Here is a 230,686-nt window from a genome sequence, read left to right on the forward strand (position 1 = left end):
TTCCACCGGCTCCGCCGGCCCCGCCGCTGCCCAGCCAGCCGGCATCGCCACCAGACCCACCGGTCCCGCCGCCGCCGGCCAGGCCGAACCCGCCGAACCCGCCGCCACCGGCGTCGGAGAACAACAGACCCCGCGTTGCCGCCCCCGCCACCGTCTCCACCAGTGCCGTGGCCGCTGCCGCCGTCACCACCGACACCGCCACTGCCGAACAGCGTCCCGGCGTTGCCGCCGGCCCCGCCGGCGCCGCTATTTCCGGGTGCACCCAATACCCCGCCAGCGTCGATGTTGGGACCTCCGGTCCCACCGGTGCCGCCCGCCCCGCCGGGACCGCCGAGCAGTCCGGCGTCGCCGCCGGCCCCACCGGTCCCGCCGGCCCCGGCAGTCCCAGTCACGGCATCCCCGTGGAATCCGCCGGTGCCGCCGGCCCCGCCGTCGCCGCCACCGGCACCGACCAGGCCGCCCAGCAGCCCGCCGGCCCCGCCGGCCCCGCCAGCCCCGCCAGCCCCGCCGGCACCGCCGTCACCGGATGCCAATAGCCCGCTGAATCCTCCGATCGCGCCGGTTCCGCCGGTTCCGCCAGCGCCCAGCTGCCCGCCGGCCCCACCGGACCCGCCGGCCCCGCCGGTACCGGCCAGCAGGCCCGCGTTGCCGCCGGCCCCGCCAGCACCGCCGCCGTACCCGCCGGTACCGCCGTGGCCGCCGCCAGCACCAACCAAACCGGACAACAGCCCGCCAGCCCCGCCCTGACCCCCGGCGCCACCGGCGCTACCGCCGAACCCGCCGGCCCCGCCCGCCCCGCAGCACCGAACAACCCGCCGGACCCGCCGGCCTCTCCGGCGCCACCCTTGCCGATGAGGTCCGGGCCGAGCGGGATCGCGCTGGCGCCACCCGCACCGCCCGCGCCGCCATTGCCCAACAGCCAACCGCCGGCCCCGCCGGTTCCGCCGACTCCACCGTTGACCGTCGATGAACTCCCGCCGGCCCCGCCGGCGCCTCCGGTACCAATCAACCCGGCCGCCCCGCCGGCACCGCCGTTTAGCCCGGGCGCACCCGAGCCCCCGGCCCCGCCGTTACCGATCAGCCAGCCGCCCGCGCCACCGTTGGCTCCGGTACCGGGGGCGCCGTTGGCGCCGTTGCCGATCAGCGGCCGTCCGGTCAGGGTTTGCACGGGCGCATTGACGGCGCCGAGCAGACCCTGAAATGGCGCGGCGTTGGCGGCCTCGGCGCTGGCGTAGGTCCCCGCGCCGTTGGCCATCAGTTGCGCAAACTGGGCATGAAACGCCTCGGCTTGCGCGCCGAGTGTCTGATAGCTCTGACCGTGGAAGGAAAACAGCGCGGCGCTCGCCGCCGACACCTCATCTCCGCCCGCGGCCAGCACCGTCGTCGTCGCCCTCGTCGCGACCGCATTGGCCTCACCAAGTACCGACCCGATCCCCGTCAAATCCGACGCCGCCGCAGCGACCGCCTCGGGAGTCACATTCACAAACGACACAGCCCACCCACCTAATCAACCCATTGCGGAGAAGTCCCAGACGAACTGGGCCACGTTAATCTACAGGTCAGGGCCGTATGTGCGGAATGGGTGGCATCGTGAAAAGTTGAGTGGGGACCCTCTAACCCCGGGCGTGCGGTTGTCTCACCACGGGTGGCGCGACCAGCGGCGACGACACCCTGCGGCCACTGGTCGCGTCTCACCGCGAGACGATGCTGGGACGGCCCGATCGGCGTCCTACGCCGCAGCCGCTAGTCGGCGCGCAGCAGCGGTCGTAGCCGCTCGGTTTTCTCGGGGGTCCAGCCCGGCGGCGACAAGACCGCGGCCCAGCCGTTGGCGACGTTGCTGACGTAGCGGTGTCCATGCCCGTCGGGAACGTCCACGGCCACCGCCATGTCCGCAGACACTTGCAGGAAGGTCACCAACGGGATCCACCGCGTTTGGGGCAGTACGTCATAGCCGCGTTTCTCGCGTAGCCAGTCCGGCTCGCTGAAGAGCAGGTCCGGCGTCCACCACGCGATGGGGTCGGAGGCGTGCTGCAGATACACCACCCGCGGTTTGCCCCACGGCGCGTCCGGGCGCTGCAGATCACTGGCGCGGGCGATGAACCGCACGTTGTAGCCGTCGTCGTAGATGGGCAACCACTCCGGGGAACCGGGATCGCGGTTGGCGGTCAGCTCGGTCCAGACGGTGTTGTTGAACGTCGGTCCGCTGAACAACGCCCCGTCGGTGCGGGCGAGGATGTTGTTGAGGTTCATGAACGGTGCTTCGCCGCCGAAGGAACCCAAACTCTCGCCGAATACGACGAGCTTGGGGCGCTGAAACTCCGGCATCTGCCGGATCAGCTTGTCCACGGCCTCGAACAGGGCCTGGCCGGCCTGTCGGGCGTTCTCCTTGTCCACCAGGAACGACAGCCAGCTCGGCAGATAGGAATACTGCATCCTCACGATCGCGGTATTGCCGTTGTACATGTACTCGAGCGCGGAGGCTTCCGCCTCGTTGATCCAGCCGGTTCCGGTGGTCGTCGCGACCGCGACCACCGCGCGCTGCAGACCACCGGTGCGCTGCAACTCCCGCGCCGCCAGCTCCGCGGTCGCGATGATCCCGTTCGCCGAGTTCAACCCGGCATAGGCCCGGATCGGCTCGGTGGCGGGGGAACCGTTGAACGCGGTGAGATCGGCCCGGCTTGGCCCACCCTCGACGAAGACCCGGCCCTGATGCCCCAGGGATTCCCACGAAACCAATGACTGCGGTCCTCCGGATCGCAGTGCGGTATTCGGCGGTGCGCTATTGGGATCCAACTCGTCGTTGACCGAGGCGAAGGTGCTGTTCATGGAATGCATCGCGAACTTGAGCACCACACCGTTGAGCACCGTGATCGTCAGAGTTACCAGCAGCACCACCACGATGGTCGCCGACAGGCGAAATGGTGCGATCCGGTCGAGCTGGCGAACCAGAAAACTGAACAGCCGGCGGATGAACTGACCGACTTCGACGAACGCGAACAGCACGATCAGCGATACCACCGCGGTCAACGGGTAGTCGTACCACTTCAGGTGTACAACGCCCATCAGGTCGCGCACATCGTCCTGCCAGAAGTGGAACTAGATCGCCATGAGCACGATGCCAACCCCGCCGACCGCGATGAGCGGCGGCCACACCCAGCGGGGCGGCGGTGGGCTGTCGTCTTGGGAGCGCATGTATCGGACCAGCCAGACGGCGAAACACCCAGGCCGTATCCGATTGCCCCGGAGATGCCGCTGACCAGACCCTGAAACAGTGGGCCGCGGGGCAGCAGCGATGGCGCCATGGAAAACCACAGAAAAATCAAGCCGACCGCGCCGCCGGTAAAGGTGTAGTGGCGAACCCACCAGGCGTTGCGAGTCGTCTTCGGCGCGGCGGTTTCCCCGCTGCCGGAAGTCTCAACCGATTCGTCGGCCGCCGGTGCCGCTTCGTCGCTGGCGTCGGTACTGGTTGCGGAATCCATGTCGCTCATCGGTGCGTCACCTATCGGTGGGTGAAATTGGGCGGGCGCTTCTCGATGAACGCCGCCATCCCTTCGGACTGATCGGCTGTCGCGAAGGCGGAGTGGATGAGGCGACGTTCGTAGAGAAGTCCCTCGGCCAGGGTTGCTTCGAACGTGCGGTTCACGGCTTCCTTGGCCATTCGGGCCGCTGACCGCGACATCTGCGAAATGGTGGTGGCCACCGCCTTTGCCTCGGTGAGCAGGTCGTCGGCCGGCACCACCCGTGACACCAGACCACTGCGCTCCGCTTCGGCGGCGTCGATGGTGCGTCCGGTCAGGATCAGATCCATGGCTTTGGCCTTGCCGATCGCCCGGGTCAACCGCTGTGAGCCGCCCATCCCCGGCAGGACGCCGAGTTTGATCTCGGGTTGGCCGAACTTCGCGGTATCGGCGGCGATGATCAGGTCGCACATCATGGCTACCTCGCAACCGCCACCGAGCGCGTACCCGGCCACCGCGGCGATGGTCGGGGTGCGGACGGCGGCCAGTTTGCCCCAGGCGGCGAAGAAGTCGGCGTCGAACGCTTCGGAGAACGTCAGGTCCGCCATTTCCTTGATGTCGGCTCCGGCGGCAAATGCCTTGGCTGAGCCGGTGATGATGATCGCCCCGATGCCGGGATCGTTGTCCAGCTCGGCCGCAGCGCTGGTGACTTCGTTCATCACCTGGCTGTTGAGCGCGTTGAGGGCCTGTGGCCGGTTCAGGGTGATGATGCCGACTCGCTGGTCGCGCTCGACCAGGATGGTTTCGTAGCTCATGACCTGCCTTTCTAGAAACTCAAGTCGTCGTCGACCGGCGCGAAATACGCTGCGACGTCGGACTCGGTGATCTCGGCGAACGTCGCCGGCGACCATTTCGGATTGCGGTCCTTATCGATCAACTGTGCGCGGATGCCCTCCACCAGGTCGTGTGAGCGCAACGACGCCGAGGACACCCGATAGTCCTGGACCAAGACGTCTTCGAGCGTTTCCAGCTTGGCTGCACGGCGCACCGCCTCCAACGTCACCGACAGTGCGATGGGGGAGCGGCTGGCAATCACATTGGCGGCGTCGTTGGCCGGGCCGGCATCGTGGCCGCGCAGTGCGGCGATGATGTCGGCGACCGTATCACCCGCATAGCACTCGTCGATCCAGCCGCGTTGGGCGGCGAGACCGCTGGGTGGCGGTTCGACGGCGTGGTGGGCCAGCGCGCTCTCGATTCCGTCGGAGGCGATGGCCGCGCTGAAGGCGCCGAGTTCGGCGTGCGGCACGAAGTGGTCGGCGAACCCCAGTGCGATGGCGTCGGCACCGGAGAAGGGTGCTCCGGTGAGTGCCGCGTGCAACCCCAGGGCGCCGGGGGCCCGCGACAGCAGGTACGCCCCGCCGACGTCGGGAATGAACCCGATACCGACCTCGGGCATCGCGACCTTGGAGGTATCGGTCACCACCCGGATGTCGCCGTGGGCGCTCACGCCCACGCCGCCGCCCATCACGATGCCGTCCATCAAGGCCACATACGGCTTGCTGAACCGGCCGATCTGGCCGTTCATCAGATACTCGTCGCGCCAGAACCGCCGCGCTTCGGCCCCGTCCTTGCGGGCACTGTGATAGACGGCCACCACATCACCGCCGGCACACAATCCGCGTTCGCCGGCTCCGGAGACCACCACCGCGCGTACCTCGCCGTCGCGCTCCCAGCGGGTGAGCACCGTGCTCAGCAGGTCCACCATTGTCTGGTTCAGCGAGTTGATCGCTTTGGGGCGGTTGAGGGTAATAAAGCCGACACCGCCGTCGACGCGGGTCAGAACTTCGTCGGACTCGCCGGTCACGGCTTCGATCACGCTAGATCTCCCCTCCAGGGAATCGTCCAAGAGTTTGACCAGCAATCTAGATCGTGACTCGCTCCTGGGTGGCCCCGGGGCTAAGGTTTATCGTTAGCCGGACGACAGCGGCGCGGTTGGGCACGAGTCCGGAAAACAGAAAACCGGCAGGTGCGTTGGGAACCCGCGCGGGCCACTGATCGTTGAGCAGTTGTTCGCACAGCTCGAACCCATAGCCATAAGAGAGGATCCGACGGTGCGGGAGACAAGTAACCCGGTATTCCGCTCGCTGCCGAAGCAGCGGGGCGGATACGCGCAATTCGGTACGGGAGCAGGGGCGGGATATGCCGGCGACCCCTACATGGCTCCCTACCAGGAGACTCGTGACGCTGGGACGACCCGGCCACTGACCATCGACGACGTCGTGACCAAGACTGGCCTGACGCTGGCCATGCTGTCCGCGACGGCAGTCGTTTCCTACTTCCTGGTTGCCCAGAACATCGCGCTGGCGATGCCGCTGACCCTGGTCGGCGCGCTCGGCGGGCTGGCGCTGGTGCTGGTCGCGACCTTCGGTCGCAAACAAGACAACCCGGCGATCGTGCTCAGCTACGCCGCGCTGGAGGGTCTGTTCCTTGGCGCCGTTTCGTTCGTTTTGGCCGCCTACACGGTGGGGTCCGCCAACGCGGGAGTGCTCATCGGGGAGGCGGTCCTGGGCACGCTCGGCGTGTTCTTCGGAATGCTGGTCGTCTACAAGACCGGGGCTATCCGAGTCACGCCTCGGTTTACTCGCATGATCGTGGCCGCCATGTTCGGGGCGCTGGCCCTCATGCTCGGCAACTTCCTGCTGGGGATGTTCGGTGTCGGCGGCGGCGAGGGCCTGGGCCTGCGCAGCGGTGGACCGCTGGCGATCCTGTTCTCACTGGTGGTCATCGGTATCGCGGCGTTCAGCTTCCTGATCGACTTCGACGCCGCTGACCAGATGATCCGGGCCGGAGCGCCGGAGAAGGCGGCGTGGGGTATCGCGCTGGGCCTGACCGTGACGCTGGTCTGGCTCTACATCGAGATCCTGCGTCTGCTGAGTTATCTGCAGAACGACTAGTCTCGGCTCGACGAGAAAAGCCGGCACATATGTGCCGGCTTTTTCGTGTGTCCGCTTGGTCTCTTGAGTGTGCGGTGGTGGCCCCGAGCGTGTGCTGGTGGCGGGCTGACCCGAGTTTCGCAGCCCAGGGCGCACACTCACCGCCCCCTGGGCGCACGCTCGACGTCGGTGCCTGAGGCGCTAGCTCAGCCGCTCGATCACCATGGCCATGCCCTGGCCGCCACCGACGCACATGGTCTCCAGGCCGAACGTCTTGTCGTGGGTCTGCAGATTGTTGAGCAAGGTGGTGGTGATGCGGGCGCCGGTCATGCCGAACGGGTGTCCCAGGGCGATCGCTCCGCCAGAGACGTTCAGCTTGTCCTCGTCGATGCCCAACTCCCGGGCCGAGCCCAGCACCTGCACCGCGAACGCTTCATTGATCTCGACCAAGTCGATGTCGCTGATGGACATACCCGCCCGCTGTAGCGCCTTCTTGCAAGCCTCGATGGGGCCAAGGCCCATGATCTCCGGGGACAGACCGCTCACGCCGGTGGACACGATGCGCGCCAACGGCGTCAGGCCCAGCTCCTTGGCCTTGGTGTCGCTGGTGATCACCACTGCCGCGGCGCCGTCGTTGAGTGGACAGGCGTTGCCGGCGGTCACTGTGCCGTTGGGCCGAAACACCGGCTTGAGTTGGCTGACCTTTTCGTAGGTGGTACCCGCGCGCGGGCCATCATCGGTGCTGACCGTGGTGCCGTCGGGAAGCGTCACCGGGGAGATCTCCCGTTCGAAAAAGCCGCTCTTGATCGCCTCTTCGGCACGGTTTTGGCTGCGCACACCCCAGTGGTCTTGGTCTTCGCGGCTGATGCCCGAAATGATCGCGACGTTTTCAGCGGTCTGACCCATGGCGATGTAGACGTCAGGCAGATTTCCGTCAGCGCGCGGGTCATGCCATTCCTCGGCACCCGCGGCCGCGGCGGCGGTGCGTTCCTGGGCCTCATCGAAGAGGGGGTTCTTGGTGTCGGGCAGCGAGTCGGAGTTGCCCTTGCCGAACCGGGACACGGTCTCTACGCCCGCGGAGATGAACGCGTCGCCCTCGCCGGCCTTGATCGCATGAAACGCCATCCGGGTGGTCTGCAGTGAAGACGAGCAGTACCGGTTGACCGTGGTCCCCGGCAGAAAGTCGTAGCCCAGCGCCACGGCGACGACGCGCCCGATATTGAAGCCGGACTCACCTCCCGGGAGGCCGCAGCCCATGATCAGATCGTCGATCTGGTGCGGGTTCAACGCGGGTACTTTGTCCAACGCGGCGCGCACCATCTGCACGGCCAAGTCGTCGGGGCGCATGCTGACCAGCGACCCTTTCATGGCGCGGCCGATCGGCGAGCGGGCTGTTGAGACGATGACGGCTTCTGGCATAACAGCTCCCTCCATTGGGGTGTGGCGAAGCCGAATCTAGCCTGACGACGAGCCTGGTGACGATTCGGGTCGTGCAGCGGCCCGTTGCCCGACTAGCCGCTAGCCGGGATCGCGACGGGTCCACCAACCACCGGGACCGGGCGCCGCCACAGCCGGGTGACGATGGCGCCCCGGGAACGCTCCTGGCTGCTGGTGCGGAAGCTAGGCCGCGACGGCACGGGAAGCATTGCGCTCCCGATCTTTTCGCGTAACGCATCGCGCAGACTGAGGAGCAGCTGATCGGCCGCCAGGGCGTACGCCGTTGCGGATGGGTGATATCGGTCGGCGGAGAACATCCGTTCGGGTTCGGCCCGGAATTGGCGTGCCAGCAGATTGGCGAGCGGAATCGGCACCCCGCCGGCCGCCTTGACGGCGGCGGTCTGAGCGCGGGCGAGCTGGCTTCCCCGCGTGTGAGCCAGGGACCGCAACGGTTGCGGTATTGCGGTGATGACACTGAAGTCCGGGCACGTGCCGACCACCACGATTGCGCCGCGGGCGCGCAGCTTGCGTACCACCGAGCCAAGCCGTTCCGCGGAGGGGCCGATCCCGTTGAGTGCTGTTATGTCGTTGGCGCCGATGATGATGATCGCGGCGTCCGGTGGCGGTCCGGCCACAAACATCGCGTCGACCTGACCGCACACGCCTTTTGAGGTGGCGCCGACCAGGGCTTTGGTGCTCAACCGCACCCGCTTGCCGGTCTGCTCGACGAGCTTGCGTGCCATCACCACGCCCGGCACTTCCTCGGGGCTGCCACAGCCGTATCCGCACGCCGTGGAGTCGCCGAACATCATCAGGTGAAGGTCAAAGGGGGTTCCGCGGCGCCAGCGCTGCACCGGCCCACCGCCGCGGGAGTAGACCCCATCGGCACGGGGAGGTACGTCCCAGGCTTTGGGGATGATGGTGCGCGCGTGCGTAGCCTGACCGACCAGCAAGTTGCGTGCGCCCAGATAGGCCGTACCTGTCGAGGCGAGTGCACCCGCTGTGGCCAGAGCGATCGTCGAACGCCGCGGCACGCGTATGCCCACGCGATCAGTTTAGATCGGCTTCTCTGTTTGCGGGTCTACCTGACAAAACAGGTGAATTACGTTGTGGATCAATTGTGGTATCGAATCAGACTCATTAAGCGTTGTTTAAGAAGTAAGCTGTCAAGCTAATTCGGAGGAGTTGGCAAATCGCTCGGGGGAGCAGGTTCAATCCGAACGCTTGGCCGCTCCATCACATGCCTTATCGGACTACAACGACGTAGGAAGTGTTGCGCATGACCGCACCTAGCAGGGTCCCCAGTAACCCTATCCATGCCATTCGCCCACGAGACGTACTCAAGACACGTAGACTTGAGGCACGCAGATTCGCCATCAGTGATGGCGCTCCGGTCGAGGTTGTCGAGTCGGGCCCGAGCGTTGCTGCGCGGGTCGCGACGCTTGCCTCGCGGCTGACCATTCGGCCGGTGTTGGCGGTCGGTAGCCACGTGCCGCATCTACCTTGGCCATGGGGCCTCATCGATCACGCCGCGAAGGCTTTGGTCCCGGCGTCTGCCACCGTTAGGGCCGCGTTGAGCTGCCCAAATGCAGCAGCGCAACTGGTTCGGGCGCCGGGCGTGCTGCCCGCCGACGGGACCCGGCGCGTGGTCCTCTATCTCCACGGCGGTGCCTTCCTGACCTGTGGAGCAAACTCGCACGGGCGGTTGGTCGAGCTGCTCTCAAAGTTTGCTGACTCGCCCGTTCTGATCGTCAACTATCGGCTGATGCCCAAACACTCGATCGGTATGGCGCTCGATGACTGCCACGACGGCTACCGCTGGCTGAGGTTGTTGGGCTACGACCCGGAACAGATCGTGTTGGCCGGAGACTCCGCCGGCGGCTATCTCGCGCTGACTCTCGCGCAGCGGCTGCAGGAGGAAGGCGAGGAGCCGGCCGCCCTTGTCGCGATCTCGCCACTGTTGCAGCTAGCAAAGGAGCAGAAAAAGGCTCATCCCAACATTAAGCGGGATGCGATGTTCCCGCCTAAGGCTTTCGACGCGCTTGGTGAATTGGTTGCTAGCGCGGCCGCTAAAAACAAAGTCGACGGCAAACCCGAGGAACTCTACGAGCCGCTCGAGCACATCCGCCCGGGTCTCCCGCGGACCCTGATTCACGTGTCGGGATCCGAGGTGCTGTTGCACGACGCCCAGCTGGCGGCGCGCAAGTTGGCGGCGGTCGGGGTGCCCGCCGAGGTGCGTGTCTGGCCGGGACAGGTGCACGACTTTCAGGTCGCCGGGCCGTTGTTGCCCGAGGCGACCCGCTCCCTGCGTCAGATCGGCGACTACATCCGCGAGGCAACCGGCTAGGGGGTCGCGCCGTACCCGGAGTGTGGTTCGCCGGGACCGGCCTGACACGATGAAGCCCATGCGGATCGCCCAGCACATCAGTGATCTCATCGGCGGCACACCACTGGTTCGCCTGAACGCGGTCGTTCCGGCCGGGATCGGCACGGTGGCGGCGAAGGTCGAATATCTCAACCCTGGCGGCAGCTCCAAGGACCGGATCGCGATCAAGATGATCGACGCGGCCGAGGCCAGTGGAGCGCTGCGACCCGGCGGCACCATCGTCGAGCCGACGTCGGGCAATACCGGGGTGGGTTTGGCCCTGGTCGCCCAGCACCGGGGCTACAAGTGCGTATTCGTCTGCCCCGACAAGGTCAGCGAGGACAAACGAAACGTCTTGCGGGCCTATGGCGCTGAGGTGGTGGTGTGCCCGACGGCGGTGCCGCCGGAGGATCCGGACAGCTACTACAGCGTCTCTGACCGGCTGGTCAGAGAAATCGACGGTGCGTGGAAGCCCGACCAGTACGCCAACCCCGAAGGCCCGGCCAGCCACTACGCGACCACCGGCCCGGAGATCTGGGCCGATACCGATGGCAAGATCACGCATTTCGTTGCCGGCATCGGCACCGGTGGAACGATCACCGGCGCGGGGTGCTACCTCAAGGAGGTGTCGGGCGGCAAAGTCCGCGTCATCGGCGCCGACCCGGAGGGGTCGGTGTATTCCGGCGGGACCGGGCGGCCCTACCTGGTCGAGGGGGTGGGCGAGGACTTCTGGCCGGCGGCCTACGACCACGCGGTGCCCGACGAGATCATCGCGGTGTCGGACTCCGACTCCTTTGACATGACCCGGCGGCTGGCCCGAGAAGAGGCGATGCTGGTGGGCGGATCCTGCGGGATGGCGGTGGTGGCCGCCCTGCGGGTCGCCGAACAAGCAGGGCCCGACGCGCTGGTTGTCGTGCTGCTGCCCGACGGCGGGCGCGGTTACATGTCGAAGATCTTCAACGACGCGTGGATGTCGTCGTACGGCTTCTTGCGCAGCCGCCTCGACGGCAGGACCGATGCGTCCACGGTTGGTGATGTGTTGCGGCGCAAGTCCGGTGCGTTGCCGGCTCTGGTCCACACCCACCCCTCCGAGACGGTGCGCGATGCCATTGGAATCCTGCGGGAATATGGCGTGTCGCAGATGCCGGTGGTCGGCGCCGAGCCGCCGGTGATGGCCGGTGAAGTTGCCGGCAGCGTTTCCGAACGCGAACTGCTCTCGGCTGTATTCTCGGGCAAGGCCAAGCTGGCCGACGCCGTCTCCCAGCACATGAGCCCGCCGCTGAAGCTGATCGGCGCCGGTGAATTGGTCGGTGTGGCAGGCAAGGCATTGCGGGACTGGGATGCCTTGATGGTCGTCGAGGAGGGCAAGCCGGTCGGGGTCATCACCCGGTATGACTTGTTGGGATTCCTTTCCGAAGGGGCGTTGCGGCGCTAGTCCGCCGTGGCGCCACAACTTAGGTCGGCTAGGAACAAAATCGGCTGGTAGCTACCTCCCCGACGGTGCCCAACCATGCTGGTAATGGCGTGAATCGCGGCTCGGGCGCAGCTCTAGCCTGATCTCTCCGCAGACCGCCAACCTCAGGTACTGTAAGGCCGCCTACTTCAGCTAATTCCGAGTGGAAGGTTGCCCATGACCGATCAGCCGCCTCCCGGCGGGTCTTACCCCCCACCGCCTCCGCCTCCCGGATCCTCCGGTGGGTTGGAGCCGCCCGCTGGTGGGTACCAAGCACCACCGCCTCCCTCGGCGCCCAGCGGGGGCGGCTACCCGCCGCCGCCACCGCCCCCGTCGCCCAGCACCAGCGGTTATCCGCCGCCCCCGCCGCCGCCGTCGGCGCCCGGCGGCAGCGCTTATCCGCCGCCTCCGCCACCACCACCGCTGGAAGGTGGCTACCCGCCGCCGCCACCACCGTCGGCGGGTGGATACGCACCGCCCCCACCGGGGCCGGCGATTCGTGCACTGCCGGCGGAGTCCTACACGCCGTGGATCACTCGCGTGCTGGCCGCGCTCATCGACTTCGCGCCCTACGTTGTGGTTACCGGCATCGGCTGGCTGATCATGATGGTGACCACGACCTCGTCGTGCGTGACCGACATCAGTCAGTACGACATTGGCCAGTACTGCGTATCCCAGCCGTCGATGATCGGTCAGCTGGCGCAGTGGTTGTTGTCCCTGGTGGGGTTGGCCTACCTGGTATGGGACTACGGCTACCGCCAAGGCACCACCGGTTCGAGCATCGGTAAGTCGATCATGAAGTTCAAGGTGGTCAGCGAAACCACGGGGGAGCCGTTGGGCTTCGGAATGTCGGTGGTGCGCCAGCTTGCGCACATCGTCGACGCGATCATCTGCTACATCGGGTTCCTGTTCCCGCTGTGGGACGCCAAGCGGCAGACGCTTGCCGACAAGATCATGACGACGGTTTGCCTACCGCTCTGAGTGCAACGCAACTCACTTGTGTCAGTGAGTGATTAGCAAAGCGCCACCTCGGCCGTGCGATTACGGCCGGGGTGGCGTTCGCTATTAGGCTGGTCATCGATGAAGGACGATCACAAGGCGCAGCACCGGTTCGCCGGACTCGCAACACGAGCCATTCATTCCGGCTATCGCCCGGACCCGGCGACCGGAGCCGTCAACGCTCCGATCTATGCCAGCAGCACCTTCGCCCAGGATGGTGTCGGCGGGCTTCGGGGCGGCTATGAGTATGCGCGAACCGGCAATCCGACTCGCACCGCCTTGGAAGCCGCGCTTGCCGCGGTTGAAGACGCGGCGTTCGGGCGTGCGTTCAGTTCCGGCATGGCCGCCGCCGACTGCGCGCTGCGGGCAATGCTGCGACCGGGTGACCATGTCGTCATCCCCGACGACGCCTACGGCGGCACCTTCCGGTTGATTGACAAGGTCTTCACCGGGTGGAACGTCGAGTACACACCGGTAGCCCTGGCGGATCTGGATGCGGTGCGTGCGGCGATAAGGCCAACCACCCGACTGATTTGGGTGGAAACACCGACCAATCCGTTGCTGTCGATCGCCGACATCGCCGGCATCGCCCAGCTGGGTGCGGACAGCTCGGCGAAAGTTCTGGTGGACAACACCTTCGCATCTCCGGCGCTGCAGCAGCCGCTATCGCTGGGCGCCGACGTGGTGCTGCATTCCACCACCAAATACATCGGTGGTCACTCCGATGTGGTGGGTGGCGCACTGGTGACCAATGACGAAGAGCTGGACCAGTCTTTTGCCTTCTTGCAGAACGGGGCGGGCGCGGTGCCGGGCCCGTTCGACGCGTACCTGACCATGCGCGGCCTGAAAACCCTGGTCCTGCGCATGCAGCGGCATAGTGAAAATGCCGCTGCCGTGGCGGAATTCCTCGCCGAACATCCCGCGATCAGCACCGTGTTGTACCCAGGGCTGCCCAGTCACCCCGGCCATGCCGTGGCGGCGCGGCAGATGCGCGGGTTTGGCGGCATGGTTTCGGTGCGGATGCGAGCCGGCCGCACCGCCGCCGAACAGCTGTGCGCCAAGACGAACATCTTCATCCTGGCCGAATCGCTAGGCGGTGTGGAGTCGCTGATCGAGCATCCCAGCGCGATGACTCACGCGTCGACCGCGGGTTCGCAGCTGGAAGTGCCCGATGACCTGGTGCGGCTGTCGGTCGGTATCGAAGACGTTGCCGATCTCCTCGACGACCTCAAACAGGCGCTGGGCTAACCCCGGCGCGAGCAGCCCGCGAGCAGACGCAGAATCGCACGCGCAGCGCGCGCTGGGTGCGATTCTGTGTCTGCTCGTCAGGTCAGGAGTGGTAGGGCTCGGCGCTGATCAGCGTGACCTCGATGACGCTGCCGTTGGGCACGGTGTAGCTACGGGTCTCACCGACCTTGGCGTCGATCAGGGCGCCACCGAGCGGGGAATTCGGCGAGTACACCTCGAGCTTGCCGTCGTTGACGCCTTCTTGGCGGGTGGCGATGAGGAATGTCTCGCTATCGGACTGGTCGCCGTTGTAGTAGACCTTCACCACGGAACCGGGCAGGGCGATACCGGACTGCTTGGGCGCTTCGCCGACCTTGGCGTTGTTGAGCAGGTCCTGCAGCTGGCGGATGCGGGCCTCTTGCTGGCCCTGTTCTTCGCGGGCGGCGTGGTAGCCGCCGTTCTCGCGCAGGTCGCCCTCTTCGCGGCGGTCATTGATTTCGGCGGCGATGATCGGACGATTGGCGATCAAGTGATCGAGCTCGGCCTTGAGTCGGTCATGTGACTCCTGGGTTAACCAGGTCACCTGAGTATCCGTCATCTCGTGGCGCTCCTTGTGTTGTCTTTTGGCGCATGCGCGCAAGTTGCTGATCCCGCATCAACCCGGTATCGGGCGTACGCGGGCCCCCACCCCGGTCGCTGCCACTCCGCTTCTGCTCACGGCCTTTACTGCAGCAATACACGGTCCCGGTCAGGACCGTGTATCTAGCCATGTTACCACCGCGCTAACAGTCGGTGACTGCATATGCGCAGTTCGGGGTTTGTTGCGCGGTCAAGGTGAGCGCAAGTAAGCGGGCACATCTGTGCCGCAACCGTATACGTCCGCCATCAACGGCGGCTTGCTCGATTTCAGGGTCGTCGTCACCTGCACGGTGGTTTGGTCCGAGGGCGGCACCAGGACCTCTCGCCGGCCGGTCTCGCTACCGTCCTTGGCCCGGACGTGCACGATGCAATCGACCGGCCGTGACGGGTCTGACCGCGTCACGCTGATCGTCACCGATGCCGTCTGCTCATCGATCACGCGGTAGCCGGCCAATTTGCCGGTGACGGCGTTGGTGACGATCCGCTGGTAGCCGATCACGGCAAGCACGGTCCCGGCCACCACCACCAACACCGCCAGAGCGATGAGGATGTAGCGCCGCGACCTACCGGAGAGTCGAGACCGCCCATAGCGGGCTTCGGGACGGGATATGGGTGCTGGATTCATGCCTGGCTTGGCGGATCGGGGAAGGGCTGTGGGCGGGCGTCAGGCGCCGGACGACAAGATGGAACGATTGAGAACTGAAATTATAGTGGCGCAATCGGCCGGCGAGCAGACGGCCCGACCAGCAGACGGACAAGGGAGCACGTGAGCAAACTGCGGTTGATGGCGGTGCATGCCCACCCCGACGACGAGTCCAGTAAGGGCGCCGCCACTCTTGCCCGGTACGCGGACGAGGGTCATCGCGTGCTGGTGGTGACGTTGACCGGGGGCGAGCGCGGCGAGATTCTCAACCCGGCGATGGACCTGCCCGACGTGCACGGGCACATCTCCGAAATTCGCCGCGACGAGATGGCGAAGGCGGCCGAGATTCTCGGTGTGGAGCACACCTGGCTTGGGTTCGTCGACTCCGGACTGCCGAAGGGGGATCCGCCGCCCCCGCTGCCCGAGGGGTGTTTCGCCCTGGTGCCCTTGGAAGATTCCATCGAAGCGCTGGTACGTGTGGTGCGGGAGTTCCGGCCCCACGTGATGACGACCTACGACGAGAACGGCGGCTACCCGCACCCCGACCACATCCGCTGCCACCAGGTTTCCATCGGCGCCTACGAGGCCGCTGCCGACTATCTGCGGTTCCCGGATGCCGGTGAGCCCTGGACGGTGTCCAAGCTCTACTACATCCACGGCTTCCTGCGGGAGCGCATGCGGATTCTGCAAGACGAGTTCATCAAGCGCGGCCAGGAAGGTCCGTTCGACAAGTGGCTCGAGCACTGGCATCCCGACCACGATCCGTTTGCCAACCGAGTCACCACCCGCGTTGAGTGCTCGGGCTATTTCGCCCAACGCGACGACGCCTTGCGAGCGCATGCGACCCAGATCGACCCCAACGCCGAATTCTTCGCGGCGCCGCTGTCGTGGCAGCGTGAACTCTGGCCGACCGAGGAATTCGAGTTGGCCCGCTCGCGCATCCCCATCGGTCTGCCTGAGACCGAGTTGTTCGCCGGAATCGAGTCGAGCCAATGAACCAGTTTCTGCTCACTGTGATTGCTGACGATGCACCGCGCAATACCGGACCCGATTTCGGCAAGGCCAGTCCGTTGGGGCTGCTCGTCGTCGTGGTCTTGGTCATCGCCACGTTGTTTCTGCTGCGATCGATGAACCGGCAACTCAGGAAGGTCCCGGAATCCTTCGATCGTGCGCACCCCGAGCCGGATCAGGCGGCCGACGAGGGCACGGATGTGGTGGACGTCGAGGAACCGCCCGCCGCGGACGGTGGCGCCACCACGCGATCGCCGGGGCCGGCCGATGACCCCGGCTGATTCATCGGCCGGTTTCTCCGGAACCAATACCCTCGCGCAGGCGACCAGTCCGTACTTGCGCCAGCACGCCGACAACCCCGTGCATTGGCAGCAATGGACACCGCAGGCGCTGGCTGACGCCGCCGCGCGCGACGTGCCGATTCTGTTGTCGATCGGATACGCCGCGTGTCACTGGTGTCACGTCATGGCCCACGAATCGTTCGAGGACGACGAGGTGGCGGCGGTGATGAACGCGGGCTTCGTCAACATCAAGGTGGATCGCGAGGAACGGCCCGATATCGACGCGGTCTACATGAACGCCACCGTTGCCCTCACCGGGCAGGGCGGCTGGCCGATGACGTGCTTCCTGACCCCTGATGGGCGGCCCTTCTACTGCGGTACCTACTACCCGAAAGCGGGTTTTCTGCAGCTGCTTTCGGCCGTATCGGAGACCTGGCGGGAACGTCGCGGCGAGGTGGAGGAGGCCTCCGACCACATTGCCGGTGAGTTGCGTTCGATGGCGTCCGGACCGCCCGGCGGCGGTCCCGACGTGGCGCCGGAGCTGTGTGACCATGCCGTCGCGGTCGTCTTGGGTGAGCAGGACACGGTTCATGGTGGCTGGGGCACCGCGCCCAAGTTCCCGCCGTCGGCGCTGCTGGAAGCGTTGCTGCGGCACTACGAGCGCACCGGCTCCCCGGCCGCACTGGCTGCGGTGTCGCGCACCGGCGCCGCGATGGCCCGCGGCGGCATCTATGACCAACTTGCCGGCGGCTTCGCCCGATACAGCGTCGACAAGGCCTGGGTGGTACCGCATTTCGAGAAGATATTGTACGACAACGCGCTGCTGTTGCGGGCTTATGCGCACTGGGCCCGGCGGACCGGCGATGAGTTGGCGCGCCGCGTCGCGGCCCAGACCGCGGGGTTTCTGCTGGACGGGCTGGCCGCTGGCGGCATGTTCACCTCCTCGCTGGATGCCGACACCGACGGCCGCGAGGGTTCGACCTATGTCTGGACTCCCGAACAGCTGATCGAGCTCCTAGGTGAGGACGACGGCCGTTGGGCCGCAGAGGTTTACGCGGTGACCGCGGCCGGCACCTTCGAACACGGCGCGTCGGTGTTGCAGCTGCCCTCGGATCCGCACGACGCCGAGCGGCTGCAGCGGGTCAGCGGCGCACTGTCGGCGGCCCGGCGCGGGCGCGCGCAACCCGGTCGCGATGACAAGGTCGTCACCTCCTGGAACGGGTTGGCAATCACGGCGCTGGTAGAGGCCAGCATTGCCCTGCAGCAGCCCGAATTGGCGCAAGCCGCGCGGTGTTGCGCACGCGTGTTGCTGGACTTGCACGTGGTCGACGGCCGGTTGCGCCGCGCCAGCCTGGGCGGTGTGGTCGGCGACAGCGCGGCCATCCTCGAGGACCATGCCATGCTGGCCACCGGCCTGTTGGCGCTCTATCAGTTGACTTCCGAACCGGGTTGGCTGACCTCGGCCTGCGATTTGCTGGATACCGCATTGGCGCACTTCGGCGATCCGCAGTGGCCCGGTCGCTGGTTCGACACCGCCGACGACGCCGAGCGGCTGATGCTGCGCCCGGGCGACCCGCTCGACGGGGCCACGCCTTCGGGTGCGTCTTCGATCGCCGAAGCCCTGCTGACCGCCGCACACCTGGTCGCCGACGACCGCGCCCCGCGCTACCTGCAAGCCGCCACGGAAACGTTGCGCGAACATTCGGTCTTGCTGGCACACGCACCGAGGTCGGCCGGGCACTGGCTGTCCGTCGCGGAGGCGGCGGTGCGGGGACCGCTGCAGATCGCGGTTGCCTGCGACGATCCGCAGTCAGAGCTACTGGCCGCCGCCCGCCGGCTGGCGCCGGGCGGAGCCATCGTCGTCGGCGGTCGGCTGGACTCGGCACCGTTGCTGATCGGACGGGATCGGGTGGCGGGTGCGGACGCCGCCTATGTCTGCCGGGGACGGGTCTGCGACCTGCCGGTGACCGGTACCGACGAACTGGCCGCAGCTCTGCCAGTGCCCGGGTAGTAGCGTGCGTCACATGCCGAATTCCGCTCAGAGGTCCCAAGCGATTACCGAAACGGTCAACCGATACATGTCGGTGCTGGCCGACGGCGGCGCCGACGATCTGGTCGGCTTCTACGCCGACGACGCGACCCTCGAGGATCCGGTCGGGGGAGAGGTGCACATCGGTACGCGAGCCATCCACGGCTTCTATTCGGCGATCGCGGGCCTGACGCGCGAGTGCGAGTTGGTGTCGCTGCGGGTGTGCGGCAACGAGGCGGTTTTTCAGTTCCGGCTGACCGTGACCAGCGGCGACAGCAAGATGCGGGTGGAGCCCATCGAGGTCATGGCGTTCGATCGCTCCGGCAAAGTGGCCGCGATGAAGGCGTATTGGTCAGCGGTCGACGTGATTCATTTGTAGCCACGTGAGGCGCTGCTGTAGCGCTCAGAACACCACGAACCACATCGCGATGTAGTGGCAGATCGCCGCGACCGCGGTGCAGGCGTGGAAGAACTCGTGGTAGCCGAACGTCGAGGGCCACGGATCCGGCCAGCGCACGGCGTAGAGAATGCCGCCGATGCTGTACAAGGCGCCGCCGACAAACAGCAGCACCAGCGCCGTCACCCCGGCGTTGTGCAGAATCGTCGCGGTGTACCAGACCGCGACCCAACCCAGCAGCAGGTAGAGCGGGACACCGACCCAGCGCGGCGCGGTCGGCCAGCACATCTTGAGCAGAATCCCGGCGATCGCACCGCCCCACACGATCGATAACACCACTCGCCCGTCATGGCCCGGCAATGCCAGCAGGGCGAACGGGGTGTAGCTACCGGCGATGAACACGAAGATCATCGAGTGATCGGCCCGCTTCATCCACTTGTGCGTGGTCGCGGACGCCCAGTTGACTCGGTGATAGGTGGCGCTGACGGTGAACATCACCACGGTGGCCGCAATGTAGGCCAGCGTGGCCAGGCCGGCTTCGGTGGAGCCCACCGCCCAGGAGACCGCAACCAGCGATGCGCCCGCCAAAACAGCGGTGCCGGCCGAATAGACGTGGATCCAGCCGCGGAAGCGCGGCTTGGTGAGCGCCCGTGCGACCCCCTCGACGAGGTGATGCGCAGCGTTGGGAACGGCTAGACCCTGTGGTTCGGGTTCTGCGGTGCTGGCCATGCTGGCCTGGCTGCTCATTTCGCCCATTGCCCCGTCTGGTGATCGCCGGATATCGGTCACCGATCACAGTAGTCGCCCCGAGCGTGAGTGGGCTTACGACTTGGCGTGATCTTGCGGCGAATCAAGGCCGGAATTTGGTGCGCGTCACAGTAGTCTGGATCCTCGTGGAGATCATCCCGCCGCGGCTCAAGGAGCCGTTGTATCGGCTGTATGAGCTGCGGCTGCGGCAAGGCCTGGCAGCCACGAGTTCCGAGTTGCCGCGGCACATCGCGGTGCTGTGCGACGGCAATCGCCGTTGGGCCCGCGATGCGGGTTACGACGACGTCAGCTACGGCTACCGGATGGGTGCCGCCAAGATCGCCGAGATGTTGCGGTGGTGCCAGGAAGCCGGCATCGAGATGACCACCGTCTACCTGCTGTCCACTGAAAACCTGCAGCGCGACGCCGACGAGCTGGCGGCGCTGATCGAGATCATCACCGACGTCGTCGAAGAGATCTGTGCCCCGGCCAACCGCTGGAGTGTGCGCACCGTCGGCGACTTGGAGCTGCTCGGCGATGAACCGGCGCGCCGGCTGCGCGAGGCCGTGGAATCCACGCCGGCCACCGCGCAGTTCCATGTGAACGTGGCAGTCGGCTACGGCGGGCGTCGCGAGATCGTCGACGCGGTGCGGGCGCTGCTGAGCAAGGAACTCGCCAACGGTGCGACCGCCGAGGAGCTTATCGACGCGGTGAGCGTTGAGGGCATTTCGGAGAACCTCTACACCTCGGGGCAACCCGACCCTGATCTGGTCATCCGCACGTCCGGCGAGCAGCGGCTGTCCGGGTTTCTGTTATGGCAGAGCGCCTACTCGGAGATGTGGTTCACCGAGGCGCACTGGCCAGCGTTTCGGCGGGTCGATTTTCTGCGCGCATTGCGCGACTACAGCATGCGCCATCGCCGGTACGGCAAGTAATCGCGTGCGGCACTGAGCCCGCCGCTGGGATGCCCCTCGATCTACCAGGGCTGGCGCTGCGGCACCGGCTCGACCGACTCGGTGGGCGCCAACCTCCGACTGCAATTGGGGCAGAACCGGGGGACAACCAGCAGGAGTTCATGATCTGGTTCAACCATCGATTCCTTCTCCGACGGCGTGGCCACCGGCGAGGCCGCATCGGCGGTACGGCGAGGCGCTGGCGTGGAACACTGGGCGCATGGCTGCGCTGTCGGCGGTGGTGTTCACGCTCAGCGGTTGGCTGGGCCTCTACCTGCTGGCCCGCGACCCGCGCAAGCCGGTGCTGATATTGGCCGCCATTGGGCTATGCGGGTTTGCCCTTGTCTTGGCGTTGGATGCGGTGCGCAACACCAGCATGGCCCACGCCCAGTTGCTCGGTCAGCTGGAGATCTACCTGGTCGCCGTGCCGGGCGTGGCATGGTTCGGCGTTCTGCTCGAGTTGTCGGTGGCGCCCGAGCGCCCTTGGGCACGCAAAGCCGAGTTGCTGCTGATCGCGGCCGTCGGCGCGCTGGCCCTGCTGGGTGCGACCATCGCGGGCAGCGTGGCAGGGCCACTGCGGCCCGGTCACTGGCTGATGTTTGCGGTGATCTCGGCGGCAACGCTGGGCGCCATGGTGGCCGTGTTGGTGCGGCCGGCGCAGCCGATGCCGGTGGTCGGCGTGGTCATCGTCGCGACGCTGTTCTTCGCGCTGGGCAATGCCATCCTGGTGATTCCGCTGGGGCTGGTGCCCAGTTGGCTGGCCCTGGCCTCAACGGGATTCGACGTGTTGTTGCTCGGCGTGGCCGTGGCGGTATGGGACGCCTTCGACGAAGGCCAGGCGTTGCGCGCGGACATGCTGCGCTCGTTTGCGGGCGCGATGGCGGTCGCGGGTGTGTTGGGCGGTCAGGCGCTGATCGGGTTGGCCTTGATCCGCGATGAGCCCACCGCTTCGACCGTGCTGACGGTGCTGCTGTTCACCAGCCTGTCGATCGCCATCGCCGTGCAGGTGTTGGCCGACCCACTGGCCGGGGTACTGGACCGGCTGGCGTTTTCGAAATCGCCGGCACTGCGCGCCGACCGCGCGGCACTGCGCCACACCGGTGCGGCGCTACCGCTGCGGTCGGCGGATCCGCTTGCCGGCATCGATGACGAGACCTTTGTCAGGCTGACCCGCAGAGCGCTGGGGCACTACGGTGACCTGGCCAAGCTCGTCGCCAGCCCGTTGACCGTGTTGCCCGTGGTCGATCAGCGGCTGGCCACCCGTGGGGTTCCCGACCAGCCGCTGGAACGGGCCAACGAACTCAAGGCCGTCCTGGCCGACGGCATCAAGCGACTCAAGCCGCGTGAGGGTGGTGATTTCGGAACCACCGAACAGTGGCGTTATTACAACTCGCTGTATTTTCCCTACGTCGTCGGTGTGCGCGCCTACGCGCAGAATGCCACCGCGGCGGGTTTGGATCCCATCGCCCGGCAGGCCTGGCAATGGCTGGTGACCGAGGTCCCGCAGCGGTCACTGCACAACTGGCAGAACGCGGCTGCTCGGCTGATCGCGGCCGATTTGCGCGGGCGCATCACGGTGGCCAGCGACTAGTCTTGCCGGCCCCCGCCCGGCGGGCGTTGACGGCACTGCCCGCAACTGCCTGACGGCGGGGAGAACGACCTGGTCACGGGGCCTATGGCAGCAGTTGGCAGTGCCATGCGTCGATCTGGCAGTGCGCAGGCGGCAGTCTCAAAACTGTTCCACCGACCGCCTTCTCGCACAGCCCCAAGGAGTAATGCAATGACCGCAATCTCGGGCCCGACAACTTGGCCCCTCTCCGATTCGACGGACGCACTGCTGCGTTTCGCGATGCGCGCGGACGCCACATTGACCGGACTCATGGGCCTGGCCCTCGCCGCGGCCGCCGACCCGATCTCGTCGCTGACCGGCCTGACATCCGCTCAGGAATACAGCATCGGCGCCTTCTTCGTGCTCTACGGCCTGTTGGTGTTCGGCCTCGCCGCGATACCCAACCTGCGTCGCGCCGGGATAGGGGTGGTCGTCGGCAACCTCGTCTACACCGTGGGCGCGATCGTCGCCGCCGAACTAGTGCCGATGACTGGCATCGGGGTGGCCGCGACAGTGGCCAGCGGCGTGTTCACAGCGGCATTTGCCGGGCTGCAGTACCTGGGAGTGCGTCGTATCACGGCCTGAACTCCCCTTCCCGCTGGTGCGGGGCGCCCTCGATAGCTGAGGTGGGTGCCCCGCACCAGCCATGTCGGGCGGTGGCGGGTTCCGCGGCCCGGGAGAGCCGGCGGTGACTGACGATGAGGTTGGAATGCTCAAATCGGCTCGGATCGATGGGTGATCCGAGATACGATCCGGCTGTTCGGCGAGGGTAAACCTCTAGAGGACAGTGATGTCATATTTGATAGCCGCCCCAGACCTGATGGCGCATGCCACAACGGAACTGTCGAGCATCGGTTCGGCCCTCACCGCGGCCAACGCGGCCGCCGCTGTCCCGACGACGGGGGTGCTGGCCGCCGGCGCAGATGACGTCTCGGCGGCGGTGGCCTCGCTATTTGCCGGGCATGCCCAGGCCTATCAGTCACTCGGCGGGCAGGTCGCGGCGTTTCACCAGCAGTTCCTCGAGGGGTTGCGCGGAGCCAGCGGCGCCTATGCGGCCGCCGAGGCGGCCAACGTGTCGCCACTGCAGGATCTGCTGGGGTTGATCAATGCGCCTACCCAGGCGCTGTTGGGACGTCCGCTGATCGGCAACGGCACCAACGGCACCGCCGCCAATCCCAACGGAGGCGCGGGCGGATTGTTGATCGGCAACGGTGGCAACGGCTGGAACAGCACCACCGGTGGGGCTGCCGGCGGTAACGGCGGTGATGCGGGGCTGCTCGGCAACGGCGGGACCGGGGGCAGCGGCGGGGCGCTGGCGCCCGGCGGCACCGGTGGTGTCGGTGGCTGGCTATATGGCAATGGCGGTGCCGGCGGCGCCGGCGGTGTCGGGGCGAATGGGGGCGGCGGGGGTAACGCCTTCTTGTTGGGTGCCGGCGGGGCGGGCGGTGTCGGTGGCACCGGCGGCGTCGGCGCGCTCGGCGGTGACGGCGGCACCGGTGGACGCGGCGGGTGGTTGTGCGGAGACGGTGGCTCCGGCGGGAGCGGCGGGCACGGGGGTGTGGGGCCGGCGGTGGCGAGTTCCCCGACCCGGGTGGTGGTGGCGGGAGCGGCGGTGCGGCTGGGCTGGTCGGCAATGGCGGCTCTGGCGGCAGCGGCGGGGGCGGGGGAACGGGAGGCACGGCCGACTTCCTGGGTGGCACACAGTCCACCGGCGGGGACGGGGGGGCCGGCGGTGACGCCGGGGTCGGCGGAGCCGGCGGGGCGTTGTTGGGCAACGGTGGGGCCGGCGGCGCCGGCGGCAATGGCGGGGACGGTGGCGGTTATGTCACCTCCGGCAATGCTCCCCGAGGCGGCGGCAATGGCGGCGAGGCGGGCGACGGCGGCCTGGGCGGCTCCGCCGGCATGTGGGGGGCTGGAGGTGCCGGTGGGGCTGCCGGTACCGGCGGCGCTGGCATCTCGGGATACCCGAACGGGTTCGGCGGCAGCGGGGGCACCGGCGGCAATGGCGGCAACGGCGGCGGTGGTGGCACCGGTGGCTGGTTATACGGCGACGGCGGTGCGGGCGGGGCCGGCGGTAGCGGCGGCCCAGGCGGAACGACTCACGACCAATACATTGGCGGCGATTGGGGTGACGGCGGTGATGGCGGCGCCGGCGGCGACGCCCAGCACATCGGCAATGGCGGCGCCGGCGGTGAGCGCGGCGCGGCCGGCACCGGCGGGTCCGGCTTTGCCGACGGGTCGGTGGGCAGCGGCGGTGCCGGAGGCACCGGCGGGTCACTGTGGGGTGCGAATGGGGCGAGCGGCCTTTAAGTCAGGCCCCGGGCTGACTCGGCGCCGGATCAACCTAGCGGCGCCGCGGCCTACAGTTTGCGTAGCCGCAGCCGCTTGATGGAGTGGTCGGCATCCTTGCGCAGCACCAATGTTGCCCGCGGCCGAGTCGGCAGGATGTTTTCAACGAGGTTGCGTCGGTTGATCGTTCGCCAGATCTCGCGCGCGGCGACCACAGCTTCCGGGTCGGGCAGCGCCGAGTAGTGGTGGAAGTGTGACTCCGGGTTGGCAAACGCGGTGCTGCGCATGGCCAGGAACCGCGACACGTACCACTGCTCGATGTCTTCGATTCGGGCGTCCACATACAGCGAGAAATCGAACAGATCCGACACCATCAGCGTCGGGCCCGTCTGAAGTACGTTGAGTCCCTCCAAGATCAAGATGTCGGGATGGCGGACGACTTGTTTGGCTCCGGGGATGATGTTGTAGTGCAGGTGTGAATACACCGGTGCGCAGGCATAGTCGGACCCGGACTTCACCGACGTGACGAACCGCATCAGCGCCCTGCGGTTGTAGCTTTCTGGAAAGCCCTTGCGGTGCATCAGATTTCGTCGCTCCAACTCGGCGTTGGGGTAGAGAAATCCGTCTGTGGTGACCAGGTCCACCCGGGGATGGTGATCCCAGCGCGCCAAGAGGGCCTGAAGCACGCGGGCGGTGGTCGACTTGCCGACTGCCACGCTGCCGGCCACGCCGATGATGAACGGCACCGGCCGGTCAGGGTTCTGCTGTGGCTCACCCAGGAATTCCGCGGTAGCGGCGAACAGTCGTTGACGGGCCGCGACCTGAAGATGAAGCAACCGGGCCAGGGGCAGGAAGACCTCTTCGACCTCGAGCAGGTCGATCTGTTCCCCGAGGCCGCGCAGGCCGATCAGTTCGGCTTCGGTGAGAGCCAGCGGTGTCGACATTCGCAGCGCGCGCCACTGCCTTCGGTCGAACTCCACATAGGGGCTCGGCTCGCTAAGCCGTGACATGGCATAAGTCTTACAGGGGCGAGGGCATGCTTGTCGCCTGGGGCCAGCGGTACTGGGAGATCGGGCCCGCAACGGCACCACTGGATACACTGGCGGCCGTGACTGCCGCACCTGACGCTCGCACTTCCGCCCCAAAATCCGCGCCGAGAAATGCTTCTGTGATGGAGGCTCCGCTCGCTGAGGTGGACCCCGACATCGCAGCGCTGCTGGGCAAGGAACTCGGTAGGCAGCGGGACACGCTGGAGATGATCGCCTCGGAGAACTTCGTCCCGCGAGCGGTATTGCAGGCCCAGGGCAGTGTCTTGACCAACAAGTACGCCGAGGGCCTGCCGGGCCGGCGTTACTACGGCGGTTGCGAGCACGTCGATGTGGTGGAAAACATTGCCCGCGACCGGGCTAAGGCGCTGTTCGGCGCCGATTTCGCCAACGTGCAGCCGCATTCGGGCGCCCAGGCCAACGCCGCGGTGTTGCATGCGCTCATGTCGCCGGGGGAGCGGCTGCTGGGGCTGGATCTGGCCAATGGGGGCCACCTGACCCACGGCATGCGGCTGAACTTCTCCGGCAAGTTGTACGAGAACGGCTTCTACGGCGTCGACCCGACGACGCACCTGATCGACATGGACGCGGTGCGGGCCAAGGCGCTCGAGTTCCGTCCGAAGGTGATCATCGCCGGCTGGTCGGCCTATCCCCGGGTGCTCGACTTCGCGGCCTTCCGCTCCATCGCCGATGAGGTTGGCGCCCAGTTGTTTGTCGACATGGCCCACTTCGCCGGGTTGGTGGCTGCCGGATTGCATCCGTCCCCGGTGCCGCATGCGGATGTGGTCTCCACCACAATTCACAAGACGCTCGGTGGCGGCCGGTCGGGCATGATCCTGGGCAAGCAGGAATTCGCCAAGGCCATCAATTCGGCGGTTTTCCCTGGCCAGCAGGGCGGTCCGCTCATGCATGTCATCGCGGGCAAGGCGGTGGCACTCAAGATCGCCGGCACGCCCGAATTCGCCGATCGGCAGCGGCGCACGCTGGCGGGTGCCCGGATTGTCGCCGATCGGCTGATGGCTTCCGACGTCGCCAAGGCGGGGGTCTCGGTGGTCAGCGGCGGCACCGACGTGCACCTGGTACTGGTCGATTTGCGTGATTCCCCGCTCGATGGCCAGGCGGCCGAAGACCTGCTGCACGAGGCGGGAATCACGGTCAACCGCAACGCTGTCCCCAACGATCCGCGGCCACCGATGGTGACCTCGGGCTTGCGGATCGGGACTCCCGCATTGGCCACCCGCGGGTTCGGCGATGCCGAATTCAGTGAGGTCGCCGACGTGATCGCGGGCGCCCTCGCGGCCGGGCGCTCGGCCGATGTGGCCGCGCTGCGGGCCAGGGTAACCCGTTTGGCCAGGGATTTTCCCCTCTACGAGGGCCTCGAGGAGTGGAATCTCGTAGATCGCTGACGGCGACACGGGGGGTCGATTTTAATTATCCTGTGTATGAGGGTTACAGTTACCGCATGGCACAGAAACCTGTCGCTAATGCGCTGACCCTCGAACTTGAGCCCGTGGTCGAACAGAACATGGCTCGCCACCTCGACACCGAGGACATTTGGTTCGCCCACGACTTCGTCCCCTTCGACCAGGGCGAGAACTTCGCCTTCCTCGGTGGACGTGACTGGGATCCCTCCCAGACGACGCTGCCCAGGCTGATCACCGATGCCTGCGAGATCCTGTTGATCCTCAAGGACAACCTGGCCGGCCGTCACCGTGAACTCGTCGAGCACTTCATTCTCGAGGACTGGTGGGGTCGTTGGCTGGGTAGATGGACCGCTGAGGAGCACCTGCACGCCATCGCTCTGCGCGAATACCTGGTGGTGACTCGCGAGGTCGACCCGGTCCTCAACGAAGACGTCCGCGTCCAGTACGTGATGAAGGGGTACCGGGCCGAGAAGTACACGCAGGTCGAAACTCTCGTGTACATGGCCTTCTACGAGCGCTCCCTGGTCGCCTTCTGCCGCAACCTGGCTGCCCAGATCGAGGAACCCGTCCTGGCCGGCATGATCGACCGGATCGGCCGTGACGAAGCGCGTCACGAGTTGTTCTTTGCCAATCTTGTGGACCACTGCCTGGCCACCCGCCGCGACGAGACGATCGCCGCGATTGCCGCCCGGGCCGGCGATGTGCAGGCCCCCGGTGCCGACATCGACGCCTACCAGGACAAACTGCGCGACGTTGCCGAGGCCGGACTCTTTGGCGCGGACCAGCTCAAGCAGGTTGTTTCGGGCCGCATCACCGAATGGGGATTGGCTGAGGAGCCTGCGCTCAAGCAGTTCGTGACGGGCTAGATCGACTTCGACAAAACGATGCACTGCGCCTGGTGCAGTGCATCGTTTTCGTCTGTTGGGCTTGACCGCTCAGCTCCTGCGCGGCGCGACCGCGCGGTCCGTCGTCGTCAAGGTGTGCTTGCCTCGGCGCGCCTGCCCGGCGTGGGTGTGCTCACCGGAGTAGCGTCGCAGGTGATGGTCAGCGACTTGCTCAGCTGCCAGGGCGGCACCTTCCGTCACTACAACGGCAGGACCGGCCCCGGTCCTGGTGCCGCGGCCCGCGTCGACACGCTCGTGCGGGTCCGCCCGAGCGGCAATCGCTCGAGGAGCGCTCTGTGACCGATATTCGGACTTACGTGCTGGACACCTCCGTGTTGCTGTCCGACCCCTGGGCCTGCAGCCGGTTCGCCGAGCACGAAGTGGTGGTTCCACTGGTGGTAATCAGTGAGCTCGAAGCCAAGCGGCATCACCATGAGTTGGGTTGGTTCGCCCGGCAGGCATTGCGGTTGTTCGACGATCTTCGACTGGAACACGGGCGGCTGGATCAGCCCATTCCGGTTGGTAAACAAGGTGGTTCGTTGCACGTCGAGCTCAACCACACCGACCCTTCGGTGCTGCCCGCGGGATTCCGTACCGACAGCAACGACTCTCGCATCTTGAGTTGCGCGGCCAACCTTGCCGCCGAGGGCAGACGAGTTACGTTGGTCAGCAAGGACATTCCGCTTCGAGTCAAGGCCGCTGCGGTGGGCTTGGCGGCTGACGAGTACCACGCGCAGGACGTCGTAGCCTCCGGCTGGTCCGGGATGCACGAAATCGAAACGGCTGCAGGGGATATCGATGCCCTATTCGCCGACGGAGAGATCGACCTGGCCGAAGCCCGCGATCTGCCCTGCCACACCGGGGTCCGGCTGCTGGGCGGAAGTTCACATGCGCTGGGCCGGGTCACCGCGGCCAAACGTGTGCAGCTAGTCCGCGGTGACCGCGAGGTTTTCGGTTTGCGGGGTCGCTCGGCCGAACAGCGGGTAGCGCTGGACCTGCTGCTCGACGAGTCGGTGGGCATCGTGTCGATGGGCGGCAAAGCCGGAACCGGAAAGTCGGCGCTGGCGCTGTGTGCCGGCCTGGAAGCGGTGCTCGAGCGCCGCACTCACCGCAAGGTGGGCGTTTTCCGCCCGCTCTATGCGGTGGGCGGCCAGGAGCTGGGCTACCTACCCGGCAGCGAGAGCGACAAGATGGGGCCATGGGCCCAAGCCGTCTTCGACACGCTCGAAGGTTTGGCCAGCCCGGCGGTGCTCGAGGAGGTTCTCTCCCGGGGCATGCTCGAGGTGCTGCCGCTCACCCACATCCGGGGCCGCTCGTTGCATGACTCGTTCGTCATCGTCGACGAAGCCCAATCGCTGGAACGCAACGTGCTCTTGACCGTGCTGTCGCGGCTGGGTACCGGGTCCCGGGTGGTGTTGACGCACGACATCGCGCAGCGCGACAACCTGCGAGTCGGCCGCCACGACGGCATTGTCGCGGTGATCGAGAAACTCAAGGGACATCCGCTGTTTGCGCACATCACGCTGCTGCGTAGTGAACGGTCCCCGATCGCCGCGCTGGTCACCGAGATGCTCGAAGAGATCGCCGGGCCGCACTGATCGGCCCCTGACCAGGGCGCGAGACCCCGCGATGGCGGGATCGGGTGCCCAGCGCCAGGTAGGCTGCCAAGGTGCGCAAACGACCCGACAACCAGGCCTGGCGGTATTGGCGCATGGTCGTCGGGGTCGTTGCGGCGGTGGCCGTGCTGGTGATCGGCAGCCTGACCGGCCATGTCACGCGTGCCGATGACCAGAGTTGCGCGGTGGTCAAATGTGTCGCGCTGACCTTCGATGACGGTCCAAGCCCGTTCACGGATCGTCTGCTGCAAATCCTGAAGGACAACGACGCCAAGGCCACGTTCTTCCTGATCGGCAACAAGGTGGCGGCCAACCCCGCGGCAGCGAAACGCATCGCCGAAGCGGGCATGGAGATCGGCAGCCACACCTGGGAACACCCCAACATGACGACCATCCCCGAAGCGGACATCGCCGGCCAGTTTTCCCGGGCCAACGACGCGATCAAAGCCGCGACGGGTCGCACACCCACGCTCTATCGTCCCGCCGGGGGACTGTCCAACGCGGCGGTGCGCCAGACCGCCGCAAAATACGGCCAAGCCGAAATCCTCTGGGATGTCATCCCCTTCGACTGGGCCAACGACTCCAACACCGCGGCCACGCGCTACATGCTGATGAGGCAGATCAAGCCGGGTTCGGTGGTGTTGTTTCATGACACCTACTCGAGCACCGTCGACCTGGTCTACCAGTTCATTCCGGTGCTCAAGGCAAATGGCTATCGCCTGGTGACGGTCAGCGAGCTGCTCGGGCCGCGGGCGCCCGGCAGCAGCTACGGCAGCCGGGACAACGGCCCGCCCGTCGACGAACTGCGCGACATTCCGCCCAGCGACATCCCGCCGTTGCCCAACACCCCGTCGCCCAAACCCATGCCGAACTTCCCGATCACCGACATAGCGGGTCAGAACTCAGGCGGGCCCAATAACGGTGCCTAGCACCAGCGCTTCGGCAGGCCAAGCGCAGCCGAAGACCGCCCGCAGGCTTTTACTGCAATACGCGTTCGACCTCGCCCTGGCCTACTTCATCGCCGTCGTTGATGCATCGGCGATCTTGATCCCACTGCGCGGTCACACCTACGTCGACTTCGCCCAACGAAACCTGCCGGTGGTGTCGGTCCTGGTGGTGCTGGGGATCATCAGCGTCGCGGTTGCCGGAGTACTGACCCTGGCCCCCACCCTGCAGTGGTTCGTCCCGGGGCACCCGCCCACCAAGGCGCAGCGAGAAGCCGCGCTGCGGCTCGGTGGTCGCCAGTCGCTGATCCTGGTCGGAGCCTGGGCCGCATCCGGGGCAGTCCTGATGCTGCTCAACCACGCGGACGGCACCAAGATCATGCTGCCGATTCTGCTCGGTGTGGTGCTGGGGGGACCCGCCGCCGCGGGCACCGGCATGCTGCTGGCGCAACGCACCCTGCGGCCCATCGTGGGGGTGGCCACCCGGGGCGGCCAGCCGCGACTGGCGGTCCCCGGCGTGTTCGCCCGGCTGGTCCTGCTCTGGTTCCTGTGCAGCGCCTTGCCCATCGGGGTCATCGGGACCTTCATCGTGTTGCGGTCCTACGGGTGGGTCATTGAACAGTCCGCGTCGCTGGATGTGCCGATCCTGGTCGTATCGTTGGCCGCCCTGCTGCTCGGGCTGCCGACGATGATCCTGACCTCGCGATCCATCTCCGATCCACTCGATGAGATCGTCGACGCCATGGGGCAGGTCGAGCACGGCCACATCGGCACCTACGTCGGTTCCTACGAGCGCTCCCAAATTGGGCGCCTGCAAACGGGGTTCAACCGCATGGTGGCCGGCCTGGAAGAGCGGGAACGCCTCCGGGACCTGTTCGGCCGCCATGTCGGCACCGATGTCGCACGCCGCGCCCTCGAAGAGGGCTCCGGGTCGCCGGGCGAAGTGGTGGAGGCGGCGGTTCTCTACATCGACCTGGTGGGCTCCACGCAGCTGGCCGAAAACCGCCCGCCGCAAGAGGTAGCCGAAGTGCTCAACGACTTCTTCCGGATAGTCGTCGTCGCCGTCGATGAGGATCAGGGGCTGATCAACAAATTCGAAGGTGACGCTGCGCTGGCCGTCTTCGGAGCGCCGCTGCGAACCGGTGATCCGGCGTCGGCCGCGTTGGCGACGGCGCGCGCGTTGGGCACCCAGCTGCGTGGCCTACCGGCGGTGGATTTCGGTGTCGGTGTTTCGGCGGGGCGGGTTTTTGCCGGCAACATCGGTGCGGAAAACCGCTACGAATACACGGTCATCGGCGACGCGGTCAATGAGGCCGCACGGCTGGCCGACCTCGCCAAGACCTCCGAGCGGCGGATTCTGTGTTCGGCGGCGGCGCTTGACCGCGCCCATGAGGCCGAGTGCCGTCGCTGGATCCAGTGCTATTCCACGGTGCTGCGCGGCCGCTCCGAAGCCACGCACGTCTGTGCCCCGGCCGAGGCCGGCTAGCGCGGGTTCGGCTCGGTACTTGTCGGTTTTCAGGACTTGTCGACCTTGAGTGCCGCAATGACCTTGCTGATCGTGGCCGCCGAGGCGGCATCGCCGATGGGTGTGGCGCCCAGGAAGATGGTGACCGGTTTGGTGTCGACGGCGATGATGACCACGGAGTCACCCTTGACGTTGCGTGAGGTGTCGGCGATCGTGATGTCGGCGTCAACTCGAGCCGCCTTGACCCCGTCGACGGTGGTCGAGGACTTCTTGGTGGGGCCCAGGGTGGGCGACGACTGCACGTAGCCGGGGCCGTCGACCACACATTGCATCAGCTTCGATGCCTGCTCGCTGACATCCATGCTGGCCACGAAGTTGGTGACGGCGACCTCGGCCTGCATCATCCACTGGCTGGCGTCGGGTACCTCCTGGCCGACCCCCAACGCTCCAATCAGGTTGGGGCTCTGATCGTCGCCGAATACCGACCAGCCCGGTGCCGCGCTGATCGGGAACGACAACTTGCCGGCACTGATGATCTCCCCGAGTGGCCGCTCACCGGCGGACATGTTGGGGGTGCAGCCGGTCGCGTTCTGCTCGGAGTTGTCCGGCTCCGAAGTCGAAGCGCCGCTGGTCGCGGGGGTGCCCGAGGGGCCGGCGTTGTTCGATTTGTTGCCGCCGAGCGTAAAGACCAGCACCACTACCAGCGCCAGTACGCCCAGCACGGCGACACCGGCGATGATCAGCCACGGCGCCTTCGAGCCCGGTCCTTTCGGCGGCGGTCCGGGTGAGTACGGCCCGGTTGGCCAGCCGGGGCCGGTGCCATACGGCTGACCGGCCTGGGGGAATTGCTGGGGTGGATAGGTGCCCGGCCCGTAGGAAGGCGCACCGCCCTGCGGGTTGGTGTACGGCCCGGTCGGTGGGTACGGGTATTGGCCGCCGGCCTGGGGCTGGCCGTACCCGTAGGGGGCCTGACCATACGGGTTGTAGCCGGCCGGATCCTGGCCATAGGGCCCACCGGGAGGAGTCGTCATACGCCTAACCATCCTCGTTTCCTTGAACCGCCTCGGTTGAGGGGGTCGCGCAACCGCGCGGGCGTAGCCAGTCGCCCGGCACGGACCTAGGTCGGCCTAGTCGTCGGTCGCTTCGACCTTGGCCATCGCAAGCACGTCGAGACGGCGGTCGAGTTCCTCGAGCGAGAGCTTGTCGCCGATCAAGCCGCGATCGATGACGGTCTGGCGGATCGTCTTGCGTTCCTTGAGCGCTTGCTTGGCGACCGCGGCCGCCTCCTCGTAGCCGATCGCCGAGTTCAGCGGTGTCACGATCGACGGTGAGGACTCCGCGAGTTCACGCAGGTGCTCGGCGTTGGCGGTCAACCCGGCAATGCAGCGCTGCGCGAACAGCTTTGAGACGTTGGTCAGCAACGTGAATGACTCGAGGATGTTGCGGGCCATCATCGGGATGTAGACGTTGAGCTCGAAGGCGCCATTGGCGCCGCCCCAGGCCACCGCCGCGTCGTTGCCGATCACCTGCGCCGCGATCTGCGTAACAGCCTCGGGGAGAACCGGATTCACCTTGCCCGGCATGATGGAGCTGCCGGGCTGCAGGTCCGGCAGCTGGATTTCGGCCAAACCGGTCAACGGACCGGAGCCCATCCAGCGGATGTCGTTGGCAATCTTGGTCAGCGACACCGCGATGGTGCGCAGCGCCCCGGAGGCCTCGACCAATCCGTCCCGTGCGGCTTGGGCTTCGAAAGAGTTCGCCGCCGTTCGCAATTGGGGCAGCCCGGTCTGGGGCACCAGCACCGACACCACCTTGACGCCGAAGCCCTCGGGGGCGTTGAGTCCGGTACCGACCGCGGTACCGCCGATGGCCAGTTCGCCGAGTCGGGGCAACGTGGCGCGGACGCGCTCGATGCCGGCCTCGATCTGGCGGGCATACCCGCTGAACTCCTGGCCCAGCGTGACCGGAACCGCGTCCATCAAGTGGGTCCGGCCCGACTTGACCACCGACTGCCACTCGAGAGCCTTCGTGGCCAGGGCGTCCTGCAAGATCTCCAGGGCGGGGATGAGGTGGCTGACGGCGGCCTCGGTGGCCGCGATGTGAGTGGCGGTTGGGAAGGTGTCGTTCGACGACTGCGACATGTTGACGTCGTCGTTGGGGTGTACCGCCACGCCATTGGCGCGGGCGATGCTGGCGATCACCTCGTTGGTGTTCATGTTGGAGCTAGTGCCCGAGCCGGTCTGGAAGACATCGATCGGGAACTGGTCGTCATGTTGGCCGTCGGCGATCTCGGCGGCGGCAGCGATGATCGCTTGGGCCTTCTCCGGTGCCAGCAGCCCGAGGTCCATGTTCACCTGCGCGCAAGCGCCCTTGAGCAGGCCCAAGGCGCGGATCTGGGCGCGCTCGAGACCGCGGCCCGAGATGGGGAAGTTTTCCACCGCCCGCTGGGTTTGGGCGCGCCATAGTGCCTTTGCCGGCACCCGGACCTCGCCCATGGTGTCGTGCTCGATGCGGTATTCGGTGTCGTTGTCGGCATCGTCGTGGGCGCTGTGGGCCATTGGCGGGTCCTTGCTGGTCGGGTTTGCGGGAGGGGTGTTACGGCAGGGGATAGGCGGCGGTGCTGTCGCCGGTGAAGTCGATCGCCGAGTATTCGTTGAGTTTGGAAAGTCGGTGGTAGGCCTCGATCATCCGCACGGTGCCCGACTTGGACCGCATCACGATCGACTGCGTGGTGCAGCCGCCCGGGTAGTAGCGAACACCCTTGAGCAGGTCACCGTCGGTGACCCCGGTGGCACAGAAGAAGACGTTTTCCCCGGACACCAAGTCCTCGGTGGTCAGCACCTGATCGAGGTCGTAGCCGGCGTCGAGCGCCTTGCGGCGCTCGGCCTCGTCCTTGGGGGCCAGTTGCGCCTGGATGGCTCCGCCCATGCAGCGAATCGCGGCGGCGGCGATGATGCCCTCCGGCGTGCCGCCGATCCCGGCCAGCATGTCGGTGCCCGATTCCGGTCGGCATGCCGAGATGGCGCCGGCGACGTCGCCATCGGTGATCAGCCGGATCCGGGCGCCGGTGGCCCGAACGTCTTCGATCAACTGGGCGTGTCGTGGCCGGTCCAGGATGCATACCGTCATGTCCCGCGCCGACAATGCCTTGACCCGGGCCACCGCCCGAACGTTCTCGGCAATGGGTGCGGTGATGTCGAGCACGTGCGCGGCCTCGGGGCCGACGGCGATCTTGTTCATGTAGAACACCGCCGACGGATCGAACATCGCACCGCGATCGGCTACCGCCAGCACCGAGATGGCGTTGGGCATGCCCTTGCTCATCAGTGTGGTGCCATCAATCGGGTCGACAGCGAAGTCGCACTCTGGCCCGTCGCCATTTCCGACGTCTTCGCCGTTGTACAACATCGGGGCGTCGTCTTTCTCGCCCTCGCCGATGACCACGACGCCACGCATCGACACCGAGTTCACCAGCTCGCGAATCGCGTCGACAGCGGCGGCGTCGCCACCCTCCTTGTCGCCGCGCCCCACCCAGCGGCCCGCGGCCATGGCACCGGCCTCGGTGACTCGCACGAGTTCCATCGCCAGGTTGCGGTCGGGGGCTTCGCCACGTGGCGGCCGTGGCAGCGATGGGTCGCGCCCCGCGACCGCGGTTGGCGACGAACCGGATCCCTGAGCTGTCATGGTTGGTGATTGTCCCAGAAGCAGATCACCGGGCTGGAGCTGGGATACTGGCCTGCGATACTGGCCAGGTGACTGGTGAGCCGCAGCCGGGCCCGAAGCCGGCCAAACCACGGTTGCTGCAGGATGGGCGCGACATGTTCTGGTCGCTTGCCCCGCTGGTGGTTGGCTGCATCCTGCTGGCAGGCCTGGTAGGGATGTGTTCCTTCCAACCGGGCGCGACCAATCGAGGAAATGTCCCGTCCTACGACGCCGCGGCGGCTCTGAAGGCCGACGCGGCCGCCCTGGGATTCCCGATTCGGCTGCCAGTCCTGCCGGATGGATGGAAAGCCAACTCGGGCGGTCGTGGCGGCATCGAGAATGGGCGCACCGATCCGGCTAACGGTCAGCTGCTGCGCGCGACCACCTCGAAGGTGGGATACATCAGCCCATCGGGGATGTACCTGAGCCTGACCCAGAGCAATGCCGACGAGGACAAGCTGGTCCGATCGATCCATCCGGACATGTATCCGACTGGCACCGTGGATGTGGTCGACACCAGCTGGGTTGTCTACGAAGGCACCGATAGCAACGGCTCCACCGAGCCGGTGTGGACCACCCGGCTTACCAGCCCGCAGGGTCCCGCCCAGGTCGCAATCACCGGCGCCGGAAGCGCCGACGAATTCCGTACGCTGGCGCTGGCTACGCAATCGCAGGCGCCGCTGCCGACCAAGAATTAGCCGGCAAGCCGGCAGAAGGGACTGATCGTGAGCGGACCCGAAGCGGACTTGGCCGGATGGTCGGCGGCACCGTTCACCGGCGGCGGCTACACCCACGACGTCTTTCGCAAAGGCTCAGGCCCCGGAGTGGTGCTGATCCCGGAGATGCCGGGCATCCATCCCGGCGTGCTGGCGCTGGGAAACCACCTGGTGGACAACGGATTCACGGTGGCCATTCCGTCGTTGTTCGGCAAGCCGGGCAAGGCGGTGTCGATCGGTTATGTGGCGCTCGAAATCTCCCGCGGATGTGTGGCCAAGGAGTTCGCGGCGATGGCCACCAACAAGGAGCGGCCGGTATCGATCTTTCTGCGCGCGCTGGCGCGTGATCTCAACGCGTCCACACCGGGCAAGGGGGTGGGGGTGATCGGGCAATGCTTCACCGGCGGTTTTGCGTTGGCCGCCGCCGTCGATGACAGCGTGCTCGCCCCGGTGCTCAGTCAGCCGTCGGTGCCGCTGCCGCTGACGTCCGCGCAGCGCAGTGACCCCGGGCTAAGTGAGTCCGAGCTCCAGGTGGTCGCCGATCGTTGTGCGAATGAGGGGCTGTGCGCCATCGGTTTGCGCTTCAGCGAGGACAAGACGGCGCCGCGTGAGCGGTTCAGTACGCTCAAGGCGCGTCTGGGTGACGCGTTTGAGGTGATCGAGATCGATTCCGGCCCGGGCAACCCGGACGGCTTTGGCCGGATGGCGCATTCGGTACTCACCGAAGAGGTTCGTGAGGTGGATGGCCATCCGGCGTATGAGGCCCGTAAGCGCGTGGTCGAGTTCCTCACTGAGCGGTTGAGTCAGTAGCCGCGTTTGCCGGCGCATTCCCGGTTCTGCGGGGCAACCAGTTGCGGCGGGCGGGCTTGGCGCTGCGGTCCTTGAGTCCGACGCCCTTGTACACGGCCAGATAGACGTCGATCGTGGTGACGATGAGGATCATCAGCACCGGACCGATGATGATCCCCCCACGGGCCGAACATGCCGATGCCGGCGAATACCGACGTCAGCATGAGCGCCGAATTGAGCCGGGCATCGCGTGGAACCAGAATCGGTCGCAAGAAGTTGTCGATATTGGTGACCACCAGCAAGTGCCACAAGACGACGAACGCGCCGCCGCCGATATTGCCATAGGACGCCATCCCGATACCGAATGGAATTGTCACGATTCCGCCGCCGAGCGGAATGATGGACATTGCGGTGAGCAGGATCGCGAAAATGAAGAACCCGTGGTGAAATCCGGCGACGTAGATGGACGCGGCACCGGCAACGCCTTGACACAGCGCGATGACGAACTGACCGATCACGGTGCCGCGCACCATCGAGCCCATCTTGCGCAAGTACAAATCTGTGACTTCTTCACCCAGCGGGTTGAGCTGACCGATCAGTGTCCGCAGTTTCTCGCGGTTGAGCAGCAGTGCCATGAACACGTACAGAAAGATGATTCCCGAGGTAACCGCGCCGGCCAGGCTGCCGGCCGCATTCTGCAGAAAGTGCAGCAGCCACTGGCCGACGTTTTGAGCCACCGAGATCATCATTTTGCGCAGTGCCTCCGCCGTCACGGTGACATGCAAGAACGGCACTCGGGCCAGGAGCTCATTGACCAGCTGCAGGGCCTTGTCGCCGAGACTGCTCAGGTCGGTTGTCTTGACCCAGCCGGCAATGTTCTCCACCATCCGGGCAATCTGGACGACCGCCAGGCCGAACAGCAGCCCAACCGGGACGATGACCACCACCAATGCCGTCAACAGGGTGAGGGCAGGGCTCCGGCGTTGTTGATTAGCAGGCTTGTGAGCTGGGTTGATGATCTTTGGTGCCGCGCTATTGGGGCCGGAGTGTAGGCACGGGCTATCTGGAGAACGATCGAGTTGGTTACTGTTCGTCGTTGGCCTGGAGTTGCCCGTGCCTACCGTTTCAGTATTGCCTGTGTCGTCGGTTCCAGAGGTGTTCGACCGCTGGAGTCCTGGTGAGCGCAGCGGGCTCATCGGATCGGAGTTTCTCGATGTGTTGGCCTCGGTGCCAGACCCGAGGGACCCACGCGGTCGGAGGTATTCGCTGATGGCTTTGTTGGCGATCGCGGTTCTGGCCACTGCCGCGGGGATGCGCGGCTATGCTGGTTTTGCCACATGGGCGGCCACCGCTCCCGATGATGTGTTGGCCCAATTAGGGGTCCGGTTCCGGCGGCCCAGTGAGAAGACCTTCCGCGCTGTTTTGTCTCGGCTAGACCCCGCCGACCTCAACGCCAGGATGGGCAGTTACTTCACTGCACACGTGGCCAGCAGCGACCCCAGTGGATTGGTGCCGATCGCGTTGGACGGCAAGATGCTGCGTGGTGCTTTACGCGCCAAAGCGACAGCCACGCATCTCGTGTCGGTGTTCGCCCACCGTGCCCGATTGGTGCTCGGTCAACTCGCTGTCGCCGAGAAAAGCAATGAAATTCCCTGCGTACGTGCCCTGCTCACGCTGCTGCCGGGTAGCTTGCGGTGGCTGGTCACCGTGGATGCGATGCATACCCAGGTCGTCACCGCGAAGTTGATCTGCGCCACCTTGAAGTCGCACTACCTGATGATCGTCAAGTCCAACCAAGCCAAAATACTTGCGCGTATCACCGCGCTGCCCTGGGCCGAGGTGCCCGCAGCCGCTACCGACGACTCCCGCGGCCACGGCCGTGTCGAGACCCGCACCCTGCAAATCATCACCGCTGCACGAGGAATCGGCTTCCCCTACGCAAAACAAATCATCCGGATCACTCGTGAACGCTTGATCACCGCCACCGACCAGCGCAGCGTGGAGGTGGTCTATGCCATCTGCAGCCTGCCGTTCGAGCACGCCCGCCCTACCGCGATCATGACCTGGATGCGTCAACACTGGGGAATCGAGAACAGCCTGCACTGGATACGCGACGTCACCTTCGACGAAGACCGTCAAAGGGCACATACCGGAAACGGCGCACAGGTCCTAGCAACGCTACGCAACACCGCGATCAATCTGCACCGCCTCAACGGCGCCGACAACATCGCCGAAGCCTGCCGGATCACCGCTTTGACCGCCAACCGCCGCCTAGACCTCCTCAATCCACAATTCCCCAGCTCACAAGCCTGCTAATCAACAACGCCGGAGCCCTGAGGGTGAGGGTCGCCGACAGGCCCGCGTTCAGCCGCTTGTTGAACCAATTGAACAGCGGTGTGAACAGATATGCGCCGACGCCGGCCACCACAATCAGCACGAAATAGCTGCGCAGGAAGTAGGCGCCGAATAGCAGGGCGGCCAGCGTGACAATCGCCAGAGCGCGTTTCTGACTGAGCGTGAATTCGGTGTTCACTGGACCGGGGCCCGCCCTCCGCGTCGGTGTTGAGCGCAACCTTAGCCGCAGACAGTGTTGTTGTTCGGGCGCTTATCCCGTGCGCCCTGAGCACTCCGGTGCCATTGACCGCTGGGTGTGGCCCTTTCGGCAGCTGTGCGATTGCCAGTCGTTAACCTGAGCCAAGGGGAACAGGAGTTTTCACAATTATGACCAGTGACATCAGACGAATGGCGAGTGACGGCTATGTGGTCGAAACCGCCTACGGGCCGGTCCGGGGCGCCGAAGACGGCATTGCAGCGGCCGGTAGCGGGGTTCGGACTAAATCGTGGAAGGGCATCCGGTATGGAGCGCCGCCCGTGGGCGAGCTGCGGTTCCGGGCCCCACAGCCACCCCAACCATGGACCGAGATCGCCGATGCCACCGCTTTCGGGCCGGTCTGCCCTCAGCCGGTGCTGGCCAACATGCCTATCGACCTCGGCGCGCCGCAGGACGAAGACTGTCTACGGCTGAACATCTGGGCGCCAGCGAACACCGCACCCGGTGCCGCGAAACCGGTGATGGTGTGGTTGCACGGTGGCGCATACATGCTGGGCTCGGCAAGTCAGGCCCTCTATGACGGCCGGAGGTTGGCCAGCAGCGGTGAGGTCATCGTGGTGACGGTGAACTATCGGCTCGGCGCTCTGGGCTTCCTGGACCTGTCGTCGTTGAGCCATGCCGGACGGAGTTTTGATTCCAACGTCGGGCTGCGTGATGTGCTGGCTGCATTGCATTGGGTACGCGAGAACATCGCGGCGTTCGGCGGCGATCCCGCCAACATCACGCTGTTCGGTGAATCCGCCGGTGCGGGGCTGGTGACGACGCTGCTGGTGACCCCGGCGGCTCGGGGCTTGTTCTCCCGCGCGATCGCCCAAAGCTCGCCGGCTACCTCGGTATACGACCGGGAAAGGGCGCAGCGTGTCGCGGTGCACCTGCTCGACAAGCTGGGAATCGCCGCTAGCGACGTGGACAAACTGACGCAGCTGCCCACCGCGGCGATCGTTGCCGCCTCGACAGAAGTATTCAACGAAGTGCCGGTGCGTAACCCCGGCACGTTGGCGTTCGTCCCGATCGTCGACGGCGATGTGCTCACCGACTATCCGGTGAAGGTCGCTCAGGAGGGCCGCTCGCACCCGGTCCCATTGCTGATCGGCACCAACAAGCATGAAGCCGCGCTGTTCCGGCTGATGCGATCGCCGCTGATGCCGATCACGCCGCGCGCGATCACGTCCATGTTCACCCAGATCGCCGCCGAGCAGCCCGACCTGCAATTGCCGACCGAAGAGGAGATCGGGCTGGCCTATTCCCGGCTGCGGCGCAGGGCCAGGCCGCTCAGCATCGCCACCGACGTCGGCTTTCGGATGCCATCGGTATGGCTGGCCGAGGGCCACAGCAGGGTGGCGCCGGTGTACTTGTACCGCTTCGACTACTCCACGCCGCTGGTGAAGCTGTTGCTGGTCCGGGCTGCTCACGCGACCGAGCTGCCCTACGTCTGGGGCAATCTCGGGGGACCGCAGGACCCCACCTTGCGACTCGGTGGCGCGAAAACCGCCAAGACCGTCTCCAAGAGGATGCGGACCCGGTGGATCAACTTTGCTACCCAGGACAATCCCGCGGGCCCCGCCGGTGAACCGGACTGGCCGGCTTACCAGGACGGCGACCGCGCTTGCCTGGTCATCGACAAGTCCGACAGGGTTGCGCGCGATATCGACGCACCCATTCGCGCCGCCTGGGGCCGGGAGGTCGTGGGTTTCCGGTAGGCGGACCATGGGGTGTCTGTTTCACGTTCGTCACAGGTGGGCAGACGACGAAGGCGGGACGCTGCTCCGTTCTTTGCCGCGCGGTGTGCGCAATGCGGGCCGAAGACACCCAATGCGGCGTCACAAATCTTGACGTGGTGGTGACGGTCGGCGTGCCGGTTGTCCTCTCGGGCGCCGCGCGGCTGCCGCGCGAGCGGGACCGGTCGAGCCATCGCTGGACGGTCGGACTGGTGATGTCGAGGTGTCGTGCGGGGTCCCCGTGTCGTTCGCTACCCGTTCAACCCATGCTGGCCGATCAGTGAACCCCCGGATCCCCCCACACCCGGGCCGCCCGGTTGGGTGCCGGTGCCGTCGCTGCCGCCATTGCCGCCGTTGCCGATCACCCATGCATCGCCACCTTTGCCCCCGTCGCCGCCGGTGCCACCGGCGACCGAGGTGATCCCGCCGGCGCCACCGTTACCGCCGTTGCCGATCAGCCCAGCATGTCCTCCGGCTCCACCGGTCCCGCCCTGACCAGGCACGCTGAAGCCGCCCCAGCCGCCGGTGCCGCCGGCACCGCCATTGCCGAGCAGGATGCCCGCGTTGCCGCCGCCCCCTCCCTGGCCACCGTGGAGACCCGCGGCGCCACCGTCGCCCCCGTTGTCCCCCGCTCCTACTAGCGGGCCGGCTCGGCCGCCGGCGCCGCCTGCCCCGCCGTTGTCGTGGCCAACCCCGCCGTCGCCACCGTTACCGCCGGCGCCCAGCAGGCCGCCGGCGCCGCCCGCGCCGCCCGCGCCGCCATCGGCCGGTTGCCCGTTGCCGCCGTCACCACCGTCGCCACCGGATCCATAGAGCAAGCCGCCACGACCGCCTGCTCCACCGGCTGCGCCATTGGTGCCGCCGGTTCCGCCGTCGCCGCCGGAGCCGCCGTCGCCGAACAGCCCGCCCGAGCCACCCGCTCCACCCAGGCCCCCCTGGTGGCCGCCGTTGCCGCCATTGCCGCCGAGCCCGCCGGATCCGTAGAGCGTGCCGCCGCTTCCGCCGGTGCCTCCGGTTCCGCCGATGGCGTCATCGGCTTGCCCGCCATCACCACCGGCGCCGCCCGCGCCCAGTAGTCCACCGGTCCCACCGGGACCACCCGTGCCGCCGACCTGGTGCGCGCTGACGCCTCCAACCCCGCCTTTGCCGCCCGAATCCAAGAAGCCGCCCGCGCCGCCTGCCCCGCCGCTGCCGCCGTTGCCGTCCAAGGAGCCCCCGCCGGTGCCGCCGTTGCCGCCGTTGCCGAACAGGCCGCCGGCTCCGCCTGCTCCGCCGTTGCCGCCCGCACCCCCAGGCAGCCCGAAGCCGCCCACACCACCGGCACCACCGGCGCCCAACAATCCTGCGGCGCCACCGTTGCCGCCGTTGGTGCCCGCAGCGCCGGAGCCCCCGGACCCGCCGTTGCCGATCAATAGTCCACCCGGCCCGCCGTCTTGGCCGGTTCCCGGTGCTCCGTTGGTGCCATTGCCGATCAGCGGGCGGCCAATCAATGCCTGGGTGGGGGCGTTGATGATGTCGAGCAGTTGCTGCCCGGCATTGGCGGCTTCGGCGCTGGCATACCGATCGGCGCCAGCAGCCAACGCTTGTACGAATCGCGCATGAACATCCGCGGCTCGAGTGCTCAGCGCTTGATATGCCTGGCCGTACGCGCGAAAACCTGCGGCGATGGCCACCGACACCTCGTCATCGGCTGCAGCCAGGAGCCCCGTGGTCGGAACTGCCGCAGCTGCGTTGGCCGCAACGAGTGTCGTCCTGAGCGAGGACAGGTGGGTAGCGGTGGCAGCGAGCAACTCGGGCTCAGCGATCACAAACGACACCGGGCGCCTCCCATGCGGAACAACCAGAAATGACGGCCGGAAAAGACACCGCATCTTGTTGCTTCCTACTATGAATTTCTCCTATGCCAAGCCGCTACCGGTTGGCAAGTGGTTTGACGGATTTTGTCGGTCGATGTGCCGATGACCGAAGACGGTGTTGGCAAGGCGGCGTGCGAGACAGGGCCGCCGAGGCGAATCCGGGTGACCGCGATGCGGCGCAGGCCGATGTTGAGTTGGGTACGGGTAATTCGGACCGGGCCGGGGGCGCTGGCTGACGATACCGGCGCCGAGCTACCCGGCATGCCGGGCAACAGCGGCCTCGCTTTTGCAGGCGATACCAATGTCGTTACCTGGACCATCCCCTCGGGGCCTGGTCGACCAGAACTTGTCGACCTGTGTCCGTAGACGTCGTGGATTGATGCGTTTCCGCCGGCGCTGATGACTACGGTTTGGTCACGGTCCGTGTCACGATTCGATAAGAACCGATCCGTCTTTTCCGAGACTTTCAGACTTCGCGCGTCACTCTGGTCGCTTGCTTCGCACAGTCACCACGCTTGCCCGGCAGATCACCGGGAAGCGGTCGAATGAGCGAACCCGGTCACCGACCTGGGCCAAATTCCTCCGCTACCTTGGATCCCGGGTATTCGGGAACCTTCAACGATTGATTCGCCAATCCGAAGGAATCAAGTGATGAAGAAAATCATCGGTATTCGTGCGCGCCGGCAAGTGGTGTCCATCAGTGCGGGTTGCCTCCTCGGGGAACTGGCCATCGGATTCCTGGGTGCGCCCCAAGCGGCCGCAGCCGCTGACTGCAGTCCGCAAGGCGTGTCTGCCACCGTGTCGTCGGTGACCGCTTCGGCGCGTCAATATTTGGCGGCCCACGAAGGTGCCAACCAGATAGTCATGGCTGCCTATGGGCAACCGTATGCACCAGCAGCTGCCAGCTTGCGCAGCTATTTCACGGCGCATCCGCAGGAGTACCAGGACCTGCGTGCCATTCTGGCGCCAATCGCTGATACCGAGCGCCAGTGCGATGTGGCGGCGCTGCCGCCGGATCTCGAGTCGGCCTACCACGAATTCATGGCTGGTTGATCCGGGTGCTCAACGATGGCAGGTGCCCCTCCGCTCGGAGAGCACCTGCCATCATCCCGGCGCCACGTTTCTCGGCGGACAGCCCCGATGGGGCTCAGTGGTTGCGCAGCTTGCTGATCAACTCGTCTTTTGTCAGGCACGAATACCTGGACATGCCAAGCTCTTTGGCCCGTTTCTTCAGTTCTGGCACCGTCCAGTCCGGATAGGACCGGGCCTTGCCGCCTTTGCGGCCCACCGAGGAAGTGCCCTGGGCAGCTGCCGCATTGGAAATCCGCGCTGCCCTTTCCTTGGAGCTGCCTTCTTTGCGCAGATCCCGGTATAGCTTCTCGTTCTTGATCGAGGGGTTCGGCATGATCACCTCCTTGGCATGACAGGACTCCCATCCAGGATGCCCGAGCCTGGCGGTGGTCAAACCTGCGCCGGGTTGGTGTCGATCGATCACGTGGTGGTTGGTCAGCCCCGCCTCTGGTGAATCATCGCCACGGTCGCGCCGCCCCCCAGTGTTAACGTGACTTGCTGGCCGCCGGCTAGTTCACCGGCCGCCGGCTTTGACTTCGCTTTTCATCTGGCGGAACAGGTCCACGTAATAGGGCAGGCATTCTTTGAGCGCCTGTTCGGTGGTGAACTTGGGTTCATAACCGAGGTCGCGGCGGGCCTTGTCGACTGAGAAATAGTTGTCCAGGTACAGCCGTTCGACGGCCAGCGGCTCCAGCAGCGGCGCGGGCAATCCGAACCGGAAGTGCAGTCGTTGCCAACCAGTCATCGCCCGGTGCACCATCGGGCCGGAAACCCTTACTCGGGGCCATTTTTCCCCGCATGCTTCCACCACGGGCCGGGCGAACTCGAACATGTTGATCGGCTCTGCGTCGTTGATGAAGTAGGCCTGGCCGGGCGCGCTACCGCCGGGCACCAAATGCTGGGCCGCCAGAATGAAACCGTGAATCAGGTTGCCTACGTAGGAGTTATCCAGCAGTGCTGACTTGGGCCCAACCAGCACCTTGACGTGGCCCTTGATCACGCTTTCGAACAACTTGCGGAACATCAGCTGATCGCCGGTTCCCCAGATGCCGCTAGGACGGATTGCGCAGGTGAGCATTTCATTGTTGCCGTTCTGCGACAACACGAATTTCTCTGCAACCACCTTGGTTTCGGTGTAGAGGTCATTGAACCGATTGGTATAGGGCAGCGTTTCGTCGCCGCCGGCGATGATTTGCCCGCCCATCACCACGCTGTTCGAGGAGGTGTAGACGAACCGCTTCACTCCGGCCTGCTGCCCCTCGCGCACCAGATTCTCGGTACCGCCGACGTTGACCGAGAAACTGCGCTTGCGGTACTCGTCGGTCACCGATGCGCCGCCCATCAGCTCGATGATGGCCGCGGTGTGAAAGACCGTGTCGACAACGTCGACCGCTGTGGCGCAGGTGGCCGCATCGGTGATGTCCCCCTGTAGCACCTCCAACTGCGGATGCGGGGGCAGTGGCGAGGGCGCGCGGTCGAACGAACGCACGTGATGTCCACGGTCGAGCAGCGTGGTCACCAGGTTGGACCCGACAAATCCTGAGCCACCGGTAACCAGGACACGGCCGAGTTCGGTTGTCAGCGATGCATCACCCATGGGCCGAAGCATAACTAAAACGTGTTCCAGTTTGGAATATGGTTCGATACCCAATACTGGCCAAGATCAGTCCTGCTCGGCCTCGCTGGCGGCCAGCGCATCAGCCACCCGCTGACGTGCGCCAGCTAAGTGTTCCTCGCACCTTTTTGCGAGTACCTCGCCTCTTTCCCATAGCTTCAGCGATGTATCGAGGTCCAGTCCGCCCTGTTCGAGGAGGCGCACGACTTCGATCAGTTCGTCGCGACACGCCTCGTAGCCGAGCTGGCTAATGGGTGTAACCGAGTCGGTTTCCCCGTTGTGGTCGTCAAGCTCCATCAACACGTCCCTCGCTTACCGCGGTAACGGCACCGTCGCCTACCCGCACTCGTAGTCTGGTGCCCGCGGGCGCGCCGTCGACCGACCGCAGCACTTCCATTGGTTGACCGGCGGTCGAAACCGTCTGCACCACCGCGTATCCGCGGGCCAGTGTGGCCGCCGGACCCAAGGTGGCCAGCCGCGCACCCAGGTGGCCGATGTTTTCGGTTTCGGTGCTGATCAGCCGGCTGACATCACGCCGAAGCGCTGACCGGGCCCGCTGGATTTCATCGGAGCGGGTGATCAGCGCCTTGAGCGGGTCGGCAAGAACGGGGCGGCTGCGCAACTGGGTCAACGCCCGCTGCTCCCGAGAAACCCAATTGCGCAGCGCTTGTGCACTGCGCCGGCGCAGGTCCGCGACCAGGCGTTGCTCGGCGGCAGTGTCGGGGACTGCCTTCTTGGCCGCGTCGGTCGGGGTGGCCGCGCGCAGATCGGCGACCAGGTCGCACAGCGGATTATCGGGTTCGTGGCCGACCGCACTGATCACGGGTGTGCGGCACGCCGCGATCGCGCGGCACAGTGTCTCGTCGGAAAACGGCAGGAGATCCTCGACGCTGCCGCCACCGCGGGCCACCACGATTACATCGACTTCCAGGTCTGAATCGAGCTCACGCAGTGCTTCGACGATCTGAGCGACGGCCTTGGGCCCCTGCACGGCGGTGTTGCGGACGGCGAATCGCACTGCGGGCCAGCGCGTCGCGGCAACCGTCGTCACGTCACGCTCGGCGGCGCTGGCTCTGCCGGTGATCAGGCCGACAGTGTTGGGCAAGAAGGGAATTGGCCGCTTGAGGCGCGGATCGAAGAGTCCTTCGGCGTCCAGCAGCCGGCGCAGCCGTTCGATCCGGGCCAGCAGCTCACCCACCCCGACAGCGCGAATCTCGTTGAGTCGCAGCGAAAATGTGCCACGCCCGGTATAGAACGAGGGCTTTCCGCAGACTACCACCTGGGTGCCTTCGGTCAATTTCACCGGTGCGCTCAGTACCAGGTCGCGCGGGCATGTGACGGTCAGCGACATGTCCGCCGCGGGGTCGCGCAGCACCATGAACACCGTCTTGGAGTTGGGTCGTATCGTGATCTGGGCTAGTTGCCCCTCAACCCAGACCGTTCCCAACCTGTCGATCCAGCCGGCGACCCGGATGGCCACCGCGCGTACCGGGAACGGGTTCTCGGCCGAATTCGATGCTGCGGCTGGGCTCACTTGGCGGTCGCGCGGGTGATCCTGTTGGCGAGCAGCGTCTGGAACGGGGCACGAGCCTTGGTGGCCTGCTCATAGGCCAGCAGGGCCTCCAGGTCCTCGACACTGAGCGACGCAAGCCGGGCCCGAAGCTGGGCCAGGGTCAGCGACGCATAATCGAGTTTGCCGGCGACTGCAGGTATCTCGGTGCTCGGCTTGGCGGCCGACTTCGGCTGCCTGGCCGGGGCCTTGCGGACCGGCGAGCTGGTTTCCCGGGATTCGGCGGGGTCCGACACCGAATACAACGCGAACCGTCCCTCGGTGCGACGATCGGCGTCCATGCTGTCGGCCAATGCCGTGGCGGACCCTTCCAAGGCGTTTGCATCATCCGGCAAGTCCTCGTCGAAGGTCGCCCACGCGGCCTGTTCGTCCTTCGGCGGAAACAGTGACTCCAGGGTGGAATCGCCCTTGATGACCAACTCGGCCAGGTTCTGTTGAAACAGCATCACCAGGTGCGCCGCCTGGCTGGCCAATGTTATCGGGTACATCAGGATGGTCCGCGGCAGCTTCATGGTCTCCTCGACGGCGACTGTTGCCGCGCCGACAATTAGCCGAACCCCATACGGTGCAGTTGCCATGGGTCCAAGACTGCCTCAAGCGGCGGCGAAGTCCAAGCTAGCCGCGGTGGCATGAGCGCAAATGGTCGGGAATGGCCTAGCCGTGGCGGCAGAAAGTACCCTGAATGGCATGGTGCCGACTATCGACATGGGAATTCCCGGTGCCTCGAGTTCGGTAGCGCACGTCCCGACCCGTAGACGGGTGCTATTGGCCGAGCCGCGAGGTTACTGTGCGGGCGTGGATCGCGCCGTGGAGACGGTCGAGCGAGCGCTGGAAAAGCACGGTCCGCCTGTCTACGTGCGTCACGAGATCGTGCACAACCGCCACGTGGTGGACACCCTGGCCAAGGCGGGTGCGGTATTCGTCGAGGAGACCGATCAGGTTCCCGAGGGAGCCATCGTGGTGTTCTCTGCCCACGGCGTCGCCCCGACGGTCTACGCGGCCGCCGCCGAACGCAACCTGCAGACCATCGACGCCACCTGCCCGCTGGTCACCAAGGTGCACAACGAGGCCAGGCGGTTCGCCCGTAACGACTACGACATCCTGCTGATTGGTCATGAGGGCCATGAGGAGGTCGTCGGAACTGCCGGGGAGGCTCCCGAACACGTACAGCTCGTCGACGGGCTCGACGGCGCCGAGCGGGTGACGATCCGCGACGAAGACAAGGTGGTCTGGCTCTCGCAAACCACGTTGTCGGTGGACGAGACCATGGAGATCGTCGCACGACTGCGCCAACGCTTCCCCAAGCTGCAGGATCCGCCCAGCGACGACATCTGCTATGCGACCCAGAACCGCCAGGTCGCGGTCAAGGCGATGGCACCCGAATGCGACCTTGTGCTGGTCGTCGGCTCGCGCAATTCGTCGAACTCGGTACGGCTGGTCGAGGTGGCGTTGGGTGCGGGCGCCCAAGCCGCCTACCTGGTGGACTGGGCCGACGACATCGATCAGTCGTGGCTGCAAGGTGTCACCACGGTCGGCGTGACGTCGGGGGCTTCGGTCCCCGAGGTGCTGGTACGTGGTGTGCTGGAACGGCTGGCCGAGAGCGGTTATGACATGGTGCAGCCGGTGACCACGGCCAACGAGACATTGGTATTCGCCCTGCCCCGGGAAATCCGGCCGGCGCGCTAGCGATTCCGCCGCGTTACGGCGTCAGACGTCGTACTCCCAGGATTCGGCCTGGGGCCGGCGCGGTGCGCGGGGACGACCCCGGCGATCCGGGCGAGGCTCGTCGCGGTATTGATCGCGGCCCTCGTCGCGGGGCGCCGCCCCGCGATAGCGGACCTGCGAGATCGGGTGGTGTTTCGGGTTGGCGTTGTTGGGCCCGCCGGTGCTGCCGCGCCGGCGGGGGGGCTCGAAGGGTTCAAACGGCTCATAGGGCTCATACGGCTCGTAGCGGCCGGCCCGGCGTTCATACCGATCGAAGGACTCCGGGGCCTCGGGTGGCTCGTATCCGCTGTAGGGATCGAAGCGACTGGTGCGGGGCGCGGGCCGCCCGTAGGACTCGTACGGGTTGCGCCGCGTGTGCGGATCACGCCGCGGCTGGCGCGGCGGCGTGGCGCGCAAGTCCGAGTCACCCGGTGGGCGGGGCCGGCGACGCGCCCGCCGGGGCGGTTCGGCCGCGTCGTTGTCGGGAGGGGGTGTCGGACGGCGGCGCCGCGGACGTTCGGCACCCGGGTCCGGCTGATCTTCTACCGGTGGGCGGGTGCGTCGCGCACGGGTGCGGTCGGTGCGCCGGGTGGTGGACCGACCGCCCGTGGAGCTGCGGCCGCTTCGCGATGACCGCCTGCCCGCTTCGGGTGCTGGCGGGGCCGCATCGGCCACGTCGTCGGGGTCGTCGGAGTCACCGCCCAGCAGGGCACTCAATTTTTCGGCGAGGCTGTGCAAAATCGGCGTTCGTGCGGCGGTGGTGGGTTCGCCGTCGTCACCGGTGGCCAGCGCGCTCGTTCGTTGCACCATCCCGATGTACCACCTGATCAGGCCGATCAGCAGCACCGTACCGGCGGTGCCCAGCATCAATGGGAAACGTTCGATCAGCGGATAGCCGCAATTGATCAGGAGGTCCTTGAACTTGCCGATCTTGGCGGAGTGGAACAACCAGTAGGCACCGGGCACCGTGATGAAGAGGATCAACGGCGGCTGGATGACCGCGGTGAACACGCCCGATTGGCGGACCGCCAGCACCGCGGCGATGCAGCCCACGATGTAGAAGCCGGCGAAAACGTGTGTCAGATCCTTGTGGCCGGCGTCGAACGCGTACCCGAGTGCCGTCGTGCTGACGGCGATGAGAACCGCGCCCCACCACGGAGCACCTGGAATATTGGGAACGATTGAGCGGTGGCTTGGTGGCACCGCTGTTCTCGCCCGGTCCGCTGACACATCTAGACCGTACCGGCAATGCGCCCAAAGGCCCGTAAATACCTGGACAGTAGTCACGGGCGTGCCCCCGGCATCCGCTACGGGGATGGGCGCCCATAAGCCTAGATCGCGGCACCTTAGACTTGGCTCCCTGTGAGCTTGAGCCTGGGAATCGTGGGCCTGCCAAATGTGGGCAAGTCGACACTCTTCAACGCGCTGACACGCAACGACGTGTTGGCAGCCAACTATCCGTTCGCCACCATCGAGCCCAACGAGGGGGTCGTTTTGCTGCCGGACCCGCGACTTGACAAGTTGGCGGAGCTTTTCGGATCGGAACGTATCGTCGCGGCACCGGTGACCTTCGTCGACATCGCCGGACTGGTCAAGGGAGCGTCGAAGGGCGCCGGACTGGGCAACAAGTTCCTGGCGCACATTCGCGAGTGCGACGCGATCTGTCAGGTGGTGCGGGTGTTCCACGACGACGACGTGACCCACGTGTCCGGCCGGGTCGATCCCCGCTCCGATATCGAAGTCGTCGAGACCGAGTTGATCCTGGCCGACATGCAAACCCTCGAACGTGCCGTGCCCAGGCTGGAGAAGGAAGCTCGCAACAACAAGGAGCGCAAGCCCGTCCACGAAGCGGCGCTGGCGGCCCAGGAGGTGCTCGACAGTGGAAAGACACTGTTCGCCGCCGGGGTGGACACCTCCTTGCTGCGTGAACTGAACCTGCTGACCACCAAACCGTTCCTGTACGTGTTCAACGCCGACGAGTCGGTGCTCACCGATGCCGCGCGGGTCGCCCAGCTGCGTGAACTGGTCGCGCCGGCGGACGCCGTCTTCCTGGACGCGGCGATCGAGGCGGAGCTGGTCGAGCTCGACGAGGAATCAGCCGCCGAACTGCTGGAGTCGATCGGACAAACCGAGCGTGGCCTGGACGCGCTGGCCCGCGCCGGCTTCCACACCCTCAACCTGCAGACCTACCTGACGGTGGGGCCCAAGGAGGCCAGGGCCTGGACCATCCACCGTGGCGACACCGCGCCCAAGGCGGCCGGGGTGATCCATACCGACTTTGAAAAGGGCTTCATCAAGGCGGAGATCGTTTCCTTCGACGACCTGTTGGCCGCCGGGTCGATGGCCGCGGCCAAAGCCGCCGGCAAGGTCCGGATGGAGGGCAAGGACTACGTCATGGCCGATGGCGACGTGGTCGAGTTCCGTTTCCAGACCAGCTCCGGCGGTAAGGCAGCAGGGCGCTAGCGCGGATTCGGTCCGAAGATCCGAGGTTAGGAATCCGGCGCCGGTCGGTGTGCTCGTGGCAGGACAGGCGCGCTCGGATGACTGTTCGGGTGCGGTCCGGTCGACGCGATTTTCTGCACCGCACTGTGACCGGACGCAACCGGGGATTTGCCCAAAGGTAGCCGCGATCATGCTTTTTCTTGGCGGGCGCAGCGTCGCATATTTGTCGGGCGTCGGCAATTATGAAATGCGATTCTGAAATTGTTTGGCGCGGTGTCGATTCAATTATTGCTGCTACTATGATCGCGGACATCGATGATATCGACCGAGCCATTCGATTTTGATTCTTGCGATCAGAGCACCGTTCGGTTTGCGCCGTGAGTGGTCACACCCGGTCGTGAATATCGGCGTGATTGGCGCGCCGTCGCATTGGACGGAATTCGCTCGGTAGCGAACGTACAGAAGGGATTCGGCAATGGCTGAACCACTGGCCGTCGATCCGGCTGGCTTAGGTGCTGCGGGGACAAGACTGCGCGGCCTCGTTTTTCCGACGCCGCCGGCGCTGATTGTCGAGGCTGGAACGGATGCGCTATCGGTCGCGATCAATACGGCGATGCCCAACATCGAATCTTCGGTGACCGACTTACTGCCCAGCGCAAAAGCTGACATGGCAAATACTGCGTCGAGCATGGCCACCGCGGTCGACATTTACACGAAGGTCGATGAGTCGCTCGGCGAAAATCTAAGCCAGCATCAATTCCGCGGCTCGGCCCCAATCCTGACCGGCAGCACGGTCACAGATCAGGCAGGTCAGTTCGTTCAGTCGATGGCCACGTCTGCTTGGCAGTGGGCGGACCGCGCACGGCAGGGCGTAGAGACGCTGATCGTCAGCTGTCACCACAGATTTCCGAGGTGGCCGCACAGGTCGCCGAGGCCGGCCCGCAACTGGCTCAACTGGGGTCGCAAGCCGCTTTCGTAGCGCAGTATGCGTCTCCGATGGCGCAATCCATCGGTCAAAGTACGCAACAAATCGTCTCGACGGCATCGCAGGCCGGCGGTGCCGCACCGGCGCAACACGGGTTGCTGGTCGACGACATGAAAGCCGATGACGCCGACGACGAGCGCGACGCCAAGGCCGGGGCGGACGACGCTGGCGCGGCACCCGGCTCCCAGACTCTGGGTGGTGCCCCGATCGAGGGCGGAACCGGCACGACCGCCGACAATCAGTCGGCAGGTCCCGACGTCACGGTGCTCTGAGCTTCGCGGTCGGTGTCACGCCGCGTTGCACAGGGCGCTGCCGAGTAGCCCGGCGACGTGTTGCCAGTACAGCCAGTCGGCGATGGCGGCACGCGCGGTGTCGGGATCGGCTGCGCAGTGTGCCAGGTGCAGGGCGAGTTCTTGCGCGTGCGCGGCATAGGCGTGGAAGGCCCTCAGGTGTGCGGCCTCGCGGCCAGCGGCGCTGCTGGCCATGGGGGCCATCACCTCGAACCACAACATCCCGTCCTGATCTGCCGGGACATCCGCGGCAACCGGGGCCGGCGGCAACAGCTTGATCAAATTCGGATCTTTGGTGTCGGACAGCCGAGCCGCGGCGGCAGGATTGACCACCTCCAGCCGGGACCGGCCGGTCATTTTGCCGCTCTCCGGGATGTCGTCGGGCTCCAGGATGATTTTGGCGACCCCGGGATCGCAGTCGGCCAGCTGCTCCGCGGTGCCGATCACCGCCCGCAGCGTGGTGTCATCGTGGGTTGCCCAGGCCTGCACGGCCAGTAGCGGATAGGTAGCACAGCGCGCCCGCTCGCCGGCGGGGATGGCGTGATCGGCGCTGGCCATCTGCACGACGTCGGGCAGTTCGACCCGGTCCGGGATAAAGGCCAGCCCATAGCTGTTGGCTACCGCGATCTGGCCGTCGACGGTCACCGCGGTGATCCAGAAGAACCCGAAATCGTAGTCGGCGCCACCACCGGGCGCGTTGAGCGCCGCCGCGATCCGGCGCGCCGAGCGCAGCGCATCATCCCGGTCCTTACCGCGGGTGGTGAAGCCTGCGGCCACGGCATCGCGCGCCGCCCGGGCCGCCGCAACCGGGACCATCGGTCCCGCCATGGGCGCATCGTTTGACTCGCGCTGATCGGTGCCATTGGTGTGATCGGTCGCCCACGACCCTGCGGCTGACGCGCCATACGCGGACGCTCGGGGGGGCCGCTGCGCGCCCCCGGACCGACCCACCCAACCGGGGTGTTCCAGCCGGAACTCGTGACCGCGCGCCCCACCCCGTGGCCGGGCCTGCGCTGCCCGAATCCGCGGTCGAGCCAAATCCGGCCCCGCTCGGTGCTGCGCCGGCCACCCGCGCGGGCGCCATGCCGGTCATTGCGGCGGGCGCAACACCCACCCCCGATTGCTCGCCGGACTGTGACGGATCTGCCTGCGCCGGCTGATCGGTAAGCCCACCCGTGACGGGCGTCTGATCGGTCGACGTCGCAGGTCTGAGCGCAGCTGCCGGTACGGCCTGCCGGCTCGGAGCCGGACGCGGGGTGGCTGCGGGGATCGGTGACGCCGCGATCGGTACCGCCCCCAAGGTAGGCGGTCCCGCAGTACCGGGTCTGACCGGCGCGACCGGCCGGACCGGACTCGCAGCCCCTTCCGGTGCCGGGTTCGCTCCGATACCGGGGGTGACCAGCGGCGGTTCCGTCGGTGCCGGGGCGCCCAGTGGCGGTGTATCCGGGAGCGCACTCACTGGCGGTGTGTCCGGCAGTGGTGGTGGCGTCTTCTGATCCAGCAGCTGTTCGAGGGCGTTCTTCGGCGCCTTCCAATGCTTGAACTCCAGCACCTGCTCAGCGGTGCTGGAAACGACGCCGACATTGGCCGCATGCGCCACACTGATCAGCGAATCGATCGCGGCGGTCTTCTGTTCGGCGTCGAGGGTCTGATCCCGCTCCACGATGTTGATTTCTCGTTGAGCAGCATCGACATGGTTACCGATTTCCGACTTGGCTTGCCCAATCAAATCGGCTACGTACCGATGCCAGGGCTCCGGCGTTGTTGATTAGCAGGCTTGTGAGCTGGGTTGATGATCTTTGGTGCCGCGCTATTGGGGCCGGAGTGTAGGCACGGGCTATCTGGAGAACGATCGAGTTGGTTACTGTTCGTCGTTGGTCTGGAGTTGCCCGTGCCTACCGTTTCAGTATTGCCTGTGTCGTCGGTTCCAGAGGTGTTCGACCGCTGGAGTCCTGGTGGGCGCAGCGAGCTCATCGGATCGGAGTTTCTCGATGTGTTGGCCTCGGTGCCAGACCCGAGGGACCCACGCGGTCGGAGGTATTCGCTGATGGCTTTGTTGGCGATCGCGGTTCTGGCCACTGCCGCGGGGATGCGCGGCTATGCTGGTTTTGCCACATGGGCGGCCACCGCTCCCGATGATGTGTTGGCCCAATTAGGGGTCCGGTTCCGGCGGCCCAGTGAGAAGACCTTCCGCGCTGTTTTGTCTCGGCTAGACCCCGCCGACCTCAACGCCAGGATGGGCAGTTACTTCACTGCACACGTGGCCAGCAGCGACCCCAGTGGATTGGTGCCGATCGCGTTGGACGGCAAGATGCTGCGTGGTGCTTTACGCGCCAAAGCGACAGCCACGCATCTCGTGTCGGTGTTCGCCCACCGTGCCCGATTGGTGCTCGGTCAACTCGCTGTCGCCGAGAAAAGCAATGAAATTCCCTGCGTACGTGCCCTGCTCACGCTGCTGCCGGGTAGCTTGCGGTGGCTGGTCACCGTGGATGCGATGCATACCCAGGTCGTCACCGCGAAGTTGATCTGCGCCACCTTGAAGTCGCACTACCTGATGATCGTCAAGTCCAACCAAGCCAAAATACTTGCGCGTATCACCGCGCTGCCCTGGGCCGAGGTGCCCGCAGCCGCTACCGACGACTCCCGCGGCCACGGCCGTGTCGAGACCCGCACCCTGCAAATCATCACCGCTGCACGAGGAATCGGCTTCCCCTACGCAAAACAAATCATCCGGATCACTCGTGAACGCTTGATCACCGCCATCGACCAGCGCAGCGTGGAGGTGGTCTATGCCATCTGCAGCCTGCCGTTCGAGCATGCCCGCCCTACCGCGATCATGGCCTGGATGCGTCAACACTGGGGAATCGAGAACAGCCTGCACTGGATGCGCGACGTCACCTTCGACGAAGACCGTCAAAGGGCACATACCGGAAACGGCGCACAGGTCCTAGCAACGCTACGCAACGCCGCGATCAATCTGCACCGCCTCAACGGCGCCGACAACATCGCCGAAGCCTGCCGGATCACCGCTTTGACCGCCAACCGCCGCCTAGACCTCCTCAATCCACAATTCCCCAGCTCACAAGCCTGCTAATCAACAACGCCGGAGCCCTGGTACCGATGCCAGGCAATCACCGTCGCGAGATGATCCTGCACCGTCATCAGTTGATCAATGTTTGCGCCCAGCGCGCCGTTGGCGGCATTAGCGGCACCCCCCGACCAGACACCGCCTTCGAAGACGTGGAGCCGCTGCTGCCGACACGTGTCCAAGACATGGGTGATTTGGCGCAATGTCTGGCTGTACTGCTGGGCCCGGACATAAAAGATGTCCTCATCGGCCTCCGGCCACCCACCCGGGTCGAGCATCAGCCCGACATGTTCACCAGTCGGCTTCGCGATGCACATCGCTTACTCTCCTCGCGAATACCGGAACGCCGTCTAGGCCATTGCCGCGAGATTTTCGGGCGGATTCGCGACCGTATCGGGTGGCGAAAACCTCTTTCTGTGCTGCGGCGGCCTGCTCTGGCGTCGGTAGGTTCAACATGGTGCCGAGGAATTCACGCAGCTTGGCGCGGTGTTCTTCGCTCTCGATGTCCTTCATGCTTTGCACCATGAGGGTGTGCTGAGCTGCCCGCGCTTTCTGCCGGGCCAGGTCGGAAATCACATATATCTCTGCGGCAAGGTTTGGTTCAGCCATGGTGGTGACTTCCTCCGACAGTTCGACCCGGCGGATTTTGTCGCCCAACACGGCCGACACCGACACGGTTCCCTGCGGATTGGCCACCGTGAACAGGTCGCATTCCTCTGCTTTGTCGTCCTTTGCCGGCTTATGGAGGGCCCTCAAATCAACATCGGCTTCCTCGGGTTGAGTCGGCGCGAAAGCGCGCAACGCGTCAATTGCTGATTCCTTGTTGTCGGCGGTGCGCGAGAATTTCAGGGCGTCCAGATTGCTGTGGGCATTTGATCTGGGCTGGACCATTGTGAGGTGCCTTTCTGAGGTGCATTGGCGGGCGTGGTGAAAGCTGTTTGGAGCCCCTCACCGGGCGCCAGCTGGCAGCGTGGGCCCGTGCCATTTCGCAGCGAGCCACCGGGCATGATCAGCGATAAACCTGTTGGTCGACGATCTCGGCGCCGGCTCGGTCGGTGTTGACGTACGCGGTGAGCGCCTTGTTCAGGTTCTTGGAAAGTCCGGTTGCGACCCCTTGCAGAGCCTGACCGGCGCGGGCGCGGACGGCTTCGAATTCGCTGAGCGCATTGTTGTACTCCGACGTGAACGTGCCGTGGGTGGTGGCAACATTCGCGCTGATCCCGGCGGGCGCCGCCGTCGCGGCCTGCAGACCGGTGACCGTAGCGTCGTGCCCTTGCGACAGTCTGCTGATGACATCGGGCTGCAGGGTCAGGATTTCGTTCATGGGTTGAGCTATTCCTCTCGGTTTGACGGGTAGGGGCGTTGTTGTGGGCCGGTGGCCGCTTCGGGGGTGTTGCCGGTCAGGCCGGCGGCTGGCTGATCGCAGCGGAAATGGTGGCGAGTGTGTCGACAAGCGTTTGGCCCGACTGTTCGTCAAAGACGCTCACCGCTCGCTGCGCGTTCTGCAGCGCCTCGTTGACCCGCTCAGTGACCCCCTGCGCAGGGCTCCGGCGTTGTTGATTAGCAGGCTTGTGAGCTGGGTTGATGATCTTTGGTGCCGCGCTATTGGGGCCGGAGTGTAGGCACGGGCTATCTGGAGAACGATCGAGTTGGTTACTGTTCGTCGTTGGTCTGGAGTTGCCCGTGCCTACCGTTTCAGTATTGCCTGTGTCGTCGGTTCCAGAGGTGTTCGACCGCTGGAGTCCTGGTGAGCGCAGCGAGCTCATCGGATCGGAGTTTCTCGATGTGTTGGCCTCGGTGCCAGACCCGAGGGACCCACGCGGTCGGAGGTATTCGCTGATGGCTTTGTTGGCGATCGCGGTTCTGGCCACTGCCGCGGGGATGCGCGGCTATGCTGGTTTTGCCACATGGGCGGCCACCGCTCCCGATGATGTGTTGGCCCAATTAGGGGTCCGGTTCCGGCGGCCCAGTGAGAAGACCTTCCGCGCTGTTTTGTCTCGGCTAGACCCCGCCGACCTCAACGCCAGGATGGGCAGTTACTTCACTGCACACGTGGCCAGCAGCGACCCCAGTGGATTGGTGCCGATCGCGTTGGACGGCAAGATGCTGCGTGGTGCTTTACGCGCCAAAGCGACAGCCACGCATCTCGTGTCGGTGTTCGCCCACCGTGCCCGATTGGTGCTCGGTCAACTCGCTGTCGCCGAGAAAAGCAATGAAATTCCCTGCGTACGTGCCCTGCTCACGCTGCTGCCGGGTAGCTTGCGGTGGCTGGTCACCGTGGATGCGATGCATACCCAGGTCGTCACCGCGAAGTTGATCTGCGCCACCTTGAAGTCGCACTACCTGATGATCGTCAAGTCCAACCAAGCCAAAATACTTGCGCGTATCACCGCGCTGCCCTGGGCCGAGGTGCCCGCAGCCGCTACCGACGACTCCCGCGGCCACGGCCGTGTCGAGACCCGCACCCTGCAAATCATCACCGCTGCACGAGGAATCGGCTTCCCCTACGCAAAACAAATCATCCGGATCACTCGTGAACGCTTGATCACCGCCACCGACCAGCGCAGCGTGGAGGTGGTCTATGCCATCTGCAGCCTGCCGTTCGAGCACGCCCGCCCTACCGCGATCATGACCTGGATGCGTCAACACTGGGGAATCGAGAACAGCCTGCACTGGATACGCGACGTCACCTTCGACGAAGACCGTCAAAGGGCACATACCGGAAACGGCGCACAGGTCCTAGCAACGCTACGCAACACCGCGATCAATCTGCACCGCCTCAACGGCGCCGACAACATCGCCGAAGCCTGCCGGATCACCGCTTTGACCGTCAACCGCCGCCTACACCTCCTCAATCCACAATTCCCCAGCTCACAAGCCTGCTAATCAACAACGCCGGAGCCCTGACCCCCTGCGCGCCCACCTCTTTCAGCAGACCGTTTTCGATGCGGATGCCGGTGAGCCACTGGTAGCCATTGAGCGTCACCTGCACGGACTTGGTCTCGTCGGAGGCTTTGAAAACCCCGTTGTTCATGTGGTGGAACCGCCCCTGCAGGGTGGATTGAAACTGCGACATCAAGGTCAGCGCCCGGGCCGCCGTGGGGTCCAATTTCATGGTCACTGCTCCTTGCTGTCTTCGAGCGGGCTGATTCCGATGAGTCCCTCGGTCCAGGCTCGGTTCTCGGCGTAAAGCACTTCCTGTTCTTGTTGCGAGGACTTGGTTTTGGCGTTTCCTTGGCCCTGCCCGGGTGCGCCCATCGGCATGCCGCCGCCCATCAGGGGGCCGCGGGGCACGTTCCCCCGGCCCAGGCTTCCCGCACTGCCCGCCGCGCCGGTCGGTACGGATCTGGCATCGATTCCGTTGGCCGGCGGTGGTGCCAGCGCACCGCCGCCAACGCCTCCGCCGGTGGACGCCGGCTTGACCTCCGTGCCGGGGGCCAACCTGGATGCGCGGCGTAGCGCATCGGCCGTGGCCCCCATGTCGGCGCCGCCCGGTGACCCGGTGAAGGGCATTGTCGGCAGGGTCGGCATCGTGGGCATCGTGGGGGTGCTCGGCAGCCCACCGCCAGGGATTACCGGGATATCGCCGTGGGGTTGCGGGTCGGTTGGGGTGGGGGCGTGCGGCGGGCTGCTCGGATGCAGTGGGTCGATGGTTGACTTCTCGGAGAAGTCGGAAAGCACCTCTGCCGACGTCTCGTGCTTCTTTGTGTATTTCGACTTGAGAATCAACAGAGTCGCCACCGCGGTACCAGTGATGTCGTATTTGGTCGCGTCGTACGCGACGCAGATTTCTCTTTCAAGGACGACGACATCGTGGAGTGTGGGGTGTTTTTGTACGGCGGAGTGCTGCACCTGCGCGAGATCTGAGGCCTGCTTGGCTATTTTGATACTCAATTCCGCCATGCTGCTCAGCCAGTCCCAGTGCTGAAGGAGTGCGTCCTGAACGGTCTCGGCCGCGTCGCCGTCCCAGTCTTCGAATTCCCGGAACCGGGAAAAGGAGTCCCGAATCGTTTGGGCGTACGTGGTCCATTCGTCCGCAAAGTGCAGCAGCGATTTGCCTTGGTCGCCTTTGTTGTGGATTTTGTTTGCGGCCGCCTTGAGATCGGTGAAGTCGGGTAGCACTCAGGGCTCCGGCGTTGTTGATTAGCAGGCTTGTGAGCTGGGGAATTGTGGATTGAGGAGGTCTAGGCGGCGGTTGGCGGTCAAAGCGGTGATCCGGCAGGCTTCGGCGATGTTGTCGGCGCCGTTGAGGCGGTGCAGATTGATCGCGGTGTTGCGTAGCGTTGCTAGGACCTGTGCGCCGTTTCCGGTATGTGCCCTTTGACGGTCTTCGTCGAAGGTGACGTCGCGTATCCAGTGCAGGCTGTTCTCGATTCCCCAGTGTTGACGCATCCAGGTCATGATCGCGGTAGGGCGGGCGTGCTCGAACGGCAGGCTGCAGATGGCATAGACCACCTCCACGCTGCGCTGGTCGGTGGCGGTGATCAAGCGTTCACGAGTGATCCGGATGATTTGTTTTGCGTAGGGGAAGCCGATTCCTCGTGCAGCGGTGATGATTTGCAGGGTGCGGGTCTCGACACGGCCGTGGCCGCGGGAGTCGTCGGTAGCGGCTGCGGGCACCTCGGCCCAGGGCGGCGCGGTGATACGCGCAAGTATTTTGGCTTGGTTGGACTTGACGATCATCAGGTAGTGCGACTTCAAGGTGGCGCAGATCAACTTCGCGGTGACGACCTGGGTATGCATCGCATCCACGGTGACCAGCCACCGCAAGCTACCCGGCAGCAGCGTGAGCAGGGCACGTACGCAGGGAATTTCATTGCTTTTCTCGGCGACAGCGAGTTGACCGAGCACCAATCGGGCACGGTGGGCGAACACCGACACGAGATGCGTGGCTGTCGCTTTGGCGCGTAAAGCACCACGCAGCATCTTGCCGTCCAACGCGATCGGCACCAATCCGCTGGGGTCGCTGCTGGCCACGTGTGCAGTGAAGTAACTGCCCATCCTGGCGTTGAGGTCGGCGGGGTCTAGCCGAGACAAAACAGCGCGGAAGGTCTTCTCACTGGGCCGCCGGAACCGGACCCCTAATTGGGCCAACACATCATCGGGAGCGGTGGCCGCCCATGTGGCAAAACCAGCATAGCCGCGCATCCCCGCGGCAGTGGCCAGAACCGCGATCGCCAACAAAGCCATCAGCGAATACCTCCGACCGCGTGGGTCCCTCGGGTCTGGCACCGAGGCCAACACATCGAGAAACTCCGATCCGATGAGCTCGCTGCGCTCACCAGGACTCCAGCGGTCGAACACCTCTGGAACCGACGACACAGGCAATACTGAAACGGTAGGCACGGGCAACTCCAGACCAACGACGAACAGTAACCAACTCGATCGTTCTCCAGATAGCCCGTGCCTACACTCCGGCCCCAATAGCGCGGCACCAAAGATCATCAACCCAGCTCACAAGCCTGCTAATCAACAACGCCGGAGCCCTGGCCGGTCCCGGCGCCGGCGGCGCGGGTCGGCAACGTGCGCGACGGCGCTGCCGGCCAGTGCGGGGTGGCCTGTCCGTTCCAGATACATTAGAAGACAGGGGTCATCATGCTGTGGCACGCGATGCCACCGGAACTCAACACCGCGCGGTTGATGGCCGGGGCGGGGTCAACTTCGATGCTGGCAGTCGCCACGGGGTGGAAGGACTGGGCAGCGGCCCTGGACGCGCAGGCCATCGAGGTGTCGGCACGGCTGAAATCCGCGGGTGAGGTGTGCAGCGGGGAAAGCGGCGACCGAGCGATTGCCGCGGCCGTGCCAATGGTGAGTTGGTTGGCCACAGCCTCAGCGCGGGCGAAGGCGCGTGCCACGCAGGCGTTGGCACAAGCCGCCGCGCACGCCGACGCGCTGGCGGCCACCCCACCGCTGCCCGAGATCGCGATGAACCCCATCACGGCCGCGGTCGTTACGGCTACCAACTTTCTGGGTATGAGTACGGCGCTGATAGCGCTGAGCGAAACGGACTATTTCACCCGGATGTGGAATCAGGCCGCCGCGGCAATGGATGCTTACCAGGCGCAAACGGCCGTCAACACGCGTTTCGGCGAGCCGGACTCGATCAAGACCAATCTTGGTGTCTGGGGCCTGGCCAACGGGCTGGATCGGGTCGCCACGATTGCCCGCAACGTGGCCCTGCCCGCCAAAGAAGCGATCCGGCAAACGCCGACCCAGAGCTCGGGTATGGGCTGCTCGATACCGCAGCCGGCGCAGGTAACGTCGCTGTTTGGCCATCCCGGCGGCACTGGCGCGGGACTGGACCAGGGCGAGGGCGTGCAGATCGGTTTGTTGGGGGCCAGTCCGCTGTCCCACCATCCGTTGGCCGGTGGCTCGGGTCCCAGTGCCGGGGCGGGACTGATGCGGGCGGATTCGCTGCCCGGCGCAGGCGGCTTGTCGGCGCGCACACCGCTGCTGGCCGGCTTGCTTGACAAACCCACCGTGGCGATGGATCCGGCCGCGGTCAGCGCCGAATCGGCGGCCACTCGGGCCCTGCCCGACGTCACACCGGCGACTACCCGGCGTCGGTGCCTACCGGCCGATAAGTGACCGATCCGAGGCTGCCCCGGTCACCGGGGCGCCGCCCGCCAGCATTTTGGCGAGCACACCGCAACCACCAGGCGCTCGTGTGAGCCAGGCCACGCGTTGGCCCGGGAAACACCGGCTGATCAGCCTCTGGCGCGGCCCAATTCGACCGCGGGTGGTCTCCGATCGGTCTCCGATACGCAAATGCACAGTTGCACCGCTAATCGGACGCAATCTCGTCGGTCGGCATTTTCGCAGGTCAACCACCTCATCAAAGTGGTTCGAGCGATTGCTGATTGTTTGCTGATTACTCAGTAGTCACTTCTGTTTCAATATGTAGATTATCGCGTGACCTGGACGCTGTATATGCAGGTCAGGGCGTTATTCGATTAATCGTGATAAGTGCCACAAATTTTGATTTCCTATGGATATTGTCGGTAGCGTCCGTCCTCATGATTGCTCTCGCAACACTGTTGACGCTTATCAATCAGGTTTCCGGTACGCCGTATATTGTCGGCGGCGATTCGCCCGCCGGGACCGACTGCTCGGGTTTGGCTTCCTGGGTATCTAATGCAGCAACGGATAGGCTCATTTTCGGAGATCGATTTAAGACGGGTAATGAGGAGGCCGCGCTAGCTGCTCGCGGGTTCCAACATGGCACCGCCCCCAATGCTTTGGTAATCGGTTGGAATGGTCGCCATACCGCGGTCACATTGCCTGGCGGCACCTCGGTGTCCAGCGGTGAAGGGGGTGGCGTCCGGGTCGGTGGCGGGGGCGCCTACCAGGTGCAATTCACTCACCACATGTATCTCTCGATGGATTGAGGACATGGTTGACGTTGGCCTGCCCGCGCCCGAGGACCCTCCTGCGGTTGAGGATGTCGTGAATACGGATGAATTACCGCCGCCGCCCGAAGACCCGGGACCCGTCGACGATCTCGAAATTTCTAATACATAACAATTTGCGGTAAGTAAGTCGGCCAAAGAAAGACGCTGCGACCTGGATCATATTGCCGGGTGCATTGATACCTTGCGGCCACCCCGGACCATGCATTGTGTGCTGGATCACAATTCGGTTCGGGTGTGGCTGCAATAACTATTTGAGCATCAAATCTGCGCTGGACTATTCATCCGGACCGTTCCCGGACGCCATTGCAGGCGGTATGTCGTGGTATACGCGGATGCGATTCGCATTCGGTTCACGCTGAGCTAGAAGGTCGACTCTGCATGACGGCGCTCCATACCATTTCTCCCGATGGAAGGAGCTTTGCCTTGACAACCACCGAGTCGACGAATCACCTGAGCGGCATCATCGCGGCAAATCGGCGCGCGGTAACCACGGATCCGGCCCAGGCGCGCGTGGTGTTCCAGGCTTCGGCCACCGGGCATGACGCTGTTGCCAGCACGGTCAGCCTCGGCCGCTACCTGGTCGAGGTCGATGAGCCGGCGCCCCTCGGTGGGGATGCCAAGGCTCCGAACCCCGTCGAGTACTACTTGGCCTCGCTGCTTTCGTGCCAGATCGTGACATGGCGTTTCTGGGCCGCGAAGCTGGGAATCTCGGTCGATGACATCTCCGCGACCGCAGAGGGCGATCTCGACGTGCAGGGCTTCTTCGGATTCGCCGACGACGTTCGCTGCGGATTCCAGCAGGTGCGGGTGGTGATCACGGTGACCGGGCCGGAACCGGCGGAGCGCTACCGCCAATTGCAGGCGGCGGTCGACGCGCACTGCCCAGTGCTCGATCTGACGCGTAACCCAACTCCGGTGCACACCCGGGTGGAGATCGCCTGACCCACGCGTGCTGGGTATCCTGACCCTGCTCTCCGAGGTCGATGATCAAGTCAGCGAGAGGGGCGGGGACCGCAAATGATCTTCATTGTCGCCAAGTTCGAAACCAAACCCGAGTGGAGCGAGCGCTGGCCGGAGTTCGTCGCGTCGTTCACCGCGGCCACGCGCGCCGAGGACGGCAACCTCTGGTTCGAGTGGTCGCGCAGTCTGGACAACCCGACCGAGTACGTCTTGGTCGAGGCCTTTCGCGACGGTGATGCCGGAAGTGTCCACGTCAACAGCGATCACTTCAAGCGGGCGATGCAGGAGTTGCCCCAGGCCCTCGCGGCTACGCCCAAGATCATCAGTCAGACCCTCGACGCGACCGGGTGGTCGGCCATGGGGGAGATGTCGGTCGACGAGTCGTAGGCCCCGCGACCGAAAGCCGTTTATTCCGATGGTGGCTCCCGGCCCCGGAGTCTGTAGCCGGTGGCCGGGCCGAGGCGATTGCCGCCGTTCGGTCGGCTAGTCGGCCTGACCGACGGTGACCGCGATTTCGCTACCCAATCGATAGCCCGGGGTGAGTGGAAGCGTATCGCCACTCCAGAAGGAGCCCGGGTCAAACCAGTTCGAGTACTTTTCGGTGGCCATCAAACCCATTTCCTCATAGGTGATTGCCACCGTCTCCGCGCAGTACGCCGCTTCCAGGCCGACCTTTTGGCGTTCCTTGCGTCGCTGGGTGGACTCGCGGATCTTCTTGTCCACCCACGGCAGTCCTCTGGTCCAGTCGTAGGCGGTGGGAAGCCGGCCGCGTAGCCAACGTCCGGTGAGGCGTGCGGTGGCGGGAAACGGAGTGCCGTCCATGCGTGCGATGACTCGCAACAGTTGGTTCTCTTGTTCGCGACTGGCGTACGGGGTCAGCTGTCGCAGCCAGCAGCGCTGGTGGTAACGCTCGGTCCATTGCCGGACCGCGTCGCGCGCATCGTTGAGCTGTACGCCGCGGTGGTGAGTGCCCGTCCACATGTCGACCAGCTTGTCGCCCAGCTCGGCGTGCCAGATCAGCGGCGGCAAGTCATCGATGGCCACCGTCATGCCGACGTGGTTCACCGGACTATTGGTCAAGGTCTGGATGGCGCGGTCGGGGCGGGAGCGGCCGCGGAACAGCCAGAGGTCGCCAGTGCGGGTCTCATTGAGCGCTTGGTCCAAGGTCAGGCTGTTTGATTCCACCCCAGCACCATAGGCAGAGATAGCCTGTCGTCATGCGCAGCGTGTGGAAGTGGCTTGGACTGGCCGGTGTCGCCGGCGTCGTCGCCGGTGGCGCGTTGGTGGTACGCGACCAACGGAAACGCCGTTCCTATTCGGCCGATGAGGTCCGGGCTCGGTTGCATCAGCGGTTGGACGAATCTGAGACGCAGGGCGACTAGTCCGGCTCGCACTCGGGGGCGGTTTCGACGCCGAACAACCGATAGCTGCCGGAAAATCCCTTGAGCTCGACGTCGCGGCCGTCGTCCACACGGATGTCTCCGCAGTCGCGGACCGCGTCGCGAACCGGTTCACTCACCAGGATCTGGCCGCCGACGGCCTGACCCGCAACCCGGGCCGCCATCGCTACATTGCGGCCGAACAGATCATCGCCGCGGCGCACCGAGCGGCCCATATGGATCCCGATCCGTACCCGAATGCCGTTGCGCGGTTTCCTTTTTGCCTCTCGACTTAGCGCGCGCTGGATATCCAAACCGCATCGCACCGCCTGTTCGGCACGAGCGAAGGCGATCATGAATCCGTCGCCTTGACTCTTGACCACGTGTCCGCCGTGGCGGTGCACGAACTCGTGAACCATCTTGTCGTGCGCGCCAATCAGCTTCACCCACGCACGATTCCCGATCCGCTCGTTGAGCGCCGTGGACTCTTCGATGTCGGAGAACAGAATCACCACCCGGCCGTCGGGGGTGACTCGCGCCAGGTCCGGCCGTTCCACCTCGGCCCAGTCCGCGAGGTCCTCGATCGAGCTGCGAACCGCGGCGCCAAAGCCCTCTTTGCGCATCAGGTTCGCGGTCTGCCAAACCGTCTTGACGGCCTCGCGCCCCCCGGTCAGCAGCCAGTTGCGGGAGTCGGCGCGCTGGCGCAACTCATCGTTTTCCTGACGAGCGCGGGCCAGCAATCGCCATAGCGCGATCAGGGCGGCGGCTTCCAGGGCGGCGACGCCGGCCAGCACGTAGACCGCGATGTGCAGTGCATCGGTCATGCCTGACACCCGCCCATCCTTTCAGTACCGGCCCAAGCCTGCCTTGTCGGGCTATCGGGCAATGTCTAGGGTTGAGTTCAGCCCCCGCAGGGAAGCAGATCTCAAGTAAGCCGACCAGCGGCTTTAGCCCAGATGACGTCCTGGAGGTGGGGGATTGGCCAACGGCGGAGGTCAGGCCTCAGATCTATTGGTGATCTTTGGAATTACCGGCGATCTGGCTCGCAAGATGACTTTTCGCGCGTTGTACAGGCTGGAACGCAGGGGACTGCTGGATTGTCCGATCGTGGGCGTCGCCAGTGACGACATGTCGGTAGAGCAGTTGGTCGATCGGGCGCGGGAGGTCATTCGAGGGTCCAGCGAGCCGTTCGACGAAGCGGTATTCGAGCGATTCGCCAGTCGGTGGTCCTATCTGCCCGGTGACGTTACCGACCCCGCCCTGTACACGGCGCTGGCCAAGCAGATCGGTCATGACCGCCACGCCTTGTACTACCTGGAGATGCCGCCCGCGCTGTTCGCCCCCCAATCGTCGAGAATCTTGCCAAGGCAGACTTGCTGCGCGGCGCGCGCGTTGCGGTGGAGAAGCCATTTGGCCATGGCCTGGACTCCGCGCGGGAACTCAACTCCCGGCTACGTGCCGTGCTCAACGAAGATCAGATCCTGCGCGTCGATCACTTCTTGGGCAAGCAACCCGTCGTGGAGTTGCAGTATTTGCGCTTCGCCAATCGCGACCTGGCCGAATTGTGGGATCGGAAGAGCGTTTCCGAGATTCACGTCACCATGGCCGAGAACTTCGGCGTCGAGGACCGTGGCAAGTTCTATGACGCGGTGGGCGCCCTGCGAGACGTCGTGCAAAATCACCTGCTGCAGGTGCTGGCGCTGGTGGCGATGGAGCCTCCGGTGGGTCCGGGTGCCGACGACCTCAACGACAAGAAGGCCGAGGTGTTCCGTGCCATGCCGGCGCTGCAGACGGCGCACTACGTGCGGGGCCAGTACCAGGGTTACGGCGATGTCCCGGGGGTGGCCAAGGACTCGCAGACCGAGACCTATGTCGCACTCAGGACCGAGATCGACAACTGGCGCTGGGCCGGGGTGCCGGTCTTCTTGCGGGCCGGAAAAGCTCTGCCAGAGCGGGTGACTGAGGTGCGGATGTTCCTGCACCATGTTCCCGGGTTGGCTTTCCTGCCCAACCGCAGGCCGGCCGAGCCGAACCAGATTGTGCTGCGCATCGACCCAGATCCGGGCATGCGCCTGCAGATATCCGCGCAAACCGGCGACTCGTGGCAGGGCGTTCACCTGGACTCCTCGTTCGCCGAAGACCTCGGTGAACCGATCCGGCCCTATGAACGACTGCTGTATGCCGGATTGATCGGCGATCGCCAGCTTTTCGCTCGCGAGGACGCTATCGAGCAGACGTGGCGGATCGTGCAACCGGTTCTTGACGACCCGGGGGAAATCTCCACCCGTACGATCGCGGCTCCTGGGGGCCCGAGGCAGCACAGACGCTGCTGCGTGGCCACCGCAATTGGCAACAGCCGTGGCTACCCCGCAGTGCCGAGGCACGACAGTAAGGAGACGAACAGATATGCAGCTAGGGATGATCGGGCTGGGCCGGATGGGTGCGAACATCGTGCGCCGAGTGGTCAACGGCGGACACGAGTGCGTGGTGTACGACCACAATCCCGACGCCGTCAAGGCGATGGCGGGGGAGAACAACACCACCGGGGTGTCCTCGCTGAGCGAGTTGCGTGACAAACTTTCCGCCCCGCGGGTCATCTGGGTGATGGTGCCCGCCGGGACCATCACCACCGGCGTCATCGAGGAGCTGGCCACCACACTCGACGCGGGAGACATCGTGATCGACGGTGGCAACACCTACTACCGTGACGACATCAAGCACGCAAAGCTGTTATCTGGCAAAGGCATTCACATGCTGGATTGTGGTACCAGCGGCGGTGTGTGGGGACTTGACCGCGGCTACTGTCTGATGGTCGGCGGGGAGCCGGACGCGTTTGCGCATGCCGAGCCGATCTTGGCCACCGTCGCACCCGGGGTGCAGGCGGCACCGCGAACGCCGGGCCGCGATGGTGAGGTCGCGGAGGCCGAAAAGGGTTACCTGCATTGCGGGCCGACGGGCGCCGGGCACTTCGTCAAGATGGTGCACAACGGAATTGAGTACGGGATGATGGCGTCGTTGGCGGAGGGCCTCAACATCCTGCGCAACGCCGATGTCGGCACCCGGGTGCAGCAGGGTGACGCCGAAACCGCGCCGCTGGCCAACCCGGAGTATTACCAGTACGACATCGACATCCCCGAGGTGGCCGAGGTGTGGCGCCGGGGGAGCGTGATCGGCTCCTGGCTGCTGGATCTGACCGCGATCGCGCTACACGAATCTCCCGAGCTGCAAGAGTTCTCGGGACGGGTTTCCGACTCTGGCGAGGGGCGGTGGACTTCCATCGCGGCGATCGACGAAGGTGTGCCTACGCCGGTCCTCACCACCGCGCTGCAGTCGCGCTTTGCCTCGCGTGACCTCGATGATTTTGCCAACAAGGCGCTATCGGCGATGCGCAAGCAGTTCGGTGGCCACGCGGAAAAGCCGGTCAACTAGCCGGTCGCCGCCCTCCGCTTGACGAAGTCGACCACCACTTCGGTGAAGGCGTCGTTGTCATCGCCGGCCGCGGTGTGGCCGGCGTTGGACAGTTCGACGAATTCGGCGTGCGGCACTTTGTCCAGAAAATCCTGGACGCCCTCGGAGCTGACCACATCGGAGAGCTTCCCGCGAATCAGCAAGATCGGGATCGTCAGGTTCATCGCGGCGCGCTCGAAGTTTTCGGTGCGCAACTCCGGGTCGTCCCCAGGTGCGGTCATCATCGCCGGATCCCAGTGCCAGTACCAGCGGCCGTCGCGCAGGCGCAGGTTCTTCTTCAGCCCTTCGGGGCTGCGCTGCTTGGTCCGATGCGGCAGATAGGTGGCGACGGCGTCAGCGGCCTCCTCGAGCGTGGCGAACCCGTGGAGGTTGGTGAACATGAAGTCGCGGATGCGGGCGCTGCCGTCCTTTTCGTATTTCGGCACCACGTCGACCAGCACCAACCCGGTCACCCGGTCGGGGCCAGCGCTGTCCGCGACGAGGATGCCGGTCAGCCCGCCCATGCTGGCGCCGATCAGCACGACCGGGCGTCCGATGGCGTCGAGGACGTGCAGGATGTCAGAGGTCAAGGTTTCGATCGCGTAGTCCGCGTCCGGCGCCCGGTCGCTGTCGCCGTGTCCGCGGGTGTCGAGCGCGATCACGTGGAGGCCCGTATCGGCCAGAATCTGGCCGGTGTTCTTCCAGGAAAACCGGTTTTGGCCGCCACCGTGCAACATCAGGATGGTGGGGCGACCGGACGCGGCGGTGTCGCGGTTCCATTCGTCGGCGACCAGGGTAATCCCCTCAGTACCGGAAAACTCGACCGTTCGGGGGTTGTTGCTCATGGCGCTCACGCGTTCTGACGTTACCTAGCTGCTTTAAGCACCCGCTGTTGCGGGGCCGATAGCGCGGTCGCGATGAGTTTGCTGCCCAGCCGGGGTCTATTGAAATGACGAGATCCCAACGACCAGGAGCCGCCAATGCCAGCTATCACGCCCTCGCTGTGGTTCGACCACAATCTGGCGGAAGCCGCACAGTTCTACACGTCGGTGTTCCCGAACTCGCAGATCGAGGGATTCAACCGGCATACCGAGGCGGGGCCGGGTGAACCCGGCACGGTGATATCGGGAACCTTCGTCCTCGACGGGGTCCGGTTCATTGGAATCAACGGCGGTCCACAGTTCCCGTTCACCGAGGCGGTCTCGTTCACGGCCAACTGCAAGGACCAAGATGAGGTCGACTACTACTGGGATCGGTTAACCCAGGGCGGTACGGAATCGCAGTGCGGTTGGTGCAAGGACCGGTTCGGCCTGAGCTGGCAGATCGTTCCCGACCGGCTGTATGAGCTGCTGAACGATCCGGACCCGGCACGGGCGGCAGCCGCAACCATCGCGATGCTCGGCATGCACAAGATTGTGGTCGCCGAGCTGGAAGAGGCGGTGAACGCCGCGGGGTGAGCTCACTCGGTGAGTCGGCCAATCCATTCGATCGTGGCGTCGATGACCGGTTTGACTTGTTCGGGCTCCTCGCATGCCGCAACCATCAGTGACGATTCCTCCATGATCGCCAGCAGAGCGCGGCTGAGGAATTGTCCATGCAGCGACGAGTCGAGTTCTAGCACCGCCATCCAGCTGCGAAAAGCAGACGTCATGCGATCGCGACGAGTGATTCCGAAGTCGGTCGGTCGATCTCCGGAGGCGAGCAATCTGGCTACCCGCCGATGCTCCCAGAGCCCATCGAGGTAAGCCCGTACACCCAGTTCGAAGATGCGACGCCGGTCGGTTTCGTCGCCGGCCTGCTGAAGTGCTTCCTCGATCTTGCCTTCGACGGCGCTGGCCATCTGCTCGAAGATCGCCAGAAACAGTTCGGTCTTACCGCCGAAGTGGTGATAGATGCTGCCGATACTGGCCCCGGAGCTAGCCACCACTTCGGCCATGGTGGCCGGGTTGAAGCCTCTGGTGGCGAACACCTCGGTCGCTGCGTCGAGGATCCGGCGCTGGGTGGCGTCTGTTTTGGCCCAGCGGCGCCCGTGCGAGTCGGTCGACATATCTAGAAATTAGCCGCTGGATCATCGTCGTGCGAAGAAATTCATCGCATGTCAGCCCGGCGGTTTGGGATGCAGGCGGGCTCGGTGTGGGCTCGAATGCGCATGCCCAGCGAGTTCGGCCCCAAACGGCCCCCGGATAGGTGCCAGACAATCTGGCTGTATCGCGGCCGGCGCGTCGCGCAGCGCCACCCCGGCCAGACCCGGTATCGGAGCGGCCTGGCGTGCCTTTGGGCGGTCACGGACATGCATCCGGTTCGCGCCGTCCCCTGGGGTAACGTGGCGAACACCATCGACTTGGATCCGCCTGCGGGCCGCGATCTCGCCGTCGCGTCGAGCAAGTGCGTAGGCTCAGCGACCGTGCCGGGAGACGACGGCGGTGTCTCCGATCGGTGGTGTTGTCCTCATTCGGCGCCAGTTACGTTGGTGCATACGGGTTGCACGTGGCGAACAGGAGTCAACATGCAAGACGATGCCGCTCGGTGGGTCAGCGGGCCCATCGAGCCAGCCCTCGAAGGTTGTGCCGGCGCCGCGGATGACCACGACAAGGCCCGTGATGCCTGAGCCGCGCTGGATCGATGTGCCCGGGCCCAACGGTGATCTGAAAGCCTTGACCTGGGGTCGCCCCGAGGCGCCGATGGCGTTGTGCCTGCACGGCTTTCCCGACACGGCCTACGGCTGGCGCAAGCTCGCCCCGATTCTGGTCGACTCGGGGTGGCGGGTCGTTGCACCGTTCATGCGGGGCTATGCGCCGTCGGCGATTCCCGCCGACGGGAGCTATCACGTTGGTGCGCTGATGGATGACGCACTGCGGGTGCGATCCGCTGCTGGCGCTACCGAGGGTGACGTGCTGATCGGCCACGACTGGGGCGCCATCGCCGCGGCCGGCTTGGCGGCAATGCCCGACAGACCGTTTTCCCGGGCCGTCATCATGTCGGTGCCACCGGCGGCCGCGTTTCGCCCGCTGGGCCGGGTGCCCGACCGCGGCCGTCTGGCCCGCGAACTGCCCCACCAGCTCTTACGGAGCTGGTACATCCTCTACTTCCAGCTGCCCTGGTTGCCCGAGCGGTCGGCGTCGTGGGTGCCCCGGCTGCTGTGGCGACGATGGTCGCCCACCTATTACGCCGAGGAGGATCTGCGCCACGTCGACGCTGCCATCGGGACGGCGGAGGGGTGGCGCGCGGCGTTGGGTCCCTACCGGGCAACCATTCGCAACACCCGGCCGCCGGCCCGCTACGCGGAATTGAACCGTTGGTGGACCGAGGCGCCTCAATTGCCGGTGCTCTACCTACACGGTCGTGACGATGGCTGTGCCGCAGTGGCTTTCACGCACTGGACGGAAAGGGTGCTGCCGCCGGGCAGTGAGGTGGCGGTCGTCGAACAACCCGGTCACTTCCTGCAGCTCGAACAGCCCGAAGCGGTGGCCAAGCTGATCCTGCCGTTCATTGCCCCGCCGGGCTGAACCGGTGGCGGCGCACCCGATGGCGGCCGTCGATGCGCAGTTCTATTGGATGTCGGCGAAAATGCCCAACGATCAATTCCTGTTGTATGCATTCGACGGTCGACCGGCCGAACCAGAGTGCGCCATCGATCAGCTCGTCCGCCGGGCCCGCGCGTGTCCGGAGCTGCGGATGCGCGTCCACGACGGCGCTGTGTTGACCTATCCGCGGTGGCTAGCCACCGACGTCGGGTCCGAACAGGTGGTCCGGCACAACCTTGACGACGACAGCTGGCACGGTTGCCTCGCGGCGGTGGTCGGGCTGGCGCGCGAGCAGCTGGATATTCGGCTGATGTCGTGGCGGGCACATGTATTTGCCCCCGTTAGCGGGATTCCGGGCGTCCAGGCACCGGGCACCGTTGTCGTCGTGCAGGTCGCCCACGCCCTCGGCGACGGCGTGCGCGCCTCGGCATTGGCGGCCCGGCTGTTTGGGCGCCGCGCTCCCATCCCCTCGGCGGAGCCCCGGCGGCGGGGCTTTCTGCCCAGGGTGGCCGCCGATGCGGTCTGTACGCACCGCCGTCTGGTACGTGACACCGAAGCCGGATTGTTGGCACCCGGCGCCGGATCGCGGCCGCTGCGCAGCACCAACGCCAGGCCCGAGGGCGCCCGCGAGCTGCGCACATTGGTGCAACATCGCTCCCAGATCTGCGGTCCGACAGTCACGGTCGCGGTGCTGGCCGCGGTTTCGGCCGCACTGTCACGGCTACCTGACGGGAACGCCGAACAGTTGGGCGCCGAAGTCCCGATGGCCAAACCGGGACTGCGGCAAGCAAACAACCACTTCGGCAACATCGTTGTCGGGTTGTATCCGCAGCTCGAACGCGGCGAGCGGATGCATCGAATCGCCGCCGATCTGGCCAACGCCCGTCGTCGCATGCAGCATCCGGCGGCCAGCGCGTCCGATCTCGCCTTTGCGAGGGTCCCCGCCGCATTGTTGCGCTGGGGGGTAAGCCAATTCGATGCGGACATGCGGCCGGATCAGGTGGCCGGAAACACGGTGGTGTCCAGCGTGCACCGCGGCGCTGCCGATCTGAGCTTCGGGGAAGCTGCGGTGGTGCTCACGGCCGGGTATCCGGCGCTGTCACCGGTGATGGGGCTGACCCATGGCGTGCACGGCATCGGCGACACCATTGCGGTCAGCGTCCACGCGGCACAGTCAGCGGTGGCCGACATCGACTCCTACCTGGAACTCCTTGACCAGGCTTTGTAGCGAAAACTACTGGGCGTCACCGGATCTAGCCGCCTGCTCGCGGGTCAGCCCGACGGCCAGGATTAATTCTTCGTGCAATTCGAACCACACCGTGTGGTAGGAGTCGATGAACGGGCGGGTCAACCAGGCGGTCTCGCCGGCCTTGACCCTGCCCAGCGCCGCACTCAACTTTCTCGAGTAAGCATGCAGCCGCGGCAGCTGTGTCGCCGCGGTCGCAATGATCGGCTCCACCCGCTGGTGCACATCATCAAGCTGGGCCAGGATTGCGGCGTCATAGTCGGCGTCGTCATGGCTGTTCGGTTTGCCGCCTCGGAGCTGCCACTCTGTCACCAGAGCCTTGAAATCGGCATTCACGGAACGAAAGTCGCTGTAGACGTTGGCCAGTGTGGTCGCGTCCGCCGCGTTGCGTTCCTCGGTCAGCAATTCGCTGAGCCGGACCCGGCCCTCGGGACTGATGCGCAATGTGGTGTCGCCGACCAACAGGTTTGCCGCGGTCAGCCGCGCGACCGTGTCCGCGACTTCGGCCAGGTCCAGGCTCACCGTCTCGGCAAGGTCGGGCGGGCTCACCCGCCCCTTCAACCTGATTGCTTGCAGTATCACCAATTCCGTCATAGACCGTCCTGCACACGTAGCGCGTTCAACATGGTGATCAGCGGTGCGTCCGAGACGACATCGGTGTAGCCGGCGGCCATCGCGGTCAGCACCCCAGCCTCGGAAGGATCGTCGAGCTTGGGGTAGTCGCCGCTCGCATGCGCGCGCAGCGGGCTGATCTTCAGCGCGATCGTCGTGAGATCGCGTAGCTCGGGTGTGTCGTCCTCCGACCACGCGGACGGCGCCAAAATGCCCTCGCGCACTTCGCCCGTGTAGCCGTCGACGGTAATCCGCTTGCCGGCCAACGAGGCCGCAACCCCGTCACCACAACCGACCACCGCCACCCGGCCGAGCTCACGGCTGACCACCGCAGCGTGGCTGGCAGCGCCACCGATCTCGGTGACGATGCCCTGCGCGGCAAGCATCCCCGAGACGTCTTCGGGCCTGGTGTGGTCACGCACCAGGATCACCTGCTCGCCCCGGTCGGCGGCGTCCAGCGCCTCGTCCACGTCGGTGTAGGCCAGGCCCGCGGCCACTCCCGGGCACGCCGGCAGGCCCTTTGCCAAAAGCGATGCGGCCAAACGCTCTTCCGGCTGCAGCGTGGGCAGCAAGAGGGTCTCCACGTGGGTGGGGGTGATTCTGCGCAGCGTCTCGGCATCGTCGATCAGGCCGGCACCGCGCAGTTGCAGCGCCAATCGCACCGCAGCCTGCGCGGACCGCTCGGCGGATCGCGTCTGCAGCAGCCACAGCTTTCCGCTTTCGACGGTGAACTCGACTTCTTGCACCTCGGCCGCGAGCCGTTCCAGGCCGCGCGCGGCATCCAACAATTCGAGGTAGATCTTCGGCAGTCGGTCGCGCAGGGCGGTGATCGGTTCTACCTTGAGCAGACCCGAGACGACGTCATCACCCTGACCGCCGGGTAGCCATTCGCCGAACGGTTCGCTGGCGCCGGTGATCGGATTGCGCGACGACAGCACCCCGGCGCCGGAATCGGCGCTGCGGTTGCCGAACACCATCGCCTGAACCACGACAGCGGTGCCGCCCTGGTCGTCGAGACTGTAGTGGTTGCGGTAGGCGATGGCGCGCGGAGAGTTCCAGGAGGCGAACACGGCGCCGATGCCAGCACGTAGCTGCTCGTAGGGGTCGTCGGGGGGATCGCTTCCCGCCACGATTCGCCGATACGTGCGGGTGAACCGGCGCCTGGTGTCGCGCGCGAAGTCGCCGGTGCCGGGGGAGGCCAGGGCCTGCTCGACGGTGTCGTTCATGCCCAGGTCCAAAATTGTGTCCATCATGCCGGGCATCGACTGGTTGGCTCCCGAGCGCACACTGACCAGCAGCGGATGCGGCCCGCTGCCGAAGGTGCGTCCCGTCTCGGCCTCCAGCCACCTGATCCGGTCCACGACGTCGTCCCAGATCGCGTCCAGTGTTGGTGCTGGATCCGCCAGGTAGCGCACGCCCACTTCGCTGGTGATGCAGAAGGCAGGCGGCACCGGCAGATTGTTCCGGCGCATTGAGTCGATACAGTGGCCCTTGTTGCCCAGGACCTCCCGAGGCTGATGTGCGCGGCCGTCCAGTAACACCACGGCGGGGCCGGTGAACGGGATGCCCCCGGCTCGTGAGAAACGAGTCGTGGTGCACCCCCTTGTGGTCTTCGGCAAACTCCCAGAACGCTCGCTATGTTTCCACACGGTTCAGTAGCGTCCGCGGCTCGGCGCTGCTGTTGTGGGATGCGCCGAATGATCTAGGTTTGCACTCATGGCTCCCTACGATGTCGGATTACTGATCCTTCGGCTGGTGCTGGGCCTCACAATGGCCGCGCACGGATTCAACAAGTTCTTCGGCGGCGGCCGGATTCCGGGCACGGCACGATGGTTTGAAAGCATCGGCATGAAGCCCGGAAAGTTTTACGCCACGGTGGCCGCGATCACCGAGGTATCCGCGGGCTTGGGACTTGCGGCCGGCCTGCTCACTCCGATCCCGGCGGCGGGCTTTGTCTCGCTGATGTTCGTCGCGGCCTGGACCGTGCACCGACCCAACGGATTTTTCATCGTCAAAGAGGGCTGGGAGTACAACCTGGTGCTCGCCCTCAGCGCCGTCGCGGTGGCCACGATCGGTGCTGGAAAACTGAGCCTGGACTGGGTGATATTCGGGAACAACTGGCTCAATGGCTGGCCGGGGTTGGTGGCATCGCTTGGGCTTGGGCTGGCCGGGGCCTTCGGCCAGTTGCTGATCTTTTACCGGCCGCCGGCTCGGCAGGCCGGATAGCCGACGGGCGCAAACCCGGCTTGCCGTGGCTGCGCGGCGAAACACTAGAACACGTTCTAGTGTGTGAAACCATGGGATTTCTCAAGCCCGTGCTGCCGCAGGTCGACATTGTCGAATGGGGCAAGGGCACCCGCAGTGAAAAGACCCGCCCGATGGCCCGCCATTGGGCCGAGGTCGGCTTTGGCACTCCGGTCGTGATGCACCTTTTCTACGTCGGCAAGATCCTGCTCTACATCCTGGTGGGCTGGCTGATCGTGTTCAGCACCAAAGGAATCGAAGGATTCACCGACGTCAAGTCGTGGTACACCGAGCCGATCGTGTTCCAGAAGGTCGTGCTCTACACGATGCTGTTCGAGGTCGTCGGGCTGGGCTGCGGGTTCGGCCCGCTGAACAACCGGTTCTTCCCGCCCATGGGCTCGAGCTTGTACTGGCTACGATTCGGCACCATCCGGCTGCCACCCTGGCCCGAGCGCGTCCCGTGGACCGCGGGGACCAAACGCAAGCCGGTGGATGTCGCGCTCTATGCGCTGTTGTTGATCATGTTGGTGACGGCGCTGTTCACCGATGGCTCCGGCCCGATGCCGGAGCTGGGCAGCAAGGTGGGGCTGCTGCCGATGTGGGAGATCGTGATGATCCTGCTGCTCCTGGCGATGGTGGGGCTGCGCGACAAGGTGATCTTCCTGGCCGCCCGCGGTGAGGTCTACGGGACGCTGACGGTCACCTTTCTGCTCGGCGGGATAGACATGATCGTGGCCGCCAAGCTGGTGTTCCTGGTGATCTGGATGGGTGCGGCGACCTCCAAGCTCAACCGGCACTTCCCATTCGTGATCTCCACGATGATGTCCAACAACCCCTTGTTCCGGCCGCGCTTCATCAAGCGGATGTTCTTTGCAAAGTTTCCCGACGATCCGCGGCCCGGATTGCTGTCACGCATGCTCGCGCACCTCAGCACTTTCATCGAAATGTTCGTTCCCGTGGCGTTGTTCCTGTCGCACGGCGGCTGGCCGACCACCGCGGCGGCGATCGCGATGGTCTGCTTCCACCTGGGAATTCTGACGGCGATTCCGATGGGGGTACCGGTGGAGTGGAACGTATTCATGATCTTCGGCGTGTTGGCGCTGTTCGTCGGCCATGCTGACCTCGGCCTAACCGATGTGAAAAGCCCTGTGCCGGTAGCGATTCTGTTTGCCGTGGTGGCAGGAATTGTCATCTTGGGCAACTTGTTCCCGCGCAAGATCTCGTTTCTGCCCGGGATGCGTTATTACGCCGGCAACTGGGACACCACGTTGTGGTGCATCAAACCCTCGGCTGACGCCAAGATCAAGCGGGGGATCGTCGCAATCGCCAGCATGCCGCAGGCTCAGCTGGAGCGCTTCTACGGCAAGGACCGGGCGCAGATCCTGATGTATCTCGGATACGCGTTCCGCGCCATGAACACTCACGGCAGGGCGCTGTTCACCTTGGCCCACCGGGCAATGGCCGGCCAGGACGAAGACGACTATGTCATCACCGACGGGGAGCGGATCTGCAGCACCGCCGCCGGCTGGAATTTCGGCGACGGACACATGCATAACGAGCAACTCATCGCCGCGATGCAGCAGCGCTGCAACTTCGAGCCGGGGGAGGTGCGTATCGTGCTGCTCGACGCGCAACCGATCCACAAGCAGACTCAGGCCTACCGCCTGGTGGATGCGGCCACCGGCGAATTCGAGCGGGGATGGGTGCGGGTCTCGGACATGGTGACGCGGCAGCCCTGGGCCGACGACGTACCAGTCCAGGTGCAGTCGGAGTAAGGCCGTCGAGCGTCGAGTGTGACGCCACTGCGAGATTTCATCGCGAAACTCGCAGTGGCGTCACACTCGACAGACCCCTACGCCTCGGGTCGTACTTTCTGTGCGGCGGCGACCATGTTCTGCAGGGACGCCGTCACCTCATCAACGTTGCGGGTCTTGAGCCCGCAGTCGGGATTGGCCCAGAGCCGCCCAGCCGGAACGGCTTTCAAGGCGGCACGTAGCGAATCCGCCATCTCCTCGGCGCTGGGCACTCGTGGTGAGTGAATGTCGTAGACGCCGGGGCCCACACTGTTGGCAAAACCGATCGCATTCAGATCGTCGAGCACCTCCATGTGGGAGCGTGCCGCCTCGATGGAGGTGACGTCGGCATCAAGGTCCGCGATGGCCCCGATCACCTCACCAAATTCCGAGTAGCACAGGTGAGTGTGGATCTGGGTCGAGTCGGCAACTCCGGACGTCGCCAAGCGGAAAGCGGCTACCGCCCAACGCAAGTACACATCCTGCTCGCTGCGCCGCAGTGGCAACAATTCGCGCAGCGCCGGCTCGTCGACCTGGATCACCGCGATGCCGGCCGACTGCAGATCCACGGTCTCATCACGAATGGCCAGCGCCACCTGATTGGCGGTATCGGGCAGCGCCTGATCGTCACGCACGAAAGACCACGCCAGGATGGTGACCGGGCCGGTCAGCATGCCCTTGACCGGCTTGGCGGTCAGCGACTGCGCGTAGCTGATCCAGTCGACCGTCATCGGATGGGAGCGCGCGACGTCACCGTAGAGAATCGGCGGACGCACGCAGCGGCTGCCGTAGGACTGGACCCAGCCATTCTGAGTGGCGAAGAAGCCGTCCAACTGCTCGGCGAAGTACTGCACCATGTCGTTTCGTTCCGGCTCACCGTGTACCAGCACGTCGAGTCCCAGCTCTTCCTGTAGGGCGATGACGTCGGCGATCTCTTTCTCCATCCGGCGCGCGTACTCCGCCTCGTCGATCTCGTCGGCGCGCAGTGCCGCACGGGCGGTTCGGATCGCCGTGGTCTGCGGATAGGAGCCGATCGTCGTGGTGGGTAGCGGCGGCAGCTGTAGCCGTGCCTCCTGGCTGAGTCGGCGTGTGGCGGCATCGCCCCGATGCACACCCGAGGCGAGGATGGCATGGATGCGGGCCCGCACCTGCCCGTTGTGCAGCCGTGGATCCTTCTTGCGGGAGGCCACCGCTTCGTTGGACGCCGCGATCTCAGCGGCGACCGCCTCGCGCCCCTCGCGCAGAGCGCGGGCCAGAACCGCGACCTCGGCCACCTTCTCCGCGCCAAATGCCAGCCAGCTGCGCAGGCTAGCGTCCAGGTCGGTCTCGGGCTCCAACGAGTACGGCACATGCAGGGTCGAACACGACGTGGACACCGCGATGCTGGCTGCCGAACCAAGCAGGGTCGCCAGCCGGCTCAACGCCGCCTGCAAGTCGGTGCGCCAGATGTTGCGACCGTCGACGATGCCGGCTACCAGCGTTTTGTCGGCCAGCTCAGGAGCTGCGACGATGGACGCGATCGCGGTGTGCGCACCGGCAACCAGGTCGACGCCGATCGCCTCGATGGGGGTACGGGCCAGCGCCCCCAGCGCGGCGCCCGGGTCGCCGAAGTAGGTAGCGACATGGATGGCCGGCCGGTTGGCCAGTGACCCCAGCGCGGTGTACATCCGTTCGGCAAGCGCGGGCGCGTCGGGGCAGATGTCGGTCACCAGCGCCGGTTCATCCAGCTGTACCCATTGGGCACCGCTATCGGCGAGCAGTGACAATAGCTCCGAATAGATCGGCATCAGCTCCTCGAGCCGTCCTATCGGCGCGGATGCGCCGTCGACGGCCTTGCTGAGCAGCAGGAAGGTGACCGGGCCGATGGCCACGGGCCGTGCCGGGATGCCGAGCTCCTGCGCCTCTTTCAATTCGGCGAGCACCTTGTCGGGATGCAGCCCAAACCGGGTGTCCGGCCCGATCTCGGGGACCAGGTAGTGGTAGTTGGTGTCGAACCACTTGGTCATCTCCAAGGGCGAGACCTCAGCATTGCCCCGCGCCGCGGCGAAGTAGCGGTCCAGGTCGTCGCAGATCCCGGCTACTCGGGTGGGCAAGGCGCCCAACAGAACTGCGGTGTCAAGCATCTGGTCGTAGTAGGAGAAGGTGTTCACCGGAACTGAGTCCAGACCGGCCGCGGCCAGGTCGGTCCAGGTGTCGCGACGCAGGGTGGCGGCGACGGACTCCAACTCTGCTCGGTTGGTGCGTCCCGCCCAATAGCCCTCGGTTGCGCGCTTGAGTTCGCGGCGCGGACCAATACGGGGAGAGCCGGTAATGGTTGCGAAAAATGGTTGCTGGCTTACTAGCTGAGTCACAGCGCGTCCTTCAATTGACGGGGTGATCACCGCCCTCGGACGCACAACCGACCCGACTGCGCCATGCTTTGACCGCACGAGCACAACCGCTTCGGCCGAACGCCCATTCCACGAGGCGATGAGCCGCCGGGCGCGGCGCGCCCGGCACAACTGGCAGGTCTTCGGACTCGCAGGCGCGCACCCGGTGGTGCTCCTAGTGGCCGTCGCTTCCCAGTCGTGAAGGACCAGTGCTTGTTTCGTTCATGACGGCGGTCGTTCCTGCATACCGCTGCGGGACAGTTCCGGATTCTCACCGGATTCCCTCTTACGACGCATCGTTGATGCCTCGCTCGATGCCGACACCGCGTGGGGCGATGACGGCAGACCAGCTGCGTGGTCCAGGTTACTCTGCCGCCCCGCGGTCGCGTACTGGCCGGTTAGTCTGCCAATGCCGTGGCGATGGGCACATCGCCGTTGTTGAAGTCGATGGTCCGGCCGATGGTTGAGTCGTCGTTGAGCGTGGCGGCGATCACCCGCGCGACATCGACGCGCGAGACCGTGGCTTTGCCGCTCTTGCCCGTGCCAATTGAGATCCGCCCGGTCGCCGGTTCCATGGTGAGCCGGCTCGGCCCCAGCACGGTCCAGTCCAGGTTGCTGGCACGCAAATGGGCGTCCGCGGCCGCCTTCGCCTGCGCATACGGGAAGAACGAATCATCAACCGATACACCATGATTAGGGCCGGCGCCGAAATAGGAGACCATCACAAACCGCTGCACACCCGCCCGCGTCGCGGCATCGATGACTCTGATGGCGGCGTCGCGGTCGACGGCATAGGTGCGCGCTGGATTGCCGCCGCCCGCGCCGGCGGAGAACACCACCGCATCGTGCCCGGCCAGCGCGGCGGTATCTAGCCCTTCGATATCGGCTTGCACCGGTGTGGCGCCCGTTGCGGCGATGTCATCGCGGTGGTCGGGGTTGCGGAAGACCGAGCTCACCTGGTCGCCCCGGTCGGCCAGGATGTGCCCCAGTAGCAGAGCGACCTTGCCGTGGCCACCAAAGACAACAACACGCGTCATAGCAGCGACGCTACCGCTAGGGCATCGGGACGCGGCCCATGATGAGGTCGATGATGGGCTTGCCTGGCGGGTAGGCGCCGGTCAGTGACGACATGGTGTGCCCGTAGTCCACCAATAGCGTGATCCCGCTGATCCCGAAGGCGGCCGCGCTGTTGAGGAACACCATCACGTCGCCCATCTGCTCCGGGGTGTGCACTTTGGAGCCGGTCTCGTCGCGGTAGTCCTGCGCGAAGGTGAGCCACAGGTCGGCATTGGCTTGCGCCAACGGGGTATCGGTGGGGCCTGGGCAGATGGCGTTGATGCGGATCCCCCTTTTCAGCAGGGGATAGGCCCTGGTCGCCACGTAGGCATTGATGGCTTTCTTGCTGAAGCCGTAGTGAATGATGCCCTCGGCTTCATGCGCCGATACCCAGTCCTGGGCCGCTCCATAGTCAGGAGTGGCCAGGAACTCGGTCAGCCGCGGCAGGTCGTTCTCCCAGCCCATGCCCGCGACCGACGAGATGAAACAGACCGCCGATCCCGAAGGAAGCTGGTCATTGGCCAGCAGGCGGTCGATCAGATGGCGGTGGCCGATGAAATTGATCTTCATCAGGTCTGGTCCGTCTGCGACACCGGCCGCGGAGAACACCGCATGGACCGGCCCGCCCAGCCGCTCGACAGCGGAGTCGATGGATGCCGGGTCGCGCAGATCAACGCTCAGCGTCTGGGCGGCGTCATAACCCACCGGCGCGTAGTCCATCACGATGACTTCGGCGCCGAGTTCGGCCGCTGACTTGGCGGCCGCGGCGCCCATCCCGGTGGCGCCGCCGACGATCAGCGCTCGTTTGCCGTCGTACCGCAACCGATCCACAACTGTCATCAAGGTCCCTTTGCCCGGCCCCGGTTACCCGCCTCACTCTAAGGGGAACATATATTTGGTTCAATAGCGCAGTTGGTTCAATCGCGCCGGAGAAAGCGGTGCCGCTACTGGCCGCGCACGGCGACGCCACGCAACACCGTGTCACGGGCGTGAATGAGCGCCGCACGGGTGCCGACGAAGTGCAAGATGTTCTCCGGTATCCACTGCAAACCGATGACGCATCGGGCCAGCATCGTGATGGACGGCGGTTCGATCTGTATTTCTTCGGACCGCAGACCTTCGGACAGAAGCGATTTCATCTGTCGCAGCCGCGCGGCGTAGAGCCACCCCGGGTTGGGAGTATCCGGTGGCGACTGTCTCATCCACGCAAGCTGAATCCGGAACTCGTCGGAAAACTGATCCAGCGCATTGATATTCACCCAGCTAAGCGCGTCCAGCTTCTCGATCGGCGTCGCGTTCGAGCGCAGCACGGCGACCCAGCCCGCTTCGACCTTCTGTCCGAACGAACGCATGATTGACGCCAGCAGCTTGTCTTTGGATCCGATCACCCGGTACACAGTCCCGGTGCCAAGTCCGGACGCAGATGCGATGTTTCTGATCGTGGTGACTTCGTAACCCTTGCGCCCGAACTCCATTCGTGCCACCGCCCGAACGTGGGCGGCCTTGTCACTGGGATCGGCGTCCTTTTCGTCGATCCATGTCGCGATCACGTCGTTTGCTGCGGACAGCGCATTGGAACCGTCCAGATCCACGTCGGTTGGTGCGTGGCTTGCCAAGGCTTGCAGAATGGTTCGGCACATCAACCCGGAGACCTGGTCGGCGGATGCGTTGCGACGCATCATGTCCAGACCTACTTGCAGCATTGTTTGACAGATCCGGTCGGCCAACGTGGGGAGGTCGATTTCGGTCCTGATGTAGCCGCTCCACCGCCCCGCGCGCAGCGTTTGCAGCATGGCTTCTTGTATCGCTAGCGGACGTTGCGACGTCAGCTTCATCAGTTCGGGAACCGCGCTGGGGCCCTCGTAGAACGACATCTGAAGCGCGGCCCGATGCGCTACCGCACAGTTGGCGATCGCGGCTCCCAGTTGGGTGATCTTCTCGGCCACGGTTCGCGAATCGGGTTGGTCCAGCTTCGCTTGCCAGCTTTGCCCGATCTGATGTAAGTCGTCCTGATAGCGGCGGATCAGTTCGATCAGGATCGCCTCTTTGGACTCGAAATGGTGATAGAGGCTGCCCGGCAGAATGCCTGCGGCGTCAGCGATTTCCTGCAGCGACGTCCGCAAACCCGACGAGGCTATCAACGCCGCTGCGGTCTGGAGAATCTCGGTCCGGCGCGTCCCGGAGTCGTCCGTCCCGGCCTGATCTCGGTGATCAGCCATCCACCGGCTTTTCGCCGCTGCATTGACCTTCGCCATAGGCTACCGGTGTATGGGTCGGCAGAATTGCGACCTAGCAAACATATGCCTTCGTCCCTCCTGCCAACCAAATTTTTGTTAAATCTAGCAGACTGGGTGCTCGGGCAGTGGTCACGAGCGTGCCGGTGCGGGCCGGCTGCCCGGTCCTGTCGAACTGCCGGTTGGCTGCGCGATCGGCTTGCAGCGACTTGCGCCAGGGGCGGCCCGGCCCGTGGTTCGATCTTGCTGACTGCGCTGGCGCGGCGTAGCCGGCGCACGCCCGGTGAGAGGGCCCCGGCCGAGCTGACAGCGGCTTGGCAGGCTATTGACAGCAGGGTCCCATGTGAAAGCCCGGACGCCGGCGCCGACCCCGTCCTAGCATCTGGCCGTATTGGCAATTGTCGCCGAATGGCGACTGTTGCCTCAGGGGTCAAATGCAGTTGCGGAGGTTGTCGACAGGCGAGTTGTCCGGGGCGTTGGGGCGGCTGAACGGTTTGGGGTGTGATGATGTTGGACTTTGCTTGGTTACCGCCAGAGATAAATTCGACTCGGATATTCTCCGGCGCGGGCTCGGGGCCGTTGTTCGCCGCGGCGTCGGCCTGGGAAGGGTTGGCGCAGGATCTGTATGCGTCGGCGTCATCATTTGATTCGGTCGTCTCGGGGCTGTCCAGTGGGTCTTGGTCTGGTCCGGCGTCGGTGTCGATGGCGGCCGCCGCGGCGCTGTATGTGGGCTGGCTGAGCGGAGCGGCGGGCCAGGCCGAGTCGGCGGCCAATCAGGCTCGGACGGCGGCGACGGCGTTTGAAGCCGCACTGTCGGCGACCGTGCATCCGGCTGCCGTCACCGCCAACCGGATGTCGTTGGTGTCGTTGGTGGCAACCAATATTTTGGGCCAGAACACACCCGCGATTGCGGCCAACGAATTCGACTACCTGGAGATGTGGGCCCAGGATGTTGCGGCCATGGTGGGTTATCACGGTGGGGCGTCGTCGGTGGCCGCCGCCCTGGTGCCGTTCAGTCTGCCGCCCGTGGACCTGGCTGGATTGGCATCCCAGATCGGAACGCAGACGTTCGGGATGGTCACATCCGCGTCCTCGGCGCTCGCCACACCGGTGCAAAGCGTCATGGCGGCCGTTCCGACGGCGCTGACGACGCTGCAGTCATTGCCACTGCAGGATGCGTCGATGCTGATGTACCCGTTCAGCATGGCGATGTCACCGCTGATGAACCTGATGAGTAGTTCGCTGCGCGGGTCGACCGCCGGGGTGGCCGGCGCAACCGCCGCCGGAATCCCCGCGCGCGCAGCGAAGTTGGTGGACGCGCCGGTTAGTGGCGTGAAGGCGATGGGCGGGGCGGGGCTGGGTTCATCGATTTCGGCCGGGTTGGGCAAAGCGCGGATGGTCGGCGCGGTATCGGTTCCGCCGACCTGGGAGGGATCGATGCTCACGCGGATGGCTAGCTCGGCGATGTCGGGGTTGGGCGCGGCCGGTGTCGCCAATGAGGCTGAGATGGCCGCGGCGGGACGACCCGCCGGAATGCCGATGATGCCGATGTCGATGGGTGCGGGTGCCGGTGCCGGTGGCGGGATGCCCGGTGGAATGCTGGGCCGAGGCGGTGCCAGCCCGAACCCAATACAGTCCCGGCCTAGCGTGGTGCCCAGGACGGGAATCGGATAGCGCGCCGATCCAATCGGAGTTTTCGGAGTCGAGGTCTGGCCTCAATTTTTCGTCGAGGGTGATGTCGGTCGAACTCGGCGATCTCGATGCGTTCGGTCTCGGACACAAACCGTGAAGAGATGACCGTGGTGGTCAGGGGCCAGGGGGCGCGACCCGTACCTGCCGTCTTTTCGGTGCACCCTGATGCCGTTGCGCCAGTTCCGGCTCGTCGAGCGACTGATGCCAACTTCACATGCGACCTTGTGTCGCTCCACCTGTGAAGTGCCTTCCTGTCAGAATCTTTGAAGCGTAGAGAATTTCATCATCCCTTGCACGACAGGAACTTTCGCAAATCTACACCCCGAAACTCGCAACGTTTCACGAAAAATCCAGGCTAGGCGTGGTCGCAACACTTTTCTAGGTTCTAGAGGTTGTGCCGGCATCATCGCGTCGGGTGAAAATGGGGCCGGAACGTCGTCCGCAGTCGGTCAAGCATCAGCGGTTCATGGAGTTGGGGGCTCGCGGCTGGAGCGTGCGTGCTGCGGCCCGCGTAGTCGGTGTTTCCCGGTCCGCAGCGACGAACCGGACGCGGGGTTGCAAGACTTGCCGCAGCGGCGTCGCTGTCGGGTTCGTCCCGCCGCTGGATCGTCTGCCGGTCCGGCAAGTCAGCTCGCGATACCTGTCTCGGGACGAGCGGATCGAGATGGCCGATCTGCGCCAGTCGGGGCTGAGTCTGCGGGCGATCACGGGGCGGGCATGCAGTGATCGGCGTAGGTCTTGTGGCGGGTGCCGGCCGGTGTCATGGTGACGCCGCACCATGCGGCCGAGGTGTGATCCACTATGGTCCCAGGGCTCCGGCGTTGTTGATTAGCAGGCTTGTGAGCTGGGGAATTGTGGATTGAGGAGGTCTAGGCGGCGGTTGGCGGTCAAAGCGGTGATCCGGCAGGCTTCGGCGATGTTGTCGGCGCCGTTGAGGCGGTGCAGATTGATCGCGGTGTTGCGTAGCGTTGCTAGGACCTGTGCGCCGTTTCCGGTATGTGCCCTTTGACGGTCTTCGTCGAAGGTGACGTCGCGTATCCAGTGCAGGCTGTTCTCGATTCCCCAGTGTTGACGCATCCAGGTCATGATCGCGGTAGGGCGGGCGTGCTCGAACGGCAGGCTGCAGATGGCATAGACCACCTCCACGCTGCGCTGGTCGGTGGCGGTGATCAAGCGTTCACGAGTGATCCGGATGATTTGTTTTGCGTAGGGGAAGCCGATTCCTCGTGCAGCGGTGATGATTTGCAGGGTGCGGGTCTCGACACGGCCGTGGCCGCGGGAGTCGTCGGTAGCGGCTGCGGGCACCTCGGCCCAGGGCAGCGCGGTGATACGCGCAAGTATTTTGGCTTGGTTGGACTTGACGATCATCAGGTAGTGCGACTTCAAGGTGGCGCAGATCAACTTCGCGGTGACGACCTGGGTATGCATCGCATCCACGGTGACCAGCCACCGCAAGCTACCCGGCAGCAGCGTGAGCAGGGCACGTACGCAGGGAATTTCATTGCTTTTCTCGGCGACAGCGAGTTGACCGAGCACCAATCGGGCACGGTGGGCGAACACCGACACGAGATGCGTGGCTGTCGCTTTGGCGCGTAAAGCACCACGCAGCATCTTGCCGTCCAACGCGATCGGCACCAATCCACTGGGGTCGCTGCTGGCCACGTGTGCAGTGAAGTAACTGCCCATCCTGGCGTTGAGGTCGGCGGGGTCTAGCCGAGACAAAACAGCGCGGAAGGTCTTCTCACTGGGCCGCCGGAACCGGACCCCTAATTGGGCCAACACATCATCGGGAGCGGTGGCCGCCCATGTGGCAAAACCAGCATAGCCGCGCATCCCCGCGGCAGTGGCCAGAACCGCGATCGCCAACAAAGCCATCAGCGAATACCTCCGACCGCGTGGGTCCCTCGGGTCTGGCACCGAGGCCAACACATCGAGAAACTCCGATCCGATGAGCCCGCTGCGCTCACCAGGACTCCAGCGGTCGAACACCTCTGGAACCGACGACACAGGCAATACTGAAACGGTAGGCACGGGCAACTCCAGACCAACGACGAACAGTAACCAACTCGATCGTTCTCCAGATAGCCCGTGCCTACACTCCGGCCCCAATAGCCCGGCACCAAAGATCATCAACCCAGCTCACAAGCCTGCTAATCAACAACGCCGGAGCCCTGAACTATGGTCCGCCCCAGGCTGATGGCGCTGGTCTCGCCGGGAATCAGCCAATGACTTTGCTCCGTCGCTTGGTCTCCGCAAAAGGAGCAATCAATAAGATTCGAATGTCGAACGCGCCCCTTGCGTTCGACCGGAACTTTAACCAACGATCAATGTCGCAATTCTCAATCAGCGGTCGATTCGCCAGCGGGCGGCCATTCCGAGGGAGCCGTCCCAGCGTGGCGCAGGGATATCCATACCCGCCGATTGGGGTGATCAGGGCCTTACGACAGCCCTCGAAACACCTCGCAAACAACTTGCGAAGGGCTATCTGTTGATAGGGCTGCAACGTTTCGCCTTTGGCGCCGACGTCGAGCGTAAGACATGTTTAACCATGCTCGTGCACCTATTCCCGTGACCACGGCCACCGCCGGAAGCGCACGGTCAAGAACGGCTCGGTCCTGGCCGGCTATGGCACACTCATGATGAAGAACGCACTGGCCAACACGATGCCAACCCTGACTATTCAGCTCGTCCAGTCGCTGAACTGGAATGCATAGTCATAAAGGATTTCCCTGTGCCTGAAATTCGTTCATATGATAGCGCGCACTTGTATTGTGGAATCGTTTGGGGCGCGGAAGTTCACGACGTTGGGGCGGTCGATGACGTTGGACGAATAGTGCTGCGGAAACGGGTTCAGAGCGACCCTGCGGGACTCACCCATTTGTTGACGCTGCTAGCTCGAGCCGGTGACAGTCCACACCATCCGATACCCCTAGCGGCCGAAGTCGACCGCAGGTTATGGGTGAGAGCTCTGCGCTCCGCCGGCCGTCCCATCTACTCCATCGATGCGCTGGCGTCCGCGCGATATCACACAAGTCACGCAGTGTCGGCAGCCAAATCCGCCAACAGCGGCCCGGTGCTGCTCGCGAACATTGTGCGCACCAACCAGGCCGCCCTCCGGCCGCTACCGCCTTATACCGGGCCGCCTGATGCTCTTGGAGCGCTGGCTCGAGACCTACAAAACGCGGTATGGCTGCGTCAGCAGCTTGAGAATCGGATCGTCGACCTGCTCATGGACTTCTACCCAGCCGCCATCGCCGCCTTCGCTGACCCCCTCCAAGGCGGGCTGGTCCGTCGCGATGCTCGCATGCTCCTATCCGTCGCACCGAACCCGAACCGGGCCGCCGCGCTGACAACTAGCAGGCTGCGCCACCTGCTCCGCAATGCCGGCCGTCAACGTCATGTCGACCGCGACGCAGAGCGGCTGCGGCAGGTCTTCACCGCAACCTACCCACAGCAGCCGACCCATGCCGAGACGGCGATGGGAATTCGCCTGGCAGGGCAATTGGCGCAGCTAGAAGCCGCGTGCATCACCGTTGATCGACTCATCGAGCAGGCCAGCGCCCAGTTTGGCTGACTGCCAGGACGCCTTGTTGTGCAGGTGTCCCAGCAGATGCCGTTCCCGAGCAATGAACTTCGCTCCGATATGGCCGCTTCTTCGTTTCTGTCGGCGGCCACGGAGAAGTCCCGATGGGTAGCCGGCCGAACGTGGACTGGGCCGGTCTCGATCGCGGTTTCCCCAACGGAGTCCCCAGTAGCTCCGCCGTTTCTGGCCGTGCATTGAATACGCCCGGACTGGATGCTTACCTCGGAACAGATATTTGGTCAATCAGGACGTCGGGCTGGAAACGACGACGAGCGACCAATTGATTGGCGACCCCATTGAGTTCGGATCGTCTGACGCGCTTGGGCCTGCTGGCCTCGGCTATCGCGGCTCGTAGGCTGCGAGTATGCCCGGCCGTCACGGGGATTTGATCTGGAGAAATAGCGGTCCGGTTTCATCGATGCCGGTCTGCGGGACACGCGGTAGGCCCGGACGCCCGCATGTTCGTGGTTGCCAACCGGCTGCTTTGCGGTAAGGCTTTCTATAGGGTGGCGAGGCTATCGCTGAGCATCCCGCCTCCCGGCGCTTCGCGGAGCGCCCCACCTATAGAGAGCGACAAACATGGCTGACACCACCGAGGCTGTCGAAGTTCGGTTCGAGTCCAAGATGATGATCGACGGCAAGCTCGTCGATGGCCAGGCCGGCACCTTCACCACCATCAACCCGGCCACCGAGGAGCCGCTAGGGGAAGTCGCCGACGCGTCGAAGACCGATATGCACCGGGCCATCGATGCCGCCCGGCGGGCGTTCGATGAGACCGACTGGTCAACCAACCGTGCGTTGCGCAAGCGCTGTTTCGAACAACTCCAGGAGGACATCGAGGCCGAACGGGAAGAGCTACGTGAAGAACTCATCCTCGAGGCCGGGGCGCCTCGCGCGATTACCTTCGGACCTCAGCTGGATGCGCCGCTAGCCGACGCGCTGCGCTATCCCGTCAAGCTGATCGACGAATACCCGTGGGAAACCGACCTGGGTGACGTGCTGGTCAGTATCACGGGCCAAATGACCACCCGCAAAGTCTGGCGGGAGCCGGTCGGGGTGGTCGGTGCGATTGTGCCGTGGAATTTCCCGTTCGAGGTCACCATCAACAAACTCGGCCAGGCGCTGGGCACCGGTAACACCGTGGTACTCAAACCGGCGCCCGACACCCCGTTCAACGCGACCCGCCTGGGCCGACTGATCGCCGAGAAGACCGACATACCACCGGGAGTCGTCAGCGTGGTTACCGCCTCGGACCACCTGGTGGGGAAGGAGCTCACCCTCTCGCCCAAGGTGGACCTGATCTCGTTCACCGGCTCGACCGGCGTCGGGAAACGGATCATGGAAAAGGGCGCGGCCACCATGAAGCGGCTGTTCTTGGAGCTGGGCGGTAAGTCGGCCACCATCGTTTTGGAAGACGCCGAATTCGGCTTGGCATGCGCGATCGGTATCGCACCCTGCATGCACGCCGGGCAGGGCTGTGCCAACCCGACCCGGATGCTGCTGCCGCGATCGCGCTACGACGAGGGGGTGGCGATCCTCAAGAGCATCTACGACAACGTTATGCCGGGAGATCCGCAGGACCCCGCCACGCTGTGCGGCCCGGTGATCTCGGACAAGCAACGCAAACGCGTGCTTGGATACCTCAACAAAGGTGTCGAGGAAGGAGCCACCTGCCTGGTCGGCGGGCCGGATGCCCCGACCGGATTCGACCGGGGATTTTATGTGAGGCCAACGCTTTTCGTCGACGTCGACAACTCTATGACCATCGCCCAGGAGGAGATCTTCGGCCCGGTGCTGTCGGTGATCCCGTTCGACACCGAAGAGGACGCGATCCGGATCGCCAACGACAGCGTGTACGGATTGGCCGGCAACGTGATGTCGGGTTCGTTGGAGCATTCGCTGGCGGTAGCCCGGCGGCTGCGGGCCGGCTTCATCGGCGTCAACGGTGGCGCCCCCTACGGGGCCGATACACCGTTCGGCGGATACAAAGACAGTGGCGTGGGTCGTCAAAACGGTGTCGCTGGATTCGACCAGTACACCCAGATCAAATCGCTGGGCTACCCGGCCGGATAGGGAGGAGCGATTGCGGTCCGTTCTAGAGGATCGCATCGGCCGGCAGCTCTCCAGGCCACGGGTGGCCGGTCTCGCGCCAATAGCCGCGGCATCTAGGCCAATTCAAGCAGTGTTGAGAATTCATAGAGGGCTTGGCTGTTTAATCGATGCACGGTGCCCCGCCATGACCACGGAAAGGACGAACCGACTGACGGCGATGGACGTCGATCGGGTCGGTCCGGTTGTCGACGCGAGAACGACAACCAAACCCTGACATCGGCCGGGGAGGGACACCGGCGGAAGACGGATCAGTACCCACAACGAGAACTCTTGAATATTGATGTTCGACTGCGAGTCAGGCTTTTGGCCAAGGACGTAACCACGTATGCGGACCTGCATGCGGGGCGGGGCGTTCGTGGTCTCGTGGCGCCGGAAGAAGTTGAGATCCGCAGCGCTGCTCAGCTTGTGACCGTGTCCGGCGTGCTATGCCCAGTTCCAGAGTTACGGAAGGATTGGCAGTGATCGATCTGCTCGCGAGCCCACAGGCGATGACCGCAACGGCTACGGAAGTGGCTGAAATAGGTTTGGCGATCAATCAAGCTGATCTGGCGGTGGCAGGGCCAACAACCGGCCTGGCTGCGGCGGCCGCCGACGAGGTGTCTGAGGCCATAGCGACGCTGTTCGACAACTACGCCCAGGGGTACCAGGCGGGCAGCCGGCAAGCGGCGGCGTTTCACGATGCGTTTGCGCAGACGTTGTTCGCGGCCAGCGACTCGTATGTGCGCGCCGAGGCGGCGGCCGTGAAGGCGCTTGCGGGGCTCACCGAACCAGTCGCGAACCTGTTCGCGCCGGTGCTCAGCGGCCCGGAAAGTGTGGCGGCATCAGCGACGGCGTTGCTGTCAGGGGCTCCTCTGAAACCCGTTGAGGCCGCGTTGATCCTGAGTGAAAGTGGTGTGCCGACACCTTCGGCAAGCTACATCAGCGACGTCTACACCCAGGGCTCCGGCGTTGTTGATTAGCAGGCTTGTGAGCTGGGGAATTGTGGATTGAGGAGGTCTAGGCGGCGGTTGGCGGTCAAAGCGGTGATCCGGCAGGCTTCGGCGATGTTGTCGGCGCCGTTGAGGCGGTGCAGATTGATCGCGGTGTTGCGTAGCGTTGCTAGGACCTGTGCGCCGTTTCCGGTATGTGCCCTTTGACGGTCTTCGTCGAAGGTGACGTCGCGTATCCAGTGCAGGCTGTTCTCGATTCCCCAGTGTTGACGCATCCAGGTCATGATCGCGGTAGGGCGGGCGTGCTCGAACGGCAGGCTGCAGATGGCATAGACCACCTCCACGCTGCGCTGGTCGGTGGCGGTGATCAAGCGTTCACGAGTGATCCGGATGATTTGTTTTGCGTAGGGGAAGCCGATTCCTCGTGCAGCGGTGATGATTTGCAGGGTGCGGGTCTCGACACGGCCGTGGCCGCGGGAGTCGTCGGTAGCGGCTGCGGGCACCTCGGCCCAGGGCAGCGCGGTGATACGCGCAAGTATTTTGGCTTGGTTGGACTTGACGATCATCAGGTAGTGCGACTTCAAGGTGGCGCAGATCAACTTCGCGGTGACGACCTGGGTATGCATCGCATCCACGGTGACCAGCCACCGCAAGCTACCCGGCAGCAGCGTGAGCAGGGCACGTACGCAGGGAATTTCATTGCTTTTCTCGGCGACAGCGAGTTGACCGAGCACCAATCGGGCACGGTGGGCGAACACCGACACGAGATGCGTGGCTGTCGCTTTGGCGCGTAAAGCACCACGCAAGCAGGGAATCGTCAACTCGGGCGCTGCGCTCCAAGCCCAGGGGCCGCCCAGCATTCCGCTATCGGACATAGCGCACACATTGACGGCGAATCCGCCATGGGCAGGTACGCCGGCGTTGCCGCCTTCGACATCTCCGGCCTCATCAATCGAGGACTTCATCTTGGCGGTGCAGGCGGCGAATAGCTCGATCTCGCGTGGCTTCGTCAAGACGCTCTCGACGGCCTACGCGACATTGCTGCCGACCACGGATATCGCCAGTGAGCTTGTATTCACTCTGCCCAGCTACAACCTCAACCTGTTCCTGGACGGAGTGATCCAGGCAATCAACGGCCAGCCCATAGAGGGACTGATCAACGCGATCGGCAATCCGATCGCCGCCAGCACGGGACTGATCACACTTGCCGGCGGATTCCAGTTGATAGTCATCTCGTACGCACTCGACACGATCCTGTTCGGCACACCACATCCGCTTCCCTGACCCGCGGGAGATCCCGCACCATCGCAGGGTTGCCGTGGCGTAGCGGCGGCGCGCGGCCCGGGGGGCTAGTTGAAGAACCCCGATTGGTCGGGGTTGGCATTGAATCCTCCGGAGCTGTTGTTGCCCGAGTTGGCCACGCCCGAAGTCGCGGTAAGGAGGCCGTTTGTGGCCGAGTTGGCGATGCCCGCGGTCCGGAAACCGGTGTTGAACAGGCCGGTGTTGAAGCTGTCGGTGTTGTTGATTCCCACGCTTTGGCTGCCGCCAGCGTTGAGCAGACCCGAGTGACCTCTGAACAGCGCGCTCGTGTTGGCGTTGTGGAAACCGGAGTTCGTGTCGCCGGTGTTGTTGAATCCTGAATTGCCGCTTCCGTTGTTTCCGAAACCGGAGTTTGTGACGGCCTGGTCGGCCGAGCTGCCGAACCCCGTGTTGAGGTCGCCCGAGTTGATCCCGTCGGTGTTGGTGTTGCCGGAGTTGCCCCACCCGGTGTTGTGGTCGCCCCCGTTGAAGTCGCCGGTGTTCAGGGTGCCTGAGTTGAAGCTGCCGGTGTTGTAGGAGCCGGAGTTTCCGGCGCGCATGTTTGCCGCGCCCGCGTTTCCGAAGCCCATGTTGCGGTCGCCGGCGTTGCCAAAGCCGAAGTCGGCGCTGCCGGCATTGCCAAAGCCGGTATTCGTGGATCCGGCGTTCCACAAACCGGTGTTGGTGTCACCGGAGTTCGCCAGGCCGAAGTTAGCGTCGCCGGAGTTGAAGAAGCCAACATTGTTGTCGCCCGAGTTGAACAACCCGATGTTGTTGTCACCGGTATTGCCGAAACCGAGGTTTCCGGCACCCCAGTTCAGCGCGCCGATGCCGACCAGGTTGTCGCCGGTGAGCGCGAAGCCGATGTTGTTGCTGCCGTTGTTGCCCAGGCCAAGATTGTTGTTGCCGAAATTGCCCAACCCGACATTTGAGTTGCCGTGGTTGCCGCTACCGAAGTTGGTGGAGCCGGCGTTTCCGCTGCCCAGGTTTCTGCTTCCGGTGTTTCCGCTGCCGAAGTTGCCGGCACCGTGGTTCCAGCTGCCGATGTTGCCGTTCCCTAAGTTTCCGAACCCGAGGTTTGCGTCACCGTGGTTTCCGCTGCCCAGGTTGAGTGCTCCGATGTTGCGGCTACCGAAGTTGGTGGAGCCGGTGTTTCCGCTGCCCAGGTTCGTGTTTCCGGCGTTGCCGCTGCCCAGGTTGGCCTGTCCGATATTGCCGAATCCGAAGTTGGCGTCGCCGGTGTTGCCACTGCCCAGGTTGTAATCGCCGATGTTGCCCAAAACGAGGTTGCCCACGCCGGCATTGCCGATGCCCAAGTTGGGAGCCGGTAGGTCTAATGCGGGCAACTCTGACGTCGTCGCGGCGGCCAGGCCGTCCGTGCCGGTGAGCACAAGACCAGAGGTGCCGAAGAAGCCGGACTGCTCGTCGCCGGCGTTGAATACACCCGAGCTGCCGTTGCCGGAGTTGAACAGTCCCGAGGTGTAGGGGAACACGGCGCCGCCGCTGGAGTTCCCCGCTCCGGTGTTGAATGTCCCGTTGTTGAACAGACCGAAGTTGTCGTCGCCCAAGTTGCCGATGCCCGCGTTGGTATTGCCTGAATTGTTGATACCGGAGTTAACGGTCCCGCCCGCGTTCAGGAATCCGGAATTGCTGTTGGTGCTGTTGAAGAACCCGGAACTGAAGCTGCCGGCATTATTGAAGCCCGAATTTCCGGAACCGGCATTCCGGAATCCCGAGTTCGCTACGGACTGGTCCGCCGGACTTCCCATTCCTGTATTGAGGTCACCAGAGTTGAAGAAACCCGTATTGGTGAAACCCGAGTTGCCCAGTCCGGTGTTGTGGCCGCTCGACTTAAAGTATCCGGTATTCATGCTGCCGGAATTGAAGTCGCCAGTATTGAAGTTGCCCGAATTGAAACTTCCCGTATTGAGCAGGCCCGCGTTCCCGAGGCCCACATTCCAGGGCTCCGGCGTTGTTGATTAGCAGGCTTGTGAGCTGGGTTGATGATCTTTGGTGCCGCGCTATTGGGGCCGGAGTGTAGGCACGGGCTATCTGGAGAACGATCGAGTTGGTTACTGTTCGTCGTTGGTCTGGAGTTGCCCGTGCCTATCGTTTCAGTATTGCCTGTGTCGTCGGTTCCAGAGGTGTTCGACCGCTGGAGTCCTGGTGAGCGCAGCGAGCTCATCGGATCGGAGTTTCTCGATGTGTTGGCCTCGGTGCCAGACCCGAGGGGCCCACGCGGTCGGAGGTATTCGCTGATGGCTTTGTTGGCGATCGCGGTTCTGGCCACTGCCGCGGGGATGCGCGGCTATGCTGGTTTTGCCACATGGGCGGCCACCGCTCCCGATGATGTGTTGGCCCAATTAGGGGTCCGGTTCCGGCGGCCCAGTGAGAAGACCTTCCGCGCTGTTTTGTCTCGGCTAGACCCCGCCGACCTCAACGCCAGGATGGGCAGTTACTTCACTGCACACGTGGCCAACAGCGACCCCAGTGGATTGGTGCCGATCGCGTTGGACGGCAAGATGCTGCGTGGTGCTTTACGCGCCAAAGCGACAGCCACGCATCTCGTGTCGGTGTTCGCCCACCGTGCCCGATTGGTGCTCGGTCAACTCGCTGTCGCCGAGAAAAGCAATGAAATTCCCTGCGTACGTGCCCTGCTCACGCTGCTGCCGGGTAGCTTGCGGTGGCTGGTCACCGTGGATGCGATGCATACCCAGGTCGTCACCGCGAAGTTGATCTGCGCCACCTTGAAGTCGCACTACCTGATGATCGTCAAGTCCAACCAAGCCAAAATACTTGCGCGTATCACCGCGCCGCCCTGGGCCGAGGTGCCCGCAGCCGCTACCGACGACTCCCGCGGCCACGGCCGTGTCGAGACCCGCACCCTGCAAATCATCACCGCTGCACGAGGAATCGGCTTCCCCTACGCAAAACAAATCATCCGGATCACTCGTGAACGCTTGATCACCGCCACCGACCAGCGCAGCGTGGAGGTGGTCTATGCCATCTGCGGCCTGCCGTTCGAGCACGCCCGCCCTACCGCGATCATGACCTGGATGCGTCAACACTGGGGAATCGAGAACAGCCTGCACTGGATACGCGACGTCACCTTCGACGAAGACCGTCAAAGGGCACATACCGGAAACGGCGCACAGGTCCTAGCAAGGCTACGCAACACCGCGATCAATCTGCACCGCCTCAACGGCGCCGACAACATCGCCGAAGCCTGCCGGATCACCGCTTTGACCGCCAACCGCCGCCTAGACCTCCTCAATCCACAATTCCCCAGCTCACAAGCCTGCTAATCAACAACGCCGGAGCCCTGGCCCACATTCGAAGAGCCGCCGTTTCCGGCGCCCACGCTGTTGACGCCAGAATTGCCGAAACCAAAGTTGCTCAGGCCGGAGTTCCCGAAACCGGTGTTGGTATCGCGCCCGTTCCAGAAGCCGGTATTGATATCGCCAGCGTTCTCGAACCCAAAATTTCCGCTTCCGGAGTTGAAAAATCCGATGTTGTTGTCGCCGGAGTTGAAGAAGCCAATGTTGTTGGTGCCGGAGTTTCCAAAACCGAGGTTCCCGGCACCCGAGTTGAGTGCGCCGATGCCGATCAGATCATCGCCGTTGAGGCCGATGCCGATGTTGTTGTTCCCGTTATTGCCGAGTCCAACGTTGTTGCTGCCGAAGTTGCCGAAGCCCACATTGGAGTCGCCCGCGTTTCCGCTGCCCAGGTTTAGTGAGCCAGTGTTGCCGCTGCCGAAGTTCGTGCTGCCGTTGTTCCCGCTACCCCAGTTGAGGGAGCCGAAGTTTCCGAGGTCCAGGTTTGAACTACCGGCGTTGCCCCAGCCGAAGTTCGCGTCGCCCACTGCATTGCCGAAGCCAAAGTCGAGGCTGCCCAAGCGGTTTCCGCTGCCGAAGTTGATGTTGCCGGTGTTGCCGCTGCCGAGGTTGAAGAAGCCCTGGTTCCCGCTGCCCAGGTTCGCGTTGCCCGCATTTCCGCTGCCCAGGCTGGCGTCGCCGATATTTCCGCTGCCCAGGTTGAACGATCCGGTGTTGCCGCTGCCCAGGTTGTAGTCGCCGATGTTGCCGACACTTAGGTTCGCGAAACCGATGTTGCCGATGTGCAGAACCGGGAACCCAACCGCGGCCGCGCCGGGCAGCGCTGCGGCGGCCGCGGGCCCGGGCGGAGGCAGTGCCGTCGTGGCCCCGGCCACCCGGTTCTGCAGGGTGCGCAACGCCTGCTGCCACGGTGCCAGCTGCGCGGCCACCGCTGAGGCTCCACTGTGATAGCCCGCCATCGCTGCCACGTCCTGGGCCCACAGCTGATCGTATGCGGCCTCGGTCGAGGCGATGGCAGGGGCGTTCTGGCCGAACAGGTTTGACACGACCAGCGAGACCAACTGATTGCGGTTGGCCGCCACTAGCTCGGGATGTGCCGTCGCCGCTTGCGCCGCTTCAAAGACGGCAGCGGCCGCGTTAGCCTGGGCGGCCGTCACCGCGGCGCGCGCCGCTGCGGTACCCAGCCAGCTCGCATAAGGTCTGGCCGCAGCGGCCATCGCCGTCGCCGCTGCGCCCTGCCACGCCTCGCCCACGAGTCCCACGGTGATCGCGGAGAATGACTGGGCTGCTGAAGCCAGGTCGGCGGCCAGCGCGTCCCACGCCGCCGCGGCGGCCAGTGTTGGGCCGACCCCGGCGCCGGCGAATATTCGTGCCGAATTGATCTCGGGCGGCAACATCATAAAGTTCATCACGACACCCCTTCGGTGTTGATCCAGGCCGACGTCGGCAACGGAAACCAGCAGCGGCCGGCCCTGCGTCTCCCCAACCGTCCACAGCCCGGAATGCGGCTATCCGGCAGGGCTCCGGCGTTGTTGATTAGCAGGCTTGTGAGCTGGGTTGATGATCTTTGGTGCCGCGCTATTGGGGCCGGAGTGTAGGCACGGGCTATCTGGAGAACGATCGAGTTGGTTACTGTTCGTCGTTGGTCTGGAGTTGCCCGTGCCTACCGTTTCAGTATTGCCTGTGTCGTCGGTTCCAGAGGTGTTCGACCGCTGGAGTCCTGGTGAGCGCAGCGAGCTCATCGGATCGGAGTTTCTCGATGTGTTGGCCTCGGTGCCAGACCCGAGGGACCCACGCGGTCGGAGGTATTCGCTGATGGCTTTGTTGGCGATCGCGGTTCTGGCCACTGCCGCGGGGATGCGCGGCTATGCTGGTTTTGCCACATGGGCGGCCACCGCTCCCGATGATGTGTTGGCCCAATTAGGGGTCCGGTTCCGGCGGCCCAGTGAGAAGACCTTCCGCGCTGTTTTGTCTCGGCTAGACCCCGCCGACCTCAACGCCAGGATGGGCAGTTACTTCACTGCACACGTGGCCAGCAGCGACCCCAGTGGATTGGTGCCGATCGCGTTGGACGGCAAGATGCTGCGTGGTGCTTTACGCGCCAAAGCGACAGCCACGCATCTCGTGTCGGTGTTCGCCCACCGTGCCCGATTGGTGCTCGGTCAACTCGCTGTCGCCGAGAAAAGCAATGAAATTCCCTGCGTACGTGCCCTGCTCACGCTGCTGCCGGGTAGCTTGCGGTGGCTGGTCACCGTGGATGCGATGCATACCCAGGTCGTCACCGCGAAGTTGATCTGCGCCACCTTGAAGTCGCACTACCTGATGATCGTCAAGTCCAACCAAGCCAAAATACTTGCGCGTATCACCGCGCTGCCCTGGGCCGAGGTGCCCGCAGCCGCTACCGACGACTCCCGCGGCCACGGCCGTGTCGAGACCCGCACCCTGCAAATCATCACCGCTGCACGAGGAATCGGCTTCCCCTACGCAAAACAAATCATCCGGATCACTCGTGAACGCTTGATCACCGCCACCGACCAGCGCAGCGTGGAGGTGGTCTATGCCATCTGCAGCCTGCCGTTCGAGCACGCCCGCCCTACCGCGATCATGACCTGGATGCGTCAACACTGGGGAATCGAGAACAGCCTGCACTGGATACGCGACGTCACCTTCGACGAAGACCGTCAAAGGGCACATACCGGAAACGGCGCACAGGTCCTAGCAACGCTACGCAACACCGCGATCAATCTGCACCGCCTCAACGGCGCCGACAACATCGCCGAAGCCTGCCGGATCACCGCTTTGACCGCCAACCGCCGCCTAGACCTCCTCAATCCACAATTCCCCAGCCCACAAGCCTGCTAATCAACAACGCCGGAGCCCTGGGCTATCCGGCGTGCCTTCTGCCAATAGCGCTGTGCTCGTAGCCCCGTGTGTAAGCCACGCGGTATTGGCAACGTAATACGAAGTCCGTCGTGATTTTTGGCTTTTCGCCGATTTCTTACTGTGTAAGTGAGGGGTGCAATTAATGGAAAGTAATTCTAGTTTCGATAAACTAATAAACTAGAGTTCTATTCTCGCTTTATGTTCGAGGCCTTCGATGGGGTGTGCGGAGATCCCGCACGCAGTCTGGGCAGGGGTAATGGCGTCGTTGCGCGTAAGTCCGGCGCGCCCGGTGTGGTGCCGAGTAGGCGGGCGGATCTCTCGGTGGCAAATACTGGAATTGGAATCTGATTTAGGGCGAAGTGACGATGGCTAGTTGTTGAAACCGGACTGATCGTCTCCAGAGTTCAGGGCGCCCGAGCTGTTGGTACCCGAAATCAGTAGGCCCGAGCTGTCGCTGCCCGAGTTGGCTATCCCCGTGTTGAAGGTCCCGGTATTGAATATTCCTGTGTTATTGCTGCCTGAGTTGCTGAACCCGACGTTGGTAGCGTCACCGGAATTGCGCACTCCAGAGTGGCCGTTCGCAGAGACGCCGGTGTTGCTGTTCTGGAAGCCGGAGTTGCCGTCACCAGAGTTGAAGAAGCCGGAGTTGCCGCTTCCGGAGTGGCCAAAGCCGGAGTTCGGTCCGGCTTGTGTGTCGGGACTGCCGATGCCGGTGTTCAAGCCGCCCGAGTTGTAGCCACCCGTGTTGGCGTTGCCCGAGTTTTCCCAGCCCGTATTGGTCTCAGCCGCGTTGGAGAAGCCCGTGTTGTAGGTGCCCGAGTTGTAGAAGCCCGTGTTGCCGCCTCCACCGTTCCCAAAGCCCATGTTGAAGCTACCTGCGTTGCCGTGCCCCATGTTTTCCACGCCACCATTGCCGAAGCCGAAGTTGAGGCTGCCCCCGTTCCCGAAGCCCGTATTGGTGCCGCCGGAGTTCCAGAATCCGGTGTTGGTGGAACCCGCGTTTGCGAAGCCGAAGTTGCCGTCGCCTGAGTTGAAGAAGCTGATGTTATTGCTGCCCGAGTTGAAGAAGCCGACGTTGTTGTCGCCCGCGTTCCCGAAGCCCATGTTGCCTATGCCGGCGTTCAGGCCGCCGATGCCGATCTGATTGCTGCCGCTGAGCCCAAACCCGATGTTGTTGCTGCCGTTGTTGCCGAAGCCCAGGTTGTTGGTGCCGAAGTTGCCGAAGCCGATGTTGGAGTCACCGTTGTTGCCGCTGCCGATATTGAAGGAACCGTTGTTCCCGGTGCCAAAGTTGTAGCTGCCGGCGTTGCCGCTACCGAAGTTCCCATCGCCGAAGCGGTTCCCGAAACCGATGTTTCCACTGCCGAAGCGGTTGCCGCTACCGAGGTTGAGATTTCCTGAGTTTCCCGAACCGAAGTTGGTATCGCCCAAGTTCCCGTTACCGAAATTGAAGAAACCGTTGTTTCCGTTACCCAGATTTACGTTGCCGGTGTTGCCGCTGCCCAGGTTCCCGTTGCCGATATTCCCGCCGCCCAGGTTGGCTGAGCCAGTGTTTCCGCTGCCCAAGTTGTTGTTGCCGATATTGCCGATGCTCAAGAAGTTCCCGCTGCCGTTGTTGCCAATGCCCAGCGCCGCGGCCGGGCCGGACGCGAGTGCAGCTGCCGCTGACGCGGCCGGTCGAGTTGTGGCCATTGCGGCGACCCGGCCCGGTAGAGCCTGTATTGCCTGCTGCCACGGTGCCAGTTGCGCGGCCACGGCCGACGCACCGCCGTGGTAGCCCACCATCGCTGCCACGTCCTGGGCCCATAGCTCTTCATAGGTAGATTCGGTGGCGGCGATCGCCGGCGCGTTCTGGCCAAACAGGTTGGAGAGCACCACCGACACCAGCTGATTGCGGTTGGCCAGCACCAACTCCGGGTGCACGGTGGCCGCTTGCGCCGACTCAAATACCGCCGCGGCCGCCTTGGCCTGCGTGGCAGCGCCCAGCGCCCGAGTTGCTGCCGCGCTCAGCCAACCGGCATACGGTGCGGCCGCTGCCGCCATCGGGGCGGCAGCGGGCCCCTGCCAGGATCCGCTCGCTAACCCCGAGGTGACCGACGAAAATGCCTCAGCTGCCTCGCCCAGCTCGGCGGCCAGTCCGTCCCAGGCCGTGGCGGCCGCCAGCGTTGGGGCTGATCCGGCGCCGGTGAACATCGGCGCCGAGTTGACCTCCGGAGGCAACATCATGAAGTTCATCAGGTCTTCCCTTCTCCGCTGGCCGCACACTCGGAGACGGCCGATATGTTCGCGAAATCACAAATCCCGCAAGCTGCCTCGCGCGCATCTCAATCGTCCGTCCCCTGTCTGCCAAGCACACCGCGACCTCCCATAGCCGGATTAGGTTGCGGCTGGCGGCCATTGCGGGTGGGGCCGCAGAAACTGCAGTCTCGCCCGCATACGACATCGGGCCAATCCCGTCACACCTTATGCGCGTTGGCAGACAAGACACTATGACAATTGCGGGACGACATTTGCGTTTTCGCCAAAGCGCCTATCTTTGTATCGCCGCGGGCGAAGCCTGTGAGATTTTGCGCGACTCGACGCGCGCGTCCGAGACCAATTGCCCCAGGGGCTGCTCGCCCGATGACGTGGTGCAAGGGAGTTCGGTGCCGTCGCGGTGCGCAGGCTGAACTACCCCGGTCGGGCGCCGTCCACCCGCCTGGGCTTCAATAGATTGAAGTTCAATGTGTTCCTGAAGTGCCTGACGTACGGAAAATGTCAAAGGAGACATCATCATGGCTGAAGCCGTCATCGTAGAAGCGGTGCGCTCACCGGTCGGCAAGCGCAATGGCGCGCTATCCGGCGTACACCCCGCGGATCTATCTGCGCAGGTTCTCAACGGACTGGCTGACAAGGCCGGCATCGACCCGGAGAACGTGGATGACGTCATCTGGGGCTGCGTCATGCAAGCTGGGGAGCAGGCGCTCGATATCGCCCGCACCTCGCTGCTGACGGCCGGCTGGCCCGAAACGGTCCCGGGCGTGACGGTCGACCGCCAGTGCGGTTCGAGTCAGCAGTCGGTGCACTTCGCCGCGGCTGGCGTGGTGGCCGGGCACTATGACGTCGTCGTCGCCGGCGGGGTGGAGTCGATGTCGCGAACCCCTATGGGTTCTTCGCTGGCCAATGGTGGGCGGCCGTATTCGCAGACCTTCCTGGAACGCTATGACGGCCGCATCCCTAACCAGGGCCTTGGTGCCGAGATGATTGCCGAGCAGTGGGGATTGAGCCGAACCATGCTCGACGAGTTCTCCTTGATGTCGCACGAAAAGGCAGCTGCCGCACAAGATTCCGGGGCATTCGATGATCAGATCGTCGGCATCAAGGACCAGGATGGCAACCCCGTACTCAAGGATGAAGGTATCCGGCGCGGAACGCCGATGGAAAAGATGGCGGCGCTGAAGCCGGCGTTCAAGGAAGACGGCGTGATCCATGCCGGTAACTCGTCGCAGATTTCCGATGGTTCGGCGGCACTGTTGTTCATGTCCGCCGAAAAGGCTAAGTCGCTGGGGATGAAGCCGATTGCCAAGGTACACACCGCGGTACTTGCGGGGGCCGACCCGGTGATCATGCTGACCGCGCCGATCCCGGCAACCCAGAAGGTGCTCAAGCGATCCGGGCTCAGTATTGGCGACATCGGGGCATACGAGGTCAACGAGGCATTCGCTCCGGTTCCGCTGGCCTGGCTGCGTGACATCGGCGCCGACGAGAACCGGCTCAACCCCAACGGGGGTGCGATTGCGTTGGGTCACCCGCTGGGAGGATCGGGTGCTCGGCTGATGACCACGCTGCTGTACCACATGCGGGACAACGGAATTCGCTATGGTTTACAGACGATGTGCGAGGGTGGTGGTCAAGCCAACGCCACTGTCTTGGAGCTCTTGTGACAGACGCCGGTGACGACCAGCCCGCCGGGCTGGTCGAACACCGCGGCAATGTCATGGTCATAACGATCAACCGGCCCGAAGCCCGTAACGCCATCAACGGGGCGGTCAGCGTCGCGGTCGGAGATGCGCTGGAATCGGCGCAAAATGACCCCGAGGTCCGCGCCGTGGTGATCACCGGCGCCGGCGATAAGTCGTTTTGTGCCGGAGCTGACTTGTTGGCCATCTCGCGGCGGGAGAACATCTACCACCCCGACCACAACGAGTGGGGTTTCGCGGGCTACGTCCATCATTTCATCGACAAGCCCACCATCGCGGCAGTCAACGGCACCGCCCTATGCGGCGGCACCGAGCTGGCGCTTGCCAGCGACCTGGTGGTGGCCGACGAACGCGCCAAGTTCGGACTGCCCGAGGTCAAACGGGGGTTGATCGCGGCCGCCGGGGGAGTCTTTCGGATCGTGAACCAGCTGCCCCGCAAGGTGGCGATGGAGATGTTGTTGACCGGCGAGCCGATCACGGCATCCGACGCCTATGAGTGGGGCCTGATCAACCAGGTCGTCAAGCAGGGGGCGGTGCTGGATGCGGCCCTGGCATTGGCCGCCCGGGTCACCGTGAACGCGCCGCTGTCGGTGCGGGCGAGCAAGCGCATCGCCTACGGGGTCGACGACGGAGTTGTCGCCGATGAAGAACGGGGTTGGGAACGCACTATGCGCGAGATGTGATCCCTGATTCGATCCGAAGACGCCAAAGAGGGGCCGCTGGCGTTTGCGCAGAAGCGGGAGCCGGTCTGGAAGGCGCGCTGAAGCGCGCGACGACATCGGATGCGGCCGGACGGGTTTGGCTGGGCCGCTTTGGGTCCGTGTGTCGAGTGAATCTCTACGGGGTGGGCTAGTCGCGGCGCCCCGTTTGCCCGGGCGCACCGCCATGGCTTGATCGGGATTTCGTCTCAGCCCTGGCCGTGTGACTTCTACAGGTGAAGCGGCCCCGGTTTGATGTTCTGGTGCGTTCGGTACCTCGGTGTGTGCGATCTGTGTGACGCCAGACCGGTTGTCCTGTTTAGTGTTTCGGCTCGGACTTTGTCGGTGGGTGGGCGGTTGGGGGTCCGCTAGTCGTCTGCGGGTCCCTGCGGCTTGTGGCGGGTGATCGCGCGGTTTTGTTGTGAATGTATTGAGGTCGCGGTTGTTGGATCGCCTTGCTGGGTCTCTGTCGCTTGGGGAAGGCGGTTGTGAGGTGTCGTTTGTGTGGGTGAGTCCGGAGTTGGTGAGTGCGGCTGCGGCCGATGTGGCCGGTATCGGGTCGGCGGTGGGTGCGGTGAACACTGCTGCGGCGGCGGCCACTACCGAGTTACTGGCTGCTGGTGGTGACGAGGTGTCGGCGGCGATCGCGGAGTTGTTCGGCATGTACGGGCGTGACTATCAGCGGATCGCTGTTGGGGCGGCGGGATTTCACGCTCGGGTCGCGGCGCTGTTGGGTGCGGGGGCAGATTCCTATGGGTGGGCTGAGTCCTCAGGTGTGCTGTCGTTGCAGGGTTTGCAGCGCGATGTCTGGGGGATGGTCAACGCTCCTACGCAGATGTTGTTGGGGCGACCGCTGATTGGTGATGGTGCCGGCGGGGGCACTGTGGGTGGGGTGGGGCAGTCGGGTGGGGCTGGTGGGTTGTTGTGGGGCAATGGTGGCGTGGGTGGGGTGAGTACTAATCCCGGTGCTGTGGGTGGTGCGGGCGGCTCGGCGGGTCTGATCGGTGCGGGTGGCGCTGGTGACCGTGGTGGTGCGGGTGGTGCGGGTGGTGTGGGAGGTAGTGGTGGGTGGTTGGCCGGTGTGGGTGGCGCTGGCGGTGCTGGTGGAGTGGGTGCTATCGGCGGTGCCGGAGGTAGCGCGGGGTTGTTTGGCGGTGGGACGGGCGGGTCCGGTGGCAATGGTGGGTGGTTGATCGGTGCGGGTGGAATTGGTGGCGATGGTGGGGCGGGTTTTGCTGGTTTGCCGGGTGGCTTTGCTGGCGGTGACGGTGGTGCTGGTGGCTTCGGTGGTGGCGGTGGCTTGTTTGGGGAGGGTGGCGCAGGAGGCGCCGGTGGTGTGGGCGGCGCGGGTACTAGCGGTGGGGATGCGGTTGTTCCCGGTGGTGTCGGCGGTGTCGGTGGATCTGGTGGGGCTGGCGGGGCCGGAGGCTCTGGTGGTGGCGCTGGCGGGCTGGGTACCGCCGGTGATGGTGGTGTTGGAGGTGTTGGTGGCGTTGGTGGTGGCGATGGTGTCGGGGCTAGTGGTGTGGGCCATCAGCTTGCTGGCGGTGCGGGTGGCGCGGGTGGTGCCGGTGGTGCGACCGGTGCTGGAGGTGCGGCCGGCCAGGGACGTGGCGGCACGGTTGGCGCTGCAGGTGTTGGTGGCACTGGTGGTGTAGGTGGTGATGGTGGTGCCGGGGACTTCGGTGCGGCTGCGAGCGTCCCGGGCGGTGCCGGGGGCACCGGGTGGGCCGGTGGCGCCGGCGGTGCTGGCGGCGCCGGGGGTGCGGCCGCTGCTGGTGGTACTGCGGGTGTTGGCGGCGCCGGTGGTGATGGTGGCGCCGGTGGTGTGGGTGCCGAAGGGGCTGCAGGTGCAGGTGTTGTCGGTGGTGGTGCTGGCGGTGATGGCGGGGCCGGGGGTGCGGCCGGAGCCGGTGGGAGCGGCGGCGGGGGCATTGGGGGTGGAAAAGCCGGAACCGGCGGCGATGGCGGAATCGGTGGCGCCGGTGGAACCGGCGGCGGCGGCGGTAACGGCGACACCTACAGCACTGGCGGTGCCGGCGGGATCGGCGGGGCCGGTGGCGCGGCCGGTTCAGCCGGTGGCGCGGGGGCCGGTTCAGGCGGCGCCGCCGGTAGTGCCGGTAGTGGCGGTAGCGGCGGCGATGGCGGTGCTGGTGGCGCCTCGGGTCGTGAATTGGGCTCAAACCTTGGTTACGCCGGCGGTGTTGGTGGTGACGGCGGTCAAGGTGGCCAGGGTGGGGCCGCCGTCGGCGGGCTTGCCGGAGCCGCCGGTAGCGGTGGTAACGGAGGCGCCGGCGGCGCCGGCGGCGCCAGCGCAGTCGCCCTCGTAGGCGGGGCTGGCGGTGCGGGCGGCGCGGGCGGCCAGGGTGGCACGGCCGGCGACGGCCCAGGCGGGGTGGGAGGTCATGGCGGTAGCGGCGGCTCCGGGGGTATCGGCGGGACCGGCGGCGACGGGTACCAGTCGGGTGACGTCGGCGGCCAAGGTGGCGAAGGTGGCGCCGGAGGGGCAGCCGGGGCTGGCGGTGAGGCCGGGGCCCAGGGACTGGCTGGCGCCGGCGGTACCGGCGGCACCGGTGGGCAAGGCGGAACCGGGGGCATCGGAGCTCAAGGCAGCAACGGGCACGGGGTCGGAGGGCGCCCGGGTACGGCCGGCGCTGTCGGGGGTGCTGGTGGTGCAGGCGGCCAAGGTGGTGCGGCCGGGTTGGATGGCACAGCTGGTGATGGTGGTGTTGGTGGCACCGGTGGGCGTGGTGGTGCTGGTGGTGACGGGGCTGGCGGTGTGGGCCATCAGCTTGCCGGTGGTGCGGGTGGTGATGGTGGTGCCGGTGGTGCGGCCGGAGTCGGAGGTGCCGCCGGCGCCGGCAGTGGCGGCGTGGTTGGTGCGGCGGGTACCGGTGGTACCGGTGGTACCGGGGGTAATGGCGGGGCCGGGGATACCGGTGTGGCTGCGAGCACCCCGGGCGATCCCGGGGGCGTTGGTTTTGCCGGGGGTGCTGGTGGCGCTGGTGGTGCTGGGGGCGCTTCGGGCGTGGGGGGTGTCAACGGTGTTGGTGGTGCCGGTGGCGACGGCGGGACCGGTGGTGCTGGTGGCGCCGGCGCTGGTGGGGATCGCACCGACGGTGGTCGAGGTGGTGTGGGTGGCGCCGGAGGCGATGCCGGGGCTGGGGGCGTGACCGGTGTCGGTGGTAGCGGCGGCGGCGTGGGCAATGCCGGAGTTGGTGGCGCGGGTGGCGTTGGCGGGGCTGGCGGTGCGGGCGGTGCGGCTGATGGGCCGGGCTTGTTCGGCTATGACGGCGGCGCCGGCGGTGCCGGCGGGATCGGTGGCGCGGCTGGCGTTGGTGGGAGCAACGGTGCCGGCGGTACTGGCGGTGCCGGTGGTGTTGGCGGTGTGGGTGCTGATAGTGGGTTGGCGTCGAGGCCCGGCGGGGCCGGTGGCGCTGGTGGCACCGGCGGTGCCGGGGGTGGGGCTGGATCCGGTGCTGGTGGCCTGGGTGCCGGTGGTGACGGCGGGACCGGTGGTGCCGGCGGTGCCGGTGGTCTGGGCGGTCGCGGTGGCGCTGGTGGTTCGAGCACGACCGTGGCTGGTGCCGTTGGTGGCGGCGGCCGGGGCGGGGATGGCGGGAGTGCCGGTGGCGGCGTAGGCGGCGGCGGTGTGGGCGGTGCGGCCGGGTCTGGTGGTGCCGGCGGTGCTGGTGGCAGGGGGATCGATAGCTACGCGGCGGCAGGTGGGCGTGGTGGTGATGGCGGTGCGGGCGGTATCGGTGGAGGTGGGGGCCTCTCCGGGATCGGTGGTGCGGGCGCCCAGGGCGGTAGCGGTGGTGCGGCCGGTACTGGTGGGGATGTTGGTGGTAGTCCCGGCGAGGTGGGCGGGGCCGGCGGCGGTGGCGGCTTCGGAGGTGCCGGTGGTGCGGGTGGTGTCGGTGGCGGTGCTGGCGGTAGCGGTGGTGTCGGTGGTAGCGGTGGCAACGGTGGTTTGGGCGTGGCTACCGGTGGTGCTGGTGGTGTCGGTGGCCAGGGCGGGGCTGCGGGGGCCGGCGGGGCGGCCGGTGCGGGGGCCACCGCGGCCGGTGCCGGCGGGGTCGGTGGTCTTGGTGGCGACGGCGGTAACGGTGGCAACGGAGTCAGGGGCGCCGCTGGTGTCGCCGGTGGTGATGGCGCCGTTGGCGGTGGCGGCGGTGCAGGCGGTGCGGGCGGTCAAGGCGGTGCCGGCGTCACCGGCGGCAGCGCCGGCGCCGGCGGCCAAGGCGGCAACGGAGGACTCGGCGGTCCAGGTGGCGACGGGGGTAGCGCGGTGCGCTATCAGAGGGTCGGGGGTGCCGGAGGTGTCGGCGGTGTTGGTGGTGCCGCCGGCGCTGGAGGTGCGGCCGGCCAGGGTGGTGGTGGTGCCGTGGGCGCCGCCGGTGTCGGCGGCACCGGCGGTGTAGGTGGTAATGGCGGCGCCGGTGACGCGGGTGTCGCCGGGGCCGACGGCGGCGGGGCAGGAGGCTCCGGGTGGGCTGGCGGCCGCGGGCGGTGCTGGCGGGCAGGGCGGGGCCGCCAACGGTGGTGTGGCCGGTGACGGCGGTGTCGGCGGTAACGGTGGTGTCGGTGGTGTCGGTGGCAGAGGCGGGGACGGGGCCAACGGCGCCCCCGGCGGCGGGATCGACGGCACCGGTCGCTCCGGTGGTGCAGGGGGGGCAAGGGGGTTCCGGTGGCAGGGCTGGCTTTGGGGGAGCCGCCGGCGCGGGCGAAGGCGGCGAGTACGGCGCTGCGGGTGTTGGCGGAAACGGGGGCGACGGTGGTGCTGGCGGCCGCGGCGGCTACGGGACCACTCGTTCGGGCGGTCTCTTCGGTGGCAGCGGCGGTCACGGGGGCGTCGGCGGAATCGGCGGCAACGGTGGTTCCGCCGCGGCCGGGGGCGTCAACGGTAACGGCGGCAACGGCGGTATCGGCGGGAACGCTGGCGATGCCGGCAATGGCGCCAATGGCAGCCTGCTACATCACGCTGGGGACGGCGGGAATGGCGGGCGTGGTGGGGCAGGTGGGGCCGGCGGCTTCGCCGGCGACGGTGAAGGTTCTGGCGGCACCGCCGGTTCCGGTGGCATTGGTGGCAAAGGCGGAAATGCTGGTGCCGGTGGAAACGGTGTTCCGGCAGCTGGCGCCGCGGCCGGTAACGGCGGCTTGGGGGGCAGCGGCGGGGCGGGCGGCAGTGGCGCCATCGGTGCGGCAGCCGGCGGGGCAGGAGGTGCCGGCGGCAATGGTGGGACCGGCGGCAATGCTGGCATTGGCGTAATGCGCGGCGCGTCTACACCCGCGTTGGCCGGCGACGGCGGGGTCGGAGGTGCCGGCGGCTTGGGTGGCGTCGCCCGCTCCGTCGGTGGCGTGGGTGGCGTCGGCGGCGACGGTGGCAGCGGCGGAACCGGCGGCATCGGCACCACCGGCAACTCTGCAACCAATGGCTATGGCGGTGCTGGCGGTGCTGGCGGCGCTGGCGGTGTTGGCGGCAATGGCGGCTTTGCTGCATTGGGCACGGGCGGTGCCGCCGGTAGTGGCGGTGGCGGCGGCACCGGTGGCGTCGGAGGCGTGAGCGATTCTCCCACCACATCGAGATCTGTCGGCGGTGCCGGAGGCGTAGGTGGCGTCGGCGGCAATGGCGGTATTGGTGGCAACGGGCAGATCGGCGGCGACGGTGGTAGCGGAGGGGCTGCCGGTGCGGGCGGCGCAGGTGCACAGAATCTGACCCGCAGCATCCAGTCGGCCAACTTCGGTGGTGCCGGCGGCGCCGGCGGTGTCGGTGGTTTCGGAGGGGTCGGCGGTACCGGCACCAGCGGTCTCGGCGGGAGCGGCGGGATTGGTGGCGATGGCGGCGCGGGTGGGGTCGGCGGCGATTGCAGTGTGCCTCTTTCGCCTGGAAACGGAGGTGACGGCGGTGCCGGGGGCGACGGTGGCGACGGTGGCGACGGCGGGAACGGTCAGCCTGGCGGGCCCGGAGGCGCCGGCGGTGGGGCTGCCTCCGGCGGCGCGGGCGGATATGGCCAATTAGGTAATGGGGCCGCGGGCGCCGATGGCAATAACGGCACCCCCGGCGCGGACGGCTGACAGTGAGCTGCCGAGGAGATCGGCCCGATCTGGATTCGGGCGGGCAACGATGGCTTTGGTGGCGCCGGAATGACCGGTGGCCGGGGTGCGCAGCGTCGGCCTGGTGTCCGCCCGACCGGGCCGTCAGCTTGCCAGGATGTTTACCCCATACCGGAACACCGGGGGTAACAGTGCGCATGCTGGCACGATGGCACGGCGCGCCGGGCGTGGCGCACTGGCCAGCACCAGCCCGCGCGTGAGCCAGCGGTAGCTGCGCGTAACCCGATGCCACGCAGCCTCATACGACGCCGGGTCATTGTCGGCGATGGCGCGCACCGCGGCGGCCGCTTGCTTGACGGCCAGGCTGATGCCCTCACCGGTCAGCGCGTCTTCGTAGCCGGCGGCATCGCCGACCAGCAGCACGCGTCCGGCGACGCGGCGCGAGACCACTTGTCGCAGCGGGGCGCAGCCCCTCGCGGCCCCGGGACTGGCGCCCCGTAGCTGCTGTGCAAGCCATGGGAACCAATCGATTTCAGGTCGCTGACGGGACAAGATCGCCACCCCGACCAGATCCGGTTCTACCGGGGTGACGTACGCCTCGCCCCACGGAGAGCAGTGCACTTCGACGAACTCCGACCAAGCCGGCACACGGTAGTGCCGGCGCACGCCGTAGCGTCGTGGAGTACCGGCCGTCGCCGTTATTCCGACCGCGCGTCGTACCGCGGAATGCAGGCCATCGGCTGCCACCAACCATTTGGCGCGCACACCCGCGGCGGTCACGCCGTGCGCGTCTTGGACGACATCGGTTACCCGCGTTCTGATCCATTCCGCATCTTGCTCTTTGGCGCGGGCCGCCAGCGTTGCGTGCAATGTGGTGCGGCGCACGCCCCGGCCCGGCCCGGTGCGAAACCGCGCCTCGGCCCGGCGCTGCTGGCTTACATACGCGATGCCCTGGAACGGGACGCCGGCTGGGTCCACATCGAGGGACTTCAGCTCCGCCAGACCACCCGGCATCAGTCCCTCGCCGCACGCCTTGTCGATCGGGCTCTCCCGCGGGTCTGCGACGATGACCGAGAGCCCCCGTTTTCGTGCGTTCAATGCGGTGGCGAGTCCGCCGTGGCCACCGCCGACGACCAGCACGTCGGTGTCGTAGGTCGTCATGAGTAGCCCAGCACGGAGTTCTCCACCCGCAACCGCACGGTCAGCAAGATGGCGTTGGCCACGGTGAAGCTCAGCGCGGTCACCCACGCGGTGTTCACCAGCGGCAGGGCAAACCCTTCGGCCACCACTGCAACATAGTTCGGGTGGTGCAGGAACCGGTAGGGCCCTTTTTGCACCAGCGGTTCGTCGGGCAGCACGATCACCCGGGTGTTCCAGCGTCGCCCCAGCGACGTCACACACCACCAGCGCAGACCCTGGCTGAGCACCAGCACGGCCACCATCGGCCAGCCGAGCCATGGGATGAACGGCCGATGCAGGGCCCAGGGTTCGATGACGCAGCCCACCAGCAGCAGCGAGTGCAAGACAACCATCACCACGTAGTGTGGTTGGCCAAACTCCTTGCCGCCCTGGGCAAAAGACCAGCGCGCATTGCGCTGGGCTATCACCAGCTCGGCCAAGCGTTCGACGACGATCGCCAGAATCAGCAGGTAATACGGACTTACCACGTCAGCAACACTAGTTCAGAACAGAACGCGGGGCCCATCGCGATCATCAGTCCGATCGAACCGGCCGGCGGCGGGTCGGCCAGGTTGGCCCGCAATACATCCAAAATGGACACCGAAGAAAGATTTCCGTTGTTGCGTAGCGAGTTTCGTGTGTGAGCGAGGGCATCTTCGGGTAGCCCCAGCACGGTCTCAACGGCCTCGATCACGCGGGGCCCGCCAGGATGGCAGACCCACGTCGTCACATCCTCGGGGGTCAACCCGTGGTCGGCCAGGAAACTGCGGACGTCCTCGCCCAGGTACTTCTCGGTGACAGTGGCGACGTCGACCGACAAAACGATTTGAAAGCCGCTGGTGCCGATCTTCCAGCCCATGACGTTCTCGGTGTTGGGGTAGATCCGGCTGCGGGTGGCCAGCACTCGAGGGTCGGCATATCCGTTTGACGCCGCACCGGCCCCCCGAACTCGGTGCGCCCCCTTGGTGACCACGGCCGCGGCGGCGTCGCCGAACAGGCTGGAGGCAACCAGATTTGCCACCGAGTTGTCGTGGCGCTGAATCGTCAGTGAACAGAGTTCCACCGCGAGCAGAGCGCCCACCTGATCGGGGAATCCGCGCAGGTAGTCATGCATGCGGGCCACCCCGGCGGCACCGGCCACACAGCCCAGACCGAACAACGGGATGCGTTTGACGTCTTCGCGCAACCCCAATCGGTGAGCCAGTCGCGCCTCCAGGGTGGGTACGGCAAGACCAGTGACGGTGGTGGAGAAAATGACATCGACTTCGGAGGGCCTGACCTTTGCTTCGTCCAGCGCCGCCCGCAGGGCCTGCTCGCCCAAGTCGATAGCGACGTCGACGAAGGCGTCGTTGGCCTCGGTAAAACCGCTGAGCTCGGCATAGCGTTCCAGCGGCAATGCGGTGTGGCGGGCCTCAACCCCGCTGCTGAGCGCGAACCGGCGAAACTCCGGACCGGCGAACTCGGTGAGCGCCCCGATCGCCTCGGCCTGGTGGTAGCGGTTCGGCGGGAACTTCACGGCCACCCCCGCCACATGCGGATCTGTCTTCGAGGTCTGCGTGCCCGCTGGCCGCTGCAAGTTGAAGCACGATGATCTACCCCCGGTGAATGTGTTCATGTGGTCAGTCACGTTGTCGCTTCCGGATCGGTTCAGACCGGCTCCTGCCGGATGGCCCGGCTTCCCCGCGGCCCCACCGTCTCGGGTCTAGTGTCGAAACCATGCGGATTCTGGTGACCGGCGCCACCGGCTACGTGGGATCCCGCTTGGTTACCGCGCTGCTGGCCGACGGCCATGAAGTGTTGGCGGCCACCCGAAACATGGCGCGACTCAGTCGCTTAGCTTGGTTCGACGACGTCACCCCGGTAATCCTCGACGCGACGGACCGGGCCTCGGCGCAAGCCGCGATGAATGCCGCGGGTCAGATCGACGTGGTCTACTACCTGGTCCACGGCATAGGCCAACCGGATTTTCGCGACCGGGACAAAACCGCCGCCGCCAACCTGGCCGTCGCTGCCCGTGACACCGGGGTGCGGCGCATCGTTTACCTGGGCGGATTCGTCCCCGAATGTGAAGCGCTATCCCAACACCTGTCCAGTCGGGCCGAGGTCGCCGAGGCACTGGCCGTCGACGATGGCGCGGAACTGGTGTGGCTGGGCGCGGCAATGATCATCGGAGCCGGCTCCACGTCGTTTGAGATGCTGCGCTACGTCGGGGATCGATTCCCCGTCCTGCCGATGCCGGACTGGATGTACAACCCGATCGATCCGATCTCCATCCGAGACGTTCTGCACTATCTGGTGGCCGCCGCCGACGTCGACCAGGTACCTGCCGGTGCCTACGACATCTGCGGCCCCGACACCACGTCGTACCGCGAGCTACTCAAGACGTATGCGCGCATCCGCGGCAGATGGCATGCCGCATTGCCGGTCGGCAGGCTCGATACCGCGGTAGCGTCCCGGATCACGGCGGTCACCCTGCCGGTCCCGCATGGTCTGGTCGCAGACCTGGTGGAATCGCTGGATCACCCGGTGCGGGCATCCGGGGCCGGCCTGCAAGACAAGGTCCCCGAGCCACCAGGAGGACTACTGAGTATCGAAGATGCCATTACGTTGGCGCTGGCCGGCCACGCGAACGGGCCCCCGTTGCCCGTCGACGCCCTGACAGATCCCCACCAACTCGCAGCCACCGATCCGGTGTGGGCCGGCGGTGACGCGCTGCGAATTCGCCGGATCGCCGAGACGATGACGCCGCCCATCGCACGTCCCACTTTGCGATGGGTGAACATCGTCCCGGGTCCACTGGCCGGTGCGTTACGAAGCAGCCTCGACATCCTGATCGCCCTGACTCCGAAAGTTCTGTTCGCATGAGCCAATCAACAGCGCCCCAATTCAGCGCCATCGACGACATTCGCCGCGCCATCACGAATGTGGCCGTGCCACACCATGAGGCGCCTTCGGTGGTGCTACGGCGCCGCATCGTCGTCGGTGTCGTCCTGGTGATCGGCGCGGTGGTGATGGGACTGTCGATGAGGCGCCAGCCGGGGGAGTCGACCTTCTACTGGCTGACGCTGACCCTGGCCGCGGTATGGGCGCTGGGCGCGCTGGCCTCCGGCCCCCTGCATCTGGGTGGCATTCGCTGGCGCGGTCGCAACCAGCGCCCGGTGATCACCGGGACCACCATCGGTCTGCTGCTGGGCGGCATCTTTGTGTTGGGTGCCTTGGTTGTCCGTAAGATTCCGGCCGCCACCGAGCTGATAGTCCGCGTGCTGCAGTTTGCCAGCCAGGGATCGTTGTTCCTGGTCGTGGTGATCACCCTGATCAACGGGATCGCCGAAGAGATGTTCTTTCGCGGCGCGCTCTACACCGCGTTGGGTCGGTTCTATCCGGTGGCCGTTTCGACCGTCGTATACATCGGGGCCATCATGGCCAGCGCCAACCTGATGCTCGGCTTTGCCGCTGTCATCCTCGGCGGTGTGTGTGCGTGGGAACGGCGCTCTACCGGCGGAGTGCTGGCACCGATCCTCACCCACCTGGTCTGGGGGTTCATCATGGTGCTCGCGCTGCCACCGTTGTTTGGGGTCTGACCCCGTTATCGGTCGGCGGCGGTGACGTCGCGTGCCAGTGCGCGCAGCGCGGCGGCGTGGAGGTGGCGCAGCACCAGCCAGGACAGCCGGCCGGGAATCCCGCGGGGAAAGAAGATCGCCCGCTGGTGGTAGCTGCTGCCGGCGGTGCCTCGCGGTGTGAGCGTCACCTCCAACCACGTTGGCCCGGGCACGCGGGTGCCCGCGCCCAGTCGCAGTGTGGTTGGCGTGCGCTGCGCGACCCGCCACCGCGGTGCGCGGTGCCGACGCCGTGGTGCGAGCGCCAGCGAGTACCACCTCCGGCTATTGATGGCGCGCTCGGTCGCTTTCCAAACAGCTTCGGGTGCAGCAGTTGTCGTCGCGTCGCGGACATCGGTGTACACGATTTCGCCGGCCCACCGCGGGTCGCTGGGCAGTGGCTCGGCCGGTTCCGACTGCAGGGAGGCCCATGTGGCGTCGGGAAGCCCGTGCGCGGCACGGTTCAGTGCCAATTCGACCGCACGACGGTAATTGGTCAGGCCCCCCGCCGGTGGCGCGATGATGGTGTCGATGTCGGAGTTGCGCATCACCGCGTCACATTCGAGCGATTCGATCAGCGGCCGGGCCAGGCCCGGAGGAATGGGGGTCACCGTGCCAACCCACAAGCTGGCGATCGTCGGCGTCAGAAACGGCAGCACGATCAGGTAGCGCCGATGCAGCCCGGCGACCTCCGCGTACACCCGCATCATGTCGCCGTACTCGAGCACGTCGGGGCCGCCGACGTCCCACGTTCGGGCCCTGGCGGTGTCGGGCACCGTGGCCGTGGCCGCGGCGACCAGGTAGTGCAGCACGTCACGAATGGCGATCGGCTGAATCCGGTTGTGCACCCACTTGGGTGTGGTCATCACCGGCAACCGGTCGGTGAGGTGCCGGATCATTTCGAAGGATGCCGATCCGGATCCGACCACCACCCCGGCTTGCAGCACGATTGTCTCGATGCCGGAACCAATCAGCACATCGCCAACGGCCTTGCGTGATTGAAGGTGCGGCGAAAGCTTGCTCTGCTCTGGATGTAGCCCGCTCAGGTACACCACCCGGCGCACTCCGCTGCGCCGCGCGGCGAGTACCACGTTGTGGGCAGCGCGGGCTTCCTCGTCGGCGAAATGCTTTGCCGAGCCCATCGAATGGACCAGATAGTAGACAACGTCCATCCCGGCGAAGGCCGCCTCCAGCGAGTCGGTGTCGCCCAGATCGCCGCGCACCACCTCTGCCCGGTCCCGCCACGGAACGTCCGCCAACTTGCCCGGATCGCGGGCCAACGCTCGCACCCGGTGGCCCTCGTCGAGCAGTCGTGGAACCAGCCGGGCGCCGATGTAGCCGGTCGCCCCGGTTACCAGGCAGTTCACCTGTCCAGCCGACATCGGATCTCCATTCTGTCCCCATGTCTTATTCGGATCCGGTGTTGCTGAGGATTGCCGATTCAGCTCAACGGATCAGGAGTCGGTGAAGGTTGGGGTGCGGCGCTGCTGGAATGCGCGGGCGCCCTCGGCGAAGTCGGGTGATCGCAGCAGCGCCGACTGGCCCTGGAATTCGCGATCGAGGGTGCGATCCAACTCGGTGAGTGTGGCCGCGTTGATGGAGTCCTTGGTCTTGGCAAACGCCACCGCCGGGCCGGACAGCAATCTCGAGATCACCGCATCCACTTCGTTTTGGAAGTCCGCGACGGGATAGACCGCGCTGACCAGGCCGTAGGACAGCGCCTCGGTGGCCGGCAACCGCTCGGGCAGCAGGGCCATCCGCATCGCCCGAATCCGGCCGATCGCAGCGGCGATCAATGCCGAGGCTCCGCCGTCGGGCATCAATCCGATCTTGGTGAACGCGAGCAGAAAATAGGCGCTCTCGGAGGCCAGCACCAGATCGCACGCCAGGGCTAGTGAGACACCGACCCCGGCGGCGGGTCCGTGGACCACGGCGACAACCGGATGCGGCAACGCCGTGATTGCCCGCACCGCCCGGTTGATCTCGGTGAGGCTGGAAGTGCTGGTCTTGCGGCCCATATCCTGGGCGCTCATCCCGGCCCCGGAGCTGAACCCGCGACCCGTTCCACCCAGGCGCACCACTCGCACTCGCGAATCGGTAGCCGCGGCCTCCATCGCGTCAGCGATCCCGGCCATCACCTCAGGTGTCAACGAATTCAGGCTTTCGGGACGGTCGATCGTCACCGACAGCACCCCGCCGCGCGGCTTGACCTCGAGGCCGGCGACTGGCGCCAGGGTTTCGATCCTGGTATCCGGCATGGGGCTCACCCTAGGTCACCGGGGGCGTGGCCGAGACGGCGTTGGTGGGCGAGGTGGGCCGGACGGGGTGGATTTCCGCGGCCTGCGAAGATGGCATTTATCGGGTGTTCGGCCCGGGCGAGATCGTCAGAGTGGACGAAAGGTCGGTACATCATGTCGGGACCGCTGAACGGATTGCGGGTCGTTGAACTGGCTGGGATCGGACCGGGCCCACACGCCGCGATGATTCTCGGGGATCTCGGCGCCGACGTGGTGCGCATCGACCGTCCATCGTCCTTTGCCGGGGGGCGCGGGGGCGGCGTGAAGGACGCCATGCTGCGCAACCGACGGATCGTGACCGCCGACCTGAAGTCCGACCAGGGGCGCGAACTTGTCTTGAAGCTCGTCGCCAAGGCCGATGTCTTGATCGAGGGCTACCGGCCCGGGGTCACCGAGCGGCTGGGCCTCGGCCCGCAAGACTGCGCCAAGGTGAATGACCGGCTGATCTATGCCCGGATGACGGGTTGGGGTCAAGCCGGCCCGCGCAGCCAGCAAGCCGGTCACGACATCAACTACATCTCGCTCAACGGCATCCTGCACGCGATCGGCCGGGTCGGCGAGCGGCCGGTGCCACCGCTGAACCTGGTCGGCGACTTCGGGGGCGGTTCGATGTTCTTGCTGGTCGGCATCTTGGCGGCACTGTGGGAGCGGCACAACTCGGGCAAGGGCCAGGTGATCGACGCCGCGATGGTCGAGGGGTCCAGCGTGCTGGTGCAGATGATGTGGGCGATGCGGGGGATCGGCATATGGAGCGACGTGCGGGGCACCAACATGCTCGACGGCGGCGCGCCCTACTACGACACCTATGAATGCGCCGACGGCGGCTATGTCGCCGTCGGCGCCATCGAGCCGCAGTTCTACGCGGCGATGCTGGCCGGGCTGGGTTTGGATGCGGTGAACCTGCCCCCGCAAAACGACGTCGCCCGCTGGCCGGAACTGCGGGCGGTGCTGACCGAGGCGTTCGGCAGGTACGACCGCGATCATTGGGCCAAGGTGTTCGCCGATTCGGACGCCTGCGTGACCCCGGTGCTGTCGTTCGGGGAGGTGCACACCGAACCGCATATCGCCGAGCGGAACACCTTCTACGAAGGCGATGACGGCGGGTCGCAGCCGATGCCGGCGCCGCGGTTCTCACGCACCGTGCCGAGCCGGCCGCGCCCACCGGCCGCACCGCTGACGGACGTCGAAGCCGTCTTGAGCGACTGGGCATAGTCCCAACCAACCAGTAGGTTGGTTGATTTTGAGCGGAGCAATCGAGGAAGGATTCGCATGGAGATCAGGGACGCCGTTGCCGTCGTCACCGGGGGCGCGTCGGGGCTGGGCCTGGCGACCACCAAGCGGCTGCTGGACGCCGGGGCTCAGGTTGTGGTGCTCGACATCCGGGGTGAAGACGTGGTTGCTGATTTGGGCGACCGGGCACGGTTCGCGGCGGCGGATGTGACCGACGAGGCCGCCGTCGCCAGTGCGCTGGATCTGGCCGAAACGATGGGCACGCTGCGCATCGTCGTCAATTGCGCCGGGACCGGTAACGCGATACGCGTGCTGAGCCGCGACGGCGTCTTCTCGTTGGCGGCGTTCCGCAAGATTGTGGACATCAACCTGGTCGGGAGTTTTAACGTGCTGCGGCTGGCCGCCGAGCGAATCGCCAAAACCGAACCCGTCGGCCCCAATGCGGAAGAGCGCGGCGTCATCATCAACACCGCCTCGGTGGCTGCATTCGATGGCCAGATTGGCCAGGCTGCGTATTCGGCGTCCAAGGGCGGCGTGGTTGGTATGACCCTGCCGATCGCCCGCGATCTGGCCAGTCATCGCATCCGGGTGATGACCATCGCGCCCGGACTGTTCGATACCCCGCTGCTGGCGTCTTTGCCCGAGGAGGCCAGGGCGTCGCTGGGTAAGCAGGTGCCGCACCCGTCCCGGCTGGGAAACCCCGACGAATACGGGGCGCTGGCTGTGCACATCATTGAAAACCCGATGCTCAACGGGGAGGTCATTCGTTTGGATGGCGCGATCCGGATGGCGCCGCGCTAAGGGCCGTTAATAACGATGAAAGCCCCCCGCACAGGCGGGGGGCTTTCATCAATAGACGCGAATTGGTTATCGACGGAACCAACGGCTGACGGCTGGTTCGGCAATTAGTAACCGTGCAAGCATGCCCATGGTGTGCTCAGCTCGCCGTAGGGAGGGGGTGCCACTCTTCAACCTGCTCCGAGGTCTCGCCCTCCACCAGCATGTCGCCGTGGTAGAGAGCCTCGAAGTCGGCCTTGATGACATCGGCACTCGAGTCGTCGATCCACATGACACTGAGCGTAGAAGTCGCCATTAAGGAATCATTGAGTCACGATTCGGAAAATCGTGGCAATTCTTACCGGTGGGTAGGGTGCCGATGCCGAAGTGCTCGCCAGCCGCTTTGGGCAGGCCCGACGGTATGCCGTAACTCGGTGGCCTGGCCAGCGGTCGAGAAACATCGGGAAGCAAATGTGTCGCTACCGGTGGCGTCGCCGGGCGTATCGCGGTTTGTCCGCATCTCGGTTTGTCCGCAGCGCGGTGAACGGTCGGGGCGTCGGGCCTCGTGACTACGGCAGATGTTGTTTGACGCCCTTAAGTTATCGCTGATAAGTTACCGCGGATATGGTGCAGCCGCCCGGGACGGCTGCACTCGCGGTGGAGGGGACGCACGATGTTGCAGGGGATCGCTCGACTTGCCATAGCAGCGCCGGTTCGAATCATCGGGGTGGCGTTGCTGGTTTTTATCGCAGCAGCGGTCTTCGGCATCCCAGTCGCCAACAGTCTGTCTCCCGGCGGTTTCCAAGATCCCAACGCCGAGTCGGCTCGCGCCATCAAGGTGCTCGCCGACAAGTTCGGCCAGAGCGGTCAGCAAATGCTGATTCTGGTGACCGCTCCCGGCGGCGTCGGCACGGAGCGGGCGCGCGCGGTGGGCACCGACATTGTCGCCGAGTTGAACCACTCCCCACTGGTATTCAACGTGTCCTCGCCCTGGACGGGGCCGTCGGCTGATCCCAAGAGTGCTCCCGACTTGGTGAGCAAGGACGGCAAGTCCGGGCTGATTGTGGTCAACATCAAAGGCGGCGAAAGCAACGCGCAGAAAAATGCGCAGACCCTCGCCGACGAGATCGTTCACGATCGCGACGGCGTCACCGTCCGCGCCGGTGGTTCGGCGATGGAGTACGCGCAGATCAACAAGCAGAATCAGGACGACCTGCTGGTCATGGAGTTGATCGCGATTCCGCTCAGCTTCCTGGTGCTGGTCTGGGTATTCGGCGGGCTGCTGGCGGCCGCGTTGCCGATGGCGCTGGGTGCGCTGGCCGTCGTCGGTTCGATGTCGGTCTTGAGGCTGGTGACGTTCACGACGGACGTCTCGATCTTTGCCCTCAACCTCAGCACGGCGCTGGGGTTGGCGTTGGCCATCGACTACACGCTGCTGATCATCAGTCGCTATCGTGACGAGCTCGCCGAGGGCAGCTCACGCGAGGAAGCTCTGGTCCGGACCATGGCGACTTCCGGCCGCACGGTGTTGTTCTCGGCGGTCACCGTCGCGCTGTCGATGTCGGCGACCGTGGCTTTTCCCATGTACTTCTTGAAATCGTTCGCCTACGCCGGCGTGGCCACGGTGGCCTTTGTCGCGACGGCGTCGATCGTGGTGACACCGGCCGCGATCGTGTTGCTGGGGCCGCGGCTGGATGCCTTGAATGTGCGCCGGCTGGCGCGCCGGATGTTGGGCCGTCCGGAACCCCAGCACAAGCCGGTAGATCAACTGTTCTGGTATCGGTCGACCAAATTCGTGATGCGCCGGGCGCTTCCGGTCGGCTTGGCTGTTGTTGCGGTGCTGGTGATATTGGGACTTCCGTTCTTCTCGGTGAAGTGGGGCTTCCCGGATGATCGGGTGCTGCCTGCCACGGCGTCCTCGCATCAGGTCGGTGACGAGTTGCGCACCAACTTCGCACACGATCTCGCGATGGCCGTTCCGGTGGTCGTGCCTGACGTGCACGGTCTGGTCCCAGCCGACCTGGACGGCTACGCCGCCGACCTGTCGCGAGTGCCCGACGTGGCATCTGTGACCGCCCCCAGCGGGACGTTCGTCAACGGAAGTCGGGTGGGGCCGCCGGCGGGTGCTACCGGATTTTCCGATGGCAGTGCCTTTCTGACCGTGGACAGCACCGCGCCGCTGTTTTCCCACGCCTCAGACATCCAGCTCAAACGGTTGCACCAGGTGACCGGCCCGGCCGGCCGGACCGTCGAGATGGCCGGTGTGGCGCAGGTCAACCGGGACAGCGTGGACGCGGTGACCGAACGACTGCCGCTGGTGCTGGGTCTGATGGCCGCCATCACCTTTGTCCTGTTATTCCTGCTCACCGGTAGTGTCGTGCTGCCCGCCAAGGCGCTGATCTGCAACGTGCTCTCGCTGACCGCGGCGTTCGGTGCGCTGGTCTGGATCTTCCAAGACGGTCATCTGGGGGCACTGGGCACGACCCCGAGCGGGACCCTGGTGGCCAACATGCCCGTGTTGTTGTTCTGCATCGCGTTCGGGCTGTCCATGGACTACGAGGTGTTCCTGGTCGCGCGAATTCGGGAGTACTGGCTGGCTTCGGGGGCCGCACGTCCGGCGACCCCGAGCCCGGCCCAAGCCCACGCCGCCAACGACGAGAGTGTGGCGCTTGGATTGGCACGCACCGGGCGGGTGATCACCGCGGCCGCGTTGGTCATGTCGATGTCGTTCGCCGCGCTGATCGCCGCGCACGTGTCCTTCATGCGAATGTTCGGCTTGGGACTGACGCTCGCCGTGGCTGCCGACGCGACGCTGGTCCGGATGGTTCTGGTGCCCGCGTTCATGCATGTGATGGGCAGGTGGAATTGGTGGGCTCCCAAACCCCTGGTGTGGCTGCACCAGCGATTCGGTATCAGCGAGACCGGCGCGGTTGGGGATGCTGACGCCGCCGCCACCGAGGCGGCGGACCACCGCGACCGGCCGACCATCCCGGCGGCGCTGAGTGGTCGTGGATAGCGTGTCGATGGGACGCTTGCGACGTGCACGTGCGCCGCGTGGATCAGGTGACCTGCTGCGCCACGAGATCCTGGATGCGGCCACCGAGTTATTGCTGCAGACGCGCCAGGCCAGGGCCGTGTCCATCCGGTCTGTAGCCGAGCGGGTCGGGGTCACACCGCCGTCCATTTACCTGCATTTTCAAGACAAAGGTGCGCTGTTGGATGCGGTGTGCGCCCGCTATCTGGCACGACTCGATGAGGAAATGGAGCGGGCGGCGATGGGCCACACCTGCGTGGTGGAGGTGCTGCGAGCCCAGGGCCTGGCCTATGTGCGGTTCGCTCTGCAGACCCCGGAGTTGTATCGGTTGGCCACCATGGGTGAGTGGCGCTCGGGCAGCAACGTGGATAGCGCCCTGGACAGCTCGGCTTTCCGGCATATGTGCGCCTCGGTGCAGGCGATGATGGACGAAGGCATCTACCGCGCCGACGACCCCACCACCATCGCGCTGGAATTGTGGACGGCCGCGCACGGGGTGGCGGCCCTGTTGATTGCCAAGCCACACCTGCCGTTCGGCGATGTCGCGACCTTTGCCGACCGCGTGCTGGGCGCAGTCCTGTGTGGCCACATGGTGGCGGGTCTAGTCGGCCCGCAGGCCACGTCTCGCGACCTCATGGATTGGGTCGTGCAGCATCGCCCGTCGGAGGAGTCACGCGCATGACATCGCTCGCCAAGAACATAGATCACCCATTTTTCGCCCGGATTTGGCCGTTCATCGTCGCGCACGAGGCCGAGCCGGTGCGTGCGTTACGCCGAGAGAATCTGGCCGGCCTATCTGGGCGGGTCCTCGAGATCGGCGCCGGTATGGGGACAAACTTTGCGTTCTACCCGCAGACGGTGACCGAGGTGGTTGCCGTGGAGCCGGAGCCCCACCTGGCGCTTAGGGCCCGCGCGGCCGGCGAAGATGCGCCTATTCCGGTTACCGTGACCGCTGATACGGCCGAGCAGTTCAGCGATCAGGACCCGTTTGACGCGGTGGTTTGCTCGCTGGTGCTGTGCTCGGTCACCGACCAGCTCGGGGTGTTGCAGCACCTGCGTTCGCTGCTGCGCCCGGGCGGGGAGTTGCGCTACCTCGAACACATTGCCAGTGCCGGCGCCCGTGGGCGGCTGCAGCAATTTGTCGACGCGACCTTCTGGCCCCGGATTGCCGGAAACTGCCACACGCATCGTGACACCGAGCGCGTGATCAAGGCTGCCGGATTCGACGTGGAGAGCACGCGACGGGAGTGGACATTGCCGACGTGGGCGCCGGTCCCGATGGCCGAGTTGGTGTTGGGCCGGGCCCGCCGTCCCTGATCGGGTGCCGTGACTGCGCCTTGCCATGTGTGAGGGCGCACTGGCTCAACAGGCCGATTCAGCGGCTATGGCGTGAATTTGTGAACCGACCGCGCCGCGGGTGTAGCTCAATCGCGCAGCAGCGCGGGCAGCCGCTCCAGCAGTCCGGGCAACGCTTGACTCGCCGACTCGCGTACACAAAGCGTCGCGCTTCGCGACAGCGGCGTGGGCTCTGGGTTGACCTCGATCACGATCTTGCCGCGCGCCAAAGCCAACTCCGGTAGACCGGCCGCGGGGTAGACGATCGCAGACGTGCCCACCACCACCATCATATCGGCAGCCTCGGTTGCCTCGACGGCACAGTGCCACGGCCCCTCCGGCAGCGGCTCGCCGAACCACACGATGTCGGGGCGGATCAGTCCGCCGCAGCCGCAGACCGGCGGTTCGACTTCCAGTGCGGGCTCAGGCATCTGGGGCAACGAGTCCGTGTAAGGCTTATTGCAACGGGCGCAACGGAATTCAAAAAGACTGCCGTGCAGGTGGTGTACCGGTGTGCTGCCGGCGCGTTCATGCAGATCGTCGACATTTTGCGTGACAACACTGACTTCGGCGTGATCTTGCCACTCGGCGATCGCTTGGTGGCCGGGGTTGGGTGCGACGTCGGCCACCAGATAATGCCGCCACAGATACCAGCCCCACACCCGCTCGGGGTTGCGTTCCCAGCCCTGTGTGCTGGACAGGTCGTACGGGTCGAAGCGGGCCCACAACCCGTTCTTGTCGTCACGGAACGTCGGTACTCCGCTTTCCGCGGAGATGCCCGCGCCGCTGAGCACCGTCACTCGCATCCCACAAAGATAGCCGTGCTTGACCGGATACTGGGCAATACTGGGTGATACTGGGATTGTGGAGCTTCGGGATTGGCTACGGGTCGACGTGAAGGCGGGCAAACCGCTATTCGATCAACTCAGAACCCAGGTTATCGACGGTGTGCGAGCGGGCGCGCTGCCGCCCGGCACCCGCCTCCCGACGGTGCGCGATCTGGTCGGGCAGCTTGGTGTTGCCGCCAACACGGTGGCCCGCGCGTATCGAGAGCTCGAGTCGGCCGCAATTGTCGAAACACGGGGCCGCTTCGGCACCTTCATCTCTCGGTTCGACCCGACCGACGCGGCGATGGCGGCCGCGGCCAAGGAATACGTGGAAGTGGCCCGCGCGCTGGGGCTGACCAAGTCCGATGCGATTCGCAACCTCACCGCCGTGCCCGACGACTAACGGCGTTCGCTAGCCGAACTCCAGCAGAGTCAGGCACGGGCGCAACGAGTCCAGGGCCGGCAACCGGTAGACCATCGACAGCGCGGCGTTGAACATCAGGCCGCGCCCAGCAGGCAGCTGCACGTCCCGGACCGCCCGAATGCCTGGAATCGTGTTCACCAGGTCCGCGGCTTGAGCCACGGACAGGCTGAACGGCATTGGCGGGATCTTGTAGCGGATCGAGGTCCGCATGCCCAGGCGGGTGAACAAGGAGAACCAGCGCGGCGGCAGATCAAAGAGCATCTGAGCGCCGGGAAATCTGCTTGGCGCACTGGGCGATCAGATCCAGCGCCTGATCCGGCTCCAGATACATCAGCAGTCCCTCGGCGGTGATGAACACCCCACCGGAGGTGTCGACGGAGTCCATCCAGCCGTAGTCCAACGCGGACTGCGCGCACACCGATACCCGTGGTGAATTGGGTAGCAACCGCTTTCGGATGTCGATGATCGGCGGCAAATCGACTGTCAGCCAACGGAATTTCTTGCCGGGAAGGGCTGAATCCAAACGCCAGAAACTGGTCTGCAGGCCCTCGGCCAGCGCCACCACGGTGGCCGAGGGGTGCTTATTCAGGTAGGCCAGCGCTCGAGTATCGAAGGCCAGGGCCCGCAGTGCGATGTCTTGGCGGGTAGGGCCGAATTTCGCGAAGTCAAAGTCGATGGAGTCGACCAGCCTGACTGCCATCGGATCCTCGATGATCGGGTCACGGCGGCGCGCCTCTGCGGCCCTGGCGTTGAGCGTCAGCAGGGCGGTCTCCGAGACGCCGGTGAGGGCGACCTTTTGTTGGGCGAATTCGTCGGCAGGGGTCATTGGAGCAAACCTACCTACCGCAAGACCTTGTCCAGCGTGCGCAGGTTGCGGGTGGTGGTCGAGGCCTTGTAGCGCTTCTTGCCCATGGTGCGGCCGATGGTGCTGTCCAGCGTGGCGCCCTTGGGCACCTGCCAGTAGATGACGCCATCGCCGCGGTGGATCTTCTCATTGGCGCCGGCGGTCAGCGCGGCCAGTTCATCAAGCACCGAGTCGTCGGACACGAACGTCACGTAGGACTGCAACCCGTCGACTTCTCGTTCGAACGGATACGCCTCGTTGATGGTGCGTACCGTCTCGATGTCGTAGACAAGCACCCAGGCGTCGTAGCCGAACTTGTTGCGCAGCGTGCTCTCCGCGCTCTGCCGCACCGTCGTGGCATCACCGGGTGCCTCCAATAGCACATTGCCGCTGGCCAGGATGGTGCGCACATTCGTAAATCCGGCATCGGTCAGGGCGGCGGTCACCTCGGCCATTTTCAGGTTGACGCCCCCGACGTTGACGCCGCGCAGGAAGGCCGCGAATTGGGTCATGATTCGATTGCACCAGGCCGTTAGGGAACCGCGCACGGCAACGTAGGCTTTCGGGCATGGGACGCCAGGTCTTCGACGACAAGCTGTTGGCTGTAATTAGCGGTAACTCCATCGGAGTGCTGGCCACCATCAAACATGACGGACGTCCGCAGCTGTCCAACGTGCAGTACTACTTCGACGCCCGCAAATTGGTGGTGCAGGTATCGATCACCGAGCCGCGGGCCAAGACCCGTAACCTGCGTCGCGACCCACGTGCCTCGATCCTGGTGGACGCCGATGACGGGCGGTCCTACGCGGTCGCGGAAGGCACCGCAGAGCTGGCGCCTCCCGCCGCGGCACCCGATGACGAAACCGTTGAGGCGCTAATTGCCTTGTACCGCAACATCGCTGGGGAGCATCCGGATTGGGACGAGTACCGCGAAGCGATGGTCACCGATCGACGGGTGCTGCTGACGCTACCCATCTCGCACGTATATGGCCTGCCCCCAGGTAAGCGGTAACCGGCCGGGATAAGCTGCCGGTATGGCTGCATCGAAGTCCCCGGAAAGCTCCGCCCCGGACGACGACAACAAGCGCAAGTTCCGGGAAGCCCTCGAACGCAAGATGGCGAAGTCCTCGGGGGCGACCGACCACAAAGACGGCGGTGGCAAGAAGCCGCGGGTGCATGGGCCCGTGGAGAACCGCCGGGAATTTCGGCGCAAGAGCGGATAGCCGCAGCCCCGGCAAACTGGCACCAAATGCCGGACTTGGGCGCCTCGCCGCGACCCAGTCGTAGACTGGCCGGGTGCCGAAGCTGTAGCTTGTCCAAGATCCGGCCGCCGACGCGCTGTTGGAATCGAATCCATTCGAGTTGCTCGTGGGGATGCTGCTCGACCAGCAGTAGACCTTGACAACTGCGCTACGCATTCTGCTCAGCACCTGTGACCAGGACACGCGTAGCGTCAAACGCACACGACGTGTTCGTCTATGTCAAGGGTTGCTGGTATTCCACACGATCAGGCGCGAGCAGCATTCGACAGCTTCGTCCAGTTATGGACCACCGGCACAACGGCGGGCCGTCGTGCGCCCTTACTTCGACGCCCCGACGAGGTTGGTCTGGACTGTGAGGACGTCTTCTTTCCGTCTGTGGACGGCGTTCCGCGGGAGGGTTAGTTCATGCCTGCCGACTCAGACCGGCTGATCATCCACAACCACTTCGTGCCGGGTACCGCTACGGTTACCCGGGCCATCGTCCCGAGTTCGGCGGCTTGGGCGCTTCGACGCGGAGAGCCCATACGCTGCGCCTGCGACATTCGTAGGCTGATACGTGGAAGCAGTTACAGGAGGCGGCCGGGCTTCGAAAGATCGGTCAGCGAACGCCGACCGCATCGACCAACCCGATGCTCGGCGTTGGATTCTGCGGGGCTTCTCTTGCTCAACAGATCACCCGACGCAAGCAGAAGGAGTCGACAACTGGCACTGCCCCAACGCACCACACGACTACATGGTGGCTTCGAACCGCCTTCTTCGCGGTGACCAACGGGCTAACCCGATGCTGCACGCAGCGGGTGTCTCCGTTGGGGATTGGATGATCCGGAACATGGCCGAACGGGCGGTCAGATGACCACATCCAAATGAACCGCCTCCGGCACCTTGCCAAAATCAGTCCAGGTAACCGCTTGCGGGAAGGTGGTAGCGCTTCCGCCTTGGCTGGCCGACAGGATGATCGCCGATGGCCGCGCCAAAGCAGCTATGATCCGGATCGTTCATCTAGACGATTGGGCGGAGACAGAAGTCATAAACCCCGGTCTGGTTGTTGTCGAGAAGTTCGACCTGAACAGCGTGTGGTGAGACGCTGACCAAGAGTGGCCAGCAAGTAAGGACCCTAGCGGTCGAATATGTGCGTCAGTTCTTCGCGCTTCTTGGCGATCTCGTTCTCTATATAGAGGGCATTCGCGAGAGAAACTGCCAAGACCAGGGCAGCCACGACACGGACCCATGTTGCAGCGCGCAAGAAGAATGCAACAGCCGTGCCTGCTGCCACGACACCGACCCCGGTCCAGACTGGACCCGAACCGGACATGAGGCTGACTGACTGCATCGACATCACGAGCCCAACGAGGACAAGCACACAGACGCCGATCGCAACCGCAGTTTTCTTGTGCTTATCGGCAGCTCCTGAAGCGGGCGGCCCGCTCCATGCGGTGCCGTCCCAGTAGATCTGTTTCTCAGGGTTCGATGGGTCGGGATACCAACCCGGCGCGGGTAGGGGCGCGGTCATTTCTGCTCCTTCTCCCGAAGGTCCCAGCAACCAGGGCTCCCGCGTTGTTGATTAGCAGGCTTGTGAGCTGGGGAATTGTGGATTGAGGAGGTCTAGGCGGCGGTTGGCGGTCAAAGCGGTGATCCGGCAGGCTTCGGCGATGTTGTCGGCGCCGTTGAGGCGGTGCAGATTGATCGCGGTGTTGCGTAGCGTTGCTAGGACCTGTGCGCCGTTTCCGGTATGTGCCCTTTGACGGTCTTCGTCGAAGGTGACGTCGCGTATTCAGTGCAGGCTGTTCTCGATTCCCCAGTGTTGACGCATCCAGGTCATGATCGCGGTAGGGCGGGCGTGCTCGAACGGCAGGCTGCAGATGGCATAGACCACCTCCACGCTGCGCTGGTCGGTGGTGGTGATCAAGCGTTCACGAGTGATCCGGATGATTTGTTTTGCGTAGGGGAAGCCGATTCCTCGTGCAGCGGTGATGATTTGCAGGGTGCGGGTCTCGACACGGCCGTGGCCGCGGGAGTCGTCGGTAGCGGCTGCGGGCACCTCGGCCCAGGGCAGCGCGGTGATACGCGCAAGTATTTTGGCTTGGTTGGACTTGACGATCATCAGGTAGTGCGACTTCAAGGTGGCGCAGATCAACTTCGCGGTGACGACCTGGGTATGCATCGCATCCACGGTGACCAGCCACCGCAAGCTACCCGGCAGCAGCGTGAGCAGGGCACGTACGCAGGGAATTTCATTGCTTTTCTCGGCGACAGCGAGTTGACCGAGCACCAATCGGGCGCGGTGGGCGAACACCGACACGAGATGCGTGGCTGTCGCTTTGGCGCGTAAAGCACCACGCAGCATCTTGCCGTCCAACGCGATCGGCACCAATCCACTGGGGTCGCTGCTGGCCACGTGTGCAGTGAAGTAACTGCCCATCCTGGCGTTGAGGTTGGCGGGGTCTAGCCGAGACAAAACAGCGCGGAAGGTCTTCTCACTGGGCCGCCGGAACCGGACCCCTAATTGGGCCAACACATCATCGGGAGCGGTGGCCGCCCATGTGGCAAAACCAGCATAGCCGCGCATCCCCGCGGCAGTGGCCAGAACCGCGATCGCCAACAAAGCCATCAGCGAATACCTCCGACCGCGTGGGTCCCTCGGGTCTGGCACCGAGGCCAACACATCGAGAAACTCCGATCCGATGAGCCCGCTGCGCTCACCAGGACTCCAGCGGTCGAACACCTCTGGAACCGACGACACAGGCAATACTGAAACGGTAGGCACGGGCAACTCCAGACCAACGACGAACAGTAACCAACTCGATCGTTCTCCAGATAGCCCGTGCCTACACTCCGGCCCCAATAGCGCGGCACCAAAGATCATCAACCCAGCTCACAAGCCTGCTAATCAACAACGCCGGAGCCCTGTCCCAGCAACCTACAGTTCGAGGTCGAACGACATTGCCGAGGTGGCATGACAAGTCGTTAGACCCAGCTACGAGTGTGGGCGTTCACCCGCTTACAGGGCAACTGGTTCGCAAATATCGACCATCCCAGTTTCAGGGTTTGCTACCGACTTGGAGCCAACGCGCTCTTCTTCCTCCCTGCAAACATTTCGCGCCGAGCTCTTGACAAAGCTGGGGCGTGAGACTCGCCAGATTGGCCGTATAGTGAAAAAGGTTGCGGTTTCACCTAGTCTCTCTGCGGACGACGTCTTTAAATAGCTCAAGTAGCTCAGGTGGAATTCCAGAGACGTTACCCGTTTTCGACTCATCGGCAAAGACGGGCGGCCCGAACACTGTTCGACCCGCAAAGAGTATCAAGTCTTTGCGTCCTTCAGGGGTGGGTATATTCTCGGCGAACGCTCAAACGGAAATTATCTGCATGAAGGACACTTTTGCCCAACGGCTGAGAAGTCGATAGTGGGTATATATTCGGGCGGCGTATGCGGCGATTCCTATCAATGGGAGTGTCAATGCGAATCGAAATAGCGTGTCTTGCCATTGAGCTGAAACTGGAGAGACAATGATGAACATTCCCGATCCGATCGTCGCAAACAAGCGGCCAATTGCAAGTAAAGTCCACCGGGTTGCGGACTTTCCGTCCTTATCGGCCAGTCCCTTGAAGTGAGCACTCAGCGTGGCTGCCCCACCAAGTCCGGCCGCTTCTTCGGCCAGTTTGCTTGCCCGTATTGCCACTGCGGCTGCCTCCTTCGCAATCTCAACGGCGGTCCCGGCGGCTAGGGCCTGTGAAAAATCGTTGGCCGCTATCTGCAATTCGTCCGACCAGGCGCGCATAGCTTGGCTGAGTTTCGGGTCCATATTTGGATCGAAGGTATTCATTGAGACCCCGCCGCGCATGCGACTCGTCCACGCAATTGGGAAATTTATCAGGTCTTTCTTTGTTGGACATTTATCGCCATTTGATGCGCAATTCAAAAATATCCCAAATGCTCTCGAAATTCTCTTATCGAGGCATCGTCAATCTACATCACGAGGTAGTTTATTTGCTCTTGTTTCGCCGGCCCAGAAACATGTTTCACTGGGCTCTCAAATAGCAGGCGTAAGAGCGCGCTTGCGAGATTTCGAATCGCGAGGCTCGTTGTAAGATCGAAAATCGAAACGAGTTTTGTCGTCAATGGATCTTTGTCTTGTTCACGACTTGGATCGCGTAATGTGTCAAATAGATCCAGGAATTTTTTCAGCGCCTCGTAGGAACTTAACCGATCCTTAGCCGTCTCTTCCGGGACTATTCCATAGCCGTAAGCCCAATGTGGTGTTGGCTCATCCTGGGTCGCCGAGGTCGACATCATTTCACGATAGGGACCGTGCTAAGTCCGATGTGAGCGACGCGCCGTGCGCAATCAGCTCGTCGGCTGGATCGGTTGGTGGGTGTGGTGAAGGAACTTGCCCACTACCGTTTGGCGATGATCGACATCTCGTCCCTGGCCATCTTTCCGGCCGGTTCGTCTAGCAGGGCATGCTGCACTCGGAAGTAGCAACCGTCTTTGGCGCCACTCGTCGCTGTCCAGGGTGTCCTCCGATCTAGGGGTTGTCCTACAGTCGACGTGTGAACCTCTGCCTAGCGCAGGACCCCGAGGCCGATGAACTCTTATCCAACAACCCGTTCGCACTGCTGGTTGTGATGTTGCTCGACCAGCAGGCAGGGCTCCGGCGTTGTTGATTAGCAGGCTTGTGAGCTGGGTTGATGATCTTTGGTGCCGCGCTATTGGGGCCGGAGTGTAGGCACGGGCTATCTGGAGAACGATCGAGTTGGTTACTGTTCGTCGTTGGTCTGGAGTTGCCCGTGCCTACCGTTTCAGTATTGCCTGTGTCGTCGGTTCCAGAGGTGTTCGACCGCTGGAGTCCTGGTGAGCGCAGCGAGCTCATCGGATCGGAGTTTCTCGATGTGTTGGCCTCGGTGCCAGACCCGAGGGACCCACGCGGTCGGAGGTATTCGCTGATGGCTTTGTTGGCGATCGCGGTTCTGGCCACTGCCGCGGGGATGCGCGGCTATGCTGGTTTTGCCACATGGGCGGCCACCGCTCCCGATGATGTGTTGGCCCAATTAGGGGTCCGGTTCCGGCGGCCCAGTGAGAAGACCTTCCGCGCTGTTTTGTCTCGGCTAGACCCCGCCGACCTCAACGCCAGGATGGGCAGTTACTTCACTGCACACGTGGCCAGCAGCGACCCCAGTGGATTGGTGCCGATCGCGTTGGACGGCAAGATGCTGCGTGGTGCTTTACGCGCCAAAGCGACAGCCACGCATCTCGTGTCGGTGTTCGCCCACCGTGCCCGATTGGTGCTCGGTCAACTCGCTGTCGCCGAGAAAAGCAATGAAATTCCCTGCGTACGTGCCCTGCTCACGCTGCTGCCGGGTAGCTTGCGGTGGCTGGTCACCGTGGATGCGATGCATACCCAGGTCGTCACCGCGAAGTTGATCTGCGCCACCTTGAAGTCGCACTACCTGATGATCGTCAAGTCCAACCAAGCCAAAATACTTGTGCGTATCACCGCGCTGCCCTGGGCCGAGGTGCCCGCAGCCGCTACCGACGACTCCCGCGGCCACGGCCGTGTCGAGACCCGCACCCTGCAAATCATCACCGCTGCACGAGGAATCGGCTTCCCCTACGCAAAACAAATCATCCGGATCACTCGTGAACGCTTGATCACCGCCACCGACCAGCGCAGCGTGGAGGTGGTCTATGCCATCTGCAGCCTGCCGTTCGAGCACGCCCGCCCTACCGCGATCATGACCTGGATGCGTCAACACTGGGGAATCGAGAACAGCCTGCACTGGATACGCGACGTCACCTTCGACGAAGACCGTCAAAGGGCACATACCGGAAACGGCGCACAGGTCCTAGCAACGCTACGCAACACCGCGATCAATCTGCACCGCCTCAACGGCGCCGACAACATCGCCGAAGCCTGCCGGATCACCGCTTTGACCGCCAACCGCCGCCTAGACCTCCTCAATCCACAATTCCCCAGCTCACAAGCCTGCTAATCAACAACGCCGGAGCCCTGGATCAGCAGGTTCCGATGGAAACGGCCTTTGCCGGCCCCAAGAAGATCGCCGATCGGATGGGTGGTCTGGATGCCGGCGACATCGCCGATTACGACCCGGACAAGTTCGCCGCATTGTGTTCGGAAAAGCCTGCAATACATCGCTTTCCGGGATCGATGGCCAAACGCGTCCAGACGCTGGCCCAGATCGTGGTGGACCGCTACGGCGGGGATGCGGCCGCGATATGGACCGCCGGTGAGCCCGATGGCAAAGAATTGCTGGGCAGGCTCAAGGGGCTACCCGGGTTCGGTGAACAAAAGGCGCGGATCTTTCTGGCGTTACTGGGCAAGCAGTACGGCGTGACGCCCGAGGGCTGGCAGGCGGCGGCCGGTGACTACGGCCAGCCCGGCACCCACATGTCGGTGGCCGACGTTGTCGACGCCCGTTCGCTTGGTCAGGTGCGATCGCACAAGAAACAGATGAAGGCAGCGGCCAAGGCGGCAAAGCAGTAGGTAGTAGGAGGGAAGGGCGACAACGTGAAGACACACATAACGTGTCCGTGCGGCGAAGCCATCGTCGGAAAGGACGAGGACGAGTTGGTCGAGCTCACGCAGGCCCACCTCGCCAGCGTTCACCCGGGTCTCGAATACGACCGAGACGCGATCCTGTTCATGGCGTACTGAGGCTCGCGTCTCGGCCGACTCAACGGTGGTGCTAGGGCACCACCGTTGAGCCGATGGTGGGCATGAACTGGCATTGCCGTTCTTTGGTGGTGACCTGCCCGAAGATCGTCGACATGATGCTGCCCGAACCGGTGTCGGCAATCCCGGTCAACGTTGTGGGCCCCTCCGGATTGATGTCGGAGCGCGGCTTGAGCGTCACGCTTCCGGATTTGCCGGTGGTCAGGTTCACCCAGGTGACGTTCAACGGCAGCCGCTGCACCTCGGCGGGGCCGGGGGTGCCGACCGCGGTGAACACATAGGCGGTCTGGCCGGGCCCGGGGCCGGGCGTCGGGATGGTGGCCGGGCCCGCAACCGAGAGGGCGGTGGCGATGATGTTGCTACCGTCCGCCAGGCAGTTCGTGCCGATCGAGGGGTACATGAAGTCCTGCGTGGGCGGGGCGTCAGGGCCAAAGCCCGGTGCCGCGGCCGGTGCCGGCGCGGGTGCCGGTGCGGGTGCGGCCGCTTCGGGTGCGGGAGCGGCGGCGGGGGCAGGAGCCGGAACGGGCGCAGGTGCGGCCATGGGTGCGGCCACGGGTGCGGCCGGCGGTGCGGCGGGGGCAGGTGCCGGCGCTGGTGCGGCCGCGGCCGCGGCCGGTGCTGGTGCGGGTGCCGCGGGTGCTGGTCCCGGTGCCGCCGCGGGTGCTGGCGCGGTGCCAGGCGCCGACGCGGGAGCTGCGGCCGCGGGTGCCGGCGCGGACGCGGGCGGTGCGCCGGCCGGCGCCGCTACCGGTGCTGGACCCGCTGCATGCGCGGGATCGATACCCGCGGGCAGATGTGCGAGTGTCCCAGGCTCGGCGCCCGGGGCCGGCACATGCGGCACCGGGGCACTGGCCGGCGAGGCGACCTCAACCGGGGCGGCGGCCGGAGCCGGCACGCCTAGCGGAGGTGATCCGGGGGCCGGGTTCACCGGCTCCTGGACGAACTGGTTGACCGACGACGCGACGTTGCGGGATTCGGTCGGGGCCGCCGGGTTGTGCGCAAATGCCTGCGCAGCTGCCATCAGCAACTGCGTCGCCTGCTCGGGATTGCCGGCCGCTTGCTGGATTATCGGACTCAGTTGAGCCAACGCGGGCAGACCCGGTAGCTGTGGGTTGGGGTTGGGCTGCGGCGCCGCCGGGTCGGCTGCCGCGCGCGGGCAAAGCCCGAACGCGGCAGCCGAGGTGACGACGACGGCGGCCAAACCTTTGGACAGACTCCAAGTGCTTGCCACGTAATTTCTCCCGGTCCTAGATGATGGTTTTAGCCGTCGGACGAGACGCTCAGGGCAGGGCCGCGAGCAACGTCTGGGGCTGGTTTGCAGGTGCGGCCGGCGCAGCGCCGGGGGCCGGGAGTCCCGGAATGGCGCCCCCGGTCAGCCCCGGCAGAGCGGCCTGAGCCAGACCGGGAATTGCCGACGCCAACCCCGGAAGTGCGGCCGCTGGTGCCGCCGGAGCGGCGGGTGCCGGTGCGGTGAGCCCCGGGATCGGGGCGTTCACCCCGGGGATGGACGGCGTTACCGCCGTCGCGGGGGACGGCGCAACCGGCGCGGCCGGCGCGGTAATCCCCGGAATCGGGGTGTTCACGCCGGGAATCGCCGGGGTGACCGCCGGGGCGGTCGCCGGGGCGGCCGGGGCCAGCCCGGGCAGCACCGAGCCGAGGCCGGGTGCTGCGGGCACCGGCTGCGGAGCCTGCGGGGCGCCGAGCAACGGCGTGGTGCCCAGGGCCGTCGCCAGGTTCTGCAGGATTTGGGGCGCATTAGCGGCCGAGCTGATCAGCTGCTGCGGGATGTTGGGAGCAGGAGCCGGCGCCGGCGCCGGGTCTGCATGGGCGATTCCGCCCGTCAGTAGTGCAGCGGACGAACCGACCAAGACGGCGGCGGCGCGTACGTACGTCCAGATGGTTGGCATGACTCTCCCTGGTTATTAGTGACAGGTCCCGGGTGATGGTTGGTAGTGACAGGTCCCGGTTGCCGAAGCTATCGCGGTACGGATGTGACTCAAGTGACACGTGTGGCATTTATTTGATCGTTATGGATATGAGCGATAGCGGTGACCGGTCACCTGGGCAATTGGGTCGGCACTAGAGTCGGTCGCATCGACACGACCTCGGCCGCCCCGGCGGCAAGCACCACTCGGCACAAGGCGGTATCGCCGAAGGTCTGGGGGCGCCGTGGCGCGCCGTTGCTGCTGGTGTTCAGCGTCGCCGCGCGACTCGCCTGGACCTACCTGACGTCCAACGGAGCGAACTTTGTCGACCTGCATGTCTATGTCGGCGGAGCGGCGGCCCTTGGCCATCCCGGCAGCCTGTACAGCTACGTTTACGCAGATCAGACGCCTGACTTTCCGCTGCCCTTCACGTATCCGCCGTTTGCGGCGGTCGTCTTCTACCCGCTGCATCTGCTGCCTTTCGGGCTGGTCGCATTCCTGTGGCAGCTCGCTACCATCACCGCGTTGTACGGCGCGGTCCGGATCAGCCAGCGTCTGATCGGCGTGCCGGCCGAGGGCGGTCACCGCGCCGCGATGGTGTGGACGGCGGTCGCCATCTGGATTGAGCCGCTGCGCAGCACCTTCGACTACGGGCAGATCAACGTCCTGCTGATGCTTGCGGCGCTGTGGGCGGTTTACACCACGCGATGGTGGTTATCGGGCCTGTTGGTTGGCGTGGCGGCGGGCATCAAACTGACGCCGGCGATCACCGCCGTCTATCTGGCCGGCGTCCGGCGCTGGCGTGCCGCGGTGTGTTCGGCGATCGTGTTCCTTGTGTCCGTCGGTGTGTCGTTGCTGATCGTGGGTGGTCAGGCTCGCTACTACTTCACCGATTTGCTTGGAGACGCGCACCGGGTCGGGCCCATTGCGACGTCGTTCAACCAGTCCTGGCGCGGCGCAATCTCGCGAATCCTCGGCCATGACGCGGGCTTTGGCCCGCTGGTGTTGGCCGCCATCGCTGTCACGGCGGTGCTGGCGGTCCTGGCCTGGCGAGCGCTCGAGCCCGCCGATCACCTGGGCAAGCTACTGGTAGTCGAACTTTTTGGTTTGCTGCTCTCGCCGATCTCGTGGACCCACCATTGGGTGTGGTTGGTGCCGTTGATGATCTGGCTTCTCAGCGGCCCGCTGCGCGATCGGCTCGGCGCGCGGATCCTGGGTTGGGGTTGGTTGGCGCTCACCGTCATCGGCGTGCCGTGGTTGCTGAGTTTCGCCCAGCCGACCATCTGGCAGATCGGCCGACCCTGGTACCTGGCGTGGGCCGGACTGGTCTATGTGGTGGCAACGCTGGCGACCCTCGGCTGGATTGCGATGACGCGTCAGCGGGCGCGCTAGTCCCGGTCGCGTGGCGAGGTGCTGGTCAGTCGCCGACGATGCCGTTGATGTCGCGGGCCATGTCGATGTCGTTTTGCGTGATGCCGCCCGCCGAGTGCGTAACGAGTGCGAAAGTAACTGTCCGCCAACGGATATCGATGTCCGGGTGATGGTCCTTGCTTTCCGCGTGCTCGGCCACCCGGCGCACGGCATCGATCGCATCGAGAAAAGTTGCAAACTTGATGGATCGGCGCAGCGCTCCATCGGCCCGTTGCCAGCCGTTGAGGCCGGGCAGTTCGGCGTCTACTTGCTCATCCGTTAACACAGCCATGTGGCCAACGGTACGCCGTGGGTTCATGGGTGCTGCCTAGCCCATCCGGGTTCTGCGGCATCGGGATCGGTGTGTCAGTTCGTCGTTGCGCGCCATCATGTTTGGCTTGCCCAAGCCGGCTTGGCGCGCAGTCAAGGCTGCGGTGGCGCAGGGCTGGGGGGTGTTGGGGCAACACGGCTTCGGTCGGATCGCAGTCCGCCGGATCTGGGAAGTGGCGCTGCCGGGTCGACTCGGCGAGATACCGTCACTGGCGATGCCGAATCAGCCGAATCAGATCGTCGTTGCCGGAGCCTTCATCTGCGGCGCCACCGTATTGGTGGCGCAGCGGGTCCGGCCGCCGGAGCTGGCCGGTCGATGGGAGCTTCCCGGCGGAAAGGTTGCTGGCGGCGAGACCGAGCCTGCCGCGCTGGCTCGCGAGCTGGTCGAAGAACTCGGACTCGGCGTCGACGATGTCGCGGTCGGCGAGCGGTTGGGGGCCGACGTTGTGCTGGATGAAAAGACCGTATTGCGGGCATACCGGGTGCGTTTGCTGCGCGGGCACCCATGCGCGCGCGACCACCGTGCGTTGCGCTGGGTGACGGCCGATCAACTAGACGATGTCGACTGGGTACCGGCCGATCGGTGCTGGCTTGCCGACCTGGACCGGGCGCTGCGGCCAGCCCCGCCGACGGGTTAATCGGCCGCCTGCCACGCCCTGATCGGGATGGTGTTGCTCACGCTGTGACCCGTAGCCGGTCGGTGCCCGATGTGGCCGCGCGAAGTGGTTCGGTGTCGCTACCGCGCGGGTGGTAGGCCCTTTTTGGCCGATTCCCGGGGCTCACCGGGGGCGACACGCCGAGCGCGACAGCCCGAACCGGGGGCTCGATCAACGGGTCGACTCACCGGCCCAGTTCGCCTTCCGCTGCCTGCGCTGCCACAATCACCGACGTGCTATTCCGCAATGTCGCCATCGTCGCTCACGTCGACCACGGCAAAACCACCCTGGTTGACGCGATGTTGCGGCAATCCGGTGCCCTTACCGAACGCGGTGAAGTCCAGGAACGTGTCATGGACAGCGGTGACCTGGAAAGGGAAAAGGGCATCACCATCCTGGCCAAGAACACCGCCGTGCACCGACACCATCCGGATGGAACGGTGACGGTGATCAACGTCATCGACACCCCGGGCCACGCCGACTTCGGCGGCGAGGTCGAGCGCGGGTTGTCCATGGTGGACGGGGTGCTGCTGTTGGTCGACGCGTCCGAGGGCCCGCTGCCACAGACCCGGTTCGTGCTGCGCAAGGCGCTGAGCGCGCATCTGCCGGTGATCCTGGTGGTCAACAAGACCGACCGGCCTGATGCCCGCATCAAAGAGGTGGTCGAGGCCAGCCACGACCTGCTGCTCGATGTCGCGTCCGATCTCGATGACGAGGCGGCCGCGGCGGCTGAGCATGCGCTGGGGCTGCCGACGCTGTACGCATCGGGGCGCGCGGGCATCGCGAGCACCATCGAGCCGGCCGATGGTCAGGCGCCCGACGGCACCAACCTGGATCCGTTGTTCGACGTCCTGCTCGAGCACGTTCCGCCGCCGCAAGGCGACTCCGAGGCTCCGCTGCAGGCCCTGGTCACCAACCTGGACGCGTCGACCTTCCTCGGCCGGCTCGCCCTGGTCCGCATCTACAACGGCAAGCTGCGCAAGGGCCAGCAGGTGGCTTGGCTACGCGAGGTGGACGGGGTGCCCGTGGTCACGAGCGCCAAGATCACCGAATTGCTGGCCACTGAGGGTGTCGAGCGCAGCACCACCGACGAGGCGGTTGCCGGGGACATCGTCGCTGTGGCGGGGTTGCCGGAGATCATGATCGGCGACACGCTGGCCGACCCGGACCATGCGCATGCCCTGCCGCGCATCACCGTCGACGAACCGGCCATCTCGGTGACGGTCGGCACCAATACCTCGCCGCTGGCCGGGAAGGTCTCCGGGCACAAGCTGACGGCCCGCATGGTCCGAGGCCGCCTGGACACCGAACTGATCGGCAACGTCTCGATCCGGGTCGTCGACATCGGGCGCCCGGATGCCTGGGAAGTGCAGGGGCGCGGTGAACTTGCATTGGCCGTGCTGGTTGAGACGATGCGCCGGGAGGGCTTCGAACTCACGGTAGGCAAGCCGCAGGTGGTCACCAAGACGATCGACGGCCAGCTGCACGAGCCCTTCGAGGCGATGACCATCGACTGTCCGGACGAATTCGTCGGAGCCATCACCCAGCTGATGGCCGGGCGCAAGGGCCGCATGGAAGAGATGACGAATCATGCCGCCGGTTGGGTCCGGATGGACTTCATCGTGCCCAGCCGCGGGTTGATCGGCTTTCGCACCGATTTCCTCACCCTGACGCGGGGGACCGGCATCGCCAACGCCGTGTTCGACGGTTACCGGCCGTGGGCGGGGGAGATCCGGGCCCGGCACACCGGGTCGCTGGTGTCGGATCGTTCCGGGGTCATCACCCCCTTCGCGCTGCTCCAGCTTGCCGATCGAGGTCAGTTCTTCGTGGAGCCCGGCGAGGACACCTACGAGGGCATGGTCGTCGGCATCAACCCGCGGGCCGAGGACCTCGACATCAACGTCACCCGCGAGAAGAAGCTGACCAACATGCGGTCATCGACCGCGGACGTGATAGAGACGCTGGCCAAGCCGCTCGAGCTCGACCTGGAGCGGGCCATAGAGTTCTGCGCGCCCGACGAATGCGTCGAGGTGACACCGGAGGCCATCCGGGTTCGCAAGGTCGAGCTGGACGCCACCTCGCGGGCTCGCAGCCGGTCCCGGGCCAAGGCCCGAGGTTAGCTTGGGGGCGCCCCGCGAACGTGAGCGTGACGCCAGTGCGAAATCCGGTTCGGTTTTTCGCAGCTGCATCACGCGCGAGGACCGCCTCGATACCCTGGTGGGTGTGTTCAGCCCAGTACGCCGCGTTTGCCTGACGGTCGGTGTGCTGATCACAGCGCTAGGTGTGGCGCTGTCTGGTTGTACGGTGAGTCCGCCTCCGGCGCCGCAGAGCACCGACACGACCCACAACACCCCACCGCCGCCGCCGCATCCGACCCAGATCATCATGGGCATCGACTCGATCGGCGCGGGGTTCAACCCGCACCTGCTGTCCGATCTGTCGCCGGTGAACGCGGCGATCAGCGCGTTGGTGCTGCCCAGTGCGTTCCGGCCGGTGCCGGATCCGAACTCGCCGACCGGCTCGCGCTGGGATATGGATCCCACCTTGCTGGTGTCCGCGGAGGTGACCGGCCAATCGCCCTTCACGGTCACCTACAAGATCCGTCCGGAAGCGCAATGGACTGACAACGCGCCGATCGCTGCCGACGACTTCTGGTACTTGTGGCGGCAGATGGTCAGCCAGCCTGGTGTCGTTGATCCGGCCGGCTACGACCTGATCACCGCCGTCCAATCACTGGAGGGGGGCAAGCAGGCCGTCGTCACCTTCGCGCAGCCCTACCCGGCCTGGCGAGAGCTGTTTGACAACCTGCTGCCAGCGCACATCGTCAAGGACGTTCCGGGCGGTTTCGCCGCGGGGCTGGCGCGCACCTTGCCCGTCACGGGCGGGCAGTTCCGGGTGGAAAACATCGACCCGCAGCGCGACGAGATCTTGATCGCCCGCAACGACCGCTATTGGGGGCCTCCGGCCAAACCTTCCCTGATCCTGTTTCGCCGTGCCGGGGCGCCTGCGGCGCTGGCCGACTCGGTGCGCAACGGCGACACGCAGGTGGCCCAAGTTCACGGTGGGTCGGCCGCGTTCGCCCAGTTGTCGGCCATTCCCGACGTGCGGACCGCCCGGATCGTGACCCCGCGGGTCATGGAGCTCACGCTCCGGGCAAATCAGCCCAAGCTGGCCGAAGCGCAGGTGCGCAAGGCGATTTTGGGTTTGCTCGATGTTGACCTGCTCGCCGCTGTGGGGGCTGGCAGCGACAACACCGTCACCTCGGACCAGGCCCAGGTCCGTTCACCGAGTGACCCGGGCTATGTACCGACCGCACCGCCGGCGCTGAGTACCTCCGCAGCATTGGCGCTTCTTGAAGGAGCCGGTTACCAGATCGAGAGCAACACCTCGGTTTCGCCGGCGCCGCCGGGGCCGGGGTCCACCACCACGCCGGTCAGCACGGGGCCGCCGGAAGTCATCCGCGGCGGCATCAGCAAGGACGGCAGACAGCTGACGCTGGTCATCGGGGTGGCGGCCAACGACCCGACGTCCGTGGCTGTCGCCAACACGGCGGCCGACCAGTTGCGCAACGTGGGGATCGCGGCCTCCGTACTGGCGTTGGACCCGGTCACGCTCTACGGCGACGCCCTCAACGACAACCGGGTCGACGCGATCGTGGGCTGGCATCAGGCCGGCGGAAACCTCGCGACATTGCTGGCGTCGCGCTATGGCTGCCCGGCGTTGCAGACCACGGAGGTCTGGGAGCCGACGATACCGGCGAACACACCCGCAGCAACCACGGGTTCGATGCCGTCTGCGGTGCCCAGCGCCGTCACACCGGTGCCGCCCGCGCCCAGCGAGCCACCCGGCCCGAACGCACTGTTTCGGGCGCCGTCGAACCTCACCGGCATTTGCGACCCCAGCATCCAGTCGAACATCGATGCCGCACTCAACGGCACCAAGAACATCAACGACGTGATCACCGCGGTCGAGCCGCGGCTGTGGAACATGTGGACCGTGTTGCCGATCCTGCAGGACACCACCATCGTTGCGGTCGGCCCTAGCGTTCGGAATGTCAGCTTGTCTGGCTCGGTGCCGGTCGGCATCGTCGGTGACGCCGGCCAGTGGGTGAAGACCGGCCCCTAGCTTCCGCCGTTGCTCCCGTAAGGCTATGGAAATGGCCATTTTCGCTTTCTTTCTGCGCTCTATTGGGCCAATCATCAACGGATTGTGCAGAAACCGCGCAGTCGCCGCCCACATCGCGATACGCTCCGCTCAGGGCTGCCCTGATCGGGCCGGGGATGGCCAGCAATCAAGCTAGCGAAGCCATTGAAGCCGTGGTGGGGAGGCCCGAAATGTCTTTTGTATTTGCGGAACCGCAGAATTTGAGTGCGGCAGCAACCGATTTGGCAAGTATTGGCTCGACGATAGACGCGGCGGGCAGCGCCGCAGCGTTGGCGACCACCGGTGTGATCCCGGCAGGTCTCGATGAGGTGTCGGCGGGCATCGCGGCCTTGTTCGGTGCACACGGCCAGGCATATCAGGAGCTCAGCGCCCGGGCGGCGCTGTTTCACGATGAGTTTGTCCGAGTGCTCAGTGCCGGCGCGGACGCTTATGCGAGCAGCGAAGTCGCCAATGCGCAAGCGGTGCTGGCGGCCGGGCCGGGCGGGCTCTTTGAACAGGTTGGCCGGGTGCAGGCTGGCTTCACCGCCAACCTGGTCAGCGGCGAGCTCGCGTTCAATCAGGCGCTGGTCGCCAACGAGGCGGCCGTGATTGATGCGGTTGGCGGCGCCAACAGCTTGGTCGGAGGGGTGATCTACGGCGGCTTCAACGCCACCAACTTGGTGGTGGGTACCGGCCAACAATTCGTGAACACCCTTGTGGGGGCGCAGATTCCGGCGAGTCTGAGCACCAGCTTGCTGCTCGGTGGACAGGTGCCCGGTGCTCAGATCGGTGCCGGCCTCTCTGGAGTGGTGCAGACCGGCCAGTCGCTGGCCGGCAGTTTCAACGCTGCGCTCTCGGGCATGGGAACTCAGCTGAGCGCCGCTTTGAGCGGGAGCCTCAGTGCTGGGCTCCCGGACCTGTCGAGCCTGGGGGCCCAGCTCGGCGCTGGGCTGTCGGGCGACTTGAGCGCAGGACTGCCCAGTGTTTCCGGGCTGGTGCAGACGGGGCAGGTGCTGGCCGGCAGCTTCAACGACGCCGTCGGCGGGCTGGGTTCTCGGGTGGCCGGTGTCCTGTCGGGCGCCGTCGGCGGGGAGCTTCCAGACTTGTCCGGGCTGGTGCAAGCCGGGGCGGTGCTGATGGGCGGTGTTGGCACTGCCCTTTCGGGTTTGGGCGCTCAATTGAGCGCGGCCTTGTCCGGGAGTTTGGGTACGGCAGTGCCCGGCCTCTCTGCGCTGATCCAAACCGGTGAATCACTGGCCGGCGGCTTCAACGCTGCGCTTGGCACGTTGGGCACCCAGGTGAGTGGGATGTTGTCGGGCGGCCTGGGTGGTGGGTTACCGGGGCTTGCCGCGCTGATCCAGACCGGTGAGTCGCTGGCGGGTGGTTTCGGCACCGGACTCACCGGGTTCATGGGCGGTGTTGACGTGCTGGGCAACTTGGGTGGTGAGCTGTCCGCTGTGGGCGCTCAGTTCAATGCCGCCGTCGCGGCGGGATTGACCGGTGACTTCTCCGGGTTCCCGGTACTGGTGGACACCGTGTCAGGCCTGCCCGGTGCGGTGCTCGCGCAACTGGGTCAAGCCCAAAACGGGGTATTGGGCGGTTTTGTCGACGGCCAGCTCGCGTTCAACCAGTCCTTGGTTGCCAATGAGGTTGCGCTGCAACAGGCCTTGTTCGGCACCGATGCGGCGCTCAACGGCGCGGTCAACCACGGGTTCAACGCGGTGAACCTACTGGTGGGTACGGGAGAGCAAGCCGTCATTGCCGTGCTGGGTGCCCCGACGCCGGCCAGCTTTACCGGCAGCCTGCTCGTCGGCGGCTCGCTCGAGGGCGACATACCGACCGGTGGTCTGCCTGGTGTGGCGCACCAGTTGCTGTTGCTCAACGCGGCTTTGGGAGGCCCAGCACTGGTCGATGCGTCGTGGTTGAGCCAATTCGGCCAAGCCCAAGCGGCTTTCAATGCTGATGTGCTCAGCGGTCAACTGGCCTTCAACGAATCACTGGTCACCAATGAGATGGCTTTGCAGCAGGCGATTTTCGGCACCGACAGTGCCCTCAATGGCGCGGTGAACCACGCCTTCAACATGGTCAACTTCACTCTGGGTGCGGGACAACAGACCGTCGACGCGCTCTTGGGTGTCCCGGTGCCCGCGGACTTCACCGGCAGCCTGCTGGCCAGTGGTTCGGCCGATGCCTTCGGTGGCGTGACGACCGGTGGCTTGCTCGGTGCGGTGGAGCAGAAATTCCTGATGGATGGGGCCTTCCTGAGCGTCTTCGGTGTTCCGATCCAGGTGACACTCGACGGCCACCTGCCGGAGCTGATCGGTCAGCTGACCGGCTCCGCCTCGGGTGGTGTTGAGGTAGGGACCGAGGTCGGTGGTGAAATTCCTGAGTAGCTATCGCTAGGGGCGCTATCGTGGCGGCACCAACGTTGATGTGCGTCAGATGTGAATATTTCTGGATCAATTGGTGAAAACCCGGCATGTCTGCACCGGAGCGGGGCTAGGCTCTGTGCATTCGCACTAGCCGCACGACCGGGCTGTGCGCTCAGTGGTCGTGCGCTTGAACCGGTGGTGATGCACGATGTCGGTCTTGACAACCGCTCCGCAAGTACTGACCTCGGCCGCAACAGATTTGGCGGGTATTGGTTCGACGATCAATGCGGCCGGCACAGCGGCGGCGGTGGCGACGACGAGAGTGTTACCGGCGGCCGCCGACGAAGTGTCGACGGCAATCGCCGCGTTGTTCGATGCGCATGGCCAGGCCTATCAACGGCTCAGCGCGCAGCTTTCGGAGTTTCACGATCAGTTCGTGCGAACCTTGAACGCGGGTGCGCAAGCCTATGCCGGCGCGGAATCGGCCAATGCCTCGCCACTGCGGACAGTGGCTGCAGCCGCGGCGTCCTCGAGCCCCTTGGAGCAACTCGAGCAGCTGCAGATCAGCTTCAACACGTCCCTGGTCAACAACGAGCTCGCGTTCAACCATGCGCTGGTCACCAACGAGGTCGCGCTCGAGAAACTAATCTTTGGTACCGACAGTGCTCTCAATGGGGCACTCAACCGGGGCTTCAACGCGGGCAATCTGTTGTTGGGAACCGGCGAGCAAACCATCAACACCCTCCTGGGTGCTCCGGTGCCAACGAACTTCACCTCCAGTCTGCTGCTGGGCAGTTCGGCTCAGGTGTTCAACGACGGCCAGATCGGCGGCCTGCTCGGCGCCTTCGACCAGAGCCTGATGGTTCCCACCGACTTGGTTGGCATCTTCGCGGGCAGTGGGTCGCTGCTGCCGTCGGCGTCAAGTGTGTTCCCGGCCGCTGCACAGGCGCTGTCAGCAAGTCCGGTAGGTGATTTCATGGAGCAGCTGGAAGCGGCTCAGATTGGCTTCAACACCGCAATGGTGAATAATCAGCTCAGCTTCAACCACGCCCTGGTCGCCAACGAAGTGGCGTGGGAGCAGAGTGTCGTCGGTACTGATAGTGCCCTCAATGGTGCGCTCAACCGCGGCTTCAATGTCGCCAACCTGCTCATTGGAACGGGCGAGCAGGCCGCAAACACCCTCGTTGGTGCGCAGGTGCCGGCAAACTTCACCTCTAGCCTGCTGCTCGGCAGTTCCGCTCAGGTCTTCAATAGCGGCGAGATCGGCGGTCTGGTGGGCGCCTTCGATCAGAGCTTGGTGATGGGCGCCGACTTGGTCGGCTTGATCACTGGCGCATAGGTACAACCCCGCGGTTGTGTGCGTTCGTTCAGCTGTCCGACGGCGCGGGGCGCTTGGGGGGGATGACCGTGTCGACGATGAGTGCCAATTCCCGCCGATTCGGCGGCGTCCCGGTGAGGATGAAGTGCTGGTTCATCAACGCGGGCCCGATGCGTGCGGTAAACGGGGTAACGGTGTCGGGATCCAGGTCACCTTCGCGGATGGCGGCCCGCAGAACCGAATCGATGATCTTGAGTCGCGGATGGACCACGGAGTTGGCGAAGATGGCACGCAGTTCGGGCTCGTGTATCAGCTGGCCGATGGCCACCAGGCCCGGGAACTCGGTCTTGCCGGCGAGGACATCGCGGTGTGCGGTGAAGACGGTCAGCAGGTTCTCTCGAGCTGACCGGCCGGGGCGCGGTTCCGGGGGTGGCGGCACCGCATATTGCAGCGCGGCCTGGACCAGGTCATGTTTGCTCGCCCAACGCCGATACAGCGCGGCCTTGCCGGTCTGGGCGCGCGCCGCGATCCCTTCCATGGTCAGCCTGCCGTAGCCGACTGCGATGAGCTCGGCCAGGGTGGCCGAATACAAGGCCCGTTCGAGTACCTCGCCGCGTCGCCGGCTCCGGTAGGGGGTTAGCGTGGGTTCGGACAGCTGCGCCATCATTCAATAGTAGCCGTTAGCGTCTCTTATTTCTCGGAATCGAACGCAATTGCGTTGTTGACGCTTGTCACTGCAAATATTACAAGCGGCCTACGCGTTTCTGGACGGGCCGCGTGGCCGGAATGGGCCGCGGCCGTGTGTGTGTGGCGGGTAGGGAAGGTGGGGAAGGAATCCATGCCTGAGACACCGCGCCTGCTGTTCGTCCATGCACACCCCGACGATGAGAGCCTCAGCAACGGCGCGACGATCGCCCATTACGCCGCGCGCGGGGCGCAGGTCCACGTCGTCACCTGCACCCTGGGTGAAGAGGGTGAGGTTATCGGCGACCGATGGGCCCAACTTGCGGTCGATCACGCCGACCAACTCGGCGGCTACCGCATCGGTGAACTCACCGCGGCATTGCAGCGGCTGGGGGTCGATGCGCCCATCTACCTTGGTGGTGCGGGCCGCTGGCGGGACTCGGGCATGGCTGGCACCGAGCAGCGGAGTCGGCGCAGATTCGTCGACGCCGACGACCGGGAGGCGGTCGGGGCGCTCGTCGCGATCATTCGGGAGCTGCGCCCGCACGTCGTGGTGACCTATGACCCCGACGGCGGCTATGGCCACCCTGACCACGTCCAGGCACACGTCGTCACCACTGCCGCGGTGGCCGCGGCGGGCTCGGTGGGCGACTGCGATTACCCGGGTGACCCCTGGGTGGTGCCGAAGTTCTACTGGACCGTCTTGGGGGTGAACGCGTTCCTGGCGGGCCGGCAGGCGCTGACGCCCGACGATCTACTGCCGGAGTGGGTGCTACCGCCCGAAGACATCCCCTTTATCTACCCGGACGAGCGCATCGACGCCGTCGTGACCGGCGATTCGGACGCGCGGGCGGCCAAGATCGCCGCGCTTGCGGCGCACGCGACCCAGGTCACCGTCGGCCCGTCCGGACGCGCGTGTGCGCTGTCCAACAACATGGCGTTGCCGATTCTGGCCGATGAGCACTATCAGCTTGTCGCTGGTAGGGCGGGGGCCCGCGACGAACGTGGCTGGGAAACAGATCTGCTTGCTGGTCTGGGCTTCACCGGGTTTGGCACGTAGGCTGCCAATCAGGCAGCCATGGAAGGAAACCCGTATGGACCCCGACCTGGACCCCAACTTGCAGCATTGGCAGGACAGGCTGGACAGTCTGCAGTGGGTCATCGGTTCGATCCTGTCCCAGATCGATAGCGTCCCGACCTGACCGCAACCCAATCGCGCGTCGTCTCGAGTGAAGAGGCCGGCGCAATCGGTCCCGCGATACGTGCCGTAGTGCCAACGTTGTTGGCCGTGGACGGCGTCCTGTCTGCATTGATGGGGGCTCTGCTGCTGCCGACCTACTTGTGTTCGGTGCCCTTTCCGATCAGTGCACTGATCAGCGGACTGGTCAACGCCGCGCTGGTTTGGGCGGCCGAGCGATGGACCACATCGCATCGGGTGGCGGCGCTGCCGTTGTGGACATGGCTGGCGACCGTGGCGGTGCTGAGCTTCGGTGGGCCCGGCGACGACGTGGTGCTCGGTGGGCGTGGAGTGATGGCCTACGGCGCGCTGATCCTGATCGTGCTGGGGGCCCTGCCGCCGGGATGGGTGCTCTGGCGGTGCCAAGTCCGCGACCGCCCCAACGGCGCCTAGCCGCGCGGACCGAGGCGGTGCTCAGCTGCTCAGAACGGCAGCGGCGGGAACGGCGGGAAGAAGTTCCGTATCCAGTTGATCTCGGTTTGGATGAATTGGTTGACCGACGCCGTGGTCGCCGACCAGAAGTTGCTCAGCCCCTGACTGAACGTGATGGTGCCGTCTAGCCAGTCGAGCGTATTGAACAGGCCACTTTGCACTATCGGCTCAAAAAGGTAGTAGAAGAAATTGATCTGAGGCGCCAGGATGCCGATCCATGGCACCCAGCCCACCGCCCACGAGGCGAGGTTGAAGCCGTACTGCACCCACGGCTCGACGGCGAGGTAGAAGTTCTGGATGGCGGTGGCCACCGACACGGGCAGGATTGCTGCCGGCGCGGCGGCGGCGCTGGCGATCGGTCCCAGCAGCGAGCCCGAGGCCGCCGCGGTGGCGGCGCCGCCCGTCGGCGCCAGCGCCAACATGCTGGCGTTGGCGCCCAGCGCGTTGGAGCCGGCGCCCGCGAAAACACTCTGGACCTGGCTCACCGCGTTGGCCACGATGCCGCCCTGGCCCATCAGCGGCTGCCCGAGCAGCTTCTCGGCGGGGCTGTTCACCGCACTCAGCAGGGTCTTGGCGGCGTTGGCCTCGGCGGATGCATAGGAGTTGGCGCTGGTGTTCAACGCCGCGGCGAATTGGTCGTGAAAGGTCGAGAGCTGCGAACTGAGCCGCTGGTAGATCTCGCCATGTGACGAGAACAGAGCCGCGACCTGGGCTGATACCTGGTTGCCGGCGGCTGCGAGCACTCCGGTCGTCGGAGCCGACGCTGCGGCGTTGGCCGAGCTGATGGTTGTACCAATACCGGCTACATTCGAAGCGGCTGCCGTCAGCGCCTCCGGCACGGCGGCCACATACGACATGGCGTAACACCCCCTGCTGTACCTACTTGGCTGCTAGCGTATCGCGATCGGCGGCGGTTCGCCCCGGACTCACCAAACACATGGCGCGTGCTGGTCCGTCGAGTGCCGGCCCGGCCCTGCCGCTACTGTTGCGCATATGGCACCCGCCAAGGCTCGAATTGTGGACGCACGGATGAAATCGGGGCGTGGGGAAGTTACACCAACGTGCCGCTGACCTCGCGCCAGGAGCCCACCGCCCTGCCCAGCCCCGTCGTTCCGCCCAAGCCCAATGCATCGGCGCTGCGGCGGGTACTACGGCGCGCGCGAGACGGTGTTGCGCTCAACATCGACGAGGCCGCCGTCGCGATGTCGGCGCGCGGCGACCAGCTGGCTGAGCTGTGTGCCAGCGCGGCCCGAGTGCGTGACGCTGGTCTGGAATCGGCCGGACGCCACGGCACGGGCGGTGGTCTGCCGATCACCTATTCGCGCAAGGTATTCATCCCGGTCACCCATCTATGCCGTGACAACTGCCACTACTGCACGTTCGTCACCGTCCCGGGCAAGCTGCGGGCCCAGGGCGCCGGAATGTATCTGGAGCCCGACGAGATCCTCGATATCGCACGGCGGGGGGCCCAACTCGGCTGCAAAGAGGCCCTGTTCACCCTTGGGGATCGTCCCGAGCAACGTTGGCCAGAGGCGAAGGAGTGGTTGAGTGAGCGCGGGTATGACACCACGCTGGCCTATGTGCGGGCCATGGCGATCCGGGTGCTCGAAGAGACCGGGCTCTTGCCGCACTTGAATCCGGGGGTGATGAGCTGGTCGGAGATGTCGCTGCTCAAACCGGTGGCGCCGTCGATGGGCATGATGCTGGAGACGACGTCGCGGCGGCTGTTCGAAACCAAAGGCCTCGCGCACTATGGCAGCCCGGACAAAGACCCGGCGGTGCGGTTGCGCACTCTGACCGACGCCGGTCGGCTTTCCATACCGTTTACCACCGGTCTGCTGGTCGGTATCGGTGAGACGCTGGCCGAGCGGGCTGACACGCTGCATGCGATTCGTAAGTTGCACAAAGAGTTTGGCCACGTCCAGGAAGTGATCGTGCAAAGCTTCCGGGCCAAGGAACACACCGCAATGGCAGCGGTTCCCGACGCCGGAATCGAGGATTACCTGGCGACGGTCGCGGTCGCCCGGCTGGTGCTCGGCCCGGGAATGCGCATTCAGGCGCCACCGAATCTGGTTTCCCAAGACGAATGTGTGGCGCTGATCGGTGCCGGTGTCGACGACTGGGGTGGTGTGTCGCCGCTGACGCCCGACCACGTCAACCCCGAGCGGCCGTGGCCCGCATTGGACGACCTGGCCGCCGTGACTTCGGGAGAGGGCTACGAACTGGTGCAGCGGTTGACCGCGCAACCCAAGTACGTGCAGGCGGGGGGCGCCTGGATTGACCCGCGGGTGCGCAGACATGTTGTGGCGCTGGCTGATCCGGCGACTGGTTTCGCACGTGAGGTCAACCCGGTGGGTCTGCCGTGGCAGGAGCCTGACGATGTCGCGTCGTCGGGTCGGGTGGATCTCAATGCGGCGATCGACACAGAGGGACGCTGCACCGAGGCGCGTAGCGACCTCGACAGCACTTTCGGTGACTGGGATGCGGTCCGTTCACACGTGCACGAGCTGGCCGCCCGTAATCCCGAACGCATCGACACCGATGTCCTGGCCGCTCTGCGTTCCGCCGAGCGTTCTCCCGCGGGCTGTTCCGACGAGGAATATCTTGCGCTGGCCACCGCTGACGGGCCTGCCTTGGAAGCTGTTGCCGCGCTTGCGGATTCGCTGCGACGCGATGCGGTCGGTGACGACGTGACCTTTGTGGTCAACCGCAACATCAACTTCACCAACGTTTGTTACACCGGCTGCCGATTCTGCGCGTTCGCACAGCGCAAGGGCGACGCCGACGCCTATTCACTGTCGGCGGACGAGGTCGCCGATCGCGCCTGGGAAGCCCACGTGGCCGGAGCGACCGAGGTGTGCATGCAGGGGGGCATCGATCCCGAACTTCCGGTTACCGGCTACGCCGACCTGGTGCGCGCGGTCAAGGCTCGGGTGCCCTCGATGCACGTGCACGCGTTCTCTCCGATGGAGATCGCCAACGGTGTGACCAAGAGTGGGCTGAGCATCCGCGAGTGGCTGACCGCTCTGCGTGAGGCCGGTCTGGGCACCATCCCAGGCACCGCCGCCGAGATTCTGGACGACGAGGTGCGTTGGGTGCTCACCAAGGGCAAGTTGCCGACGTCGCTGTGGATCGAGATCGTGAGTACCGCGCACGAGGTGGGGCTGCGGTCGTCATCGACCATGATGTACGGCCACGTCGACAGCCCGCGGCACTGGATTGCCCACCTCAATGTGCTGCGCGATATCCAAGACTGCACCGGCGGGTTCACGGAATTCGTGCCGTTGCCGTTCGTGCACCAGAACTCGCCGTTGTACCTGGCTGGCGCGGCCAGGCCGGGCCCCACTCATCGCGACAACCGCGCGGTGCATGCCCTGGCGCGGATCATGCTGCACGGCCGCATTCCCCACATCCAGACCAGCTGGGTCAAACTTGGTGTCGAGCGCACTCGAGTGATGCTCAGCGGCGGCGCGAACGACTTGGGCGGGACGCTGATGGAGGAGACGATTTCGCGGATGGCCGGTTCCGAACACGGATCGGCAAAGACCGCTGCCGAACTTGCGGCTATCGCCGCGGGGATCGGTCGGCCGGCGCGCCAGCGCACCACAACGTACGCTTCGTTGGCCGCCTAGCGAGTCGCCGGCACCCGGTGGTTTCCTCCGGAGATTACGTTAATGGGCGCCGCGCCGACTGCTGTGGAGTTATACTGCCGCGCAAGCTATTAGAGTTGTCCGCGGATATCGTCGGACATTTGCACGCCGCTGCGCCGAACGCGCGTAGCGGGCATCGCGGCTGGGCAATCACGAGCTCGGCGGAAGTAAGCGCAATCGCGTGCGGTGTCATCTGTCGCCGATGTGTGTTCGCGCGCACCGCACTCAGGAACGGCACTCATCTCCCTCATGGGAACTGATCGACTGGACTGCGGCGGGCGTCCGCAGGTAGATGGCATTGCCGTGCAGGAAGTTTGAGTGTTTGCCCCGATTGGCGCGATGCTTGCCAGGGTGGCTGCTAGCGCAGCGCGGAGTCGGGGCACTCGCGGGCGGTTGTCGTGTTGGTAAACCCGGGCAATGTGCCGAGTTTGTCGAATAACCGACAAAAGTGCGCCGGGCCTTGTCGGCTGAGAATGTCGATGTTAACAATTGACGCTTCAACACTTCTCAATACCTAGCTGGGTCGTGGCACACCGATCGGCAAGGACGGATTATGTCTTTTTTGATCGCAACTCCCGAGTTATTTATCAGGGCAGCAGCGAATTTGGAGGCTGTTGGCTCGGCGGTGAATGCAGCCAATTCGGCGGTGAGTTGGACGGAGAAGGTGGCCGCAATGGCTGCCGACGAGGTTTCGGGAGCCGTCGCATCTTGGTTCGGCGGGTTTGCCCAGGAGTATCAAACGGCGACCGCTCAAGCGGGGGCGTTTCACGAGCGCTTCCTGCAGACCTTGGCGGCGAGTGCGGCATCCTATGAGCACGCCGAAGCGGCCAACATCTCCTCGATATCTGGCATCCTTCGATAACTGATGGGTGGTGTTGGCGCGCAGGGTGATTCGGCTGCGCAAACCGGTGGCGGCGGCAACACCGATCAGGCGGCCGAGGGCGCAAGTAGCGGGCAAGCCGCCGCCAGTGGTGGGGCGGTGAGCCCGAATTCCATCGCTGCTGGTGCGACCAACACCACGACCGGCAGCGCTGTGATGAGCGGAGGAACCGGCAACGGCGGGACCATCAGTGGTGGTGGTGCTGCCGGCAGTGGTGGCGCCAGCGGTGCGACGACCGCTGCCGCGACCGGCAGTGGCGAACTTGGTGGAAGTGGTGGCGTCGCCGCGCTGAGTAGCGCAGCCGCTACCACCGCCGCGGTCAGTAGCGCCAGCACCGGAGACGGCGGCGTGGCGGCGGCGTACTCGCTGACATCGCAATGGGACAGCGGTTTCATCGGGCGCTATACGATCACGAACTCGGCGGATACTGCGGCGAGCGACTGGCAGGTCGAATTCGATTTGCCTGCAGACGAATCCATTACCAATGTGTGGAATGGGCAGCTCGTCCAGTCTGGCACGCACTACACGGTGACGCCTGAGTCGTGGACACAGACGATCGAGCCGGGCGGGTCGGTCACCGTTGGCTTCCAGGGCGCGCAGACTGGGTCTTACTCGGAGCCTACGAATCTCATCGTCAACGGAGTATCCGTTGGCGGCGGGGGTTCCGGGGAGGGCGGTGGCACTGGCACCGGCGGTACTGGCAGCGGGAGCGGCGGGACCGGTGATACGGGTGGTACGGGGAGCGGTACTGGTGATACCGGGGGCACCGGAAGTGGTACCGGTGACACGGGTGGTACGGGGAGTGGTACTGGTGATACCGGGGGCAACGGAACCGGAACCGATGACGCGGGTGGTACGGGGAGCGGTACTGGTGATACCGGGGGAACCGGAACCGGAACCGGTGACACGGGCGGCACCGGTGACACGGGCGGCACCGGCACCGGCACCGGTGACGGCACCGGGACTGGCGATGGTGGTGACACTGGTGGAAGTGGTACCGGCGGCACGGTCGGCGACGGAGAGGTTGCCGCAACGTACACGGTGACATCGCAGTGGGACAACGGGTTCGTTGCGAACTACACGATCAGCAATTCCGGGGATACCGCGCTGACTGACTGGCAGGTCGAATTCGATTTGCCTGCAAACGAATCCATTACCAGCGGGTGGAGCGGGCAGCTCACGCAGACTGGCACGCACTACACCCTGACTCCGGAGTCCTGGACGCAAACGATCGAGCCAGGTGGTTCGGTCGTGGTGGGCTTCCAAGCGATGCACACTGGCGCCTATTCCGAACCGACGAATGTTCTGGTTAACGGACAACCTGCCAGCGGCCGCGGCACCGGTACCGGTGGTGGCACCAGTACCGGTAGCGGCACCGGCACTAGCATCGGCGGTGCCACGGTGGGTGAGTTTTCTCCATACGTCGATATGACCCTTTGGCCGAAGTTCGACTATGCGAGTGCAGCCAACGCGGGAATCGATGACGTCACACTGGGTTTCATCGTCACCGGTGCCGATGGCAATCCGTCCTGGGGCACTTTCTATTCGCTGGACGACCCGTGGATTACCTCCGCGATCGCCGAGATGCAGCAAAACGGTATCGACCCAACCATCTCCTTCGGTGGCGCAGCCAACCAGCCGCTCGCTGTTTCGGCTCCCAACGCGACCGCGCTAGCGTCGGACTACAAATTGGTCACCGACACCTACGGAATCTATAAGTTGGACTTCGACATTGAGGGTGCGGCGTTGTATAACGTTCCAGCACTGACCAACCAGGCCCAGGCGATCGCCATGCTGCAGGCGGAGCAGGCCGCTGCCGGGACCCCGGTCCAGGTTTCCTACACCCTTCCCGTGATGCCGACGGGTCTGACCTCCAACGGGGTGCAAGCACTGCAGATCGCCATCGACAATGGCGTGGATGTTGGCCGCGTGAACATCATGACCATGGACTACTTCGACCCCAGCCTGCAGTACGAGGGCAGGATGGGTGACTACGCAATTCAAGCCGCCGAGAGCGTCCACGGCCAGTTGATGACGCTGTATCCGTCGATGTCCAGCGAGGACGCGTGGGCGATGATCAAGGTGACACCCATGATCGGCGTCAACGACGATCCGAGCGAGGTCTTTACCCTCGCCGACGCCGAAAAGCTGGCTGCTTTCGCCGATGAGAACAACCTCGGCGGGCTATCCATGTGGTCGGCAAATCGCGATTTCCCGGGAGCGGTGGGGCAGCTGTCGAATACCAGCAGCGGAGTGAGCCAACAGGCGTGGGATTTCAGCGAGATCTTCGATGAGTTCGGGGAGGATGCCGCCGCCGAGCAGGCCGCTTTGGACTGACCCGACCCCGGCACTGCGCAGGCGCCGGATGAGATCCGCAATCACGCTGACGAGAGGTCGCAGCGGCGACGGCGCGATGAGAACGGCTACGGCTGCCCAAAAACAGCGCGGCACCTAGCGCTCAGACGTCAGCGATAAACGCGGAAGCCCTCGCGAGCGCTAGGTGACGTGGTGTGCGGCCCCCGAAACGTGGGAGGCGCCTAATCCGCTCAGTAGTTGTTGCAGGACGAGGCGACTGACTCGACCAGCCCGACGTACTGCGACGCCCCAGGCATGGCCTGCAGCTGCGCGGCCATCTGCGCGCGCCGCGGCGGCGGCGACGCCAGGAACGAATGCAGCCAACCCTGCGCCACCGGCGAGGCGTTGAACTGCGCGGCGGCCCCAGGGTCGGTGGCGTTCAGCGCCGCCATCACCTGGCCGTAGTTGCAGGTTGTGTTGATGACCGTATCCAGTGGGCTTGCGGATGCGACCCCCGCGCCGACGCTCAACGACAACGCGAAAGCACCAGCGGCGACACCCAGTCCCGTTAACGACAGCCCCATTTTGTGGACACCTTCCCCAGCTATTGCACCGCCAACGCGGCGACGACATCTGCCCAGCGGTTGCCGCCTTTGAATCAAGACTAGCAGGCCCCGCGGGTTTGCTCCTATCAAACTTTGTATCGGAGGACTCTCTCCGGCTATAACTATCCGCAGTTCAGAGCCGTGGTTGGGGCAGTTTCACCGTAGGCGAAATGGGGTAGCCGGGTAGCCATCACAGGCGGGCGGCAAGCTCGGTGCCCTGTTTGATGGCGCGTTTGGCGTCCAACTCCGCGGCCAGTGCCGCACCGCCGATGATGTGTGGGTCAACGCCGTTGCTGCGCAGGTCGGTCTCCAGGTCGCGCACCGGTTCCTGGCCCGCGCAAATCACCACGCTGTCCACCGCAAGCAGCTGCGGCCGCTGCCGGTCCGGGCCAAAACTGATGTGCAGGCCGTCGTCGCTGATCCGCTCGTAGTTCACCCCGGAGAGCTGGTGAACCCCTTTTGCCTTGACCGAAGCGCGGTGCACCCAGCCGCTGGTCTTGCCCAGGCGCTTTCCCTGTGGCCCCTTGGTGCGCTGCAGCAGATACACCTCACGGGCCGCCGGAGTCGGCAGCGCCGTGGTCAGGGCGCCGCGGGCCTCCTGTGGATCGACAACGCCCCACTCGGCCTTCCATTCCTTGAGGTTCAGGGTGGGCGACGATTCGGTGATCAGGAGTTCGGTGACGTCAAACCCGATGCCGCCCGCGCCGACGACAGCCACGCTCGGCCCGACCGGCTTGGCGCCGGTGATCGCCTCGGTGTAGGTCAATACCTTGGCGTGCGCAATGCCGGGGATGGCCGGTATCCGGGGTGCCACGCCGGTGGCCAGCACCACCTCGTCGTAGCCGGTCAGCTCGTCGGCCGTGGCCCGGGTAGCCAGCCGTACGTCGACGCCGTGCTTGGCCAACATCGTGGAGAAATACCGAATGGTTTCGTTGAATTCCTCCTTACCCGGAATGCGACGGGCCAGGTCGAACTGGCCGCCGATGAAGTCGTTGGCCTCAAACAATGTCACCCGGTGGCCCCGCTGGGCGGCGGCGACCGCCGCCGCCAGGCCGGCCGGGCCGGCCCCGACGACGGCCACGGTGCGGGCACGTTGGGTGGGGGACATCGTCAACAGCGTTTCGTGTCCGGCTCGGGGGTTGAGCAGACAGGACACCTTCTTCTTGACGAAGACATGATCAAGGCAGGCCTGATTGCACGCGATGCAGGTGTTGATCTCGTCGACCCGGCCGGACTGCGCTTTGAGCACCCATTCCGGGTCGCTCAGCATCGGTCTGGCCATCGATATCAGCGCCACGTCGGTGTCGGCCAGGATCTGCTCGGCGGCCTGAGGCATGTTGATCCGGTTGGATGTCATCACCGGGATGCTGACCTGCTCGGCTACCGCATTGCTGATGTCGACGAACGCGCCGCTGGGCACCGAGGTGACGATCGTTGGAATTCGCGCCTCGTGCCACCCGAAACCGGAGTTGATGATCGTGGCACCGGCTGATTCCAGTTCGGTTGCCAACGCCACGATTTCGTCCCAGCTCTGGCCGCCCTCGACATAATCGGCCATCGACATCCGGTAGCAGATGATGAAGTCGGGGCCGACCGCGGCGCGGGTGCGCCGGACGATCTCGACGGGGAATCGGCGGCGTTTGGCCGGTGTCCCGCCCCACGAGTCGGTGCGCTGGTTGGTTCGGGGCGCCAGAAACTGGTTGAGCAGATACCCTTCGCTGCCCATGATTTCGACCCCGTCGTAGCCCGCTTCTTGGGCCAGCTGTGCGCATCGCGCGAAGTCCGCGATGGTGGCTTCCACGCCGCGCGAGGTCAGTTTGCGCGGCCGAAACGGATTGATCGGGGCCTTGATCGAGGAAGCGCTGACCGAAAGGGGGTGATACGCATAGCGTCCCGCGTGCAGGACCTGCAGCAGGATCTTGGCGTCCGCGTCGTGCACCGCACCGGTGATGTGCCGGTGCCGCCGGGCCTCGGCCGGCGTCACCAGTTCGGAGGCGAACGGGTAGAGCCAACCGGTGCGATTGGGTGCGTACCCGCCGGTGATCAGCATTCCGACGCCGCCGCGGGCCCGCTCGGCGAAGTACTCGGCGAGTCGGTCGGTGTCCTTGGGCCGGTCCTCCAATCCGGTGTGCATCGAACCCATGACCACGCGGTTACGCAGTGTGGTGAACCCGAGATCCAACGGAGACAACAGATTTGGGTAGGGACTGGTCATCATTTCTCCTCGAGTGCTTGAGCTACCTCGCCGAGCCATTCGATGGCACTTTCTTCGGCCCGGATTCCGCCGCGCAGCACGACGTACTGATGCAACGCGGCGCCACTGAGTGCCGACGGATCCGGAAAGCTGTGCTTTTCGATTCCGCGGTAGGTGTCTAGCGCCTGGACACGTTCGGCGCGCAGCGCGGCGACTTGGCTGCGCAGCGTTTCCCTATCGCCATAGACGGCACCGCGCAGCTTGACCGCGATGTCACGAGTGCTGCTGTCGGTCAGCGCGCTCGCGCGGCCAGGACGGGTCGGGCTGGGTGGCTCAGCGATCCAGCGGGCCAACTCCTGGCGGCCATTGTCGGATACCGAATAGACCTTCTTATCGGGTCGGCCGTGCTGGACCACGGGCTTGGCATGCACCCAGCCGTTGCTCTCCATCAACCGCAATGTGCGATAGATCTGCTGGTGGGTGGCGGTCCAGAAGTGTCCGATGGAACGATCGAATCGGTGGGCCAGTTCATAGCCCGAGCCGGCCTGTTCGGACAGCGATACCAATATCGCGTGTGGTAGTGCCACCCGCGCAGCATAGATCGCACCCCGGGGTGCTATGCAACTAGGTGCATATAGGCGGCGGACCCCGACGAGCGTGCCAATTAGTTGTGTTGTATATGCAACGTCTAGTATCAGTAACCGAACGCTCGGCCTAACCGTGGCTCGGAAGAAGCCCGGGTCCAGGCGAGTAACAGCCCACATCAAGCAGTACTCAAAGGACACGTTGAGGAGACGTCCGTGACGTACACGATCGCCGAGCCTTGCGTCGACATCAAGGACAAGGCATGCATCGAAGAATGCCCGGTCGACTGCATCTATGAAGGTGCCCGGATGCTCTACATCCACCCCGACGAATGCGTCGACTGTGGAGCCTGCGAACCGGTCTGTCCCGTCGAAGCGATCTACTACGAAGACGATGTGCCTGAGCAGTGGAGCCAGTACACGCAGATCAACGCAGATTTCTTCGCAAAACTTGGCTCTCCCGGCGGCGCCGCCAAGGTCGGTATGACCGAGAACGACCCCCAGGTGGTCAAGGATCTGCCGCCGCAGGGCGAAGAAGACTGAGCGGGCCACTAGATCCCCGGAGCCGCAGCTTGCGCGTTTCAGCGTCACTACCGGAATTCCCCTGGGACACGTTGGCCGAGGCGAAAGCGCGGGCCGGGGCGCATCCGGACGGCATCGTCGACCTCTCCGTCGGTACCCCGGTGGATCCCGTCGCGCCGCTGGTCCAAGAAGCGCTGACGGCCGCCGCCTTCTCGCCGGGCTATCCCGCCACCGCGGGCACCGCTGGCCTGAGGGAATCCGCAGTGGCCGCCTTGGCTCGCCGGTACGGCATCACCGAGCTGGCCGAGTCGGCGGTCCTGCCGGTGATCGGCACCAAGGAGTTCATCGCCTGGTTGCCGACACTGCTGGGTCTGGGGTCCGCGGATGCGGTGGTGGTTCCGGAGCTGGCGTACCCGACCTATGAGGTGGGTGCGCGGCTGGCGGGCGCGCGGGTGCAGCGGGCTGACTCGTTGACTCAGTTGGGCCCGCAATCGCCGGCCCTGCTGTATTTGAACTCTCCGAGCAACCCCACCGGCCGTGTGCTGGGCATGGAGCACCTGCAGAAGGTAGTCGAGTGGGCGCGCGGACGGGGCGTCATCGTGGCCTCTGACGAGTGCTATCTGGGCTTGGCCTGGGATGCCCAGCCGCTGTCGGTGCTGCATCCGGCGGTGTGCGGTGGCGATCACACCGGGTTGCTGGCAGTGCACTCGCTGTCGAAGAGTTCGTCGTTGGCCGGGTACCGCGCGGGTTTTGTCGCCGGGGATCCGGAACTGATCGCCGAGCTGTTGGCGGTGCGCAGACATGCCGGGATGATGGTGCCGACGCCGGTGCAGGCCGCCATGGTCGCAGCCCTGGACGATGACGATCACGAAAAGCAGCAGCGGGAGCGATATGCGCAACGACGTGCGGTGCTGCTGCCGGCGTTGACCTCCGCGGGGTTCAGCGTCGACCATTCCGAGGCTGGCCTGTACCTCTGGGCGACGCGCGGCGAAGGATGCCGGGACACGGTTGCCTGGCTGGCCGAGCGCGGCATTCTGGTTGCCCCCGGTGAGTTCTACGGTCCGGCGGGGGCCCAACACGTGCGGGTGGCGTTGACCGCCACCAAGGAGCGGATCGCCGCCGCGGTACGGCGGCTGGGCGAGCCGTGACCGCACCCGTAATCACGGTGATCGGGCGCGCTCGATCTGACAAGATCTGACAACGGCGCCGGCTCACCGCCAGGTCGTGCGCAGCTGCGTGGTCACCGACAGCGGGTTGTCGCCGCGGAACAGATCGAGAATCGCCTGGCCCTCCGGTGAATCCGCCGGCAGCTGTCGGGGCGGGCCGATGTGACGTCGCCACGACTGGGCCAGGCTTTGCCTGCGATCTTTGCGTCGGGCAAACCACCTCGGTACCGCGTGCCAGGCGATCGCCCCGGGCAGCGGAAGCCCCATGGCGGCGCGGGCGGCGAAGATTCCCCGGGCGAAACGCCCGGACGGCGGTGTGAGGATCTTGCGCCCGATCAGGTAGCGCGGTTCGGTCAGCGGCGCGAGCAGCTCATCGAGGGCTTCGGTAAACCGGCGAGACTGCCCGGTGGGCACATCGCCCAGCTCGCACCGGATCCATCCGTCCTGATCCGAAGTCATCCGCAGCGCTTCGAACCCCCTTTCGGCGCCGCCTGCCGCGTTGAGCCCATCGGCGACGGCGGCGGCGAGTTGTTCGAGAGCGTTGGGTGCGTGGGCGAGGCGGCGACTTTCGGCGGCGGCGGCCGTCGCCAACAGTGCGGCGCCCGCTGCGATGATGCCGCCCGCGGTGGTGGCCCCCGCCAGCGGACCGAAGTTGACCGCGGTGACGGCGGCGCCGGCACTGGCACCGATGGCCGAGACGCCGGCAAGCGCACCCCTGGCAAACCGCGCCGGACTGGGGTGACCCGGTACCGGCGGGGTCAATGCCGAGGCCGCGATGCGGGGTGCGGCGACGCCAAACGGGTGCGCGGCTCTTACTCGGATGGTCGCGACATCGATACCTTCATAGGGCTCGCCGATCCGCCACCAGGTCCTCGCTTCGGACCGTTGGCTGGCGCGTTGCAGGGCGCGCGCGGTGATGGCCTGGGCATCGGCGGCCGGTGGACTGTATGGGGACAACGCCGGGTCGCAATGCGTTACCCCGGATTCGATGAGCCCCTGTGGGCTGGCCGCGTAGTGCCAGTCGTGCTTGCGGACCAGCCGCAGGTAGTCGGCGTCCCCCCGCGGATGTTCGGTGGTGAAGCAGCAGACCGACCAGTTGTTGGCGACTTTCTGAGCGTCGTTGGGGTCCTTGCGAATTGCCCGGCCCCGCATCTGCGTGATCGCAGCTTGGGTGGTTGCACTCGTCAGGTCGATGTTGACGTTGACCGCCGCGCAATCCCATCCCTCTCCGAGCAGCGCGCGGGTGCCGATCATGACGCGGGAATGTCCGGCCAGGAAGTATTCGGTAGCCAGCGCCACCCAGGTTCGGGGCGTGAAGGTGCCGCCACCGCGCAGCGTCCGCAGGGCGGGTTGGGTGTCGAGTGGCTCGGCGGTCACGAGCAGGCCGCGCTCGGCGCAGAAGTCGACCAGCTGTGTTGCGATCGCGGCCGGGCAGGCGAAGGTTTGGCCGGTCACCAAAAGCGCGTTGAGGGGGCTGTTCCGCCGGCTGTCGGACGCCGCGAGCATGGCGGTGACCAGCTGGGCCGAACCCGACTGGTTGCTCAGCGGCGCACCCTTCAGCGACGTCGGGAGGGTGCCTGACATCGATTCGAAGTCGCACAACACCAGCGCCCGCAGTCCCGATCCCGGGACGGCGTCTTCGGTGTCGAGGATGTGTGTGGTGGCGGCGATCTTCGACTCCGACAGTGCGCACACCCGATCTACCGGGGAGGTGGCCACTCGTACGCCGCGACTGGTCAGCCGGTAGCCCAAGCTGGGTAGCACCCGCTTGATCGCGGCAAGTGCCTGCGCGTCGCGTGGATCGTCGCTTTGCTGCAGGTGCCCGACGCTGAAGTCGGTCAAGACATTGACCCAATCTTGGGCATCGGGGGGAACCCGGTGTTGTTCGCGCAGGCGGGCACCGTCGGGCAAGGGAATCAGACCGTCGTAGGCGAAGCGCAGACCGCTGCAGGCGAGATCGGGCTCGGCGCGTTCGAACGTCGACCAGGCGATCTGATTGCCGTCACGTGTTGATCTGTCCACGATCCGGGTACGCAGCCAGGAGGCCAGCGACATGCTGCCCACCTGTTGGTCGATGAGTGCCAGCATGAGCTCGGCGAAGCGAGCCCGATGGGTTGCCACCCAGGCCTGTTCCTCCGGCGTCGGTTCGGTGAGATAGATCAGCTCCTGATAGGGCGCGAGGTCGCCCTCCTTGACCAGAGCGGGTGTTGGAACCGCGAAGTCGGCGGCGCCGAATAACTCGTCATGCAAGGTGTGCTGCCAGGCGGTGAGTTCTGTTACCGGGGTTGCGGTGAGCCCGATCAGTGCGGTTTGCGGGCCCAGGACCGACCCGAGCGCGGCGACAAGCGCACCCCAAGTGGCCAGCAGGTGATGGCATTCGTCGAGCACCAGCGTCCAAGGGCCCAACGTTGCCGCCCGCTCGATCAACGCCCTGCCGTTCGGGTGCAACAGCTCCAATAAGGCCTGCTGGTCACGGCTACGCAGCACTTCTCGCCGGACGGCCGAATCCGTTTCGTCGTCGATGACCGCAAGGGACTGGTAGGTCAGCACGTTCATCGCCGACGCCAGGTCGCGCTCGGTTCCACACCTGGCCGCGGACGGGTCCGTCGAGGGAAAGCGTCCATCCCAGGTGGCGGCCCACTGTGCCTGTACCGCCGTGTTGGGCACCAACACCAGGGTGCGCCGGCCCAGCCGGCGCGCCGCTTCCAGTCCGATCATTGTCTTCCCAGCACCTGGCGGCAGGACCAGATAGCACCGGTTGTCCCCGCTGGCGACGTCAGCGTCAAACGCGTCCAACGCTTGCTGCTGATAGACCCGCCAGGTACCGGCGAAGCTCCTCGATTCAAGATCCTGGCGCGGCTCCAGGAGAGCCTACCCTAGCCAGCGGTGTGTGCGGGTCACTGGCAATCGGCACGCATCGTGGCGGCCGCCGGCCGTGGAGACGCTCCCGGGCCCGCCCATTTGTTGGCACCGCTACCCGATGACCCGCTGGACGCGACTGACGGCAAGGGAAAGTGGCAAGCCCTAGTTGCCCCCCACTCTCAATTTATAGGGCACTGGGGGGCTTGCGGCAAGACCGGGGGTGGGGCGCAAAATCGCTGGCCAAGAACGGGATCTGTGGGAATTGGGGGTTGCGAAATGCCAAAGCCGTCGTCGCCGGATCGATCGCGAAACGGGCTCGAACCGATGGCTGACCATGCGGTGGTGGTTGTCGGTGCAGGACCGACAGGGCTGATGTTGGCAGGTGAGTTGGCGTTGGCAGGGGTTGACGTTGCCGTCGTCGAGCGACGGGTCAGCCAGGATCTGGTTGGCTCGCGTGCCGGCGGCCTGCATTCACGCACCATCGAGCTTCTTGATCAGCGCGGCATCGCCGACCGGTTCCTCGCGCAAGGTACTGCCACGCAGGTCGCCCGATTTGCCGCAATCCCGTTGGACATCAGCGACTTTCCCACCCGACACAACTATGGCCTGGCGTTGTGGCAAAACCGCATTGAGCGGATCCTCGCCGAATGGGTTGCCGAGCTGCGGGTTCGGATTTATCGCGGATGTGAAGTCACTGATATCACCCAGGACGACAACGGAGTCGACATCACGCTGTCTGATGGCCCGCCATTGCGTGCGGAATACGTCGTGGGTGCGACGGAGGACGTAGCCTGGTCCGCAGGGCGGTTGGTATCGACTTCCCTGGCTGGGATCCGACAACGAGCGCGCTGATCGCCGAAGTCGAGGTGGCAGTCGGGTCCGAATCGGGCCCGAACCTCGGCCAGGTCCGCCACGACGCCCTCGGCGTCCACGGCTTCACCAGGTTGCCGGACGGTGGTCCGCTACGGGTGGTGGTGACCGAGCGGCAGCTCGATGCCGGCGGGGAACCCAGCCTGGGCGATCTCAGCGCGGCGCTCACCGCCGTGTACGGTACCGACTACGGGATTCACAGTCCCACTTGGATTTCCAGATTCACCGATCTGACGCGGCAGGCCGCGACGTACCGACAGGGACGCGTCCTGATCGCCGGCGATGCCGCACACGTGCATGATCCAGTCGGCGGGCAGGGCCTCAACACGGGCGTCGAGGATGCGGTGAATTTGGGATGGAAGCTGGCCCAAGTGGTCAATCGCAGGTCGCCGGAAAGCCTTCTCGACACCTACCATGCCGAACGCCATCCGATCGTCGCCCGCGTGCTACGCACCGCGATGGCCCAAGTCGCGCTGCGTCGTATGGACGACCGCAAAAAAGCGTTGAGCGACACCATTTCCGAGCTCCTCATGATGGAGGAGCCGCGAAAAAGGTTTGCCGCGATGATGTCCGGGCTAGACATTCGTTATGACCTCGGTGGGGGACACCCGCTACTCGGTCGCCGCATGCCCGATCTGGACCTGGCTACCTCCGATGGCCCGCGGCGGGTCTTCACCTACCTGCATGCGGCCCGGCCGGTGCTGCTCAACCTCGCTGAGCCCGGCCGCTTCGACATCGCGGGATGGCAGCATCGAGTCCTGCCGATTGACGCGAAATATGCTGGTGTCTGGGAGCTTCCGGTACTAGGCGCGATCGCTGCTCCGGATGCGGTGTTGATTCGACCCGACGGGTATGTCGCCTGGGTAGGAGATGACCTCACCGACCGTGGACTCTTCGATGCGCTTACCGCCTGGTTCGGGCGCCCAGCGGTCCCGAGCCCGCGACTGCGGGCATCGGCACCCTGATCAACCACTATGCGGGGTGCGCGCTCGGCAGGTATCAGGCCATGCCGCGGGGATCACCGGGGTCCCCGTCGGTCCCGTTCATGCCGTCGGCGCCCGCACTTCCGGTGCCCGCACGCCCGCTCGATCCGGGGTCACCCCCCTGCCCGCGCAGGCCACCAGTTCCGCCGGAGCCCCCGGCGGCGTTGCTGCCAGCGCTACCGGCGGCGCCTAGCAGGCTGCCCGAACCGCCCTCGCCGCCGGCGCCGCCATCGCCACCGTGGCCGCCGACTCCGCCGTTGCCGCCGGTTCCGCCGTTGCCAATAATGCCGTCGTAGGACAGGTTGTCGCTGTTGCGCACGCCGCCGTTGCCGCCGAGACCGCCTTGTGCGCCGTCGCCGCCCACCCCGCCGGTCCCACCGAGGCCGCCGTCGCCGCCGGCGCAGCCAAGACCGGCCAGCAGACCGGCGCGGCCGCCTGCACCGCCCTGTCCGCCGGCGCCACCGTCACCACCCAGCCCGCCGTCACCGCCGATGCCCCCGGTGCCGCCATCGCCGCCGCTACCTCCCGCGGGAATCTTCTCGCCGAATGGGCCGTGGCCGCCGTTGCCGCCGTTGCCCGCTACGCCGCCATTGGCACCAGCTGCGGCCGCTCCGCCTTGGCCGCCCAGGCCGCCGGCGCCGCCGGCGCCGCCATCGCCGGCCAGCAGTCCGCCGTTCCCGCCGGCTCCGCCCTGGCCACCGCTACCGCCCGCTTGCCCGTTGCTGCCGGAACCGCCATGGCCACCGTCGCCGCCGGCACCGCCAGTGCCGGGGCTGGGAGTGAAGAAGCCACCACTACCGCTGTCGCCGCCTTTGCCGCCGTTGCTGCCGGTACCGCCCACCGCCGTCGCCGCCGTCGCCGCCGTTGGCGCCCGAGCCGGCGTTGGAGATCTTGGACGTGGTGGTGCCGCCGTTACCGCCGTTGCCGCCGTTGCCGCCGTCGCCGCCGGCCGCGCCGTCGCCGCCGGCGCCACCGTTATTGCCGTCACCGCCGGCGCCCCCCGATGTTGCGGACCCACCCGAAAAGTTGTTGGCACCGGCGCCGCCATTGCCGCCACCGCCGCCGGTGCCGCCGAGCGCGCCGGGGCCGCCGTCTCCGGCGAGGCCACCGTCGCCGCCGGTACCTCCCGATGCCGTCGATGTGCCGGGGCTGCCCTGGCCGCCGGAGCCGCCGTCGCCGCCCTCTACCCCGGTCACGGTGCTTGAATCACCCGGACCGCCGTTTTCTCCTACCTCGCCGCCCGTGCCCGAGGTTGCCTGACCGGTCGGGGATACCGGGCCGGGATTGACGGCGTCGGGACCTTGTGCACCCTGTCCGCCCTGCCCGCCGGCGCCACCGGCGCCGAACAGTCCGGCGCTGCCGCCCGCCCCGCCGTTGCCGCCGGTGCCGCCGACCACCATCGCGGTCCCGCCGTTTCCGCCCGCACCACCATTGCCGAACAGCATCCCGCCGTCTCCGCCGACGCCGCCGGTGGCACCCGCGCCGCCGGCCCCACCGGCCCCACCGTTGCCGATGAACCCGGCGGCGCCGCCATTGCCGCCGGTCTGCCCGGCGGCCGCGGTCGCGCCGGCCCCGCCGTTACCCCACAGGATTCCGTCGGCACCACCGTTACCGCCCGGCGTCGTGGCGTTGGCGCCGTCACCGATCAGCGGCCGGCCGAACAGCGACTGCGCGGGCGCATTGATCGCGTTGAGCGTCAGGTCTTGTAGGGCCTGCAATGGAGATGAATTGGCGGCCTCGGCGGCCGCATACGCCCCGGCCCCGGTGTTGAGCGCCGACATGAACCGGGCATGGAAGGCCGAAGCCTGCGCGCTGATTGTCTGATACCCCAGGGCATGCTCGTCGAACAGCGCCGCGATGGCGGCTGACACTTCGTCGGCGCCGGCTGCCAGCAGGCCGGTCGTGGGCAGGGCCGCCGCCGCGTTGGCCATCTCGAGGTTTGACCCAATGGTCGCCAATTCCGAGGTCACCGCCGCCATAGTTTCTGGCACTGCGAATACGAAAGACATCCAACACCTCCGCAAACGTTTGTCTGTTCGAGCCAGCCCCCGAGTGTCTTGATGGCCCGGACTGCTGCAGCTTATCCACAATCAAGACGTCCGCACTGCCATTAACGGAAAATTCATATGACCAAAGTTTTTCAGTCTAATTAATTCGCCACATGATGATTTTTTCGTTGAATGTTGTCAATTCATTCATTGTATTCATAGCTGCTCAACTTAGGGTTCAGGACAGGGCTCCGGCGTTGTTGAGTAGCAGGCTTGTGAGCTGGGGAATTGTGGATTGAGGAGGTCTAGGCGGCGGTTGGCGGTCAAAGCGGTGATCCGGCAGGCTTCGGTGATGTTGTCGGCGCCGTTGAGGCGGTGCAGATTGATCGCGGTGTTGCGTAGCGTTGCTAGGACCTGTGCGCCGTTTCCGGTATGTGCCCTTTGACGGTCTTCGTCGAAGGTGACGTCGCGTATCCAGTGCAGGCTGTTCTCGATTCCCCAGTGTTGACGCATCCAGGTCATGATCGCGGTAGGGCGGGCGTGCTCGAACGGCAGGCTGCAGATGGCATAGACCACCTCCACGCTGCGCTGGTCGGTGGCGGTGATCAAGCGTTCACGAGTGATCCGGATGATTTGTTTTGCGTAGGGGAAGCCGATTCCTCGTGCAGCGGTGATGATTTGCAGGGTGCGGGTCTCGACACGGCCGTGGCCGCGGGAGTCGTCGGTAGCGGCTGCGGGCACCTCGGCCCAGGGCAGCGCGGTGATACGCACAAGTATTTTGGCTTGGTTGGACTTGACGATCATCAGGTAGTGCGACTTCAAGGTGGCGCAGATCAACTTCGCGGTGACGACCTGGGTATGCATCGCATCCACGGTGACCAGCCACCGCAAGCTACCCGGCAGCAGCGTGAGCAGGGCACGTACGCAGGGAATTTCATTGCTTTTCTCGGCGACAGCGAGTTGACCGAGCACCAATCGGGCACGGTGGGCGAACACCGACACGAGATGCGTGGCTGTCGCTTTGGCGCGTAAAGCACCACGCAGCATCTTGCCGTCCAACGCGATCGGCACCAATCCGCTGGGGTCGCTGCTGGCCACGTGTGCAGTGAAGTAACTGCCCATCCTGGCGTTGAGGTCGGCGGGGTCTAGCCGAGACAAAACAGCGCGGAAGGTCTTCTCACTGGGCCGCCGGAACCGGACCCCTAATTGGGCCAACACATCATCGGGAGCGGTGGCCGCCCATGTGGCAAAACCAGCATAGCCGCGCATCCCCGCGGCAGTGGCCAGAACCGCGATCGCCAACAAAGCCATCAGCGAATACCTCCGACCGCGTGGGTCCCTCGGGTCTGGCACCGAGGCCAACACATCGAGAAACTCCGATCCGATGAGCCCGCTGCGCTCACCAGGACTCCAGCGGTCGAACACCTCTGGAACCGACGACACAGGCAATACTGAAACGGTAGGCACGGGCAACTCCAGACCAACGACGAACAGTAACCAACTCGATCGTTCTCCAGATAGCCCGTGCCTACACTCCGGCCCCAATAGCGCGGCACCAAAGATCATCAACCCAGCTCACAAGCCTGCTAATCAACAACGCCTGAGCCCTGATAGGCGGCTAGATTGTTGCCGCTCTCCAGTTCTTCGGGACTCAGATTCAACAGCTCGAGGAGGTACTGCTCCATCGCGCGATACTTTGGCGATCGCGCGCCACCATCAGGTTGCTGCGGCGTCGGCGATATCGTCGCGGTACTGACACGGTCGCCGAGAATCGGCAGCTGATCGATCAACAGCAGCTGTTTGCACAGTTGCCGCTGGATCTTGCCACTGGAGGTCTTGGGAATGGCGCCGCGGGCCAAGAGAACCAGCCGGTAGGGCACCACCTCGTGGTGGCTGATAATGGCCTGAAGAATCGAGTCCATCGCACTTTCCAGGGTGTCTTGCGCCGGATCGTCTGCCGCGATTTCCGCGGCGACGCCCAGTCGCTCTTCACCATCGACCTCCAGCGTGAAGGCGGCGCAGTATCCGGGCCGGATCGCGGGGTGGGATTGCTCGACCGAGAATTCGATGTCTTGCGGGTAGTGGTTGACTCCGCGCACGATCACCAGGTCCTTCAGCCGACCCGTCACGTACAGGTCGCCATCTTGCACAAAACCCAGGTCGCCCGTACGCAAGTACTGTCCTTGGCCCGCGACGTTGCCGAAGCAGTCTTGGCTTGCGCCGGCACCGTTGAAGTAGCCCCGGCTGATATTGGGCCCCCGCACCCAGATCTCGCCCACTTCGTCGGCAGCGCATGGCGGTTGGGTCTGCGTCGAGACAATGGCCAGCTCCACTTCGGGGCCCGCCGGACCGCAGCAAACGACCTCCGTCAAAGGCGTTGCGGCAACGTCACATTCCACGACCCGGCCCTCGTTGAGCTGGCGCTGGTCCAGCGTCAATGTCTTGACTGCGGGCCCGCGCCAGCCGGTCACGAACACCGTGGCTTCGGCCAGACCGTAACCGGGCCGAAGGGCATCCGGCCGCAGCCCGAACGGGGCAAACGCGGCCAGGAAACGGCGCATCGTCTCCGCCCGCACCGGCTCAGCGCCGCAGTTCAACGCCTTGACGTTACGCAGGTCCAGCCCCTCGCGCTGAGCCGGCGTGCTTTGCTCCACGCAGAGATCGAAGGCGAAGTTGGGCGCGCCGCTGTTGGTACCGCGGTACTGGGTGAGGCAGCGAAGCCAACGCAGCGGGTCCTGCACAAAGGCGGAGGGGGGCATCGAAACCAACGTGGCCCCCAGATAGAGCGCTTGTAGCGCCATGAAGATCAGCCCAAAGTCGTGATACTGAGGGAGCCAGGAGACAAGCAACTCATTTTGGTCTTGTTCCCAATGCCGCTCGATCTGGTGGGCATTGGACAGCAAGTTGGCCTGGGTGAGCATCACCCCTTTGGGCTGCCCGGTCGAGCCAGAGGTGTACTGCAGCAGCGCCGCGCTCTCGGGCGCATACCGCGGGGGTTGCCAGTCGGCCCGGTCGGCGCTGGCGTCGTCGGTGTTCAGCCAGGTCAGCTCCGAAAGCCCGTCGGGCAGAGTGCGCACGTTTTATTGAGAGTCCACCGACGGCAGGTCGGTCAAGAAGACGCGCGCCTGCGCATCTCGCGCAATGGCCTGCAGTCGCAGCAATGCCGGCCCCGACTTGTTCATATTCGGAACCGGCACCGGCACCGCTACCGCGCCGCTGTACAGGCAGGCGACCAGCCCCACTGTCATCTCGATGTTGTCGCGACTGGCCAGGATCACCCGCTCGCCTTGCGCCCCCCGCGCCTGCAGCACCGCCGCCAGATGGGCGGCGCGCGCGTGCAGCCCTTCCTAGCCGATCACCGTGCCGGGCCCCTCGCCTCGGGGCAAAAAGCGCACCGCGTCGGTGGCCGGGTTGGCCTGTATGGCGCACATGACGGCCTCGGCGGCCGTCCGATCTTTGGCTGTCGGTCTCGACATATCTGCTCATTTCTCTGCGGTTGGAGTGTGGCGCCGCCAGCACTACCTTCGAGCGGCTCTACGCTCGAGATCACGAGATTTCCGAACCACCGCGCCGGAGCCGATCGGGTCTGGGCGACAACCGATTTCGGCGAAATGTCTGGCGGCGTTTCCGGCTAGGCCAGGCGAGCGGGCAGTGCCCGTAGGGTGGGCAACACATCAGCACGCCCCGTTGAGTCGAATTGCGGGTGCCGCGATTCGGATCAGTGGTGCGCGGGGCCCCGTATCCACGCCGGGGCGAAACCGCCATCGTGAATCGCCCACGCCAACACCCGGTGGTAAAGCCCAAAGGCACTACGGGAGAATGCATTCCAGCAGCTCCCGAACAAACCTGCAACGACCCCAATCCCCATGCGTATGGAATTAACCGCACCAGGATTGACACTGTCAAGCGATGTGAAAGAACTTGAAGATCCCGCACGTTGCGCCACGGTCTCCGCGTCCTCGTAATGGTCAGACTTTCGCTGCGGACAACCATGTTTCACATCCGGGCGGCCGGAGCACGTCTCAAAATTGAGATGAACCGGTGTCCGGCAGTGGCGACTCGCACCCATTGGCGTTTCGTGCGCTCGCCCCAAGGACGGCCCCGGGCCGTCCCGTGAGGTCACGAGGCCAGGCGAAGGCCGTGCGCCAAGGCGAAGGACAACGCTTGCGGCACGTCGATACGCGCACCCGCCAACGAGGCGCTTCGCCACAACGACGGGTCCAGGTTCGCACCGCGCAGATCCGCGTCGTCAAGCTTGGTGCCGTTGGTGCGTGCCCCACGTAGGTCGGCGCCGCGCAGCACACTCTTGCGCAAGTCGGTCTCGACCAGGCTGGCCTCGCGCAACCGGCAGCCACTCAAATCGACGTCCCGCAGGTCGTTACCGCCGAGCACCGCCAGGGTGAAGTCGACCTCGTCGAGAACCAACGGCCGCATCCGGCAGCTGACGAACACCGAGCCCAGCATGCTGCATTGGGCAAATGTGCTGTGCCACAGCGTGGTGCGCTCAAAGCTGCAGTTGCGAAACGCTGACCCTCGGTGTTCGGATTCGGTGAGATTGACTCCGCCGAAGTTGCATTCGCTGAACACAACTCGTTCGGTGCGCAGCCGGCTCAGATCCTCGTCGCGAAAGTCCCGGCCGGTGAATTCGCAGTCGACCCAATGCTCCACTTGCGGTTTCAAGGACGCTGGCCGCCTGCTGCTGTCAGGCTGGCCAATGCGTATTCGCTCAGCGCGATCAGCGCGTCGGTGGCTGACCTGCGGTCGCAGGCGTCGACGGTGATCACCGGTACCTCGGCCCGCAACATCAGCGCTTTGCGCACCTCGGCAACGGGATACTTTTGCGCACCGTCGAATTCGTTGATCGCAATCAGGAATGGCAGGTTGCGGTGCTCGGAGAAGTCCACTGCGGCGAAGCTGTCCTGCAGCCGACGACAGTCGACCAGGACAATCGCGCCGATAGCGCCGCGCACCAGGTCGTCCCACATGAACCAGAACCGGCGCTGGCCCGGGGTCCCGAACAGGTAGAGCACCAGGTCCTCGCCCAGGGTGATGCGGCCGAAGTCCATGGCGACTGTCGTGGTCCGTTTGTCCGGGGTGGCCTCGAGCATGTCGACACCGACCGACGCATCGGTAACCATCGCCTCGGTGCGCAGCGGCATGATCTCCGAAACCGCGCCGACGAACGTGGTCTTGCCGGACCCGAATCCGCCCGCAACGACGATCTTCGTCGATGCGGTGCCGCGCGCCGCAGAGTGCGCCTCAGAGTGCTTTAAGGCCACGCAGGGTCCTTCCTATGAGTTCGTGGCGCTCATCGCGGGTCGAACGCTCGGTCAAGGTCGCATGCACCCGAAGGTAATCGGAGGTGACCAAATCACCCACCAAGACTCGCGCGACACCCACTGGCAGATCCAGACGGGCGGAGATTTCCGCCACCGAAGGACTGGTGAGGCACAACTGGACAATCCTGCCCCGCACGTCGCTGGGTTGCCACCGGGGCCGCCAGACCCGCGCGCGATGTCTGCACCGGCGCTTCCAACGGAAGGTCGATGTCGGTTCCGGTACGGCCGGCCGTCAGCGCGTACGGGCGGACCAGGCTGGCCTCCCGCGCGGCTTCCGGCGCGGCTAGCGGCGGGTCGCGTCTGTCCATTGCGGCGCGGGCCTCGCGCGGCGGGAGGACTGCACGACGCTGCCGACCCGCTCGGCCAGCAGCGCCATTTCGTATCCGATCTGGCCGATGTCGCATCCGGTCACCGCCAGCGCCGCCAGATGCGAGCCGTCACCGACGCGCATCAGCAACAGAAAGCCGTTCTGCATCTCGACCACCGATTGCAGCACCTGTCCGCCCTCGAACAGCTGGGCGGCGCCGCTGGCCAGGCTGGACAGCCCGGAAGCCACCGCGGCCAGCTGGTCGGCGCGCGCGCGGCAAGTACTCGCTGGCGGCGACGGGAAGACCGTCGACCGACACCAACAAGGCGTGTGCCACCCCGGGAACCTCACGGGCGAACTTGGACACCAGCCAATCCAGCGGGCTGTCCGACAAACGGGTGTTCATTGTTGATCCGGTTCCTGACTGGCTCTATGGGCATGTGCCCGTCCAGTGTGCACACCGCCGAAATGACTGCTCATGGATGCCCGAACCGCATTGGGGTCACGCATGGCGGCCGTGTGCTGGGCGGGCTGATCGGGTGGTAGTCCGCGGTCGGACGCCGGCGGCCGATCCGCCTCGTCCTGAGTGGGCTCGTCGGAGTCGGCGGCACCCGGCACCAGCCGAGCACCCGGGGTACGCACCGGCAGGCCGTGATCCGTCCGGGACTGCACCGGTGTTTCCTGGGCCTCGGCGGCCGCCGACCAGCCGCGGTCCCATACCGACCGCCAATCCAGGTCGGCGCTATTGGCCAGCTCATGCGGATCACTGGTCATCTCGGACAACATTTTTTGGTAGATCGAGTCGTCCCGGACGGGGTCGGCCGGTGCCGACGGCGGCCCGGGTTTGACCGAAGGTGCCGGTTCATCGGGCCCCGCGCCGGCGGCCGGCGATCGCCTGGCAAAAAATGCGGCGGCGTCGGATTGTTGCGGCGCCGCTTGTTCCGGTCGCCCCGCGGGTTGCGCGGTTTCCCACCAGGGTGTCTTCAGCTCACGGCGGCGCCGTGGCGGCTGCTGTTGTTCGGGCTGCTGGCCGGGGACGTCGGCAATGCCACTAGATCCGGGATTGCGCCGCGGCAGCAAACTGACCGGGGGAAGCGGTGGGACGGCGGTGCTGTCGCCGGTGGGCGCGGACCCGGCGGCATCCGGCGCGGGGGCAGGCTCCGAACTCTGAGGTCTGACCACAAACGCGCTCCGCTGCGGCGGCTGACCGGCCGCGGATCCCGGCCGCTGGCCGTCCACCAAGACGGTCCGCGGCAGGTAGACCTCGGCAGTGGTGCCGCCGCCGGCCTCCCCGGTTGACGGGCCGCGCAACCCCACCCGAATCCCGTGCCGCGCAGCCAACCGGCCCACCACAAAAAGGCCCATGTGTCGAGCGTTGGCGGGAGTCACCTCGCCACCGGAGTGCAGTCGCATGTTGGCCATGCGCCGATCCGACTCGGTCATGCCCAGCCCGGAGTCCGCGATCCGCAGCAGGACCCCTCCCTCACTGCCACGCACCGCCGATACTCGAACCGGCGCGGTCGGCGGCGAATAGTTCAGCGCGTTGTCGATCAACTCGGCGAGAAGATGAATCACGGCACCCGCCGCAGCACCGATCACCGTGCAGTCGGCCACTCCCCCGGTTTCGACGCGCCGGTAGTCCTCGACCTCGGAGACGGCGGCGCTGATCACTGTCAACAGCGGCACCGGCTCACGGTGGTCACGCGAAATCTGCGCACCCGCCAGCACCAGCAGGTTCGCACTGTTGCGACGCAGCCGAGCGGCCAGGTGATCCAGCCGGAACAGGGTGTCGAGGCGGTCGGGATCCTCCTCGTTGCGCTCCAGCCCGTCGATGAGCGACAACTGCTGATCCACCAGGGACCGGCTGCGCCGCGACATGGTCTCGAACATGTCGTTGACTAGCGATCGCAGTCGCGCCTCGTCCCCCGCCAGCACCAAGACCTGGGCGTGCAGCTCATCGACCGCGTGCGCGACCTGACCGATCTCCTCGGTGGTGTAGACCGGCAGTGGCTCCGGAATCGGCTCGGCGCCCTCCCGCACCTTCGCGATCTCACCCTCGAGGTCGGTGTGAGCGACCTTCAACGCACCGTCGCGCAGCTGGCGCAGCGGCCGGACCAACGCACGCGCCACCAGGAGGACCACGACCACCGCGACCAGGATGGCGCCCAACACCAACACGGTGTCGCGAATCGCGGCGTCACGCCGAGCGCTGGCCCTGGCCTGCACCGCCTTGGTGACCGACTCGGTGGCGTCGTTGATGACCTGCTCGGCGATCCCGCGGGTTATCTGGATCGACTGCAGCAGCTGGGGGTTACCCGCCAGCACGCTGTCCGGATCTGAGATGATCGCCATCCGGGTCACCATCTGCTGGTGCAGGGTCTTGGCGTCCGGTGAACCGACGCCGAGCACCTCGGTCATTCCGAACAGCGTCGAAGGTTCGGTGCCGGCGAGGGTGATCATCGAGTTGCGCAACTGCGCCTCGGGAGCTTCAGCGCCGCGAGTCACCAGGATTTCTTGCAGGGTCATCTGCCCGCGGGCGCCGACGGCCCTGCTCAAACCCTGAACTTCGGCCCGGATCTGCTCGTTGTCGACGCGTACCGAGGCGTTGATGGCGTCCTCTGCCGTCAGCAGCAGCGGCACATAGGCCGTGACGCGATCGCGCAAACTGCTGGTGTTGGCCAGCGTCTGGTCCAGCAGCGCCTGCCCGCCGTTCAGCACGGAGTTGACCCCGGAGCGAACGTCGCTGAGCACGTTGGTGTTCGCCAACCTGGTCTGTAGCTCGTTTTTGCGGGCCGCGAAGTTCTTCTTGGGTCCCTCGACATCGCGTCCGGTGGAACTGGCCAGCAACGCGACATCGAGTGCCGACATGTACTTGGTGATGGCCGGTATGACGTCGGCACGAGCATCCGCCAGCCGCAGACCGCTGGAGTTGGCCATCCCGCCATGGATCCGCAATCCACCCAACACCATCGCCAGCAGCAGCGGCACCACCGCGATGGCGACGACCTTCCACCCCACCGGCCAGTTGCCCAACGACCAGGCGGGCGGGCGTTTGGGTGGAGCAGATTCGGCGCCGCTGGCAACGGGTGCGCCGGGGGCCGCCTCGACCGGTGTGGTCGGGCGGGCAAACATTGTCATGGGATTACGGCCGTGCTACCGGCCGCAGCCCCGATGTGTCCTGCTCGCACAAACCAGAGAACCATGCAAACTTCCCGCTTAATTTCGCCCGCCCGAACAGCTGGGCGCCAAGCAACGCCTGGCAATTCGACGAGTATGACAGCCCAGAGCCGTGGTCTCCATAATTGTTACCGAGCAGATAACCTCGGCCGCAACAGGCCCGCGGGCCGCCGGAGCCTAGGCCGGGCGAAGCAGCGCGACCAGGAAGTCGCAGTCATCGGTGAACGGTCGCAGATCCCAGGTGGATAGCAGCAGATCGGGCACCAACCCGGCGGCTTGCGCGTCGTCGAGGAAGTCGGCGAACGCGTAGTCGCGGCCCGCGCCGAAGCCGATCACCGCTCGGCCGTCGCTGCACAGGTGCGCACGTAGCCGGCCGAGCACTCGAGCCCGGGTGCTCGGGGCCAGGAATGTCATCACGTTGCCGGCGGAGACGATTAAGTCGAACGGCTCGGCAATGCCGCGCGCGGGCAAGTCAAGCTCGGCGAGGTCGCCGACGAGCCACTGCGGGCCGGGATAATCCTGCTCGGCCGCTTCGATGAGCGCCGGATCGACGTCCACGCCGACCACCCGGTGACCGGCCGCGGCCAGATGACGACCCAACCGGCCGGGGCCGCAGCCCGCGTCAAGAATGTGGGCACCGCGCGGCGCGATCGAGTCCACCAGGCGTGCCTCGCCGACCAGGTCTTCGCCCGCGCGGGCCATGGCCCGGAACCGCTCGATATACCAGCGCGAATGTCCGGGATCGGCAGCAACCTTCTGCATCCAGATGCTCTGCTCGACCATGCGAGCATTATCGCCCGGGTGCGGGCGCTGGGCGTGGGCGGCCGGCTTAGCGGAAGGATGGCGTGTTGTGTTCAAGCTGCTGTTCTACTCGCCTCGCATCGCCCCCAACACGGGCAACGCCATCCGGACCGCGGCCGCGACCGGCTGTGAGCTGCATTTGGTAGAACCGCTGGGCTTCGATCTGTCCGAGCCCAAACTCCGGCGAGCCGGGCTCGACTATCACGACTTGGCCTCAGTCACCGTCCACGGCTCCCTCACGCAGGCGTGGGACGCACTGCTACCGGCGCGGGTGTTCGCCTTCACCGCCGGGGCCAGCGTCACGTTCTCCGACGTCGACTTCCGGCCCGGCGATGTGCTGATGTTCGGGCCCGAGCCCACCGGCCTGGACGCGGCGACGCTGGCCGACGCGCATATCACCCAACAGGTGCGTATCCCCATGCTGGCGGGCCGGCGCTCGCTGAATTTGGCCAACGCCGCGGCCGTCGCGGTGTATGAGGCGTGGCGGCAGCACGGCTACCCGGGAGCGCTCTAGCGGCACGTCACGAGGCAGACCGGGCTGCAACCGGCCGGATTTCGACGCTCCGCCATCCGCCGACCTGTGAGTTTTCTGCCAATCAGCTGCAGAAATCCCGTAAGGGAAATCGGGTGCCCCCAACCGCCTTACCGTGCGGGAAATTTCCGGCTCCGGATGTGACGTCCCGAAAGGACAGCAATGTCGTCAATAGCGGTATTCCCCGAGGCGGTATCGGCTGCGGCGGCTGACGTAGCAAACATCGGCCGGGCGCTGAGCGCGGCAAATGCGGCCGCAACGGTTCCCACCACCAACCTGCTGGCCGCCGGCACCGACGAGATATCGACGGCGGTGGCATCCCTGTTCTCCGGCCACGGCCAGGCCTATCAACGGCTCGCCAACCAGCTGATGGCCTTTCACGACCAATTCGCCCAAGCGCTCACCGCCGGCGCGAGCGCCTACACCGGCGCCGAGGCAACCAACGCCTCACCCCTGCAGACCGTGGAACAAAACGCCCTGGGCCTGATCAACGCGCCCACCCAAACCTTGCTCGGCCGCCCCCTGATCGGTGACGGCGCCGCCGGCACCGCCACCAACCCCAACGGCGGCGCCGGCGGCCTGCTCTACGGCAACGGCGGTGCCGGCTTCAACAACGGCGCCACCGCCGGAGCCGCCGGCGGCAACGGCGGCAACGCCGGACTGATCGGCAACGGCGGGGCCGGCGGCAACGGCGGTGGCGGCGCGGCCGGGGGAACCGGCGGCAACGGCGGCTGGCTCTACGGAAGCGGCGGTGGCGGCGGCACCGGAGGCAACGCCCTGGTCGCCGGCGGCACCGGAGGCAACGGCGGCGCCGGCGGCGCCGCCGGACTATGGGGCAACGGCGGCGCCGGTGGACACGGCGGCAGCGGCCTAGCCGGCAACAGCGGCGTCAACCCCACCCCCACCCATGACACGGCCCTCAACGGCGCCGACGGCGACAGCAACATCTACGACGCCGCCACCAACACCGTCTCCGCGACCCCGGGCACCGACGGCACTCCCGGCGGAGCCGGTGTCACCGGTGGAAATGGCGGGGCCGACGGCTCCGCCTCCCAACCCGTCACCAGCCTTACCGCGACCGCCAGTGACGGCGGCAACGGCGCGCAAGGCGGCCAGGGCGGTGCCGACGGTGGCACCAGTGGTGTCGCCGGCGTCGCCGCCTCCTACAACGGTGTCGCCATCGGGGGCAACGGAGGCAACGGCGGCACCGGCGGCACCGGTACGGACGGCCTAGCCGGCAGCGGGGGCGGTTCTGGTGGCGCGGGAGGACGCGGCGGCTGGCTGATCGGCAGCGGCGGTGCCGGTGGCGCCGGCGGTGCCGGTGGTGCCGGTGGCGCCGGCGGTGCCGGTGGTGCCGGTGGTGCCGGTGCCATCGGTGGCGACGGCGGACCCGCCGGCTTTACCGGCTCCAACAACGACAGCGCGGCCTCCACCTTGTACGGGGCCCACGGCGGCACCGGCGGTGATGGCGGTGCCGGCGGCACCGGTGGGCATGGCGGAGCCGGCGGTGACGGTGACGGTGGCGCCGGCGGCGTCGGCGGCGACGGCGGATGGTTGATCGGCGACGGCGGTGCTGGCGGACAGGGCGGTGTCGGCGGCATGGGCGGCACCGGTGGCGCGGGGGGTTCCGGCGTCGCCGGCGCCCATGGCGGCAACGCCACGAGCGCGGTAGCGGCATTCGGTGGCGATGGCGGGGCGGGCGGCGATGCCGGTCATGGCGGCACGGGTGGCGACGGCGGCAACGGCGGCCAGGGAGCCAGCGGTGGCCGCGGCGGGCTACTGAGCGGCGCACAGGGCGTCACCGGAACCGCCGGTGACGGCGGTACCGGCGGTGACGGCGGTCTGCATGGCGCCTTAGGCGCGGGCGGCGATCCGGGCACCGGTGGCGGTCAAGGGTCTGATGGCAACCGCGGTGCCGACGGCCTCGGGGGCCCCGCCTTCGACGGCGCCCGCGGCGCCGACGGCAACCCGGGCTGACGCGGCGCCGACTACCAGCTGTTCCAGTGCGTCAGGCGGTCGGCGGGCAGCCGCTTGGCCGGGCGGAAGTCGGTGCCTTTGGTGTAGGCGATCGGGAACAGCCCGCCCTGGCTGTAGTCGTCGTAGGGGATGCCAAGGACGTCGGCTACCTGCCGCTCACCGTCGGCCAGCAGATGCAGTGTTGTCCAGCATGAGCCCAATCCGCGGGACCGTAGCGCCAGACAAAAGCTCCAGACCGCCGGAAACAGCGAGGCCCAGAAGGACACTCCGCCCAACGGCGATTTGTCTTCCCGGCCCTGGATGCACGGGATCATCAGGACCGGCGCCTCATGCATGTGCTCGGCGAGGTAGGTCGCGGAGTCCCTGACCTTGCCCATCCGCTCACCCCGAGTGTCACCCTCGGCGTACTCGGGTGCCGGCATGCTCAGGTAGCTGAGGGCCCGGGCCAGGTAGACGTCGGCGATCGCCTTCTTCTTGTCCGCATCTTCGACAAACACCCACTGCCAACCCTGCGAGTTGGAACCGGTGGGCGCCTGCAGCGCCAGATCGAGGCATTCCATCAACACTTCGCGCGACACCGGCTTGTCGAAATCGAGTCGCTTGCGGACCGAGCGGGTCGTGGTCAGGACTTCGTCGACGGACAGGTTGAGGGTCATGTCGCGGAGATTACCCCCCTATATTCAGCTTCATGGGTATTCAGGGCTCCGGCGTTGTTGATTAGCAGGCTTGTGGGCTGGGTTGATGATCTTTGGTGCCGCGCTATTGGGGCCGGAGTGTAGGCACGGGCTATCTGGAGAACGATCGAGTTGGTTACTGTTCGTCGTTGGTCTGGAGTTGCCCGTGCCTATCGTTTCAGTATTGCCTGTGTCGTCGGTTCCAGAGGTGTTCGACCGCTGGAGTCCTGGTGAGCGCAGCGAGCTCATCGGATCGGAGTTTCTCGATGTGTTGGCCTCGGTGCCAGACCCGAGGGACCCACGCGGTCGGAGGTATTCGCTGATGGCTTTGTTGGCGATCGCGGTTCTGGCCACTGCCGCGGGGATGCGCGGCTATGCTGGTTTTGCCACATGGGCGGCCACCGCTCCCGATGATGTGTTGGCCCAATTAGGGGTCCGGTTCCGGCGGCCCAGTGAGAAGACCTTCCGCGCTGTTTTGTCTCGGCTAGACCCCGCCGACCTCAACGCCAGGATGGGCAGTTACTTCACTGCACACGTGGCCAGCAGCGACCCCAGTGGATTGGTGCCGATCGCGTTGGACGGCAAGATGCTGCGTGGTGCTTTACGCGCCAAAGCGACAGCCACGCATCTCGTGTCGGTGTTCGCCCACCGTGCCCGATTGGTGCTCGGTCAACTCGCTGTCGCCGAGAAAAGCAATGAAATTCCCTGCGTACGTGCCCTGCTCACGCTGCTGCCGGGTAGCTTGCGGTGGCTGGTCACCGTGGATGCGATGCATACCCAGGTCGTCACCGCGAAGTTGATCTGCGCCACCTTGAAGTCGCACTACCTGATGATCGTCAAGTCCAACCAAGCCAAAATACTTGTGCGTATCACCGCGCTGCCCTGGGCCGAGGTGCCCGCAGCCGCTACCGACGACTCCCGCGGCCACGGCCGTGTCGAGACCCGCACCCTGCAAATCATCACCGCTGCACGAGGAATCGGCTTCCCCTACGCAAAACAAATCATCCGGATCACTCGTGAACGCTTGATCACCGCCACCGACCAGCGCAGCGTGGAGGTGGTCTATGCCATCTGCAGCCTGCCGTTCGAGCACGCCCGCCCTACCGCGATCATGACCTGGATGCGTCAACACTGGGGAATCGAGAACAGCCTGCACTGGATACGCGACGTCACCTTCGACGAAGACCGTCAAAGGGCACATACCGGAAACGGCGCACAGGTCCTAGCAACGCTACGCAACACCGCGATCAATCTGCACCGCCTCAACGGCGCCGACAACATCGCCGAAGCCTGCCGGATCACCGCTTTGACCGCCAACCGCCGCCTAGACCTCCTCAATCCACAATTCCCCAGCCCACAAGCCTGCTAATCAACAACGCCGGAGCCCTGCTAGAGTAGGCGGGGATGGCGCAATTGGCCGAGGAAGCATTTGCCGGCATGAAACTCCTGGCGATCTCCACCACGGAAGAGCAAAAAGATCTCATCCTGCAGCGGTATGGGTCGGCCAAGTACGACTCTGCGACCACCCGCTCTATCGAGTTGCCGCCAAAGCAGGCCAAGGACAAGTTGCTAAACCTGTCGATCACCATGCGGTCGACGGGTTCTGACGTCACGGGGCGCTTCCTCGAGGAGGCATAGCCTCCCACAGCCCCGTCGCCGGGTAACGCCGCGGCCCCGCCTCCATCTGGGGGCGGGGCCGCGGCCGTTACCGACGATCAGCGGACCAGACCCGCTGAATCAAGCGGTCTTGCAAACGAGTGGCCACCACATCATTGATCCAAACCGGTTCGGACGCGGGCTTTTACGTGACGGGAACCTCAGCCGCGGCCGGCAGTAGCGCAGCGGCTGGCAACAACACCCCGCGCGGACGCGCATACCGAACCCAGGTCAGTGCTGCGGCGGCGATGTAGCACAGCAAGAAGATCCAGAACGCGGGTGTCTCCGTGCCCGTACTCACGTAGGACTGGCGCAACACCAGGTTGATCGCCATTGCCCCCAGCGCCCCGAGGGAGCCGGCGAATCCGATCAGCGCACCCGACATCACGCGCTCCCAGTGGCGGCGTTGAGCCCCGTCGAGATTCATCGAACGACTGCGCTTCCGAAACACCGAGGGGATCAACTTGAAGACCGACCCCTTACCGACGCCGCAGAAGATGAACAGCGCGATGAAGCCACAGATGTAGCCGATCATTGTGGTGCCCGTCACCTGGCCGTTGGGGCCACGGGTGAGATCGTCGTGGGTGCTGACCGCGACCAGGAATCCGCCGGCCACGATCATCGCCGCCAACGCCGCGAAGGTGACACGACCACCTCCTACCCGGTCCCCCAGCCTGCCGCCGAAGATGCGCGACAACGACCCGAGCAGCGGCCCGATGAACGCGATCTCTGCGGCATGCAGCGAGGCTTGCGCATGGGATTCTCCAGCGGCAGCGAAGTTGTGCTGAAGCACCTGGCCGAAAGCGAACGCGAAACCCAAGAACGAACCCGAACAGCACAAATAGAGCAGCGCGATGCCCCATGAATCGGGTACCTTGAGTACCGAGCGGACGTGGGCTAACTCGATGACGTGGGTCAGATTGTCCATGAACAGCGCCGCACCCAGTCCGGCGATGGCAAGCAGTACCAGGTAGACCGCACACACCAGATACGGAGCTTCGTGCCCGGCGGTGGCCAAGACCACAAGGCCCACCGCCTGAATGGCCGCCGACCCCAGGTTGGATAAGCCACCGGTAAGCCCCAAGGCGAACCCCTTCAGACGCTGAGGGTAGAACGCTTCAGCGTGCGATAGCGAGGCGGCATAGTTGCCACCCCCCAGGCCGGTAAGCGCCGCACACACCAGATACGGCCACAACGGCAGACCCGGGTTGGCCAGTAGCACTACCGCCCCGATGGTGGGGATGAACAACACGGCTGACGAGAACACAGCCCAGCTGCGGCCACCGAATCTCGTGGTTGCCATCGCATAGGGAATACGCGCCAGCGCTCCGACCAACGTGGCTGTGGCGCCCAGCAGCAGCTTGTCCCCGGTCGAGAAACCGTAGACCGACTGCGGCATGAACAGCATCATGACCGACCACAGATACCAGATCGAGAAGCCCACATGTGCGGTCACGTTGGCCCAGATGAGATTTCGCCTAGCGATGACACTATTGCCGGCATTCCAGGCCGATACGTCCTCAGGATCCCAATCTGCGATGCGATGGGTAGGCGCCATGCGGTAGTTACCTTTCACAGACGACGTCGGGTGAATCATCGAATCACTACTAGTTGCCCGGGAGTCCAACGCAGGGCGTATCGGGGAGTCGGTCTCTTCATCGAAAACCGCTGGAGTTGTTGCCATTTCGCCACCACACCGGGCTTGCCCGCACACAGCGCGTGGAGATGTACCGACACGAGGGCTGTTCTTGGACCGCCGGATGCCGCTTCGGGCGCGTCCAAGCATACCGGGCCGTCGCCGCGGGGAGTCCCGCCGATGATCCGGCCGCGCCCGAGGCCGGCCTAAACAACCCGTCAGCACATGTTGACGAAAACTGTAAGAACACTTGCCATCCTCCGCGTTACATGTGGCCCGCATGTTTGGCAAGCCGAATATTGATCTGTTCCGCAGGGACCGTTGACCGTCGATAATCGACGCGCGGTTATGGCGAGCCCCACCGCCATCTTGGGTCGAAAAAAGATTGCTAGCTGGTCCAACTAGTCAAACCGAATTCGGGGCGCTCAGCAACTCGATACGGCGCATGCACAGGAGATTTCCAGCAGACTGGATCGGTACATCCAGCGACCGTATGCACCCGCTCACACCCTGATTCTCCGAGAGGCCGCCGGGCCAATTCATGGCCAGATATGATTGACCTCCCAGCCCGAGTTCTGTTCTCCTGCACGAGTCCGGATTCCAACGCCGGCGTGCCAGACTCCGGGGCCGGAAGCACGACACAAGCCCACGACGTAGCGCGAGAAGATGTCCAAGGCGCCCAGACGTAGATGGTAGCTCCACTTCGCTGAGCCAAGTAGTTCCGTATGTCACACGACCACAACGCAATCGGGGCTCCGGTCGGCAGATTCCGAAATAACTGGCCGGGTGGACGGCTTGAGCGCGGCGCTCCTCGGCCGGGGCCAGGTCGGTGAACCACGGGTTGGCATCGCCATTAGGGCAGGACCAGCCGTTGGTTTAGCTGGGGCCCCAGGTGGTGGGCAGCATCGGCAGTTGTGGGTCTCCGCCGTGATGGCTGGGTTCGAGAACCGCTATCCCGGCTGGGGATTGAAGAGACTCCGTAGGGGAGGTTCCCGCGAAGCCCAGTGTCCGCACCTGGTGTTCACCGAACATCGCCGCAGCTACCGGGCTTAGCGATGCGGCAGCTGGCGCCGATGTCAGCAGGGTTTCCGGCATGGTGCCCGACGGTCGATTGCCCGTCGGTTCCATTGCAGAAGGCTGATTCGCCGACGAGGCTGTCGCGGTATGTGCAGCAACGGGGGCGGCACTCGCTGTTGCCAGTCCCGCGTTGGCGGGCCCGGTGGGCAAAGTTGCTGGCTGCGCGTACAAGCTTGGCAGCAATGGGAGGTTTCGGGCGATATCAGTATCGAACGCAGCCGATAAGCCGCGCTCAGTGCCGGTCAACGCCACAGCCGTGGCAATCCCCGACGCAAGAAGCACCGCCGAAACCGGTGGCGCTAAAACCGCGGACAGTGCCGCTAAAACCGCGATCAAAGGAGAGAGCAGCACGGCAAGCGCGACGGACAACGCTATCAGCCAAGCCAGTATCTGAACCAAAATGGGAAAGGCTGCGAGAATGTCCAAGACAAGCGCAACCGGAAGCAGAAAGATTGCACCCACGGCCAGCAGGGCAAGCACCAGGGCCGGCAGAAATTGTCCCGCCAGAAGGAGGGCGAGAAGTTCGCCAGGAACTTGCAAGAGCAGCAGAATGCCATCCCAAAAAAGCGAGAGTATGCCGGGTTGGCCGGTCGCCGCCAGAGCGCTGGTTGTGCCGATCTGGGCTTTGAGTATGGGCGGGACTGGTGTGGTGTGGGGCATCGAGGCTAGTGTCGTGCCCGAGACGACGGATCCACATCTGCACGTAGTCGGCTTCGTTGACCGCGATGGGGATGGTGTTGAGCCCAAAGAAATTGGTCGCTAACAGCGCCGTGTGGGTGGTGTGGTTGATGGCCAGCTCCGCCAGTGTCGGCATCGCAGCCAGCGCACTGGTGTAGGCCCCGGCCGCCACCTCGTGCTCGGCCGCCGTCGCCGCGTAGTCGGCGCTGGTGGTGGTCAGCCACGCCAAATACGGCGCGTGCGCATCGACATAGCTCTGCGCGCTTGTGCCTTCCCACGCGGCGGCCGCTCCACCCAGCAAGGTGGTGAGCTCCTCTGCTACCGAGGCGTGTTCGGCAGAAAGTGCCGTCCATGCCGTCGCGGCCTCATACAATGGGCCGCGGCCCGGGCCCGCGCTCAACAACGCCGAATGCACCTCCGGCGACCAGGGCTCCGGCGTTGTTGATTAGCAGGCTTGTGAGCTGGGGAATTGTGGATTGAGGAGGTGTAGGCGGCGGTTGGCGGTCAAAGCGGTGATCCGGCAGGCTTCGGCGATGTTGTCGGCGCCGTTGAGGCGGTGCAGATTGATCGCGGTGTTGCGTAGCGTTGCTAGGACCTGTGCGCCGTTTCCGGTATGCGCCCTTTGACGGTCTTCGTCGAAGGTGACGTCGCGTATCCAGTGCAGGCTGTTCTCGATTCCCCAGTGTTGACGCATCCAGGTCATGATCGCGGTAGGGCGGGCGTGCTCGAACGGCAGGCTGCAGATGGCATAGACCACCTCCACGCTGCGCTGGTCGGTGGCGGTGATCAAGCGTTCACGAGTGATCCGGATGATTTGTTTTGCGTAGGGGAAGCCGATTCCTCGTGCAGCGGTGATGATTTGCAGGGTGCGGGTCTCGACACGGCCGTGGCCGCGGGAGTCGTCGGTAGCGGCTGCGGGCACCTCGGCCCAGGGCAGCGCGGTGATACGCGCAAGTATTTTGGCTTGGTTGGACTTGACGATCATCAGGTAGTGCGACTTCAAGGTGGCGCAGATCAACTTCGCGGTGACGACCTGGGTATGCATCGCATCCACGGTGACCAGCCACCGCAAGCTACCCGGCAGCAGCGTGAGCAGGGCACGTACGCAGGGAATTTCATTGCTTTTCTCGGCGACAGCGAGTTGACCGAGCACCAATCGGGCACGGTGGGCGAACACCGACACGAGATGCTTGGCTGTCGCTTTGGCGCGTAAAGCACCACGCAGCATCTTGCCGTCCAACGCGATCGGCACCAATCCGCTGGGGTCGTTGCTGGCCACGTGTGCAGTGAAGTAACTGCCCATCCTGGCGTTGAGGTCGGCGGGGTCTAGCCGAGACAAAACAGCGCGGAAGGTCTTCTCACTGGGCCGCCGGAACCGGACCCCTAATTGGGCCAACACATCATCGGGAGCGGTGGCCGCCCATGTGGCAAAACCAGCATAGCCGCGCATCCCCGCGGCAGTGGCCAGAACCGCGATCGCCAACAAAGCCATCAGCGAATACCTCCGACCGCGTGGGTCCCTCGGGTCTGGCACCGAGGCCAACACATCGAGAAACTCCGATCCGATGAGCTCGCTGCGCTCACCAGGACTCCAGCGGTCGAACACCTCTGGAACCGACGACACAGGCAATACTGAAACGGTAGGCACGGGCAACTCCAGACCAACGACGAACAGTAACCAACTCGATCGTTCTCCAGATAGCCCGTGCCTACACTCCGGCCCCAATAGCGCGGCACCAAAGATCATCAACCCAGCTCACAAGCCTGCTAATCAACAACGCCGGAGCCCTGCTCCGGCGGCGAAGCCATCCAAACAGACGCCGTCATCAAAGCCCTCCTGGAACTACTCGTCGTCGCATTTCTACACCCAACGCAGGACCCGTGATTCGGTCCAGCAACGCCGCAGAGACCATTTACTCAAGCGATACGCGCCCTGCCTCCGCATCTACATCGGCTGGTGCTCAAATGATCGTCGCCGTCGACCCCTAACCGATCGGCCGGCACGGCCGGCGACATCATTCTCATTGCGTCCAGCTTGACCAGCGCCATCAATTCCTGTGCTTTGCAACGTTATTCATGTGCCGTTCGACACCACGCCAGGACCATCGGCGATACCAATCACCCGCGAAGCACCTCTCGCGCCTGCACCGACCAGCGTTGGCCCGAAAGCTTCACGACACTTCCAGCGTGGACGTTACCTATGCCATCCGAAGCCGGCGCAAGCCTTCCTGGGCAAACGCTATTCACTCATAGATTTTTCATAACGCCTGTATCACCCACGTCCGAGTGATCATGACCAAAAGCGAGTCTGGCGAGTCCCCGTTTACCGATTCCAGCCTACTTTTGAGGCGGCCGGATGTAGACCATCCCGGTCCTATTCGCACAGAAGTGTTGTAAGCCTTGGGAAACCAACTCCGGTCCGTTGTACCGAGGACACCCGGCCCACTTGCATGCAGAGACGACCTTGACCTACAGACTCGATATCGCCGATTCAGCCGTAGCAGTGGCTAACGGTAGGTAGAACACGGCGGCCGTTGCTGCGACCGACGGCGCCTACGGTGGCACGAGCACCGACAACGACCCGATGAACGCGATCTCTGCGGCATGCAGCGAGGCTTGCGCATGGGATTCTCCCGCGGCAGCGAAGTTGTGCCCAAGCACCTCGCCGAAAGCGAACGCGATACCCAAGAACGAACCCGAACAGCACAAATAGAGCAGCGCGATGCCCCACGAATCGGACACCTCGAGTACCGAGCGGACGTGGGCTACCTCGATGACGTGGGTCAGGTTGTCCATGAACAGCGCCGCACCCAGTCCGGCGATGGCAAGCAGTACCAGGTAGACCGCACACACCAGATACGGAGCTTCGTGCCCGACCCGCTCACGCCCGGATTCCAAAGCCGCCGTGCCAGACTCCGGGGCCCGAAGCGCCGGCGGCCTGCCTGGGCGAACTGGTGCAATCTGCTGGAAATCTCCTGTGCATAGCAATCTTCGAGTTGTCGGGCACCAGCAGGGCTCCGGCGTTGTTGATTAGCAGGCTTGTGAGCTGGGTTGATGATCTTTGGTGCCGCGCTATTGGGGCCGGAGTGTAGGCACGGGCTATCTGGAGAACGATCGAGTTGGTTACTGTTCGTCGTTGGTCTGGAGTTGCTCGTGCCTACCGTTTCAGTATTGCCTGTGTCGTCGGTTCCAGAGGTGTTCGACCGCTGGAGTCCTGGTGAGCGCAGCGAGCTCATCGGATCGGAGTTTCTCGATGTGTTGGCCTCGGTGCCAGACCCGAGGGACCCACGCGGTCGGAGGTATTCGCTGATGGCTTTGTTGGCGATCGCGGTTCTGGCCACTGCCGCGGGGATGCGCGGCTATGCTGGTTTTGCCACATGGGCGGCCACCGCTCCCGATGATGTGTTGGCCCAATTAGGGGTCCGGTTCCGGCGGCCCAGTGAGAAGACCTTCCGCGCTGTTTTGTCTCGGCTAGACCCCGCCGACCTCAACGCCAGGACGGGCAGTTACTTCACTGCACACGTGGCCAGCAGCGACCCCAGTGGATTGGTGCCGATCGCGTTGGACGGCAAGATGCGGCGTGGTGCTTTACGCGCCAAAGCGACAGCCAAGCATCTCGTGTCGGTGTTCGCCCACCGTGCCCGATTGGTGCTCGGTCAACTCGCTGTCGCCGAGAAAAGCAATGAAATTCCCTGCGTACGTGCCCTGCTCACGCTGCTGCCGGGTAGCTTGCGGTGGCTGGTCACCGTGGATGCGATGCATACCCAGGTCGTCACCGCGAAGTTGATCTGCGCCACCTTGAAGTCGCACTACCTGATGATCGTCAAGTCCAACCAAGCCAAAATACTTGCGCGTATCACCGCGCTGCCCTGGGCCGAGGTGCCCGCAGCCGCTACCGACGACTCCCGCGGCCACGGCCGTGTCGAGACCCGCACCCTGCAAATCATCACCGCTGCACGAGGAATCGGCTTCCCCTACGCAAAACAAATCATCCGGATCACTCGTGAACGCTTGATCACCGCCACCGACCAGCGCAGCGTGGAGGTGGTCTATGCCATCTGCAGCCTGCCGTTCGAGCACGCCCGCCCTACCGCGATCATGACCTGGATGCGTCAACACTGGGGAATCGAGAACAGCCTGCACTGGATACGCGACGTCACCTTCGACGAAGACCGTCAAAGGGCACATACCGGAAACGGCGCACAGGTCCTAGCAACGCTACGCAACACCGCGATCAATCTGCACCGCCTCAACGGCGCCGACAACATCGCCGAAGCCTGCCGGATCACCGCTTTGACCGCCAACCGCCGCCTAGACCTCCTCAATCCACAATTCCCCAGCTCACAAGCCTGCTACTCAACAACGCCGGAGCCCTGCCCGGCGGGCTGTGCGGGACGTTCACCCTGGACGGATATGAGTTCGTCACCGGTTGCAACGACTTCGGTGGAGGATTGGTCCGCCACCTCGAGGAGCTGGGCGTCGTCACGGAGTTCCGCACGCCCGCGGCGCGATTCCATCTCGGCGAACACCGCATTGAAATGCCGCCAACCCTGCCAACCCTGGCAACGGTGGCCCGGCGCCTGCCCGCGCTTTTCTCGGCATTCCGAACCGTACGCAAGGGCCCGGGCCAAACGCTTGGCCAACTGATCGACGGCGCAGTTCAAGACGGCTTCTGATGGCGGCCGCTGCTATCCCCGCGTATGCGCTGCTGCGTTCCCCCGATGACCTGACGGTCGAGCAGGTGGGCCAGGCCTACTCCAAACAACTCGGCTACCGCTACCAGAAGAGCTATACCCCGGTCGGCGGACCGGCCGCGATGATCGCGGCCATGGTCCAACGCTTCGAGGCGCTCGGAGGCGAGCTGTGGCTTGGTTGTCACAGCACGCAAGTCGAGCGCGTCGGGGCCGAAAAGCGCGTTCATACCTCGGACGCCTTGGTCCCTGCGCGAGTCGTCCTATCCAGTGCCGGGCGTTGGAGCGAGTTCCCGAAAACCACCAAGGCCGGGATGGAGTTCGCGGTGCTGCTTTTTGCGGTTCGCAAAGGCTTTACCTATCCCCGGGGTTATCACACCATCGCCTGGCTGCAGCAGGACATCGGCGAAGAACTCCGCAAACTCGATGCCGGGCAACCCATTTCGCGGCCAAGCTTTCACATCTTTCGATCCGATCTGCCGCAACCGCGCGACCACTACACGATCAACGCCTTCATTTCACTACCACGGGGTGAGGGTGATCCATCCGCGCGGCGACGCCAGGACTTGTCCGCCCATGCCGTGGCAACGATCGACAAAGATCTGCCCGGATTCAAGGACGCGCTGATGTATCAGCGGTTCCTGAGCCCAGTCGAGTACGCGAGCCGACTCGGCCTGCACAGTGCGCCGAGCCCCTTTGTCCCGCCCACCGGCTTTGCCGGCCTACCCAGCTACGACGCGGCGCGCGACACCTATTTCATCGGTACCTCAGTCGGTCCCGCCGGCGAACACGCCGGCGCGGCGTGCCTGTCCGGAAAGATGGCGGCGGATCTGGCCATCAAGCAGTTGCGCCGATGAGGATCTGCATCGGATGGGCTGATGCACTAGGCGACTGTGCTGCTCACCGCTTGAGCCGGATGCGCCACCACACCACGGCCGAGTAGACCACCGACAACGCGGCAAGCATCGCCATATCGAACAGCCATGCCGTCGTCGAGTGCGTCCAGTGGCTGTCCTCGGGGCTCATCGAGCCGGGCACCAGTTCCCGCAGATTCACCGTGGCCGCCGACGCGGCGTAGCCCCAGCGGGCGGGTGTCAGCCACGACAGCTGGTCAAGAAAGATCCGATCGGTCACCGGCACGACACCGCCGGCGAGGACCAACTGGAGCATCAGCGACACCACCAGCAGCGGCATGATCTGCTCGTTCGAGCGCGCGATCGGGGACAGCAGCAGTCCGAGAATCGCTGATGCCATGCAGGTCGCCGCGACGGCGGTGAACAGCTCGAAACTCGGATTGCCGAGCAGTACCGCCGGTTGCGTCGGCGCGCCCTTGCCCAGCAACACGATGTCGGTCGCGATCGCCGCCTGGGCGACGGCAAACGCACAGAACACCGACACCTTGGCGCTGAGGTAGGCCCACGTCGGCAAACCCACGGCCTGCTCGCGACGGAAGATGGCGCGTTCACCGATCAGGTCGCGGATGGTCAGCGCGGTACCCATGAAGACCGCGGCAATGCTGAGCAGATTCAGAATTTGGGCGGCTTCGTCGGGTGTCTGACTGGTCGCGTCGGCAATGCCGAACCCGGTGTCACCCGGAACCGTCAGCGACAGCGCACCCAGAATGAACGGCAGGATAGCGAGGAAGGCGAAGTAGGCGCGGTCGGCGATCACCAACCGAACCTGTCGGCGGGTGATGGTGGAGAACTGGCGCCGCACGCTGGTGTGGGCGGGCGCACCGAGGTCGGTGGGCGTCTGCGGCTGCGCGGGTGCTGCGGCGCGGTGCTGGGCCAGGAAGCGGCGATTGGCCTCGTCCGGATCGGCGCCCACCTTGGCGAAGATGTGGGCCCAGTTGGTGGTGCCCATGGCTGGGCCGATCTGATCGGGCGGACCGAGAAACGCCGTCTTGCCCCCGGGCGCCATCAGCAGCACCTGATCGCAGATATCGAGATAGGTCAGCGAGTGCGTGACCACCAGCACCACCCGCCCGGCGTCGGCCAGTTGCCGCAGCATCATCATGACTTGCAGGTCCAGTGCCGGGTCCAGGCCGGAGGTCGGCTCGTCAAGGATCAGTAGCGATGGTCCGGTGAGCAGCTCGAGTGCCACCGACGCGCGCTTGCGCTGTCCGCCGGACAGCTTGTCGACTCGGGTGTCGGCGTGCTGGGTGAGCTCCAATTCGTCGAGCACACCGGCGACGACCTGGGCGCGGTCCTCTTTGCTGGTGTCGGGTGGCAACCGAAGCTCGGCGGCATAACCGAGGGCCTGGTTGACCGTGAGCTTTCGGTGCACGACGTCGTCCTGGGGGACCATCCCGATCCGGCTGCGCAAGGACGCGTAGTCGGCGTGGATGTTGTGGCCCTCGAAGGTGACCGTGCCAGAGCTGGGGCTGGTGTAGCCGGCGATGAGCCGCGACAGGGTGGTCTTGCCGGCCCCGGAGCCGCCGATCACGGCGGTCAAGGTACCGGGTCGGGCGGTCAACGAAATGTTTTCGAGCAGCCCGTTGCCGTTGATGCTGAAGTTGACCGCGTTGACTTCGAGTCCGCCGGCGCGGGTGGCCACCTGGGTGTGGCGCGCCAGGGTGCCCCCGGTGAACGCGAGGTCGACGTTGCCGATGGTGACGATGTCGCCGTCGCTGAGGATCGCTGACCCGACGCGGATTCCGTTCACGAAGGTGCCGTTGATGCTGTGCGCGTCGCGGATCTCGGTGCCGATCCGGGTCGGTGTCAAAAACGCGTGATGGCGCGACGCCAGCACGTCGGAGACGACGATGTCGTTGCTGGCAGCGCGGCCGATCGAGATGGTGTCGGCAAGCGCGGGCGCAAGGCCCGAGTCGGCGCCCAGGACGTCGACCGTTCGGTCCGGGTAGTGCGAGGCGGTGGTGTGCGCACCTGGGCGGGCGGGCGGCGGGAGCAGCGGTATGGCGCTGGTGAGCTGGGCGCTGGCGACCGGGTCGGGTGGACGGTCGGGCGGCGGGGACGGCCAGCTGGGACGGCTGGGATAGCTGGGCGGCCCCGGCCGGTACCCAGGCCCCGAGGGGGATGGGCCGCCCGACGGCGGCCGGTCGGCTGGGGCGAGTGCAGGCATGGTCTCCGGCGGCGGCAGTAGCCCGATCACCCCCTGGTGATGTCCCACCTCGAACGTGATGCGCGGCCCGTCGGCTCGGCCCAGGTTCATGGCCAGCCCGTCACGGATGTCGATCAGCGGGACCCGACGTCCGTCCACATATATCCCGCTTTGCGAATTGTTGTCGATCGGGACCCAGCTGCCCTGCTCGAAGCGCAGCAGCAGGTGCGCGCGGTCGATGAGCGGATGCGCGACACGCAGGTCGGCGTGCAGATCACTTCCGACGATCACGTCGGGGCCGGCGGCAAAGCTGCGCTGCGACGGGCCCGACCGGACCGTCAGCACCGGCCGCTGAGCTCGCGTCATCACTTCACCCTAGTTGTGCGGGTGTCAGCGCCGCTTGAGCCGAATCTTCCACCACACGATGGCGGTATAGGCGATCGACAACACCGCGAGCATGGCCATGTCGAACAGCCATGCGCTGGCCTTGTGGTCCCAGTGCTGGTCCTTCGGGTCGGTCGGGCCCGGCACCAGCCGGTGGGTTCGATCGTCGACGCCGACGCCGCAAAACCCCACCGGGCGGGCGTGAGCCAGGACAACTGGTCGAGCAGGAAGCGGTTGGTCACCCAGATCATGCCGCCGGAGAACACCAGCTGAGACATGATCGACACCACCAGCATCGGCATGATCTGGTCCTGGGACTGGGCCAGCGACGACAGGGCCATACCGAGCAGCGCCGAAGCGACGCACGTGGCGGCGACGGTGACGAACAGCTCGAATCTGACATCACCCAGCAGCACCGCGTCCGACAGCGGTTTGCCCCAGCCGACCACCGAAATCGTGGTGGCGATCGCCGCCTGAGTGACCGCAAAGGCGCAGAAGACCACGATCTTGGCGCCCATGTAGGCCGCCGTCGACAAGCCGACAGCCTGCTCTCGTCGGAAGATGGGACGCTCTCCGATGAGGTCACGGATGGTCAGCGCGGTACCCATGAACACCGCGCCGACATTGAGCATCACCAGAATCTGGTCGGGCTGGGCGGGATTGATGCCCATCGGGTCCGACATGCCGTACCCGGTCTTGCCGCGCACGGTGAGGGTCAGTGTGCCGATCAGGAAGGGCAACAGCGCCAAGAACACCGTGTAACCCCGGTCGGAGATCACCAGCCGAATCTGGCGACGGGCCACCGTGGAGAACTGGTGCAGCACGTCGGTGTGCACCGGTTCGCCCAAGTCGACCGCCGGGCTGGCCTCGGACGGAAAGGCCGGCTGCTCCTGCTTCTGTTCCAGGAACGGCGGTTGGCTTCGTCGGGGTCGGCGCCCACGTTGGTGAAGATGTCGGCCCAGTTGGCGGTGCCCATGGCCTGGCTGATTTCGCTGGGCGGGCCCAGAAAGGCCGTCTTGCCCCCCGGTGCCACCAGCAGAAGCTGGTCGCACACGTCGAGGTAGGCAACCGAGTGCGTCACGATGAGTACCACCCGACCGGCATCGGCCAACTGGCGCAGCATCAACATCACCTGCCGGTCCAGTGCGGGGTCCAAGCCGGTGGTCGGCTCGTCGAGAATCAGCAGTGACGGTCCAGTGAGCAGTTCCAGTGCCACCGACGCACGCTTGCGCTGGCCGCCGGAGAGTTTGTCGACGCGGGTTTCGGCGTGCTTGGTCAGTTCGAGCTCTTCGAGAACCTGGGCGACCACCTGGGCGCGGTCCTCTTTGCTGGTGTCGGGGGGAAGCCGTAGTTCGGCCGCGTAGCCGAGTGCCTGGCTGACGGTCAGCTGGCGATGCACCACATCGTCTTGCGGAACCATTCCGATCCGGCTGCGCATGGACGCGTATTCGGCATGGATGTTGTGGCCTTCGAAAGTCACCGTGCCCGAGCTGGGACTGGTATACCCGGCGATCAGCCGCGACAGTGTGGTCTTGCCGGCCCCGGACCCACCGATGATGGCGGTCAGCGTGCCGGGGCGCGCGGTCAGCGAGATGTGGTCGAGCAGCTGTTTTCCGCCGTCGACGGTGAAACAGACCGATTTGACCTCCAGGCCGCCGCTGCGGGTGGCCGCCTCGGTGCGGCGGATCAGGGTGCCGCCGGTGAACACCAGGTCGACGTTGCCGATGGTGACGACGTCGCCGTCGCTCAAGACCGCCGAACCCACCCGGACCCCGTTGACGAAGGTGCCGTTGACGCTGTGCGCGTCACGGATCTCGGTGCCCAACGGTGTCAGGGTCAGGAATGCGTGATGTCGCGACGCCAGAACGTCCGGGATGACGATGTCGTTATCGGTGGCCCGGCCAATGGTGACCGAGCCGGCCGGCCGCTCGGCGCCTCCGGACCTGGGTAGCAGCGCATGGAACATCTTGGTCGCGAGGTTGGCCACCTCGGGAGGCTTGGTGGCCTGCTGCGGCGGTTGCGGTCCGGGACGCGGTGGTGGCGGGGGGAAGTTCGACGGTGGTGGGGGTGCCGGGCTGGCGGGATACCCGGTGGGGCGCCACGGGGTCGAGCTACTCGGGTACATGGGCTGGCCCGTTCTGGCCGGACCGGGCGGTGCAGCCCCGGGGTGAAACCGCGCGGTCGGCGGCGCCTCGTGGCTGGTATGGCTTCCGGTCGATGTCGGCCCAAGCGCAACGGGGTGCTGACCGGAGGGGCGGACCATCGAAGGGGTGACCCGCATCGAATCGGTTTGGGGTGGGCGTCCCGCCATCCCCACGTGCCGCCCCACCTCGAAGCTCAGGAGCGGACCGTCGGGGTTTCCGATGTTCAGGCTCTGGCCATCATAGATCTCGACCATGGGTACGCGACGGCCGTTGATGAACGTCACGTTCAACGAATTGTTGTCGATCGCCAGCCATCGGCCCTGGTCGAAACGCAGGAGGAGATGAGCACGCGAGATCAGCGGATGGGTGATCCGCATATCGGCGCGCAGGTCTCGTCCGACCACCACGTCGTGGCCCGCTGCGAAGGTGCGTTCTGATCCGTCGCAGCGAACGGTCAGCGCCGGCGGCGCAGGCTGAGGCATCGCATCAACTTTAGCCAAGCTCCCTTGTTACCCTGCTCCGCCGCGCTCACCGGAAACACCAGCATCCGCGCCGCAATGGGCCTGATACGGGTTGTCGCCGGCCGACCGAGCCTTCCGGCGCCTGGCCGCTTTGCTCACCGCAACCCTCGACGGGCAGCGGTGGACAGGGCGGCTTGTTGTTCGGCAGCGGCGGTGGCACACCCATGCCGGGCAGTCTCATCGGCGGCACCGGCGGCGCCAGTGCCGGCAATCCGCCGGGAAGCCCCGGGGAAGATGGGAATGCGGGCATTGTCGGTGCCGGTGGGCTGTTGATCGGCGGGTAGGGCGAGCAGCACCGATTTCCTTGCCGGCACCCGACACGGATCGGGTCATCGGCTCAGTCCGGCGCCCCGGTGACCACACAGCGGGTGCGGCTGTAGATGGTCGGCATGCACTGGTTGTAGTGCGTGCAAGCCGAATGCACCCGGTTGCCTTCGGCGGCGATCCGGTTGATCAGATCCGGCTCGGCCAGCAGGGCACGTGCCATCGCGACGAACTCGAATCCCTCCGCCATGGCCAGATCCATGGTCTCGCGGTTGGTGATGCCGCCCAGCAAGATCAACGGCATCGACAACTCAGAGCGAAACAGCAGCGCATCCCGCAGCAGATAGGCGTCCCGATAGGGGTACTCCCGCAGGAACTTCTTGCCCATCATGCGCACCCCCCAGCGCATCGGGGGTTTGAAAGCGGCGGCGAACTCCTTGACCGGCGCATCGCCGCGGAACAGGTACATGGGGTTGACCAGCGAACTGCCCGCGGTCAGCTCGATCGCGTCCAGCCCACCGTCTTCTTCGAGCCATTTGGCGGTTCTCAGCGACTCCTCGGTGCTGATGCCGCCGCGAACCCCGTCGGCCATGTTGAGCTTGGCGGTCACCGCGACATGGCTGATCCCGTCCTTGTCCAGGGCGCCGCGGACGGCCCGCACCAATCCACGCGCGACCTTGGCCCGGTTCTCCAGCGAACCACCGAACTCGTCCGCGCGTCGGTTGATCAGCGGAGAAAGAAAGGAACTGGCCAGGTAGTTATGGCCCAAATGGATTTCCACGGCGTCGAAACCCGCCTCGACCGCCAACCGGGCGGCGTTGGCGTGCGCGGCCAGCACGTCGTCGATGTCATCGCGGGTCGCCCTCTTGGCAAACCGCATCGCGATCGGATTGAAGAATCGCACCGGGGCCAGGGCGGTCGCCTTGTTGGAACGGGCGTCGGCCACCGGGCCGGCGTGCCCGATCTGGGCGCTCACCGCCGCGCCCTCGGCGTGGATCGCCTCGGTGAGTCGGCGCAGCCCCGGCACCGCTTCCCGGCGCATCCAGATCTGTTCCCCGCTGGTGCGCCCGCCGGGGGAGACCGCGCAATAGGCGGCGGTGGTCATGGCGATCCCGCCCGCGGCGGGTTGGCGGTGATATTCGATCAGATCGTCGGTCACCAGCGCATTGGGTGTCCGGGCCTCGAAGGTCGCCGCTTTGATGACGCGATTGCGCAGCGTCAGCGGGCCGAGCTGGGCGGGGCTGAGCACGTCCGGCGTGGGGGACATAAGGGCGAGCGTAATGGCGATCGCAAGCGCCGCACCCGGGTTTGCCGGCCGGGTGGCGCGGGGTCAGCCTGACCGGGCCCCGATGCGCTCATGCCAGACTGTCTGGCGTGGGCGCAATAACGCTGGATGGCAAGGCCACCCGCGACGAGATCTTCGTCGATCTCAAACAGCGGGTCTCGGAACTGAACGCATCGGGCCGCACACCCGGGCTGGCCACCATCTTGGTCGGTGAGGACCCGGGGTCACAGGCCTATGTGCGCGGCAAACACTCCGACTGCGCCAAGGTGGGCATCACATCGATCCGCCGCGACCTGCCGGCCGACATCTCGACCGCCACGCTCAACGAGACGATCGACGAACTCAACGCCAACCCGGACTGCACGGGCTACATCGTGCAGTTGCCGCTGCCGAAGCATCTGGACGAGAACGCCGCACTGGAGCGCATCGACCCGGGCAAGGACGCGGACGGCCTGCACCCCACTAACCTGGGCCGGCTGGTGCTCAACACACCGGCCCCGCTGCCCTGCACCCCGCGCGGCATCGTGCACCTGCTGCGCCGCTACGACGTCCCGATTGCGGGGGCACATGTGGTGGTGATCGGCCGGGGCGTGACGGTCGGGCGCCCCTTGGGGCTGCTGCTCACCCGCCGCTCGGAGAACGCCACGGTCACCCTGTGCCATACCGGAACCCGCGATTTGCCCACACTGACCAGGCAGGCCGACATCATCGTCGCCGCGGTCGGGGTGCCCCACATGTTGACCGCCGACATGGTGCGCCCCGGTGCCGCGGTCGTCGACGTGGGCGTGAGCCGAGTCGACGGCAAACTGACCGGTGATGTGCATCCCGACGTATGGGAGGTCGCCGGCCACGTCTCGCCCAATCCCGGCGGCGTCGGACCGTTGACCCGGGCGTTTCTGTTGACCAACGTCGTAGAGCTGGCCGAACAGCGATGACCGTGCGGGATTTCGCCGGGCGCGCGCTGCGCGCTCAATGGCCAATCCTGCTGGTCGGGCTGATCTTCGCGGTGGCGTTCGCGCTGGCCGGGGCAAACTTCTGGCGCCGAGGTTCGTTGTTGATCGGAATCGGTGTGGGTGTGGCCGCCGCGCTGCGGTTGGTGTTGTTCGACGACCGGGCCGGCCTGCTGACGGTGCGCAGCAAAGCGACCGACTTCATCACCATGACCTCGGTCGGCGCCGCGATGGTCTACATCGCGTCCACGATCGATCCGCTTGGTACCGGCTGAGCCCTAGAACCCCGGTACGCCCGGTACGCTGGGTATGGCCGGCACCCCCGGAATGCCCTGCAGGGGGAGATTGCCGCTGGTCACATTGGCCATCACCGACGGGCAGTACATGGAAATCGCGATACTGGTGAAGGTAGCCGCCATCTCCGGAGACATGCCGCTACCGCCGGCGACGACCTTCGACGCCGCCGAATTGAAGGATCCACCCGGCTCGGACAGGACCGGGCACACACTTCGGCCCAATGCCTCCGCACCTCCCGCGTCGCCGTAGTTGACCCCGGCCGCGTTCAACGCGTTGATGAACACGTCGTCGACGGAGTCGGCCTCAGCCGGCGCCGCGAGCGCGGCAGAAGCGGTCAGCAAGCCCGCGGCCCCCGCCAGCAGCCGAACGGTCAATGGTTGGTAGCGCCATGCCCTCATGCTTGCTCCCATCGGATTTGGAGCGCACCAGGGCCATCCGGGCACACTCAAGCAACCTCAGGAACCTTGCTCGCTCGTTGTCACATTTCGAACACGATGCCGTAAAAGTTTGCGCTCTATGTGTATTGGATCTCGGCCGGTATCCCAGCCTTCCGGTAGGTGATGGTGTTGCAACGACACGATCCCGTCACGGCGTGACGCAACACGTGATGCGGCAGTGCGGTTGGCCGCGCGGTGTATAACAATGCGGCCCATGATTTCTCGCCAGACGTTTCTTCGCGGCGCCGCCGCAGCGACGGCGGCCGGGTTGGGTTCGGCCCTATTCGGATCCGCACGTGCTGTGGCCGAACCGGTCAGTGGTTGGAGCGCTCTGGCGTCCTCCATCGGGGGCCGGGTGCTGCTGCCGAGCAACGGCGCCTCATTTACTTCCGGCAAGCAGGTTTTCAACTCGCTCTACAACAACTCGAACCCGGCGGCGGTGGTGACAGTCACGTCGCAGGCCGACGTGGAGAAGGCGGTCGCGTTCGCGGCCGCCAACAAGCTCAAGATCGCCCCGCGCGGCGGCGGACACTCCTACATTGGCGCGTCGACCGCCGTCGGTGCGATGGTGATCGACCTGCGTGGGCTGCCGGGCGGAGTGAATTTCGATGCCGGCAGCGGAACCGTCACGGTGCCCGCCGGGGTGAGTCTGACCGACGTGCACCAGGTGCTGGCCGGCGCCGGCCGGGCAATTCCGACCGGCAGCTGCCCGACCGTGGGTGTGGGCGGCTTGGCGCTCGGCGGCGGAATGGGCGCCGACTCCCGCCACGCCGGCCTTACCTGCGATGCGCTGCGGTCGGCTACCGTCGTGTTGCCCAGCGGAGAAACGGTGACCGCCTCCGCGGAGGATCATCCCGATTTGTTCTGGGCGTTGCGCGGTGGTGGGGGAGGGAACTTCGGGGTTACCACGGCGATGACGTTCGAGACGTTCCCGGTCGCCGACTCCGATGTGGTGCGCGTCGACTTCACTCCTTCGTCGGCGGCGCAGGTGCTGGCCGGCTGGCAGACCTGGCTGGCAGCGGCCGACCGCGACACCTGGGGCCTGGTCGACATGTCGGTAAGTGCCGCACAGGCCAATTGCCATGTGCTGGCGACATGTCCGGCGGGTGCGGGGCGGGGAGTGGCCGACGCGATCAAGTCCGCTGTCGGTGCGCAGCCCACCGGCATCGAGACCAAGACGTTCAACCACATGGAATTGGTGAAGTACCTGGCCGGCGGCAGCTCCGCGAGTTCACCGCGTGGCTTCGTGGCCGGATCCGATGTCATCGGCACCGTGAATTCCGCTGCAGCACAAGCAATTGTCGCGGCGGTGGGGAAATGGCCGCCGGCGTCGGGGCGGGCGTCGGCGCTGGTCGACACGCTTACCGGAGCGGTGGGTGACATCGAACCGACCGCTACCGCCTTCCCATGGCGGCGTCAGTCGGCGGTCGTGCAGTGGTATGTCGAGACGCCCAGCAGTGGGCAAACGGCCGCTGCCACCAAATGGATCAACTCCGCACACCAAGCGGTGCAACAGTTCTCGGTCGGCGGCTACGTCAACTATCTGGAAGCCAACACCGCGCCCTCGCGATACTTCGGGTCGAATCTGTCTCGGTTGACCCAAATCCGCCAGCGATACGACCCCAGCCGGTTGATGTACTCCGGACTCAACTTCTGACGGCTACCCCCTCGGGATCGGGCCGCTCGGGGGGCAGCAGACGGGGTTGGTGACCCAGTAGCCGCCGGTGGGGGGACGGGTTTCACCGGCGAAGCCGTAGAGGTTGGCTGGGTGCGGTTTGCCAGTCGTGGCCGTACGCCCGGCCTGCGGTGCGCGCCACGCCCGGTGCGCGGGCGGCTTTCGCTGGGCCGATTTGGTTCTCCGAACGGTCTATCCACCCGTCGGATCATCCCCTAACGTCTTAGCTGTGCTCGACCACTCGATTTCCGCAGTGTTGCGGGAACGTGCCAGTCTGCGGCCCAGCGAGACCGCATTCACCTTCATCGATTACGAACGGGACTGGGCGGGGATTGCGGAAACTCTGACGTGGCCACAACTGCATCGGCGGACGTGCAACGTCGCGCGGGAGCTCAAAGCCTGCGGGGCGACCGGGGACCGCGCCGTGGTGCTGGCGCCGCAGGGACTTGACTACATCGTTGCGTTTCTCGGCGCACTGCAGGCCGGTCAGATCGCGGTTCCGCTCTCGGCTCCGCTGGGCGGGGCCAGCGACGAGCGCGTTGGTTCGGTGTTGCGCGACGCGTTGCCCTCGGCCATTCTCACCACGTCCCCGATCGCCGGCGACGTCGCCGAGTGCATCACGTTGACGCCGGGGGAGCGCGCGCCCTCAGTCATCGAGGTTGACCTGCTGGACCCCGACTCCGGGCAAGGACCCGCCGCCGAGTCCGACAGCGGGTCAGACATTGCGTATCTGCAGTACACCTCCGGGTCGACCCGGACGCCGGCGGGCGTCGTGGTCTCGCACAGAAACCTTCTGGCCAATGTCGAACAGGGCATGTCCGCCTATTTCGGCGACCACGGGCGCGCTGCCCCGCCCGACACGACCGTGGTGTCGTGGCTGCCGTTTTTTCACGACATGGGCTTGATGTTCGGAATCATCATGCCGCTGCTGGAGGGATTCCACAGCGTGCTCACCAGCCCGATATCGTTCTTGCAGCGCCCGGCCCGGTGGATGCAGTTGCTGGCCAGCAACTGTCAGGTGTTTTCGGCAGCACCGAACATCGCTTTCGAATTGGCGGCACGAAAGACATCAGACGACGACCTGGCCGGGCTTGACCTCGGCGGCGTGCGCAACATTCTCAGTGGTGCCGAGTGGGTACAACCCGCGACGCTGGCGCGCTTCGCGCAGCGGTTCGCCCGCTTCCACCTTCATCCCAGGGCACTACGGCCGTCATACGGGCTCGCGGAAGCCACCGTGTTCGTGGCAATCCGCGAATGGGGCCAACCGCCGGTGACCGTTTACTTCGACTCCGACGAACTGACCGCCGGCCACGCGAAGCGGTGCACAACCGGGACCGGTACGGCGCTGATCAGTTACGGCGCAGCGCAATCGCCGACGGTACGCATCGTCGACCCGCAGACCGCCACCGAGTGTCCGGCCGGCGTGGTCGGCGAGATCTGGGTGCACGGCGACAACGTCGCGGCCGGCTACTGGCACCGGCCCCAAGAGACCGAACGCACCTTCGGCGCAACGCTTGTCGGCCCGTCGCCGGGCACACCACCGGGACCTTGGCTGAGAACCGGAGATTTGGGCGTCTTCTCCGAAGGAGAGCTGTTCATCATCGGCCGCATCAAGGATCTGCTGATCATCTACGGGCGCAACCACTCACCCGACGACATCGAGGCGACGATCCAGGAGGTCACTCGGGGCCGCTGCGTGGCGATAGCGGTTCCCGATGACGGCGGCGTCGAGAAGCTGGTTGTCATTGTCGAATTCAAGACGCGGGAGACGTCGCACGAGGCCACGATGCACCGAATGGGCGTCGTCCGCCGTGACGTCATCGCCGCGATATCGAAGACACACGGTCTCAATGTGGCGGATCTCGTTCTGGTGCCGCCCGGTTCGATTCCCCTGACCACAAGCGGCAAGGTCAGACGACGGGAGTGCCTGCAGCGGTATCTGTACGACGAGTTCACCCGCTTGGACGGGCAGCTCCGCGAACCCGGGCCGCGGGTGGCCGATGCCGCGGCTGCGGATGCGGACGCCGGGGCCGACTCAGGGTTGGTGCAACGGCTGCGACTGCTGCGCCACCAGCAACATGACCTGCTGGTGGTGGTGGTGTGCGCGCAGGCGGCGACGGTTTTGGACTATCCCAGCCCCAACGACATCGACCCCGAGTGGGCGTTCCAGGACCTGGGATTCGATTCGGTGAAAGCCACCGAATTGCTTGACCGTCTGCAAACGGTCACCGAGCTGACATTGCCGCCAACCTTGGCTTTCGACTACCCCACGCCGGTCGCCTTGGCCACCCACCTGGGCCAGCTGTTGAGCGGATCGGTTGCGGTGGCCGCGCCGGTGCAGCCTCGGGTGAGCACCGATGAGCCGGTGGCCGTGGTGGGGATGGCGTGTCGGTTCCCGGGCGGCGTGGATTCGGCTGCGGCGCTATGGGATCTGGTCGCCGGCGGCACCGAGGCGGTGGGGGAGTTTCCGGCGGACCGGGGCTGGAACCTGGCGGAGTTGTTTGATCCCGATCCGGATGTGGTGGGCAAGACCTACGCCCGCGCTGGATCGTTTGTGGCCGACGTCGCCGGATTTGACGCCGAATTCTTCGGTATCTCGGCGCGGGAAGCCCAAACCATGGATCCCCAGCAGCGGTTGCTGCTGGAAGTGTGTTGGGAAGCGTTGGAAACCGCCCAGATTGATCCGGCCGCGTTGCTGCGCTCGAAGACCGGGGTGTTCGTCGGAGCGTGGTCACAGCAATACGGCGGTGGGTCCGAAGGCGCGGAGGGATACGGCTTGACCGGTCTGTCCACCAGCGTGGCTTCCGGTCGTGTCGCCTATGCGCTGGGTTTGCAGGGGCCCGCCATCACCATCGACACGGCGTGCTCTTCGTCGCTGGTGGCCGCGCATTTGGCGTGTCAGTCCTTGCACACCGGAGAGTCGACTCTTGCCCTCGCCGGGGGCGTCACCGTGATGACCGCGCCGGCGGTGTTCACCGAGTTCGCCCGGCAGCGCGGGCTGGCCGCAGATGGGCGCTGCAAAGCGTTTTCCGCCGCCGCCGATGGCACCGGCTGGGGCGAAGGGGCCGCGGTGCTGGTGCTGGAACGGCTCAGCGATGCAAATCGCAACGGCCACCCGGTGTTGGCGGTCATCGCCGGATCGGCGATCAACCAAGATGGCGCCTCAAACGGTTTGACCGCCCCCAGCGGGCCCGCTCAACAACGGGTCATCACCCAGGCCGTCGCCAACGCGGGTGTCGGGCTCGATGAGGTTGATGCCGTGGAGGCCCACGGCACCGGCACCACGCTGGGCGACCCGATCGAGGCCGGAGCCTTGATCGCCACTTACGGCGCTGCACATCACCCAGACCATCCACTGTGGCTGGGGTCGATTAAATCGAACATCGGCCACACCCAAGCCGCAGCTGGTGTCGCCGGACTGATCAAGATGATCGCGGCCCTCAACCACGACAGTCTGCCGCCGACCCTCAACGTTGATCGCCCCAGCCCGCACGTCGACTGGTCGGCCGGCACCGTCCGCGTCCTCACCGAGCCGGTGCCCTGGCCGGTCACCGATCATCCCCGTACCGCGGCGGTGTCCTCGTTTGGAATCAGCGGCACCAACGCACATCTGATCCTGCAACAGGCCCCCACCCCGTCGAGCGGGTCGCCTGAGCCGGCCGGTCGGCCCCAGCACGGTGCCGAACTCGGGCTGCCCATGTGGCCCGTTTCGGCGCGAACCCCGGCAGGGTTGGCTGCCCAGGCCGAACGGCTGCACCAACACCTGCTCCGCCATCGGGACCTCGATCTCACCGACGTGGGCTACAGCCTGGGCTGCACCCGCACCCACCACCCGCACCGGGCTGTCGTTACGGTGCCGGCCGCGAGCCCCGATCCCCGGGCTGAGCTGTTGGCGGCACTGCAGGCGTTGGCCGCCGGCGACCCGCACCCTCAACTCGTCCAACACCACCTACGGTCGACATCGGCGGGAAAGACCGTATTCGTCTTCCCCGGCCAGGGCGGCCAATACCCGGGCATGGCCGCCGAGCTATACCGCCGTCACCAGGTGTTCTCCCGTGCGCTTGACGAGTGTGATCAGGCTTTGTTCGGCTGGACAGGCTGGTCGGTAGGTGCCGTGGTGCGCGGTGAGCCCAGCGCCATGGCGCTGGAGCGGGTCGATGTGGTCCAACCGGTGTTGTTCGCGGTCATGGTGTCTTTGGCCCGCACCCTGATCAGCTACGGGATCGAACCGGACGCGGTGATCGGACATTCCCAGGGCGAGATTGCCGCGGCCTATGTCGCCGGGGTGTTCACCCTCGAGCAGGCCGCCAATATCGTGGCACTGCGCAGTGCCGCCCTCGCGGATCTGTCCGGGACCGGGGGGATGGCGTCGGTGTTGCTCGGCGCTGACGAAGTGGCGGCGCGGCTGCGGCCTTACGGTGACGCGCTGACGGTCGCTGCGGTCAACGGCCCCACCCACACCATCATCAGCGGTGATCCCCCCGCGATTGAGGCGTTCGTCGCCGCCGGTGAGGTCGATGGCATCCAGATCCGTTCCATCACCGTCGATTACGCCTCACACTGCGGACAGGTCGAGCCTGCGCGCGAGCGCCTACTCGGCGAGTTGGCCGGGTTGACCCCGGCGCCGGGACGGATTGCCTTGTATTCCACCGTGCATGGCGTCACGTCGGACCAGCCGTTGGACACCACCACGATGACCGCCGACTACTGGTACGCCAACCTGCGACAACCGGTCCGCTTCTACGACAGCATCAAAGTTCTGCTGGCCGCTGCCGAGCAGGTGTTTGTGGAAATATCCCCGCACCCGGTGCTGGCCCCGGCCATCACCGACACCTTGGCCGCCAGCAACGGGCGACGCCCCGGCTCGGTGGTGATTCTGACCCTGCATCGCGAGCGACCCGACCTGGACGCCCTGACTACGACGCTGGCGCGGTTGCAGGTTCATGGTCGTAGCCCGGCCTGGCCGGTGGTGTATCCGCACGCCCGCCCGGTGCCGCTGCCGACGTATCCGTTCCAGCACCATCGGTATTGGCTCACAACGGGACCGGGCAATGACGCGGCTGGTCTTGGTCTGGATCGCGTCGGGCATCCATTGTTGGGGGCGATCACCGCGTTGGCGGACCGAGACGAGGTGATCGCCACTGGCCGGTTGGCTCTTGGTGTGCAGGGCTGGCTTGGCGCTCACCGGGTGGGCGATGTGGTGGTGCTGCCGGGCACCGCCTTCGTCGACATGGCGTTGGCGGTCGGGGATTACGTGGGGTGCCCGGCCGTTGCCGAACTGGTGTTGCACGCCCCCCTGGTGCTTGCCGAAGACACGCCGACCGATATCCAGATCGGCGTGGCCGGCGCCGATGGGGGTGCACGGCGCGTGTTCAACGTCCATGCCCGCACCGGTACCGGCCACCGCGGCGAGACGGGGTGGGTGTTACATGCCAGCGTAATCCTGGCCGCCGGACCAGCCGCTGCCGGCCAACCTCCCATGGCGGCCTTGCCGGTGACGGAATTCGATGTCGCGGACTTCTACCAGCGGCTGGCCGACCGCGGTCTGCACTATGGCCCTCCGTTCTGCTCGGTGCTCGGGATCGGCCACGAGCCGGCAGACCCCGACCACATCTACGCCGAGGTGGCCCTGCCCGCCGGAACCGACATCACCGGCTACGGAATCCACCCGGCTCTGCTGGACGCCGCGCTGCATCCGATGGCCGCCGCCCTGGGCGCCGGGGCGGACTCGGAATCGGCGGCGGTCCGGCTTCCGTTCGTCTTGAGCGGGGTCACCCTGCATGCGACCGCGGCCACCCGGCTGCAGGTGTGGCTGACCCGCAGCAGTGCCGACACCTTCACCCTGTACGCCAGCGATCCCGCCGGCGCGCCGGTGATCAGCATCGACACGGTTGTTGTGCGGGCCCTACCCGACCTGGCGACTCTCACCCCACCCACGACGGCGACGTCATCCGGGCGGGGCTTGTGGGAGCTGGCCTGGCCACCGCTGTCCTCGGCCGGCGCGCCCGGTGCCGCCGCCGTGGCCGAGCCGCCGGCGTGGGTGGTGGTTGCCGAAGATCCCGATGCCGTCTCGGCTGGTCTGCGCAACGGCGTCAGGAGCCCCGATTTGGATGCTGTGCGGCCATGTCCCCCGGTGGTGATTTGGTCCTTGTCCCCGCCGGATCTTCGCGGCGATGACGATGCCGTCGTGTCGAGCATGCATTCGCTGACCCGACACGCGTTGGCCGCGGTTGCGGCCTGGTTGGCCCGCCCCGACACGGCCGAGACGGTGCTGGTGGTTCTGACCTGTCGCGCGGTGGCGATCAACGCCTATGAGCGGGCGCCGAATCCGGCTCAGGCAGCGGTGTGGGCGCTGCTGCACAGCGCCCAAAGCGAGCACCCGGGCCGGATCCGGTTGGTCGACACCGACCACGCCGCCAGCAGTACCGACACGCTGCTACAACTGCTGGGCAGCTGCACGGGTACGGGCGGTGAACCCCAGCTGGCCCTGCGCGCCGGTGTCGCTCACATGCCCCGGCTGGCCCCGGCCCGGGCGTTGACCCCACCCCCCCCACCCCGCACTGGCGGCTAATCACCAGCGGTAGCGGGGATTTGGCCGACCTGACCCTGGCCCCCACCCCCGCACCAGCAGAACTGGGGCCCAGCGAGATCCGAGTGCAGATCCGCGCTGCGGGCTTGAACTCCGATGATGTGGCGGTCGCGTCAGCCGCGACCAGCCACCGCGACGCTGGTGGTGAGGGCCAACAAGACCACCAAGGGCTTGGGGTGGAAGCCACCGGGATCGTCATCGACACCGCCGGCGATGTCGACGACTTCGCGCCGGGGGATGCGGTGATGGGGATCTTCCCCAATAACGCATTCGCCCCCACCGCGGCCACCGATCACCGCGCTGTGGTGGCGATCCCGCCGGGCTGGTCCTGCCCCCAAGCGGCCTCGGTCCCGGTCGCGTTTGTGACCGCATACAGCGCTCTGATCGATATCGCGGCGCTCCGCGCCGGACAGCGGGTGCTCATCCACTCCGGCGCCGGTGCGGTTGGCCGGGCCGCGATCCGCATTGCGCAGCACCTGGGTGCCGAGGTGTTCGCGACCGCCGATCCCGCCGAGCAGCACATCCTGCGCGGGTTGGGCATTCCCGAGGATCACATCGCTTCCTCCCGCGCCCGGGACTTCGGCGACACCTTGGCCGCGGCCACCGGCGGGCGCGGGATGGACGTGGTCTTGAACGATCTGCGCGGCGATCTTGTCGATGCGTCGCTGCGGCTACTGGCCGCGCCCGGGTGCTTTGTCGAGATCGCCAGACGCGACATCCGGGAAGCCACCGACGTCGCACAAACCCATCCCGGCCTGAGATACGTCGTCTACGACATCAGCACGGCCACGCCCGAACGGCTGCAACGCACCTGGGCCGCGGTGAGCGAGCTGATCAATGCCGCGGTCATCGAGCCCCCGCCCGTGACGGCCTACGGGCTGCTGCGCGCTCGCCAAGCGTTTCGGGATATCAGCGAGGCCCGGCCTACCGGGAAAATCGTGCTCATCGCCCCTGCGGCACTCGACCCGGCGGGCACCGTGTTGATCACCGGGGGCACCGGCATGCTCGGCGGCCTGTTCGCCGAACACCTGCTCACTCACTACGGTGTGCGCCGGCTGCTGTTGACGTCCCGACGCGGCCCCAGCGGCGTCGGGGCGGCCGAGCTTGCGGAGCGCCTGAATGGGTTGGGTGCCCAGGTCACCATCAGCGCCTGCGACTGTGCCGACCCCGCCCAGTTGGCGGCCCTGATCGACTCGATTCCCACCGAGCACCCGCTGACCGCGGTCATCCATGCTGCCGGAGTGCTCGACGACGCGGTGACGAGCCAACTCACCGCACAGCAGCTCGACACCGTGCTGGCCGCCAAAGCCGATAGCGCCTGGCGCCTACACCAGTTAACCGCCAACACCGAGCTGGCCGCGTTCGTGTTGTTCTCCTCTGCCGCCGGGGTCCTGGGGGCCCCGGGACAGGCCAACTACGTCGCGGCCAACGCCGTCCTGGACGCCCTGGCCCGCGAGCGCGGGCCAGGAGCCACCAGTCTGGCCTGGGGGTATTGGCAGCCCTCCTCGGGGATGACCGGCCACCTCGATGCCCGCGATCAAGCCCGCCTGACCCGCAGCGGCATGGTCCCGATCACCACCAGCGCGGGTCTGGCTCTCTTCGACGCTGCCCTTGGCGTGCAGCACCCCAATCTGATCCCGGCCCCGCTGAGCACCCGAGCGCTGGCGGCCCTGGCCCGCGAGAGCAGCCTGCCCCCGATCTTCTCGGCGCTGATCAGCACCCGGCCCCAAGCCGCCGTGGCCGACTCACGCGCGCTCGGCGCCCGGCTGGTGGGACTGACCCCCGAGCAACAACACGCCATGCTGACCAAACTGGTCCTCACCGCCACCGCGGCGGTGCTGGCACACCCGGACCCGGCCGCCATGGATCCGGACCAGCCGTTCAAAGACCTCGGTATCGACTCGCTCAGCGCGCTGGAACTGCGCGGAGCCCTGTTGGCCCAATCCGGAGTGGACCTGCCGGCCACTCTCATCTTCGACCACCCCAGCCCCGCCAGCGTTGCCGTCCACCTGGCCGACCTGCTCAGCGTCGCCGCGGTGCCCGCGGCCGCGGCGGCTCAGGTCGGCAAGCGTGCCGCCGAGCCGGCCGACGATAGGCTCGCCTACCTGGATCAAGCGGCATTCCTCGGGCTGCGGGCGGGCTACGGCTCGCTGATCCAGATGATTTGGATCTACGACCGGGCCGTCGATGTAGAGGGGTTGCGGCGTTTCCACCGCAATCTCGGATGCGGGTTGTTGGGACGCCGGATCGAGCGGTCTCCGTTGCCGTTCGCGCGTGATCGCTGGGTCTCGGCTCCGGTGTCGCAGAAGATCGACTTCGCCACAACGCCACGACGGCGCGCAGACGTGGGCGCATGGGCCGATGAGCGGGCGCGCCTGCCCATCGATCCGGAGTGGGGGCCGGGCTGGCATCTTGGCGTCGTTGGACTCGATGACGGCGGCACCGCGGTGAGCCTGGTGGCTTCGCACACGATCGCCGACGCGATCGCTTTCGGCCAGGCGGTGGTCAATGCGGCCGAGGGGAGGACCCAGGATCTGGGTTATCCGGCTGCGGGGTCGCGCATCCTCCGGCGGGCGCTGCGCGAGGATCTCCGGCAAACCGTCAATGAGCTGCCCAAGATCGCGCACGCGTTCGGCGGTGTGGTTCGTCGGCTTCGCCGCGATCGCCAGGAACTGCAATCCTCGATCAAAGCGGCCCCGCCGCCGCCGCGGATGGCCGGTGGCGACCATTCCGTCGAGGTGCCTGCCGTGACCGCCTACATCGACCTGGCGGACTGGGATGCGTGCGCCAAAAGGCTTGGTGCGAAGAGTAACTCGCTTGTGGGAGGGGTTGCCTGCAGACTGGCGGCGAGGGTTGGGCGGGTTCAGGGCGACGGAACGGTCACCCTGCGCATTGTGGTGTCGCTTCGCACCCAAGACGACACCCGTGGCAACGCACTGACGGCCGTTGACGTCGCGGTCGACCCGGCACACGCGGCGACAGACCTCAGGGAGATGCACGCCAAGATCACCCGGGCAATCCTGGAAGGGATGGAGGATCTCGACAACGAGTTCTTGGCGCCGCTGCCACTGGCGGCGATAACCCCGAGGTGGGTGGCCAGGAGGCTGGTTGGGATGGCAGCGGGTGGCCCCACTCTCCCCGTCACTTGCTCCAATGTCGGTGACGTGCCTCCGGCCGCCAACCGGCCCGACGGCACCGATGCCGACTTCGCCTACATCAGACTGGTCGAGCCCGATATCGCCAAAAGCGTGCTCGAGGGCACCGGTGGACGAATGCTGCTGGCTTCGGGGCGGGGCCGCGGCAAGATGTGGATCGGAATCTCTGCGTATCTTGTCGGTCATTCCAACACCAAAGATGAGCTGCGCGAGGTCGTTTCACGTACCTTCGCCGAATTCGGTCTGAATGCGGAGATCGACTGTTAGCGGGCGGGGCCATTGCGCGGCTTGGGAACTCCGCTGACGCTAGCGCCCACGCCCCGGCAGACCGACATGCCCCGGGTTCACCTTGACGTTGGGCAGGTTGATGTTCGGCACGCTGACGTTGGGCACGACTTGTTCGACCGAGTTGAGGTTTGGCACCTTGGCGTCGATGTCCACCGACACGCCCGGGATGCCGAGGTCATCGAGGGGCAGGTCATGGATCGGGGCCGAGCTCGGTTGGATGTGCGGTGAGCTGGCGGGAAAGGCGGCCAGGGTCGCCGCCACACCAGCGGCGGCAGCCGCGAGGATGGTGCAGAGATAGATACGCCTGAGTTGCATGGCGGTTTCCTTCCGACGGGGCCGGGCTGGGGTGCCGGCTCGCGACGACGGGCGACTCGGCTTACTGGCACCGGTCCTTGAAGTCGACCACGGGCTGACGGATGCCGTCCAGGTCGGCTTTCACGTCCGGGTTGGCATTGAGGTAATTCTGCACGTTCTCACGCATTGCATCGCGTTCCTGCCCCCTGAGCCCGGTGAAGAATTCGTTGACATCGGGATGGGTGAACAGATAGGTCGAGGTCGCGGCGGCAACGCCGGCGGAAATGCCGGCCAGGTCGGCGGTCGTGCAGTTGGGTGGGGGATCGGCGACGGCGATCGCCGCGCTGCCCAGCAGCATCGCGGCGCCCAGCGCCCCGGTTGCGATCCCAACCGCGATCGTGCGGTATCCGGTAGGGGCTGCGAGCGACATGGCTGCCTCCTCGGGTTTGTCGAGCACTGCGATCAAGTTCATCGCGCAGACCAGCTGCCTGACGAGGGCCGAAAGTCCCATGCTGGTCGCGAGGCCGGCCGGAGGAGGCGGCCGGGATCTTCGTGTCGGTGCTGCCTGGCTAGGCGGCCAGGGTCGCGCTCACGCACACCGTGACGTACGGCAATGCCAGACCGGCCGAGTTGGCCAGCGCCGGATGCGTGGCCAACAGCTCACGCACCTGATCGAGGGTCTTGGTGCGGACCTCGGCCGGTGAGGTGATGCAGTAGCTGCGCGATGCGACCAAGTCGATCAACGCTTGCGGGGTCAGGTAATTGGTCCACTCCACGTGATGGCGCGCCACACCCGTGAACGGTTCGGGCAGCGTGACTTTGTCGCGCACCGGGTCGCTGTCGCGCCCGATGATCCGGCCCAACTCGCGTACCCAGCCGAGCCGCTCGTCGCGGGTGTTCCACACCAGTCCCAGCCGGCCGCCGGGCCGCAGCACCCGGGCCACCTCGGGGATCGCCCGCGCCGGATCCACCCAATGCCAGGCCTGGGCGACCAGAACGGCATCAACGCTGTTGTCTTCCAACGGTATCTCTTCGGCGGTACCCAGCAGCGCCAGCGTTCTCGGCAGCGACGCGCGCAGCACCTCGAGCATCTCGGGAATGGGGTCTACGGCGACCACATCGAGTCCGCGTTCGACCAGGCGGGTCGTCAACTTGCCGGTCCCCGCACCAAGATCGAGAACGTCGCGCGCCCCTGCCGGCAGCAGCCAGTCGATCGCTTCGGGTGGATAAGACGGGCGGCCCCGCTCGTATGCGGCCGCCGCCGAACCGAACGACAGCGATGGGTCCTGGGCGGACCCGCTCACCATGGACGCGAGCTTCGGTCTTCGGCCAATCGCAGTGTCTTGTGGATCAATTCACCGACGGCCTCGGACTCCATCAGAAACCCGTCGTGGCCACGGATGGAATCGACGACCTCCAGCCCGGCGCATCCGGGCAACAGATCGGCCAGCTCCTGCTGCAACCGCAGTGGGTAGAGGCGATCGGAGGTGATGCCACCGACGACCACCGGGACCGGGCACCCCCGCAGCGCAGCGTGTATCCCGTCCCTGCCGCGGCCGACATCGTGTCTGTTGAGAGCCTCGGTCAGGATCACATAACTACCGGCATCGAAGCGGGCCAGCAGCTTGTCGCCCTGATGTTCCAGGTAGCTCTGGATCGCGTAGCGCCCGCCGTCCGCGGGATCCTCGCCGCCCTGACCGTCGTTGGCGAACCGGCTGTCGAGTTCGATCTCGCCGCGGTAGGTCAGGTGTGCGAAACGGCGGGCGACCTTCAGCCCGGCTTCGGGCTTGCAGCCGGTCTCGTGATAGTCGCCGTTTCGCCAATTCGGGTCAGCCTTGATGGCTGCGATTTGCGTTGTCTGAGTGCCGATCTGGTCAGCGGTGGCGCGCGCACCCACCGCCAGCAGCAGCGCCGAGCGCACCCGATCGGGATGGCCGACAATCCACTCCAGCGCGCGGGCGCCGCCCATGGATCCGCCGACCACGGCGGCAACCTGGGTGATGCCCAGCGCCGCCAGGGCGGCCATGTCGGCTTCCACCTGGTCGCGCACCGAGATCAAGGGAAATCTCGAGCCCCAGGGTTTTCCGTCCCGGGCAAGTGAGCTGGGGCCGGTGGAGCCGCGGCAACCACCCAGCACGTTGGTGGCTACCGCGCACCAACGGTTGGTGTCGATCGGCGCGCCCGGGCCGACCATCCCGTCCCACCAGCCCGGGGTGGAATGCCCGGGGCCGGCGGGGCCGGTGACGTGCGAATCACCGGTGAGCGCGTGCAACACCATCACCACGTTGTCGCGGGTGGGGGACAACTCGCCCCAGCGCTGCAACGCGATGCAGACGTTGTCGATGACCGCACCGCTTTCCAGGCGCAGTGACCCGATATCGACCAGGCGCACTTCGCCTTCGGCGGGCAGTGTTTGGGTGGGCACGTCGGAGATCGTCACGTCGGTGCTCCTCAGATGGCTGCTACTGCCTGTGAATCGCCGCTTAACTCGCGTGCCGCGGCGAACCCGAGCTCCAGGTCGGCCAGGATGTCTTCTATACCCTCGATGCCCACTGCTAAACGCACCAGTCCCGGACTGACGCCGGTGGACAGCTGCTCGGCCGGGCTCAGCTGGGCGTGGGTGGTCGATGCCGGATGGATCACCAGCGAGCGCACATCGCCGATGTTGGCGACGTGGCTGTGCAGTTTGAGCGCATTCACGAATGCTTTACCGGCCTCGACGCCGCCGGCCAACTCGAACGACAGCACCGCCCCGGTTCCCTTGGGGGACAGCTTCTTTGCCCGCTCATGCCACGGCGAACCGGGTAGTCCGGCGTAGTTGACCGTGACGACGTCCTCGCGGTCGGCCAGGAACTCTGCGACGCGCTGCGCGTTGGAAACGTGCCGTTCGATCCGCAGGCTCAGAGTTTCCAGGCCCTGGGCCACCAGGAAGGCGTTGAACGGCGAGGCCGCCGACCCCAAGTCGCGCAGCAGCTGGACGCGTGCCTTGAGGGCATAGGCCGGCGCGCCCAACTCGGCAAACACCACGCCGTGGTAGCTGGGGTCCGGTGTGGTGAATTCGGGAAAACGGCCCTGCGTCCAGTCGAATGTGCCGCCATCGACGATCACACCCGCGATCGCGGCGCCGTGCCCGCCCAGGTACTTGGTGGCCGAGTGCACGACGATGTCGGCGCCCTGCGTGAACGGCCGAATCAGGTACGGCGTGGCGATGGTGTTGTCGACGATCAGCGGTATCCCGTTGCGGTGGGCGACTTCAGCAACCCCGGGGGTGTCGAGCAAGTCGATCTGCGGGTTGGAGATGGTCTCACCAAAAAACGCCTTGGTGTTGGGCCGCACCGCCGCCTGCCACGAGTCCAGGTTGTCGGGGTCGTCGACGAAGCTGACCTCGATCCCCAGCTTTGCTAGCGAGTAATGGAACAGGTTGTAGGTGCCGCCGTAGAGGCGGGGGCTGGACACGATGTGATCGCCCGCGCCGGCCAGGTTGAGGATGGCGAAGGTTTCCGCGGCCTGACCGGAGGACAGGAACAGCGCGGCGACCCCACCTTCGAGCGCGGCGATGCGCTGCTCGACCACATCGGTAGTGGGGTTGCCCAGCCGCGTGTAGATGTTGCCGGGAACCTCCAGGCCGAACAAAGCGGCAGCGTGCGCCGTGTTTTCGAAGGTGTACGAGGTGGTTTGGTAGATCGGCAGCGCCCGCGCGTTGGTGGCGGAATCGGGCTGCTGGCCGGCGTGGATCTGCTTGGTTTCAAATGACCAATGCGCGGTCGGATCTGCGTCAGTGCTGGTGTTTTCGGCGCTCATGAGGCTACTTTCCCTGTCTGCTCAGGGGCCCGTCATGGCGGACCCGCGCTTGCCGTGTAGCCGACTGTGGCTACTCAACCTGGTCATCACCCGGGGCACCCCACCGCGGTTGGAGGGTTGCCGGCCAGCAAGCCGGGGCTTGACGCTGGCGCTCATGACCGATCTGAAGCCTACCGTATCGCGGCTTGCTCGTGCCAACTCTCTGGGCGGGCGGCATCGCCGTCGCATGCCCCGAGCCTGCGAACAGCCCTTGTAATCTGGGCTGATGAGCAACCGCTCGCCCAAACTCACAGCGCGGGAGGAATTGGGCTCAGATGTCTGGTGAACCCAAGATCACGGTCAGCGGCCCGGTCGTGGAACTCGACGGCGACGAGATGACTCGCGTTATCTGGAAGCTCATCAAAGACCGGCTGATTCTCCCGCATCTGGACGTGAAGCTGCTCTACTACGACTTGGGTATCGAGCACCGGGACCGCACCAACGACCAGGTGACCATCGACGCGGCGTATGCGATCAAGAAGCACGGTGTGGGCGTCAAGTGCGCGACCATCACCCCCGACGAGGCCAGGGTCCGGGAATTCAACCTCAAGAAGATGTGGCTGTCGCCGAACGGGACGATCCGAAACATATTGGGGGCACGATTTTCCGTGAGCCCATCGTGATCTCCAACGTTCCGCGGCTGGTTCCGGGCTGGACCAAGCCAATCGTCATCGGCCGCCACGCATTCGGCGACCAATACCGCGCGACGAACTTCAAAGTCGACCGGCCGGGCACCGTGACGCTGACGTTCACACCCGCTGACGGCAGCGAGCCGATCGTGCACGAAATGGTGTCCATCCCCGAGGACGGCGGGGTGGTGATGGGCATGTACAACTTCAGAAAATCCATTCAGGACTTCGCTCGGGCGTCTTTTTCCTATGGCCTAAACGCCAAATGGCCGGTGTACTTGTCCACCAAGAACACCATCCTGAAGGCCTATGACGGCATGTTCAAAGACGAATTCCAGCGAATCTACGAAGAGGAGTTCAAGGAGCGGTTCGATGCCGAAGGCCTGACCTACGAGCATCGCTTGATCGACGACATGGTTGCTGCCTGCCTCAAATGGGAGGACGGCTACGTCTGGGCCTGTAAGAACTACGACGGCGACGTCCAGTCAGACACGGTGGCGCAGGGCTACGGATCGCTGGGACTGATGACGTCGGTGCTGATGACGGCCGACGGCAAGACCGTGGAGGCCGAGGTCGCCCACGGCACCGTCACGCGCCACTACCGCCAGTACCAGGCCGGCCAGCCGACCTCCACCAATCCGATCGCCTCGATCTTCGCCTGGGCGCGTGGCCTGGCGCACCGCGGCAAACTGGACAACACCCCCGAGGTCGTTCAATTCGCGCAGACGCTGGAAGACGTCGTCATCAAGACCGTGGAGAGCGGAAAGATGACCAAGGATCTGGCGATCCTGATCGGTCCCCAGCAGGCCTGGCTCAACAGCGAGGAGTTCCTCGAAGCGATCGCCGAGAATTTGGCGAAGAAGCTGGGCTGACCGGCAACGGCTAGCTGGCCGGCGGTTCGGCGGAGCGCAGGTGCGGGCAGCACTCTTCGATGAAGCCGCTGATCAGCGCGGTGACGCGGGCCGGCGCCTCGAACATCGGGACGTGTCCCACATTGTCGAGCACGGTGACCCGGTGGTCGTCGGGTAGATGGGTGGTGAAATGGCGGCTGTACCGGGGAGCGGGAATGATGCGGTCCTTCCCGCAGATCACCAGATGCGCCGGGACGGCATTTTCGGCGAGCTCGCGCAGACCGCGCAGCAGTAGCGCCTTGACCAGCAGCTGAAGGTAGGCGGGGCAGTGCGCGACGTCATCGATGCAGCCGAGCAGTTCGGCGTCGCTGACGCCGTCGGGCGACGCGCTGATCGCGTAGGTCGCCAACCGGCGGCTAAACGGCAGGCGCATCACCCGCGGCCCGAGCAGCCAAGCCAGCGCTAGCAGCGGGATGCCCATGACGAACTTGATGATCACCTCGAACTTGGCCGGGCTCCACCGCGTCCAGCCACCGGCGGGTGCGATGCCGGTGACACTGCGCGCGCGCCCCCGGCGCTCGAGTTCGAATGCGACCCAGCCGCCCAGTGAATTGCCGACGATGTGGGCGCTGTCCCAGCCCAATTCGTCCATCTGACGCTCGACGTGATCGGCCAGCACCGCCGACGACAGGAACCAGGTACCGGCCCGCGGCCCGCCGTTGTGGCTGGCCATGGTCGGGGCAAACACCTCGTAGCGGCCGGTGTCGGCCAATCTCTGGGCCACTTGCTCCCACACCGCCTGGGACAGCAGGAAGGGGTGCAGCAGCAGCACCGGTTCTCCTGAGCCCAAGTGGATCGGCGCACGGGTCGGCGCCGAGGGTGAAGGGCCAAGCAGACGTCTCATATCACCGACAGTACAAGGTGGTACCGGCGGTATCGCAAGTGTCTGCGAATCGCCGAAATTTGCGCATGAAAGGATCGGGGACACCATGAGCACCCCGACCGGATCCCGCCGGATTTTCTCCGGCGTGCAGCCAACTTCTGACTCACTTCACCTCGGTAATGCGCTGGGCGCCGTCACCCAGTGGGTTGCGCTGCAGGACGACCACGACGCGTTCTTCTGCGTCGTCGACCTGCATGCGATCACCCTCCCGCAGGATCCCGAGGCGCTGCGGCGCCGCACGCTGGTCACCGCCGCGCAATACCTGGCGCTGGGTATCGATCCCGCTCGCGCCACCATCTTTGTGCAAAGCCACGTGCCGGCCCACAGTCAGCTGGCCTGGGTGCTGGGCTGCTTCACCGGTTTCGGACAGGCGTCTCGGATGACGCAGTTCAAAGACAAGTCGACGCGCCAGGGCGCCGATTCCGCGACGGTCGGCCTGTTTACCTACCCGGTGCTGCAGGCCGCTGATGTGCTGGCCTACGACGCGGAGCTGGTGCCGGTGGGGGAGGACCAACGTCAGCACCTGGAACTGGCGCGCGACATCGCGCAGCGGTTCAACGGGCGCTTCCCGGACACCTTCGTGGTGCCCGACGTCCTCATCCCCAAGATCACCGCCAAGATCTACGACCTGCAGGATCCGACGTCGAAGATGAGCAAGTCGGCCAGCACCGACGCCGGGTTGATCAGCCTGCTCGACGCGCCGGCGGTGTCGGCCAAGAAGATTCGCTCGGCGGTGACCGACAGCGAACGCGAAATCCGCTACGACCCCGAGGCCAAACCCGGCGTTTCGAACCTGCTGAGCATTCAGTCCGCGGTCAGCGGCGTCAGTATCGACACCCTGGTGGACGGCTACGCGGGACGGGGCTACGGCGATCTGAAAAAGGACACCGCCGAGGCCGTCGGCGCCTACGTCAGCCCGATCAAAGCCCGTGTCGACGAACTCACTGCTGATCTCAGCGAACTCGAGACGGTGCTCGCGGCAGGAGCCGAACGGGCCCACGACATCGCGAGCAAGACCGTGCAGCGTGTCTACGATCGGTTGGGTTTTCTTCCGCAACGGGGGTAAGTGTTTGACCACGACGACTGAGCCGGCCAAACCAGGAACTTTGGATAGGCTGCGAGCCCGGTATGGGTGGTTCGACCACGCGATGCGCGCCGCCAAGCGATTCAATAAGCAGCGCGGCGGCTTCTTCGCCGGAGGTCTGACCTACTACACGATTTTCGCGTTGTTTCCTTTGCTGATGGTCGGTTTCGCCGTATTCGGCTTCGTGCTGGCCAGCCATCCCGACCTGCTCAAGACGATTGACGGCAAGATCCGGGAGTCGGTCTCAGGGGCCTTGAGTCAACAGCTGGTCGGGCTGATGAATTCGGCGATCGATGCGCGGGCATCCGTCGGCCTGATCGGCCTGGCGAGCGCGTCATGGGCGGGCTTGACCTGGATGTCGCACCTGCGGGTGGCGCTCAGTGAGATGTGGGCTCATCCGGTCCAGCGGGTGGGCTACGTGCGCACCAAGCTCTCCGATCTGACCGCGATGATCGGCACATTCCTGGTGACCATGCTGACAATCGCGCTCACCGCACTGGGCCACCTCAGGCCGATGGCCACGGTGCTGAGCTGGTTTGGGATACCTGAGCTTGCGATCTTCAACGTGGTCTTCCGACTGATTTCGATACTGATATCGGTGCTGGTGGCTTGGTTGATGTTCACCTGGATGATCGCCCGGCTGCCGCGGCAGCCGGGCCGTCTGGGCACCTCGATGCAGGCCGGTCTGATGGCCGCCATCGGATTCGAACTGTTCAAACAGGTGGCGTCGATCTACCTGCGAACGGTGCTGCGCAGCCCGGCCGGCGCCGCGTTCGGGCCGGTGTTGGGGTTGATGGTGTTTGCCAATGTCACCGCCTATCTGGTGCTCTTCGCCACCGCGTGGGCGGCCACCAAAGATCCATATTCCGAACATATTGAGCCACCCGACCCCGCGATCATCAGCCCGCGCATACAGGTCGAGGAAGGCCTGGGGGTGCGGCAGACGGTGGCCGCGCTGATCGCGGGCGCCGTTGGAGCGCTGACGATATCGCGGCTGTTCCGCCGGCGCCGCTAATCCTCGACGGCCTGCCACTCGCCGTTGGCCATCACCGCGGCCACGCGCAGATCGCGATCGAGCACAACGAGATTGGCGTCAAAGCCGGCCCGCAGGCTGCCCCGTCGTGCCAGCCCGACGGCGCGCGCCGGGGTCGCCGAGGTCATCTGCACCGCGGCGGCCAGCGCCCCGGCATCGAGTGCGGCCCCCGCCCGAGCCCGAAATGCGGCGCGAAAGAGTCGGTCCATGGTGGCCGTGCTGCCCGCGATCGTCGGGGTGCTACACACCCGCGCCACGTTCGACTCGACCTCAATCGGCACCGATCCCAGACGATATGTGCCATCGCCACATCCGGCCGCGGCTATCGCGTCGGTGACCAACGCGACCCGGTCGGGGCCGACGGCCTCGATCACGGCCGCCACCACGGCGGGATGGACGTGTACCCCGTCGGCGATCAATTCGAGCGTCACCGCCGGGTCCTTCAGCAATGCCAGGGCGGGCCCGGGCTCGCGGTGGCCCAGGGGCGCCATCGCGTTGAACAGGTGAGTGGCGACGGTGGCACCGTGGCCGATGGCCTGGCAGGTCTGCTCGTAGGTCGCATCGGTGTGCCCGAGGGCCACCACCACACCGGCGGCCAAGAAGCGCCTTATCGTGTCGGCGGATCCGGGCAATTCCGGGGCCAGCGTCACCATGCGGATGGTGCCGTTGGCGGCCGCCAGCAGCGCATCGATTTCGGCGGGGTCCGGCGCACGCACTTGGGTGTGGTCGTGCGCGCCGCACCGTGCGGGGCTCAGCCACGGGCCCTCCAGATGGATGCCTGCGATGGTGCCCGAGCGGCCCGAGCTGATGGCTTCGGCCAGCTTGGCCACCGCCGAAAGCAGTTGCGCGGGTGCGGCGGTGACCAGGCTGGCCAGCATCGTGGTGGTGCCGTGGCGCAGGTGAAACTCGCTGGCTTGGATCAAGGCCCGGCCACCGGCGTCGGCGTCGGCGAACGACGCGCCCGCTCCGCCGTGCACGTGGATGTCGACGAACCCCGGCACCACGATCGAGTCCGGGAAGTCGAAGTCGGCCAAAGGCGCTGTGCCGGTGCCGCAATTCGCGATTTTGTGGCCCGCCGTCCGTATCCAGCCGGGTCGGCAAAGTTCTCCGTCGATGACCACAGACCCGGCACAGATGAGGGTCACGGAGCTTCCGTCAGCTTCTCCGGCCAGCGTCCGCCGTTCTCCCAGAAGTGCCGAATTTCCTCGAGCTGGCGGCCCTTGGTTTCCGGGGCGTAGCGGTAGACGACGCCGAACGCCACCAGCGCGAGCACCCCGAATACGGCGAACGCTCCCGAACCACCGAGTGAATGCAACATGGTGAGGAAGACGGCGGCAACGATCGCGTTCGCGATGAGGTTGGCGGTCAGCATGGTGCTCGACCCGATGGAACGTAGCCGGGTGGGGAAGCTTTCGCTGGCGTAGACCCAGCCCAGGGAGCCAAAGCCCATCGTGTAGCCGATGATGAACAGCAAGATGCCTGCGAACCCCAGTATCGCTGCGCCCTGTCCGCGGGCGAACACGGCCATCAGCGCGACGTCGGCAACGATCATGATGGCGATGCCCGACAACAGGATTGGCCGACGGCCCACGCGGTCCACCAGCAGCAGGGAGGTGATCACGGCCGCCACACCGGCGATCTGAACCAGCGCCGGCAATCCCAGGAGGGCGAAATCGCCAGTGAAGCCCATGGCTTCGAAGATCCGCGGACTGTAGTAGATGATGGCGTTGATCCCGGTGATCTGGATCAAGAAGCCCAGCGTGATCACAAAGATGGTGGCGCGCAGAAAGGGCGGTCGCAGCATTTCGGACACGCCGCCGCTACCTTCACTCAACGCGGTGCCGATCTCGGCCAGTTCTTCCTCGACATCGGCGGCGGGGTCCACCCGCAGCAGCGCCGCGCGGGCCTCCTGGATGCGGCCCTTCATCACATACCACCGGGGCGTGTCGGGCATGCGGATCAACAAGGGCAGCAACAGCATTGCGGGGACGGTGGCCAGTCCCAGCATCCAGCGCCAGCTGTGCGTACCGGCCAGCAGGTACCCGGTGAGATAGCCGACGATGAGTCCGCTGACGGTGGTGAGTTGGTAGACCGTGAGCAGCGATCCGCGCACCGCGGCCGGAGCGGATTCCGCGACATAGACCGGCACCACGACAATCGAGACGCCGACGGCCAGACCCAGCAAGAAGCGCGCCGCCAACAGCATCGGTAGCGACACCGACAGCGCGCCCAGCACCGCGAACATCGTGTAGGCGACGAGCAGCATCACCACCGACTTTTTGCGCCCGATCGCATTGGCCAGTACGCCGGCGCCCAGCGCTCCCACGATCTGACCGATCACCACCATCGTGGTCAGCAGCTCCTGCTGGTGGGTGCTCAGGCCGAATTCTTCGGTGATGAACAGCTGCGCGCCGGCGATGATGGATAGGTCGTATCCGTAGATGAGCCCGACGCTGGCCGCGGTCAGCGCGACCAGGATGCCCCGTTGCACGTCCGTGCTCAGCCGGCTGTGGCCTGGACCGTGGGCGGCTCAGCAACGCTGCCCGGATCGGTGAAAGCAAAGCCGAATTGGCGGCGGCCGGTGCGGATTGCTTCGCCATCCCGGCTTGAGCCGGCATCCTCGCAAAGGGCAGTCATCCCGATACCGTGACACAGCAGCCGGGGCTAATCAACAACCCGTCGGCCGTGAATTTCAGTGTTGCGGCCGGTTGTTCAGCGAGCGCGCGACCAGCATCAAACCGAACACGATGATGGCACCGATCACCGCGACACCGACTCGCACCGGCAGGGCGTCGGCCGATGACACCAGCCCGGCGGCCTGAGCGTCGGCGAGGCGGCGCGCTTCGGGAGTTTCCTTGGGGGCCACCAGGCTGGGATCGGGTTCGATCAGCGAACCGATCTGGGTGCCCTGGGCGGTGCTGAACCCGTAGTCCAGCAGGTGCGCGGCCTGTTCCCAGGGGGCGATCGGCTGGCGAGTTCCGTGTAGCAGCACCGCGAACAGGCGCCGGCCGTTGTGGTTTGCCGCACCAACGAAGGTCTGGCCGGCGTCATCGGTGTAGCCGGTCTTGCCGCCCAGCGCGCCCGGGTAATTGTACAGCAGGTGGTTGTCGTTCTCCAGCTCGTAGCCGGGATGTTCGCCATGGCCGGGGAAGTCGAAGGTGCGGGTCGCGACGATGTCGGCGAAGATCGGGTTCTGCCAGGCGTATCGGTAGAACAGGCCGATGTCATAGGCCGAGGTGCTCATGCCGGGCCCGTCCAAGCCTGATGGGGTGGCGACGCGGGTGTCGCGGCCACCCAGCTTGGCGGCCAGCATGTTGATCTTTTCCAGCGCCGTCTGCATGCCGCCGAGTTGGATGGCCAGCGCGTGTGCGGCGTCGTTGCCCGAATGCATCAGCAGACCGTGCAGCAACTGGTTGACGGTGTACATGCCGCCGGCGTTGACGCCGACCTTGGTGCCTTCGGCCGCCGAGTCGTCGTTGGTTCCGGGCACGGCCTTGTTTTGGTTCAGCTCCTTGATGGAGACCATCACGACCAGGACCTTGATGATGCTGGCCGGGCGGTGCCGGGCGTGCGGATCGCGGGCGGCGATGATGGCGCCGCTATCCAGATCTCCCACCAGCCAGGCTTCGGCGGAGACATCGCCGGGTACCGGCGGGGTGTCCGGCGCCGCGATGATCCCGCAGCCTCCCAGCGCGTTGCCGCCGACCGGCGCCGAGGGCACCGCCAGCGGCAGGGGAGGTTCGCCGGCCTGGGGGACCTCCGACGAGTCCACCGCGGGCGGGGTGGTGACCCGATATGGGCACTCCTGGGCTCCGCCGTTCGCTTCGGCATTGGGCTCGGCCGACGCCGACGGCAGGGCGGCGGGCATGCCCACCACAGCCGGCCCGGCCGCCATGAAAACGGCTGCGGCCAGGCACGATGCGGCGCGTAATAGGTACATCGTTGTGCAGATTAGGCGATCGCCGCCTCGATTCGGGGGAGCCGCGCTGTTACGGATGTGGCGGAAGTTATAAATAGTTATTTGACAGTGTCAGAAAATGGTATGACACTGTCAAATAACCATGGAATCGTTACTGACTCTCTCCGAATTCGCCGCGGCGGCTGGCTTGGCCGTGCAGGCATCTGGCGCCGTGCCCGACAATCGCCAGGCCAAGCCGATACCGGCGGAACGGATGATCCGCTACTACACCGCGCGCGGGTTGCTGCCCCGTCCCGGAACCCGCGGACGCGCGCTCGCCTATGGCCGGACTCACCTGTTGCGGCTGGTGGCGATCAAGCGGTTGCAGGGCCAGGGCCTGTCGCTCGGGGAGATCGCCGAGCGTCTGGAGGCGCTGTCACCGGCGGAGCTGGAGTCGCTGGCGGCTATCCCACCCAGCGCGATGCCGCCCGGCCTGGGCGACCCGGAGACGACCACCGAGTCCAGCCGCGCCGCCGGCCGATTCTGGCGAGAGGTCCCCGAACCCATCGCCATCCAAGCCGTCGCCGACGGGTCGGCCGAGCATCCGAGCGTCACCGATCTGCGGGCCATCCGGCTCTCCGACACCGTCACATTGCTGATCGACGGCCATGCGTACCCGTTGCCCGAGTTGGAGAGTCTGCGTCGCGCGGCCGCTCCGCTGCTGGATCTGCTTACCGCCGCCACCAACGGCGCCGACGGTGCCACCAACGACGCCCAGGAAAGGATTCGCCATGAGCGTTGAGTTACTGCCACTGATCACCTCCGAACCCGCGGCGCCCGCTGCCACGGGTGCACCCACCTGCGGTGAGCTCAGCGCGGCCGATGGCCGCCGGCTGCCGCTGAAGGCGGTGAGTGTGCAGACCGCCGTGGTCGGCATGACCGCGACGTCAACCGTGCGCCAGCGCTTCGTGAACACCGGCGATACCGCGATCGAGGCCACCTATGTGTTCCCGCTGCCGGCGCGCGCGGGTGTCACCGACTTTGTCGCCGATCTGGCGGGACGGCGCGTGGTCGGCGTCCTCGAGGAACGCGGTCAGGCGCGCGAAGACTACGAGCAGGCGCTGGCCGCCGGGCAGCGCGCGGCGATCGTGGAAGAGGACCGCCCGGATGTCTTTTCGGTGCGGGTCGGCAATCTCGGGCCGGGCGAGCAGGCCACCATCGAGATGTGCCTGACCGGCCCGCTGGCCTTCGAGGACGGCGAGGCCACCTACCGATTCCCGCTTGTGGTCGCGCCGCGCTACACCACCGGCCACCCGGTGGGCGGGGACCAGACCGGTTCCGGGGTGGCCCGCGACACCGATGCCGTACCGGACGCATCGCGGGTGACACCGCCGCTGCTCACCGACGCCGACGAACGTCCCGATCTGCAGATTTCCCTATCGGTGGACGGTGCTGGCCTGCCCGTCTCGGACCTGCGGGCCTCGCTGCCGACCGCCGTGCTGGCGCCCGCGGCCGACGGCCTGGCCCGGCTGCGCGTCGAGTCGGGTGCGCGGGCCGACCGCGATTTCGTGCTGCGTTTCCGCCTGGACCAGGGCCGGCTGTCGTCGTCGGCGCTGCTGGTTGCGGACGCGGCCGGTGCGGATGCCACCGATGCCGAAGAAGGCACCTGGTCGCTGACCCTGGTGCCGCCGGCCGAACCGTCCAGCGCCCCACGCGATGTGGTGGTGGTGCTGGATCGCTCCGGATCGATGGGCGGCTGGAAGATGGTCGCCGCCCGGCGCGCGGCCGGGCGCATCGTCGACATGCTCGATGCCGGTGACCGGTTTTGTGTGCTGGCCTTCGACGACCGGATCGAAACGCCGCCGGCGATGCCGGATGGGCTGGTGCCAGCCAGTGACCGCAACCGGTTCGCCGCGTCCTCGTGGCTGGGTTCGTTGCGCAGCCGCGGCGGCACCGTCATGGCGCAACCCCTCACCAATGCCGTCGAGATGCTCGCCGACTCTGGCGAAGACCGGCAGGCCAGCGTGGTCTTGGTGACTGACGGCCAGATCAGCGGGGAAGACCACCTGTTGCGGTCGCTGGCGCCCGCGGTGGGGCGAACCCGGATCTACTGCGTGGGTGTCGACCGTGCCGTCAACGCCGGCTTCCTGGAGCGGCTGGCCGGATTGGGCAGCGGTCGAGCCGAGCTGGTCGAGTCCGAAGACCGCCTGGACGAGGTGATGGCCCGACTGGCTCGCACCATCGGGCGCCCGGCGCTGACCTCGATCAGGGTGCGCGCCGAAGGAATCGAGGCCATCGAGGACACCGTCACCCCAGACCGGGTTCCCGACGCCTTCGCCGGCGTGCCATGCGTGATCTCCGGGCGCTATCGCGGGCCCGCCGCCGACGCCGTGCTGCACGTGGAAGCCGACGGGGCCACTGGTCGCTACACCGCGACGGTGACCGCCAGGCCGGTGACGGATGCCCGTGCGGTACAGACGATCTGGGCTCGCTCGGTGGTCCGCGATCTGGAGGACGCCTACGCCTGCGGTCGCGGCACCGACGAGCTGGAACAGCGGCTGGTCGCGCACTCCATCCGGTTCGGGGTGTTGTCGCGGTTCACCGCGTTCGTGGCCATCGACCCCGAACGGTCCGAGGCCGGGCCGATCGCCGAGGTCATGCAGCCCGTCGAGCTGCCGTCCGGGTGGGCGCCGGTCACTGGCGGCTTCGTCGGGGCGGCCGCCGCCGTTGCCCGCGGCGGGGCTGCCGGCCCGCCGATGGTCTTGCCGGCCGCCGCCCCGATGCCCACCGCGGAGTCTGCTCCGGTGCCCTCGCTGCGGGATCTGCTGCGGCGGGTGGAGATGGGCATCGGTAGCGACGGCGCCGAACTCGACCCGGAACTCGACGACGTCTGGTCGGCGTTGACCGTTCATCGCGACCGGGCAACCGATCGGGTGTTGGCTTCGGCGCTCACGGTGCTCTGTGATGCCCTCAACCGCTACCTGTGCACCGCCACGAAGGAAAACGCCGAGCAGGTGAAGACCGCCCTCGAGGTGGTCACGCAGGTTGTCGATGCGCGCCTTCCCAAACATCGGGGCCGGCTGGTGAGCAAGCTGCGGTTCTGGGAGTAGATGGGGCAGTGGCGGGGTTGCTAGCCCAGCCCGGCGTTTCCATTGGCGCCCAGCAGGGTGCCGCCGGTGCCACCGGTGCCGGGGTCGCCGGTGGGTGTGCCGTCGGTGTCGGTGCCGGCGTTACCGCCGTTGCCTCCGTCACCGATCAGGCCTGCGTCGCCGCCCTCGCCACCGGTGCCTGTGCCGCCGCCGGCATTGGCTTGGCCGCCCTGGCCGCCGGCTCCGCCGACGCCCAACAGTTCTCCACCGCTGCCGCCGGCCCCGCCATCCCCCCCGTTGCCGTTGCGGGAGATCCCGCCGGTGCCCCCGGCGCCGCCGTTGCCTAGCCAGCCGGCGTCACCACCATGTCACTGGCACCGGCGGGGCCGCTGACGCTAAACGCGCCAGCTCCGCCGGCCCCGCCGCTGGACCACAGCAGCCCGGCGTGACCCCCCTGCCCCCCGTTCCCGCTCGCGGCGACGGCGAACCCGCCGGGCCCGCCGATCCCGCCGCTACCGAACAAGAATCCGGCATTCCCGCCGGCCCCGCCCGTTCCGCCCGTGGATGTGACGTCGAAAGCATCAGATCCACCGGTGCCACCGGCTCCGCCGGCCCCACCGAGCAATCCGGCGTCCCCGCCGGCGCCGCCAATCCCCCCGCCAGCGAGAGCGGCAGGTGTGGAAGGACTTACGCCGAGTCCGCCGGCGCCACCGTGGCCTCCACCGGCGCCGACCAGCCCGGACAACAGCCCGCCTGCCCCGCCGTTCCCGCCGGCCCCCCCGAACCCGGGATTGCCCAAGCCGGCCCCGCCGGCGCCGCCGTTCCCGCCGGCCCCGAACAGCCCGCCGTTGCCCGCGTCCCCGCCGTTGCCGCCCGTAGCTCCGTTGAAGGTGGCGGCGCCGCCGGTGCCGCCGGTGCCGCCGTCTCCGGATAGCCAGCCGCCGGCTCCGCCGGCTCCGCCATTACCGGTGGTGGATCGCGCACCGGCCCCGCCGGTGCCGCCGGTGCCCCATAGTCCGGCGGCGCCGCCCGAGCCGCCGGCCCCGTCCGAGCCTGCTACGGCGGAGCCGCCCGCTCCGCCGTCGCCGAGCAGCCAGCCGCCGGGGGTGCCGTCGGCGCCGCTGTCGGCGGGTGCGGGGGTGCCGTTGCCGATTAGCGGCCGTCCGGTCAGGTCCTGGACGGGGGAGTTGATCGCCACCAGCGCCTGCTGCTGGGCGACATGGATGGGTGAGGTGCTGGTGGGGGCGTTGTATCCGTCCAGCCCCAATAGCAGCCCGCCGATGCCTCCGGCGCCGGTAGTGCCGGTGGTGGGGCCGATTCCTCCGATGCCGCCGTTGCCGCCATTGCCGACTACCACGGCATTGCCACCGGTGCCACCGGCACCTCCGTCAGTGGGGCCGTGCCCGCCTGCGCCGCCGGCACCGCCATTGCCGAGCAGTGTCCCGCCGGTGCCGCCGCCACCACCGTCACCGCCACTCCCGATGTTGGCGGCTCCCCCGGTGCCCCCGGCGCCGCCGTCGCCCAGCCAGCCCGCACCACCCCCCGCACCACCCTCGCCCCCGGTCTCGCCGAAGCCGCCGGTACCGCCGGCGCCTCCGTTGGAGAACAACAGTCCCGCATCCCCACCGGACCCACCCGCACCACCGGCACCGCCGTACCCGCCGGTGCCGCCGGTGCCGCCGCTGCCGAATGCCCACCCGCCATCACCACCGGCGCCTCCCGCGCCCCCGGAGCCACCGCCGAAGGTGTCCCCACCGGCGCCCCCCGGCCCGCCGAGCAACCCGGCATGGCCGCCGACTCCACCAGCGCCACCATCAAACGCTCCGTACCCACCGGTACCGCCATGGCCGCCACCGGCACCGACGACACCGGACAGCACCCCGCCGGCCCCGCCGGTTCCTCCCACACCGCCAGTCCCGCCGTTGGAAAGTCCGCCAGCGCCGCCTACTCCGCCACCGCCCAACAGTCCGCCGGCGCCACCGGCTCCGCCGGACCCGCCATCCCCGGCGCCCGAGAACCCGCCGGCTCCGCCGGCTCCGCCGGTCCCCATCAGCCAGCCTCCGGCCCCACCGGCGCCCCCGTTTCCGCCGTCCCCGTTGAAGGTTCGGCCGCCGGCTCCGCCGGCGCCGCCGGTACCCCATAGCCCGGCCGCCCCGCCGTTGCCTCCGGCCATGCCGGGTGCTCCCGAGCCGCCGGCTCCGCCGTCACCGAGCAGCCAGCCGCCCGCGGCGCCGTTAGCCCCGGTGCCCGGGGCGCCGTTGGCGCCGTTGCCAATCAACGGGCGTCCGGTCAACGACAACACGGGTGCGTTGCTCGCCGCGAGCAGATCCCCAGACACCACCTGGGCTGGATTGGCCAACACCGCCGCCGCGGCGGCCTCGGCGCTGGAATAAGAGCCCGCCCCGGCGGCCAGGGCCTGGGCGAATCGCTGCCCAAGCGACTGAGCCTGGGCGCTGGCGGCCTGGTAGGCCTGCGCGTGGGTGGAAAACACCGCCGCGATCGCTTGGGATACCTCATCTCGCGCCGCGGCCAGGACCTGTACGGTCGGGGCGGCCGCGGCCGCGGTGGCCTCACCCAGCGCCGAGCCGATCCCGGCCACCTCGCTGGCGGCCGAGCCCACCACTTCAGGTACTGCGATCACAAACGACATTCCCGAAACCTCCGACAGGGTCAGCACCACCGAGCAAACGGCCGGTCACCGGTGACATCTTCGTTAATTAGCACCCTAGAGCGGACCGGGCCGCCGATCGTGGCTATCGGCAAAGTCATTGTCTTGATCCTTTTTTCGTCTGGACCACGGTGCGGACTTCGTCCTCGGCGAGGCGGCTCGCGCCTACCGCAATGTCCCTCCGCGGGGCAGCAGGGCCCGGCTATTGCGCGGCTGGCAAACAGGCCGAAGCTGGCCGTTGCGGTGCCCAGTGCCGGGGTTCTGGGAGCGTTACGCTCGGGTGATGGCTGTGCTTGGGGCGCAGGCGGCGTCGACATTCGAGTCGCTGCGACCGCATCTCATGTCGGTCGCCTATCGGCTGACTGGAACCGTCGCCGACGTCGAGGACATCGTGCAGGAAGCCTGGTTGCGCTGGGACGCGGCACCGGGCCGCGACGACGTGGCCGACCTGCGTGCTTGGCTGACCACCGTGGTCAGCCGGCTTGGCCTGGACAAGTTGCGTTCGGCGGCCCGGCGGCGCGAGACCTACACCGGGCATTGGCTGCCCGAACCGGTGGTCACCGGGCTCGGGGACGCGGGGGGCGCTGATCCGCTGTCGGCGGTGGTCGCGGCCGAGGATGCCCGCTTTGCGGTCATGGTGGTGTTGGAGCGGCTCAGCCCGGATCAGCGGGTCGCGTTCGTGTTGCACGACGGGTTCGCCATGCCGTTCGCCGAGGTGGCCGGGGTGATCGGGGCCAGTGAGGCCGCCGCGCGCCAACTGGCATCGCGGGCGCGCAAGGCCGTGGCGGCGGCGCCCCCGCCTCAGCCCGACCCCACCCACGACGAGGTGGTTGGTCGGCTCATGGCGGCCATGGCCTCCGGTGACCTGCATTCGGTGTTGTCGCTGCTGCATCCGGATGTGACCTTCACCGGTGACGCAAATGGCCGCGCCCCCACCGCGGCTCGGGTGATCTGCGGCGCGGACAAGGTGGCCCGGTTCATGCTCGGCCTGGCTCGGCGCTACGGCCCAGCGTTCTACACGGCGAATCAGTTGGCCTTGGTCAACGGCGAATTGGGTTCCTACACACTGGGCACGGCCGGCGACGGCGGGCATTGGGCGATGTTGCCGCGCATCACCGCGATGACAGTGCGCGACGGAAAGGTATGCGCCCTTTGGGATATCGCCAACCCGGACAAGTTCAGCGGTTCACCCCTGCGTGACCTCGTCGGCTAGTCGCGGCGGCGCGCCCCGCCTGACCGGCATGGCAGCCGATTTTTCGCGCGCGTAAAGGCTTGGCTGAAAGCCGAAACTTCGCCAAACCGCTGGCTAGCCTGAGCTTTCTGTACCTAGCCAA

170 protein-coding genes, 28 pseudogenes and 2 riboswitches (1 of these 200 cut by a window edge) are annotated in these 230,686 nt (G+C 65.8%); of the genes and pseudogenes, 100 read left to right on the forward strand and 98 right to left on the reverse strand.

Translation table 11 applies throughout. The features are described 5' to 3' along the window. The 4 genes and pseudogenes from SHTP_RS05205 to SHTP_RS05220 form a co-directional block, all read right to left on the reverse strand. Positions 1-1,492, reverse strand: a pseudogene (locus SHTP_RS05205) (PE family protein); it reaches 266 nt to the left of the window's first position. A gap of 251 nt (positions 1,493-1,743) precedes the next feature. Next, positions 1,744-3,488, reverse strand: a pseudogene (locus tag SHTP_RS29675) (alpha/beta hydrolase). A gap of 11 nt (positions 3,489-3,499) precedes the next feature. After that, the gene (locus tag SHTP_RS05215; RefSeq protein WP_011738585.1) at positions 3,500-4,273 is read right to left on the reverse strand and encodes an enoyl-CoA hydratase; all 774 of its coding nucleotides are present in this window, start codon (positions 4,271-4,273) and stop codon (positions 3,500-3,502) included. Between the two features lie 11 nt (positions 4,274-4,284). Beyond that, a complete protein-coding gene (locus SHTP_RS05220) occupies positions 4,285-5,322 on the reverse strand; it encodes an enoyl-CoA hydratase/isomerase family protein (protein WP_036451088.1) in 1,038 nt (345 codons plus the stop codon). A gap of 247 nt (positions 5,323-5,569) precedes the next feature. Between SHTP_RS05220 and SHTP_RS05225 the strand changes: the two genes are divergently transcribed. Next, positions 5,570-6,412: a Bax inhibitor-1/YccA family protein gene (locus SHTP_RS05225; protein ID WP_012395952.1), complete on the forward strand. Its 843-nt coding sequence runs from the start codon at positions 5,570-5,572 to the stop codon at positions 6,410-6,412. A 180-nt stretch (positions 6,413-6,592) separates the two neighbouring features. On the opposite strand, the gene SHTP_RS05230 is transcribed toward SHTP_RS05225, so the two are convergent. Next, positions 6,593-7,810: an acetyl-CoA C-acetyltransferase gene (locus tag SHTP_RS05230; RefSeq protein ID WP_015356919.1), complete on the reverse strand. Its 1,218-nt coding sequence runs from the start codon at positions 7,808-7,810 to the stop codon at positions 6,593-6,595. Between the two features lie 92 nt (positions 7,811-7,902). Further along, entirely contained in the window at positions 7,903-8,862 is a 960-nt protein-coding gene (locus SHTP_RS05235; protein ID WP_096372330.1) for an SGNH/GDSL hydrolase family protein, read from the reverse strand. Positions 8,863-9,107: 245 nt separating this feature from the next. Between SHTP_RS05235 and SHTP_RS05240 the strand changes: the two genes are divergently transcribed. The 4 genes from SHTP_RS05240 (at position 9,108) to SHTP_RS05255 (ending at position 13,893) form a co-directional block, all read left to right on the forward strand. Further along, positions 9,108-10,175, forward strand: coding sequence for an alpha/beta hydrolase (locus SHTP_RS05240; protein WP_197706223.1), 1,068 nt, complete (start codon positions 9,108-9,110; stop codon positions 10,173-10,175). A gap of 58 nt (positions 10,176-10,233) precedes the next feature. After that, a complete protein-coding gene (locus SHTP_RS05245) occupies positions 10,234-11,628 on the forward strand; it encodes a cystathionine beta-synthase (protein WP_036426325.1) in 1,395 nt (464 codons plus the stop codon). 195 nt (positions 11,629-11,823) lie between these two features. Beyond that, positions 11,824-12,627 carry an RDD family protein gene (locus tag SHTP_RS05250; RefSeq protein WP_096369981.1) on the forward strand — a complete coding sequence of 268 codons (804 nt, stop codon included), beginning with the start codon at positions 11,824-11,826 and terminating at the stop codon, positions 12,625-12,627. Positions 12,628-12,726: 99 nt separating this feature from the next. After that, positions 12,727-13,893, forward strand: coding sequence for a cystathionine gamma-synthase (locus SHTP_RS05255; protein WP_012395946.1), 1,167 nt, complete (start codon positions 12,727-12,729; stop codon positions 13,891-13,893). 82 nt (positions 13,894-13,975) lie between these two features. On the opposite strand, the gene greA is transcribed toward SHTP_RS05255, so the two are convergent. Both greA and SHTP_RS05265 read right to left on the reverse strand, forming a co-directional pair. Beyond that, positions 13,976-14,470 (reverse strand): transcription elongation factor GreA, encoded by a 495-nt coding sequence (gene greA / locus SHTP_RS05260; protein WP_011738576.1) that lies wholly within the window; start codon positions 14,468-14,470, stop codon positions 13,976-13,978. 231 nt (positions 14,471-14,701) lie between these two features. Then, positions 14,702-15,136 (reverse strand): DUF4307 domain-containing protein, encoded by a 435-nt coding sequence (locus SHTP_RS05265; protein ID WP_096369982.1) that lies wholly within the window; start codon positions 15,134-15,136, stop codon positions 14,702-14,704. Positions 15,137-15,277: 141 nt separating this feature from the next. Between SHTP_RS05265 and mca the strand changes: the two genes are divergently transcribed. The 4 genes from mca to SHTP_RS05285 are packed head-to-tail and all read left to right on the forward strand — an operon-like array spanning position 15,278 to position 18,854. After that, positions 15,278-16,150 carry a mycothiol conjugate amidase Mca gene (gene mca / locus SHTP_RS05270; protein ID WP_096369983.1) on the forward strand — a complete coding sequence of 291 codons (873 nt, stop codon included), beginning with the start codon at positions 15,278-15,280 and terminating at the stop codon, positions 16,148-16,150. Further along, entirely contained in the window at positions 16,147-16,446 is a 300-nt protein-coding gene (locus SHTP_RS05275) for a hypothetical protein (RefSeq protein WP_011738573.1), read from the forward strand. Before mca ends, SHTP_RS05275 begins: the two co-directional genes overlap by 4 nt. Continuing rightward, the gene (locus SHTP_RS05280; RefSeq protein ID WP_096369984.1) at positions 16,433-18,457 is read left to right on the forward strand and encodes a thioredoxin domain-containing protein; all 2,025 of its coding nucleotides are present in this window, start codon (positions 16,433-16,435) and stop codon (positions 18,455-18,457) included. Before SHTP_RS05275 ends, SHTP_RS05280 begins: the two co-directional genes overlap by 14 nt. Positions 18,458-18,470: 13 nt before the next feature. After that, positions 18,471-18,854 carry a nuclear transport factor 2 family protein gene (locus SHTP_RS05285; protein WP_096369985.1) on the forward strand — a complete coding sequence of 128 codons (384 nt, stop codon included), beginning with the start codon at positions 18,471-18,473 and terminating at the stop codon, positions 18,852-18,854. Between the two features lie 24 nt (positions 18,855-18,878). Here the strand turns inward: SHTP_RS05285 and trhA are convergent, their stop codons facing one another. Then, a complete protein-coding gene (trhA, locus tag SHTP_RS05290) occupies positions 18,879-19,619 on the reverse strand; it encodes a PAQR family membrane homeostasis protein TrhA (protein WP_012395942.1) in 741 nt (246 codons plus the stop codon). A gap of 146 nt (positions 19,620-19,765) precedes the next feature. On the opposite strand from trhA, the gene SHTP_RS05295 reads away from it, so the two are divergent. From SHTP_RS05295 to SHTP_RS28520, 4 genes are all read left to right on the forward strand, one after another. Continuing rightward, on the forward strand, positions 19,766-20,554 hold the full coding sequence (locus SHTP_RS05295; RefSeq protein WP_012395941.1) for a (2Z,6E)-farnesyl diphosphate synthase: 789 nt from the start codon (positions 19,766-19,768) through the stop codon (positions 20,552-20,554). A gap of 238 nt (positions 20,555-20,792) precedes the next feature. Next, entirely contained in the window at positions 20,793-22,163 is a 1,371-nt protein-coding gene (locus SHTP_RS05300) for a hypothetical protein (protein WP_096369986.1), read from the forward strand. A 189-nt stretch (positions 22,164-22,352) separates the two neighbouring features. Beyond that, positions 22,353-22,766 (forward strand): hypothetical protein, encoded by a 414-nt coding sequence (locus SHTP_RS05305; RefSeq protein WP_096369987.1) that lies wholly within the window; start codon positions 22,353-22,355, stop codon positions 22,764-22,766. A 205-nt stretch (positions 22,767-22,971) separates the two neighbouring features. Further along, positions 22,972-24,570: a PE family protein gene (locus SHTP_RS28520; RefSeq protein ID WP_477497725.1), complete on the forward strand. Its 1,599-nt coding sequence runs from the start codon at positions 22,972-22,974 to the stop codon at positions 24,568-24,570. Here the strand turns inward: SHTP_RS28520 and coaA are convergent. Next, entirely contained in the window at positions 24,542-25,480 is a 939-nt protein-coding gene (gene coaA / locus SHTP_RS05315) for a type I pantothenate kinase (RefSeq protein ID WP_096369988.1), read from the reverse strand. The two genes, SHTP_RS28520 and coaA, sit on opposite strands and share 29 nt — an antisense overlap. Before the next feature lie 161 nt (positions 25,481-25,641). On the opposite strand from coaA, the gene glyA reads away from it, so the two are divergent. The 6 genes from glyA to SHTP_RS05345 all read left to right on the forward strand — a co-directional run bounded on the left by glyA (position 25,642) and on the right by SHTP_RS05345 (position 31,870). Beyond that, positions 25,642-26,922 (forward strand): serine hydroxymethyltransferase, encoded by a 1,281-nt coding sequence (glyA, locus tag SHTP_RS05320; RefSeq protein ID WP_038580547.1) that lies wholly within the window; start codon positions 25,642-25,644, stop codon positions 26,920-26,922. Between the two features lie 56 nt (positions 26,923-26,978). After that, positions 26,979-27,806, forward strand: coding sequence for an acyl-ACP desaturase (locus SHTP_RS05325; RefSeq protein WP_096369989.1), 828 nt, complete (start codon positions 26,979-26,981; stop codon positions 27,804-27,806). 114 nt (positions 27,807-27,920) lie between these two features. Beyond that, on the forward strand, positions 27,921-28,124 hold the full coding sequence (locus SHTP_RS28530) for a hypothetical protein (RefSeq protein ID WP_096369990.1): 204 nt from the start codon (positions 27,921-27,923) through the stop codon (positions 28,122-28,124). Further along, positions 28,121-29,422, forward strand: coding sequence for an RNA 5'-3' helicase PhoH2 (locus SHTP_RS05335; protein WP_096369991.1), 1,302 nt, complete (start codon positions 28,121-28,123; stop codon positions 29,420-29,422). The genes SHTP_RS28530 and SHTP_RS05335 overlap by 4 nt, the downstream gene beginning before the upstream one ends. 71 nt (positions 29,423-29,493) lie before the next feature. Next, positions 29,494-30,369 carry a polysaccharide deacetylase family protein gene (locus SHTP_RS05340; protein ID WP_015356908.1) on the forward strand — a complete coding sequence of 292 codons (876 nt, stop codon included), beginning with the start codon at positions 29,494-29,496 and terminating at the stop codon, positions 30,367-30,369. A 52-nt stretch (positions 30,370-30,421) separates the two neighbouring features. After that, the gene (locus SHTP_RS05345) at positions 30,422-31,870 is read left to right on the forward strand and encodes an adenylate/guanylate cyclase domain-containing protein (protein WP_172900634.1); all 1,449 of its coding nucleotides are present in this window, start codon (positions 30,422-30,424) and stop codon (positions 31,868-31,870) included. Between the two features lie 29 nt (positions 31,871-31,899). Here SHTP_RS05345 and SHTP_RS05350 read toward each other — a convergent pair whose 3' ends face one another. From SHTP_RS05350 to glpX, 3 genes are all read right to left on the reverse strand, one after another. Beyond that, on the reverse strand, positions 31,900-32,880 hold the full coding sequence (locus tag SHTP_RS05350) for a DUF3824 domain-containing protein (RefSeq protein WP_096369993.1): 981 nt from the start codon (positions 32,878-32,880) through the stop codon (positions 31,900-31,902). 96 nt (positions 32,881-32,976) lie between these two features. Continuing rightward, on the reverse strand, positions 32,977-34,407 hold the full coding sequence (locus tag SHTP_RS05355) for a class II fumarate hydratase (RefSeq protein ID WP_096369994.1): 1,431 nt from the start codon (positions 34,405-34,407) through the stop codon (positions 32,977-32,979). Positions 34,408-34,444: 37 nt separating this feature from the next. Further along, on the reverse strand, positions 34,445-35,533 hold the full coding sequence (gene glpX, locus SHTP_RS05360; protein WP_012395930.1) for a class II fructose-bisphosphatase: 1,089 nt from the start codon (positions 35,531-35,533) through the stop codon (positions 34,445-34,447). Between the two features lie 68 nt (positions 35,534-35,601). Here glpX and SHTP_RS05365 point away from each other — a divergent pair, with 68 nt between their 5' ends. Then, the gene (locus SHTP_RS05365) at positions 35,602-36,249 is read left to right on the forward strand and encodes a DUF4245 domain-containing protein (protein WP_012395929.1); all 648 of its coding nucleotides are present in this window, start codon (positions 35,602-35,604) and stop codon (positions 36,247-36,249) included. Positions 36,250-36,276: 27 nt separating this feature from the next. Further along, positions 36,277-37,077: a dienelactone hydrolase family protein gene (locus tag SHTP_RS05370; RefSeq protein ID WP_012395928.1), complete on the forward strand. Its 801-nt coding sequence runs from the start codon at positions 36,277-36,279 to the stop codon at positions 37,075-37,077. Here SHTP_RS05370 and SHTP_RS05375 read toward each other — a convergent pair. Then, positions 37,055-38,033 (reverse strand): annotated as a pseudogene (locus tag SHTP_RS05375) (AI-2E family transporter); the annotation flags it as partial. The gene SHTP_RS05370 and the pseudogene SHTP_RS05375 sit on opposite strands and share 23 nt — an antisense overlap. Before the next feature lie 136 nt (positions 38,034-38,169). On the opposite strand from SHTP_RS05375, the gene SHTP_RS05380 reads away from it, so the two are divergent. Further along, positions 38,170-39,372 (forward strand): ISAs1-like element IS2404/ISMul1 family transposase, encoded by a 1,203-nt coding sequence (locus SHTP_RS05380; RefSeq protein WP_420872940.1) that lies wholly within the window; start codon positions 38,170-38,172, stop codon positions 39,370-39,372. 19 nt (positions 39,373-39,391) lie between these two features. Here the strand turns inward: SHTP_RS05380 and SHTP_RS05385 are convergent. Next, positions 39,392-39,589, reverse strand: a pseudogene (locus SHTP_RS05385) (AI-2E family transporter); the annotation flags it as partial. Between the two features lie 209 nt (positions 39,590-39,798). Here SHTP_RS05385 and SHTP_RS05390 point away from each other — a divergent pair. Next, entirely contained in the window at positions 39,799-41,367 is a 1,569-nt protein-coding gene (locus tag SHTP_RS05390) for a carboxylesterase/lipase family protein (protein ID WP_096369995.1), read from the forward strand. A gap of 269 nt (positions 41,368-41,636) precedes the next feature. Here the strand turns inward: SHTP_RS05390 and SHTP_RS05400 are convergent, their stop codons facing one another. Beyond that, positions 41,637-43,202: a PE family protein gene (locus SHTP_RS05400; RefSeq protein WP_096369996.1), complete on the reverse strand. Its 1,566-nt coding sequence runs from the start codon at positions 43,200-43,202 to the stop codon at positions 41,637-41,639. A gap of 690 nt (positions 43,203-43,892) precedes the next feature. Here SHTP_RS05400 and SHTP_RS05410 point away from each other — a divergent pair. Next, positions 43,893-44,294 (forward strand): heme-binding protein, encoded by a 402-nt coding sequence (locus SHTP_RS05410; protein ID WP_012395924.1) that lies wholly within the window; start codon positions 43,893-43,895, stop codon positions 44,292-44,294. Between the two features lie 94 nt (positions 44,295-44,388). Here the strand turns inward: SHTP_RS05410 and SHTP_RS05415 are convergent, their stop codons facing one another. From SHTP_RS05415 to SHTP_RS05435, 5 genes are all read right to left on the reverse strand, one after another. Next, positions 44,389-44,646: a DUF7218 family protein gene (locus SHTP_RS05415; protein WP_096372333.1), complete on the reverse strand. Its 258-nt coding sequence runs from the start codon at positions 44,644-44,646 to the stop codon at positions 44,389-44,391. Positions 44,647-44,826: 180 nt separating this feature from the next. Beyond that, positions 44,827-45,921, reverse strand: coding sequence for a 3-beta-hydroxysteroid dehydrogenase (locus tag SHTP_RS05420; RefSeq protein WP_096369997.1), 1,095 nt, complete (start codon positions 45,919-45,921; stop codon positions 44,827-44,829). Between the two features lie 54 nt (positions 45,922-45,975). Further along, positions 45,976-46,224, reverse strand: coding sequence for an exodeoxyribonuclease VII small subunit (locus SHTP_RS05425; RefSeq protein WP_012395921.1), 249 nt, complete (start codon positions 46,222-46,224; stop codon positions 45,976-45,978). Continuing rightward, positions 46,214-47,461, reverse strand: a complete 1,248-nt coding sequence (gene xseA, locus SHTP_RS05430; RefSeq protein ID WP_096369998.1) for an exodeoxyribonuclease VII large subunit — start codon at positions 47,459-47,461, stop codon at positions 46,214-46,216. The genes SHTP_RS05425 and xseA overlap by 11 nt, the downstream gene beginning before the upstream one ends. Further along, on the reverse strand, positions 47,458-48,075 hold the full coding sequence (locus tag SHTP_RS05435; RefSeq protein ID WP_096369999.1) for a lipid droplet-associated protein: 618 nt from the start codon (positions 48,073-48,075) through the stop codon (positions 47,458-47,460). The genes xseA and SHTP_RS05435 overlap by 4 nt, the downstream gene beginning before the upstream one ends. Positions 48,076-48,184: 109 nt before the next feature. On the opposite strand from SHTP_RS05435, the gene SHTP_RS05440 reads away from it, so the two are divergent. After that, a complete protein-coding gene (locus SHTP_RS05440; protein WP_036456486.1) occupies positions 48,185-49,183 on the forward strand; it encodes a 4-hydroxy-3-methylbut-2-enyl diphosphate reductase in 999 nt (332 codons plus the stop codon). A 21-nt stretch (positions 49,184-49,204) separates the two neighbouring features. Here the strand turns inward: SHTP_RS05440 and SHTP_RS05445 are convergent, their stop codons facing one another. After that, a complete protein-coding gene (locus SHTP_RS05445) occupies positions 49,205-50,431 on the reverse strand; it encodes a DUF6542 domain-containing protein (RefSeq protein WP_096370000.1) in 1,227 nt (408 codons plus the stop codon). Positions 50,432-50,563: 132 nt separating this feature from the next. Between SHTP_RS05445 and ychF the strand changes: the two genes are divergently transcribed. The 3 genes from ychF to SHTP_RS28540 all read left to right on the forward strand — a co-directional run bounded on the left by ychF (position 50,564) and on the right by SHTP_RS28540 (position 52,900). After that, on the forward strand, positions 50,564-51,664 hold the full coding sequence (gene ychF, locus SHTP_RS05450) for a redox-regulated ATPase YchF (protein WP_096370001.1): 1,101 nt from the start codon (positions 50,564-50,566) through the stop codon (positions 51,662-51,664). Between the two features lie 454 nt (positions 51,665-52,118). Then, complete coding sequence (locus tag SHTP_RS28535; protein ID WP_231991292.1) at positions 52,119-52,622, forward strand: hypothetical protein; 504 nt, start codon at positions 52,119-52,121, stop codon at positions 52,620-52,622. Between the two features lie 17 nt (positions 52,623-52,639). Beyond that, the gene (locus SHTP_RS28540) at positions 52,640-52,900 is read left to right on the forward strand and encodes a hypothetical protein (RefSeq protein ID WP_231991293.1); all 261 of its coding nucleotides are present in this window, start codon (positions 52,640-52,642) and stop codon (positions 52,898-52,900) included. Between the two features lie 15 nt (positions 52,901-52,915). Here the strand turns inward: SHTP_RS28540 and SHTP_RS28140 are convergent, their stop codons facing one another. Further along, complete coding sequence (locus SHTP_RS28140; protein WP_197706224.1) at positions 52,916-53,746, reverse strand: EspK C-terminal domain-containing protein; 831 nt, start codon at positions 53,744-53,746, stop codon at positions 52,916-52,918. Between the two features lie 706 nt (positions 53,747-54,452). Here SHTP_RS28140 and SHTP_RS28145 point away from each other — a divergent pair. Both SHTP_RS28145 and SHTP_RS05465 read left to right on the forward strand, forming a co-directional pair. Continuing rightward, positions 54,453-54,686, forward strand: a complete 234-nt coding sequence (locus SHTP_RS28145; protein ID WP_197706997.1) for a hypothetical protein — start codon at positions 54,453-54,455, stop codon at positions 54,684-54,686. A 123-nt stretch (positions 54,687-54,809) separates the two neighbouring features. Further along, positions 54,810-56,012, forward strand: a complete 1,203-nt coding sequence (locus SHTP_RS05465) for an ISAs1-like element IS2404/ISMul1 family transposase (protein WP_420872941.1) — start codon at positions 54,810-54,812, stop codon at positions 56,010-56,012. A 20-nt stretch (positions 56,013-56,032) separates the two neighbouring features. Here SHTP_RS05465 and SHTP_RS05470 read toward each other — a convergent pair. The 3 genes and pseudogenes from SHTP_RS05470 to SHTP_RS05480 form a co-directional block, all read right to left on the reverse strand. Further along, positions 56,033-56,323, reverse strand: a pseudogene (locus SHTP_RS05470) (secretion protein EspK); the annotation flags it as partial. Further along, positions 56,298-56,897, reverse strand: a complete 600-nt coding sequence (locus SHTP_RS05475; RefSeq protein WP_096370003.1) for a DUF2694 domain-containing protein — start codon at positions 56,895-56,897, stop codon at positions 56,298-56,300. The pseudogene SHTP_RS05470 and the gene SHTP_RS05475, both read right to left, overlap by 26 nt. A 118-nt stretch (positions 56,898-57,015) precedes the next feature. Then, positions 57,016-57,330: an ESX-1 secretion-associated protein gene (locus SHTP_RS05480; protein WP_096370004.1), complete on the reverse strand. Its 315-nt coding sequence runs from the start codon at positions 57,328-57,330 to the stop codon at positions 57,016-57,018. Positions 57,331-57,689: 359 nt separating this feature from the next. On the opposite strand from SHTP_RS05480, the gene SHTP_RS05490 reads away from it, so the two are divergent. Next, entirely contained in the window at positions 57,690-58,892 is a 1,203-nt protein-coding gene (locus tag SHTP_RS05490; RefSeq protein ID WP_420872942.1) for an ISAs1-like element IS2404/ISMul1 family transposase, read from the forward strand. 19 nt (positions 58,893-58,911) lie between these two features. On the opposite strand, the pseudogene SHTP_RS05495 reads toward SHTP_RS05490, so the two are convergent. The 3 genes and pseudogenes from SHTP_RS05495 to SHTP_RS05505 form a co-directional block, all read right to left on the reverse strand. Continuing rightward, positions 58,912-59,121, reverse strand: a pseudogene (locus SHTP_RS05495) (secretion protein EspL); the annotation flags it as partial. A gap of 2 nt (positions 59,122-59,123) precedes the next feature. After that, the gene (locus SHTP_RS05500; RefSeq protein ID WP_231991295.1) at positions 59,124-60,128 is read right to left on the reverse strand and encodes a PPE domain-containing protein; all 1,005 of its coding nucleotides are present in this window, start codon (positions 60,126-60,128) and stop codon (positions 59,124-59,126) included. A gap of 21 nt (positions 60,129-60,149) precedes the next feature. Continuing rightward, on the reverse strand, positions 60,150-61,352 hold the full coding sequence (locus tag SHTP_RS05505; RefSeq protein WP_420872943.1) for an ISAs1-like element IS2404/ISMul1 family transposase: 1,203 nt from the start codon (positions 61,350-61,352) through the stop codon (positions 60,150-60,152). A gap of 249 nt (positions 61,353-61,601) precedes the next feature. Here SHTP_RS05505 and SHTP_RS05510 point away from each other — a divergent pair, with 249 nt between their 5' ends. The 4 genes and pseudogenes from SHTP_RS05510 to SHTP_RS05525 all read left to right on the forward strand — a co-directional run bounded on the left by SHTP_RS05510 (position 61,602) and on the right by SHTP_RS05525 (position 64,765). Beyond that, positions 61,602-62,594 (forward strand): PPE family protein, encoded by a 993-nt coding sequence (locus SHTP_RS05510; protein ID WP_096370007.1) that lies wholly within the window; start codon positions 61,602-61,604, stop codon positions 62,592-62,594. A 371-nt stretch (positions 62,595-62,965) separates the two neighbouring features. After that, positions 62,966-63,399: pseudogene (locus tag SHTP_RS05515) on the forward strand (hypothetical protein); the annotation flags it as partial. Positions 63,400-63,796: 397 nt separating this feature from the next. Further along, positions 63,797-64,360 (forward strand): OsmC family protein, encoded by a 564-nt coding sequence (locus SHTP_RS05520; protein ID WP_420866650.1) that lies wholly within the window; start codon positions 63,797-63,799, stop codon positions 64,358-64,360. A 75-nt stretch (positions 64,361-64,435) separates the two neighbouring features. Then, the gene (locus tag SHTP_RS05525; RefSeq protein ID WP_096370009.1) at positions 64,436-64,765 is read left to right on the forward strand and encodes a putative quinol monooxygenase; all 330 of its coding nucleotides are present in this window, start codon (positions 64,436-64,438) and stop codon (positions 64,763-64,765) included. A 96-nt stretch (positions 64,766-64,861) separates the two neighbouring features. Here SHTP_RS05525 and SHTP_RS05530 read toward each other — a convergent pair whose 3' ends face one another. Next, the gene (locus SHTP_RS05530; protein WP_012395906.1) at positions 64,862-65,563 is read right to left on the reverse strand and encodes a guanylate cyclase; all 702 of its coding nucleotides are present in this window, start codon (positions 65,561-65,563) and stop codon (positions 64,862-64,864) included. A 32-nt stretch (positions 65,564-65,595) separates the two neighbouring features. Between SHTP_RS05530 and SHTP_RS27915 the strand changes: the two genes are divergently transcribed. Beyond that, entirely contained in the window at positions 65,596-65,760 is a 165-nt protein-coding gene (locus SHTP_RS27915; RefSeq protein ID WP_015356883.1) for a hypothetical protein, read from the forward strand. Here the strand turns inward: SHTP_RS27915 and SHTP_RS28150 are convergent. Beyond that, positions 65,757-66,590 carry an adenylate/guanylate cyclase domain-containing protein gene (locus SHTP_RS28150; RefSeq protein ID WP_096370010.1) on the reverse strand — a complete coding sequence of 278 codons (834 nt, stop codon included), beginning with the start codon at positions 66,588-66,590 and terminating at the stop codon, positions 65,757-65,759. The genes SHTP_RS27915 and SHTP_RS28150 overlap by 4 nt on opposite strands. Before the next feature lie 145 nt (positions 66,591-66,735). Between SHTP_RS28150 and SHTP_RS05540 the strand changes: the two are divergent. Both SHTP_RS05540 and gnd read left to right on the forward strand, forming a co-directional pair. Continuing rightward, positions 66,736-68,149, forward strand: a pseudogene (locus SHTP_RS05540) (glucose-6-phosphate dehydrogenase). Between the two features lie 14 nt (positions 68,150-68,163). Further along, positions 68,164-69,186, forward strand: coding sequence for a phosphogluconate dehydrogenase (NAD(+)-dependent, decarboxylating) (gnd, locus tag SHTP_RS05545; protein ID WP_012395902.1), 1,023 nt, complete (start codon positions 68,164-68,166; stop codon positions 69,184-69,186). Here the strand turns inward: gnd and SHTP_RS05550 are convergent. Further along, complete coding sequence (locus tag SHTP_RS05550) at positions 69,183-70,049, reverse strand: alpha/beta fold hydrolase (RefSeq protein WP_420866687.1); 867 nt, start codon at positions 70,047-70,049, stop codon at positions 69,183-69,185. The two genes, gnd and SHTP_RS05550, sit on opposite strands and share 4 nt — an antisense overlap. A 135-nt stretch (positions 70,050-70,184) precedes the next feature. On the opposite strand from SHTP_RS05550, the gene SHTP_RS05555 reads away from it, so the two are divergent. Beyond that, positions 70,185-70,661 (forward strand): VOC family protein, encoded by a 477-nt coding sequence (locus SHTP_RS05555; RefSeq protein WP_096370012.1) that lies wholly within the window; start codon positions 70,185-70,187, stop codon positions 70,659-70,661. 2 nt (positions 70,662-70,663) lie between these two features. Here the strand turns inward: SHTP_RS05555 and SHTP_RS05560 are convergent, their stop codons facing one another. Further along, positions 70,664-71,251 (reverse strand): TetR/AcrR family transcriptional regulator, encoded by a 588-nt coding sequence (locus tag SHTP_RS05560; RefSeq protein ID WP_096370013.1) that lies wholly within the window; start codon positions 71,249-71,251, stop codon positions 70,664-70,666. Positions 71,252-71,804: 553 nt separating this feature from the next. Between SHTP_RS05560 and SHTP_RS05565 the strand changes: the two genes are divergently transcribed. Next, entirely contained in the window at positions 71,805-72,710 is a 906-nt protein-coding gene (locus SHTP_RS05565) for an alpha/beta fold hydrolase (protein ID WP_096372334.1), read from the forward strand. Positions 72,711-72,714: 4 nt separating this feature from the next. Then, the gene (locus SHTP_RS05570) at positions 72,715-73,956 is read left to right on the forward strand and encodes a WS/DGAT domain-containing protein (protein WP_096370014.1); all 1,242 of its coding nucleotides are present in this window, start codon (positions 72,715-72,717) and stop codon (positions 73,954-73,956) included. 6 nt (positions 73,957-73,962) lie between these two features. Here SHTP_RS05570 and SHTP_RS05575 read toward each other — a convergent pair whose 3' ends face one another. Both SHTP_RS05575 and SHTP_RS05580 read right to left on the reverse strand, forming a co-directional pair. Beyond that, complete coding sequence (locus SHTP_RS05575; protein WP_096370015.1) at positions 73,963-74,568, reverse strand: MarR family transcriptional regulator; 606 nt, start codon at positions 74,566-74,568, stop codon at positions 73,963-73,965. Next, on the reverse strand, positions 74,565-76,130 hold the full coding sequence (locus SHTP_RS05580) for a pyruvate, phosphate dikinase (protein WP_096370016.1): 1,566 nt from the start codon (positions 76,128-76,130) through the stop codon (positions 74,565-74,567). Before SHTP_RS05580 ends, SHTP_RS05575 begins: the two co-directional genes overlap by 4 nt. A 172-nt stretch (positions 76,131-76,302) precedes the next feature. On the opposite strand from SHTP_RS05580, the gene SHTP_RS05585 reads away from it, so the two are divergent. Beyond that, a complete protein-coding gene (locus SHTP_RS05585; protein ID WP_096370017.1) occupies positions 76,303-76,812 on the forward strand; it encodes a DoxX family protein in 510 nt (169 codons plus the stop codon). Positions 76,813-76,883: 71 nt separating this feature from the next. Then, positions 76,884-78,605 carry a DUF3556 domain-containing protein gene (locus tag SHTP_RS05590; protein ID WP_096372335.1) on the forward strand — a complete coding sequence of 574 codons (1,722 nt, stop codon included), beginning with the start codon at positions 76,884-76,886 and terminating at the stop codon, positions 78,603-78,605. A 77-nt stretch (positions 78,606-78,682) separates the two neighbouring features. Here the strand turns inward: SHTP_RS05590 and metE are convergent, their stop codons facing one another. From metE to SHTP_RS05610, 4 genes are all read right to left on the reverse strand, one after another. Next, entirely contained in the window at positions 78,683-80,974 is a 2,292-nt protein-coding gene (gene metE / locus SHTP_RS05595; RefSeq protein ID WP_096370018.1) for a 5-methyltetrahydropteroyltriglutamate--homocysteine S-methyltransferase, read from the reverse strand. Between the two features lie 135 nt (positions 80,975-81,109). Continuing rightward, positions 81,110-81,335, reverse strand: a riboswitch (cobalamin riboswitch). A 55-nt stretch (positions 81,336-81,390) separates the two neighbouring features. Then, entirely contained in the window at positions 81,391-82,029 is a 639-nt protein-coding gene (locus SHTP_RS05600) for an SDR family oxidoreductase (protein WP_096370019.1), read from the reverse strand. A gap of 16 nt (positions 82,030-82,045) precedes the next feature. Further along, on the reverse strand, positions 82,046-82,888 hold the full coding sequence (locus SHTP_RS05605; RefSeq protein ID WP_015356871.1) for an SDR family oxidoreductase: 843 nt from the start codon (positions 82,886-82,888) through the stop codon (positions 82,046-82,048). A gap of 104 nt (positions 82,889-82,992) precedes the next feature. Continuing rightward, a complete protein-coding gene (locus SHTP_RS05610; protein WP_096372336.1) occupies positions 82,993-84,267 on the reverse strand; it encodes a TetR/AcrR family transcriptional regulator in 1,275 nt (424 codons plus the stop codon). 519 nt (positions 84,268-84,786) lie between these two features. Here SHTP_RS05610 and SHTP_RS05615 point away from each other — a divergent pair. After that, positions 84,787-85,956, forward strand: coding sequence for a PPE family protein (locus SHTP_RS05615; RefSeq protein WP_172900637.1), 1,170 nt, complete (start codon positions 84,787-84,789; stop codon positions 85,954-85,956). Positions 85,957-86,802: 846 nt separating this feature from the next. Here the strand turns inward: SHTP_RS05615 and SHTP_RS05625 are convergent. Further along, entirely contained in the window at positions 86,803-88,005 is a 1,203-nt protein-coding gene (locus SHTP_RS05625) for an ISAs1-like element IS2404/ISMul1 family transposase (RefSeq protein ID WP_420872940.1), read from the reverse strand. 700 nt (positions 88,006-88,705) lie between these two features. Between SHTP_RS05625 and SHTP_RS05630 the strand changes: the two genes are divergently transcribed. The 3 genes from SHTP_RS05630 to SHTP_RS28550 all read left to right on the forward strand — a co-directional run bounded on the left by SHTP_RS05630 (position 88,706) and on the right by SHTP_RS28550 (position 92,628). Continuing rightward, positions 88,706-89,548 (forward strand): IS110 family transposase, encoded by an 843-nt coding sequence (locus tag SHTP_RS05630; RefSeq protein WP_157756272.1) that lies wholly within the window; start codon positions 88,706-88,708, stop codon positions 89,546-89,548. A gap of 633 nt (positions 89,549-90,181) precedes the next feature. Then, the gene (locus tag SHTP_RS05640; protein WP_096372337.1) at positions 90,182-91,630 is read left to right on the forward strand and encodes an aldehyde dehydrogenase family protein; all 1,449 of its coding nucleotides are present in this window, start codon (positions 90,182-90,184) and stop codon (positions 91,628-91,630) included. A gap of 464 nt (positions 91,631-92,094) precedes the next feature. Next, positions 92,095-92,628 carry a PE family protein gene (locus SHTP_RS28550; RefSeq protein WP_265338864.1) on the forward strand — a complete coding sequence of 178 codons (534 nt, stop codon included), beginning with the start codon at positions 92,095-92,097 and terminating at the stop codon, positions 92,626-92,628. Here the strand turns inward: SHTP_RS28550 and SHTP_RS05650 are convergent. After that, positions 92,625-93,404 (reverse strand): annotated as a pseudogene (locus SHTP_RS05650) (ISAs1-like element IS2404/ISMul1 family transposase); the annotation flags it as partial. The gene SHTP_RS28550 and the pseudogene SHTP_RS05650 overlap by 4 nt on opposite strands. Positions 93,405-93,564: 160 nt before the next feature. Between SHTP_RS05650 and SHTP_RS05655 the strand changes: the two are divergent. Further along, positions 93,565-93,882 (forward strand): hypothetical protein, encoded by a 318-nt coding sequence (locus SHTP_RS05655; RefSeq protein ID WP_231991296.1) that lies wholly within the window; start codon positions 93,565-93,567, stop codon positions 93,880-93,882. Between the two features lie 65 nt (positions 93,883-93,947). On the opposite strand, the gene SHTP_RS05660 is transcribed toward SHTP_RS05655, so the two are convergent. Both SHTP_RS05660 and SHTP_RS30285 read right to left on the reverse strand, forming a co-directional pair. After that, positions 93,948-95,465, reverse strand: a complete 1,518-nt coding sequence (locus tag SHTP_RS05660; RefSeq protein ID WP_231991791.1) for a beta strand repeat-containing protein — start codon at positions 95,463-95,465, stop codon at positions 93,948-93,950. Positions 95,466-95,708: 243 nt separating this feature from the next. Continuing rightward, positions 95,709-95,852 (reverse strand): annotated as a pseudogene (locus SHTP_RS30285) (pentapeptide repeat-containing protein); the annotation flags it as partial. Between the two features lie 147 nt (positions 95,853-95,999). Between SHTP_RS30285 and SHTP_RS05665 the strand changes: the two are divergent. After that, on the forward strand, positions 96,000-97,202 hold the full coding sequence (locus SHTP_RS05665; protein ID WP_420872944.1) for an ISAs1-like element IS2404/ISMul1 family transposase: 1,203 nt from the start codon (positions 96,000-96,002) through the stop codon (positions 97,200-97,202). An 11-nt stretch (positions 97,203-97,213) separates the two neighbouring features. On the opposite strand, the pseudogene SHTP_RS05670 reads toward SHTP_RS05665, so the two are convergent. Continuing rightward, positions 97,214-98,641: pseudogene (locus SHTP_RS05670) on the reverse strand (PPE family protein); the annotation flags it as partial. Positions 98,642-98,891: 250 nt separating this feature from the next. Here SHTP_RS05670 and SHTP_RS05675 point away from each other — a divergent pair. Further along, complete coding sequence (locus SHTP_RS05675) at positions 98,892-100,094, forward strand: ISAs1-like element IS2404/ISMul1 family transposase (RefSeq protein ID WP_420872945.1); 1,203 nt, start codon at positions 98,892-98,894, stop codon at positions 100,092-100,094. 390 nt (positions 100,095-100,484) lie between these two features. On the opposite strand, the gene SHTP_RS05680 is transcribed toward SHTP_RS05675, so the two are convergent. Next, on the reverse strand, positions 100,485-102,350 hold the full coding sequence (locus SHTP_RS05680; RefSeq protein WP_096370025.1) for a PPE family protein: 1,866 nt from the start codon (positions 102,348-102,350) through the stop codon (positions 100,485-100,487). Positions 102,351-102,889: 539 nt separating this feature from the next. Between SHTP_RS05680 and SHTP_RS05685 the strand changes: the two genes are divergently transcribed. The 4 genes and pseudogenes from SHTP_RS05685 (at position 102,890) to SHTP_RS30290 (ending at position 110,850) form a co-directional block, all read left to right on the forward strand. Beyond that, the gene (locus SHTP_RS05685) at positions 102,890-104,038 is read left to right on the forward strand and encodes a thiolase family protein (protein ID WP_096370026.1); all 1,149 of its coding nucleotides are present in this window, start codon (positions 102,890-102,892) and stop codon (positions 104,036-104,038) included. 53 nt (positions 104,039-104,091) lie between these two features. Then, positions 104,092-104,838: pseudogene (locus SHTP_RS05690) on the forward strand (enoyl-CoA hydratase-related protein). A 427-nt stretch (positions 104,839-105,265) separates the two neighbouring features. Beyond that, on the forward strand, positions 105,266-109,330 hold the full coding sequence (locus SHTP_RS05695; protein WP_197706226.1) for a PE family protein: 4,065 nt from the start codon (positions 105,266-105,268) through the stop codon (positions 109,328-109,330). Continuing rightward, positions 109,327-110,850: a hypothetical protein gene (locus SHTP_RS30290; protein ID WP_197706227.1), complete on the forward strand. Its 1,524-nt coding sequence runs from the start codon at positions 109,327-109,329 to the stop codon at positions 110,848-110,850. Before SHTP_RS05695 ends, SHTP_RS30290 begins: the two co-directional genes overlap by 4 nt. A gap of 123 nt (positions 110,851-110,973) precedes the next feature. Here the strand turns inward: SHTP_RS30290 and SHTP_RS05700 are convergent, their stop codons facing one another. Genes SHTP_RS05700 through SHTP_RS05710 form a run of 3 tightly spaced genes read right to left on the reverse strand, consistent with a single transcriptional unit; the run spans position 110,974 to position 113,659 of the window. Next, positions 110,974-111,990 (reverse strand): NAD(P)/FAD-dependent oxidoreductase, encoded by a 1,017-nt coding sequence (locus tag SHTP_RS05700; protein ID WP_096370027.1) that lies wholly within the window; start codon positions 111,988-111,990, stop codon positions 110,974-110,976. Beyond that, a complete protein-coding gene (locus tag SHTP_RS05705; RefSeq protein ID WP_096370028.1) occupies positions 111,987-112,496 on the reverse strand; it encodes an isoprenylcysteine carboxyl methyltransferase family protein in 510 nt (169 codons plus the stop codon). Before SHTP_RS05705 ends, SHTP_RS05700 begins: the two co-directional genes overlap by 4 nt. Then, a complete protein-coding gene (locus SHTP_RS05710) occupies positions 112,490-113,659 on the reverse strand; it encodes a type III polyketide synthase (protein ID WP_231991579.1) in 1,170 nt (389 codons plus the stop codon). The genes SHTP_RS05705 and SHTP_RS05710 overlap by 7 nt, the downstream gene beginning before the upstream one ends. A 65-nt stretch (positions 113,660-113,724) precedes the next feature. On the opposite strand from SHTP_RS05710, the gene SHTP_RS05715 reads away from it, so the two are divergent. Beyond that, complete coding sequence (locus tag SHTP_RS05715) at positions 113,725-114,873, forward strand: NAD(P)H-binding protein (protein ID WP_096370030.1); 1,149 nt, start codon at positions 113,725-113,727, stop codon at positions 114,871-114,873. Next, positions 114,870-115,589: a CPBP family intramembrane glutamic endopeptidase gene (locus SHTP_RS05720; RefSeq protein ID WP_096370031.1), complete on the forward strand. Its 720-nt coding sequence runs from the start codon at positions 114,870-114,872 to the stop codon at positions 115,587-115,589. The genes SHTP_RS05715 and SHTP_RS05720 overlap by 4 nt, the downstream gene beginning before the upstream one ends. Before the next feature lie 5 nt (positions 115,590-115,594). Here the strand turns inward: SHTP_RS05720 and SHTP_RS05725 are convergent, their stop codons facing one another. Together SHTP_RS05725 and SHTP_RS05730 are read right to left on the reverse strand one after the other, a co-directional pair. Further along, a complete protein-coding gene (locus SHTP_RS05725) occupies positions 115,595-116,986 on the reverse strand; it encodes an NAD(P)H-binding protein (RefSeq protein WP_096370032.1) in 1,392 nt (463 codons plus the stop codon). 72 nt (positions 116,987-117,058) lie between these two features. After that, positions 117,059-117,862 carry an enoyl-CoA hydratase gene (locus SHTP_RS05730; protein WP_096370033.1) on the reverse strand — a complete coding sequence of 268 codons (804 nt, stop codon included), beginning with the start codon at positions 117,860-117,862 and terminating at the stop codon, positions 117,059-117,061. 153 nt (positions 117,863-118,015) lie between these two features. Here SHTP_RS05730 and SHTP_RS05735 point away from each other — a divergent pair, with 153 nt between their 5' ends. Then, positions 118,016-119,113 carry a CaiB/BaiF CoA transferase family protein gene (locus SHTP_RS05735; protein WP_096370034.1) on the forward strand — a complete coding sequence of 366 codons (1,098 nt, stop codon included), beginning with the start codon at positions 118,016-118,018 and terminating at the stop codon, positions 119,111-119,113. A gap of 57 nt (positions 119,114-119,170) precedes the next feature. Continuing rightward, complete coding sequence (locus SHTP_RS05740) at positions 119,171-119,932, forward strand: 3-hydroxyacyl-CoA dehydrogenase (RefSeq protein ID WP_011739223.1); 762 nt, start codon at positions 119,171-119,173, stop codon at positions 119,930-119,932. A 136-nt stretch (positions 119,933-120,068) separates the two neighbouring features. Here SHTP_RS05740 and SHTP_RS29680 read toward each other — a convergent pair whose 3' ends face one another. Then, positions 120,069-120,200 carry a hypothetical protein gene (locus SHTP_RS29680; protein ID WP_020726302.1) on the reverse strand — a complete coding sequence of 44 codons (132 nt, stop codon included), beginning with the start codon at positions 120,198-120,200 and terminating at the stop codon, positions 120,069-120,071. Positions 120,201-120,581: 381 nt separating this feature from the next. Here SHTP_RS29680 and SHTP_RS05745 point away from each other — a divergent pair, with 381 nt between their 5' ends. Genes SHTP_RS05745 through SHTP_RS05755 form a run of 3 tightly spaced genes read left to right on the forward strand, consistent with a single transcriptional unit; the run spans position 120,582 to position 124,259 of the window. Beyond that, positions 120,582-122,924, forward strand: coding sequence for an MMPL family transporter (locus SHTP_RS05745; RefSeq protein WP_096370035.1), 2,343 nt, complete (start codon positions 120,582-120,584; stop codon positions 122,922-122,924). Positions 122,925-122,931: 7 nt separating this feature from the next. Continuing rightward, on the forward strand, positions 122,932-123,624 hold the full coding sequence (locus SHTP_RS05750; protein ID WP_096372338.1) for a TetR/AcrR family transcriptional regulator: 693 nt from the start codon (positions 122,932-122,934) through the stop codon (positions 123,622-123,624). Then, positions 123,621-124,259: a class I SAM-dependent methyltransferase gene (locus SHTP_RS05755; RefSeq protein WP_096370036.1), complete on the forward strand. Its 639-nt coding sequence runs from the start codon at positions 123,621-123,623 to the stop codon at positions 124,257-124,259. Before SHTP_RS05750 ends, SHTP_RS05755 begins: the two co-directional genes overlap by 4 nt. 107 nt (positions 124,260-124,366) lie before the next feature. Here the strand turns inward: SHTP_RS05755 and SHTP_RS05760 are convergent, their stop codons facing one another. Further along, a complete protein-coding gene (locus tag SHTP_RS05760) occupies positions 124,367-125,083 on the reverse strand; it encodes an NAD-dependent deacylase (protein ID WP_096370037.1) in 717 nt (238 codons plus the stop codon). 58 nt (positions 125,084-125,141) lie between these two features. On the opposite strand from SHTP_RS05760, the gene SHTP_RS05765 reads away from it, so the two are divergent. Further along, the gene (locus SHTP_RS05765) at positions 125,142-125,507 is read left to right on the forward strand and encodes an Rv1152 family transcriptional regulator (RefSeq protein ID WP_096370038.1); all 366 of its coding nucleotides are present in this window, start codon (positions 125,142-125,144) and stop codon (positions 125,505-125,507) included. 9 nt (positions 125,508-125,516) lie between these two features. Here the strand turns inward: SHTP_RS05765 and SHTP_RS05770 are convergent. Then, positions 125,517-126,354, reverse strand: a pseudogene (locus SHTP_RS05770) (class I SAM-dependent methyltransferase). Between the two features lie 14 nt (positions 126,355-126,368). After that, entirely contained in the window at positions 126,369-126,884 is a 516-nt protein-coding gene (locus tag SHTP_RS05775; RefSeq protein WP_012395864.1) for a DUF1697 domain-containing protein, read from the reverse strand. 56 nt (positions 126,885-126,940) lie between these two features. On the opposite strand from SHTP_RS05775, the gene SHTP_RS05780 reads away from it, so the two are divergent. From SHTP_RS05780 to SHTP_RS30070, 3 genes and pseudogenes are all read left to right on the forward strand, one after another. Continuing rightward, entirely contained in the window at positions 126,941-127,384 is a 444-nt protein-coding gene (locus SHTP_RS05780; protein ID WP_096370039.1) for a PPOX class F420-dependent oxidoreductase, read from the forward strand. Positions 127,385-127,406: 22 nt separating this feature from the next. Beyond that, positions 127,407-127,595 (forward strand): DUF5302 domain-containing protein, encoded by a 189-nt coding sequence (locus SHTP_RS05785; RefSeq protein WP_011739232.1) that lies wholly within the window; start codon positions 127,407-127,409, stop codon positions 127,593-127,595. Between the two features lie 273 nt (positions 127,596-127,868). Beyond that, positions 127,869-128,137 (forward strand): annotated as a pseudogene (locus tag SHTP_RS30070) (alpha/beta hydrolase); the annotation flags it as partial. A 611-nt stretch (positions 128,138-128,748) separates the two neighbouring features. Here SHTP_RS30070 and SHTP_RS05800 read toward each other — a convergent pair. The 4 genes and pseudogenes from SHTP_RS05800 to SHTP_RS26765 form a co-directional block, all read right to left on the reverse strand. Then, on the reverse strand, positions 128,749-129,144 hold the full coding sequence (locus tag SHTP_RS05800) for a DUF2510 domain-containing protein (protein WP_096370040.1): 396 nt from the start codon (positions 129,142-129,144) through the stop codon (positions 128,749-128,751). Positions 129,145-129,195: 51 nt separating this feature from the next. Beyond that, a pseudogene (locus SHTP_RS05805) lies at positions 129,196-130,398 on the reverse strand (ISAs1-like element IS2404/ISMul1 family transposase). A 580-nt stretch (positions 130,399-130,978) separates the two neighbouring features. Next, positions 130,979-131,455 carry a hypothetical protein gene (locus SHTP_RS05810; RefSeq protein ID WP_096370041.1) on the reverse strand — a complete coding sequence of 159 codons (477 nt, stop codon included), beginning with the start codon at positions 131,453-131,455 and terminating at the stop codon, positions 130,979-130,981. A gap of 143 nt (positions 131,456-131,598) precedes the next feature. Further along, positions 131,599-131,922, reverse strand: coding sequence for a hypothetical protein (locus SHTP_RS26765; protein ID WP_157756274.1), 324 nt, complete (start codon positions 131,920-131,922; stop codon positions 131,599-131,601). Positions 131,923-132,182: 260 nt separating this feature from the next. On the opposite strand from SHTP_RS26765, the pseudogene SHTP_RS28565 reads away from it, so the two are divergent. The 4 genes and pseudogenes from SHTP_RS28565 to SHTP_RS05830 form a co-directional block, all read left to right on the forward strand. Continuing rightward, positions 132,183-132,275 (forward strand): annotated as a pseudogene (locus SHTP_RS28565) (HhH-GPD-type base excision DNA repair protein); the annotation flags it as partial. Between the two features lie 144 nt (positions 132,276-132,419). Further along, positions 132,420-133,622, forward strand: coding sequence for an ISAs1-like element IS2404/ISMul1 family transposase (locus SHTP_RS05820; protein ID WP_420872946.1), 1,203 nt, complete (start codon positions 132,420-132,422; stop codon positions 133,620-133,622). Between the two features lie 17 nt (positions 133,623-133,639). Then, positions 133,640-134,134 (forward strand): annotated as a pseudogene (locus SHTP_RS05825) (HhH-GPD-type base excision DNA repair protein); the annotation flags it as partial. Between the two features lie 24 nt (positions 134,135-134,158). Then, on the forward strand, positions 134,159-134,305 hold the full coding sequence (locus SHTP_RS05830; protein ID WP_003875447.1) for a hypothetical protein: 147 nt from the start codon (positions 134,159-134,161) through the stop codon (positions 134,303-134,305). A 31-nt stretch (positions 134,306-134,336) separates the two neighbouring features. Here SHTP_RS05830 and SHTP_RS05835 read toward each other — a convergent pair whose 3' ends face one another. Together SHTP_RS05835 and SHTP_RS05840 are read right to left on the reverse strand one after the other, a co-directional pair. Next, positions 134,337-135,644: an Rv1157c family protein gene (locus tag SHTP_RS05835; protein WP_420872947.1), complete on the reverse strand. Its 1,308-nt coding sequence runs from the start codon at positions 135,642-135,644 to the stop codon at positions 134,337-134,339. Next, on the reverse strand, positions 135,604-136,230 hold the full coding sequence (locus tag SHTP_RS05840; RefSeq protein ID WP_015356842.1) for a hypothetical protein: 627 nt from the start codon (positions 136,228-136,230) through the stop codon (positions 135,604-135,606). Before SHTP_RS05840 ends, SHTP_RS05835 begins: the two co-directional genes overlap by 41 nt. A 141-nt stretch (positions 136,231-136,371) precedes the next feature. Here SHTP_RS05840 and SHTP_RS05845 point away from each other — a divergent pair, with 141 nt between their 5' ends. Further along, the gene (locus tag SHTP_RS05845; RefSeq protein ID WP_096370044.1) at positions 136,372-137,640 is read left to right on the forward strand and encodes a mannosyltransferase; all 1,269 of its coding nucleotides are present in this window, start codon (positions 136,372-136,374) and stop codon (positions 137,638-137,640) included. A gap of 25 nt (positions 137,641-137,665) precedes the next feature. On the opposite strand, the gene SHTP_RS05850 is transcribed toward SHTP_RS05845, so the two are convergent. Continuing rightward, complete coding sequence (locus SHTP_RS05850; RefSeq protein WP_020786298.1) at positions 137,666-137,950, reverse strand: 4a-hydroxytetrahydrobiopterin dehydratase; 285 nt, start codon at positions 137,948-137,950, stop codon at positions 137,666-137,668. A 253-nt stretch (positions 137,951-138,203) separates the two neighbouring features. Here SHTP_RS05850 and SHTP_RS05855 point away from each other — a divergent pair, with 253 nt between their 5' ends. The 5 genes from SHTP_RS05855 to SHTP_RS30295 all read left to right on the forward strand — a co-directional run bounded on the left by SHTP_RS05855 (position 138,204) and on the right by SHTP_RS30295 (position 146,498). Continuing rightward, positions 138,204-138,626, forward strand: a complete 423-nt coding sequence (locus SHTP_RS05855) for a (deoxy)nucleoside triphosphate pyrophosphohydrolase (RefSeq protein ID WP_096372339.1) — start codon at positions 138,204-138,206, stop codon at positions 138,624-138,626. Between the two features lie 251 nt (positions 138,627-138,877). Continuing rightward, complete coding sequence (gene typA, locus SHTP_RS05860) at positions 138,878-140,764, forward strand: translational GTPase TypA (protein WP_096370045.1); 1,887 nt, start codon at positions 138,878-138,880, stop codon at positions 140,762-140,764. 97 nt (positions 140,765-140,861) lie between these two features. After that, complete coding sequence (locus SHTP_RS05865; RefSeq protein ID WP_096372340.1) at positions 140,862-142,769, forward strand: ABC transporter family substrate-binding protein; 1,908 nt, start codon at positions 140,862-140,864, stop codon at positions 142,767-142,769. Positions 142,770-142,978: 209 nt separating this feature from the next. After that, positions 142,979-145,180 (forward strand): PE family protein, encoded by a 2,202-nt coding sequence (locus tag SHTP_RS29950; RefSeq protein WP_096372341.1) that lies wholly within the window; start codon positions 142,979-142,981, stop codon positions 145,178-145,180. Between the two features lie 187 nt (positions 145,181-145,367). Then, positions 145,368-146,498 (forward strand): PE family protein, encoded by a 1,131-nt coding sequence (locus SHTP_RS30295; protein ID WP_096370046.1) that lies wholly within the window; start codon positions 145,368-145,370, stop codon positions 146,496-146,498. A 28-nt stretch (positions 146,499-146,526) separates the two neighbouring features. On the opposite strand, the gene SHTP_RS05880 is transcribed toward SHTP_RS30295, so the two are convergent. Next, on the reverse strand, positions 146,527-147,141 hold the full coding sequence (locus tag SHTP_RS05880; protein WP_172900507.1) for a TetR/AcrR family transcriptional regulator: 615 nt from the start codon (positions 147,139-147,141) through the stop codon (positions 146,527-146,529). A gap of 174 nt (positions 147,142-147,315) precedes the next feature. Here SHTP_RS05880 and mshB point away from each other — a divergent pair, with 174 nt between their 5' ends. Together mshB and SHTP_RS05890 are read left to right on the forward strand one after the other, a co-directional pair. Further along, on the forward strand, positions 147,316-148,221 hold the full coding sequence (gene mshB, locus SHTP_RS05885; protein ID WP_096370048.1) for an N-acetyl-1-D-myo-inositol-2-amino-2-deoxy-alpha-D-glucopyranoside deacetylase: 906 nt from the start codon (positions 147,316-147,318) through the stop codon (positions 148,219-148,221). Between the two features lie 138 nt (positions 148,222-148,359). Beyond that, on the forward strand, positions 148,360-148,791 hold the full coding sequence (locus tag SHTP_RS05890) for a hypothetical protein (RefSeq protein WP_096370049.1): 432 nt from the start codon (positions 148,360-148,362) through the stop codon (positions 148,789-148,791). 29 nt (positions 148,792-148,820) lie between these two features. Here the strand turns inward: SHTP_RS05890 and SHTP_RS05895 are convergent, their stop codons facing one another. Beyond that, positions 148,821-149,687 carry a PE family protein gene (locus tag SHTP_RS05895; RefSeq protein ID WP_096370050.1) on the reverse strand — a complete coding sequence of 289 codons (867 nt, stop codon included), beginning with the start codon at positions 149,685-149,687 and terminating at the stop codon, positions 148,821-148,823. A gap of 204 nt (positions 149,688-149,891) precedes the next feature. Here SHTP_RS05895 and SHTP_RS05900 point away from each other — a divergent pair, with 204 nt between their 5' ends. Continuing rightward, positions 149,892-152,462 carry a bifunctional FO biosynthesis protein CofGH gene (locus SHTP_RS05900; RefSeq protein WP_096370051.1) on the forward strand — a complete coding sequence of 857 codons (2,571 nt, stop codon included), beginning with the start codon at positions 149,892-149,894 and terminating at the stop codon, positions 152,460-152,462. Between the two features lie 571 nt (positions 152,463-153,033). Continuing rightward, positions 153,034-155,697: pseudogene (locus SHTP_RS05905) on the forward strand (cellulose binding domain-containing protein). Between the two features lie 209 nt (positions 155,698-155,906). On the opposite strand, the gene SHTP_RS05910 reads toward SHTP_RS05905, so the two are convergent. The 3 genes from SHTP_RS05910 to SHTP_RS05920 all read right to left on the reverse strand — a co-directional run bounded on the left by SHTP_RS05910 (position 155,907) and on the right by SHTP_RS05920 (position 159,041). Then, positions 155,907-156,239: a hemophore-related protein gene (locus SHTP_RS05910; protein WP_096370052.1), complete on the reverse strand. Its 333-nt coding sequence runs from the start codon at positions 156,237-156,239 to the stop codon at positions 155,907-155,909. 211 nt (positions 156,240-156,450) lie between these two features. After that, a complete protein-coding gene (locus SHTP_RS05915; protein WP_096370053.1) occupies positions 156,451-158,475 on the reverse strand; it encodes an NADPH-dependent 2,4-dienoyl-CoA reductase in 2,025 nt (674 codons plus the stop codon). Continuing rightward, on the reverse strand, positions 158,475-159,041 hold the full coding sequence (locus SHTP_RS05920) for a PadR family transcriptional regulator (RefSeq protein ID WP_020729884.1): 567 nt from the start codon (positions 159,039-159,041) through the stop codon (positions 158,475-158,477). The genes SHTP_RS05915 and SHTP_RS05920 overlap by 1 nt, the downstream gene beginning before the upstream one ends. Before the next feature lie 213 nt (positions 159,042-159,254). Here SHTP_RS05920 and fdxA point away from each other — a divergent pair, with 213 nt between their 5' ends. Further along, entirely contained in the window at positions 159,255-159,581 is a 327-nt protein-coding gene (fdxA, locus tag SHTP_RS05925) for a ferredoxin (RefSeq protein WP_011739256.1), read from the forward strand. 29 nt (positions 159,582-159,610) lie between these two features. Next, a complete protein-coding gene (dapC, locus tag SHTP_RS05930; protein WP_012395843.1) occupies positions 159,611-160,708 on the forward strand; it encodes a succinyldiaminopimelate transaminase in 1,098 nt (365 codons plus the stop codon). A gap of 63 nt (positions 160,709-160,771) precedes the next feature. Here the strand turns inward: dapC and SHTP_RS05935 are convergent, their stop codons facing one another. Then, positions 160,772-163,591: a DEAD/DEAH box helicase family protein gene (locus tag SHTP_RS05935; protein ID WP_096370054.1), complete on the reverse strand. Its 2,820-nt coding sequence runs from the start codon at positions 163,589-163,591 to the stop codon at positions 160,772-160,774. 321 nt (positions 163,592-163,912) lie between these two features. Between SHTP_RS05935 and SHTP_RS05940 the strand changes: the two are divergent. Beyond that, a pseudogene (locus SHTP_RS05940) lies at positions 163,913-165,423 on the forward strand (FAD-dependent monooxygenase). Positions 165,424-165,457: 34 nt separating this feature from the next. Here SHTP_RS05940 and SHTP_RS30655 read toward each other — a convergent pair. The 11 genes and pseudogenes from SHTP_RS30655 to SHTP_RS05985 form a co-directional block, all read right to left on the reverse strand. Continuing rightward, positions 165,458-166,282 (reverse strand): hypothetical protein, encoded by an 825-nt coding sequence (locus SHTP_RS30655; protein WP_265338811.1) that lies wholly within the window; start codon positions 166,280-166,282, stop codon positions 165,458-165,460. Next, the gene (locus SHTP_RS30660; protein WP_420866652.1) at positions 166,236-167,450 is read right to left on the reverse strand and encodes a PE family protein; all 1,215 of its coding nucleotides are present in this window, start codon (positions 167,448-167,450) and stop codon (positions 166,236-166,238) included. Before SHTP_RS30660 ends, SHTP_RS30655 begins: the two co-directional genes overlap by 47 nt. A 210-nt stretch (positions 167,451-167,660) precedes the next feature. Then, positions 167,661-168,896: an ISAs1-like element IS2404/ISMul1 family transposase gene (locus tag SHTP_RS05950; protein WP_420872948.1), complete on the reverse strand. Its 1,236-nt coding sequence runs from the start codon at positions 168,894-168,896 to the stop codon at positions 167,661-167,663. Positions 168,897-169,015: 119 nt separating this feature from the next. After that, on the reverse strand, positions 169,016-169,708 hold the full coding sequence (locus SHTP_RS30305) for an acyl-CoA synthetase family protein (RefSeq protein ID WP_420872949.1): 693 nt from the start codon (positions 169,706-169,708) through the stop codon (positions 169,016-169,018). Between the two features lie 12 nt (positions 169,709-169,720). Next, positions 169,721-170,740, reverse strand: a pseudogene (locus SHTP_RS30310) (AMP-binding protein); the annotation flags it as partial. Positions 170,741-171,548: 808 nt separating this feature from the next. Then, positions 171,549-172,097 carry a pentapeptide repeat-containing protein gene (locus SHTP_RS05960; RefSeq protein WP_096370056.1) on the reverse strand — a complete coding sequence of 183 codons (549 nt, stop codon included), beginning with the start codon at positions 172,095-172,097 and terminating at the stop codon, positions 171,549-171,551. 8 nt (positions 172,098-172,105) lie between these two features. Then, complete coding sequence (locus SHTP_RS05965) at positions 172,106-172,708, reverse strand: GTP-binding protein (RefSeq protein ID WP_096370057.1); 603 nt, start codon at positions 172,706-172,708, stop codon at positions 172,106-172,108. Then, positions 172,689-173,076: pseudogene (locus tag SHTP_RS05970) on the reverse strand (DUF742 domain-containing protein). The gene SHTP_RS05965 and the pseudogene SHTP_RS05970 overlap by 20 nt, the downstream one beginning before the upstream one ends. Continuing rightward, positions 173,052-173,481, reverse strand: a pseudogene (locus SHTP_RS05975) (serine protease inhibitor). Before SHTP_RS05975 ends, SHTP_RS05970 begins: the two co-directional pseudogenes overlap by 25 nt. Further along, complete coding sequence (locus SHTP_RS05980; RefSeq protein ID WP_172900509.1) at positions 173,478-176,213, reverse strand: ATP-binding protein; 2,736 nt, start codon at positions 176,211-176,213, stop codon at positions 173,478-173,480. Before SHTP_RS05980 ends, SHTP_RS05975 begins: the two are co-directional and overlap by 4 nt. Positions 176,214-176,429: 216 nt before the next feature. Beyond that, positions 176,430-177,035 carry a class I SAM-dependent methyltransferase gene (locus SHTP_RS05985; RefSeq protein ID WP_096370058.1) on the reverse strand — a complete coding sequence of 202 codons (606 nt, stop codon included), beginning with the start codon at positions 177,033-177,035 and terminating at the stop codon, positions 176,430-176,432. Between the two features lie 67 nt (positions 177,036-177,102). Between SHTP_RS05985 and SHTP_RS05990 the strand changes: the two genes are divergently transcribed. Next, complete coding sequence (locus SHTP_RS05990; RefSeq protein WP_012393046.1) at positions 177,103-177,567, forward strand: tRNA (cytidine(34)-2'-O)-methyltransferase; 465 nt, start codon at positions 177,103-177,105, stop codon at positions 177,565-177,567. A gap of 180 nt (positions 177,568-177,747) precedes the next feature. Beyond that, entirely contained in the window at positions 177,748-179,562 is a 1,815-nt protein-coding gene (locus SHTP_RS05995) for a PE family protein (RefSeq protein WP_096370059.1), read from the forward strand. A gap of 11 nt (positions 179,563-179,573) precedes the next feature. Here SHTP_RS05995 and SHTP_RS06000 read toward each other — a convergent pair whose 3' ends face one another. Next, positions 179,574-180,218 (reverse strand): nitroreductase family protein, encoded by a 645-nt coding sequence (locus SHTP_RS06000; RefSeq protein ID WP_096370060.1) that lies wholly within the window; start codon positions 180,216-180,218, stop codon positions 179,574-179,576. Between the two features lie 184 nt (positions 180,219-180,402). Here SHTP_RS06000 and SHTP_RS06005 point away from each other — a divergent pair, with 184 nt between their 5' ends. Together SHTP_RS06005 and SHTP_RS06010 are read left to right on the forward strand one after the other, a co-directional pair. Then, on the forward strand, positions 180,403-181,605 hold the full coding sequence (locus tag SHTP_RS06005; RefSeq protein ID WP_420872950.1) for an ISAs1-like element IS2404/ISMul1 family transposase: 1,203 nt from the start codon (positions 180,403-180,405) through the stop codon (positions 181,603-181,605). Positions 181,606-181,634: 29 nt separating this feature from the next. Further along, positions 181,635-181,874 (forward strand): annotated as a pseudogene (locus tag SHTP_RS06010) (DUF6955 family protein); the annotation flags it as partial. Between the two features lie 163 nt (positions 181,875-182,037). Here the strand turns inward: SHTP_RS06010 and SHTP_RS06015 are convergent. The 4 genes and pseudogenes from SHTP_RS06015 to SHTP_RS06030 form a co-directional block, all read right to left on the reverse strand. Continuing rightward, entirely contained in the window at positions 182,038-183,450 is a 1,413-nt protein-coding gene (locus SHTP_RS06015) for an MFS transporter (RefSeq protein ID WP_172900510.1), read from the reverse strand. 954 nt (positions 183,451-184,404) lie between these two features. Continuing rightward, positions 184,405-185,698, reverse strand: a pseudogene (locus SHTP_RS06020) (PPE domain-containing protein). Between the two features lie 30 nt (positions 185,699-185,728). Continuing rightward, positions 185,729-186,931 carry an ISAs1-like element IS2404/ISMul1 family transposase gene (locus tag SHTP_RS06025; RefSeq protein WP_420872951.1) on the reverse strand — a complete coding sequence of 401 codons (1,203 nt, stop codon included), beginning with the start codon at positions 186,929-186,931 and terminating at the stop codon, positions 185,729-185,731. A 926-nt stretch (positions 186,932-187,857) separates the two neighbouring features. Beyond that, positions 187,858-188,157: pseudogene (locus SHTP_RS06030) on the reverse strand (MFS transporter); the annotation flags it as partial. 279 nt (positions 188,158-188,436) lie between these two features. Here SHTP_RS06030 and SHTP_RS06035 point away from each other — a divergent pair. Both SHTP_RS06035 and SHTP_RS06040 read left to right on the forward strand, forming a co-directional pair. Next, positions 188,437-189,636: pseudogene (locus tag SHTP_RS06035) on the forward strand (ISAs1 family transposase); the annotation flags it as partial. A gap of 322 nt (positions 189,637-189,958) precedes the next feature. Continuing rightward, on the forward strand, positions 189,959-190,831 hold the full coding sequence (locus SHTP_RS06040; protein WP_231991300.1) for a phytoene desaturase family protein: 873 nt from the start codon (positions 189,959-189,961) through the stop codon (positions 190,829-190,831). A gap of 43 nt (positions 190,832-190,874) precedes the next feature. On the opposite strand, the gene SHTP_RS06045 is transcribed toward SHTP_RS06040, so the two are convergent. Together SHTP_RS06045 and SHTP_RS06050 are read right to left on the reverse strand one after the other, a co-directional pair. Then, positions 190,875-193,400 (reverse strand): ATP-binding cassette domain-containing protein, encoded by a 2,526-nt coding sequence (locus tag SHTP_RS06045; RefSeq protein ID WP_096370063.1) that lies wholly within the window; start codon positions 193,398-193,400, stop codon positions 190,875-190,877. 24 nt (positions 193,401-193,424) lie between these two features. After that, positions 193,425-196,044, reverse strand: a pseudogene (locus SHTP_RS06050) (ATP-binding cassette domain-containing protein). A 176-nt stretch (positions 196,045-196,220) separates the two neighbouring features. On the opposite strand from SHTP_RS06050, the gene SHTP_RS28585 reads away from it, so the two are divergent. Further along, on the forward strand, positions 196,221-196,367 hold the full coding sequence (locus SHTP_RS28585) for a hypothetical protein (RefSeq protein ID WP_193376256.1): 147 nt from the start codon (positions 196,221-196,223) through the stop codon (positions 196,365-196,367). Positions 196,368-196,420: 53 nt separating this feature from the next. Here SHTP_RS28585 and SHTP_RS06060 read toward each other — a convergent pair whose 3' ends face one another. Continuing rightward, positions 196,421-197,614 carry an NADH:flavin oxidoreductase gene (locus SHTP_RS06060; protein WP_096370064.1) on the reverse strand — a complete coding sequence of 398 codons (1,194 nt, stop codon included), beginning with the start codon at positions 197,612-197,614 and terminating at the stop codon, positions 196,421-196,423. A 107-nt stretch (positions 197,615-197,721) separates the two neighbouring features. Here SHTP_RS06060 and SHTP_RS06065 point away from each other — a divergent pair, with 107 nt between their 5' ends. Next, positions 197,722-198,567 (forward strand): bifunctional methylenetetrahydrofolate dehydrogenase/methenyltetrahydrofolate cyclohydrolase, encoded by an 846-nt coding sequence (locus tag SHTP_RS06065; RefSeq protein ID WP_012393057.1) that lies wholly within the window; start codon positions 197,722-197,724, stop codon positions 198,565-198,567. After that, entirely contained in the window at positions 198,564-198,857 is a 294-nt protein-coding gene (locus tag SHTP_RS06070) for a DUF3017 domain-containing protein (protein ID WP_096370065.1), read from the forward strand. Before SHTP_RS06065 ends, SHTP_RS06070 begins: the two co-directional genes overlap by 4 nt. 3 nt (positions 198,858-198,860) lie before the next feature. Here the strand turns inward: SHTP_RS06070 and SHTP_RS06075 are convergent, their stop codons facing one another. Continuing rightward, positions 198,861-199,277, reverse strand: a complete 417-nt coding sequence (locus tag SHTP_RS06075) for a DUF732 domain-containing protein (protein WP_096370066.1) — start codon at positions 199,275-199,277, stop codon at positions 198,861-198,863. 244 nt (positions 199,278-199,521) lie between these two features. Between SHTP_RS06075 and SHTP_RS06080 the strand changes: the two genes are divergently transcribed. The 3 genes from SHTP_RS06080 to SHTP_RS28595 all read left to right on the forward strand — a co-directional run bounded on the left by SHTP_RS06080 (position 199,522) and on the right by SHTP_RS28595 (position 211,002). Continuing rightward, positions 199,522-200,973, forward strand: a complete 1,452-nt coding sequence (locus SHTP_RS06080; RefSeq protein ID WP_096370067.1) for an FAD-dependent oxidoreductase — start codon at positions 199,522-199,524, stop codon at positions 200,971-200,973. Positions 200,974-201,220: 247 nt separating this feature from the next. Next, the gene (locus tag SHTP_RS28590) at positions 201,221-207,562 is read left to right on the forward strand and encodes a type I polyketide synthase (RefSeq protein ID WP_231991710.1); all 6,342 of its coding nucleotides are present in this window, start codon (positions 201,221-201,223) and stop codon (positions 207,560-207,562) included. A 20-nt stretch (positions 207,563-207,582) separates the two neighbouring features. Then, positions 207,583-211,002: a type I polyketide synthase gene (locus tag SHTP_RS28595; protein ID WP_231991711.1), complete on the forward strand. Its 3,420-nt coding sequence runs from the start codon at positions 207,583-207,585 to the stop codon at positions 211,000-211,002. A gap of 39 nt (positions 211,003-211,041) precedes the next feature. Here the strand turns inward: SHTP_RS28595 and SHTP_RS06090 are convergent, their stop codons facing one another. From SHTP_RS06090 to SHTP_RS06110, 5 genes are all read right to left on the reverse strand, one after another. Then, positions 211,042-211,338 carry a hypothetical protein gene (locus SHTP_RS06090; RefSeq protein WP_011739587.1) on the reverse strand — a complete coding sequence of 99 codons (297 nt, stop codon included), beginning with the start codon at positions 211,336-211,338 and terminating at the stop codon, positions 211,042-211,044. Positions 211,339-211,399: 61 nt separating this feature from the next. After that, entirely contained in the window at positions 211,400-211,747 is a 348-nt protein-coding gene (locus SHTP_RS06095; protein ID WP_015354773.1) for a heme-binding protein, read from the reverse strand. A 139-nt stretch (positions 211,748-211,886) separates the two neighbouring features. Further along, the gene (locus tag SHTP_RS06100) at positions 211,887-212,624 is read right to left on the reverse strand and encodes a class I SAM-dependent methyltransferase (protein ID WP_011739589.1); all 738 of its coding nucleotides are present in this window, start codon (positions 212,622-212,624) and stop codon (positions 211,887-211,889) included. Next, a complete protein-coding gene (gene metX / locus SHTP_RS06105) occupies positions 212,618-213,757 on the reverse strand; it encodes a homoserine O-acetyltransferase MetX (protein ID WP_096370068.1) in 1,140 nt (379 codons plus the stop codon). Before metX ends, SHTP_RS06100 begins: the two co-directional genes overlap by 7 nt. A gap of 11 nt (positions 213,758-213,768) precedes the next feature. Next, the gene (locus SHTP_RS06110) at positions 213,769-215,118 is read right to left on the reverse strand and encodes a bifunctional o-acetylhomoserine/o-acetylserine sulfhydrylase (RefSeq protein WP_096370069.1); all 1,350 of its coding nucleotides are present in this window, start codon (positions 215,116-215,118) and stop codon (positions 213,769-213,771) included. Positions 215,119-215,158: 40 nt separating this feature from the next. Next, positions 215,159-215,278: riboswitch (SAM riboswitch) on the reverse strand. A gap of 154 nt (positions 215,279-215,432) precedes the next feature. On the opposite strand from SHTP_RS06110, the pseudogene SHTP_RS06115 reads away from it, so the two are divergent. Continuing rightward, a pseudogene (locus tag SHTP_RS06115) lies at positions 215,433-216,658 on the forward strand (NADP-dependent isocitrate dehydrogenase). A 10-nt stretch (positions 216,659-216,668) separates the two neighbouring features. Here the strand turns inward: SHTP_RS06115 and SHTP_RS06120 are convergent. Beyond that, complete coding sequence (locus SHTP_RS06120; RefSeq protein WP_172900638.1) at positions 216,669-217,466, reverse strand: alpha/beta fold hydrolase; 798 nt, start codon at positions 217,464-217,466, stop codon at positions 216,669-216,671. A 160-nt stretch (positions 217,467-217,626) separates the two neighbouring features. Here SHTP_RS06120 and trpS point away from each other — a divergent pair, with 160 nt between their 5' ends. Both trpS and yhjD read left to right on the forward strand, forming a co-directional pair. After that, positions 217,627-218,646 (forward strand): tryptophan--tRNA ligase, encoded by a 1,020-nt coding sequence (trpS, locus tag SHTP_RS06125; protein ID WP_096370071.1) that lies wholly within the window; start codon positions 217,627-217,629, stop codon positions 218,644-218,646. Positions 218,647-218,650: 4 nt separating this feature from the next. After that, positions 218,651-219,679 (forward strand): inner membrane protein YhjD, encoded by a 1,029-nt coding sequence (gene yhjD, locus SHTP_RS06130; protein ID WP_276527060.1) that lies wholly within the window; start codon positions 218,651-218,653, stop codon positions 219,677-219,679. On the opposite strand, the gene nagA is transcribed toward yhjD, so the two are convergent. The 3 genes from nagA to dacB1 all read right to left on the reverse strand — a co-directional run bounded on the left by nagA (position 219,676) and on the right by dacB1 (position 223,637). Continuing rightward, the gene (gene nagA, locus SHTP_RS06135) at positions 219,676-220,842 is read right to left on the reverse strand and encodes an N-acetylglucosamine-6-phosphate deacetylase (RefSeq protein WP_096370073.1); all 1,167 of its coding nucleotides are present in this window, start codon (positions 220,840-220,842) and stop codon (positions 219,676-219,678) included. The two genes, yhjD and nagA, sit on opposite strands and share 4 nt — an antisense overlap. Further along, complete coding sequence (locus SHTP_RS06140) at positions 220,839-222,188, reverse strand: sugar porter family MFS transporter (RefSeq protein ID WP_011739596.1); 1,350 nt, start codon at positions 222,186-222,188, stop codon at positions 220,839-220,841. The genes nagA and SHTP_RS06140 overlap by 4 nt, the downstream gene beginning before the upstream one ends. A gap of 201 nt (positions 222,189-222,389) precedes the next feature. Further along, positions 222,390-223,637, reverse strand: coding sequence for a D-alanyl-D-alanine carboxypeptidase DacB1 (dacB1, locus tag SHTP_RS06145; RefSeq protein ID WP_096370074.1), 1,248 nt, complete (start codon positions 223,635-223,637; stop codon positions 222,390-222,392). Between the two features lie 121 nt (positions 223,638-223,758). Here dacB1 and SHTP_RS06150 point away from each other — a divergent pair, with 121 nt between their 5' ends. Both SHTP_RS06150 and SHTP_RS06155 read left to right on the forward strand, forming a co-directional pair. After that, positions 223,759-224,397 (forward strand): helix-turn-helix domain-containing protein, encoded by a 639-nt coding sequence (locus SHTP_RS06150; protein WP_172900511.1) that lies wholly within the window; start codon positions 223,759-223,761, stop codon positions 224,395-224,397. Next, positions 224,387-226,705 (forward strand): VIT domain-containing protein, encoded by a 2,319-nt coding sequence (locus SHTP_RS06155; RefSeq protein WP_096370075.1) that lies wholly within the window; start codon positions 224,387-224,389, stop codon positions 226,703-226,705. Before SHTP_RS06150 ends, SHTP_RS06155 begins: the two co-directional genes overlap by 11 nt. A gap of 20 nt (positions 226,706-226,725) precedes the next feature. Here SHTP_RS06155 and SHTP_RS30315 read toward each other — a convergent pair whose 3' ends face one another. Together SHTP_RS30315 and SHTP_RS06160 are read right to left on the reverse strand one after the other, a co-directional pair. Then, positions 226,726-226,941, reverse strand: a complete 216-nt coding sequence (locus SHTP_RS30315; RefSeq protein ID WP_231991629.1) for a hypothetical protein — start codon at positions 226,939-226,941, stop codon at positions 226,726-226,728. Between the two features lie 86 nt (positions 226,942-227,027). Next, positions 227,028-229,334, reverse strand: a complete 2,307-nt coding sequence (locus SHTP_RS06160) for a PE family protein (protein ID WP_420872923.1) — start codon at positions 229,332-229,334, stop codon at positions 227,028-227,030. A 301-nt stretch (positions 229,335-229,635) separates the two neighbouring features. On the opposite strand from SHTP_RS06160, the gene SHTP_RS06165 reads away from it, so the two are divergent. Next, positions 229,636-230,565, forward strand: a complete 930-nt coding sequence (locus SHTP_RS06165) for a sigma-70 family RNA polymerase sigma factor (RefSeq protein WP_172900512.1) — start codon at positions 229,636-229,638, stop codon at positions 230,563-230,565. Positions 230,566-230,686: the final 121 nt, after the last annotated feature.

This window comes from Mycobacterium ulcerans subsp. shinshuense, from assembly GCF_002355775.1.
GTDB classification, from domain to species: Bacteria; Actinomycetota; Actinomycetes; order Mycobacteriales; family Mycobacteriaceae; genus Mycobacterium; species Mycobacterium marinum.

Coding starts and splice junctions, on each gene's coding strand:
- SHTP_RS05230 (WP_015356919.1), bottom strand. CDS start 7,810: ATGCCAGAAGCCGTCATCGTCTCAACAGCCCGCTCGCCGATCGGCCGC.
- SHTP_RS05745 (WP_096370035.1), top strand. CDS start 120,582: ATGTTGCAGGGGATCGCTCGACTTGCCATAGCAGCGCCGGTTCGAATC.
- SHTP_RS05740 (WP_011739223.1), top strand. CDS start 119,171: ATGGAGATCAGGGACGCCGTTGCCGTCGTCACCGGGGGCGCGTCGGGG.
- SHTP_RS05590 (WP_096372335.1), top strand. CDS start 76,884: ATGGGATTTCTCAAGCCCGTGCTGCCGCAGGTCGACATTGTCGAATGG.
- SHTP_RS05640 (WP_096372337.1), top strand. CDS start 90,182: ATGATGATCGACGGCAAGCTCGTCGATGGCCAGGCCGGCACCTTCACC.
- SHTP_RS06080 (WP_096370067.1), top strand. CDS start 199,522: ATGCGGCCCATGATTTCTCGCCAGACGTTTCTTCGCGGCGCCGCCGCA.
- glyA (WP_038580547.1), top strand. CDS start 25,642: ATGGAGGCTCCGCTCGCTGAGGTGGACCCCGACATCGCAGCGCTGCTG.
- SHTP_RS05725 (WP_096370032.1), bottom strand. CDS start 116,986: ATGTCGGCTGGACAGGTGAACTGCCTGGTAACCGGGGCGACCGGCTAC.
- SHTP_RS05240 (WP_197706223.1), top strand. CDS start 9,108: ATGACCGCACCTAGCAGGGTCCCCAGTAACCCTATCCATGCCATTCGC.
- SHTP_RS05700 (WP_096370027.1), bottom strand. CDS start 111,990: ATGACGACCTACGACACCGACGTGCTGGTCGTCGGCGGTGGCCACGGC.
- SHTP_RS05785 (WP_011739232.1), top strand. CDS start 127,407: ATGGCTGCATCGAAGTCCCCGGAAAGCTCCGCCCCGGACGACGACAAC.
- SHTP_RS05560 (WP_096370013.1), bottom strand. CDS start 71,251: ATGTCGACCGACTCGCACGGGCGCCGCTGGGCCAAAACAGACGCCACC.
- SHTP_RS05775 (WP_012395864.1), bottom strand. CDS start 126,884: ATGACCCAATTCGCGGCCTTCCTGCGCGGCGTCAACGTCGGGGGCGTC.
- gnd (WP_012395902.1), top strand. CDS start 68,164: ATGCAGCTAGGGATGATCGGGCTGGGCCGGATGGGTGCGAACATCGTG.
- SHTP_RS05750 (WP_096372338.1), top strand. CDS start 122,932: ATGGGACGCTTGCGACGTGCACGTGCGCCGCGTGGATCAGGTGACCTG.
- SHTP_RS05435 (WP_096369999.1), bottom strand. CDS start 48,075: ATGGCAACTGCACCGTATGGGGTTCGGCTAATTGTCGGCGCGGCAACA.
- SHTP_RS05840 (WP_015356842.1), bottom strand. CDS start 136,230: ATGCCAACCATCTGGACGTACGTACGCGCCGCCGCCGTCTTGGTCGGT.
- SHTP_RS05780 (WP_096370039.1), top strand. CDS start 126,941: ATGGGACGCCAGGTCTTCGACGACAAGCTGTTGGCTGTAATTAGCGGT.
- SHTP_RS29950 (WP_096372341.1), top strand. CDS start 142,979: ATGTCTTTTGTATTTGCGGAACCGCAGAATTTGAGTGCGGCAGCAACC.
- SHTP_RS30660 (WP_420866652.1), bottom strand. CDS start 167,450: ATGTCTTTCGTATTCGCAGTGCCAGAAACTATGGCGGCGGTGACCTCG.
- SHTP_RS27915 (WP_015356883.1), top strand. CDS start 65,596: ATGCGCAGCGTGTGGAAGTGGCTTGGACTGGCCGGTGTCGCCGGCGTC.
- SHTP_RS06110 (WP_096370069.1), bottom strand. CDS start 215,118: ATGAGCGCCGAAAACACCAGCACTGACGCAGATCCGACCGCGCATTGG.
- SHTP_RS05550 (WP_420866687.1), bottom strand. CDS start 70,049: ATGAGCAACAACCCCCGAACGGTCGAGTTTTCCGGTACTGAGGGGATT.
- SHTP_RS30295 (WP_096370046.1), top strand. CDS start 145,368: ATGTCGGTCTTGACAACCGCTCCGCAAGTACTGACCTCGGCCGCAACA.
- SHTP_RS05985 (WP_096370058.1), bottom strand. CDS start 177,035: ATGGTCGAGCAGAGCATCTGGATGCAGAAGGTTGCTGCCGATCCCGGA.
- SHTP_RS05895 (WP_096370050.1), bottom strand. CDS start 149,687: ATGTCGTATGTGGCCGCCGTGCCGGAGGCGCTGACGGCAGCCGCTTCG.
- trhA (WP_012395942.1), bottom strand. CDS start 19,619: ATGAGCAGCCAGGCCAGCATGGCCAGCACCGCAGAACCCGAACCACAG.
- SHTP_RS06155 (WP_096370075.1), top strand. CDS start 224,387: ATGAGCGTTGAGTTACTGCCACTGATCACCTCCGAACCCGCGGCGCCC.
- SHTP_RS06015 (WP_172900510.1), bottom strand. CDS start 183,450: ATGGCGCCTACCCATCGCATCGCAGATTGGGATCCTGAGGACGTATCG.
- SHTP_RS05680 (WP_096370025.1), bottom strand. CDS start 102,350: ATGAACTTCATGATGTTGCCTCCGGAGGTCAACTCGGCGCCGATGTTC.
- SHTP_RS05355 (WP_096369994.1), bottom strand. CDS start 34,407: ATGGCCCACAGCGCCCACGACGATGCCGACAACGACACCGAATACCGC.
- SHTP_RS05730 (WP_096370033.1), bottom strand. CDS start 117,862: ATGCCGGATACCAGGATCGAAACCCTGGCGCCAGTCGCCGGCCTCGAG.
- SHTP_RS05305 (WP_096369987.1), top strand. CDS start 22,353: ATGACCGCAATCTCGGGCCCGACAACTTGGCCCCTCTCCGATTCGACG.
- SHTP_RS06045 (WP_096370063.1), bottom strand. CDS start 193,400: ATGACGCGAGCTCAGCGGCCGGTGCTGACGGTCCGGTCGGGCCCGTCG.
- SHTP_RS05510 (WP_096370007.1), top strand. CDS start 61,602: ATGCTGTGGCACGCGATGCCACCGGAACTCAACACCGCGCGGTTGATG.
- SHTP_RS05520 (WP_420866650.1), top strand. CDS start 63,797: ATGACGGCGCTCCATACCATTTCTCCCGATGGAAGGAGCTTTGCCTTG.
- SHTP_RS28550 (WP_265338864.1), top strand. CDS start 92,095: ATGCCCAGTTCCAGAGTTACGGAAGGATTGGCAGTGATCGATCTGCTC.
- SHTP_RS05350 (WP_096369993.1), bottom strand. CDS start 32,880: ATGACGACTCCTCCCGGTGGGCCCTATGGCCAGGATCCGGCCGGCTAC.
- SHTP_RS06165 (WP_172900512.1), top strand. CDS start 229,636: ATGGCTGTGCTTGGGGCGCAGGCGGCGTCGACATTCGAGTCGCTGCGA.
- SHTP_RS05525 (WP_096370009.1), top strand. CDS start 64,436: ATGATCTTCATTGTCGCCAAGTTCGAAACCAAACCCGAGTGGAGCGAG.
- SHTP_RS05735 (WP_096370034.1), top strand. CDS start 118,016: ATGTCGGGACCGCTGAACGGATTGCGGGTCGTTGAACTGGCTGGGATC.
- coaA (WP_096369988.1), bottom strand. CDS start 25,480: ATGTCACGGCTTAGCGAGCCGAGCCCCTATGTGGAGTTCGACCGAAGG.
- SHTP_RS05390 (WP_096369995.1), top strand. CDS start 39,799: ATGGCGAGTGACGGCTATGTGGTCGAAACCGCCTACGGGCCGGTCCGG.
- SHTP_RS05720 (WP_096370031.1), top strand. CDS start 114,870: ATGAGCCAATCAACAGCGCCCCAATTCAGCGCCATCGACGACATTCGC.
- SHTP_RS05880 (WP_172900507.1), bottom strand. CDS start 147,141: ATGGCGCAGCTGTCCGAACCCACGCTAACCCCCTACCGGAGCCGGCGA.
- SHTP_RS28145 (WP_197706997.1), top strand. CDS start 54,453: ATGCTTGAACTCCAGCACCTGCTCAGCGGTGCTGGAAACGACGCCGAC.
- SHTP_RS28540 (WP_231991293.1), top strand. CDS start 52,640: ATGGCGCAATCCATCGGTCAAAGTACGCAACAAATCGTCTCGACGGCA.
- SHTP_RS05575 (WP_096370015.1), bottom strand. CDS start 74,568: ATGACGGAATTGGTGATACTGCAAGCAATCAGGTTGAAGGGGCGGGTG.
- SHTP_RS06060 (WP_096370064.1), bottom strand. CDS start 197,614: ATGTCCCCCACGCCGGACGTGCTCAGCCCCGCCCAGCTCGGCCCGCTG.
- SHTP_RS05275 (WP_011738573.1), top strand. CDS start 16,147: ATGAACCAGTTTCTGCTCACTGTGATTGCTGACGATGCACCGCGCAAT.
- SHTP_RS05610 (WP_096372336.1), bottom strand. CDS start 84,267: ATGGCTGATCACCGAGATCAGGCCGGGACGGACGACTCCGGGACGCGC.
- SHTP_RS06000 (WP_096370060.1), bottom strand. CDS start 180,218: ATGACCCTCAACCTGTCCGTCGACGAAGTCCTGACCACGACCCGCTCG.
- SHTP_RS05325 (WP_096369989.1), top strand. CDS start 26,979: ATGGCACAGAAACCTGTCGCTAATGCGCTGACCCTCGAACTTGAGCCC.
- SHTP_RS05555 (WP_096370012.1), top strand. CDS start 70,185: ATGCCAGCTATCACGCCCTCGCTGTGGTTCGACCACAATCTGGCGGAA.
- SHTP_RS05715 (WP_096370030.1), top strand. CDS start 113,725: ATGCGGATTCTGGTGACCGGCGCCACCGGCTACGTGGGATCCCGCTTG.
- SHTP_RS05415 (WP_096372333.1), bottom strand. CDS start 44,646: ATGCCGAACCCCTCGATCAAGAACGAGAAGCTATACCGGGATCTGCGC.
- SHTP_RS05600 (WP_096370019.1), bottom strand. CDS start 82,029: ATGACGCGTGTTGTTGTCTTTGGTGGCCACGGCAAGGTCGCTCTGCTA.
- SHTP_RS06070 (WP_096370065.1), top strand. CDS start 198,564: ATGACCGTGCGGGATTTCGCCGGGCGCGCGCTGCGCGCTCAATGGCCA.
- SHTP_RS05685 (WP_096370026.1), top strand. CDS start 102,890: ATGGCTGAAGCCGTCATCGTAGAAGCGGTGCGCTCACCGGTCGGCAAG.
- SHTP_RS05850 (WP_020786298.1), bottom strand. CDS start 137,950: ATGGCTGTGTTAACGGATGAGCAAGTAGACGCCGAACTGCCCGGCCTC.
- SHTP_RS05910 (WP_096370052.1), bottom strand. CDS start 156,239: ATGGGGCTGTCGTTAACGGGACTGGGTGTCGCCGCTGGTGCTTTCGCG.
- SHTP_RS06100 (WP_011739589.1), bottom strand. CDS start 212,624: ATGGTGAGCGGGTCCGCCCAGGACCCATCGCTGTCGTTCGGTTCGGCG.
- SHTP_RS05605 (WP_015356871.1), bottom strand. CDS start 82,888: ATGACAGTTGTGGATCGGTTGCGGTACGACGGCAAACGAGCGCTGATC.
- SHTP_RS05425 (WP_012395921.1), bottom strand. CDS start 46,224: ATGGAGCTTGACGACCACAACGGGGAAACCGACTCGGTTACACCCATT.
- SHTP_RS05760 (WP_096370037.1), bottom strand. CDS start 125,083: ATGCGAGTGACGGTGCTCAGCGGCGCGGGCATCTCCGCGGAAAGCGGA.
- SHTP_RS05585 (WP_096370017.1), top strand. CDS start 76,303: ATGGCTCCCTACGATGTCGGATTACTGATCCTTCGGCTGGTGCTGGGC.
- glpX (WP_012395930.1), bottom strand. CDS start 35,533: ATGACAGCTCAGGGATCCGGTTCGTCGCCAACCGCGGTCGCGGGGCGC.
- SHTP_RS05980 (WP_172900509.1), bottom strand. CDS start 176,213: ATGACAATGTTTGCCCGCCCGACCACACCGGTCGAGGCGGCCCCCGGC.
- SHTP_RS05810 (WP_096370041.1), bottom strand. CDS start 131,455: ATGAATACCTTCGATCCAAATATGGACCCGAAACTCAGCCAAGCTATG.
- SHTP_RS05800 (WP_096370040.1), bottom strand. CDS start 129,144: ATGACCGCGCCCCTACCCGCGCCGGGTTGGTATCCCGACCCATCGAAC.
- SHTP_RS05480 (WP_096370004.1), bottom strand. CDS start 57,330: ATGAACGAAATCCTGACCCTGCAGCCCGATGTCATCAGCAGACTGTCG.
- SHTP_RS28535 (WP_231991292.1), top strand. CDS start 52,119: ATGGCTGAACCACTGGCCGTCGATCCGGCTGGCTTAGGTGCTGCGGGG.
- SHTP_RS05215 (WP_011738585.1), bottom strand. CDS start 4,273: ATGAGCTACGAAACCATCCTGGTCGAGCGCGACCAGCGAGTCGGCATC.
- SHTP_RS06095 (WP_015354773.1), bottom strand. CDS start 211,747: ATGTCGCTCGCAGCCCCTACCGGATACCGCACGATCGCGGTTGGGATC.
- SHTP_RS28140 (WP_197706224.1), bottom strand. CDS start 53,746: ATGGCGGGACCGATGGTCCCGGTTGCGGCGGCCCGGGCGGCGCGCGAT.
- trpS (WP_096370071.1), top strand. CDS start 217,627: ATGAGCACCCCGACCGGATCCCGCCGGATTTTCTCCGGCGTGCAGCCA.
- SHTP_RS05265 (WP_096369982.1), bottom strand. CDS start 15,136: ATGAATCCAGCACCCATATCCCGTCCCGAAGCCCGCTATGGGCGGTCT.
- SHTP_RS05250 (WP_096369981.1), top strand. CDS start 11,824: ATGACCGATCAGCCGCCTCCCGGCGGGTCTTACCCCCCACCGCCTCCG.
- SHTP_RS05995 (WP_096370059.1), top strand. CDS start 177,748: ATGTCGTCAATAGCGGTATTCCCCGAGGCGGTATCGGCTGCGGCGGCT.
- SHTP_RS26765 (WP_157756274.1), bottom strand. CDS start 131,922: ATGTCGACCTCGGCGACCCAGGATGAGCCAACACCACATTGGGCTTAC.
- SHTP_RS06075 (WP_096370066.1), bottom strand. CDS start 199,277: ATGAGGGCATGGCGCTACCAACCATTGACCGTTCGGCTGCTGGCGGGG.
- dacB1 (WP_096370074.1), bottom strand. CDS start 223,637: ATGTACCTATTACGCGCCGCATCGTGCCTGGCCGCAGCCGTTTTCATG.
- SHTP_RS05915 (WP_096370053.1), bottom strand. CDS start 158,475: ATGACCAGTCCCTACCCAAATCTGTTGTCTCCGTTGGATCTCGGGTTC.
- SHTP_RS05565 (WP_096372334.1), top strand. CDS start 71,805: ATGCCTGAGCCGCGCTGGATCGATGTGCCCGGGCCCAACGGTGATCTG.
- SHTP_RS29680 (WP_020726302.1), bottom strand. CDS start 120,200: ATGTGGATCGACGACTCGAGTGCCGATGTCATCAAGGCCGACTTCGAG.
- SHTP_RS06040 (WP_231991300.1), top strand. CDS start 189,959: ATGGCGGCCGCTGCTATCCCCGCGTATGCGCTGCTGCGTTCCCCCGAT.
- SHTP_RS05255 (WP_012395946.1), top strand. CDS start 12,727: ATGAAGGACGATCACAAGGCGCAGCACCGGTTCGCCGGACTCGCAACA.
- SHTP_RS05755 (WP_096370036.1), top strand. CDS start 123,621: ATGACATCGCTCGCCAAGAACATAGATCACCCATTTTTCGCCCGGATT.
- SHTP_RS05280 (WP_096369984.1), top strand. CDS start 16,433: ATGACCCCGGCTGATTCATCGGCCGGTTTCTCCGGAACCAATACCCTC.
- SHTP_RS05440 (WP_036456486.1), top strand. CDS start 48,185: ATGGTGCCGACTATCGACATGGGAATTCCCGGTGCCTCGAGTTCGGTA.
- SHTP_RS05475 (WP_096370003.1), bottom strand. CDS start 56,897: ATGGTCCAGCCCAGATCAAATGCCCACAGCAATCTGGACGCCCTGAAA.
- SHTP_RS05245 (WP_036426325.1), top strand. CDS start 10,234: ATGCGGATCGCCCAGCACATCAGTGATCTCATCGGCGGCACACCACTG.
- SHTP_RS06090 (WP_011739587.1), bottom strand. CDS start 211,338: ATGCAACTCAGGCGTATCTATCTCTGCACCATCCTCGCGGCTGCCGCC.
- SHTP_RS06160 (WP_420872923.1), bottom strand. CDS start 229,334: ATGTCGTTTGTGATCGCAGTACCTGAAGTGGTGGGCTCGGCCGCCAGC.
- SHTP_RS05855 (WP_096372339.1), top strand. CDS start 138,204: ATGCCGAATCAGCCGAATCAGATCGTCGTTGCCGGAGCCTTCATCTGC.
- SHTP_RS05285 (WP_096369985.1), top strand. CDS start 18,471: ATGCCGAATTCCGCTCAGAGGTCCCAAGCGATTACCGAAACGGTCAAC.
- SHTP_RS05410 (WP_012395924.1), top strand. CDS start 43,893: ATGAAGAAAATCATCGGTATTCGTGCGCGCCGGCAAGTGGTGTCCATC.
- greA (WP_011738576.1), bottom strand. CDS start 14,470: ATGACGGATACTCAGGTGACCTGGTTAACCCAGGAGTCACATGACCGA.
- SHTP_RS06150 (WP_172900511.1), top strand. CDS start 223,759: ATGGAATCGTTACTGACTCTCTCCGAATTCGCCGCGGCGGCTGGCTTG.
- mshB (WP_096370048.1), top strand. CDS start 147,316: ATGCCTGAGACACCGCGCCTGCTGTTCGTCCATGCACACCCCGACGAT.
- SHTP_RS05615 (WP_172900637.1), top strand. CDS start 84,787: ATGATGTTGGACTTTGCTTGGTTACCGCCAGAGATAAATTCGACTCGG.
- SHTP_RS28520 (WP_477497725.1), top strand. CDS start 22,972: ATGTCATATTTGATAGCCGCCCCAGACCTGATGGCGCATGCCACAACG.
- SHTP_RS05420 (WP_096369997.1), bottom strand. CDS start 45,921: ATGCTTCGGCCCATGGGTGATGCATCGCTGACAACCGAACTCGGCCGT.
- SHTP_RS05300 (WP_096369986.1), top strand. CDS start 20,793: ATGGCTGCGCTGTCGGCGGTGGTGTTCACGCTCAGCGGTTGGCTGGGC.